Source organism: Leptothrix sp. (in: b-proteobacteria), from assembly GCF_965250675.1.
Lineage (GTDB): Bacteria > Pseudomonadota > Gammaproteobacteria > Burkholderiales > Burkholderiaceae_C > Sphaerotilus.
Map to the genome: position 1 here is coordinate 1 of NZ_CBDFPH010000003.1, position 224083 is coordinate 224083.

General features: G+C 65.7%; 215 protein-coding genes, 3 tRNA genes, 8 pseudogenes and 1 riboswitch (1 of these 227 cut by a window edge). Of the genes and pseudogenes, 75 read left to right on the forward strand and 151 right to left on the reverse strand.

Annotation, left to right across the window (positions count from 1 at the left end):
- Positions 1–63 precede the first annotated feature (63 nt).
- Both AC5IG3_RS05415 and AC5IG3_RS05420 read left to right on the forward strand, forming a co-directional pair.
- Complete coding sequence (locus tag AC5IG3_RS05415; RefSeq protein WP_491905291.1) at positions 64–732, forward strand: DUF4438 family protein; 669 nt, start codon at positions 64–66, stop codon at positions 730–732.
- Between the two features lie 126 nt (positions 733–858).
- A complete protein-coding gene (locus tag AC5IG3_RS05420) occupies positions 859–1356 on the forward strand; it encodes a response regulator transcription factor (protein ID WP_491905292.1) in 498 nt (165 codons plus the stop codon).
- Positions 1357–1386: 30 nt separating this feature from the next.
- Here AC5IG3_RS05420 and AC5IG3_RS05425 read toward each other — a convergent pair.
- The 3 genes and pseudogenes from AC5IG3_RS05425 to AC5IG3_RS05435 form a co-directional block, all read right to left on the reverse strand.
- Positions 1387–1889, reverse strand: a pseudogene (locus AC5IG3_RS05425) (hypothetical protein).
- 29 nt (positions 1890–1918) lie between these two features.
- Positions 1919–2747 (reverse strand): annotated as a pseudogene (locus AC5IG3_RS05430) (amidohydrolase family protein).
- A complete protein-coding gene (locus AC5IG3_RS05435; protein WP_491905293.1) occupies positions 2744–3052 on the reverse strand; it encodes a DUF805 domain-containing protein in 309 nt (102 codons plus the stop codon). Before AC5IG3_RS05435 ends, AC5IG3_RS05430 begins: the two are co-directional and overlap by 4 nt.
- 89 nt (positions 3053–3141) lie before the next feature.
- Here AC5IG3_RS05435 and AC5IG3_RS05440 point away from each other — a divergent pair.
- Together AC5IG3_RS05440 and dusA are read left to right on the forward strand one after the other, a co-directional pair.
- Positions 3142–4847: pseudogene (locus tag AC5IG3_RS05440) on the forward strand (cation:proton antiporter domain-containing protein).
- 13 nt (positions 4848–4860) lie between these two features.
- Positions 4861–5895, forward strand: a complete 1035-nt coding sequence (gene dusA / locus AC5IG3_RS05445; RefSeq protein WP_491905646.1) for a tRNA dihydrouridine(20/20a) synthase DusA — start codon at positions 4861–4863, stop codon at positions 5893–5895.
- On the opposite strand, the gene AC5IG3_RS05450 is transcribed toward dusA, so the two are convergent.
- From AC5IG3_RS05450 to AC5IG3_RS05495, 10 genes are all read right to left on the reverse strand, one after another.
- Positions 5877–6371 carry a retropepsin-like aspartic protease family protein gene (locus AC5IG3_RS05450; RefSeq protein ID WP_491905294.1) on the reverse strand — a complete coding sequence of 165 codons (495 nt, stop codon included), beginning with the start codon at positions 6369–6371 and terminating at the stop codon, positions 5877–5879. The genes dusA and AC5IG3_RS05450 overlap by 19 nt on opposite strands.
- 10 nt (positions 6372–6381) lie before the next feature.
- Positions 6382–7326 (reverse strand): DMT family transporter, encoded by a 945-nt coding sequence (locus AC5IG3_RS05455; protein ID WP_491905295.1) that lies wholly within the window; start codon positions 7324–7326, stop codon positions 6382–6384.
- 9 nt (positions 7327–7335) lie between these two features.
- Positions 7336–8175 carry an ABC transporter permease gene (locus tag AC5IG3_RS05460; protein ID WP_491905296.1) on the reverse strand — a complete coding sequence of 280 codons (840 nt, stop codon included), beginning with the start codon at positions 8173–8175 and terminating at the stop codon, positions 7336–7338.
- Positions 8172–9128 carry an ABC transporter permease gene (locus tag AC5IG3_RS05465; RefSeq protein WP_491905297.1) on the reverse strand — a complete coding sequence of 319 codons (957 nt, stop codon included), beginning with the start codon at positions 9126–9128 and terminating at the stop codon, positions 8172–8174. Before AC5IG3_RS05465 ends, AC5IG3_RS05460 begins: the two co-directional genes overlap by 4 nt.
- A 19-nt stretch (positions 9129–9147) precedes the next feature.
- Positions 9148–10248, reverse strand: a complete 1101-nt coding sequence (locus AC5IG3_RS05470; protein WP_491905298.1) for an ABC transporter ATP-binding protein — start codon at positions 10246–10248, stop codon at positions 9148–9150.
- 3 nt (positions 10249–10251) lie between these two features.
- A complete protein-coding gene (locus AC5IG3_RS05475) occupies positions 10252–11361 on the reverse strand; it encodes a polyamine ABC transporter substrate-binding protein (protein WP_491905299.1) in 1110 nt (369 codons plus the stop codon).
- A 61-nt stretch (positions 11362–11422) separates the two neighbouring features.
- On the reverse strand, positions 11423–12925 hold the full coding sequence (locus tag AC5IG3_RS05480; RefSeq protein ID WP_491905300.1) for an aldehyde dehydrogenase: 1503 nt from the start codon (positions 12923–12925) through the stop codon (positions 11423–11425).
- A 36-nt stretch (positions 12926–12961) separates the two neighbouring features.
- Positions 12962–14362, reverse strand: coding sequence for an aspartate aminotransferase family protein (locus AC5IG3_RS05485; RefSeq protein ID WP_491905301.1), 1401 nt, complete (start codon positions 14360–14362; stop codon positions 12962–12964).
- 11 nt (positions 14363–14373) lie between these two features.
- Entirely contained in the window at positions 14374–15738 is a 1365-nt protein-coding gene (locus tag AC5IG3_RS05490; protein ID WP_491905302.1) for a glutamine synthetase family protein, read from the reverse strand.
- Between the two features lie 87 nt (positions 15739–15825).
- Positions 15826–16602: a gamma-glutamyl-gamma-aminobutyrate hydrolase family protein gene (locus AC5IG3_RS05495; protein ID WP_491905303.1), complete on the reverse strand. Its 777-nt coding sequence runs from the start codon at positions 16600–16602 to the stop codon at positions 15826–15828.
- A gap of 446 nt (positions 16603–17048) precedes the next feature.
- Here AC5IG3_RS05495 and aceA point away from each other — a divergent pair, with 446 nt between their 5' ends.
- Positions 17049–18353, forward strand: coding sequence for an isocitrate lyase (gene aceA, locus AC5IG3_RS05500; RefSeq protein WP_491905304.1), 1305 nt, complete (start codon positions 17049–17051; stop codon positions 18351–18353).
- Positions 18354–18440: 87 nt separating this feature from the next.
- Here aceA and AC5IG3_RS05505 read toward each other — a convergent pair whose 3' ends face one another.
- A complete protein-coding gene (locus AC5IG3_RS05505; RefSeq protein WP_491905305.1) occupies positions 18441–19610 on the reverse strand; it encodes a tyrosine-type recombinase/integrase in 1170 nt (389 codons plus the stop codon).
- Between the two features lie 135 nt (positions 19611–19745).
- On the opposite strand from AC5IG3_RS05505, the gene AC5IG3_RS05510 reads away from it, so the two are divergent.
- Entirely contained in the window at positions 19746–20804 is a 1059-nt protein-coding gene (locus tag AC5IG3_RS05510; RefSeq protein ID WP_491905306.1) for a DNA-binding protein, read from the forward strand.
- 21 nt (positions 20805–20825) lie between these two features.
- Here AC5IG3_RS05510 and AC5IG3_RS05515 read toward each other — a convergent pair whose 3' ends face one another.
- From AC5IG3_RS05515 to AC5IG3_RS05540, 6 genes are read right to left on the reverse strand one after another with little or no spacing between them, the layout of a single operon-like run.
- A complete protein-coding gene (locus tag AC5IG3_RS05515; protein WP_491905307.1) occupies positions 20826–21554 on the reverse strand; it encodes an ABC transporter ATP-binding protein in 729 nt (242 codons plus the stop codon).
- The gene (locus AC5IG3_RS05520) at positions 21547–22335 is read right to left on the reverse strand and encodes an ABC transporter ATP-binding protein (protein ID WP_491905308.1); all 789 of its coding nucleotides are present in this window, start codon (positions 22333–22335) and stop codon (positions 21547–21549) included. Before AC5IG3_RS05520 ends, AC5IG3_RS05515 begins: the two co-directional genes overlap by 8 nt.
- The gene (locus tag AC5IG3_RS05525; RefSeq protein WP_491905309.1) at positions 22332–23300 is read right to left on the reverse strand and encodes a branched-chain amino acid ABC transporter permease; all 969 of its coding nucleotides are present in this window, start codon (positions 23298–23300) and stop codon (positions 22332–22334) included. The genes AC5IG3_RS05520 and AC5IG3_RS05525 overlap by 4 nt, the downstream gene beginning before the upstream one ends.
- The gene (locus tag AC5IG3_RS05530; protein ID WP_491905310.1) at positions 23300–24166 is read right to left on the reverse strand and encodes a branched-chain amino acid ABC transporter permease; all 867 of its coding nucleotides are present in this window, start codon (positions 24164–24166) and stop codon (positions 23300–23302) included. The genes AC5IG3_RS05525 and AC5IG3_RS05530 overlap by 1 nt, the downstream gene beginning before the upstream one ends.
- Before the next feature lie 42 nt (positions 24167–24208).
- On the reverse strand, positions 24209–25375 hold the full coding sequence (locus tag AC5IG3_RS05535) for an ABC transporter substrate-binding protein (RefSeq protein WP_491905311.1): 1167 nt from the start codon (positions 25373–25375) through the stop codon (positions 24209–24211).
- Positions 25376–25416: 41 nt separating this feature from the next.
- Positions 25417–26184: a GntR family transcriptional regulator gene (locus AC5IG3_RS05540; protein WP_491905312.1), complete on the reverse strand. Its 768-nt coding sequence runs from the start codon at positions 26182–26184 to the stop codon at positions 25417–25419.
- A gap of 145 nt (positions 26185–26329) precedes the next feature.
- Here AC5IG3_RS05540 and AC5IG3_RS05545 point away from each other — a divergent pair, with 145 nt between their 5' ends.
- The 5 genes from AC5IG3_RS05545 (at position 26330) to AC5IG3_RS05565 (ending at position 31732) form a co-directional block, all read left to right on the forward strand.
- Positions 26330–27109: a cupin domain-containing protein gene (locus AC5IG3_RS05545; RefSeq protein WP_491905313.1), complete on the forward strand. Its 780-nt coding sequence runs from the start codon at positions 26330–26332 to the stop codon at positions 27107–27109.
- Between the two features lie 460 nt (positions 27110–27569).
- Complete coding sequence (locus tag AC5IG3_RS05550) at positions 27570–29099, forward strand: tyrosine-type recombinase/integrase (RefSeq protein ID WP_491905314.1); 1530 nt, start codon at positions 27570–27572, stop codon at positions 29097–29099.
- Positions 29100–29249: 150 nt separating this feature from the next.
- Positions 29250–30575: a type II toxin-antitoxin system HipA family toxin gene (locus tag AC5IG3_RS05555; RefSeq protein WP_491905315.1), complete on the forward strand. Its 1326-nt coding sequence runs from the start codon at positions 29250–29252 to the stop codon at positions 30573–30575.
- A 5-nt stretch (positions 30576–30580) separates the two neighbouring features.
- Complete coding sequence (locus AC5IG3_RS05560) at positions 30581–30904, forward strand: helix-turn-helix domain-containing protein (RefSeq protein WP_491905316.1); 324 nt, start codon at positions 30581–30583, stop codon at positions 30902–30904.
- Between the two features lie 345 nt (positions 30905–31249).
- Positions 31250–31732 (forward strand): GreA/GreB family elongation factor, encoded by a 483-nt coding sequence (locus AC5IG3_RS05565; protein WP_491905317.1) that lies wholly within the window; start codon positions 31250–31252, stop codon positions 31730–31732.
- A 259-nt stretch (positions 31733–31991) separates the two neighbouring features.
- Here AC5IG3_RS05565 and sorU read toward each other — a convergent pair whose 3' ends face one another.
- The 11 genes from sorU to AC5IG3_RS05620 form a co-directional block, all read right to left on the reverse strand.
- Entirely contained in the window at positions 31992–32321 is a 330-nt protein-coding gene (gene sorU / locus AC5IG3_RS05570; RefSeq protein ID WP_371820138.1) for a SorU family sulfite dehydrogenase c-type cytochrome subunit, read from the reverse strand.
- Positions 32322–32362: 41 nt separating this feature from the next.
- Positions 32363–33589 carry a SorT family sulfite dehydrogenase catalytic subunit gene (gene sorT / locus AC5IG3_RS05575; RefSeq protein WP_130966400.1) on the reverse strand — a complete coding sequence of 409 codons (1227 nt, stop codon included), beginning with the start codon at positions 33587–33589 and terminating at the stop codon, positions 32363–32365.
- A complete protein-coding gene (locus AC5IG3_RS05580) occupies positions 33586–34218 on the reverse strand; it encodes a hypothetical protein (RefSeq protein WP_004306457.1) in 633 nt (210 codons plus the stop codon). The genes sorT and AC5IG3_RS05580 overlap by 4 nt, the downstream gene beginning before the upstream one ends.
- A complete protein-coding gene (locus AC5IG3_RS05585) occupies positions 34215–34748 on the reverse strand; it encodes an RNA polymerase sigma factor (RefSeq protein ID WP_165456618.1) in 534 nt (177 codons plus the stop codon). Before AC5IG3_RS05585 ends, AC5IG3_RS05580 begins: the two co-directional genes overlap by 4 nt.
- A 70-nt stretch (positions 34749–34818) precedes the next feature.
- Positions 34819–35181: a DUF305 domain-containing protein gene (locus AC5IG3_RS05590; RefSeq protein ID WP_004306461.1), complete on the reverse strand. Its 363-nt coding sequence runs from the start codon at positions 35179–35181 to the stop codon at positions 34819–34821.
- Entirely contained in the window at positions 35178–36563 is a 1386-nt protein-coding gene (locus AC5IG3_RS05595; RefSeq protein WP_031943584.1) for a YncE family protein, read from the reverse strand. Before AC5IG3_RS05595 ends, AC5IG3_RS05590 begins: the two co-directional genes overlap by 4 nt.
- Positions 36564–36733: 170 nt before the next feature.
- Entirely contained in the window at positions 36734–37660 is a 927-nt protein-coding gene (locus tag AC5IG3_RS05600; RefSeq protein WP_056261458.1) for an anti-sigma factor family protein, read from the reverse strand.
- Positions 37661–37679: 19 nt separating this feature from the next.
- Positions 37680–38183, reverse strand: coding sequence for an RNA polymerase sigma factor (locus AC5IG3_RS05605; RefSeq protein WP_031943581.1), 504 nt, complete (start codon positions 38181–38183; stop codon positions 37680–37682).
- A gap of 61 nt (positions 38184–38244) precedes the next feature.
- The gene (locus AC5IG3_RS05610) at positions 38245–38571 is read right to left on the reverse strand and encodes a COG4315 family predicted lipoprotein (RefSeq protein WP_051495650.1); all 327 of its coding nucleotides are present in this window, start codon (positions 38569–38571) and stop codon (positions 38245–38247) included.
- A 260-nt stretch (positions 38572–38831) separates the two neighbouring features.
- On the reverse strand, positions 38832–40082 hold the full coding sequence (locus AC5IG3_RS05615; RefSeq protein WP_448169858.1) for a hypothetical protein: 1251 nt from the start codon (positions 40080–40082) through the stop codon (positions 38832–38834).
- A 183-nt stretch (positions 40083–40265) separates the two neighbouring features.
- A complete protein-coding gene (locus AC5IG3_RS05620; protein ID WP_004306473.1) occupies positions 40266–40730 on the reverse strand; it encodes a nuclear transport factor 2 family protein in 465 nt (154 codons plus the stop codon).
- A 180-nt stretch (positions 40731–40910) separates the two neighbouring features.
- Here AC5IG3_RS05620 and AC5IG3_RS05625 point away from each other — a divergent pair, with 180 nt between their 5' ends.
- Positions 40911–41360, forward strand: a complete 450-nt coding sequence (locus AC5IG3_RS05625; protein ID WP_031943573.1) for a hypothetical protein — start codon at positions 40911–40913, stop codon at positions 41358–41360.
- Here AC5IG3_RS05625 and AC5IG3_RS05630 read toward each other — a convergent pair.
- The 4 genes from AC5IG3_RS05630 to AC5IG3_RS05645 form a co-directional block, all read right to left on the reverse strand.
- Positions 41342–42313, reverse strand: a complete 972-nt coding sequence (locus AC5IG3_RS05630) for an MBL fold metallo-hydrolase (protein ID WP_491905318.1) — start codon at positions 42311–42313, stop codon at positions 41342–41344. The two genes, AC5IG3_RS05625 and AC5IG3_RS05630, sit on opposite strands and share 19 nt — an antisense overlap.
- Positions 42314–42413: 100 nt before the next feature.
- On the reverse strand, positions 42414–43457 hold the full coding sequence (locus tag AC5IG3_RS05635; protein ID WP_031943571.1) for a beta-propeller fold lactonase family protein: 1044 nt from the start codon (positions 43455–43457) through the stop codon (positions 42414–42416).
- Between the two features lie 99 nt (positions 43458–43556).
- Positions 43557–44687: a YeiH family protein gene (locus tag AC5IG3_RS05640; RefSeq protein WP_230179413.1), complete on the reverse strand. Its 1131-nt coding sequence runs from the start codon at positions 44685–44687 to the stop codon at positions 43557–43559.
- Positions 44687–44953 (reverse strand): hypothetical protein, encoded by a 267-nt coding sequence (locus AC5IG3_RS05645; RefSeq protein ID WP_031943569.1) that lies wholly within the window; start codon positions 44951–44953, stop codon positions 44687–44689. The genes AC5IG3_RS05640 and AC5IG3_RS05645 overlap by 1 nt, the downstream gene beginning before the upstream one ends.
- 145 nt (positions 44954–45098) lie before the next feature.
- Here AC5IG3_RS05645 and AC5IG3_RS05650 point away from each other — a divergent pair, with 145 nt between their 5' ends.
- On the forward strand, positions 45099–46031 hold the full coding sequence (locus AC5IG3_RS05650) for a LysR family transcriptional regulator (RefSeq protein ID WP_130966406.1): 933 nt from the start codon (positions 45099–45101) through the stop codon (positions 46029–46031).
- A 263-nt stretch (positions 46032–46294) separates the two neighbouring features.
- Here the strand turns inward: AC5IG3_RS05650 and AC5IG3_RS05655 are convergent, their stop codons facing one another.
- Both AC5IG3_RS05655 and AC5IG3_RS05660 read right to left on the reverse strand, forming a co-directional pair.
- Positions 46295–46918: a tyrosine-type recombinase/integrase gene (locus tag AC5IG3_RS05655; protein WP_491905319.1), complete on the reverse strand. Its 624-nt coding sequence runs from the start codon at positions 46916–46918 to the stop codon at positions 46295–46297.
- A gap of 210 nt (positions 46919–47128) precedes the next feature.
- Positions 47129–48091 carry a GlxA family transcriptional regulator gene (locus AC5IG3_RS05660; RefSeq protein ID WP_491905320.1) on the reverse strand — a complete coding sequence of 321 codons (963 nt, stop codon included), beginning with the start codon at positions 48089–48091 and terminating at the stop codon, positions 47129–47131.
- 109 nt (positions 48092–48200) lie between these two features.
- On the opposite strand from AC5IG3_RS05660, the gene AC5IG3_RS05665 reads away from it, so the two are divergent.
- Positions 48201–48503 carry a putative quinol monooxygenase gene (locus tag AC5IG3_RS05665; RefSeq protein ID WP_491905321.1) on the forward strand — a complete coding sequence of 101 codons (303 nt, stop codon included), beginning with the start codon at positions 48201–48203 and terminating at the stop codon, positions 48501–48503.
- Positions 48504–48618: 115 nt separating this feature from the next.
- On the forward strand, positions 48619–49521 hold the full coding sequence (locus tag AC5IG3_RS05670) for a dienelactone hydrolase family protein (protein ID WP_491905322.1): 903 nt from the start codon (positions 48619–48621) through the stop codon (positions 49519–49521).
- Between the two features lie 102 nt (positions 49522–49623).
- Here the strand turns inward: AC5IG3_RS05670 and AC5IG3_RS05675 are convergent, their stop codons facing one another.
- From AC5IG3_RS05675 to AC5IG3_RS05725, 11 genes are all read right to left on the reverse strand, one after another.
- Positions 49624–50331 (reverse strand): ABC transporter ATP-binding protein, encoded by a 708-nt coding sequence (locus AC5IG3_RS05675; protein WP_491905323.1) that lies wholly within the window; start codon positions 50329–50331, stop codon positions 49624–49626.
- A complete protein-coding gene (locus AC5IG3_RS05680; RefSeq protein ID WP_491905324.1) occupies positions 50324–51091 on the reverse strand; it encodes an ABC transporter ATP-binding protein in 768 nt (255 codons plus the stop codon). The genes AC5IG3_RS05675 and AC5IG3_RS05680 overlap by 8 nt, the downstream gene beginning before the upstream one ends.
- Positions 51088–52044 carry a branched-chain amino acid ABC transporter permease gene (locus tag AC5IG3_RS05685; RefSeq protein ID WP_491905325.1) on the reverse strand — a complete coding sequence of 319 codons (957 nt, stop codon included), beginning with the start codon at positions 52042–52044 and terminating at the stop codon, positions 51088–51090. Before AC5IG3_RS05685 ends, AC5IG3_RS05680 begins: the two co-directional genes overlap by 4 nt.
- Positions 52037–52921, reverse strand: a complete 885-nt coding sequence (locus tag AC5IG3_RS05690; protein ID WP_491905326.1) for a branched-chain amino acid ABC transporter permease — start codon at positions 52919–52921, stop codon at positions 52037–52039. Before AC5IG3_RS05690 ends, AC5IG3_RS05685 begins: the two co-directional genes overlap by 8 nt.
- A 10-nt stretch (positions 52922–52931) precedes the next feature.
- Positions 52932–54098 (reverse strand): ABC transporter substrate-binding protein, encoded by a 1167-nt coding sequence (locus AC5IG3_RS05695; RefSeq protein WP_491905327.1) that lies wholly within the window; start codon positions 54096–54098, stop codon positions 52932–52934.
- A 35-nt stretch (positions 54099–54133) separates the two neighbouring features.
- A complete protein-coding gene (locus AC5IG3_RS05700; RefSeq protein ID WP_491905647.1) occupies positions 54134–54910 on the reverse strand; it encodes an enoyl-CoA hydratase/isomerase family protein in 777 nt (258 codons plus the stop codon).
- Positions 54801–56507, reverse strand: coding sequence for an AMP-binding protein (locus tag AC5IG3_RS05705; RefSeq protein ID WP_491905328.1), 1707 nt, complete (start codon positions 56505–56507; stop codon positions 54801–54803). Before AC5IG3_RS05705 ends, AC5IG3_RS05700 begins: the two co-directional genes overlap by 110 nt.
- Positions 56500–57045: a (2Fe-2S)-binding protein gene (locus AC5IG3_RS05710; protein WP_491905329.1), complete on the reverse strand. Its 546-nt coding sequence runs from the start codon at positions 57043–57045 to the stop codon at positions 56500–56502. The genes AC5IG3_RS05705 and AC5IG3_RS05710 overlap by 8 nt, the downstream gene beginning before the upstream one ends.
- Positions 57042–57905, reverse strand: a complete 864-nt coding sequence (locus AC5IG3_RS05715) for an FAD binding domain-containing protein (RefSeq protein WP_491905330.1) — start codon at positions 57903–57905, stop codon at positions 57042–57044. The genes AC5IG3_RS05710 and AC5IG3_RS05715 overlap by 4 nt, the downstream gene beginning before the upstream one ends.
- Positions 57902–60919 (reverse strand): xanthine dehydrogenase family protein molybdopterin-binding subunit, encoded by a 3018-nt coding sequence (locus AC5IG3_RS05720; protein WP_491905331.1) that lies wholly within the window; start codon positions 60917–60919, stop codon positions 57902–57904. Before AC5IG3_RS05720 ends, AC5IG3_RS05715 begins: the two co-directional genes overlap by 4 nt.
- A 225-nt stretch (positions 60920–61144) precedes the next feature.
- Positions 61145–62032 (reverse strand): helix-turn-helix domain-containing protein, encoded by an 888-nt coding sequence (locus AC5IG3_RS05725; protein ID WP_491905332.1) that lies wholly within the window; start codon positions 62030–62032, stop codon positions 61145–61147.
- Positions 62033–63111: 1079 nt separating this feature from the next.
- Here AC5IG3_RS05725 and AC5IG3_RS05730 point away from each other — a divergent pair.
- From AC5IG3_RS05730 to AC5IG3_RS05780, 11 genes are all read left to right on the forward strand, one after another.
- Entirely contained in the window at positions 63112–63564 is a 453-nt protein-coding gene (locus AC5IG3_RS05730; RefSeq protein WP_491905333.1) for a single-stranded DNA-binding protein, read from the forward strand.
- A 63-nt stretch (positions 63565–63627) separates the two neighbouring features.
- Complete coding sequence (locus AC5IG3_RS05735; protein ID WP_491905334.1) at positions 63628–64530, forward strand: DUF932 domain-containing protein; 903 nt, start codon at positions 63628–63630, stop codon at positions 64528–64530.
- 240 nt (positions 64531–64770) lie between these two features.
- Positions 64771–65601, forward strand: a complete 831-nt coding sequence (locus tag AC5IG3_RS05740; protein WP_491905335.1) for a ParA family protein — start codon at positions 64771–64773, stop codon at positions 65599–65601.
- Positions 65585–66535, forward strand: coding sequence for a ParB/RepB/Spo0J family partition protein (locus AC5IG3_RS05745; protein WP_491905336.1), 951 nt, complete (start codon positions 65585–65587; stop codon positions 66533–66535). The genes AC5IG3_RS05740 and AC5IG3_RS05745 overlap by 17 nt, the downstream gene beginning before the upstream one ends.
- 358 nt (positions 66536–66893) lie before the next feature.
- Positions 66894–67175 carry a YlcI/YnfO family protein gene (locus tag AC5IG3_RS05750; protein ID WP_491905337.1) on the forward strand — a complete coding sequence of 94 codons (282 nt, stop codon included), beginning with the start codon at positions 66894–66896 and terminating at the stop codon, positions 67173–67175.
- Positions 67172–67489: a type II toxin-antitoxin system RelE/ParE family toxin gene (locus AC5IG3_RS05755; protein ID WP_491905338.1), complete on the forward strand. Its 318-nt coding sequence runs from the start codon at positions 67172–67174 to the stop codon at positions 67487–67489. Before AC5IG3_RS05750 ends, AC5IG3_RS05755 begins: the two co-directional genes overlap by 4 nt.
- Positions 67490–67825: 336 nt before the next feature.
- Complete coding sequence (locus AC5IG3_RS05760; protein WP_491905339.1) at positions 67826–68398, forward strand: hypothetical protein; 573 nt, start codon at positions 67826–67828, stop codon at positions 68396–68398.
- Between the two features lie 16 nt (positions 68399–68414).
- Entirely contained in the window at positions 68415–69380 is a 966-nt protein-coding gene (locus AC5IG3_RS05765) for a relaxase/mobilization nuclease domain-containing protein (RefSeq protein WP_491905340.1), read from the forward strand.
- 1034 nt (positions 69381–70414) lie between these two features.
- Positions 70415–71746 (forward strand): TolC family protein, encoded by a 1332-nt coding sequence (locus tag AC5IG3_RS05770; RefSeq protein ID WP_491905341.1) that lies wholly within the window; start codon positions 70415–70417, stop codon positions 71744–71746.
- Positions 71747–71748: 2 nt separating this feature from the next.
- On the forward strand, positions 71749–73407 hold the full coding sequence (locus AC5IG3_RS05775; protein ID WP_491905342.1) for an efflux RND transporter periplasmic adaptor subunit: 1659 nt from the start codon (positions 71749–71751) through the stop codon (positions 73405–73407).
- Positions 73404–76565 carry an efflux RND transporter permease subunit gene (locus AC5IG3_RS05780; protein WP_491905343.1) on the forward strand — a complete coding sequence of 1054 codons (3162 nt, stop codon included), beginning with the start codon at positions 73404–73406 and terminating at the stop codon, positions 76563–76565. The genes AC5IG3_RS05775 and AC5IG3_RS05780 overlap by 4 nt, the downstream gene beginning before the upstream one ends.
- Positions 76566–76795: 230 nt before the next feature.
- On the opposite strand, the gene AC5IG3_RS05785 is transcribed toward AC5IG3_RS05780, so the two are convergent.
- The 10 genes from AC5IG3_RS05785 to AC5IG3_RS05830 form a co-directional block, all read right to left on the reverse strand.
- Positions 76796–78118: an MFS transporter gene (locus tag AC5IG3_RS05785; protein ID WP_491905344.1), complete on the reverse strand. Its 1323-nt coding sequence runs from the start codon at positions 78116–78118 to the stop codon at positions 76796–76798.
- Positions 78102–78149: riboswitch (Fluoride riboswitch) on the reverse strand. It overlaps the preceding gene by 17 nt.
- 29 nt (positions 78150–78178) lie before the next feature.
- Positions 78179–78796: a fused DSP-PTPase phosphatase/NAD kinase-like protein gene (locus AC5IG3_RS05790; protein ID WP_491905345.1), complete on the reverse strand. Its 618-nt coding sequence runs from the start codon at positions 78794–78796 to the stop codon at positions 78179–78181.
- Positions 78797–79255: 459 nt separating this feature from the next.
- A complete protein-coding gene (locus AC5IG3_RS05795) occupies positions 79256–80611 on the reverse strand; it encodes an ATP-binding protein (protein ID WP_491905346.1) in 1356 nt (451 codons plus the stop codon).
- Complete coding sequence (locus AC5IG3_RS05800; protein WP_491905347.1) at positions 80587–81249, reverse strand: response regulator; 663 nt, start codon at positions 81247–81249, stop codon at positions 80587–80589. The genes AC5IG3_RS05795 and AC5IG3_RS05800 overlap by 25 nt, the downstream gene beginning before the upstream one ends.
- Before the next feature lie 60 nt (positions 81250–81309).
- Positions 81310–81735: a histidine kinase gene (locus tag AC5IG3_RS05805; RefSeq protein ID WP_491905348.1), complete on the reverse strand. Its 426-nt coding sequence runs from the start codon at positions 81733–81735 to the stop codon at positions 81310–81312.
- A 34-nt stretch (positions 81736–81769) separates the two neighbouring features.
- Positions 81770–82546, reverse strand: coding sequence for a COG4705 family protein (locus AC5IG3_RS05810; protein ID WP_491905648.1), 777 nt, complete (start codon positions 82544–82546; stop codon positions 81770–81772).
- 69 nt (positions 82547–82615) lie between these two features.
- Positions 82616–83212 (reverse strand): undecaprenyl-diphosphatase, encoded by a 597-nt coding sequence (locus AC5IG3_RS05815; protein WP_491905349.1) that lies wholly within the window; start codon positions 83210–83212, stop codon positions 82616–82618.
- A gap of 52 nt (positions 83213–83264) precedes the next feature.
- On the reverse strand, positions 83265–83597 hold the full coding sequence (locus AC5IG3_RS05820) for a PepSY domain-containing protein (protein ID WP_491905350.1): 333 nt from the start codon (positions 83595–83597) through the stop codon (positions 83265–83267).
- Positions 83598–83846: 249 nt separating this feature from the next.
- The gene (locus tag AC5IG3_RS05825) at positions 83847–85262 is read right to left on the reverse strand and encodes a heavy metal sensor histidine kinase (protein ID WP_491905351.1); all 1416 of its coding nucleotides are present in this window, start codon (positions 85260–85262) and stop codon (positions 83847–83849) included.
- Positions 85263–85946, reverse strand: coding sequence for a heavy metal response regulator transcription factor (locus AC5IG3_RS05830; RefSeq protein ID WP_491905352.1), 684 nt, complete (start codon positions 85944–85946; stop codon positions 85263–85265). It abuts the gene before it with no gap.
- A 69-nt stretch (positions 85947–86015) separates the two neighbouring features.
- Here AC5IG3_RS05830 and AC5IG3_RS05835 point away from each other — a divergent pair, with 69 nt between their 5' ends.
- The 6 genes from AC5IG3_RS05835 to AC5IG3_RS05860 are packed head-to-tail and all read left to right on the forward strand — an operon-like array spanning position 86016 to position 90611.
- On the forward strand, positions 86016–86375 hold the full coding sequence (locus tag AC5IG3_RS05835; RefSeq protein ID WP_491905353.1) for a hypothetical protein: 360 nt from the start codon (positions 86016–86018) through the stop codon (positions 86373–86375).
- A complete protein-coding gene (locus AC5IG3_RS05840; protein ID WP_491905354.1) occupies positions 86372–87808 on the forward strand; it encodes a TolC family protein in 1437 nt (478 codons plus the stop codon). The genes AC5IG3_RS05835 and AC5IG3_RS05840 overlap by 4 nt, the downstream gene beginning before the upstream one ends.
- Before the next feature lie 15 nt (positions 87809–87823).
- Positions 87824–89236, forward strand: coding sequence for a multicopper oxidase family protein (locus tag AC5IG3_RS05845; RefSeq protein ID WP_491905355.1), 1413 nt, complete (start codon positions 87824–87826; stop codon positions 89234–89236).
- A 28-nt stretch (positions 89237–89264) separates the two neighbouring features.
- Complete coding sequence (locus AC5IG3_RS05850) at positions 89265–89753, forward strand: cupredoxin domain-containing protein (protein WP_491905356.1); 489 nt, start codon at positions 89265–89267, stop codon at positions 89751–89753.
- Positions 89754–89779: 26 nt separating this feature from the next.
- On the forward strand, positions 89780–90262 hold the full coding sequence (locus tag AC5IG3_RS05855; RefSeq protein WP_491905357.1) for a DUF411 domain-containing protein: 483 nt from the start codon (positions 89780–89782) through the stop codon (positions 90260–90262).
- A 7-nt stretch (positions 90263–90269) separates the two neighbouring features.
- Positions 90270–90611, forward strand: coding sequence for a copper-binding protein (locus tag AC5IG3_RS05860; RefSeq protein ID WP_491905358.1), 342 nt, complete (start codon positions 90270–90272; stop codon positions 90609–90611).
- Positions 90612–90811: 200 nt separating this feature from the next.
- Here the strand turns inward: AC5IG3_RS05860 and AC5IG3_RS05865 are convergent.
- Positions 90812–90985: pseudogene (locus AC5IG3_RS05865) on the reverse strand (transposase); the annotation flags it as partial.
- 164 nt (positions 90986–91149) lie between these two features.
- Positions 91150–91581: a Cd(II)/Pb(II)-responsive transcriptional regulator gene (gene cadR / locus AC5IG3_RS05870; protein ID WP_491905359.1), complete on the reverse strand. Its 432-nt coding sequence runs from the start codon at positions 91579–91581 to the stop codon at positions 91150–91152.
- 265 nt (positions 91582–91846) lie between these two features.
- Here cadR and AC5IG3_RS05875 point away from each other — a divergent pair, with 265 nt between their 5' ends.
- Positions 91847–93940 (forward strand): heavy metal translocating P-type ATPase, encoded by a 2094-nt coding sequence (locus AC5IG3_RS05875; RefSeq protein ID WP_491905360.1) that lies wholly within the window; start codon positions 91847–91849, stop codon positions 93938–93940.
- 3 nt (positions 93941–93943) lie between these two features.
- Here AC5IG3_RS05875 and AC5IG3_RS05880 read toward each other — a convergent pair whose 3' ends face one another.
- Positions 93944–94231 (reverse strand): hypothetical protein, encoded by a 288-nt coding sequence (locus AC5IG3_RS05880; RefSeq protein WP_491905666.1) that lies wholly within the window; start codon positions 94229–94231, stop codon positions 93944–93946.
- Between AC5IG3_RS05880 and AC5IG3_RS05885 the strand changes: the two genes are divergently transcribed.
- On the forward strand, positions 94160–94330 hold the full coding sequence (locus AC5IG3_RS05885; protein ID WP_491905649.1) for a double zinc ribbon domain-containing protein: 171 nt from the start codon (positions 94160–94162) through the stop codon (positions 94328–94330). The two genes, AC5IG3_RS05880 and AC5IG3_RS05885, sit on opposite strands and share 72 nt — an antisense overlap.
- A 74-nt stretch (positions 94331–94404) precedes the next feature.
- On the opposite strand, the gene AC5IG3_RS05890 is transcribed toward AC5IG3_RS05885, so the two are convergent.
- The 20 genes and pseudogenes from AC5IG3_RS05890 to AC5IG3_RS05985 all read right to left on the reverse strand — a co-directional run bounded on the left by AC5IG3_RS05890 (position 94405) and on the right by AC5IG3_RS05985 (position 112730).
- Positions 94405–95061 (reverse strand): DsbA family protein, encoded by a 657-nt coding sequence (locus tag AC5IG3_RS05890; RefSeq protein WP_491905361.1) that lies wholly within the window; start codon positions 95059–95061, stop codon positions 94405–94407.
- Positions 95058–95489 carry a disulfide bond formation protein B gene (locus AC5IG3_RS05895; protein ID WP_491905362.1) on the reverse strand — a complete coding sequence of 144 codons (432 nt, stop codon included), beginning with the start codon at positions 95487–95489 and terminating at the stop codon, positions 95058–95060. The genes AC5IG3_RS05890 and AC5IG3_RS05895 overlap by 4 nt, the downstream gene beginning before the upstream one ends.
- Positions 95470–96006: a signal peptidase II gene (gene lspA / locus AC5IG3_RS05900; RefSeq protein WP_491905363.1), complete on the reverse strand. Its 537-nt coding sequence runs from the start codon at positions 96004–96006 to the stop codon at positions 95470–95472. The genes AC5IG3_RS05895 and lspA overlap by 20 nt, the downstream gene beginning before the upstream one ends.
- A gap of 385 nt (positions 96007–96391) precedes the next feature.
- Entirely contained in the window at positions 96392–97516 is a 1125-nt protein-coding gene (locus AC5IG3_RS05905) for an LPD7 domain-containing protein (protein ID WP_491905364.1), read from the reverse strand.
- 39 nt (positions 97517–97555) lie between these two features.
- Positions 97556–98236, reverse strand: coding sequence for an OmpA family protein (locus AC5IG3_RS05910; protein WP_491905365.1), 681 nt, complete (start codon positions 98234–98236; stop codon positions 97556–97558).
- An 18-nt stretch (positions 98237–98254) separates the two neighbouring features.
- Positions 98255–100276, reverse strand: a complete 2022-nt coding sequence (locus AC5IG3_RS05915; RefSeq protein ID WP_491905366.1) for a type IV secretory system conjugative DNA transfer family protein — start codon at positions 100274–100276, stop codon at positions 98255–98257.
- Positions 100273–101367, reverse strand: a complete 1095-nt coding sequence (gene virB11 / locus AC5IG3_RS05920; RefSeq protein ID WP_491905367.1) for a P-type DNA transfer ATPase VirB11 — start codon at positions 101365–101367, stop codon at positions 100273–100275. Before virB11 ends, AC5IG3_RS05915 begins: the two co-directional genes overlap by 4 nt.
- Positions 101368–101387: 20 nt before the next feature.
- Positions 101388–102806 (reverse strand): type IV secretion system protein VirB10, encoded by a 1419-nt coding sequence (virB10, locus tag AC5IG3_RS05925; RefSeq protein WP_491905368.1) that lies wholly within the window; start codon positions 102804–102806, stop codon positions 101388–101390.
- A complete protein-coding gene (locus AC5IG3_RS05930) occupies positions 102799–103740 on the reverse strand; it encodes a TrbG/VirB9 family P-type conjugative transfer protein (RefSeq protein ID WP_491905369.1) in 942 nt (313 codons plus the stop codon). The genes virB10 and AC5IG3_RS05930 overlap by 8 nt, the downstream gene beginning before the upstream one ends.
- Positions 103737–104468 carry a VirB8 family type IV secretion system protein gene (locus AC5IG3_RS05935; protein ID WP_491905370.1) on the reverse strand — a complete coding sequence of 244 codons (732 nt, stop codon included), beginning with the start codon at positions 104466–104468 and terminating at the stop codon, positions 103737–103739. Before AC5IG3_RS05935 ends, AC5IG3_RS05930 begins: the two co-directional genes overlap by 4 nt.
- Before the next feature lie 18 nt (positions 104469–104486).
- Positions 104487–105191, reverse strand: a complete 705-nt coding sequence (locus tag AC5IG3_RS05940; RefSeq protein WP_491905371.1) for a TrbJ/VirB5 family protein — start codon at positions 105189–105191, stop codon at positions 104487–104489.
- Positions 105192–105279: 88 nt separating this feature from the next.
- Entirely contained in the window at positions 105280–106380 is a 1101-nt protein-coding gene (locus AC5IG3_RS05945) for a TrbL/VirB6 family protein (protein WP_491905372.1), read from the reverse strand.
- Between the two features lie 46 nt (positions 106381–106426).
- A pseudogene (locus AC5IG3_RS05950) lies at positions 106427–108928 on the reverse strand (VirB4 family type IV secretion/conjugal transfer ATPase); the annotation flags it as partial.
- Positions 108912–109244 carry a VirB3 family type IV secretion system protein gene (locus AC5IG3_RS05955; protein ID WP_491905373.1) on the reverse strand — a complete coding sequence of 111 codons (333 nt, stop codon included), beginning with the start codon at positions 109242–109244 and terminating at the stop codon, positions 108912–108914. The gene AC5IG3_RS05955 and the pseudogene AC5IG3_RS05950, both read right to left, overlap by 17 nt.
- An 18-nt stretch (positions 109245–109262) precedes the next feature.
- Positions 109263–109553: a TrbC/VirB2 family protein gene (locus tag AC5IG3_RS05960; protein ID WP_491905374.1), complete on the reverse strand. Its 291-nt coding sequence runs from the start codon at positions 109551–109553 to the stop codon at positions 109263–109265.
- Positions 109554–109572: 19 nt separating this feature from the next.
- Positions 109573–110076, reverse strand: a complete 504-nt coding sequence (locus AC5IG3_RS05965) for a lytic transglycosylase domain-containing protein (protein ID WP_491905375.1) — start codon at positions 110074–110076, stop codon at positions 109573–109575.
- 7 nt (positions 110077–110083) lie between these two features.
- The gene (locus AC5IG3_RS05970) at positions 110084–110644 is read right to left on the reverse strand and encodes a hypothetical protein (RefSeq protein WP_491905376.1); all 561 of its coding nucleotides are present in this window, start codon (positions 110642–110644) and stop codon (positions 110084–110086) included.
- A gap of 186 nt (positions 110645–110830) precedes the next feature.
- A complete protein-coding gene (locus tag AC5IG3_RS05975) occupies positions 110831–111544 on the reverse strand; it encodes a helix-turn-helix transcriptional regulator (RefSeq protein ID WP_491905377.1) in 714 nt (237 codons plus the stop codon).
- Positions 111545–111575: 31 nt separating this feature from the next.
- On the reverse strand, positions 111576–111932 hold the full coding sequence (locus tag AC5IG3_RS05980) for a hypothetical protein (RefSeq protein WP_491905378.1): 357 nt from the start codon (positions 111930–111932) through the stop codon (positions 111576–111578).
- Positions 111933–112268: 336 nt separating this feature from the next.
- Complete coding sequence (locus tag AC5IG3_RS05985; protein WP_491905379.1) at positions 112269–112730, reverse strand: ACT domain-containing protein; 462 nt, start codon at positions 112728–112730, stop codon at positions 112269–112271.
- Between the two features lie 209 nt (positions 112731–112939).
- Between AC5IG3_RS05985 and AC5IG3_RS05990 the strand changes: the two genes are divergently transcribed.
- Together AC5IG3_RS05990 and AC5IG3_RS05995 are read left to right on the forward strand one after the other, a co-directional pair.
- Positions 112940–113977 (forward strand): fatty acid desaturase family protein, encoded by a 1038-nt coding sequence (locus AC5IG3_RS05990; protein WP_491905380.1) that lies wholly within the window; start codon positions 112940–112942, stop codon positions 113975–113977.
- On the forward strand, positions 113974–115230 hold the full coding sequence (locus tag AC5IG3_RS05995; RefSeq protein ID WP_491905381.1) for an SLC5/6 family protein: 1257 nt from the start codon (positions 113974–113976) through the stop codon (positions 115228–115230). Before AC5IG3_RS05990 ends, AC5IG3_RS05995 begins: the two co-directional genes overlap by 4 nt.
- 44 nt (positions 115231–115274) lie before the next feature.
- Here the strand turns inward: AC5IG3_RS05995 and AC5IG3_RS06000 are convergent.
- Positions 115275–116153 (reverse strand): annotated as a pseudogene (locus AC5IG3_RS06000) (HTH-type transcriptional regulator ArgP); the annotation flags it as partial.
- A gap of 463 nt (positions 116154–116616) precedes the next feature.
- Complete coding sequence (locus AC5IG3_RS06005) at positions 116617–116859, reverse strand: helix-turn-helix transcriptional regulator (RefSeq protein ID WP_491905382.1); 243 nt, start codon at positions 116857–116859, stop codon at positions 116617–116619.
- Positions 116860–117038: 179 nt separating this feature from the next.
- Between AC5IG3_RS06005 and AC5IG3_RS06010 the strand changes: the two genes are divergently transcribed.
- A complete protein-coding gene (locus AC5IG3_RS06010) occupies positions 117039–117635 on the forward strand; it encodes a DUF6088 family protein (protein WP_491905650.1) in 597 nt (198 codons plus the stop codon).
- On the forward strand, positions 117628–117984 hold the full coding sequence (locus AC5IG3_RS06015; protein WP_491905383.1) for a nucleotidyl transferase AbiEii/AbiGii toxin family protein: 357 nt from the start codon (positions 117628–117630) through the stop codon (positions 117982–117984). Before AC5IG3_RS06010 ends, AC5IG3_RS06015 begins: the two co-directional genes overlap by 8 nt.
- Positions 117985–118123: 139 nt before the next feature.
- On the opposite strand, the gene AC5IG3_RS06020 is transcribed toward AC5IG3_RS06015, so the two are convergent.
- The 9 genes from AC5IG3_RS06020 to thrS form a co-directional block, all read right to left on the reverse strand.
- A tRNA-Pro gene (locus tag AC5IG3_RS06020) sits at positions 118124–118200 on the reverse strand.
- A gap of 63 nt (positions 118201–118263) precedes the next feature.
- Positions 118264–118707: a MerR family transcriptional regulator gene (locus AC5IG3_RS06025; RefSeq protein ID WP_491905651.1), complete on the reverse strand. Its 444-nt coding sequence runs from the start codon at positions 118705–118707 to the stop codon at positions 118264–118266.
- A gap of 34 nt (positions 118708–118741) precedes the next feature.
- Complete coding sequence (locus AC5IG3_RS06030) at positions 118742–119107, reverse strand: integration host factor subunit alpha (RefSeq protein ID WP_491905384.1); 366 nt, start codon at positions 119105–119107, stop codon at positions 118742–118744.
- A gap of 29 nt (positions 119108–119136) precedes the next feature.
- Positions 119137–121575 carry a phenylalanine--tRNA ligase subunit beta gene (gene pheT, locus AC5IG3_RS06035; protein ID WP_491905385.1) on the reverse strand — a complete coding sequence of 813 codons (2439 nt, stop codon included), beginning with the start codon at positions 121573–121575 and terminating at the stop codon, positions 119137–119139.
- Between the two features lie 34 nt (positions 121576–121609).
- The gene (pheS, locus tag AC5IG3_RS06040; RefSeq protein WP_491905386.1) at positions 121610–122653 is read right to left on the reverse strand and encodes a phenylalanine--tRNA ligase subunit alpha; all 1044 of its coding nucleotides are present in this window, start codon (positions 122651–122653) and stop codon (positions 121610–121612) included.
- A gap of 116 nt (positions 122654–122769) precedes the next feature.
- Positions 122770–123126, reverse strand: coding sequence for a 50S ribosomal protein L20 (gene rplT / locus AC5IG3_RS06045; RefSeq protein WP_491905387.1), 357 nt, complete (start codon positions 123124–123126; stop codon positions 122770–122772).
- Positions 123127–123153: 27 nt separating this feature from the next.
- Positions 123154–123357 carry a 50S ribosomal protein L35 gene (gene rpmI, locus AC5IG3_RS06050; protein WP_012346775.1) on the reverse strand — a complete coding sequence of 68 codons (204 nt, stop codon included), beginning with the start codon at positions 123355–123357 and terminating at the stop codon, positions 123154–123156.
- A 122-nt stretch (positions 123358–123479) separates the two neighbouring features.
- Complete coding sequence (gene infC, locus AC5IG3_RS06055; protein ID WP_491905652.1) at positions 123480–124028, reverse strand: translation initiation factor IF-3; 549 nt, start codon at positions 124026–124028, stop codon at positions 123480–123482.
- Between the two features lie 97 nt (positions 124029–124125).
- Positions 124126–126048, reverse strand: a complete 1923-nt coding sequence (gene thrS, locus AC5IG3_RS06060; RefSeq protein WP_491905388.1) for a threonine--tRNA ligase — start codon at positions 126046–126048, stop codon at positions 124126–124128.
- Positions 126049–126352: 304 nt separating this feature from the next.
- Here thrS and glgX point away from each other — a divergent pair, with 304 nt between their 5' ends.
- From glgX to AC5IG3_RS06085, 5 genes are all read left to right on the forward strand, one after another.
- Entirely contained in the window at positions 126353–128431 is a 2079-nt protein-coding gene (gene glgX, locus AC5IG3_RS06065) for a glycogen debranching protein GlgX (protein ID WP_491905389.1), read from the forward strand.
- Positions 128428–130062 (forward strand): alpha-D-glucose phosphate-specific phosphoglucomutase, encoded by a 1635-nt coding sequence (locus tag AC5IG3_RS06070; RefSeq protein WP_491905390.1) that lies wholly within the window; start codon positions 128428–128430, stop codon positions 130060–130062. The genes glgX and AC5IG3_RS06070 overlap by 4 nt, the downstream gene beginning before the upstream one ends.
- Before the next feature lie 67 nt (positions 130063–130129).
- Complete coding sequence (gene glgC, locus AC5IG3_RS06075) at positions 130130–131410, forward strand: glucose-1-phosphate adenylyltransferase (RefSeq protein ID WP_491905391.1); 1281 nt, start codon at positions 130130–130132, stop codon at positions 131408–131410.
- Positions 131411–131447: 37 nt separating this feature from the next.
- Positions 131448–132917, forward strand: coding sequence for a glycogen synthase GlgA (glgA, locus tag AC5IG3_RS06080; RefSeq protein WP_491905392.1), 1470 nt, complete (start codon positions 131448–131450; stop codon positions 132915–132917).
- A 107-nt stretch (positions 132918–133024) separates the two neighbouring features.
- The gene (locus tag AC5IG3_RS06085; RefSeq protein WP_491905393.1) at positions 133025–135526 is read left to right on the forward strand and encodes a glycogen/starch/alpha-glucan phosphorylase; all 2502 of its coding nucleotides are present in this window, start codon (positions 133025–133027) and stop codon (positions 135524–135526) included.
- Between the two features lie 27 nt (positions 135527–135553).
- On the opposite strand, the gene AC5IG3_RS06090 is transcribed toward AC5IG3_RS06085, so the two are convergent.
- On the reverse strand, positions 135554–136867 hold the full coding sequence (locus AC5IG3_RS06090; protein WP_491905653.1) for an ATP-binding protein: 1314 nt from the start codon (positions 136865–136867) through the stop codon (positions 135554–135556).
- A gap of 137 nt (positions 136868–137004) precedes the next feature.
- Positions 137005–137748 carry an osmolarity response regulator transcription factor OmpR gene (ompR, locus tag AC5IG3_RS06095; protein WP_491905394.1) on the reverse strand — a complete coding sequence of 248 codons (744 nt, stop codon included), beginning with the start codon at positions 137746–137748 and terminating at the stop codon, positions 137005–137007.
- A gap of 177 nt (positions 137749–137925) precedes the next feature.
- Between ompR and AC5IG3_RS06100 the strand changes: the two genes are divergently transcribed.
- Positions 137926–138666 (forward strand): SIMPL domain-containing protein, encoded by a 741-nt coding sequence (locus AC5IG3_RS06100; protein ID WP_491905395.1) that lies wholly within the window; start codon positions 137926–137928, stop codon positions 138664–138666.
- A 40-nt stretch (positions 138667–138706) separates the two neighbouring features.
- Here AC5IG3_RS06100 and AC5IG3_RS06105 read toward each other — a convergent pair whose 3' ends face one another.
- Positions 138707–139477 carry a 3-hydroxybutyrate dehydrogenase gene (locus AC5IG3_RS06105; RefSeq protein ID WP_491905396.1) on the reverse strand — a complete coding sequence of 257 codons (771 nt, stop codon included), beginning with the start codon at positions 139475–139477 and terminating at the stop codon, positions 138707–138709.
- 110 nt (positions 139478–139587) lie between these two features.
- On the opposite strand from AC5IG3_RS06105, the gene AC5IG3_RS06110 reads away from it, so the two are divergent.
- The 4 genes from AC5IG3_RS06110 to phaR all read left to right on the forward strand — a co-directional run bounded on the left by AC5IG3_RS06110 (position 139588) and on the right by phaR (position 143532).
- Positions 139588–140487, forward strand: a complete 900-nt coding sequence (locus AC5IG3_RS06110; RefSeq protein ID WP_491905397.1) for an alpha/beta fold hydrolase — start codon at positions 139588–139590, stop codon at positions 140485–140487.
- A complete protein-coding gene (locus AC5IG3_RS06115) occupies positions 140484–142730 on the forward strand; it encodes a RelA/SpoT family protein (RefSeq protein WP_491905398.1) in 2247 nt (748 codons plus the stop codon). Before AC5IG3_RS06110 ends, AC5IG3_RS06115 begins: the two co-directional genes overlap by 4 nt.
- Before the next feature lie 75 nt (positions 142731–142805).
- Positions 142806–142882, forward strand: a tRNA-Val gene (locus AC5IG3_RS06120).
- Positions 142883–142992: 110 nt separating this feature from the next.
- Positions 142993–143532, forward strand: a complete 540-nt coding sequence (gene phaR / locus AC5IG3_RS06125; RefSeq protein ID WP_491905399.1) for a polyhydroxyalkanoate synthesis repressor PhaR — start codon at positions 142993–142995, stop codon at positions 143530–143532.
- Between the two features lie 15 nt (positions 143533–143547).
- Here the strand turns inward: phaR and AC5IG3_RS06130 are convergent, their stop codons facing one another.
- Entirely contained in the window at positions 143548–144219 is a 672-nt protein-coding gene (locus tag AC5IG3_RS06130) for an arylesterase (RefSeq protein ID WP_491905400.1), read from the reverse strand.
- 31 nt (positions 144220–144250) lie between these two features.
- Here AC5IG3_RS06130 and AC5IG3_RS06135 point away from each other — a divergent pair, with 31 nt between their 5' ends.
- From AC5IG3_RS06135 to AC5IG3_RS06150, 4 genes are read left to right on the forward strand one after another with little or no spacing between them, the layout of a single operon-like run.
- On the forward strand, positions 144251–144922 hold the full coding sequence (locus tag AC5IG3_RS06135; protein WP_491905401.1) for an ABC transporter ATP-binding protein: 672 nt from the start codon (positions 144251–144253) through the stop codon (positions 144920–144922).
- 40 nt (positions 144923–144962) lie between these two features.
- On the forward strand, positions 144963–145703 hold the full coding sequence (gene rlmB / locus AC5IG3_RS06140; protein WP_491905402.1) for a 23S rRNA (guanosine(2251)-2'-O)-methyltransferase RlmB: 741 nt from the start codon (positions 144963–144965) through the stop codon (positions 145701–145703).
- A gap of 11 nt (positions 145704–145714) precedes the next feature.
- A complete protein-coding gene (gene upp, locus AC5IG3_RS06145; RefSeq protein WP_491905403.1) occupies positions 145715–146341 on the forward strand; it encodes a uracil phosphoribosyltransferase in 627 nt (208 codons plus the stop codon).
- A 10-nt stretch (positions 146342–146351) separates the two neighbouring features.
- On the forward strand, positions 146352–146696 hold the full coding sequence (locus tag AC5IG3_RS06150) for a hypothetical protein (RefSeq protein ID WP_491905404.1): 345 nt from the start codon (positions 146352–146354) through the stop codon (positions 146694–146696).
- A gap of 33 nt (positions 146697–146729) precedes the next feature.
- Here the strand turns inward: AC5IG3_RS06150 and AC5IG3_RS06155 are convergent, their stop codons facing one another.
- On the reverse strand, positions 146730–147740 hold the full coding sequence (locus AC5IG3_RS06155; RefSeq protein ID WP_491905405.1) for a D-2-hydroxyacid dehydrogenase family protein: 1011 nt from the start codon (positions 147738–147740) through the stop codon (positions 146730–146732).
- A gap of 157 nt (positions 147741–147897) precedes the next feature.
- Here AC5IG3_RS06155 and AC5IG3_RS06160 point away from each other — a divergent pair, with 157 nt between their 5' ends.
- Positions 147898–148305, forward strand: a complete 408-nt coding sequence (locus AC5IG3_RS06160; RefSeq protein WP_491905406.1) for a hypothetical protein — start codon at positions 147898–147900, stop codon at positions 148303–148305.
- Here AC5IG3_RS06160 and AC5IG3_RS06165 read toward each other — a convergent pair.
- Both AC5IG3_RS06165 and AC5IG3_RS06170 read right to left on the reverse strand, forming a co-directional pair.
- A complete protein-coding gene (locus AC5IG3_RS06165) occupies positions 148295–148699 on the reverse strand; it encodes a hypothetical protein (protein ID WP_491905407.1) in 405 nt (134 codons plus the stop codon). The two genes, AC5IG3_RS06160 and AC5IG3_RS06165, sit on opposite strands and share 11 nt — an antisense overlap.
- A 213-nt stretch (positions 148700–148912) precedes the next feature.
- Complete coding sequence (locus tag AC5IG3_RS06170; protein ID WP_491905408.1) at positions 148913–149080, reverse strand: hypothetical protein; 168 nt, start codon at positions 149078–149080, stop codon at positions 148913–148915.
- A gap of 116 nt (positions 149081–149196) precedes the next feature.
- Between AC5IG3_RS06170 and AC5IG3_RS06175 the strand changes: the two genes are divergently transcribed.
- Positions 149197–150147, forward strand: coding sequence for an FRG domain-containing protein (locus tag AC5IG3_RS06175; protein ID WP_491904832.1), 951 nt, complete (start codon positions 149197–149199; stop codon positions 150145–150147).
- On the opposite strand, the gene AC5IG3_RS06180 is transcribed toward AC5IG3_RS06175, so the two are convergent.
- From AC5IG3_RS06180 to AC5IG3_RS06245, 14 genes are all read right to left on the reverse strand, one after another.
- Positions 150144–151340 (reverse strand): hypothetical protein, encoded by a 1197-nt coding sequence (locus AC5IG3_RS06180; protein ID WP_491905409.1) that lies wholly within the window; start codon positions 151338–151340, stop codon positions 150144–150146. The two genes, AC5IG3_RS06175 and AC5IG3_RS06180, sit on opposite strands and share 4 nt — an antisense overlap.
- A gap of 125 nt (positions 151341–151465) precedes the next feature.
- Positions 151466–151924, reverse strand: a complete 459-nt coding sequence (locus tag AC5IG3_RS06185; RefSeq protein WP_491905410.1) for a hypothetical protein — start codon at positions 151922–151924, stop codon at positions 151466–151468.
- A complete protein-coding gene (locus tag AC5IG3_RS06190; protein ID WP_491905411.1) occupies positions 151921–152574 on the reverse strand; it encodes a glycoside hydrolase family 24 protein in 654 nt (217 codons plus the stop codon). The genes AC5IG3_RS06185 and AC5IG3_RS06190 overlap by 4 nt, the downstream gene beginning before the upstream one ends.
- Entirely contained in the window at positions 152571–153335 is a 765-nt protein-coding gene (locus tag AC5IG3_RS06195; protein WP_491905412.1) for a hypothetical protein, read from the reverse strand. Before AC5IG3_RS06195 ends, AC5IG3_RS06190 begins: the two co-directional genes overlap by 4 nt.
- A gap of 3 nt (positions 153336–153338) precedes the next feature.
- Positions 153339–154145 (reverse strand): hypothetical protein, encoded by an 807-nt coding sequence (locus tag AC5IG3_RS06200; RefSeq protein WP_491905413.1) that lies wholly within the window; start codon positions 154143–154145, stop codon positions 153339–153341.
- The gene (locus tag AC5IG3_RS06205) at positions 154145–154603 is read right to left on the reverse strand and encodes a hypothetical protein (protein WP_491905414.1); all 459 of its coding nucleotides are present in this window, start codon (positions 154601–154603) and stop codon (positions 154145–154147) included. Before AC5IG3_RS06205 ends, AC5IG3_RS06200 begins: the two co-directional genes overlap by 1 nt.
- A 3-nt stretch (positions 154604–154606) precedes the next feature.
- On the reverse strand, positions 154607–155011 hold the full coding sequence (locus AC5IG3_RS06210) for a hypothetical protein (RefSeq protein WP_491905415.1): 405 nt from the start codon (positions 155009–155011) through the stop codon (positions 154607–154609).
- Positions 155012–155023: 12 nt separating this feature from the next.
- Positions 155024–155857 carry a major capsid protein P2 gene (locus AC5IG3_RS06215; RefSeq protein WP_491905416.1) on the reverse strand — a complete coding sequence of 278 codons (834 nt, stop codon included), beginning with the start codon at positions 155855–155857 and terminating at the stop codon, positions 155024–155026.
- Between the two features lie 253 nt (positions 155858–156110).
- Entirely contained in the window at positions 156111–156794 is a 684-nt protein-coding gene (locus AC5IG3_RS06220) for a hypothetical protein (protein WP_491905417.1), read from the reverse strand.
- Complete coding sequence (locus AC5IG3_RS06225) at positions 156791–157219, reverse strand: hypothetical protein (RefSeq protein ID WP_491905418.1); 429 nt, start codon at positions 157217–157219, stop codon at positions 156791–156793. The genes AC5IG3_RS06220 and AC5IG3_RS06225 overlap by 4 nt, the downstream gene beginning before the upstream one ends.
- A gap of 309 nt (positions 157220–157528) precedes the next feature.
- On the reverse strand, positions 157529–157726 hold the full coding sequence (locus tag AC5IG3_RS06230) for a hypothetical protein (RefSeq protein WP_491905419.1): 198 nt from the start codon (positions 157724–157726) through the stop codon (positions 157529–157531).
- Positions 157723–158610, reverse strand: coding sequence for a hypothetical protein (locus AC5IG3_RS06235; protein WP_491905420.1), 888 nt, complete (start codon positions 158608–158610; stop codon positions 157723–157725). The genes AC5IG3_RS06230 and AC5IG3_RS06235 overlap by 4 nt, the downstream gene beginning before the upstream one ends.
- A 217-nt stretch (positions 158611–158827) precedes the next feature.
- Positions 158828–159016, reverse strand: coding sequence for a hypothetical protein (locus AC5IG3_RS06240; RefSeq protein WP_491905421.1), 189 nt, complete (start codon positions 159014–159016; stop codon positions 158828–158830).
- Positions 159013–159240, reverse strand: a complete 228-nt coding sequence (locus AC5IG3_RS06245; RefSeq protein ID WP_491905422.1) for a hypothetical protein — start codon at positions 159238–159240, stop codon at positions 159013–159015. Before AC5IG3_RS06245 ends, AC5IG3_RS06240 begins: the two co-directional genes overlap by 4 nt.
- Positions 159241–159457: 217 nt before the next feature.
- On the opposite strand from AC5IG3_RS06245, the gene AC5IG3_RS06250 reads away from it, so the two are divergent.
- Positions 159458–159790, forward strand: coding sequence for a DUF3693 domain-containing protein (locus AC5IG3_RS06250; RefSeq protein ID WP_491905423.1), 333 nt, complete (start codon positions 159458–159460; stop codon positions 159788–159790).
- Between the two features lie 27 nt (positions 159791–159817).
- On the opposite strand, the gene AC5IG3_RS06255 is transcribed toward AC5IG3_RS06250, so the two are convergent.
- The 4 genes from AC5IG3_RS06255 to AC5IG3_RS06270 form a co-directional block, all read right to left on the reverse strand.
- A complete protein-coding gene (locus tag AC5IG3_RS06255) occupies positions 159818–160339 on the reverse strand; it encodes a DUF1993 domain-containing protein (RefSeq protein WP_491905424.1) in 522 nt (173 codons plus the stop codon).
- 27 nt (positions 160340–160366) lie between these two features.
- Positions 160367–162994 (reverse strand): alanine--tRNA ligase, encoded by a 2628-nt coding sequence (gene alaS, locus AC5IG3_RS06260; RefSeq protein ID WP_491905425.1) that lies wholly within the window; start codon positions 162992–162994, stop codon positions 160367–160369.
- Positions 162995–163079: 85 nt separating this feature from the next.
- Complete coding sequence (locus AC5IG3_RS06265) at positions 163080–164372, reverse strand: glycerophosphodiester phosphodiesterase family protein (protein ID WP_491905426.1); 1293 nt, start codon at positions 164370–164372, stop codon at positions 163080–163082.
- An 89-nt stretch (positions 164373–164461) separates the two neighbouring features.
- The gene (locus tag AC5IG3_RS06270; protein ID WP_491905427.1) at positions 164462–165391 is read right to left on the reverse strand and encodes a GGDEF domain-containing protein; all 930 of its coding nucleotides are present in this window, start codon (positions 165389–165391) and stop codon (positions 164462–164464) included.
- A 123-nt stretch (positions 165392–165514) separates the two neighbouring features.
- Between AC5IG3_RS06270 and nadC the strand changes: the two genes are divergently transcribed.
- Positions 165515–166378 (forward strand): carboxylating nicotinate-nucleotide diphosphorylase, encoded by an 864-nt coding sequence (gene nadC, locus AC5IG3_RS06275; RefSeq protein ID WP_491905428.1) that lies wholly within the window; start codon positions 165515–165517, stop codon positions 166376–166378.
- Positions 166379–166385: 7 nt separating this feature from the next.
- Here nadC and ada read toward each other — a convergent pair.
- A pseudogene (ada, locus tag AC5IG3_RS06280) lies at positions 166386–167473 on the reverse strand (bifunctional DNA-binding transcriptional regulator/O6-methylguanine-DNA methyltransferase Ada).
- 159 nt (positions 167474–167632) lie between these two features.
- Between ada and AC5IG3_RS06285 the strand changes: the two are divergent.
- Positions 167633–168154 (forward strand): DUF924 family protein, encoded by a 522-nt coding sequence (locus AC5IG3_RS06285; RefSeq protein ID WP_491905429.1) that lies wholly within the window; start codon positions 167633–167635, stop codon positions 168152–168154.
- A 49-nt stretch (positions 168155–168203) separates the two neighbouring features.
- Here AC5IG3_RS06285 and AC5IG3_RS06290 read toward each other — a convergent pair.
- Positions 168204–168277, reverse strand: a tRNA-Gly gene (locus tag AC5IG3_RS06290).
- A 99-nt stretch (positions 168278–168376) separates the two neighbouring features.
- Here AC5IG3_RS06290 and trmB point away from each other — a divergent pair.
- Positions 168377–169108: a tRNA (guanosine(46)-N7)-methyltransferase TrmB gene (gene trmB, locus AC5IG3_RS06295; protein WP_491905430.1), complete on the forward strand. Its 732-nt coding sequence runs from the start codon at positions 168377–168379 to the stop codon at positions 169106–169108.
- A 22-nt stretch (positions 169109–169130) separates the two neighbouring features.
- Here trmB and AC5IG3_RS06300 read toward each other — a convergent pair whose 3' ends face one another.
- Positions 169131–169955, reverse strand: a complete 825-nt coding sequence (locus AC5IG3_RS06300; RefSeq protein WP_491905431.1) for an undecaprenyl-diphosphate phosphatase — start codon at positions 169953–169955, stop codon at positions 169131–169133.
- Between the two features lie 180 nt (positions 169956–170135).
- Here AC5IG3_RS06300 and AC5IG3_RS06305 point away from each other — a divergent pair, with 180 nt between their 5' ends.
- Positions 170136–171848: a pseudouridine synthase gene (locus AC5IG3_RS06305; protein WP_491905432.1), complete on the forward strand. Its 1713-nt coding sequence runs from the start codon at positions 170136–170138 to the stop codon at positions 171846–171848.
- A gap of 102 nt (positions 171849–171950) precedes the next feature.
- On the opposite strand, the gene purL is transcribed toward AC5IG3_RS06305, so the two are convergent.
- A complete protein-coding gene (gene purL / locus AC5IG3_RS06310) occupies positions 171951–175940 on the reverse strand; it encodes a phosphoribosylformylglycinamidine synthase (RefSeq protein WP_491905654.1) in 3990 nt (1329 codons plus the stop codon).
- Positions 175941–176127: 187 nt separating this feature from the next.
- On the opposite strand from purL, the gene AC5IG3_RS06315 reads away from it, so the two are divergent.
- The 3 genes from AC5IG3_RS06315 to AC5IG3_RS06325 are packed head-to-tail and all read left to right on the forward strand — an operon-like array spanning position 176128 to position 180678.
- Positions 176128–177195: a tyrosine-type recombinase/integrase gene (locus AC5IG3_RS06315; protein ID WP_491905433.1), complete on the forward strand. Its 1068-nt coding sequence runs from the start codon at positions 176128–176130 to the stop codon at positions 177193–177195.
- 25 nt (positions 177196–177220) lie between these two features.
- Complete coding sequence (gene map / locus AC5IG3_RS06320) at positions 177221–178024, forward strand: type I methionyl aminopeptidase (RefSeq protein ID WP_491905434.1); 804 nt, start codon at positions 177221–177223, stop codon at positions 178022–178024.
- Between the two features lie 5 nt (positions 178025–178029).
- Positions 178030–180678 (forward strand): [protein-PII] uridylyltransferase, encoded by a 2649-nt coding sequence (locus AC5IG3_RS06325; protein ID WP_491905435.1) that lies wholly within the window; start codon positions 178030–178032, stop codon positions 180676–180678.
- Here AC5IG3_RS06325 and rlmD read toward each other — a convergent pair.
- From rlmD to surE, 4 genes are all read right to left on the reverse strand, one after another.
- Positions 180654–182120, reverse strand: coding sequence for a 23S rRNA (uracil(1939)-C(5))-methyltransferase RlmD (rlmD, locus tag AC5IG3_RS06330; RefSeq protein ID WP_491905436.1), 1467 nt, complete (start codon positions 182118–182120; stop codon positions 180654–180656). The two genes, AC5IG3_RS06325 and rlmD, sit on opposite strands and share 25 nt — an antisense overlap.
- Positions 182121–182174: 54 nt before the next feature.
- On the reverse strand, positions 182175–183152 hold the full coding sequence (locus AC5IG3_RS06335; protein WP_491905437.1) for a peptidoglycan DD-metalloendopeptidase family protein: 978 nt from the start codon (positions 183150–183152) through the stop codon (positions 182175–182177).
- A gap of 65 nt (positions 183153–183217) precedes the next feature.
- The gene (locus tag AC5IG3_RS06340; RefSeq protein ID WP_491905438.1) at positions 183218–184102 is read right to left on the reverse strand and encodes a protein-L-isoaspartate(D-aspartate) O-methyltransferase; all 885 of its coding nucleotides are present in this window, start codon (positions 184100–184102) and stop codon (positions 183218–183220) included.
- Positions 184099–184854, reverse strand: coding sequence for a 5'/3'-nucleotidase SurE (gene surE / locus AC5IG3_RS06345; protein WP_491905439.1), 756 nt, complete (start codon positions 184852–184854; stop codon positions 184099–184101). The genes AC5IG3_RS06340 and surE overlap by 4 nt, the downstream gene beginning before the upstream one ends.
- A 175-nt stretch (positions 184855–185029) precedes the next feature.
- On the opposite strand from surE, the gene AC5IG3_RS06350 reads away from it, so the two are divergent.
- From AC5IG3_RS06350 to AC5IG3_RS06360, 3 genes are all read left to right on the forward strand, one after another.
- Positions 185030–185746, forward strand: a complete 717-nt coding sequence (locus AC5IG3_RS06350; RefSeq protein ID WP_491905440.1) for a LuxR C-terminal-related transcriptional regulator — start codon at positions 185030–185032, stop codon at positions 185744–185746.
- Between the two features lie 309 nt (positions 185747–186055).
- Positions 186056–187372, forward strand: coding sequence for a hypothetical protein (locus AC5IG3_RS06355; protein WP_491905441.1), 1317 nt, complete (start codon positions 186056–186058; stop codon positions 187370–187372).
- Positions 187373–187394: 22 nt separating this feature from the next.
- Entirely contained in the window at positions 187395–189878 is a 2484-nt protein-coding gene (locus AC5IG3_RS06360) for a fibronectin type III domain-containing protein (RefSeq protein WP_491905442.1), read from the forward strand.
- Between the two features lie 78 nt (positions 189879–189956).
- On the opposite strand, the gene AC5IG3_RS06365 is transcribed toward AC5IG3_RS06360, so the two are convergent.
- The 8 genes from AC5IG3_RS06365 to mltG all read right to left on the reverse strand — a co-directional run bounded on the left by AC5IG3_RS06365 (position 189957) and on the right by mltG (position 197239).
- Entirely contained in the window at positions 189957–192215 is a 2259-nt protein-coding gene (locus tag AC5IG3_RS06365; protein ID WP_491905443.1) for an Orn/Lys/Arg family decarboxylase, read from the reverse strand.
- Positions 192216–192326: 111 nt separating this feature from the next.
- Positions 192327–192875, reverse strand: a complete 549-nt coding sequence (gene def, locus AC5IG3_RS06370; RefSeq protein WP_491905444.1) for a peptide deformylase — start codon at positions 192873–192875, stop codon at positions 192327–192329.
- A 6-nt stretch (positions 192876–192881) separates the two neighbouring features.
- The gene (locus AC5IG3_RS06375) at positions 192882–193112 is read right to left on the reverse strand and encodes a hypothetical protein (RefSeq protein ID WP_491905445.1); all 231 of its coding nucleotides are present in this window, start codon (positions 193110–193112) and stop codon (positions 192882–192884) included.
- A gap of 151 nt (positions 193113–193263) precedes the next feature.
- Positions 193264–194043, reverse strand: a complete 780-nt coding sequence (locus AC5IG3_RS06380; protein WP_491905446.1) for a TatD family hydrolase — start codon at positions 194041–194043, stop codon at positions 193264–193266.
- 13 nt (positions 194044–194056) lie between these two features.
- The gene (locus AC5IG3_RS06385) at positions 194057–194440 is read right to left on the reverse strand and encodes a PilZ domain-containing protein (RefSeq protein WP_491905447.1); all 384 of its coding nucleotides are present in this window, start codon (positions 194438–194440) and stop codon (positions 194057–194059) included.
- Positions 194437–195531 (reverse strand): DNA polymerase III subunit delta', encoded by a 1095-nt coding sequence (gene holB, locus AC5IG3_RS06390; RefSeq protein ID WP_491905448.1) that lies wholly within the window; start codon positions 195529–195531, stop codon positions 194437–194439. The genes AC5IG3_RS06385 and holB overlap by 4 nt, the downstream gene beginning before the upstream one ends.
- Complete coding sequence (tmk, locus tag AC5IG3_RS06395; protein ID WP_491905655.1) at positions 195525–196181, reverse strand: dTMP kinase; 657 nt, start codon at positions 196179–196181, stop codon at positions 195525–195527. Before tmk ends, holB begins: the two co-directional genes overlap by 7 nt.
- Entirely contained in the window at positions 196181–197239 is a 1059-nt protein-coding gene (gene mltG / locus AC5IG3_RS06400) for an endolytic transglycosylase MltG (protein ID WP_491905449.1), read from the reverse strand. The genes tmk and mltG overlap by 1 nt, the downstream gene beginning before the upstream one ends.
- A gap of 23 nt (positions 197240–197262) precedes the next feature.
- On the opposite strand from mltG, the gene ygfZ reads away from it, so the two are divergent.
- The 3 genes from ygfZ to AC5IG3_RS06415 are packed head-to-tail and all read left to right on the forward strand — an operon-like array spanning position 197263 to position 199521.
- A complete protein-coding gene (ygfZ, locus tag AC5IG3_RS06405; RefSeq protein WP_491905450.1) occupies positions 197263–198249 on the forward strand; it encodes a CAF17-like 4Fe-4S cluster assembly/insertion protein YgfZ in 987 nt (328 codons plus the stop codon).
- The gene (locus AC5IG3_RS06410; protein ID WP_491905451.1) at positions 198242–198541 is read left to right on the forward strand and encodes a DUF4936 family protein; all 300 of its coding nucleotides are present in this window, start codon (positions 198242–198244) and stop codon (positions 198539–198541) included. Before ygfZ ends, AC5IG3_RS06410 begins: the two co-directional genes overlap by 8 nt.
- Positions 198541–199521, forward strand: a complete 981-nt coding sequence (locus tag AC5IG3_RS06415; RefSeq protein WP_491905452.1) for an NRDE family protein — start codon at positions 198541–198543, stop codon at positions 199519–199521. The genes AC5IG3_RS06410 and AC5IG3_RS06415 overlap by 1 nt, the downstream gene beginning before the upstream one ends.
- A gap of 9 nt (positions 199522–199530) precedes the next feature.
- Here AC5IG3_RS06415 and AC5IG3_RS06420 read toward each other — a convergent pair whose 3' ends face one another.
- The 17 genes and pseudogenes from AC5IG3_RS06420 to AC5IG3_RS06500 form a co-directional block, all read right to left on the reverse strand.
- Positions 199531–199896 carry a GNAT family N-acetyltransferase gene (locus AC5IG3_RS06420; protein ID WP_491905656.1) on the reverse strand — a complete coding sequence of 122 codons (366 nt, stop codon included), beginning with the start codon at positions 199894–199896 and terminating at the stop codon, positions 199531–199533.
- 66 nt (positions 199897–199962) lie between these two features.
- Positions 199963–200856, reverse strand: a pseudogene (locus AC5IG3_RS06425) (alpha/beta hydrolase); the annotation flags it as partial.
- Between the two features lie 53 nt (positions 200857–200909).
- Positions 200910–201980, reverse strand: coding sequence for a patatin-like phospholipase family protein (locus tag AC5IG3_RS06430; RefSeq protein ID WP_491905453.1), 1071 nt, complete (start codon positions 201978–201980; stop codon positions 200910–200912).
- A gap of 27 nt (positions 201981–202007) precedes the next feature.
- Positions 202008–202577 carry a superoxide dismutase family protein gene (locus AC5IG3_RS06435; RefSeq protein ID WP_491905454.1) on the reverse strand — a complete coding sequence of 190 codons (570 nt, stop codon included), beginning with the start codon at positions 202575–202577 and terminating at the stop codon, positions 202008–202010.
- A 77-nt stretch (positions 202578–202654) separates the two neighbouring features.
- A complete protein-coding gene (locus tag AC5IG3_RS06440) occupies positions 202655–204997 on the reverse strand; it encodes a Tex family protein (RefSeq protein ID WP_491905455.1) in 2343 nt (780 codons plus the stop codon).
- Between the two features lie 84 nt (positions 204998–205081).
- Positions 205082–205375 carry a Dabb family protein gene (locus AC5IG3_RS06445; RefSeq protein WP_491905456.1) on the reverse strand — a complete coding sequence of 98 codons (294 nt, stop codon included), beginning with the start codon at positions 205373–205375 and terminating at the stop codon, positions 205082–205084.
- Between the two features lie 12 nt (positions 205376–205387).
- Positions 205388–205840, reverse strand: a complete 453-nt coding sequence (locus tag AC5IG3_RS06450) for a PaaI family thioesterase (RefSeq protein ID WP_491905457.1) — start codon at positions 205838–205840, stop codon at positions 205388–205390.
- Positions 205841–205848: 8 nt separating this feature from the next.
- Positions 205849–207024, reverse strand: coding sequence for an acetyl-CoA C-acyltransferase (locus AC5IG3_RS06455; RefSeq protein ID WP_491905458.1), 1176 nt, complete (start codon positions 207022–207024; stop codon positions 205849–205851).
- Positions 207025–207052: 28 nt separating this feature from the next.
- Positions 207053–209167 carry a 3-hydroxyacyl-CoA dehydrogenase NAD-binding domain-containing protein gene (locus tag AC5IG3_RS06460; protein WP_491905459.1) on the reverse strand — a complete coding sequence of 705 codons (2115 nt, stop codon included), beginning with the start codon at positions 209165–209167 and terminating at the stop codon, positions 207053–207055.
- A gap of 101 nt (positions 209168–209268) precedes the next feature.
- Entirely contained in the window at positions 209269–209469 is a 201-nt protein-coding gene (locus tag AC5IG3_RS06465; protein WP_491905460.1) for a hypothetical protein, read from the reverse strand.
- 28 nt (positions 209470–209497) lie between these two features.
- Entirely contained in the window at positions 209498–210250 is a 753-nt protein-coding gene (locus AC5IG3_RS06470) for an ABC transporter ATP-binding protein (RefSeq protein ID WP_491905461.1), read from the reverse strand.
- A 65-nt stretch (positions 210251–210315) separates the two neighbouring features.
- Complete coding sequence (locus tag AC5IG3_RS06475) at positions 210316–211272, reverse strand: IS110 family transposase (protein WP_491905462.1); 957 nt, start codon at positions 211270–211272, stop codon at positions 210316–210318.
- Between the two features lie 170 nt (positions 211273–211442).
- On the reverse strand, positions 211443–213845 hold the full coding sequence (locus AC5IG3_RS06480) for a putative bifunctional diguanylate cyclase/phosphodiesterase (RefSeq protein ID WP_491905463.1): 2403 nt from the start codon (positions 213843–213845) through the stop codon (positions 211443–211445).
- Between the two features lie 133 nt (positions 213846–213978).
- Positions 213979–214719 (reverse strand): ABC transporter ATP-binding protein, encoded by a 741-nt coding sequence (locus AC5IG3_RS06485; RefSeq protein WP_491905464.1) that lies wholly within the window; start codon positions 214717–214719, stop codon positions 213979–213981.
- Positions 214716–215777: a branched-chain amino acid ABC transporter permease gene (locus tag AC5IG3_RS06490; RefSeq protein WP_491905465.1), complete on the reverse strand. Its 1062-nt coding sequence runs from the start codon at positions 215775–215777 to the stop codon at positions 214716–214718. The genes AC5IG3_RS06485 and AC5IG3_RS06490 overlap by 4 nt, the downstream gene beginning before the upstream one ends.
- Position 215778: 1 nt before the next feature.
- Positions 215779–216738: a branched-chain amino acid ABC transporter permease gene (locus AC5IG3_RS06495; protein WP_491905657.1), complete on the reverse strand. Its 960-nt coding sequence runs from the start codon at positions 216736–216738 to the stop codon at positions 215779–215781.
- Between the two features lie 82 nt (positions 216739–216820).
- Positions 216821–218458 carry a 3-(methylthio)propionyl-CoA ligase gene (locus AC5IG3_RS06500; RefSeq protein WP_491905658.1) on the reverse strand — a complete coding sequence of 546 codons (1638 nt, stop codon included), beginning with the start codon at positions 218456–218458 and terminating at the stop codon, positions 216821–216823.
- Positions 218459–218603: 145 nt separating this feature from the next.
- On the opposite strand from AC5IG3_RS06500, the gene AC5IG3_RS06505 reads away from it, so the two are divergent.
- From AC5IG3_RS06505 to AC5IG3_RS06525, 5 genes are all read left to right on the forward strand, one after another.
- On the forward strand, positions 218604–220112 hold the full coding sequence (locus AC5IG3_RS06505; RefSeq protein WP_491905466.1) for a protein adenylyltransferase SelO: 1509 nt from the start codon (positions 218604–218606) through the stop codon (positions 220110–220112).
- Entirely contained in the window at positions 220109–220528 is a 420-nt protein-coding gene (gene msrB / locus AC5IG3_RS06510; protein WP_491905467.1) for a peptide-methionine (R)-S-oxide reductase MsrB, read from the forward strand. The genes AC5IG3_RS06505 and msrB overlap by 4 nt, the downstream gene beginning before the upstream one ends.
- Positions 220529–220552: 24 nt before the next feature.
- Positions 220553–221200 (forward strand): septation protein A, encoded by a 648-nt coding sequence (locus tag AC5IG3_RS06515; protein ID WP_491905468.1) that lies wholly within the window; start codon positions 220553–220555, stop codon positions 221198–221200.
- Positions 221197–221487, forward strand: coding sequence for a BolA family protein (locus AC5IG3_RS06520; RefSeq protein WP_491905469.1), 291 nt, complete (start codon positions 221197–221199; stop codon positions 221485–221487). Before AC5IG3_RS06515 ends, AC5IG3_RS06520 begins: the two co-directional genes overlap by 4 nt.
- Positions 221488–221584: 97 nt before the next feature.
- Complete coding sequence (locus AC5IG3_RS06525) at positions 221585–222394, forward strand: peptidylprolyl isomerase (RefSeq protein WP_491905470.1); 810 nt, start codon at positions 221585–221587, stop codon at positions 222392–222394.
- 109 nt (positions 222395–222503) lie between these two features.
- On the opposite strand, the gene AC5IG3_RS06530 is transcribed toward AC5IG3_RS06525, so the two are convergent.
- Complete coding sequence (locus tag AC5IG3_RS06530; protein ID WP_491905471.1) at positions 222504–223268, reverse strand: acetyltransferase domain-containing protein; 765 nt, start codon at positions 223266–223268, stop codon at positions 222504–222506.
- A 60-nt stretch (positions 223269–223328) separates the two neighbouring features.
- Here AC5IG3_RS06530 and AC5IG3_RS06535 point away from each other — a divergent pair, with 60 nt between their 5' ends.
- Both AC5IG3_RS06535 and AC5IG3_RS06540 read left to right on the forward strand, forming a co-directional pair.
- Positions 223329–223832, forward strand: a complete 504-nt coding sequence (locus AC5IG3_RS06535; RefSeq protein WP_491905472.1) for a thioesterase family protein — start codon at positions 223329–223331, stop codon at positions 223830–223832.
- 49 nt (positions 223833–223881) lie between these two features.
- Positions 223882–224083: the 5' portion of a hypothetical protein gene (locus AC5IG3_RS06540; protein ID WP_491905473.1), read on the forward strand. The gene runs 152 nt beyond the window's last position; 202 of the gene's 354 nt are visible here — the first part of the coding sequence; it begins with the start codon at positions 223882–223884; the stop codon falls past the right edge of the window.

Sequence of the window (224083 nt, forward strand, 5' to 3'; positions counted from 1 at the left end):
ACGCCTGCGTCGGCAACCGCGCCCAGGTGGTGAGCGGGCCCGGCGCGCGGCCAGCGTGGCTGGGTGACGGGCAAGCACGGCGGCGTCGACCATGTGCTGGTCGACTTCCCCACCGCCACGCTGCGCCGGCTGCGCACGGGCGATACGGTGCAGATCGAGAGCGTCGGCCAGGGCCTGCAACTGCTGGATCACCCGCAGGTCGAGGTGCTCAACTGCGCGCCGCTGCTGCTGAGGCGCTGGGGGCTGCAGCGTGTGGACGGTGCCCGCAGTCCGGCTCTTGGCGCGGCCCTGCAGGTGCCGGTGACGCACACGCTGCCGGCGGCGCTGATGGGCTCGGGCCTGGGCCGCAACAGCGCCTGGCGCGGCGATTACGACATCCAGCTGGCCGACGCCGGGCAGGCGCGCCGCTGGCGGCTGGACACGCTGCGTTTTGGCGACCTGGTGTGCATCACCGGCTCCGACACCCGGCATGGCCCGAGCCTGGGCGCTGGCCGCGTCAGCATCGGCGTGGTGGTGCATGGCGACAGCACCGTCAGCGGCCACGGCCCGGGCGTGACCGTGCTGCTGACCGGCCCGCGCCACGCGCTGCGCCCGCTGCACGACCCGCAGGCCAACATTGCGGCGCTGCTGGGCATACGCGCGCCCGCCGCGCCGCGCGCCTATCGCAGCCTGGCGCACCGCACGGGCCATGCGGTGTCGCCGCAGCGCGTGCGCATTCCACTTGGCGCCTGAGCGACTGACACCAAGAGTTACCAGTTCCGGGCGCCCAAAGTGTCCAGACTTGTCCGGGCGCAATAGGACGCCGGGTGCTCCTCTCCGACACTTCTTGCCACTGAACTTGCCTTCAGGAGTCCCAAGTTGGCCTCGCCTTTTTCACCGCTGTTTCCACCCCTGCTGCCCCTGTACAACCGCCGTGCCGGTGACAGGGACGCGCAGCGTGATCCGGCGGCGGATGACGATGCCCACCTGGTCGGCCAGTTCCGCTGTGCCGGCACGCTGTTCGAGGTGGTGGTGATGGCGGCCGCGCCCGATGGAGCGGCCCCCGCCAGTGCCTCTGAGGGGCAGACCTGGCTGGCCTGCTTTCCGGACGGTGACCGCTGGCTGGGCATCAAGGCGCGCGCTGCGCCGGCCTGCGATCCGCTGGTGGCGCTGCTCACCGCGCGCGAACGGCAGATCGTCGAGCAGGTCACGCTCGGCCTGCGCAACAAGCAGATCGCCTACGCGCTGGGCCTGAGCGAATACACCGTGGCGGCCTACCTCAAGCAGGCTTGCTACAAGCTGCAGGTGCGCAACCGCACGGCACTGGTCACCTGCTGCGCGAACTTGCGCCGCCAGGCAGGGTCTGACGAGCACTGACGCGTGCTCCCTGGCGATCTGCGCGGCGCCTCAACCCGGGCGCAGAAACTCGTTGTCGATCCACGCGCTGGCGCTGGTCTGCGTCAGCTTGAAACCGGCGGACACCCCGCACCTGCGCCAGCGGCTCGCCGTCAGCGTCGTGCGCTGCCAGCAGGGCTGTGCGGGTTGTCTTCGTCGGGCACGATGTCGAGCGTGACGCTCACCGTGCCGCCTGCCGTGTTGACCCACAGCTGCTTGTGCAGCAGCGCGTGCAGTTGCTGCTCGTGGCGGCGCAGCACCTCGCGGGCGGTCTTGACCAGCGTGTTGAAGGCGTTGGTGTCCAGCGGCTTGGGGTTCTTCTTGTCGCGGCCCATGGTCCAGGGGCCGACCAGCGCCGGCTCGGGCTCGCCGTCCTTGATCATGGCGACGGCCCAGCCCTCGTCGTCTTCGTTCTTGATGACGCGGGCGGTCCAGCCGTTGTCGCGCCACAGGCGGGGTTCCTTGATGGCGTCGCTGTCTTCAGCGTCAGAGTCTTCTGCGGGGTTCAATGTCATCGCCGGAATGGTAGTGGCAGCGTCACGCCTCAAGACGGAATGCCGAAGCCGAACAGCCGCCGCGGCGTGTCCCACTCCACCGCGCGGCGCTGGGTGGCGTCGGGCAGCAGGTGTTCCAGCAGATGGAGCAGCGGGCCGTAGTCGATGCGGGCTGGGGCGCGCAGGAAAGGCCAGTCGGAGGCCCAGACCAGCGCCTCGGGCGTGTAAGCCTCGACCAGCGCCTTGACGTAGGGCCAGACATCGGCGTGCGGATGCGGCAGCGCCGATACCTTGGCGTAGCCCGAGAGCTTGACGCAGGCGCGGCCCGTGCCGGCCAAGTCCAGCAGCGCCGCAAACCCCGCCTGGCCCACGCCCGCCGCCGGGTCCGGGCGGCCGAGGTGGTCGAACAGCAGCCGTGCGCCGCTGTCCTGCAGCAGCGGTTGCAACGCCACCAGCTGATCGCCCTGGACCTGCACCTGCGCCCATAGGCCGAGGTCGCGCAGGCGCTGCAGCAGCGGTGCGGTTGTCGCGGTAGAAATCGACGCCCAGCAAGGCCACGTTGAAGGCCACGCCGACCACGCCCGCCGCCTGCAAGTCCTGCAACTCGGCGCGGCTGGCGTCGTTGCGCACCACGGCCACGCCCTTGTAGCGGCCGTCGCCGCGCGCCAGCGCGTCGAGCAGGCAGCGGTTGTCCAGCCCGTAGCCCGAGTTCGGGCCAACGATCAGCGCGTGCTGCACGCCATGGGCATCGAGCACCTGCCCGAGCTGGTCGGCCGTGCCGATCTCGGCGCCCGTCGGACGATAGAAGGTGTCCGCCGCATAAGGAAAACGCGCCGGGTCAAAGACGTGCACGTGACAGTCGATGCGGGGCGCGTTCATGCCTCGGCCCGGCTCGGTTGCACCGTCCAGTACAGCAGCACCAGCCAGCCGACCAGCGGGACGAAATAGACCAGCTGCCACCAGCCGCTGCGCCCGATGTCATGCAGCCGGCGTGCGGTGACGGCCAACATGGGCAGCAGCAGTGCCAGGGCGGCCAGGCCGCTGAGCTTTTCGCTGAGGATCGATGCGCCCATGACGATCAGCACCTGGGCCAGCACAAACCACCAGTATTCCGAGCGGTCAGCCCGCCCCTCGAAGGTGGCGTACTTGCCGAGGCAGGTCTTGAAGGCTTCTTGCAGGGTCATGGATGGGTTCTCCCGGTGGGGTCGCTGAGGGTTGTTCGGTCGCCTCCTATCATGCGGGAAACTACCCATGAGATCCACCACCCCGCGTCATGGAACACAACGTCTCCCTCATCACGACCCTGGCTGCGGGCTTCGGCCTCGCCCTCGTGTTCGGCTTTGCCGCCGTTCGGCTCAAGTGCCCGGCGCTGGTGGGCTACCTGCTGGCCGGCATCCTGATCGGCCCGGCCACACCCGGCTTCGTGGCCGACGTGGCGATTGCCGCGCAGCTGTCCGAGATCGGCGTGATGCTGCTGATGTTCGGCGTCGGCCTGCACTTTTCGCTCGCTGACTTGCTGGCGGTCAAGCGTATCGCCGTGCCGGGGGCGCTGGTGCAGATGAGTCTGGCCACGCTGCTCGGCATGGGGTTGGCCTGGTCCTGGGGCTGGACGCCGGGCGCCGGGTTGGTGTTCGGCCTGTCGCTGTCATGCGCCAGCACGGTGGTGCTGCTCAAGGCGCTGGAGGCGCGCCGCAGCCTCGACAGCATGAACGGCCGCATCGCGGTGGGCTGGCTGGTGGTCGAGGACCTGGTGACCGTGATCGTGCTGGTGCTGCTGCCGCCGCTGGCGGGCCTGCTGGGCGGCACGAACGCGCCGGTCGAGGGCGCTGCGCCGCTGTGGCAGACGGTCGGCCAGACCTTGCTGCAGGTGTCGGCCTTCGTCGCCATCATGCTGATTGCCGGGCGGCGGGTGCTGCCATGGCTGCTGTGGCAGGTGGCGCAGACCGGCTCGCGGGAGCTGTTCACGCTGGCGGTGGTGGCGGCCGCCATCAGCATCGCCTACGGCGCGGCGGCGCTGTTTGGCGTTTCGTTCGCGCTGGGCGCCTTCTTTGCCGGCATGGTGATGCGCGAGTCGGAGTTCAGCCACCGCGCCGCCGAAGAGTCGCTGCCGCTGCGCGACGCCTTCGCGGTGCTGTTTTTCGTCTCCGTGGGCATGCTGTTCGACCCGATGGTGCTGGTGGAAGAGCCGGTGCGGGTGCTGGGCGTGGTGGCCATCATCATCCTCGGCAAATCGCTGGCCGCCGCGGCGCTGGTGCTGGCATTCCGCTACCCGCTCAACACCGCGCTGACCGTGGCGGCCAGCCTGGGGCAGATCGGCGAGTTCTCCTTCATCCTGGCCGGCATGGGCCTGTCGCTCGGCCTGATGCCGCCCGAGGGCCTGAGCCTGGTGCTGGCCGGTGCGCTGATCTCGATTGCGCTCAACCCGCTCGTCTTTGCCGCGATCACGCCGCTCAGTCGCTGGGTACAGCAGCGCTCCGAATACGCGCGGCGGCTGGAGCGCCGTGGCGACCCCTACGCCGAGTTGCCGACCAGCACCGAGCGCCAATACCTGCAGGGCCAGGTGGTGCTGGTGGGCTACGGCCGTGTCGGGCGCCGCATTGCCGCGGCGCTGACCGAGCGCGGCATTCCCCACGTCATCGCGAGCAGAACCGCGAGATCGTCGAAGAACTGCGCCGCCAGGGTGTGGCGGCCGTTTCGGGTGATGCAGCTGATCCGGCCGTGCTGATCCAGGCGCACATTGCCGACGCCGCCATGCTCGTCATCACCAAGCCCGACACCGTGGGCGTGCACCAGATGGCCGAGAACGCGCGCCTGCTCAACCCGGACATCGAAATCGTCCTGCGCACCGACAGCGAGCAAGAATCGCAACTGCTGCAGCGCGATCAGGTCGGCGCCGTGTTCTACGGCGAAGACGAACTGGCCAAGGGCATGGCAGCCCACGTGCTGCAGCGTTTCGACCGCTCGGCCCTGGCCCATTGAACGATAGAAAATTATCTTGAAAAATCAACAGCTTACAGAAAAAATGAGTCCTTGGCGCCTGTCGGTTGCGCCGATGATGGATTGGACTGACAAGCATTGTCGTCACCTCCACCGCCTGCTGACCCGCAAGACGCTGCTCTACACCGAGATGGTCACCACCGGTGCCTTGCTGCACGGCGATCAGGCGCGGCACCTGGACTTTGGTGCGATCGAGCACCCGGTAGCGCTGCAGCTGGGCGGCAGCGAGCCGGCCGATCTGGCCGCTTGCGCCAAGCTGGCCGAGCGCTGGGGCTATGACGAGGTCAACCTCAACTGCGGCTGCCCGAGCGAGCGGGTGCAGAAAGGCGCGTTCGGCGCCTGCCTGATGGCCGAGCCGCGCACAGTAGCCGATGGCGTCAAGGCGATGCGCGACGCGACCTCGCTGCCGGTGACGGTCAAGCACCGCATCGGCATCGACCGGGGCGAGAGCTATGAATTTGTGCGCGACTTCGTCGGCACGGTGGCCGAGGCCGGCTGCGAGGTCTTCATCGTCCACGCCCGCAACGCCTGGCTGCAGGGCCTGAGCCCGAAGGAAAACCGCGACGTGCCGCCGCTGCGCTATGAACTGGTGCACCGGCTCAAGACGGAGTTTCCGCAGCTGACCATCGCCATCAACGGCGGCATCAAGACCGATGACGAGATCGCCGCACAGCTGCAGCACGTCGATGGCGTGATGGTCGGCCGGCAGGCGTATCACGAGCCGTGGCAGATGGCGCAGTGGGACGAGCGCTTCTTCGGCGTGGCGCCGCCGGCTACCGCCGTCAGCCGCGAGGCGGTCGAAGCCGCGTGGATCGACTACCTGCAGCAGTTGCACGAGTCCGGCACGCCCTGGCCGCACGCCATGCGCCACGCGCTGGGCCTGTGGAACGGCGTGGCGGGTGCGCGGCTGTGGCGCCAGTTCTGGTCCGACCACCGCCACAAGGCCGTCGCGCCCAAGGAGCTGGCGCGGATCAGCCCAAGGCCAGGTCGGGTGGCGGCAGCAGCGGCGGATCAGCGCGAAGTGGCCTGATCCGAGGCGCTGATGCTCAGGATGCCGTCCTGCTGCGTCAGGCGCAGGCGGCCGAGCACGTCCATGCCCAGCAGCGGCGAATTCAGCGCAGGCAGGACGGTCACCTCCAGACGGCTGGCCATGACGCCGCCCTGCAGCTGTACATCGGCGCGGCTGCGGTGGCCCTGAACCAGGCCGCCGGCCGTCGACGACTGCACCGGGCGGCCCCGCTCCAGCTGGAGTTGCTCGGCCAGCGCACCCGGCAACGCGGTTTGCGTGGCGCCTGTGTCGATCAGGAACAGCAGCGACTGGTCGTTGATCGTGCCGGGCCAGTAGAAATGGCCATCGGCACTGCGGCGGATTTCTATCGTGCCGTCGGCCCAGCGCACCTGACTGCGTTGGCGCTCATGCTGGGCGTACTGCACCGCCAGAAAAACGACGGTCAGGATCAGCAGCCAGAGCGTCAGATGTTTGAGGCTGCCGGGAAGGTCGCGCATCGCCTCCGCCTCAACCCGCTGCCGCCGCCGCCGACCTGGGCGCCGGCCACGTCGCCAGCACCACGCCCAGCAGCGCCAGCGCGAAGGCTGCCGTCTGCAGGGTGTTGACCACCTCGCCCAGCAGGCCCACGCCCACGGCGGCGGCGGCCAGCGGCAGCAACACGGTGAAGACGCCGGCCTGCGAGGCCGGTACGTGGCGCAGGCCGGTCATCCAGAGCCAGACCGTCACCACGCTGGCGGCCAGTGCGTAGAACACCAGCAGCGTCCAGGTGGGCAGGGCGACGGTGCTGAAGTCGAAGCTCAGCGCCTGCCACAGCCCCAGCGGCGTGACGAGCGCCAGTCCCCACAGGTTGACCAGCGCGCTGATGCGCTTGGCGCCGATGCGGCCGCTGAGCTTCTTGCCGATCACCACATAACTGGCCTCGCAGAACACCGCGCCGACCAGCAACAGGTGGCCGAGCCAGGCCAGGTCCGACGTGGCCGCTTGCGGCGTGACGGATGCCACCGGCTTGTTGAACGCTACCAGCACGATGCCCAGCACCGCGCAGGCGATGCCGGCCCCCACGCGACGCGTCAGGCGTTCTTTCAGGAACAGGCGCGACAGCAGCGCCACCACGCCGGGCAGCGCCGCCATGATCACGCCGGCGGCCAGCGCGGTGGTGAGCGCCACGCCGTAGAGCATGCAGATCGAGAACAGGAAGTTGCCGAGAAAGCTCTCGGCGAACAGCAGCTTGCGGTCGTGCGCAGAAATCGGCGCCTCGCCGGCCGGGCGCCGCACCCAGCCGGCCATGGCCACCGCCGCGATGCCGAAGCGCAGCCACGCCAGCAGCAGCACCGGAAATGCCGCCACCAGCCACTTGGACAGGCCGACGTAGCTGCCCACCAGCGCCATGCTGGAGGCGAGGCAGAGGTAGGCGAGCCAGGGCGAGGCGGCGCGGGCCGTGAGGGCCGTCATGTCAAGGCATCAGCCCTTGGCAGCCGCCTGCTGCTCTTTCCAGAGCCGGCGTTCGCGTTTGGCGATCAGGTAGCTGGAGCCGATCACGAAAGTGGCCACCACGCCGATCACCACGGTGGCGAGCGCGTTGACGGTCGGGTCCAGGCCGAGCCGGGCGCGCGAGAAGATCACCAGCGGCAGCGTGGTCGAGCCGGGGCCGGACAGGAAGGCCGACATCACGACATCGTCGAGCGAGAGCGTGAAGGTCAGCAGCCCGGCGGCCAGCAGCGACTGCGCAATCATCGGCAGCGTGACCAGGAAGAAGACCTGCAGCGGGCGGGCGCCCAGGTCTTGCGCGGCCTCTTCGAACTGCGGGTTGAGGTCGCGCAGGCGCGCAGCGATCACGACCGTGGCGTAGGCGGTGCCGACCAGCATGTGGCCGAGCCAGATCGTCACCAGCCCGCGCTCGGGCACGCCGAACAGGCGCTGCGTGGCCACCAGCATCAGCAGCAGCGACAGGCCGACGATGACCTCTGGCATCACCAGCGGTGCGTTGATCATGCCGGTGAAGAGGGTGCGGCCCTTGAACTGCGGGTGGCGCTCCAGCGTGAGCGCGGCCAGCGTGCCCAGAATCACCGAGCCGACGGCGGTGCCCGCCGCCACCTGCAGCGACAGGAACAGCGCGGCGCGGATGTCCTCGTCGCCCATCAGCTTGGTGTACCAGCGCAGCGAGAAACCGGCCCAGACGTTGGGCACCGGCGAGTCGGTGAAGCTGTAGACCACCAGCGCAATGATGGGCAGGTACAGAAAGGCGAAACCCAGCGCCAGCCAGATGCGGCTGGTCCAGCGGCCTGCGGGGGTGACGATCATGGCGTGCTTCCCTTGGCCTGGTTGCGGTTGAAGAGCGCCAGCGGCACGATGATCATCAGCACCATCACGACCGCCACGCTCGACGCCATCGGCCAGTCGTTGTTGGCAAAGAACTCATCCCACAGCACGCGGCCGATCATCAGCGTCTCGGGGCCGCCGAGCAGCTCCGGGATGACGTATTCGCCCACGCACGGGATGAACACCAGCATGGAGCCGGCGATGATGCCGCCCCTGGACAGCGGCACCGTGACCTTCCAGAAGGCGGTCCAGGGCGTGGCGCCCAGGTCCTGCGCGGCTTCGAGCAGTCGGATGTCGAGCTTCGACAGCGTGCCGAACAGCGGCAGGATCATGAAGGGCAGGTAGGTGTAGACCATGCCCAGCAGCAGCGAGAACGGGCTGTACATGAACTGGCCCTCGGCCGGAATCAGCCCGACCGCCAGCAGCAACTGGTCGGCGTGCACCGCCTTCAGCGCCGTGCCAACCCAGCCGGTCTCGCTGTCGAGCAGGCCTTTCCAGGCGTAGACGCGCAGCAGGAAGCTGGTCCAGAACGGCAGCATCACGCCCATCAGCAGCAGCGGCTGGATGGTGGCCTCGGCCCGCGCCATGAAATAGGCGAACGGGTAGCCGATGAACAGGCAGATCAGCGTGGTGGCGCCCGCATACATCAGCGACTGGCCGTAGGTCGACCAGTACAGGTCGTCCTGAAAGATGGTGGCGAAGTTCTGAAGCTTGAGCTTCATGAACAGTTCGCCGTCGGTATAGGTGAACAGGTCGCTGATGCGCGCGCCGTCCATCTCGGCAAAGCTGATGCGCAGCACGATCAGGAAGGGCAGCAGGAAGAACACCAGCAGCCACACGAACGGCACGCCGACGACCAGCGTGCGGCCCCGGGTGGCGGCGGAGGCCAGCGCCTTCAGGCGGGTGGGCAGTGATGCGTTGGGTGCGTTGGACATGGGTGGGCGCCTCCCGCGCTTACTGCGTCAGCACGACTTGCGCGCTCGGCAGCCAGTGCGCCCAGACCTGATCGCCCCAGGTGGGCGCGCCGTCGCGGTTGCGGCTTTCGTTCTCGACGTTGACCTTCAGGCGCGCGCCGCTGGCGAGCTGCAGGTGGTACAGCGTGTAGGCGCCGAAGTAGGAGATTTCCTTGACCGTGCCGGCCACCTGGTTCATGTCGCCGGCTGGTTTCTCGCGGCTGAGGTGCATCTTCTCGGGCCGTACCGCCACCGTGACCGGCTGGCCCAGGTAGCCGGTGATGCCGTGGCCGATGTAGTGGGTGTAGTCGGCGCACTGCACGTGCACGTGGTCGGCCTCGTCGACCGTGATCCGGCCCTCGGCCAGGTTGACGTTGCCGATGAAGTCGGCCACGAACAGCGTGGTGGGCGTCTCGTAGATGTCGCTCGGGCTTCCCACCTGCAGGAAGCGGCCTTCGCTCATGACCGCGATGCGGCTGGCCATGGTCATGGCCTCTTCCTGGTCGTGGGTGACCATCACGCAGGTCACGCCGACCTGCTCGATGATGTTGACCAGTTCGATCTGCGTGGCCTCGCGCAGCTTCTTGTCGAGCGCGCCGAGCGGCTCGTCGAGCAGCAGCAGCTGCGGCCGCTTGGCCAGGCTGCGCGCCAGCGCCACGCGCTGCTGCTGGCCGCCCGAGAGCTGGTGCGGCTTGCGCTTGGCGAATTTGCCCAACTGCGTCAGGCGCAGCATTTCTTCGACCCGCTGCGTGACGTCGGCCTTGGGCAGGCCGTCACGCCGCAGGCCGAAGGCGATGTTGTCCCACACCGTGAGGTGCGGAAACAGCGCGTAGGACTGGAACATCATGTTCACCGGGCGCTCGTAGGGCGGCAGGCCCGACAGGTCGACGCCGTTGAGCACGATGCGGCCGGAGGTGGGCGAGTCGAAGCCGGCCAGCATGCGCAGCAGCGTGCTCTTGCCGCAGCCCGACGAGCCCAGCAGCGCGAATATTTCGCCCTTGGCGACGTTCAGGCTGACCTGATCGACCGCCCGGAAATCGCCAAACTCCTTCACCACGGACTCGATCCGCAGGAAGCCGCCGTCCTCCAGCCCTGTGCTCATGGATCAGCGTCCCGACTTGAAGTTGGTGAAGGTGCGCGTGATCAGCTTGCGCGTGGCCTGGTCGGGCGTGCCGGGCGGGATCATGGTGGCCAGCGCCGCCTCGTTCGGGAATACCGCTGCGTCCTTGGCCAGCTCAGGCTTGACGAACTTGAGCGCTTCCTTGTTCGGGTTGGCGTAGAAGACCGCGTTGGTCAGCGAGGCGTGCACCTCGGGCTTCATGATGTAGTTGATCCACTTGTGCGCGTTCTCGGGGTGCTTGGCGTCCTTGGGGATGGCCATCACGTCGAAGAACAGCAGGCCGCCGGTCTTGGGCAGCAGCACTTCCAGCTGCTGGGGCTTCTTGGCCTTGGCCGACTTGTCCTTGGCGATCATGATGTCGCCCGACCAGCCCACCACCGCGCACAGCTGGCCCTTGGCCATCTGGTCGATGTAGTCGGAGCCCGAGCCGGCAAAGCGCGTCACCGACGGGCGGATCGCCTTGAGCATCGCGCCTGCGGCTTTGTAGTCCTCGGCGTCCTTGGAGGCCGGGTCCTTGCCGATGTACTTCAGTGCGATCGGCATGATCTCGCTGGCAGTGTCCAGGAAGGACACGCCGCAGCTCTTGAGCTTGCTGACGTACTCGGGCTTGAAGACCAGGTCCCAGGCGTTGTCGGGCATCGGCATCGTGCCCAGCGCCTTGGCGACCTTCTCCTTGTTGATGCCCACCGTGGTGTAGCCCCACATCCAGTCGACGATGTGGTCGTTGCCCGGGTCCATCTTGGCGAGCTGCGCCTGGATCGCCGGGTCAAGATTCTTCAGGTTGGGCAGCTTGCTCTTGTCGAGCTTCATCAGCAGGCCGGCCTCGATCTGGCCCTTGGCGAAGTGCGAACCCGGCACCACCACGTCGTAGCCGGTCTTGCCGGCGATCAGCTTGGCGTGCAGGGCCTCGTTGCTGTCGAAGTTGTCGTAGCGGACCTTGATGCCGGTCTCTTTCTCGAAGTTCTTGATCGTGTCTTCGGCGATGTAGTCGGCCCAGTTGTAGACGTTGAGAACTTTTTCTTCCTCGGCCTGCGCGGTGGCAGACGCAAGCACCGCCACGGCGGCCATCAGAACATTCAGGGGTAGCAGTTTCATGGGGACTCCAACATGTTGAGAGAGCGCGGTCACAAATTTCGGCGCGATTATGGTGCAAGCCTCAGCCGTCAATGCGCAGCCAGGTGGTCTTGAGTTCGGTGTATTTGTCGAGCGCGTGCAGCGATTTGTCGCGGCCGTTGCCGCTCTGCTTGTAGCCGCCAAATGGCACGGTGATGTCGTCCTCGTCGTATTGATTGACATGCACCGTGCCCGCTCGCAAGCCACGTGCCACGCGGTGCGCGCGGTTGATGTCGTGGCTCCAGACGCTGGCCTGCAGGCCGTAGTCGCTGCCGTTGGCCAGCGCCAGCGCCTCGGCCTCGGTCTTGAAGCGCAGGATCGACAGCACCGGGCCGAAGATTTCTTCGCGCGCCACGCGCATGGTGGGCTGGACCTGATCGAACACCGTGGGCTGGACGTAGTAGCCACCTGTTTCTGCGCGCACGCGCTGGCCACCGGCAATGCACTGCGCGCCCTCGTCCTGCGCCGAGGCGATGTAGCCCAGCACCGTGTCCATCTGCGTCTGGTCGACCAGCGCGCCCATCACCGTGTCGGCCGCCAGCGGGTCGGCCGGCTGGTAGCGCGGCGCCTGGGCGGCCACCACGGCGGCAAAGTCATCGGCAATCGACTCGTGTACCAGCACGCGCGACGGCGCGTTGCACGACTCGCCCTGGTTGAAGAACATCGCACCCGCCACGGTGCGCGCGGCCTTGGCCGGGTCCTGGTGGTCGTCGAAGACGATGAAGGCCGACTTGCCGCCCAACTCGTTGTAGACCCGCTTGAGGTTGGAGCGCGCCGCGTAATCCAGCATGCGCCGGCCGGTGCGGGTGGAGCCGGTGAAGCCGATGGCGTCGACCTGCATGTGCAGCGCCAGTGCCTCGCCGGCCTCGTGGCCGTAGCCGGGCACCACGTTGAAGACGCCGGGTGGAATGCCGGCTTCTACGGCCAACTCCGCCAGCCGTAGCGCGGTCAGCGGCGATTTCTCGCTCGGTTTCAGCACGATTGAATTGCCCGTGGCCAGCGCCGGCCCGAGCTTCCAGGCCGCCATGATCATCGGGTAGTTCCACGGCACGATCACGCCGATGACGCCCATCGCCTCGCGCGTGATCAGCGCCAGCGCGTTGCGGCCGGTGGGCGCGATCTCGTCGTAGACCTTGTCGATCGCCTCGGCGTACCAGGCGATGGTGCGCGCCGCCGACGGCACATCGACGCTGAGGGAATACTGGATCGGCTTGCCCATGTCGAGCGTTTCCAGCAGCGCCAGCTCTTCCTTGGCGGCCAGGATCTTGTCCGAAAAGCGCTGCAGGATCTTCTTGCGCACGGCCGGCGGCTTGTGCGCCCAGCGGCCATCCTCGAACGCGGCGCGGGCAGCGGCCACGGCGGCGTCCACGTCTGCCTGCTGGCCGCGCGCCACCATGCCGAGCAGCCGGCCGTCGATGGGCGAATGGTTGGCAAACGTCTCGCCCGAAGCGGCGGCCACGCGCTCGCCGTTGATGAAGGCACGGCCGTCTGGCGTCAGGGCCGCTGCGCGGGCGTGCCAAAGGCTGTGGTGGTTGGGTGTTGTCATGACGTGCCGATCAGGGTGGGGCTGTTTTGAAGCCGTTCAAAGCCAGCCGCGCTCGCGCACGTCGGCCAGCGTCAGGTCGAGGCAGTGGCGGATCAGGGCCATCAGCTCGTCGATCTGCGGGCGGGTCAGGACCAGCGGCGGCGCGATGATCATGCGGTCGCCCACGGCGCGCATCACCAGGCCGTTGGCGAAGCAGTGGCCGCGGCAGAGCATGCCGACTTCGTGCGCGGGGTCAAACGCTTCGCCATGGCCACCGTCCGTGCGTGATGCGGTCTTGCGCCTGACCAGTTGCAGCGCGCCCATCAGGCCGCAGGTCTGCTGCTCGCCGATCAGCGGGTGGTCTTCGAGCTGCTTGAACTGCTCGGCCAGGTACGGCCCGGTGTCATCGCGCACGCGTTCGACCAGGCCGAGCTGCTGGATCAGCCGGATGTTGGCCAGCGCCACCGCGCACGCCACCGGGTGGCCGGAGTAGGTGTAGCCGTGCTCGAACTCGCCGCCTTGCTCGATCAGGGCGCGGGCGACGCGTTCGCCCACCAGCACGCCACCGAGCGGGATGTAGCCGCTGGTCACGCCCTTGGCAAAGGTGATCAGGTCGGGTTGGGCGCCGACGGTCTGGCAACCCCACCAGTTTCCGGTGCGGCCGAAGCCGGTGATGACCTCATCGCAGACCAGCAGCACGCCGTACTTGTCGCAGATGCGCTGAATCTCGGGCCAGTAGGTGGCGGGCGGCACGATCACGCCGCCGGCGCCCTGAATGGGCTCGCCGATGAAGGCGGCAACCTTGTCGGCGCCGACTTCCAGGATCTTGGTTTCGAGCCAGCCGGCCGCCTTGAGGCCGAACTCATCGCGGCTGAGATCGCCGCCGTGCAGCCACCAGTGCGGCTGCTCGATGTGCGTGATGCCGGGAATCGGCAGCCCGCCCTGCGCGTGCATGTAGCTCATGCCGCCGAGCGACGCGCCGGCCATGGTCGAGCCGTGGTAGGCGTTGTGGCGGCTGATGATGATGTCGCGCCCGGGCTGGCCCTGCAGGTCCCAGTAGCGCCGCACCATGCGCACGATGGTGTCGTTGCCCTCGGAGCCCGAGCCGGCGTAGAACACGTGCTGGAAGCCGGGCGGGGCGATGCTGGCCAGCAGTTCGGCCAGCTCGACCGCTGGCGGCGTGGTGGTCTGGAAGAAGCTGTTGTAGAAGGGCAGCTCGCTCATCTGGCGCGTGGCAGCGTCGATCAGCGCCTGCTGGCCATAGCCGACGTTGACGCACCACAGGCCGCTCATGGCATCGAAGAGCTTGTGGCCGTCGTTGTCCCACAGGTAGACATTGTCGGCCTTGACGATGATGCGCGAGCCTTTGCTGGCCAGCGCCTGGTAGTCGGTGAAGGGGTGCAGGAAGTGGGCGGCGTCGGCGGCTTGCCAATCCGCGGTGGTACGGGTGCTGTTCATGGTGTTCCTTGTCAAACGTGCAGCAGCAGGTGCTCGCGCTCCCACGGCGAGATCACCTTCATGAACTCGGCATATTCGATTTCCTTGACCTCGGTGTAGACGGTCACGAACTCTTCGCCCAGCACCTCGGCCAGCGCCTTTTCGTTGCGCAGCAGCTCCAGCGCTTCGCCCAGGCTGCGTGGCAGGGCGTAGTCGCCCAGGTAGGCGTCGCCCTTGCATTCGGGCGTGGGCTCGATGCGGTTCTTGATGCCGAGGTAGCCGCAGGCCAGCGTGGCGGCGAGCGCGACATAGGGGTTGGCGTCGGCGCCGATGACGCGGTTCTCGATGCGCCGTGCCGCAGGCGTGGCCACCGGGCTGCGGATGCCCACCGTGCGGTTGTCGGTGCCCCACTGGATGTTGATCGGCGCGGCGGTGTGGCGCGACAGCCGGCGGTAGCTGTTCACGTACGGCGCAAACAGCGCCATCGCCGCCGGGATGTATTTCTGCAGGCCGCCGATGTACCAGTAGAACTCCTTGCTGGCGCTGCCGTCCGGGTTGCTGAAGATGTTCTTGCCGTCGCGGCCGAGCACGCTCTGGTGCATGTGCATGGCGCTGCCGGGCTCGCCGGCGATCGGCTTGGCCATGAAGGTGGCGAACATGTCGTGGCGCATGGCCGCTTCGCGCACGGTGCGCTTGAAGAAGAACACCTCGTCGGCCAGGCCCAGCGGGTGGTCGTGGAAGAAGTTGATCTCCATCTGGCCGGCGCCGACCTCGTGGATCAGCGTGTCGACGTTCAGCTCCATCTGCTCGCAGTACTTGTAGACGTCCTCGAACAGCGGGTCGAACTCGTTGACGGCGTCGATCGAGTAGGCCTGGCGCGAGGTCTCGGCCCGGCCGCTGCGGCCGATGGGCGGCTTCAACGGCATGTCGGGGTCGGTGTTGCGGGCGACCAGGTAGAACTCCAGCTCGGGCGCGACGACCGGGTTCCAGCCCTCGGCGTCGAACAGGTCGCAGACCCGGCGCAGCACCGAGCGCGGCGCGAACGGCACCATGTTGCCGGCCTTGTCGTAGCAGTCGTGGATGACCTGTGCGGTCGGGTCGGTGGCCCAGGGCACGATGCGCACGGTGCGCGGATCGGGCCGCAGGTGCATGTCGCGGTCGGTCGGGTTGATGACGTCGTAGTAGGGGCCCTCTTCGGGAAATTCGCCCGTGACGCCCATCGCGACCACCGCTTCGGGCAGGCGCATGCCGCGGTCTTCGGTGAATTTCTTGCGCGGCAGGATCTTGCCGCGCGCCACGCCGGTCAGGTCGGGGACCAGGCATTCGATCTCGGTGACGCGGTGCGCGTCAAACCAGTTTTCCAGTTCGCTGAAGGTGAAGTTTTCTCGTTGGACCATGCTTGCTCCCGAAACGTGCCGCGTTTGTCGGCATGCAGGCATGCGACCTGGGCAGCGGCGCGGAGACCCGCTGAAGCTGAAGGTGTTTCAGCGGCTGGGTGGGCGATGCAGGTCGCGGTAATCCTGGCAGGCTGCACCAAAAGCGCGCAGCAGCGTGACCGACACCGGGTTGTCGGCCGCCTGCCATTCGGGATGCCACTGCACGCAGAGGTTGAAGCCGGCATGCTCCAGCACCGAGAAGGCTTCGACCAGCCCGTCGGGCGCCAGCGCCTCGATGCGCAAGCCATCGGCCAGCCGCTGGATGCCCTGGCCGTGCACGCTGTTGACGTGGATATCGACTGCGCCGAGCAGTTCGGCCATCACGCCGCCCGGCTGGATTGCCACGGTGTGCGCCGGGCCGTACTGCACGGCAGCGGGTTGATCGGCCGGCGCGCGGTGGTCGGCGTAGGGGCTGGCGTCCTGCACGGCCTGCAGCAGGCTGCCGCCGAGCGCGACGTTGGTTTCCTGAAAGCCGCGGCAGATCGCGAACAGCGGCATGCCGCGCGCCAGCACGCGGGGAATCAGCGGCAGCGTCCAGTCGTCGCGCACGCGGTCCTGCGGCAGGCTGGCGTCGTGGACGGCTTCGCCGTAGTGGCTGGGGTGGACGTTCGAGGGCGAGCCGGTCAGCAGCACGCCGTCGGCTAGGTCGAGCAGGGCGTCCAGTTCATCTGGGCGGGCTGACGGCACGATCAGCGGCAAGGCGCCCGCCAGACGCACGGCGTCGACGTATTTCTGGCCTGCGACGTGAAACGCATGCTGTCCAAGCATCCGGTTGCAGGCCGGCACCAGCACCAAGGGGGGGCGTGACTTCTGAGAGTGACTCATGAGGCTTGCTGCAAAAGGATCGGGCTGACCCTTCCTTTGCATTGAGTGTGCCAGACGGCCCACAGGCTCAGCCTGCGGGCTTGTCCCAAGTAGATCAAGATTAAATGTGCGGATATACGCAAAAGAAACTTTCAAACTCCCGCGCGAAGAAGCGCTTTCTAACGTTCGAAGCAACCCAGCCATCAGAGATGGCCGTGCCTGACAGAGTCGCTGGTTTCACGAGGCCGAACGACATTTCGCATCATGAAATAGTGAATTGCTGCAATGCGGAAATTTTTCTCATTGTGAGAAATTGATTCCCGCATGGCGGAATGGAGAGGCTAAGTCATTGATTTTATTGAATCATGTTTTATGTCTTATATAAGACATAAGTGTTGTCGATCGAGGTTGCGATCGTTAAGCTTGAGTCATCGACAGCCTTCTTGATCAACGTAACGGAGCGCCTCATGACTCAACTCAGCCGCCAACAACAAATCGACGCCTTGCAGACCGACTGGGACCAGAACCCGCGCTGGAAGGGCATCAAACGTGGCTACACCGCCGCTGACGTGGTGCGTCTGCGCGGCAGCGTGCAGGTCGAGTACTCGCTGGCCCGCAACGGTGCCGAGAAGCTCTGGAACCTGGTCAATAACGAAGCCTATGTGAACTGCCTGGGCGCGCTCACCGGCGGCCAAGCCATGCAGCAGGTCAAGGCCGGCGTGAAGGCCATCTATCTGTCGGGCTGGCAAGTGGCCGCTGACAACAACGAATACGCCGCCATGTACCCGGACCAGTCGCTGTACCCGGTGGATTCGGTGCCGAAGGTCGTGGAACGCATCAACAACGCCTTCACCCGTGCGGATGAAATCCAGTGGTCCAAGGGCGCCGCTCCTGGCGACAAGGGCTATGTCGACTACTTCGCGCCCATCGTGGCCGACGCAGAAGCCGGCTTTGGCGGCGTGCTGAACGCGTTCGAGCTGATGAAGTCCATGATTCGCGCCGGCGCCGGTGGCGTGCACTTCGAAGATCAGCTCGCCTCGGTCAAGAAGTGCGGCCACATGGGTGGCAAGGTGCTGGTGCCCACCACCGAGGCCGTGCAGAAACTCATCGCCGCCCGCATGGCCGCTGACGTCTACGGCGTGCCCACGCTGGTGATCGCCCGCACCGATGCCGAAGCCGCCGACCTGCTGACCAGCGACTACGACGAGAACGACAAGCCCTTCCTGACCGGCGAGCGCACCGCCGAAGGCTTCTACAAGACCAAGAAGGGCATGGACCAGGCCATCAGCCGCGCCATCGCCTACGCCCACTACGCCGACCTGGTGTGGTGCGAAACCGGCACGCCGGACCTCGAATTTGCCCGCAAGTTCGCTGAAGCCGTGCACAAGGTCCACCCGGGCAAGATGCTGGCCTACAACTGCTCGCCGTCGTTCAACTGGAAGAAGAACCTCGACGACGCGACCATCGCCAAGTTCCAGCGCGAGCTGGGCGCCATGGGTTACAAGTACCAGTTCATTACCCTGGCCGGTATCCATTCCATGTGGTACAACATGTTCGACCTGGCGCAGGACTACGTCGCGCGCGGCATGTCGGCTTACGTCGAGAAGGTGCAGGAGCCCGAATTCGCAGCCCGCGACCGTGGTTACACCTTCGTGTCGCATCAGCAGGAAGTCGGCACCGGTTACTTCGACGAAGTGACCACCGTGATCCAGGGCGGCAAGTCCAGCGTTACCGCACTGACGGGTTCGACCGAAGAAGAGCAGTTCCACTGAACGATTTCAGGATCTCCTGATTCAGCTTGCCGGGGGTGTGAGTCCACCCGGCAGCCACAGCCCAAGGTTGAGCGCCTTGGGCTTTTTTTATGGCGCGCGCCAGCCGACGCGGTGTGCGTGCTCGGTGGCATCGTGGCGGGCGTCGTCCTCGGTATGCAGATAGATGCTGGTGGTGCTGAGGTTGGCGTGGCCGAGGTTGTCGCGCACCACCTTGAGGTCGGCCTGCTCGCTCAGGTGGCTGCCGGCGGTGTGGCGCAGCCAGTGGGTAGATGCCTGCTCGATGTGTGCGGCGGCCGCCTCGAATTGCGCGCCCTGCGCCCGCAGCCGCTCGGCGGTGGCGCGCATCACGCCCTTGACGATTTCATGGATCGCGCTGCGCGCCAGCGGCTTGTCCGGCCCGATCAGCGGCAGCACCAGCGGCTTGTCTTCGGCGTGCTGCGGCAGCGGGCTCAGGCCTTGTGAAAGGCGATAGCGCGTCAGCTCGGCCAGCAACTCGGCCGTGACCGGCACCAGCCGGACCTTGTGGCCCTTGCCGGTGACTTCGAGCCACCAGCGCTCGGCGCCGATCACGGCCCGGCGCATGAAGAAGCCTGCCATCGACGTGCTGCCGATCTCCGACACGCGCAGCGCCCCGACGTACAGCAGCGAAAACAGCCAACGCGTCCGCGCCGCGTGCGCGGCTTCACGTGGGGTGGTGGCGGGCATCGCCTCAATGGTTGCCTTGACCTCATCCCAGTGCTCGAAGGGCAGGAAGCGTGTCACCCGCGCCGACGCCATCTGACGCGGACGGCGACTCAAGGCCAGCGGGTTGCCCGCCAGATAGCCCGCCGCGACCAGCCAGGTCATCAGCGCATTCAGCACCGACATCGCCTGCCGCTGGCTCACCGGGCTGAGCGGCCCGGCGAAAGGGCGCCAGTCGGGCGAGTTGCGCGGCGGCTTCTGGCCTGGCGCCATCACCCAGCGCGCGGCGGGTTGCGGGTCGGCCAGAAAGCGTTGGTAGACCAGCCAGTCCTCATGCGTCAGATCCGACAGCGCTGCCCGGCGCTGCAGCACGCACCACAGCAGCAGCCGCTCGGCTTCCTTGCGATAGCTGGCCAGCGTGGCGGGCGAATCCGCATAACGCGCCAACCACGCCAGCACGGCTGAGCGGTCGTCGTTGGCGGCGATTTGCGCCGTGCCGTGCGCCCGGTTGCGGCCCAGTTGACCGCTGAGCGCGGCTGGAACGGCCAATTGATCGATCGGAACGACGGCTGACATGGTGAGCAGAGGCCTCAAGCGGCGTCAAAAACGTGAAAACGTCATTCTATGGACAGTAGATTGATTATGTCCACAGATTGATATTGGCTGAATCTTTTGTCTGTAAAAAATACGTATTACGTCATAATATTGAACATGAGCCTTGAAGCCGACATTCAAAACGACGTTGAAGCCCTGCGCAGCCAGTTCAGCGAGACCCGCGCGCTCTACCGCGAGGTCTGCGCGCTGCTGTTCTTCCGCTACGGCATCACGCCGACGGCAGGCAAGCTCTACCAGTACGTGCGCAAGGGCTCGATGAGCACGCCGGCCGAGGCGCTGGCCAAGTTCTGGGAAGAGCTGCGCGGCAAGGCGCGGGTCGAGCTGGATCACCCCGATCTGCCGGACGCGCTGAAGGCGATGGCCGCCGAGGCCATCGGTACGCTGTGGCAGCAGGCAACCGCCACGGCACGCGATGAACTCGCCACGCTGCGACTGGACATTCAGACGCAGCTGCAGCTAGTGCGGGCGGACTTGGAATTGGCGCGACGTGACGCAGAAGAATCCAGCGCAGCGGCAGACGAGTTGCGCCTGCGCTGGGCAGCGTCGCAGGACGAGACGCGGCAGGTTCAATCCGAGCTGGAAGCGGAGCGCCGCGCCAGTGCGGCCGAAGCAGCACGGGCGCAGGAACTGCAGCGGCAGGTCGAGGCGCTGGGCGCGCAGATCGAGGCCGCGCGCGCCGATTTCACCGCCGAACTCGCCAAGGGCAGGGCGGCGATCGATGCGGCGACCGAGCGTGCCACGGCAGCAGAGCGCCGCGCCTTGCTGGACATCGATCAGGAGCGCCAGGCGCGCAGCAAGGCCGACAAGCTGGCGCAGGCGCTGCGCGTGCAGTTGGCTGAAGCAGAAAACAGTCTGCGGGCGCAGGCGCTGGAGCACGCCAGCGCGTCAGCGCGTGTGCAACAAAGCCTGGAAGCTGCGTTGCAAAACGGCCAACGCCTGACTGCGGCCCACACGCAGCAGACCGAGCAGTTGCTGGCTCTGCAGGAACAGCTGACGCAAGCCGAGCGTGGCCTGCTGCAGCACCAGACCGAGGCGCAGACGCTGCGCTCGCTGATGCAGAGCCTGAAATCAGCCGCGCCGGTGCACAAGCGCGCCTCCCGGCGCGCCAATGCCAACAACCGGGCGGCGAAGTTGGGTGGTGAAGTGGGGGAGTGATGCCGGCTGAGTGAGCTGGCGTCAAGCCCGCGCCACGCCCAGCAACTGATCCAGCAATTCCGGCTGTGCGCTCAAGTCCTGCGCCGTGCCGCTGTGCACCACGCTGCCGTGGTCGAGCACCACGGCGCGGTGGCTGATGGCCAGGATCGCCTGCGGGTGTTGCTCAACGATGATGGCCGACAGGCCTTCTTCGCGCGTGATGCGGGCAATCGCCCGCAGCAACTCCTCGACGATGATGGGCGCCAGGCCTTCGAGCGGCTCATCCAGCAGCAGCAGGCGCGGGTTGAGCACCAGCGCGCGGCCGATGGCCAGCATCTGCTGCTCCCCACCCGAGAGCTGAGTACCGAGATTGCCCTTGCGCTCGGCCAGGCGCGGAAAGAGTTCATAGACGCGCTCGGGCGTCCAGGGGCGCGAGACGTTGCCGGCGCGGGCCGGGCGCGCCACGGCGCTCAGGTTCTCATGCACCGTCAGCGACTTGAAGATGTTGCGCTCCTGTGGCACCCAGCCGATGCCGGCCTCGGCGCGCAGGTGCGAGGGCAGGCGGTGCAGCGCCACGCCGGCCAGCTCAATCTGGCCGGCGTGCTGGCGCGTGCCGCCGGCGAGCGTGTCCATCAGCGTAGTCTTGCCGGTGCCGTTGCGGCCCAGCAGCGCCAGCGTCTGGCCTTCGGCCAGGCTGAAGCTGACGTCGTTGATGACCACGGCCTCGCCGTAGCCGGCGCTCAGGTGGTGGACTTGCAGCAGGTCAGGCATGAACAGTTTCTCCGTGGCCCAGGTAGACCGCCTTGACTTGCGGGTCGCGGGCAATGTCCTCGGGCGTGCCTTCGGTCAGCACCGTGCCGTTGACGAGCACGGTGATGCGGTCGGCAAAGCCGAACACCAGGTCCATGTCGTGCTCGATCAGCAGCACAGACACATCGGCCGGCAGCGCGGCCACGGTCTGCAGCAGCTCTTCGCGCTCGCCGGCGGGCACGCCCGCCACCGGCTCGTCGAGCAGCAGCACGCGCGGCTCGCAGGCCAGCGCAATCGCCATCTCGAGCAGGCGGCGCTTGCCGTAGGCGAGGTGTTCGGTGCGCTGGTTCATGACCTCGGTCAGGCGAAACAGCGCCAGCAGTTCTTCGCAGCGCGCCATCACGGCACTGTCACGGCCCAGTGCCTGCCACCAGCGCCGGCCCAGCCCGCGGTGCTGCGACACCACCATCGCCAGTGTCTCCAACGGCGTCATGCTGCCGAACAGCTGGTTGATCTGGAAGGTGCGCACCATGCCGCGCCCCACGCGCTGGTGCGGTGGCAGCTGGGTGATGTCGACACCTTCGAGCAGGATGCGACCGGCGGTCGGCTCGATCACGCCCGTCATCAGGTTGATGAGCGTGGTCTTGCCGGCACCGTTCGGGCCGATCAGTGCATGGCGCGCGCCGCGCCGCACATCGAGCGTGACCTGGTTGGTGGCGGTGATGCCGCCGAATTTCTTCAGCAGGCCCTCGGTGCGCAGGACGATCCCGGCCTGGACTGCTGATGTGTTGGAGGCCGTCATGCGCGTTCTCCTGACGAGCGGAACCAGGTCCAGGGCCGGATCAGCCGGTCGCGCCCGACCCTCACCAGCACGATCAGGAACAGGCCGATCCAGAACGTCCAGTACTGCGGCGTGATGCCGGAGATGACGTCATGCATCAGCTTGAACACCACCGCGCCGGCAATGCCGCCGTAAAGCCAGCCGACGCCGCCGATCACCAGCATCAGCATCACGTCGGCCGAGCGCTCCAGCGCAAACACATCCAGCGACGCGAAGCCGGTGGTCTGAGCCATCAGCGCGCCCGCCGCACCGGCCACGCCAGCCGCCACGGTGTAGACCACCGCCAGCCGCTGAGCCACCGGAATGCCGATGGCCATGGCGCGCAGCCGGTTGTCGCGCACCGCCTTGAGCGTGGCGCCGAACGGTGAATGCACCAGCCGCCGCGCCAGCAGGAACAGCAGCAGCAGCACGCCGACCGAGTAGCAGGCGGCGGTCTGGCCCATCAGGTCGAATTCGAAGCGACCCAGCACCGGCCCCATCACCACGCCCTGCAGGCCATCGGAGCCGCCGGTGAGCCAGTCGAGCTTGTTGGCCAACTCCAGCAGGATCAGCGCCATGCCGAGCGTGACCATCAGCCGCGTCAGGTCGGTGCCGCGCTGGATGGTGACCGAGCACAGCGCACCCAGCAGCGTCGCTGCCGCCATGCCGACGCCCAGGCCGAGCAGCGGGTCCGGCGACACGAACTTGGCGAACAGCGCTGCCGTGTAGGCGCCAAAACCCAGAAACGCAGCGTGGCCGAGCGAGACGATGCCGGTGTAGCCCAGGATCAAATCGAGCGACAGCGCAAACAGCGCGACGATGGCGACCTCATTGACGATCAGCGCGTGCTGCGGCAGCAGCCACGGCGACGCCAGCGCCAGCAGCCAGAACGCGGTTTCCAGCGGCTTCCAGCGCGACGCTTCCAGTAAAGACGGACGTGCCTGCATCATGAGCCTCCCCGGCGGACAAACAGACCTTGCGGACGCCAGATCAGGATCAGCAGCATCAGCGAATAGACGATGAACGCGCCCAGCTTGGGCACGTAGTACTTGCCGGCCACATCCGCCACGCCCAGCAGCAGGGCGGCCAGCAGCGGGCCGGTGATGGACGAGGTGCCGCCCACGGCCACCACGATCAGGAAATAGACCATGAACTTGAGCGGAAACGTCGGGTCCAGCCCCAGCACTTCGGCCCCCAGCGCGCCACCCAGCCCGGCCAGGCCGGAGCCGACCGCGAACGTGGCGGCAAACACCATGTTGACGTTGATGCCCAGGCCGGCGGCCACGCGGGCATCGTCCACGCTTGCGCGCAGGCGGCTGCCGAAGCGGGTGCGTGCCAGCACGTACTGCAGCGCCACCGTCAGCGCCGCGCAGATGGCGATGATGAACAGGCGGTAGTGGCCCATGCCGAGCGCGCCGTCAAACAGTTCGGTGCGCCCGCGCAGCCAGTCCGGCAACTGCATGATCTGCTGCTGCGAGCCCATGAAGTAGTCGGCAGAGGCCACCGCCATGAAGGCCAGCCCGATCGAGAACAGCACCTGGTCCAGGTGCGGCTTGCGGTACATCGGCCGGTACAGCGTGCGCTCCAGCACCGCGCCCAACAGCGCCGTGCCGGCGAACGCCAGCGGCAGGCAGGCCAGGAAGGGCAGGCCGAAGCGCTGCATCAGCACCACGGTCAGGTAGCCGCCCACCATGGCGAAGGCGCCGTGCGCGAGGTTGATGAAGTTCATCAACCCCATCGTCACCGACAGCCCCACCGCCAGGATGAACAACAGCATGCCGTAGGCGACGCCGTCAAAAAGAATGGTCAACATGGTCGACGTCGCCTCTTGCTCTGATTCGCGCGGGTTCGGCGCTTACTTGGCCTTGCCCGGGTCCTTCACGTCCTTGATCGTGACGAACTCCTGGTTGTAGAGCTGCCCGCCCACCGACTCGACCTTGCGGATGTAGATGTTGTGCACCACGTCGCGCGTCTGTGCGTCGATGAAGACGGGGCCGCGCGGGCTCTCGAAGATCTGGCCTTTCATGGCGTTGAGCAGCGCCTCGCCACTGCCGGCCTTGGTGGCCTTGGCGGCCTCATAAATCACGCGCATGCCGTCGTAGCCACCCACGGCCATGAAGTTGGGGCGCAGGTTGTTGTTGGCCTTCTGGAACGCGTCGACGAACTTCTTGTTGGCCGGCGAGTTGTGCGAGGCCGAGTAGTGGTGCGACGTCACCACGCCCACTGCCACATCGCCCATGGCGTTGAGCGTGTCGTCGTCGGTGATGTCGCCCGTGCCGATCAGCTTGATGCCGGCCTTGTCCATGCCGCGCTCGGCAAACTGCTTCATCAGCGCCGGCGCCGCGCCCGAGGGCACAAAGACGAACAGCGCGTCGGGCTTGGCGTCCCGCACCTTCTGCAGGAAGGGCGCGAAATCCGGGTTGCGCAGCGGCACGCGCAGGGTGTCCATCACCTGGCCGCCGTTGAGCGTGAAGCGGTCCTTGAAGAAGCGCTCGGCGTCGATGCCGGGGCCGTAGTCCGCCACCAGCGACACCACCCTCTTGATGCCGTTCTTGGGCGCCCACTCGGCAATGCCGACCGCCGCCTGCGGCAGCGTGAAGCTGGTGCGGATGATGTAGGGCGAGGCCTCGGTGATGCTCGACGTGGCCGCCGCCATCACCACCATCGGGGTCTTGGACTGGGTGGCGACTGGCGCGGTGGCCAGCGCCAGCGGCGTCAGGCCAAAGCCGGCCAGCACGTTGACCTTGTCGTTGACGACCATTTCCTGCGCAATGCGCTTGGTGGCATCCGGCGCGCTGGTGTCGTCCTTGATGATTAGCTCGACCTTCTTGCCGGCAATGGTGTCGCCGTTCTGCGCGATGTAGAGCCGCGCCGCCGCTTCGATCTGCTTGCCCGTGGACGCGAACGGCCCGGTCATGGGCAGGATCATGCCGATCTTGAACTTCTCCTGTGCCATGGCGGAACTGGCTGCAGCAGCCAGGGCGGTCAAGGCCAGGACGCGAACAAAGTGACGTTTCTGCATGGTGGTCTCCTGATGAAAATGAAAAATTCGAGTGGACTGGATCAACCGCGTCGGCGGATCAGCCGCACGCCCGGCATCGCGTCCAGACCGGGCGCGCGCACCGCTGCGCGCAGGTTGCGCTGCGCCAGGCGCGAGTGTTCGCGCATGATCGCCTCGGCCCGGCCGCCTTCGCGCCGCTCGATCGCGTCCAGCACCTGCCAGTGCTGATCTTGCGCAACGATCAACATGTCGCGCGCCTGCGGCGTGTCGGCCTGCACCACCACGAAGCCCGAAGGCGATGCAAACGGCAGGCTGCCGACGCGCTCCAGTTCACGGGTCACCACCGGGCTGCCGGACAACTCGCCCAGCAGTGCGTGGAAGCGGTGGTTCAGTACCACGTAGCTTGAAAACGCCTCGTCATTGAGCGCCTGGTCGCGCAGCAACGCATCGATCCGGCTCAGACAGTCGCGCGCTTCGCTCAGCACCACGGGCGCCACGCCACGCTCGGCGGCCAGCCGCACGGCCAGCCCTTCGAGCGTGCCGCGCAACTCGATGGCATCCGACACATCGCCCTCCGAGAAAGTGCGCACCGCGTAGCCGCCGTTGGGCAGCGCGTCGAGCAGGCCTTCCTGCTCCAGCCGCATCAGCGCAGCGCGAATGGGGGTGCGCGAGGCGCCCAGCTTCTCGACCAGCGACAGCTCGGCAATGCGTGCGCCGGCCACCAGCTCACCCGCCAGAATCATCTCCCGCAACTTCAGCTGCGCCTTGACAGCTTGCGAGCCGGTTTCTTCTTGCGTTGCAGTGACGGGCGTTTTGGGTGAGGAAGGCATGGATCGATGCTTGATGAATACCCAGTGTATTCAATACATTCAGATTTACCCTGAAAATGGGCTGAAAATCATCAAAACAAGGGTTTTCACTGAATTTGGTATTCAGTAAAGCTGATGCTGCACTTGGAGTTCTGAATTGATCAACGTGTCCAATTTCCATCTGCGCGCAGATTTCGACCAGCGCGTCGTGGTCAGCGCACCTGACGACAGCACATGGCAGGCCTCGCCGCTGCCCGGCGTCGCGCGCCACCTGCTTGACCGCGTGGGGGGTGAGGTGGCGCGTGCGACCAGCATCGTGCGCTACGCCCCCGGCGCAGCGTTCGACCGCCATGTCCACGGCGGCGGCGAGGAGTTTCTGGTGCTCGAAGGCACCTTCTCCGATGAGCGCGGCGACTACCCCGCTGGCACCTACGTCCGCAACCCGCCCGGCAGCGCCCACGCGCCGTTCTCGCGCGAAGGCTGCACCTTGTTCGTCAAGCTCTGGCAGTTCAACCCGGCCGATGTCGAGCAGGTCTGCCTCGATACCCGAACCGCCGCATGGCGGCCCGGGCTGGTGCCAGGCCTGTCCGTCCTGCCGCTGCACAGCTTCGATGGCGTCAACACGGCGCTGGTGCGCTGGGCCCCGCACACGCAGTTCAGCCCTCACAGCCACCCCGGCGGTGAAGAAATCCTGGTACTGGCAGGCCTGTTCTGCGACGAGCACGGCCAATATCCCGCTGGCACCTGGCTGCGCAGCCCACGCTGGAGCCGGCACGCCCCGTGGACTACCGAGGCTGGTGCGCTCATCTATGTGAAGGTAGGACACCTGGGGGCAGAGACGGTTGCGGCGTCGTGTGGCCCCGCTGGACCCCATCAAAACAACACGCTCGGAGGCGATGCCCGCATGACCCCACAGAATCTTTCCGCACTCACCAAGACGGGCTGACGCAGACGCTCGACGAGCTGAACCGGCGCTGCTGGCACGGCACGCTGGGGCTGGCGAGTGCGGGACTCGGGGGGTGACGAGTGGCCATGATGGCGCCGAGAGTGGTGGCCACCGCCAATCGAACGGCTTACTGATGCCTCAACGCTCGAACAACATCCGAGGCTAATCGGCGCTGGCCAGCGCGCTGTAGTCACCAGAATGACGTCGAGGCCCACAAAGCCAAACGGGTCAGCCCTGTTGAGAGCTAACCCGTTGATTTATATGGTCGGGACGGTGGGATTCGAACTCACTACCCCTTGCACCCCATTCAATAAAAAACCAATTCCTTATCATCCGATAAAGTCTCAAGAATAAACGTAAATCATTTGAAATCAATGACTTATGGAGATAATTGATCCCAGAGCGTCCTAGTCGATACACTGAAAGCCAACGAGAAACGGGCACCGAACGGGCACCAGCTATGACAGCCATCACAGACAAGGCCATGCAGGCGAAGCCGTCCGCCAAGGACCAGTGGCTGATTGAGGACGGAGCAAGAGGCGAGGGCAGGCTTGTCGGGCGCATCACTCCAGCCGGAGCCCGGTCCTTCTACTACCGTTACACGGCCAGCGGTGGTGAGCGTGTGCGATTTTTGATTGGCGCCTACGAGCCACGTGGCGACGGATCTGCGACTTACACGGTCCAGCAGGCCCGAGACAAGGCGCGGGAGTTCGCCGGGCTGTATCGTTCCGGGGTGAAAGACCTGCGTGAGCACTTTGCTCAGGTCGAAATTGACCGTCTGCAGGCCGAAGCTCTGGAGCGTCAGCGCGTTGCCGACGAACAGCACCAGCGTGAGGTGGCCGCCCAAGCGGCAGCACTTGCCCAGGCTCGACGTCTGACGGTGCGACAGGTGTTCGACCGCTGGCGGGCCACCGATCTACAGCCGGTGATTCGTGGTGATGGCAAGCGCGATGGGCGCAAGGACGGCGGGCAATTCGTTTTTGAACAGTTCACCCGGCACGTGTTTCCATTGATCGGCGAGATGGCCCTGGAGGATGTGCGCAAGGCAGATATCTTGGCCGTGATCGACGCGCAAAAAGCGAAGGGGCAGATGCGTACGGCGCAGCAACTACTTGGCGATTTGAAGCAGATGCTGGCATTTGCACTCGACCGGGAACTGATCGGTATTGACCCACTTGCCACGGTCAAGAAATCGCGCGTAGTCGGAACACCTGTGATGCGCGACCGTGCCTTGAGTGAGGAGGAGATCGGACTGTTGCCACAAGCGATTGGACAGGCGCGGATGCACCCCCGGAGCGAGTCGGCCATCTGGCTGATTCTGGCGACCGGTGTGCGCATCGGCGAGCTCATGGGCGCCGTTTGGGCCAGCGATCTACCGACCGAGCCCAAGGTACGAACCAAGCGGCTGAAGGCTCTGCAGGCTGTGGCTGATGCCGAGGCCGTCAAGCTGGGCATTGTTGACACCCAGGCGCGGACTTGGCACCTGCCCACGACCAAGAACAAGCGCAGCCATACGATCCACTTGTCGGATTTCGCCCTGGAACAGATCAGGCTGCTGTTGCAGCATCGAGAGGTGCTGATCGATCCGATGGCGAAACTTGGCGAGCTTTCGCCTTGGCTGTTTCCCGCCACTGACAACGGCAGACCCGTGTGCGTAAAGTCGTTCGGCAAGCAGCTGGCCGACCGCCAGCGTGACCCCGAGCAACGCATGAGTGGACGTGCCAAGGCCACCACCTCGCTGCTACTTCCGGGCGGCAAGTGGACGGCACACGACCTCAGGCGCACTGCAGCCACCGTGATGGCTGCGCTCGGCTTCAGTGGCGACGTGATTGACGAATGCCTGAATCACGTGATCGAAAGCCGTGCGCGGCGGACCTACATCCAAGACCGGCGCGAGGCGGAACAGCTGCGGGCTTTTGATGCGCTGGGGCAGCGCCTGCAGGAGCGGAAGGTCGCAGGGTCGAGCGTGGTGCCGTTCGGGGCGGTGTGATTGGCTGGCGAAGTATTCCAGGTCAGCTACATCCTGCAGGCATCTCTGGACGAGATGAAGTTTCCCCGCTGGGTGCAATACTTCAATTACACGAAAAACTATGCAATAAATAATCGACAGATTAGATGTTATCGCTAGAATTTCGTGCAAATGACCTCGGCCTGCACGCTTCAACTCCACTCGCACGGCCATTGGCACGACGTCGCCAGCGTGAGCTTGCACGGCGCGGAAGGCGAGGGCTGGAAAGCTCGCTCCTACTCGGGCTACGCCGTCGAGTGGGCGTTCCAGCACCCTGGCGCGAAGGACGCGCACGCCCTGTGCGCCCGATGGCCCGTCGGTCTGGAACCTTTGCAGGTGCCGCATTGGCCGGTGTTCCTCATCGACATGCTGCCGCAGGGCTTTGGTCGACAGGAACTGCTGCGCCGTATCGGCCAGTCGCCCACGGCAGGCGTCGGTGCCGACTGGAAACTCCTGCTGGCCGGCGCCGGCAATCCCATCGGGCATCTGCGCGTCAAGGAGGCCGCGCAATGGCTCAGCGCCAACGCCGGGCCTCAACGCGGCTTCACCGATGAAGAAGTGGCCCAGCGCGGCGATGAGTTCGCCGAGTACCTGGCCTCGCACGGTCTCTTTGTCGCCGGCTCTTCAGGCGTGCAGGGCGAATGGCCCAAGGTGCTGCTGACGCGCGCTGAAGATGGCCTGCTCTATCTGGACCACACGCTTCCGGAGGAGCAGGCGCTCCAGCACTACATCGTCAAGTTTGGCCGCGGCGCCGACCCACAACTGGCCGGCATCCTCCGGCACGAAGCGCCGTACATGGCGATGGCCGCTCTGCTGGGCTTGCGGGTGCACGCCCCGCTGGTACTGCGCCAACGCGCGCTGTTCATCCCTCGCTTTGACCGCCAGGTGCAGGGCAGGGCGGTGACGCGCCTGGCGCAGGAAAGCATCGCCACGCTGACGGGCATGCCGGGCTTCGACGCCGTGCCCAGCCATGACCAGGTCTGCCTGGCGCTGATGCAGCACTGCACGAATCCGCAGGATGAAGTGCTTGAATACCTCAAGCGCGATGTCGCCAACCTCGCCCTGGGCAACAAGGACAACCACGCCCGCAATACGGCGGTCCAGCGCGACTTCGATGGCCGCATCGCGCTCACCCCGCTGTACGACTTCGCACCGATGTACCTCCACCCGGACGGCATCGCGCGGCGCATCCGCTGGGAAGGCAACGACGCCGGTCGACCGGACTGGGGCCGCGTGCTGGACCGCGTCTGCGAGATCGGCTCGCAGGTTCAGAAAGCCCGCCGCCAGAAAGGCATGGCCCTGCAACGTGCGCCGCTGGTCGAGGGCCTGAAGGCCATGGTGCCCGCGCTGGAGCACATCGCCAAGGATGCCCAAGCCATGGGCCTGGAGGCCGAGGTTCTCAACCACCTGCGTCTCGGCATCCTGGCCCAGGCACGGCAACTGGCCGCGCTGGCCTGACACGCATGGACAAACGCTTCAACACCCTCTCGATTCCCGAGCAACTGGAGTTGCGCAGGCAGGCCATCGACGATGTGCTCGCGCATCCGCAATGGTCACTGGCGCAGGCGGTGCGCCACCTCAAGAAGACCATGCGGCTGACCACGGCGGAGATGGCCAAGCTCTCAGGCATCGGCTACCGGACCATGCAGGACATCGAGCAAGAGCGCAGCGACGGCAGCGTCCAGACCATGAACCGCATCTTCGGCATGCTGGGGCTCAAGCTCGGCGTGGTGCGAATGGGTGGCGAGCCGGGTTCGGCGCTGGGTGAAGAGGCTGACCCAGATTGAACGAGGTGCTCTGACAGCGGTTAATGGTTGCCGGTCGACTTGTCTACCTGACTGACTGCCTCAGACTGGTAGCAGACGCTCAGGTTTAGCAGGCGAACGGCATCCCGAGCCGAAACCGGTTGCACGATCGTCAACCAGGCGGATGACCGCTGCACCTCCCTGACCGGTCACTCGTGTAGCACGGCCGACGCTTCGGGCCGCGCATGATGTCGACTGCCCCTGACGACTGGCGGAGCCCGACCCATGGCTGAAGTTGACCTGTGGCCAACAAACGCGTCGAAGGTTGGTAGAGCCGTTCACAATGAAGACCTCACCCTCGCTTGATCGAGATGCCTACCTTTCATCATGGATAAATTCGTCCTTCGGCAGCAGGTGCTGGAACGGCTCGCCGAAGACCTGCTGCAAGCCGAACAGGCAGTGCGGGTGGCCCATGAAGCGGCGACTCACGAAGAAAACATTGCCGAAAACAAATACGACACCTTGGGACTCGAAGCCGCCTACTTGGCCACCGGCCAAGCTCGTCGCGCCGAAGCCATCCGACAAGCGCTGGCCAATTGGCGCCGATTCCGCCCGAGCTCCTACGACGCCACCAAAGGGATACAGCTCGGCGCGCTGGTCTGCCTGGTCGATTCCGACGACAAGCAGCAGCTGCTCTTTCTAGGCCCGGATGGGGGAAGCATGAAGTTGGTCAGCGGCGCTCAGTTCGTTCAGGTCATCAGCTGCGAAGCCCCTTTGGGCAGGGCTATGTTGGGTAAGCGCGAGGGTGATGAGGTGTCGATACACGTCGCTCCAATCCGACATCAGTTTGAGGTGTTGCGGGTTCATTGAGCCGCAAGCAAGTTCACGCTGAATTGATCACGACGGACTACGAGTCGACCACCGCGCAAAGGCTGAACGTCAGCTCCCGCCGCCTGTGAACTGGTGCTGCCGACCCAATCCAGTCTGTCGAGGAGTTGAGAAGCAGTCGCTGCCGACGGCGGCGACCGATGAAGATGCCCTGCGTTTCGGTGCCAGTCAGCGTCTTGCGGCCCGCGCGGACGAGCCTTTATCGGTGGGGATGCACCACAGATTCCACCCACCTGAAGTTTCACTTGGCACCCCCGCTGGCCTTCGACACGTAGAGCGCCAGCGCCGCAATCTCTGCTTCGGTGAGCTTGTCCTTGTACGAGGGCATCTGGCCCAGCCCGTTGCGCAGCGCCTTCGCCACGCGCGCAGCGTCGGGCTTCAACTCGTCCAGCACCGGGCCGACGGCGCCCTCGGCGCCCGCGGCCTGCAAGGTGTGGCAAACGGCGCACGACGGGACGACGCCTTGCAGGAACAGCTTCTTCCCTAGCGCGAGTTGCGCGCTGTCGTCGGCCGCCAGCGCGGGTAGAACGGGCAGCGCCAGGCCGGCGACGAGCACCGACGCGACCCTCATTGCATGCAACATGAAGCGCTGCTGGATGGTGCTGCGCATGATCAGGCCACCGTCACTTTCACGGCGTGGTCGGCCCAGCTCGTGTTGTTGTAGCCGCCGGCGTTTTCCATGCGCTGCTCGGGTTGCACGTTGCCTGCCGTGTCGGTGGCGCGGCTGGCCAGCGTGTGGCTGCCGGCCGGCAGCCTGGCCGGCAGCACGAACTGGCGCCAGGCATAGCGGCCGAGGTCGGGCCCGGTGAGCCGCGCGTCGCTCCAGGTCTTGCCGCCGTCCAGCGACACCTCGACGCGCTTGATGCCGTTCATCCCGCCGAAGGCCACGCCCTGCACTTGCACCAGGCCGGCCCTCACGCCAGCTGCGTCGGGCGCGGGCGAGTTGATCCACGACTTGACCGTCATCTCTTGCACCGACGGCTGGCTCGGGTCGCCTTTGCCGCCCGGCGGCGAGATGCGGTACCCGTGCGACATGATCTTCGCGTCCGTCTCCTTGGCCGTGAAGGCCAAGCGCTTGATGTACTTGATGTTGTTCACGCCGGTGTAGCCGGGCACGATTAGGCGCAGCGGGCCGCCGTGGGCCAGCGAGATCGGCACGCCGTTCATCTCCCAGGCCAGCAGCGCGTCAGCCATCGCGGCGGCCGGCACCGAGCGCTCGACGATGATGCTCAGCGGGTCCAGGCCTTCGGGCAGCTTCTCGCCGCCGGTGCCGGTCAGGTAACCGGCGCCCGGCACGACGCCGCCCAGCGCTTCGGCCACCACGCGCACCGGAACGCCGGTCCACATCACGCAACCCGCCGCGCCCACCTGCCAGGGTGTGCCACTGGGCTTGCTGGGGAAGTAGCCGCGACCATTGCCCGAGCACTGCAGCACCATCGCGGTGGTCTCCACGCCCATCGTCTTCAGCTCGCGCAGCGTCAGCTTGCGCGGGGCCTTCACGCCTTCGATGGCCACTTCCCACGCGTCGCGGTCGGCCACGATGGAGGCGTCGGGCGCCGGCAGGTTGTTGCGGATGTAGAGCTGCTCGGCCGGCGTGATGACGCCACTGCCGAAGGCCGCGCGCTTGGTCTCGATGGTGGTGCTGCTGTGCACGATGACGCTGGCCGGGTCTTTCCAGTTCACGTAGGCGGGCAGCGGCTTGGGCGTGGCGCTGGCCACTGGGGTTTCGCCAGCCGCGGCGGCACCGCGCGTGAAAGTGGCCAGGCCGGCCGCGGCCAGGGCGCTGGCGCTGCCGGCCAGCATCTGGCGCCGCGGCAGCGAGTTCAAGGTCTTGTTCATCGGGTCTCCTTGGGGGTCGGTGTGGAATTCGGTGGGGACATGTCGGTGGCTGGACCGAACTGGCTTTGCGCCACGGCCAGGGCCTGCTTCTTCTGCGCCACCAGCACCAGCGGCTTGCCGTCGCGCGAGGTGATGACTTTCCAGTGCACGTTGCCCCACCAGCCGCTGCCCTCCGTCAGCGCCACCGCCTTGTCGAAGGCGAACACGGTGACCATGCCGCCCTTCTCGAAGAAGGTGGTGAGGTGGTAGACGAGGTGGCCGTCGATGTCGCAAGGCCGCATCAGCTGCGGGAAGCCGGGCACAACCTGTTGGCCGGCCAGCCCCAGGTGCTGCAGCAAGGGCGCGCTGGCCATGAAGGTGCCGCGCAGCGTGCGCTCGAAGTATTCGTGTTCGATGGCGCCGCGCACGAGTTCTGGCGGGCGCATGGCCAGCACGGCGCCGGTGCCGCTGCCTGCCAGCAGCAGGCCCAGCACGGCGCGCTGGAAGCTGCGCCGCGCCATTAGCGGCTGCGCCTTGCGGTACAAGTGCGGCGGGGCGTCGATGGGCTCGAAGGCCAGCGCCAGTTCGGCGCGCGTGCGCAAGTCGAACGCGCTGTCGGGCAACTCGGGCGGCCGGAGTTCGCGCTTCATGACGGGGTCTTCCGCAAGGGCGTGACCTGGGCGCCGCCGGGTGCCCGCACTGGCACGCCCATCACCTGCTTCAGCGCGTCGCGCGCGCGAGCCAGGCGCGACAGCACGGTGCCGGGCGCAATCTCCAGCGCCTCGGCCATCTGCGCGGTGGGCATGTCGTCGAAATAGAACAGCACCAGCACCTCGCGGTGGATGGGCGCCAGCCGCGCGAGCGCCTTGACCACGTCCAGCTTGTCGTCCAGCCCGGCGTCGGGGGCGGCCTGCTCGGGCTGCTCGTCGTCGTCCAGCGACTGCATGCCCGGCGCGGCCTGGCGGAAGGCGGCGCGCCGCATGATCTGGAACAGCCAGGCCCGCGCCAAGGCCGCATCGCGCAACTGCTCGCGGTGCTTCCAGGCGTTGGCAAAACAGTCCTGCACCACGTCTTCGGCGATGTCACGCGAGCCCGTCAGCGCCCAGGCGCTGCGCAGCAGGAAGCGGTAATGGTCCCGCACCCATTGGTTGTAGCGGGACTCGGCAGACTGGAACAGCATGGTGATCAAGAGCGGACAGCGCTGCGGTTCATTCCATCGCCATCGTCAGTGCTTACCCTCAGGCTGGGCATCACGGCCCGCGCGTGCCACCCAGCGATGGAAATTCGGCTGCCGAACCCGCGCTAGAGCGCTGCTGCAAGGCCGCCAGCCGCCGCGTCATGCTCTCGATCTCGATGGTCTGGCCGGCGATGATCTCCTCCGCCAGTTGCCGCGTGGCCGGGTCGCGGCCGTGCTGCAGCACCAGCCGCGCCATGTCGACGGCGCCGGCGTGGTGCGGAATCATCATCGCCAGGAAGTCGATGTCGGCCTGGCCCACGAAGCCCGGGCCGTGCATGTCTTGCATCATGCGGGCCATCGAAGCGTCCATCTCGCGCTCGAAGGCACTGACTCCATGTTGGGCGTGTCCGCCCCTCATGCCCTTCATGCCCTTCATGCAGTCTGCCCCTTGGCACCCACGCGCACGTAGACCAGGTTGATGCTCTTCTTGTTGCGCAGCGCTCCGGAAGGCAGGGTCAGGTTGCCCAGCGGAATCTGCGCGATGAAGACCGGCTTCAGCGGGTCGCTGACGTCGAAGGCGCTGCACACCGTCTGGCCGGCGTTGGGCGTGCCGGGCAGTTCGTCCTGCTCGTGCGCCACGTAGAGCAGCGTGTTCTCGGGGTTGGTCCACAGCCCGTGCGATTCGCGGCCGTGGCTGAAGAAGGTGCCGACCACCTTGCGCTGGCCGCTGGCTGCGCTGCGGTCGATGATGGCGATGGGGCTGGAGGCGACGCCGCCGGGGCCCCCGTCGTCGATGCGCGCCAGGCTGGCATAGACCACGCTGCCGCGCGCGTTGCTGACGAACTCGACGTGGTTGGGCCGCGCGCCCATGCCCAGCGGCACGCTGTCAATGAGGTCGAAACCGCCCCGCGTCGAGCGAGAAGACAGCGCATCGGCCAGCTTGTGCGAGAACCACACCTCGGCGCCGTCGGGCGTGGTCTTCATGAAGGGCGTGAAGCCGGGCTTGTCCTGCGCACTGATGTCCAGTGTCGTCACGCGCTGCGGCTGGCTGTGGCCATCGGCGCCCGGGTTGACACGGAACACGTCGACCTGCGACACCTTCTGGCTGGCCACGAAGGCCAGCGTGCCTTCGCGGTTGAACCATACCTGGGCCGGGCCGTTGATCGTCGGCAGGAACTGGCGGATGGCCGTCGAACCTGTGTTGTCGGTGCCCTTCAACTGACGCAGGGCGAGTTCGACGTTGACGATGGCGATGCGGTCTTCCCCGCGCAGCGTCACCCAAAGCTCCTTGCCGTTGCGCGTGAAGGTGGGCTCGTGCGGTTCGCGGCCCAGCAGCAGCCCGCTGCTCAGGCGTTCGGGGTTGGTCGTCATGCCAGCGGCCGGGTTGGGCGTGTTGCCGATGACGCGGCGCTGCTCGGCGTCGACGAGGTAGATGTTGCTCGAGCCGCGCCCGCTGGTGGCCAGCAGCCGGCCGTCGGGCGACGGCACCGCGCCGTGGGCGTCGATGCAGCCGTGGTACAGCGGCTTGTGGATCATCGCCGCGTGCGTCGGCGCCACGCCGGCGGTGACATAGCGGAAGGGCGGCCGCGGGTCTTCGTCGAAGCTGGTCAGGTTGATGGTGCTCTCGACGGTGTTGGTCCTGGGGTCGATCACGACCAGCGTGTTGGAGTCTTCGTTGGTGATGAAGACGCGGTCGCGCGGGTCGATGCCGGTGGCGGCGGCGGCGCTGGACGGCGCCTGGGCTTGCGCTGCGGGCAGCGCGCTGGCGGCTGCGGCGGCCAGCGAGTATTTGAGGATGTCGCGACGTTGGGTGGTCATGGGTGCTTTCTTTGTTCAGTGCAAAGGTGGACTGGGGCCTGTGACGCGCGACCTTGCACCCAACGAAGGGCTGTGTCGGTGCGTCAGGCGCTCGCAGCAAAGAGCGCGCTTCAGGCCAATTCATTCCATGGCGGTGCAAACCGCCTGCGCTGCGGGACTTGCCGTGGCCTTCAGCGCGGTGCGCCCAGCTGTTGGTAGACCTCGGCCGACACCCGCGCCAGCACGCTGCGGTCGGCGTCGGACGACAGCGCATAGCCGAAGGGCCCGTCGACCCAATAGAACACGTTGACGGCGCCTTCCTGCGCGAAGCGGAAGGCGGTGTCAGCGTTCTTCGCACCCGGTTTCGCATCCGGTTTCGCGGCCCCGCCCGAGCCCGCGGCGCTGCCCACGTCAGCGACGTCATTGGACACGTACAGCGTCAGCTTGCTGCCCTGCTCGTTGCGGTACATGAACTGAGCCACCGGCCCCTGGCCACCTGGCAGCAGGCGCCCGCCTTCCAGCGTGTAGCCCTGCGCCTGCAGGTGCGGCGGTTTCATCGGCGCGCCCATGCGCTTGGACAGCCAGGCCACGAGCTGGTCTTCGTGCGCGGCGTCCACTTCCACGGGCCGGCGCACATCGGGGCTGTAGACCGCGTGCGCGACGGCGGCACGCTGCGCGAAGCCACCCGCAGACACCAAAGTCAAACCACCTGGGGCCGGTTGCACAGCCGCCATGCGGGCTGCATCGTCACCGGCTGTTCCAGGTCCGACGCCGCGCAGCCCCCAGCCCGTGGCGCCGCTGATGACGGCGATAGCCAGCCCGGCGGCCAAGCGCTGCAGGTACCAAGGCGTCGGCGATACGGCGCGCGGGCGCGCCGACTTCAGCAGGCGTTGCGGCGGCTGCTCGTCCAGCACGGGGTCGAACAGGGCGTGCAGCTCGCGCTTCTGCGCACGGTAGGCCTCGACGCGCTGCGCATCGTCGGGGCGCGCGGCCAGGTAGGCGGCGATCTCGGCCTCACGCTCTGCGGGCAGACGGCCATCGACAAACGCATGCAGCTCGGCCTCGGTGACCGGGGGGGTGGGCGGGAGGGTGGGCGGCGATGGGCGATCGGTACTCATAGGGTGCTTCGCAATGCATTCATTTGACGACCTTCAGCCGCACGGGTTCGGCACGACCTTCCATCAGGCCGCGCAGGCGCTCACGGCCGCGCGACAAGCGCGACATCACCGTGCCGATGGGAATGCCCAGGGCCTGCGCCACGTCGGCATAGGCCATGTCTTCCAGCGCCACCAGCAGCAGCACTTCCTTCTGCTCGACGGGCAGCAGGTCCAGCGCGGCCTGCAGGTCCAGCACCGCCAACCTGTCGCCTTGCGTCGGCATCACCGGCACCTCGGGGGTGTCATCGTCCATGGTCACGGTGTGCAGCCTGGGCCGGCGCACGCCATCGACGTGCAGGTTGTGCATGATGCTGAAGAGCCAGGCGCGCATGTCCGCCACGCCGCCCCACAGGCCCGACTTGGCCCAGGCCCGCTCCAGCGTGTCCTGCACCAGGTCGTCGGCGTCGTCACGGTTGTTCACCAGCGCCCGGGAATAGCGGCGCAGGCGCGGCACCCAGCTCAGCAGTTGATGGTCGTCGTTCATCAAGATGTTGAAGATGGGGTGAGCCCGCGCGAAGCTGGGTGTGCAGGCGGGTGTACAGGCGTCATTCCTTGATGATGTGCCAGACCTGTTTGAAGTTGTCGCCGCTGCGGTCGCCGGCCTTCTGGTCGGCCTTGTAGGTGTACACCGGCTTGCCCTTGTAGGCCCACTGGCGTGACCCATCGTCGCGAGTGACGATGCTGTAGGCACCCGTGGTCCGGTCGGTGGCGGTGGCCATCATCGGCGGCCAGAGCGCGGCGCAGCCGCCGTTGCAGGCGCTCTTGCCGCTGTTCGCCACGTCCTGGTCGAAGGTGTAGAGGGTCATGCCAGCGGGTGTGACGAGCGCGCCGCCAGACAACATGGCGGGCGCCTTGGCAGGCGGCTCGACCATGTTGGCACAGCCGGCAGTGACCAAAAAAGTTGCCGCAGATGCGGCGATGGCGAGGGTTTTGAACATGGGAAGCTCCGTGGAGGTGGTGGCGGATCGGGCAGCGTGGGTGAGATGTTGCTCACATCGGGGCAGACGGCACGCTCAGGCCTTTTATTCCGCAGGCGTGAAAAAAGATGGGGTGTTGGTTGTGCAGGGTGGCAGGCTGCCGCTGCCCTGTGCGTCCAGCGCGGCTCCATGGTCGGAGCCGCGCGGCCTCGTTCTCAGGGTGCGGGCGTCAGGTTTTGGCCGTTCTCGACCGGGCTGATGCCCACGACGTGGCTGACGCTGCGGGTGCGGTTGGCGTTGTCGGTGACCCGGGCGGTGATCGTGACCGAACGCTTGCCCGCAGGCATCAGGAGCGATCCCCCCACCACCCAATCGGCCGTCGTCACGACATAGCCGTCAGCGTCCAGCTCGCTGCCGGCAACGTTGAAGATCGGCGCCAGGTTCGAGCCCGCCGGCACCACGTTGCCGTTGGGCTGACGCAAGGGCACGTCGAAGGTCACGTTCAGACCCGGGAAATTGCGGTTCGTGCCGTTGCTGGGATGCGTGATCGGGTTCTGGATCTGGCTGCCATCCAGGATGGTTCCCAACACCGAGCGGGCCGCCGTGCCTTGGCCGTTTTCGCTGACGCCGATGCCGTGACGCGAGCGGTCCAGCGCCGCCACTTGAATGAAGAACAGCGATGCATTCGCAGGCGGCGTCGGATTGCCGGTTTGCGGCCCAGGTGACACACGCGACGGCACGCGGGGCGCAATCATCGTCACCTCCGGTCCGTCCGCGTCGTCGATGCCGTCATCGAACACATCGATCGGAAGGGGCGTCAGTGCCTGCCCCGATGTGATACCGCCGCGCAGCACCGCCATCGAGACCCGGTCGAATCCGATCCGACCGGCGGTGTCGACCACGGCGGTGGTGATGTTGAAGCGGTTCGTGTCGAGCGGCAGCGATTCAAGCACGTGCCAGCCCAGCCACAGCGTCACGCCCGCGCCCGGCGTGTCGTCGGTGCCCAGGATGTTGAAGAGGTTCGCCAGGTTGGTGTTCTTCGGGATCACGCCACCGTCGGGCTTGACGAGGTCGGTGTCGAGGAAGACATAGAGGCCCGGAATGTTCGGGTTGACCTGGCCGAGCAGCGCGGTGTTTCTGCTGTTGAGCGATTCTTTCGCGGCGATCGGTGTCGCGTCGCGCGTGACGACCTCGATGTTCAACACGAAGCCGGTGCCATTCACGCTGCCTGCGCCAATGCGGCCTTCGCCCGGCACGATCTGCGAATCCGCCAGCGGCGAGACGATGCGTGCGATCGGTGCGAGGTCGCCGCGTGCGCCCATGCCGTCCCGTATCTTGATGATGTTCGGATACGTCAGGGATTCAGCGCCGTCTGCAGCGTGGCCGGGCAGTGAAGCAAGGCCTGCCGCGGCCGCGAGGGCAGCATGCATCAGCACGGCCGAAAATTTGGAAAGCGGGTGTCGCATGGGGAACTCCTGGGGGGATGGGTGAGCAGTGGCTCGACCACTGCAAACGGGTAGACGCACGGGCGCTTGCGGGTATTCCGTTGTCGATACGCCGTGTGAACCGAGCCGGCATGCGCCTGCAGGCAGCGCCGTGCCAGCGTGCACTGGCATGAACAAGGCCGCCTTCGGCGCGGCGCTGGTGGATCAGTAGGTCGCGGTCTTGCCGGCGGTTTCGGCCGTGGCTGCCAGGGCGACGTTCAACTTGGGGTCGATCTGCCACGTTTCGCTGACGATCTTGCCTTCGCGGTAGGTCAGCACGTAGCGCACCTTGATGGGCATCTTGCCTTCGAAGACGACGTTGGCGGAGACCGTCGAGCCCTTGGGGTTGGCCGATTCTTCGATGGAGCCGATGGTGAGCTTCAGCGGGCCGACGGCCTTGCCGAACTTTTCCCAGGTGCCGCGGATGGCGTCGGTGGTGGCGTAGGTGCCGTCCAGCGGGCCGCCGACCCAGTTCAGCTGGGCCTGGTCGGCGTAGGCGCGCATCACGATCTGGGTGTCGCCCGAAGCGATGGCCTGGAAGTGCGTGCGGGCGTCGTCGGAAGGGGCGGCGAAGGCGCTGCCAGCGGCAAGCGTCAGGGCGGTGGCGGCAAAGGCGAATGTCTTGAACATGGAGGGCTCCGTTGAAGGCTTGATGTGAAGTGAGGGTGGTCGGTGGTGGATGAAGGGTCCATGAGGTCCCGACACAAGGGCAGACGGCGCCGGCAGGCGGTCTATTCCGGCCCACGCAAAAACTTTTTCTGTCACGCCATCGGCAGTTGACCCGCCCGACACGCTCCACCAATTGCTCCGATGAAGCGAACCCTGACCTTCCTGCTGCTGGCCAGCTTGTTCACCGCCGCGACCGGTGCGCTGGCGCAAGGCATCACCGACCCCATTGGCAACCTACTGCCCACGTACATCGGTCCGCAGAACGGCGACGTGGATGTGGCGAGCGCGTTCGCCGGCTACGACCCGGCCAGCGACACCTTCAGCTTCTCGGGCACCTTTGCCGACGCCCTCGGCACCACGGAGGGCGCCTTCTACTTGCGGGGCCTGGACCGCGGTGTCGGCACCGAAGGTTTCGTGAGCGGCAGCCCATCGGTCGGCCAGCGCATGAAGTTCGACGCCGCCGTGTTCCTGCGGCCCGACGGCATGGCTCGCGTGATCACCTTCGTGGGGTCGGTGGGCACGGGCGTCGAACTGGGGGCCGGTACCGGCACTATCGCCGGCGGCTGCGCGCCTCAGGGCGCCAGCCGCTGACCGTCTTGCGCAAACACCACCCCGCCGGCGTAGTGCGCGGCAATCGACGCCTTGACGGCATCACGCTGCGCGTCGAGCGCAGGTGACAGGTGGCTCAGCAGCAGCTGGCCGGCGCGCACCGCATCGGCCACTTCGCCGATGGCCTTGGGTGGCGTGTGCAAGGTGTACAGCACGTCGGGCGAGCCGGGTGGGTCGAGCACCACGCTGTTGAAGACCAGCAGGCTGGTGCCTTGGGCGATTCGCCGCAGACCCGCCAGCCCGCTGGCGTCGATGTCGCCGCTGAAGGTGATGCTCTTGCCGGCGTGGTCGATGCGGTAGACCACCGCCGGTGCGTCGCGGTGGTGGCCGGCCACGGAGCTGATGCGCAGGCCGCCCTCATCGAACACCGTGCGCACTTCGGGCAGGGCTGACGCCGTGGCGGGTGCGTCGATGTCGTTCACTTGAAAGCGCAGCGGCGCCGAGAAGTCCTTCAGGTAGCCGAAGGCGCCCTGCTTGCCGAACAAGAGGTCGATGAAGCGGCTGGTGGCCGGGAAGTCGGCATCGTCGGCATCGAGCGCACGCCGCCCTGCCGGCCCGAAGATCTTGAAATCGACCGGCCCGCGGTTGGACACCGCACGGGCCTTGAAGAGGCCTGGCAGTCCACCGGCATGGTCCACATGAAGGTGCGTCAGCAGCACGATGTCGGCCCGACCCAGCGCCAGCTTGGCTTCACCCAGGCGCACGAAAGATCCCGGGCCGGCGTCGACGAAAACACGCGCCACGCCATCCACCAACACCACGAAGGCCGAGCCCGCGCGGCCGGTGGCACCCGGGCCGCCCGAGCCCAGCACCACGAGTTCCAGCGCCGGCGGGGCGGCCGTCTGGGCCTGAGCTGCGAACGCGGCGGGCAGCGTGCACATGGCCAGACAAAGTGCCGCCAAGCGGCGCCGGCAGGGGTTGGCCAGAGTTTTCATTCGATCCTTTGTGCGGGCGGGGCGACAACGGGGCGAACCGGAAGCGGCAAGCCCCCGGCTCGGTCGTGCGGTGCGCCGGTTCTCTGACAGTTCCCGGTTTTCAGTACGCCGCCACCGCCTGCGCAGCGGCCACCGTGGCGACGATTCGCTGCCCGGCACGCTCGACCTTGGAGATGCTCAGGTCCTCGTTCAGCACGTAGGCCGTCTTGCCGTCGCGCGTGAACACGATGGCCTGGCGCGGCTGCTTGAAGCCGGCGATGGTGGCGACCACCTTCAACGTGGCCACGTCGATCACCGACACCGTGTTGTCGGCCAAGTTGCCCGAGTAGACGAAGCGGCCGTCGGGCGTGAGCGCGGCGCCGTAGGGGTCGCGGCCCACCGGCACGGTGCCGGTGACGCGGCGCGCGGCGATGTCCACCACCGCGATGTCGTTGCTGCCGCTGTTGGCCGCAAACAGGGTCTTGCCGTCGGCGGTGACGGAGATGGCGCGGATCTTGTTGAAGCCGGTGATCTCGCCCTCGATCTTGTCGGTCTGCGTGTCGACGATGGTCACCTTGTCGCCCAGGAAGTTGGTGACGTAGAGCTTCGCGCCGTCCGGGCTCAGGCGCACGCCCTGGCGCGGCTGCGCAAAGCCGGTGATCACCGCCTTGGCCTGCCCGCTGGCGGTGTCCAGTCGCGTCACCGTGCTGCTGGCCTGGTTGTTGACATACAGCGCGCTGCCGTCCTTGCTGAGCGCGGTGCCGAAGGCGCCGGGGCCGGCCGCCAGCGTCGACGCGGTGGCCAGCGGCTTGAGCGTGGTGGTGTCCAGGCGCGTCACCGTGCCCAGGCTGCTGTCGGAGACATAGAAGCTCTTGCCGTCGGGCGCGAACACGATGTTGCGCGGCGTGACGTAGCCGCGCAGCACACCGCGCACGGCACCGGTGGCCAGGTCGTAGACGATGACGTCCGGGCGCTCGCTGTAAGACACCACGGCGGTGGCCTCGTCGGGGCTCAGCGCCAGCGAGTTGTTGCGGATCTGGCCGTCGAAGGTGACGCGGGCCGGGGTGGCTTCGGCGCCGTTGGCGGCGTTGGCGGGCACGCTGGCGGCGACGAGGACGAAGGTGCTGCACCAGGCCAGCGCGGTGGTGCGGAAGAAGGTATTCATGGGATGTCTTTCGGAGAGTGTTGAGAAAAGAGGGAAAGGCTTGCTGTGGTGGACGAGGAGAGCCCGTGGTTTATTCCGTCGGGCCGTGAATTCGAGGCTTCAGCCGAGCAGGGCCGGTACCCAGCGGTTGATCAAGGCACCGCCGACGATGAGCCAGCCGAACAGGATCAGCGCCAGCAACAGCGGCTTGGCACCGGCCTTGCGGATGGCGCCGATGTGCGTGGACAGGCCGAGTGCGGCCATGGCCATGGCCAGCAGCGCGGTGTCGATCTCGGTGGTCACCGCCACCACCGAGGCCGGCAGCCACTGCAGCGAGTTGAACAACACCACCGCGACGAAGCCGAAGGCGAACCAGGGCACGGCGAGCTTGCCTGGGGCCTGGCCCGTGGCGGCGGAAGTGTGGGCGTGGCGTTTGTCGTCACGTGCCAGCCAGGCCGACAACATCACCAGGAACGGCGCCAGCATCATCACCCGCACCATCTTCGCGATGACGGCCGAGTTGGCCGCGTCCGGGCCCACCGAACGCGCCGCGGCCACCACCTGGGCTACCTCGTGGATGGTCGAGCCGGCGTAGATGCCGAAGCCGTTGGCGCCACCCGGAATCAGCGCCCAGTGCTGGTTCAGCTCGAACAGCGCCGGGTACAGAAAGATCGCCAGAGTGCCGAACACCACCACCGTGGCCACCGCCACCGTTACCTGCTCGGCGCGCGCCTTGACCACCGGTTCGGCAGCCATCACCGCGGCGGCGCCGCAGATGGAACTGCCGGCGCCGATCAGCATCGCCGTCTTGCGGTCCAGGCCCAACCAGCGCGTGCCGATGAAGCAGGCCAGCGCGAAGGTCGAGCCCAGCACCAGCGCGTCGATGGCGACGCCGGCGATGCCGACGTGGCCGATGTCCTGCACCGTCAGCCGCAGGCCGTACAGCACGACCCCCAGGCGCAGCAGGTTCTGCTTGGACACGTTGACGCCGGCACCGCTGGCCGCGGCCAGGCGCGGCACCAGCGGATAGACCGTGTTGCCCACCAGCATGCCCAACACGATGGCCAGCGTCAGCGCACTGAAGCCGTGGTCCTGCAGCCAGCCGATGTGGCCCAGCGCGATGCCGGTCGCGGCCAGGGCGCCGCTCAAGGCCAGGCCGGGCAGCAGGGCTGCCAACTGCAAGCGCAACCGCGCTGCCCGGTGGCCGGCTGACGGGCCAGGGCTGGCTTGTGAGGTCGACAGCGCGTGCATCACGCCAGCACCCAGATCAAGGCGATGCCGGCGCACAGCAGCACGGCCGCCATCGGCACTGCGACCGGCATCCAGCGCAGCACCTGCGGGTCGATGCTGCTGTCGGCGGCCAAGGTGGTCGAGACGGCATGGGCCACGTCGCGGGTCGGCCCCATGAAGCCCGCCACTGGCCGCCGGGCAGCAACCCATTGAAGGGCATGCAGCGCCTGTGGGGCCAGCGGGCCGGGTGCTGCGGGGCGTGGGGTTGTTCGTTCAAGGGTCAGCATGTCGGGCTCCAGATGCCGGTGGTGGCGCGGCGGGCCGCCGCCCCGTGATCGAGCGGCCAGGCAAATTTAGAGCTTGGCAATCAACCCGTCCAACGGGTTGTATGACTAAGATGTACCTGCGAAATCGATAACAAAGGCAATCACCGTGGACGTGCTTCGACTCACCCTGCGTCAGCTGCAGATTTTTGTCGCCGTGGCGCGCAGCGGCAGCACCACGGCGGCCAGCGCTGAGATAGCGCTGTCGCAATCGGCCACCAGTTCGGCCGTCAACGAGCTGGAACGCCTGCTGTCGCTGCGCCTGTTCGACCGCGCCGGCAAACGCCTGCTGTTGAACGACAACGGCCGCGCGCTGTTGCCGCGGGCTTTGGCTTTGCTCGACGGCGCCGCAGGCATCGAGCAGATGTCGCGCGACGGCAGCGCGCAGGCGCAGTCGCTGCGCATCGGCGCCAGCACGACGATTGGCAACTACGTGTTGCCCAAGCTGCTCGCTGGCTTCATGGGGGCACAGCAGCCCGGCAGCGCCGCCGCCTGGCGGTCGAAGGTCGTTATCGGGAACACCGCCGCCATCTGCGATGCCGTGACCGCTTTCGAACTCGACGTGGGGCTGATCGAGGGGCCCAGCCACCAGCCGGAGCTGGTGATCACCCCCTGGCTGCAAGACGAGATGGTGGTCGTGGCTGCGCCCGACAGTGCGCTGGCCCAGTCAAGCCGGGCGGGCGATCGCATTCCCCTGCGCACGCTGCGTGAGGCGGTCTGGCTGGTTCGCGAAACGGGCTCTGGCACGCGCGAGGCCACCGACCAGAGCTTGCTGCCCCACCTGCGTTCTTACCGGCGCAGCATCGAGCTAGGCAGTTCGGAGGCCATCCAGCGTGCCGCTCAGGAAGGGTTGGGGGTGGCTTGCCTGTCCGCCTGGGTAGTGAACGATGCGCTGGAGGCTGGACGTCTGTGCCGCGTCTCCACGACATTGCCGCGGCAGCTTCGGCAATGTCATCTGGTTGTGCATCGTGAGAAGCAGTCGACGCCCGCGTTGCTGGCGTTCATCGCCCAGGCAGATGCGACTGCTGGGGCTGCCCGCTAACGTCCCGGCCCCGCTTCGCATGTCGAAGGTTCAGCCCTCGGCGACACGCGATTACCCTTCAGCTAGGCGCCGACGCCCGCTCCGCCCACCTGCCCATTGATCGAAGCTTTGATGCAATGAGCTGGTCTGGGTAATCGACGTCCGCTTCCGGACGCACCACCCAACGGCTGCTTGTGGCCGGGAGTGTGAGTCCGGCAGCACCAGACAGCAGCCGTTCGCAGCTGGCCACCCCCGCCTTGCCCGGTGGCCAGCGGACTGCTGGATCAGATCTCTGTTTGCTCAGAGATCTCGAGTGCGTCATCGACCTCGATGCCGAGGTATCGGACGGTCGACTCCAGCTTGGAATGGCCCAGCAGCAGCTGTACGGCGCGCAAGTTCTTGGTGCGCCGGTAGATCAGCGTCGCCTTCGTCCTGCGCATCGAATGCGTCCCGTAGTCGGCGCGATCCAGGCCTAGCTCATCGACCCAGTGCCCGAGGATCCGGGCGTACTGGCGGGTACCGAGGTGAGGTGAGTCGTGGAGCCGGCTGGGGAAAAGGAAGTCATCCGACTTCAGGCCTGCCTGCTTGATCCACGCTTGCAAGGCATCCCGGGCTGCCGGCGTGATCTCGAATTGGACCGGGCGCTGTGTCTTGTGCTGCAGGACGATGGCGCGCGTCGCCACCTGATCCCCATGACAAACATCTCGGACCTTCAGGGCGACCAGATCGCACCCACGCAGCTTGCTGTCGATGCCCAGGTTGAACAGCGCGAGCTCGCGCACCCGATGCTCCATTTGGAAGCGGACGCGGAGCGCCCAGATGTCCTTGAGCTTGAACGGGGCCTTCTGCCCGACGATCTTGCCCTTGTTCCACGGCTCGCGATGAATGGTGTTACCAGCGGTTCCCATGATGGTCTCCCATCGAGTTGAGGGAGTTGCAGGATGCTCTCCTGAGCCGCCAGGGCGCCATCGGCCGCCAGACACAAGGCCGGCCCACACGCACTGAAAGGCTGCATCCCGGCACCGGCTCGAACTGGCACTCCCTGCCATCTGCAGGCGTTGGGGGATGACAGCTTTCGGGCTGTTCAACGCTCCCCGCGGCTGCCCGCGCAAGGCCGATCAAGCCCCCGCGCGCAACTCCCTCACGCCGCGGCCTAGCTTGCGTCGCAATAAAGCGCGCAGGGTCACGCCGTCCGAGTAGCCGATCTGCGCGGCAATCTGGTCGACGCTTTCGGTGCTGGTGCGCAGTAGTTGTACAGCACGCTCGACGCGCAGATCCTGGAAGTACGACAGGGGTGTCTTGCCCAGCACGCTTTGCAGGCGCCGCGCCAAGGTGCGTTCGCTGGCGCCCACGGCAACGGCTGCCTGGCTCAGCGAGAACCCGTGTGCGAGCTGCTGTCGGGCCCAGCCCTCGAAACGCTCGACCACCGGGTCGGCGTGGGCGAGGTGATCGGGGATCACGAACTCCGCTTGTGAGCCACGGGCCTCGACCAGCAGGTAGCGCGCCGCCAGCGCGGCCAGCGTCGGGCTGTAGCTGCGCACGATGCCCAAGGCCAGATCGAGGTGAGCCAAGGCGGCTCCGGCCGTGGTGAAGCCGGCCGAGTTCACCAGCATGCGGGATTCGTCGAGTGACACGCGCGGATAGCGCTGCCGAAACATCGGCGCCAGCCACCAGGACGTCGTGGCGCGTTGACCGTCGAGCAGCGCGCTTTCCGCCAGCAAGAAAGTGCCGGTGCAGGCCGCGCCGACCACCGCGCCGGCGCTGGACCATCGCCTCAACGCGACGGCAGCGTCGACCACGTCCGCACGGGTCAGGCGCGCCGCGAGCGTATCCGGCATGTTGGCGCCAAGCGCGGGCACGAGCACAGCATCGGGGTTCCGCACGCCTTGCACCGGCACCACCGGCACCGTCAGACCTTGCGCGGTGCGCACGCGCCGTCTCACACCGACCAAGGTGACCTCGATGGGTGCTGGCATCTGACCCAGCGAGCCGGCCAGCTGGTTGGCCGTGCTCAGCGTGTCGGTGAGGGCGGCAAGGCCGAGGTCGAAAACGCCGTCGAGAACAAGGAGGTGGAGTCGCATGGCAAAAATGATATCAATGTTGGCTTTCCTGCCACTCGTGAATGCGGCCGGAACGGCTTAACCTACGGCCTCGCTCAAGCACTCACCCGTTCTGCCCAAGGACCACCCCATGACCCAATTTGCCCTGTTCGTCCGTCTCGAAGCCAAACCTGGCCAGGAGACCGCCGTGGCCGAATTCCTGGCCGGGGCGCTGCCACTCGCCAACGCCGAGTCGGGCACCACCGCGTGGTTCGCATTGAAATTCGGCCCGTCGACGTTCGGCGTGTTCGACGCCTTTGCCGATGAGGCTGGTCGCCAGGCCCACCTGGACGGCCCGATCGCCGCCGCGCTGATGGCCAACGCAGCCGCCTTGCTGAGTGCGCCGCCGACCATCGAGAAGATCGATCTGCTGGCGGCGAAGTTGCCCGGCTGACGAGCCGACCTCGACGCGCGCGGACGTTTCAAGCGGCCTTTCGGGTTCGTGCGACAGACCCGCCGAGCGCCAATCCTTTTTTCAACCCGCTTTTTCAACCACCCCAGGAGCCTTCATGAAACTGATGGAATACGGACTCAAGCCGATCGACTTCAACAAACCCGCCACGACGGCGGACCAGACCAACGCCGGTTTCTCGCGGCGCGGCTTCGTGATGACGTCGCTGGCCTCAGGCTTCGCCATCGCGTCCAACCCGGTGTTGGCGCAGGCCATCACCACCGACAGCAAGGGCCTGGTCGCCGGTGAGGTCAGCGTCACCGTCGCCGACGGCAAGATTCCGGCCTACCGGGCGATGCCGGCCGGCCCCGGCAAGTTCCCGGTGATGCTGGTCGTCCAGGAGATCTTTGGCGTGCATGAGCACATTAAGGACATGTGCCGCCGCTACGCCAAGATGGGCTACTACGCCATTGCGCCCGAGATGTTCGCCCGCCAAGGCGACGTGTCGAAGATGACGGACATCCCGGCCATCCTGTCGCAGGTTGTCTCCAAGGTGCCCGACGCGCAGGTCTGCGCTGACCTCGACGCCACGCTGGCCTTTGCCCGCGCCAGTGGTCACGCCGACGCCAAACGCACCGGCCTGGTGGGCTACTGCTGGGGCGGCCGCACGGCCTGGGTCTACGCCCGCCACAACGGCAACCTGAACGCTGCCGTGGCGTACTACGGCCTGCTTGAGGGCCTGAAGGCGCCTGAACTGCGCCCGCAGGACCCGATCGACTTTGCCGACGAGATCAAGGTGCCAGTGCTGGGCCTGTACTCAGGCATCGACGCCTTCGTTAAGCAGGAGACCATCGCCAAGATGCGCGGCCTGATCAACAAGGGCGGCAGCGGTTCGGAAATCGTGGTGTTCCCGAACGTGGACCATGGCTTCAATGCCGACTACCGCCCCAGCTACGACAAGGCCGCCGCGACTTACGCGCAGAAGCTGGCCAACGACTGGTTCAAGAAGCACCGCGTCTGATACCAGGACGCGCAGCCTCGCCGCCGGCAGAGCGCAGGCAGTTCACGCGGGCCAGGCGGCCCGCGTGAACCCCAGTGCGCGGCCAAGGGTAGGATGGGCGTTTCAGACCGCAAGCTGCCGCATCAGCGCAGCGCGGTCCTCGGCCTTCGTGCCATCGCCCGCCATCACCACCGCGCCACGCTCCAGCACGTAGAAACGCTGCACCAGGCCGATGGCACGGTGCATGTTCTGCTCGACCAGCAGGATAGGGATGCCGTCGCGGCGCAGGCCGTCCATCAGCGTGAAGATCTCGTCGACGATCTTCGGCGCCAGGCCTTCGGTGGGTTCGTCGATGAGCAGCAGGCGCGGCTGGCCCACCAGGACACGCGCCATCGCCAGCATCTGCTGTTCACCGCCCGACAGCGTGGTGCCCATCTGCAGGCGGCGTTCGCCCAGGCGCGGGAAGCGCGCGTAGATGGCGTCGAGCTGGCGCCGGTCCTCGGCGCGACTGCGACCGGGGCGCTGCATGAAGCCCAGCACCAGGTTTTCCTCGACCGTCAGGCCCGGGAAGATGCGGCGGTCCTCGGGCACGAAGCCGACGCCCTGGCGGCAGATGCGTTCCGACGCCACACCGCCGATGGGCTTGCCGTCGAGGCGCACCGTGCCCTGCGTGGGCGCCACCCAGCCAGCGATGGTCTTCATCACCGTCGTCTTGCCGACGCCGTTGCGGCCGAACAGGCCCACCACTTCTCCGGAACCCACGCGCAGGCTCACGCCCTGCAGCACATGGCTCAAGCCGTAATGTGCGTGCACATCGTTCAGTTCAAGCATGCTGGGCCTCACGCGCGTCGCCGAAGTAGGCGGCCTGCACCGCGGGGTCGGCGCGCACCTGCAGCGGCGGACCCTCGGCGAGCTTGGCGCCCTGGTGCATTACCACCACATGGTCCGACAGGTTCATCACCAATTCCACGTCGTGTTCCACCAGCAGCAGGCTCAGGCCGTCGGTGGTCAGGCTGCGGATCAGCGCCTCGGTGTCTTGCGTATCCGCATGGCTCATGCCCTGGGTCGGCTCGTCCAGCAGCAGCAGGCGCGGGCGCGCTGCCAGCGCCACGGCAATCTCGAGCCGGCGCTGTTCGCCATGCGACAGGAAGCCCGCCAGTTCGTCGGCCCGCGCCTGCAGCGCGAAACGTTCGATCAGCTCGTCGACCCGCGCCAGCGCCGCGCGGCTGGCCCCGACGCCGCGGAACAGACCGCGGCCGTTCTCGACGAACTGCGCGGCAAGGCGCAGGTTCTCGCGCACCGGCAGCTCGAAGAACAGGTTGGTGATCTGGAACGAACGCGCCAGGCCGGCGGCGAGCATGCGGTCTGGCCTTGCGCCGGTCATGTCACGGCCTTCGAACAGCACCTGCCCGGCGCTGGGCCGGATGGCGCCGCTGATCAGGTTGAACAGGCTGCTCTTGCCCGCGCCGTTGGGGCCGATGACGGAGGTTATGTGGCCCCGCTGCGCGTCGAAGCTGACGTCGTTGACGGCGACCAGCGCGCCGAAGCGCACCGTCAGGCCGCGCACGTTCAGGATGATGTCGTCGTTCATGCGCGTTTGCTCCGCCAGCGCTGCAGTGCCGGTGCCAGATAACCCACCAGGCCCTTGGGAAAGAAGATCACCGAGACCACGAACAAGGCGCCGATGACGATGGCGTGGTGCGCGGTGAAGCTGCCCACCACCGACTTCAGCACCGTCAGCAGCGCGCTGCCGTAGAGCGCGCCCACCAGCGTGCCGGTGCCGCCGACGATGACGTTGATGACGGCATTGCCCGATACCTGGAAGAACATCAGTTCCGGGCTGACGAAGCCGCGCAGCATCGGGTAAAGCGCGCCGCTGAGAGCCGCCACCTGCGCTGCCAGCACGAACACCGCGAGCTTGTAGCGCCAGGGGTCGAAGCCCAGGAAGGGCAGCCGGTGTTCGTTGGTCCGGATGGCGTCCAGCTGGCGGCCGAAAGGGGTGTTCATCAGCCACAGCAGGAAGGCCAGCAGCGCTGCCATGCCCAGCAGCACGAGCAGGAAGAAGCTGGGCGCGTGAGCCGTCTCCAGCCCCAGCCACACCGGCGCGGGCACGCCGATGAGGCCGTCGGACGCACCGAGCTCGCGCGTGTTGAACACCACCTTGCTGACCACCTGGGCCAAGCCGAAGCTGATGAGCGCGAAGTACACGCCCCTGGCGCGGATGGCGATGAAACCGCCGAGCAAGCCCACCATGGTGCTGCTGATCAGCACGATGAACATCGCCAGCGGCAGCGAAGGCGCCAGGTGCTTGAGCACCAGCGCCGAGACGTAGGCGCCGAAGCCGAAGAACAGCGCCTGCCCCAGCGGCAGCAGGCCCGTGCGGCCCAGCAGCAGGTCGACGCTGAGCGCCAGGCCGCCGAAGATCAAGGCCTCGGTCGCCAGGCGGAAGAAGAACACGTCGTCGAGCGTCCAGGCCACCGCCGCAAACACCAGTGCGATGGCGAAGAAGGCATACGACAGCAGTCGCACCGCGGAGTCAACCATGACCGAGCCTCCCGAAGAGGCCGTGCGGGCGCCACATCAGCACCGCGACCATGATGGAAAACAGCAGCGGATCGCTCCACACCGGCGAGATGAAGAGGCTGCTGATGGACTGCACCTGCGTCAGCAGCAGGCCGGCGATGACGGCGCCCTTGATCGAGCCCATGCCGCCGATGATCACGACGCTGAAGGCGATCAACACGAAGTCGCGCCCCATCGTCGGGAAGACCGAGTAGATCGGCGCCAGCAGCACCCCCGACAGCCCCGCCAGCGCCACGCCGAAGGCGAAGGTGCCGGCGTAGACCACGCTCACCGGCACGCCCAGCGAGGCCGCCATGTGGCGGTCGAAGGCGGCGGCGCGCACCATCGCCCCCAGCCGCGTGCGGAAGACGACGATCCACACCGCGCCGATCACCAGCGCGCCCACCGCCATCAGGAAGAGCCGGTAGTTCGGGAAGAACAGGCCGAACATTTCGGTGGCGCCGGTGATGGGCTGCTCGATACGCAGCGGGTTGGCGCCGAACACGATCTTCAGCAGGTCTTCCAGGATGATGGCGATGCCGAAGGTCAGCAGCAGCGTCAGCGTGTGGCGGTCCTTGCTGTGGAAGACACGCTGTATCAGCACACGCTCCGTCGCATAGCCCACCACCGCCATCAAAAGTGGGGTGAGCACCAGTGCCCACCAGAAGGGCAGGCCCACGCCGATCAGCGCCAGCGCCGCATAGGCGCCGATGGCATAGAACTCGCCGTGGGCCATGTTGATGACGTCGAGCAGACCGAAGATGATGGTCAGCCCCAGCGCCATCAGCACCACCGCGACGCCGATCGACAGGCCGTTGATGACCTGCGGCGCCAACACGAACTGCAGCCATTCCAGCATCGCCGTGGCCTCAGAACTTGCTGCAGGTGTCGGCGCCGATGGCGGCGGCTGCCGCGACCTTGCCGACGATCTCGAACTTGCCGCCGTTCACCTTCACGGCATACATGTCCTGCATGGCCTGGTGGTCGCCGGCGCGCAGCGTCTTCACGCCTTGCGGGGTGTTCCATTGCAGGCCGCGCAGCGCGGTGCGCACCGCGTCGGTCTCGGTGCTCTTGGCCTTTTCGACGGCGGCCTTGTAGGCGAAGAGCACGCCGTAGCTGTCGGCGCCATACAGATCAGGCGCAGCCTTGTTGGCGGCGGTGAAGTCGGCGACGAACTTCTGGTTCTCGGCCGAGGGAATGCTGGTGGAGTAGCCCACGCCGGTGACGAAGCCGTCGGCCGCCTTGCCGATGGCCGCCAGGTTCTGGCCGGTGACCGTGCCCGAGGCGCCCACCACCTGGATGTTCCGGTTGACGCCGAACTCGGCCATCTGCGTGAACAGGCGCACCGTGTCGTTGCCGGCCACCGAGGTGTAGATCACGGTCGGCTTCGCGCCGCGGATCTGCCCGAAGTAGGGCGAGTAGTCCTTGTTGTCCAGCGGCGCGAACACCTCGCCGGCAGTCTTCGCGCCCTTGCCTTCGGCCGCGCTCTTGAACGCAGCCACGGTGCTGCGGCCCATCTCGTAGTCGGGCCCCAGGTAGAAGACGCTGGCGTCCTTCTGGGTCGTGGCCAGCCAGTCGGCCAGGGCCGCGCTCTGCATGCCGGCGCGGGCGTTCACGCGGAAGACGTTGGGGCTGCACTTGTCGGCGGTGATGCTGTCGGCGAAAGACACCGTGGTCGCGATCAGCCGGTTGTTGCGCTCGGCCACCTGGCCCACCGCCAGCGTGCTCCCGCTGTTCACGGTGCCGGTGAGGAAGTCGACCTTGTTCACCTGGAACAGCTTCTCGGCCTTCTGCGTGGCCACCGCCGGGTTGGCCTCTTCGTCTTCGTAGATCAATTCCAGCTTGCGGCCCATCACGCCGCCGCCCGCGTTGATCTGCGCCGCAGCGAGATCCAGGCCCCACTTCACCTGCTGGCCGATGCCGGCATAGGTGCCCGACAGCGGCGTGACGACGCCGATCTTGATGGGCGCGCCCGCTTGGGCAAACGCGGCGGCGGCAGCCAGCGCCAGCGTGGTGGCAACAAAGGTCTTCTTCATGTCTGTCTCCGTGCTCGTGGTTGGGGGTGAGGGAATCAGCGGCCGATGAAGTTCGGCTTGCGCTTGCTGTGGAAGGCCTCGACGCCTTCGCGGAAGTCTTCGCTGCTGCGCAGGCGCGAATAGCAGTGGCCTTCGAGTTCGATCGCGATCGACAGCGGCGAGTCCTCGGTGTCGTTGAGCAGCTTCTTGGCCGTGCGCTGGGCCAGCGGGCTGAAGCTGCGCAGCTCGTCGACCAGCGCATCGGTGGCCTGTTCGAGTTCGGCATCGGGCACGCAGTCGGTGGCCACGCCCCAGTCGAAGGCCTGGCGGCCGGGGATGCGGCGGCTGCGCATCACGATGTCCTTGGTGCGTGTGATGCCCACCATCTTCTGCAGGCGCGCGCTACCGCCGCTGCCCGGGATCTGGCCCAGCTTCTGCTCGGGCAGCGCGTACAGCGTGGTCTCGGTGACGAGGCGGAAATCGCAGGCCAGGCTGAGCTCGAAACCGACGCCGAAGCAATAGCCGCGGCCGGCCGCGATCACCGGCTTGCTGCAGCGCGCCGGCGCGGCGATGTTCCAGGCCAGCTGGCTGACCTTCTCGGGCGTGGCGGCCAGGAAGCCTTTGATGTCGCCACCGCTGCTGAAGTGTTCGCCCTGCCCGCGCACGACGATCACGCGCACGCGTTCGTCGGCGTCCAGCGCCTCGAAGGCAATGCGCAGCTGCTCACGCGCGAGCATGCTGACGACGTTGAAGGGCGGGCGGTCGAGCACGATGTCGGCACGTTCGCGGGCGGCGTCGATCTCGACGCGGAAGCCGTCGGGCGCGGCGGGCAGCGTGTGCGCGGGGTGGTTCAGTTCGGGCAGGTTCATGGGTTCCTTGCTTGGCAGAGCCGTGACTGGGGGACAGGACTTCGTACTCGCCGGCCTGCAGCTTTCGCCGCAGCACCTTGCCGACGGGGCTCTTGGGGATCTCGCGCACGAAGACGTAGTCGCGCGGGCGCTTGAAGTTGACGAGGTCGCTGCTGCGGCAATGCGCGTCCAGCGTGGCGGCGTCGGGCTCGGCATCGGCGTTCGCGTGCAGCTTCACGAAGGCCACCACCTTCTGGCCCCAGCGCGCATCGGGCAGGCCGGCCACGGCCACTTCATCGACGGCCGGGTGCAGCGAGAGCACCGACTCGATGTCGACCGGCGAGATGTTCTCGCCGCCGCTGATGATCATGTCGTCGACACGGCCGGTGACGAACAGGTCGCCTTCGGCGTCGACATAGCCCATGTCGCCGGTGAAGTACCAGCCGCCGTGCAGGCTCTTGGCATTGGCGTCGGGGCGGCGGTGGTAGCCCTCGAAGGCTTCGTCGCCCAACAGGTCGGCAATGATCTGGCCTTCTTCACCGGGCGCGGCCAACTGGCCGGGGTCGGTGCTGTCCAGCTTCACCACACGCAGCCGCGTGTTCAGCCCGGCGCGGCCGGCGCTGCCAGGCTTGGCCACGGCGCGCTGGTTGATGCTGAAGGTGTAGACCTCGCTGCTGCCGTAGTGGTTGACGAAGAGTTCGGGGCGGAAGGCCTGGTCCAGGCGCTGCAGCAGCGCGTCGTGCATCGGCGCACCGGCAAAGCCCAGCTTGCGCACGCTGCTGACGTCGGTGGCCGCGAACTGCGGGTGGGCCAGCAGGTCGTGGTACAGCGTCGGCACCAGGTAGAGGTGGGACACCCGTTCGGCTTCGATCGCGGCCAGCGCCTGGCTCGCATCGAAGCGCGGGATGCAGACAAAGCGGCCGTCGACCAGCGCCAGCGCCAGCAGGCTGCGCACGCCCATGGTGTGATACAGCGGCATCACGCCCAGGGTGCATTCGGCGTCGCCATAACGGTTCTGCGCGACATGGGCCAGGGCGGCGGCGCGTTCGGCGCGGTGGCGGCGCGGCACGCCCTTGGGCTTGCCGGTGGTGCCGCTGGTGTAGAGCATCAGCGACAGGTCTTCGGCGCTGGCCTCGGGCGTGGGGTCGGCGGGTTCGGCCAGCCAGTCCTCGAACTGCAGTTGTGCGCCGTCGACCGCACCGACGCCGATGCGCAGCACCGAGCGCGAGTGTTCGCTCTGGGCCACGGCGGCGTCGACCACCGCTTCCCAGACGATGGCGCGCGCGCCGCTGTCGGCCAGGCAGTAGTCGATCTCGTCGCCCTTGGCGCGCCAGTTCAGCGGCGTCACGACGATGCCGGCGAACTGGCAGGCCCAGTGCAGGGCCGCCATCTCCCAGCGGTTCTGCAGCACCACCAGCAGGTGGTCGCCCGCGCGCAGGCCGGCAGCGGCCAGCCCGCGCTGCACGGCGCCGACGGTGCGCGCCCATGAGGCATAGCTGAAGCGCTGTTCGCCGTCGACGATGGCCGTGCGGCCCGGCGAACGTTCGACGCTCTGCAGCAGGGTGCGGCCGAGGTCAAACATGGCCGGCCTTCGTGGCCAGCGCCGCGGCGCGGGCCTGGGCGACATCGAGGATGGCCGCGACGATGGGTGTGTAGCCGGTGCAGCGGCACAGATGGCCGGACAGCATCTCGCGCACCTGCGCCTCGCTGGGCTGCGGCACGCGCTGCAGCCAGTCGGCCGCGCTCATCAGGATGCCGGCGCTGCAGAAGCCGCACTGCAGCGCATGGTGGCGCTTGAAGGCGGCCTGCAGGTCGCCCAGCGTGTCGGTGTCGCCGCCGCTGCTGCCACGGGTCTCTGCCGCCAGGCCTTCGATGGTCTGTACCGCGCAACCGTCGACCTGCACGGCCAGCATCAGGCAGGCGCGCTGCGCGACGCCGTCGACGCGCACGGTGCAGGCGCCGCAGACGCCGTGTTCGCAGCCCACATGGGTGCCGGTCTGGCCGAGTTCGTGGCGCAGGAAATCGCTGAGCAGCTGGCGCGGTTCGGTGGTGGCGCGCCGCGGCAGGCCGTTCAGCGTGAGCTGCACGGGGTGGGCGCGGTCGCGGGTGAGCACGTTCATGCCGGGGTTCCTGCGGAGGGGTGGGGGAGGCGACGGCTGCGGTCGGCCAGGGCCTGCATGGCGACGCGCCGGCCCAGCTGGCGCACCAGCTGGCGGCGCAGCGCGGCGCTGGCCTGGGGTTCGTCGCGGGCCTCCAGCTGCCAGGCGAAATCGTTCAGCGCGTCGGCCAGCGCGTCGCCGTGCAGCAGCGGGAAGTTGCGCGCCACGGGCCGGTCGGCGACACCGCCGACGGCGATGCGCAGCTGCTGGCCGTCGGCCACCGCGGCCACGGCGCAGACGGCGAAGTCGCCATGGCGCACCGAGAACTCCTCGAAACCGAAGCCCTGGCCCGGCCGCGCGAGCGGGAAGGAGACGGCCTCGACGAGTTCGTCGGCGCGGCGCGTGGTCTGCAGCATGCCGGTGAAGAAGTCCTCGGCCGCCACGCGGCGGCTGGCGCGCGCGCTCTTCAGCAGCACCTCGCCCTGCAGGGCCAGCAGGCACAGCGGCAGCTCGGCCGAGGGGTCGGCGTGGGCGATGCTGCCGGCCACCGTGCCGCGGTTGCGCACCTGGAAATGCGAGATGTGCGGGAAGGCCAGCTGCAGCAGCGGCAGTTCCTGCGCCAGGCCCGGCCGCCATTCGAGCGTGGCCTGGGTGACGGCGGCGCCGACCTGCAAGGCGCCCTGCGCCACACGCAGCTGCTGCAGCGGCGCACAGCGCGAGATGTCGAGCAGCCGCTGCGGCTGCGCCAGGCGCATGTTCAGCACCGCCATCAGGCTCTGCCCGCCGGCCAGGATGCGCGCGTCTTCGCCCATCTGCGCCAGCACGGCGCAGGCCTCGTCGGCACTGGCGATGCGCTGGTAGTCGAAGGCGGCCGGCTTCATTTCGCCACCCCCAGCCAGTGCAGCAGGCGTTGCCAGAAGCTGCGCGCCGCGGGCTGCGCCGCGCCGCCACCCACGGCCTGCCGCCCGAGCGATTCGAACAGCTGCGCCAGCACGATGCGCGCCGCGCCTTCGAGCATGCGGCTGCCCACCGCCGCGACCTTGCCGCCGACCTGAGCGGCATAGTCGTAGTGCAGCCGCGTGCCGCTGGCCGTGGCTTCGAGCCGCACGACACCGCTGCCGGAACCCGTGCCCAGCGTCGACTGGCCGTCACCGGCCAGCCGCAGCGAACGTGGCGCGTCGATCTCGCTGAGCGCGATGCGCGCGGCGTAGCGCGCCTTCACCAGACCGACCCCGACGGTGACGTCGGCGCGGTACTGGTTCGCTCCGGTGCTGACGAGCGCATGGCAGCCGGGAATCACGCGCGCCAGCGCCGTGGGGTCGAGCAGCACCGCAAACACGCGCTCGGGTGGCGCGGCGATGTCGACATGGCCACGCGCCTGCAGCGCCAGGCCGCCGGAAACGGCCGGTGCCGGTGCCGCGGCCATGGCGGCAGCCATCGCCGCGGGTGGCGCGGGTTCCTCGGCGCCGATCAGCGCCAGCACGCGTGAAGGTGTCAGCGGCAGGCGGATGTCGGCCACGTCCTTGAGCGGGCGCAGCGCGTCGGCGAAGGCGTTGGCGATGCACACCGGCGTGCTCATGTTGTTGCCTTCGCCGATGCCCTTGGCGCCCAGCGGCGTGTAGGGGCTGGGTGTCTGCAGGTGCACGATCACCGGGTCGGGCACTTCGCAGGCGGTGGGCACCAGGTAGTCGGCGAAGGTGCCGCTCTGGAAACCGCCGTCGGCGCCGTAGCGGAACTCCTCCATCAGCGCCGCGCCCAGGCCCTGCGCGAAGGCGCCGCGGATCTGCCCGTCGGCCATGCCCGGGTGCAGGATGCGGCCGGCATCGTGGCCGGTGATGTAGCGGTCGACGGTGACGCGGCCGGTGGCGGGGTCGACGTCCAGGCCGCAGATGTCGAAGACGAAGCCGTAGCAGGCGCTGGTGTTGACGCGGTCCTGCGCGTCGGGGGCGGTCAGCGTCGGCGGCGTCCAGAACGCGGTCTCGCGCAGGCCGGGTTCCACGCCTTCAGGCAGCAGGGCAGGTGCCCAGTGCGGGCCCGCCGCCAGGCGGCTGAAGGCCAGGGCGCGCGCCGGCTGTGCGCTGTCGAAGACCTTGCCGCCTTCGAAAACGACGGCCTCGGCAGCGCAGCCGAACTGCGCCGCAGCGATGCGCATGAGCTTGTCGCGCAGCCGCGTCGCTGCCAGGTGCACGGTGCCGGCCACGGCACCTGCAAAGCGGCTGCTGTAGTTGCCGGCGGCCACGCTCCAGGCGTCCTTCGCGGTGTCGAAGTCGACGCTCACGGCCACCTGCTCGGGCTGCAGCCCGAAGACGTCGGCCACCACCTGCGCGCACACGGTGATGTGGCCCTGCCCGGCCGGCGCCGAGGCGACGACGACGTTCAGGCCGCCGAGCAGGTCGATGCCGACGGTGGCGCTGGCGATGGCGCCGTTTTTCGGCCCGGCCTTGGCGCGCTGCTCGGCCGTCAGCACGGTGCTGATGTAGCCCATGTTCGACACCGAGGGCTCGACGATGGCCGCCACGCCGATGCCGTACAGCCGCCCGGCCGCGCGGGCCTGCGCCTGGCGCTGCTGCAGGCCTTCACGCAGCGCCGCGGCCTGCGCCAGTTCGGCCAGGAGCGCGTAGTCACCGGAATCGAGCACCGCGCCCGCTGCCGCGTGGTACGGGAACTGCGCGGCCTGCACGAAGTTGCGCTGGCGCAGGGCGATGGCGTCCATGCCCAGTTCGACGGCGATGCGGTCCATCAGCCGTTCGAGCGCGTAGTAGACCTGCGGCCCGCCGAAACCGCGCACCAGGCCGGTGGGGGTCTTGCTCGTCAGCACGACGCGGTTGCGCACGGCGATGTGCTTGATGTCGTAGGCCCCGCTCAGCGCGCCGTGCATGCGGTAGAAGGTGGCCGGCTCGGGGGCACGCAGGTAGGCGCCGACATCGTCGCGCTGGTCCCAGCGCAGCGCGGTGATGCGGCCGTCGGCCTGCACCGCGGCTTCGATGTGCGTCAGCCGCGCGGTGGCCGAGGTCGCCGCGGCCAGGTGTTCGAGCCGGTCCTCGACCCACTTCACCGGCGCGCCGCCGGCCTTCTTCGAGGCCAGGCACATCAGCACCACATAGGGCAGCACGGCCTGCTTCACGCCGAAGCTGCCGCCGCTGTCGCGCGGCAGCTTGTGGCGCAGCTTGTTGGCGGCCACGCCCAGGGCCAGCGCCATCACCGAATGCAGGCTGAACGGGCCCATGAAGTTGCTGGTGACTTCATAGCCCTCGCCGCCGGCCAGGCATTCGGCGATGACGACAGCGCCCTCGATGGGCGTGCAGCTGTTGCGCGGGTAGTGCACCGTCAGCGCGACGCGACGGTCTGCCGCGGCGAAGGCGGTGTCGGGGTCGCCATAGCAGAAGCTGCGGTCGCTGACGACGTTGCTGCCCACGGCCTCGTGCAGCACGGCGGCGCCAGCATCGCAGGCGGCTTCGATGCCCACCACCGCCGGCAGGGCCTCGTAGTCGGCGCGCAGCAGGTCGAGCGCGTCTTCGGCGATGTAGCGGTCCTGCGCTACGACCACCGCCACCGGTTCGCCGGCATAGCGCACCTTGTCGACGGCCAGCACGTAGTGCTGCATCGGCACCTTCACGCCGACCACGAAGGGCTGCTGCCAGCGCTGCACGTCCTGCCCGGTCAGCACCGCATGCACGCCCGGCAGGGCCAGCGCTGCGGCCGTGTCCACCCCCAGCAGCCGGGCATGGGCATGCGGGCTGCGCAGCACCGCGGCGTGCAGCGTGCCCGGCGTCGTGCCCAGGTCGTCGCCGAAGCGGCCGCGGCCGGTCAGCAGCGCGGCGTCTTCATGGCGCGGTGCGGACTGGCCGAGGTGCGGCTTGGGCAGGGCCTGTTGCAGGCCCGGGTCGGTGTGCAAGAACGGTCTCCGGTGTGTCGATCTGCGGGGTGGCGCAGTCTCGACAGCACGGGGCTCGCGGCGTTAACGCGATCGTCCGGTGAAGATCCGGATCGTCTGGCGGCTGACCCAATCGTCTGACGACCTGCGTGCTGCATCGCAGCAGTTCCGACGATCCAAGGGCAAACCCGGAGCGTCTGGCAGGGCGGCCACGCGCCTGGCTCTGCGACCAGCGCGCGCCCCGGTTCAGATCACCGGCGCGGGCGGCGCGGCGTCGCTCTTGGGCGGCTCGAACAGGTTGACCACGCGCCGGTAGTCGCTGGGCGTGATGCCCAGGTGCTGGCGGAAGAAGCGGGAAAAATGGCCCGGCGCCGAAAAACCCAGGCCGTGGGCGACATCACCCACCGACGCCTGCGTCTGCGTCAGCCGCTGCACGGCGGCCTCGAAGCGCAGCACATTGGCGTAGACCAGGGGCGTGACCTGGGTGTCGCGCTGGAACAGCGCGAAGAAGTGCGCGCGCGACAGGCCGGCCTGTGCGGCCAGGCTGTCCATGTCGAGTTCGCGGCCCACGTCCTGGCGCATCAGCGTGATCGCCTGGCGGATGCGCGGGTCGGTGGCCACCGGGGGCTTGCTGCGCAGCAGGCTCACGAGGTCGCGCCAGCCCGAATAGCCCTCGACCACCGAGATGATCAGGTTGAACAGCAACTGTTCCAGGCGGCTGGGCGAGACCTCGTCGGCCCACCACAGCTCGAGCACGAATTCCTCGGTGATCTTGCGCGTGGCCGCCGTCACGCGCACGCAGCTCTGCGGAAAGAAACGCGGGTGGCCCGACATCGCCAGCGAGCGCTGGATTTCGGCGAGCCAGTTCGGTTCGATGTACAGCGCCAGGATCAGCGTGCGTTCACCCGGCGGCACCGGATGGGTGTAGGCATGGTGTTCCCAGGCGTTGACGAGCACGGCGCTGTCATCGGTGAGCGGCGCGGTTTCGCCGCGCACGCTGAAGGCGCTGTCGGCGCCGCCCGCCTTCAGGAGGATGTGGCAATGGTGGTGCGCGTGGCCCACCAGCGGCGCGCTCATGTCGAGCAGCGCGACGCGGCCGAAGCGGCCCTGGAAGATCTTGATGGCGTTGGACACGCGTTGGTAGCGCAGCGCTAGACGGACGTGGCCGTCGCGGCCGGGCCGCAGGTTGTTCGACAGTGAAGGGCGGCCATGACCGGGGCTCCGTCGCGCACTGAACGGCGCACGCGGTCATGGTAGGGCAAGGGCAAGCTGGGCCACCACGGGATGATCCCGTGCGGGCCGCAGCGGCAGCGGCTCCCCCGGTTTCGTGTCTCCGCCGGGCCACGTCTGATCCGTCAGCGGGCGGCTTTTCGACTATCAATCGGGAGGATGCAACGACGGCATGGGGTCGGAAAGTGACGGTCACGGGCACACCGGCGAGCGGCCGCACCCAGTCTGAAACAGCCCTCCGAGCCTTGACGTCATTCTGGTTCATTCCTGCGTCCGTAAGCCCCCGGCGTGTCCCCGCTCCGCCGGGCCGGGCTGTTGCGCTGCGCGTCGAGCCTCCGGACCTGGCCTAGCGTCTCGCCCCTGACGGGCGGCCATCCCTCACGCAACCCAGCCAGGCCGGCGGCGCCGGCATTCCTTGAAGCGCGGCCCTTGCCCGTGCCCCGGGACCGCCGGCCTGTGCGCCTGACCGCCTTTGGCGGACAGGCCGGCCGGCTGGCCGAACACCCGGTCGGTCCGCTGCGCGTCCCTCGCGGGTGATCGACCTCCCCGGGCACCCGCCACGCCCGTTGCCGGGCCGCTGAACTCAAATCCCCAACCCCCTGAATGCTCACGCCGGCTCGACCGCCGCGCCAGTCGCACCTGGGGCGCTTGGTGGCACGTCAGCCGCGGGGACGCCGCCGTTCGGGTCGTGGCGGACGGCTGTGCGGTGTCCACGGCCACGCTGCGCCGCCCGCGGGGTGGCAGCCCGGCGCCAGACCAGCCCACCGCGCTCCCCCCCACAAGCCCCCGTCCTTTGGGCGAGGGGGACTTGTGGGGGGATCTTTCAGCGGTGGGCCAGGAGACTGGCGCCCCGCTTCGGCTGCGGTGAACACACCCCACCCCCCGCCCGCCCCAGGGCGGGAGCGAGGAAGGTCCAAGCGAGAGGATCAGTTGTCAGGGAACCCGGATCGGATCCCGGCTGATGCGCTCATCTGGAGACCGTCATGGCCCACGTCCACATCACCCAGCGTCACGCCCACCTGGCCGGCGCCGTCAAGCTCGACACCGTCAACGGCCGCGAAGGGCCGATTGCCCGCGCGGTGCTCACCGCCATCAGCAACAGCCGCTGGGGCAGCGGCGACCACCGCAACGAAGAAGCCACCGCCATCCAGTGGACGCTGTGGGGCGCCCAGGCCGAGAACGCCGCGCGCTACCTGGGCAAAGGCTCGCACGTCAACATCCTCGGCCGCGTGCGCAACCACCGCTACGACAAGGACGGCGAGGCCGTCCACACGCTGGCCTGCACCGTCGACGAGATCGACTACCTCGACAGCCGCGCCGAGTCCGAAGCGCGCCGCGAGCGCGACAACCAGCCGGACGAGGCCCGCACATCGCCCCCCGCAAGCTCAAGCACGAGCCGCAAGCCCCGCAGCGAACGCCAGCCGGCCCACGCCTGAAGCCCTCCCACCGGGCTGGACCCAGGCCGGCCCGGTCTTCCTCTCACCCCGAAGGAATCGATCATGTTCACGACCACTGCCACCGCGACAGCCGCCACCACTCCCACCCCGGCCCGCGCCCAGCTCGCCACCCGTTTCGCGCGCAACACCCGCGTCATCCGCAGCGACACCCCGTTGGCCGATGAGCAGATGCGCCGCGCCGCGCCATCGATCTTTGCCGAAGGCAAGCACGTCAGCCGCTCCGAGCGCTATACCTACATCCCGACCATCGACGTCCTGCGCGGCTTGCGCCACGAAGGCTTCGAGCCCTTCATGGTCGCGCAGAGCCAGAGCCGCATCGAAGGCAAGACCGACTACACCAAGCACCTGATCCGGCTGCGCCACACCGGCCAGGTGCAAGCCCGTGGCCAGGATGCGGAAGCCAACGAGATCATCCTGATCAACAGCCACGACGGCGCCAGCGCTTACCAGATGCTGGCCGGCGTCTTCCGCTTCGTCTGCTGCAATGGCCTGGTGGTGGGCCAGACCGCGCACGACATCCGCATTCCGCACAAGGGCCAGATCCAGCACGACGTGATCGAAGGCGCCTTCCGCGTGCTCGACGACTTCCAGGCGGTCAACGAATCCACCCGTGCGATGAAGGCGCTCACCCTCGACTCAGCCGAAGAACGCGCCTTCGCCACCGCCGCGCTGGCCTTGCGCTACGGCGAGCGCCAGGAAGGCCAAGCCCCGGCCCCGATCACCGCCGAGCAACTCAGCCGGCCCCGCCGTGTGGAAGACACCGGCCCCAGCCTGTGGAACACCTTCCAGCGCGTGCAGGAAAACGCCTTGCAAGGGGGTCAGCCCGGCCGCAGCGCCCAGGGTCAGCGCCTGCAGACCCGGCCGGTCGGCAGCATCGACCGCAGCGTCAGCCTCAACCGCGCGCTGTGGATCCTGGCCGAGGAGATGCGTCGGCTCAAGGCCTGAGCCAGGCACGAAGCCCGGGGCGATGAATGGCGCCCCGGATTCATCGCCGCCCATCCGGCCCACCGGCTCAAGCATCGAGCGGGTGGGCCGGCCCATGAAGGGGAGGTCGCACGCCCAACGCTCGCCGGCCGCCCCCTGGCGTCCGGCTCGCGAGGCCCGGCCCCGGCCCATCGAGGGGCGTTGCCGGGCAGCCCCGCGCCCTACCACCCGAGCGCCTTCCCCCTTACACCGGAGACCTCCATGAAAACCTTGGTCCTGTGCAACCAGAAGGGCGGTGTCGGCAAGAGCGCCGTCGCCACCTTGCTCGCTCACCACCTGGCCCAGCGCGGCCGACGCGTGCTGGCCATCGACCTCGATCACCAAGGCAACTTCACCCGGCCGTTGCGGCTCTCCGGCCGGCCGACCTTGGCGGACTGCACGTCCGATGCCCTGTTGACCCATTCAGCCCTGGCCTTGCCCGACCGGCCCTTCGTCCTCGTACCCGCTGATCGGGCGCTGTTGAACCTGGAGCGCCAGCCCGACCAGCACACGCCGTTTGCGCGCAACTTCCGCAGCTTCCTGACGGCGGTGGATGCGGTGTTCGACGTCTGCGTGATCGACACCAACCCGAACCCCGACATCCGCGTCATTGCCGCGCTGGCGTCGGCTGACTTTGCGCTCTCGCCGATCCAGCTCAACCAGGAGGCGCTCGACGGCGTCAGCGGCCTCTTGAACCACGACCGGGTCGGTCTTCGCAAGATCCGGGCAGTGCTCAACCCCAAGCTGCAACTGCTCGGCCTGCTGCCCACGCTGGTCGAGCCCACGCCGTTCCAGAAGGCCAACTTCATTCAGGTGGTGCAGCACTACCACCCGCTGATGATCCGCACGGGTGACGGACCAGGCCAGTTCGCGTCCATTCCCAAGCGCTCGTGCATCGCCGAGGCCCAGGCAGCCGGCGTAGTACTGTGGGAGATGAAGAAGACCGCTGCGCGCGAGGCCTGGCGCGAGATTGAGCCGAGCCTGAGCCGCATCGGTGACCTGGTCTGTGGTGCCCAGCCTCTGCGGGAGGCGAGCCATGGCCCTGCAGCTTGATGACCTGTTGGCATTGGAGGCGCCCGCCGAGGCCAGCGGCGTGCCGCTGCTGTTGGCCCTGGACGCGATCGACGAAGACCCAGAGCAACCACGCAGGGAGTTCGACGCGACCGCCCTGCAGGAACTGGCCGAGACCGTGCGCCAACGCGGCGTCAAATCACCGATCTCGGTGCGTCCGCACCCCACCCAGCCGGGCCGCTGGACCCTGAACTTTGGCGCCCGGCGACTGAGAGCGGCCCGGCTCGCGGGACAGGCGCATATCCCAGCCTTCATCGACACCAGCGCCGATGGCTACGACCAGCTGATCGAGAACGAGCAGCGCGAAGGCCTGCGCCCGCTGGAGCTGGCGATGTTCGTGCAGAAGCGCCTGCAGCGGGGCGAGAGCCAGGCCGACATCGCCCGACACCTGGGCAAGAGCCGGCAGTGGGTGAGTCTGGTCACGGCGCTGATCGAGCCGCCAGGCTGGTTGTTGCAGGCGTACAGGGAAGGGCGGTGCACCGGACTGAAGGAGTTGCACGAACTTCGTAGGCTGCACGCCGAGCAGCCGCAGGAGATCGAAGCCTGGGTCGGAGGACAGAACAACATCACCCGCAGCCGGGTGGAACAGCTGAAGGCGGAACTGAAGGCTCCGCATGAGGCGGTGACCCCGGTGATGGTTGATCCTGACGCCACGGCGGACCCAGGAGACCCGGCCACCTCACTGCAGGACAACACCGCGGATCTCATGCCCGGACAATCTGGCCTCAAGGGCGGGCGAACCGATCCGCCGGCCAAGTGTCGGCTGCAGGTCGAAAGTGCAGGGCAGCGCTACAAGCTCTTGGTGTCGGCGGTGCCGGACGAGGCGGGGCACTTCTATGTACGGCCCCTCTCGGGTGGCTCGCGCATCGCGTTGCCTGCGGCGGCGCTGAAGCTGATCGGGTTCGTGGTTGATTGAGCGCTGCTTGTGCCGGGCGAATCTCGCATCTGGCCTGTCAAACGGTTTGACAAGCTGATCCGTCGGCGGGTGACGGGTTGGAGGACTTGGGGTGCAGTGCTCACCGCTTCCAGCGCTGACAACTGCGGCCCGGCAGCGTGTCAAACGGTTTGACAAACGCCACGGCAGCGAGCCAGCAGCCCTATGAAATCCAGGCCCAGATCATCGGCGGCCCCGCCTCGATCCGAAACCAGACTGCATACGTAGGCGAGAGTGAACGCTGAGGCTAGAGGTGAGAGCTTGTCACTCCGAGTGTCAAGTCCGCAGGCCTGCTGCTGGATGGACCGTGTTTGCATCGCAATTGCAATACACTGACTTGATGAAAACCGCCAACCTCCCCGCCGTCCGCGTCGAGCCTGAATTCCGGGCCGAGGTCGAGGCTATGCTCGTTGAGGGTGAAACGCTGTCCGAGTTCGTCGAGGCGGCGGTGCGGGCGGGCGTCGAGCGTCGGCGGGTCCAGGCCGAGTTTGTGGCGCGCGGCCTGAGGTCGAGGGACGAGGCGCGCCGCACGGGCGACACCGTCGACGCCGAGGAGGTGGTCGAGCGGCTGCAGAGCAAGCTCAATGCCGCGCTATCACGACTGATCCTGCCGCGCACGTGAGTTTCTCGGTTCGCCTGACGCGCGAGGCGCAGCACGATCTTGAACGCCTGTTCGATTTCGTGCTGGAACGCGAGCTGGCACGCGACGGGGGCGATCTGGCCCTGGCCGAACAGGCCTTGGCAGCGATCCGGGCCGGCCTGGCGACGCTGCGCTCGTCGCCGTTCACCTGCCGCAAAGCCGGCGCCAGCCCCTTCCTGCGTGAACTGGTGATTCCGTTTGGCCGGTCAGGCTATGTGGCCTTGTTCGAGATCGAGGATGCCAGCCACGTGCTGATCGTCGCGGTGCGGCATCAGCTCGAAGACGATTACCACTGAGCAAGCCCCCGGCCATCCGATGGCCGGCTGCGTTGGCGCGAGCTCGTGTCACTCCGAGTGACACGGCGGGCTTAGAGCGTGGCGCCCGCTTCGTCTGGCCCGAGGGGCACCCAGGTCGGCTGCTTGTCAAACGGTTTGACAACCCCGGCCGTCTGCCCGCTGGCAGCCCGATGAATCCCGGGCCCGGATCATCGGCTGACCCGCCTTGATCCGAACCCAGACTACATCCAGAGGTGAGTGCAGAGATAGGCGCGGTGGCGCCGATGTCGGACAACGGTCTGGCCCGTTTACCGAGCCACTGACCGACCTACTTGTCGAGCGTCTGGAGAAGTTGCCATGGCCACAACGTCGCGGGATCGGATCAGCGTGGACCTGCAAGGGTTGAAGGCCGCGCTGGTGGCACGTGCCGATGCGATGGGTGTGTCGCCGTCGGATGTCGTCCGAGGTGCGCTGGCTGATGTGCTGGCGCAGCCGGGCAGCGTCGCTGGCCACCCGTTGTCGCGCCGCTCGACCCAGCCGGCTGGCGGCCGTGTGCGGGTGTCGCTGCGCATGAGCCGCGCGCATCTGCTGCGATTGACCGACACAGCGCGTCGGTCTGGTCTGAGCCTTGGCGACCACGTCGCCGGTCTGCTCGATGGCGTCGCGGCCTTGGGCGAAGGTGGCGACCGGGTGGCTTGCCTGGCCGCGCTGGTGACGTCGAACGCAGAACTGTCGACCTTGAGCCGCGACCTTCGCCACCTGACTCAGCTGCTGGGGCGTGGCGAGGTGCAGGCCGCCCGGGTCTACCGTGAACGGCTCGACCGTCTCGGTGAGGAGGTCAGAGCCCACCTACGGCTGGCATCGCACGCCTTGGCCGATCTGCGTCCACAACGCAGGTCGGACGGGACCGGTCGATCGGTGCATTCGTGATTCTCAGGAGCACATCATGACTTCCACTTCGAACCTTGACGGCGTTCTGGTGCTGTGGGGCGATCGGCTGTTCTACCCAGGCAACCGGATCGTGCGTGGCAACACCAGCCCCAAGTTGACCGCCGAAGCGACCCGCCAGCGTGCGACGGAGATCCGCGCCCGCATCGCCGCAACCGTGGTGCGCCGAGCGCCGCAGGTGATGGTCAAGGTGACCGGAGGCGGGCGGGGCATGCGGGCGATTGCGGCCCACTTCCGCTACATCAGCAAGAACGGCCGGCTTGATATTGAGGACGAATTGGGCGATGTCCGGCACGGGAGCGGCGCCCTGCACGATCTGGCTGACGACTGGCGCTATGGCGGCTCCTACATCGCCGACGATGCGCTACCCGGGCAACGGCGTGAGGCCTTCAACCTCATGCTGTCGATGCCGCGCGGCACGGATCCGCTGGCGGTGCAGCGGGCAGTCAGGGCCTTCGCTCAGGTCGAATTAGCCGACCACAAGATGGTGATGGTGCTGCACGACCACCAGGCCAATCCGCACGTGCACCTCAGCGTCAGGGCTGAGTCCAAGCACGGCAAACGGCTGAATCCGCGCAAGGCGGATCTGGCGAGGTGGCGGGAGACGTTTGCGGAGAAGCTGCGCGAGATGGGGATCGACGCGGAGGCGAGTCGGCAGGCTACCCGTGGGAGCGCGCGGACGTCGGAGGGGTTGTGGCGTATCAAGGCCCGAGAGGAGGGGCGGCTGAAAAGCGTTCGGCGGAGTGCCCCACCTAACCATGGTGTTCAGAGAAGCCGGGTCGATGTCGAACAGGCCTGGGAACAGATCGCGCAGGCGTTGGCCGCGTCTGGCGATCCGGCGGATCTTCGGCTGGCGCGGGCGATCCAGTCTCGCATCGATCCGAATCGGAACCCACCTCAGTGGAGGGCCTATACAGGTGATGACGGTGCGGTAACTTCTGTCGAAATTAGTCGTTCGCGATGACATATCGGGCTATGAAATCGGGAATTGAACAAGTGGTGCTCATCGAAACGTAGCCAATGAATGTGTTGGTCAGAACATCAGTCTGGCGCTTGGCATCAAGGTAGTGTTCCTGGTTCTCGCGTTGTTAGGCAGCGCCACCACGTGGATGGTGGCGTTTGCGGATCTGATAGCGACCCTAATGGTTGTGTGTGGTGAACGGGCTCATTTACTGAAGGACTGAACCGACGCATGAACGTAGAGGCGCGCATTTGCTGGCAGATTTCGCTACCAGTGTGCGGATGAAGAGAACTTCCTCTTCGTGCAACTACACTAAAGCTATAAGTACGTGTTCGACAGTTACCTGACTTCCCCTGACTTGATGTTCCTGCCTTTGAGCCCCGTTGAAATATCTGTCGTCGCTCCGCGTGCCAGAGGATCATCGACTGTGCTTCACTGGACAGTAGCGGGATGAACGGTATGACGCGACAGTTCATACGATCCGTTTGTCGAGTGCTGATGGCTGTAGTGCTGTTAGCACAACTGGCCGTTTCGGCCTACGCATGCCCCGGCCTTTCGATTGTGGGCAGTATGGCGATGCAGATGACTTCGTCTAATGCGACGGACGCTCAGCCTGCCGACATCACGATGGCGACGACCGAGCACATGTCTATGAATTGTGAGGACATGGCAGGGGCGATGGACTCGTCGTTCGCCAATCTCTGCGCCGCGCATTGCCAACAAGGTCAGCAAAGCGACCACATCGCTACTCTGACGGTGCCTATGGCTACGCTAACTGCGTTGTACCTTACTGCCGTGGCTCCAGAGCCTCTTGTTGCACCGCGTCCTACGGTCGATGCGAGCAGTGCCCTTGGGGCGGCATCTCCGCCACATACGATACTGCACTGCTGTTTCCGAATCTGATCTCCCAGACCACGTTGCGCTGACGACCCTGCGGGTCAGTCTGGCGCATCGGTCGTGCTTGTTCTTGCCTCGGCGCTTGCCGTTGCTGCAGAACAGGCCGACACGAAGCCACCGTTTCGTTGTCTGGAGATTCCATGTTCTGTGCTTTACACCAAGCGGGCGCGCGCCGCGCGCGCTGCTTGCACAACCTGACCGCATTGTTGGTCCTGGGTTCGACCTTGGTCCCCCTTGCCAGCCACGCGCAACAAGCCCTGGCGCTCGATCAGGCACTGCGAGTCGCGCAAGATCGCTCGCGTCAACTCCCGGCGCAAGACGCTGCTGTTACAGCCGCCCGTGAGATGGCCGTCGCCGCAGGTCAGCGGCCCGATCCCACGCTCAAGGCCGGCATCAACAACCTGCCGATCGATGGGCAGGATCGTCTGAGCCTGACGCGTGACTTCATGACGATGCGCTCCATCGGCGTGATGCAGGAGATTACGCGCAGCGACAAACTCAAAGTGCGATCGGCTCGCTTCGATCGAGAAGCCGAGGCGGCCGAGGCGTTGCGTAATATCGCACTCGCTAACTTGCGGCGCGACACTGCGATGTCCTGGTTGGATCGCTATTACCAGGAGCGCATGCTCGAAGCCCTCCAGAGCCAAAGCACCGAAGCCGGTTTGCAGATCGAGGCCGCAAACACCGCCTACCGGAGTGGGCGCGGCGCACAGGCCGACGTGTTCGCCGCGCGCATGGCCGGTGCACTGATCGACGACCGCATCCGACAAACTGAACGCCAGATCGCGACCGCCAAGACCCGACTCGCCCGCTGGGTCGGTGCCGAGGCTGAGGCACCTTTGGGTGCGCTCCCACCGTTTGCGGCCGTTCATCTTGACATCAATACCGTCGAATCCCAGCTGGCTCATCACCCCGAGATCGCGCTGATGGCCAAGCAGGAAGAGTTGGCGCGTGCCGATGCCGATATCGCACAGAGCAACAAGCGCTCGGACTGGAATGTGGAGCTGATGTTCAATCAGCGGGGGTCGGCCTACTCGAACATGATTTCGGTCAATGTCTCGATTCCCCTGCAATTCGACGCCCGGAACCGCCAAGACCGTGAACTCACCGCCAAGCTAGCCGTGATCGAGCAGATGCGGGCCACGCGCGAAGAAGCCACCCGCGAACACCTGGCCGAAATGCGCAACTGGCTTCTGGAGTGGCAGAGCGGCCAGAACCGACTTACTCACTATGACAGCACGCTGATTCCACTGGCCAGCGAGCGCACGCGTGCTGCGCTGGCCGCCTATCGAGGCGGCAGCGGGTCGCTCACCTCCGTGCTCGAAGCACGGCGTATGGAGATCGACACGCGCATGGACCGCCTGCGCCTGGAGATGGAAACGGCCAGCCGCTGGGCGCAACTCGAATACCTGGTCCCGCCGGCACACAACGCAAGTACGTCTGATCGCGCTGCCGCTTCCACGGAGAAATGAACATGAAGACCACGAAATTCTTGATCGGCATGCTGGTCATTGGCACCTTGGGCGCAGCCGGCTATGGCCTTTACGCCACGGGCATGCAACGTGGCATGGACATGAACGCTTCGAACAGCACGAAACCGATGCCAGTCACCGTGTCTGCCAGCAGTCCGGCAGCAGCAGCAACCGAGGACGTTCCTCAAAGCATCGCTCAAGGCGAAGACGCTACCCGTCGTCACATCACCTCCGGCATCAAGGCCGGCGATGTCGATCCAGTGACGGGCAATAAGATTCTCTACTACCACGACCCAATGGTGCCGGGGAACAAGTTTGACAAGCCCGCCAAATCGCCGTTCATGGACATGATGCTGGTGCCCGTCTACGCCGACAACGATGGCGACGGGAGCAAGGTGACGGTCAGCCCGCGCATCCAGCAGAACCTGGGCGTGCGCACGGCACTGGTCACCGAAGGCACCTTGTCGCCACAGGTGTCGGCCGTTGGCAACATCGCCTTCAACGAACGCGATCAGGTGCTTGTGCAGGCCCGCAGCACTGGGTTTGTCGAACGCCTTCATGTTCGGGCGACGCTCGACCGGGTAAGCAAGGGGCAAGCGCTGGCCGAGTTATACGTACCTGACTGGATCGCCGCGCAGGAAGAGTTCCTGTCCGTGCGTCGCATGAAGGGAATCGACCTTGCATCGCTCGTTGATGGAGCCCGCCAGCGCATGCTCCAGGTTGGTATGAGCGATGCGCAGATCGTGCTGGTGGAAAGTACCGATCGCACCCAGCCACGTATCACGCTGACGGCGCCGATCAGCGGTGTTGTTACCGAGCTGATGGTGCGCGAGGGCATGACCGTGATGGCAGGAGCAACTCTGTTCCGCATCAATGGCCTCGGCACCGTATGGGCCAACGCTGAAGTCCCCGAGAGCCAGGCGGCGTTGCTGCGCTCCGGTGTGAAGGTGCAAGCCACCAGCCCGGCGACACCAGGTGCGAAGTTCGACGGCAAGGTGCAGGCAATCTTGCCTGAAGTCAACCCGACCACCCGCACGCTGAAGGCGCGGCTTGAACTGGCGAATGCGAATGGGGCCTTGGTCCCGGGTATGTTCGTGCAGATGCAGTTCATGGACCGGCGCAGGGACAAGGCACTGCTCGTGCCGACCGAAGCCATCATCCAGACTGGTAAGCGCGCGGTGGCGATGCTGGCTGAGGACAACGGCCGCTTCCGCCCGGTCGATGTCGAGCTCGGCATTGAGAGCGGTGGGCAGACCGAGGTCAAGCGCGGTCTGCAACTCGGCCAACGCGTGGTGGTGTCGTCACAATTCCTGATCGACTCCGAGGCCAGCCTCAAAGGCATTGAGGCGCGCTTGAACGTCGAGCCCAGGCCGACCGCTGCCAGCACTTCGCCCCGGCACGCAGGCACCGCGAAGATCGAAGCGATCGGCACCGACACGATGACCTTGTCGCATGGACCGATCGCGTCGCTGAAATGGCCAGCGATGACGATGGACTTCAAGCTGCCCAAGGGCGGAGTCCCACGTGGCCTGGAGGCCGGTGACCGGATTGACTTCGAGTTCTACATGGACGTGGAGAGCCTGCCGCAACTCACCGGTACGACTTTGCTGCAGCCTGCGCCGAAGGCGCCTGCATCCGCAACCACAGGGAGCAAGCCATGATCGCCAAGCTGATCCGCTGGTCCATCACCAACCGTTTCCTGGTGCTACTCGCCACGTTAATGCTCAGCGCCTGGGGTGTCTATTCATTACAGCGCACGCCGCTGGACGCGCTCCCCGACCTCTCGGATGTGCAGGTCATCATCCGCACGACCTACCCGGGCCAGGCGCCGCGCATCGTCGAGAATCAGATCACTTACCCGATAACGACGACGATGTTATCGGTGCCGGGGGCGAAGACGGTACGGGGCTACTCGTTCTTCGGCGACAGCTTCGTCTACGTGCTGTTCGAGGATGGCACCGATCTTTACTGGGCGCGCTCGCGCGTGCTGGAATACCTGAACCAAGTCCAGGCCAAGCTACCACCGGGCGCGAAGGCCACGCTCGGGCCGGACGCCACCGGAGTCGGCTGGATTTACCAGTATTCGCTGGTGGACCGCAGTGGCACGCAAGACGCCGGTCAGTTGCGTGCCTTGCAGGACTGGTTCTTGAAGTTCGAACTGAAGACCGTGCCGAACGTCGCCGAGGTTGCGTCGGTCGGTGGCATGGTGCGCCAGTACCAAGTCCTGCTCGACCCCGACAAGCTGGCCGCTTACGGCATCCCGCATTCCAAGGTGGTCGAAGCGATCCAGAAGGCTAACCAGGAAGCTGGCGGCTCGGTGCTGGAACTCGGTGAGGCCGAGTACGTGGTGCGCGCTTCGGGCTATTTGCAGTCGCTCGACGACTTCCGCAAGGTGCCGCTGGTGAGTACCGCCGCAGGCGTATCGGTGCGGCTTGGCGATGTGGCGCGCATCCAGGTTGGCCCCGAGATGCGGCGCGGCATCGGCGAACTCGACGGTGAGGGTGAGGCCGCTGGGGGTGTGATCGTGATGCGCTCAGGCAAGAACGCGCTGGAGACCATCGCTGCCGTCAAAGACAAGCTCAAGACGCTTCAGGCCAGCCTACCCAAGGGCGTCGAGATCGTGCCTGTGTACGACCGATCCGGTCTGATCGAGCGCGCAGTGGACAACCTCGGCTACAAGCTGCTCGAAGAGTTCGCCGTCGTCGCCGTGGTGTGCTTCATCTTCCTGTTCCACCTGCGCTCTGCCTTCGTGGCCATCGTCTCGCTGCCGCTGGGCATCCTGATGGCCTTCATCGTGATGCATTACCAGGGCGTCAACGCGAACATCATGTCGCTCGGCGGTATCGCCATCGCGATCGGTGCCATGGTCGATGCGGCGGTGGTGATGATCGAGAACGCGCACAAACACCTGGAGCGCTGGAGTCACGAGCACCCCGACCAGACGCTCGAAGGCGAAGCGCGCTGGAAGGTCATCGGCGACTCGGCCGCCGAGGTCGGGCCGGCGCTGTTCTTCTCGCTGCTGATCATCACGCTGAGCTTCATCCCGGTGTTCACGCTGGAAGCCCAGGAGGGACGGCTGTTCTCGCCGCTTGCTTTCACGAAGACCTATGCCATGGCTGCTGCGGCCGGACTGTCGGCAACGCTGATCCCCGTACTGATGGGCTACTTGATCCGGGGCCGCATCCCGGACGAGAAGACCAACCCGCTGAATCGACTCCTGATTGCGGTGTACCGGCCTCTGCTGAACGGGGTGCTGCGTGCGCCGACGACGACGCTGGTGGTTGCAGGCATCGCCTTGGTGCTGAGCCTGTGGCCCTTGCAGCACATCGGTGGCGAGTTCATGCCGAAGCTCGACGAAGGCGACCTGCTGTACATGCCGTCGGCACTGCCTGGCCTGTCGGCCGGCAAGGCCGCCGAACTGCTCCAGCAGACCGATAGGCTGATCAAGACCGTGCCTGAAGTCGCCAGCGTCTACGGCAAGGCTGGCCGCGCCGAGACCGCGACCGACCCGGCGCCGATGGAGATGTTCGAGACCACGATTCAGTTCAAGCCAAAGAGTCAGTGGCGGCCCGGCATGACGCAGGACAAGCTGGTCGATGAACTCGACCGCATCGTCAAGGTGCCAGGGGTGGCCAACATCTGGGTGCCGCCGATTCGCAACCGCATCGACATGCTGGCCACTGGCATCAAGAGCCCGGTGGGCGTGAAAGTGGCCGGTACCGACCTGGCCGTGATCGACCGTGTGACGGGCGAGATTGAGAAGGCCTTGAAGGATATGCCAGGTGTGAGCAGTGCGCTGGCCGAACGTCTCACGGGTGGTCGCTATGTGGACGTGACGATCAACCGCGATGCCGCCGCGCGCTTCGGCATGAACATCGCTGACGTGCAGTCCATCATCACCTCGACGGTGGGCGGCGACAACATTGGTGAGACCGTCGAAGGCTTGCAGCGCTTTCCGATCAACTTGCGCTATCCACGAGAAATGCGCGACTCTCTGGAGAAGCTGCATGTGCTACCCATCGTCACAGAGAAGGGTGCGCGGCTGGTGCTGTCCGATGTGGCCGACATCCGCATCACTGACGGTCCGCCGATGCTGCGCAGCGAGAACGCGCGTCTCTCCGGCTGGGTCTACGTGGACATCCGTGGACGCGACTTACGTTCGGCAGTGAAGGATATGCAGCGCACGATTGCCGAGAAGGTCGTGCTGCCGATGGGATATTCGATCTCGTGGTCGGGCCAGTTCGAGTTTCTGGAGCGCGCGACCGCGAAGCTGAAGATCGTCGTGCCGTTCACTCTGCTGATCATATTCGTGCTGCTGTACGTAACCTTCAAGCGCTTCGATGAGGCCCTATTGATTATGGCCACACTGCCATTTGCGTTGGTTGGCGGCATCTGGTTGCTGTACCTGCTGCGCTACAACCTCTCGGTCGCAGGCGCGGTGGGTTTCATTGCGTTAGCGGGCGTGTCGGCCGAGTTCGGCGTGATCATGCTGCTATACCTGAAGCATGCGTGGAACGAGCGTGTCGATGCGAATACAACGACGAACGACGACTTGCTCGACGCAATTCGTGAAGGTGCTGTCTTGCGCGTGCGCCCCAAAGCGATGACGGTCGCAGTGATCCTGGCCGGCCTGTTTCCCATCATGTGGGGCACAGGCACGGGTTCCGAGGTCATGCAACGTATCGCTGCGCCGATGGTCGGCGGGATGATCACGGCGCCATTGCTTTCGATGTTCGTGGTGCCTGCTGCCTACTTGCTGATGCGCCGGCGGCGTACGCGGTCCGTTGTAATCAATGGGATGGATGCCTCCACTTCCTGAAACCCGCTCGCCCAGCGATCTGTGACCAACCTGCGGCAAGCGCCCGCCCGTTTGAAGCAGGTTTGCAATCGTCATTGACCGCTTCCCAGTCTGTCGCGCGCCGTACGACGGGCATTTATGCCCTCATGCTGCCTGTGCGGGCGTACCTGCGCTCAAGAGGCCAGCCACGCCAGCCTGCGCGCCAGCGTCATCGCCCGTACCCGCTCCGACAAATACGATGAGGTAGCTGTTCATGCTGGCACCACACTGGGAGCCAGATGGCGACGGATGGCCAGCAGTCCCAATAACGCTACGCCCGCAAAGCCAGCACCGGCAAGGAACGTTGTCTGAGCGCCGAGGCTGTCCCACAACAGCCCGGCCACCACGCTCGCCACCAGCAATGCGCCACCCGTCAGCAGGTTGAACATGCCAAAGGCCGTTCCCCGCAACTCTGGCGGCGAGGTATCCGCTACCAGCGTGGCAAGCAGTCCTTGGGTGAAGCCCATGTGTAGGCCCCACAGGGCAACCCCGATGGCAACGCCAGCAATACCGGGCGCGAAGGCCAACACCAAATCCGCACCCACCAGCAGCATTAGACCGATGATGAAGACGCGGTGTCGTCCCCCGTCGTCAGCCAGCACCCCGGCAGGGTAGGCCGCGAGGGAATAGACCACGTTCATCACGACAAGAACGGCGGGAACCAGCATGACAGGCAAGCCAACCGCTTGGGCGCGCAGCACCAAAAACGCCTCGCTGAAGCGGGCCAAAGTGAACACGGTTGCCACAGCGATAACCAGCCAGTAGCCCCGCCCCAGCCGGGCCAGCTCGTCGCGGTGCAAGGGAAAGCGTACCGGGCGAAGCCCTGGCGCACGCTCCGGCTCGCGTACAGCAAACACGATCAATACGAGGGCGAGGAAGCCCGGAACAACCGCCAGCCAGAACACCGCCTGGAAGTTGTCCGCAGTCAGCCACATCAACAAAATCGCGAACATCGGGCCGATGAACGCCCCGGCGGTATCGAGCGACTGGCGAAGCCCAAAGCTCGCGCCCCGCAGGTGCGCGGGCGCAATGTCAGCCACAAGGGCATCACGCGGCGCGCCGCGTATTCCCTTGCCAACGCGGTCGATGAAGCGGGCTGCCACCAGCCATGCGACCGACGGAGCAAGCGGGAACACCGGTTTTGTGAAGGCCGCCAGACCGTAGCCGAGAACCGCGAGGAGCTTGCGTTTGCCGAGCCAGTCGGACAATGCGCCGGAGAACACCTTGGTGATGGAAGCGGTTGCCTCGGCAACACCTTCGATGAGGCCAACCGTGGCGGCAGAGGTGCCAAGCACGGTGACAAGGTAGACCGGCAGCAGCGCGTGAATCATCTCCGAAGAGATGTCCATGAGCATCGAGACGAAGCCCAGCGCCCAGATGCCGGGCGGGATGGCGCGCAGCGTAGCGCGGTTGAGTTTGGCGGAAGCTGGTACGGTCAAAGCGTCACCCGGTTGTTCTTGGTGACGCAGCTTGTCCGGCGTGGAAATGGCATGATCCTGCCGGGTGCGCATTGGCACCTGTTCAGCAGGAGTCATCAGCCACGGCGGCGGTTGTCGGGGGACTCCACACATAGCCGATGATGCCTTGATTCCGGCCTATGGAGAAGCGGTTTTATTCAGGTGTACTGGCACCAGTTCGGAAGGTAGCTTGTCCCGTTCGGTTATCTCGAAGAATGTTTTATCCATTGCCACTGTGTCACTCCACAGCCAAGGAAAATGCCCATATCTGAATGAAAGCTGCCCGCTGGCCGTCTTTGCGGTTTTGTTTTCAACCAGATATTCATAAAGGGCACTGGCAAGGCCCGTCCGGTCAGCTCCGGCCTTGCAGTGAACAAGAAGCGGGCGCGGTGCAGTACGCAACGCTTTTATAAGAGCGTTCAATGTTTCAGCATCAGGCTTGTTATTGGCTGAAAGCCTGATATCGATATGGTGTGCGCCGGTTTCACGAACTGCGGCTATTTCTGCATCATACCAATCAGATCCGATATTTTCACCCCTTAGATTGATGACGGTACGGATGCCCTTTTCTTTAATGATGTTTTTGAACTCGTCACCGTTTAACTGGGCAGACCTATAAAACTGACTCGGCTCGATTTCATGAACGTTGCCGGAGTATTGTAAATATCCAGCCCATGCAAACATCGAGAGCACAGCAAATAAGGTTGCTGACAAAAAACGGATAAGCGGGCGGCGGTAGGGCATTGGAATTTTCATTTAAATTGATTGGCGCAAAACAGATCGACCCGTCACGCACTGTATTACATCCATTGTCTCAAAGTCTCAGTCATGCCGAAAAATCGATTTGTTTTTTATACATTGAGCCTTACTGTTAGCCACCCGAAGGAAAGCGCAGCCAAGGGTGGCGGTAGCAACTAGCGCAAGCGTGGCTTGCCAGTCGTAGGCGTTCCGGTAGCCGTCGAGCATTTCGGGTCGCAAAAAACAGGGTCAATGAGGACTCCGAAGTGTCGCCTAGATCAACGCCTGAGGCTAGCCACAGGAACCAATCCGACCAGCGGAGCGGTGGCATGGTCAGCACGAGGCGGGCGTGATGTCTGGAGCGCATACACCAGTATGCGTGCGGCGGTCTGAATTTTGCCTTAAATCTGGTTTCTACTTGATAAGTAGCGGCGTGATAATTGCAAACATTATCTAGGATTGCCAACTGATGTATTCCTACTGAGCGACTTGTAAAAATGAAACTACGACGCGCAGGCCGGTTTTCTCCGAGGTGTTGACATGCTCCAAATTGATATGGGCACCGATTCGCTGGGCGATGGATTGCACAATTGACAAGCCCAGCCCTGAGCCCATTTCCCCGCTGCCCAGCAGGCGGTAAAACGGATCAAACACGCGCGCACGCTCCTCTTCGGCAATACCGGGGCCCGTGTCTGCAATTAGCAACTCCGTACGACCCTCAGCGCACCGTGCGGACAGGTCCACCCTGCCGCCTGCTGGCGTGTAGCGGATAGCGTTGTCCACCAAATTTTTTACCAATGTGCGAAGGTCAATCTCGGTCGCCAGCACTGTGTAGTCTTGCTCGCCTAGCATTCCCAGGTCAATTTGCTTTGCTAGCGCCAGGGGCATCAGGGCTTCCGCGACTTGCAGAAAGACCGCGAACACCGAGACCTGCTGCAGGGCCTGCTGCGGACCATCTTGAGCGCGGGCCAGGGCTAACAACTGGTCCAGCAACTGACGCGAGCGCTCCAGACCACCCTGCAATGCGCCCAGGCGCTCCCGGGCCTGGGCGGACATATCAGCTGCACCCAGCAAGCCAGACTGCAGCGACAGGGCGGTCAGTGGTGTTCTTAGCTCGTGCGCGGCATCGGCCAGAAAGCGACGCTGTCCGGCCATGGACTGCGCCACCCGCGACAGCAGCCGATTGATGGCAACCACGAAGGGGCGCAGCTCGGTGGGAATGCCGGCCTCGCTCATCTCGCGCAGATCGTCCTGTGCGCGCTGGTCGATATCCAGCGCTAGGTCCTTGACCGGCTTGAGCATGGCGCGGATCAGTGCGCCCACCAGCAGCAGCAGGATGGGGATGAGGATGGCAATCGGCAGCAGGGTACGCAGGGCGCTGTCGCGCGCAATCTCGTCGCGCACGCTGGTCATCTGTCCCACCACGATGCGCGTGCCGGACTCCAGCGTCTCCACCACCACGCGCCAGTCCTGCCTATCCACGCTGACGGTTTGCACCCCGTCCGCTATGTTGGCGGGGAATGCAACGGCCGGACCAGGCGGTGCGATAGCCAGCTGGCCGGGCGGAGCCAGCACCTGCAGCACCACCAAGGACTCGGGATCGAGCTCGGACGCATCGCTCGGCCCGGCTGCCTGCGTCAGCGGCACACGCTGGCGGCGCACCACGGCAGCGATCTGGCGCAACTGGTCGTCCTGTAGCTCGTTGGCCTCTCTGAAGGCTGCACTAAAAGAAAACACGCCGGCGGCCAGCGCCACCCCGCCAATTACCAAGGCCAGCCACGCCGACAGCCTGAACTGCAGCGAGCTTCCTAGTTGCCCTTTTCGACCATCCATCCCATCCCCCTGATGTTTTTGATGGCATCGCTGCCAAGCTTCTTGCGCAGCGCATGGATCAGGAACTCCACCGCGTTGCTCTCGACTTCCTCGTTCCAGCCGTAGATTCGGTCTTCCAGGTCGGCACGCGACAGAATGGCGCCAGGCCGTACCAGCAAGGCCCGCAATAGCGAGAACTCCCGGTTGGACAGGCGGCTCGGCTTGCCGCCCACGCTGACCTCCTTGGTAGCGGGGTCTAGCGAGATCACGCCGTTGGACAGCACGGAGCCGGCTACGCCGCCCTGGCGGCGGATAACGGCCCGCATGCGCGCCAGCAACTCGCCCATCTCGAAGGGCTTGAGCACATAGTCATCCGCGCCCGTGTCGAGTCCGCCGATGCGGTCCTCCAGCGTATCCCGCGCAGTAATGATCAGCACCGGTACTGTGTTTTCACTGGCGCGCACAAAGCGCAAAACCTCTATGCCGTCTTTCTGAGGCAAGCCCAGGTCCAGCAGCACGGCGCCATAGGCCTGATTGGCCAGGGTGGTGATGGCCGTCTGGCCGTCGCGCACCCAGTCCACGGCGTAGGACGCATCCTTGAGGGCCTGCTCAACGGCCGCTCCGATCATCCGGTCATCTTCTACCAGCAACACACGCATCAAAGGGGCCTATCAAATGGCTTGTGACCGCTAGACGATGAACTGGAATTCCAGTGGTTTTCAGTTCGGTGCGTTGCTGGGGTCCAGCAGCCGCAGCAACTCGGCCATGGCCGTCTTGCAATCCGCTGCCTTGGGGCTGCCAGTGCGCAGCGCCTCTAGCGCCCTGTCCAGGCTCTTGTCGATCAAATGCCAGTCCGCAGCAGCACGCGGCTTGAGCCCGGCTTCGGCCGAGTCCCACGCGATTTCCAGGTCCTTGATGCGCATCTTTGCGCCAGCCAGGTCGCCTTTGTCCACGCGCGCAGCAACGTCGGCAGCAATGTTTCGGAAGGCTGACAGATTGCCTAGCTTGGACGGGGCTGCTACGCGGGCTTCGACCAGCGGTGCACCCATGACCGGAAGCATGCTGGACGCGCCGAGGGCAAGTAGGGTAAGGGCAACGGCGCCGCAAAAGCTGCTAAAAGATTTGGCTTGGACGGGTGGTTTCATGGGAGAACTTTCAGTTGTTGGAAATGAGCTCTGCTCAGGCACCGGCAAGACGGCCGTTGAGTTGTGACTTGCGCTGTGCCATGGCAACCAGCACGGCGATGGCAGACAGGAAAATGACACTGGTCCACAGAGCGCCGAGACCCAGCCCGCCGTATTCGGTGGCCTGCGATAGCCAGTCGCCCATTGCGGCACCCAGGGGCCGGGTCAGGATGTAGGCAAGCCAGAAAGCAAGCACTGAATGAACACCCAGGCGATAGGCTACGACGGTCAACGCGATGAGGACGCTGAACACCACCACGCCCAGCTGGAAGCCTAGGCCCAGCGCCTCGGTTGCCAGGTCACCCGCAGCAGTGCCTAGGGCAAAGGTGCACAGGATGGTCAGCCAGTACCAGGCCTCGCGCTTGCGAGTGTCAATGCGGTTGATGGACAGAGTGCCCTCGCTTCGGTACCACAGCGCAAAGGTCGCCAACAGCAAGACCAGGAACGCAGCCGTACTCACGTACAGACTGACTTCCAGCCCGTCTGTCAGTGCGTCGGTGATCTGCGTTCCCACGACGCTGACCAGTACCACGGTCAGCCAGTAAGACACCGGATGGCAGCGGCTGGAGCGCATCTGTACAAACAGGGCACAGGCCAACGCTATCAACATGGCGATACGGGTGCTGGTTTTTCCAAGGCCCGCGTCAACCGCCAAGTAGTCGGCCACCGTCTCGCCCACCGTGGTGGTCATGATCTTGATGAGCCAGAAACTCAGCGCTACGGCAGGCACCTTGTTGAGCGAATCGGCGCTGATATTGAGGGAAGTTTTCATGTTCATTGCTTATTTGAATGTGAGAAATTCCCGACTGTGCTGCGGCAGACTTAGCAGGAACTTAGAGGCTCAGCCACGCAGCCAGCCGCGGCGGATGAGAGGGCCAAATACACCCTGGTGCAACAGAGATGCCCAGCGAAACAGCGGCTCCACAAACCACCGCTCCTCGCGGAAGCACAGGTAAGCGCTTAGACCTGAGACCGCCGCCGCGCCCACCATGTCCATGGGGAAATGAACACCCAGGTAGATGCGGGCCCAGGCCATGGGTAAGCCCAGCAGTGTCAGCACTACGCCGGCCAAGCGGGGGCGCTGGTGCAGCAGAAAGCTGAAGGAGATGCTCCACATCAGCGTTAAGTGGTCGCTGGGAAAGGATGCATCGGCCACATGCGGAATCAGTTGGTGACCCAGGCCCAGCGTGAAGGGGCGCGGGTGATTCCACAGCATGCCTATGGCCTGCGCTATCAGCAGCCCGGCTAGGCCTGAGGCGGTCGCTTCCAGCATCAACTTGCGAAGTTTCTCACTGCCCCTCATCCAGCCGACCAGCAGCGCAATAGGCGCCAGCCAGATGAGTTGCTGGGCCAGAAATCTGGCGGTCAGTAGGACAAATGCATTGGGGTTCTCTGGCGCATTGAGCAGCAGAAACAGTGTTTCATTGAGGTTTTGCATGGTGTCGGTCGCACCGCATGCCGGGGCCGTAACCCCTGCGTGCTGCGATGGATCAGTCTTTCTTGTCGTTGTCGTCGTCGCGGTCGGCGATGTCTTCTACCGAGGAAATGACGGTGCCCTTGTCTGCATCAACGCGGATGTCAAATACCTTGGCACCGGCAAGCACCTCGACGTCATAAGCCCAACCCGCTGCAGTCTTCTCGTATTCGGCACGCGCGGCCTTGCCATGGACCAGCTGCTCTGCGGTCGCAATGGCCTGAGGCATTGAAACCTTGGCCATCTCTATGTTGACGGCATCGTTCTGCGCGGTGTTTGCCGCATAGGCTGTGACGGCAACTGCCAGTAAAGCCACCGCCGACAGGCCAATCTTTGTGTGGGTAAGCATCACATTCTCCGTTGTGGAAACACGCAGGTATTTGCGTGATCTGGAGAATAGAAAGCCAGACTTAGCTGGCCCTGAGCGAGGGCGGCTCCAAACCGACACTTCGCTCAAAAGCTGCCGTGTGTTTGGAAATCCCTCGCGCAACCGTAAAATCCTAAAAGGCAGCTCGTTCTGTTTGTGTTGGTTGTAGCATCCTGACGATGCTCAGAAGGTGATCGCAGCGGCTAGGTGTCAGCTCGGTGACGGCTAATTTCAGGACTTGGTCGTCGCAGCGCCACCGTCCTTGACGTGACACTTCGGGAAGAGCATGCGGAAAGCGGTGAGACCATCCTGGGTGCAGGCGTCCACCATCCCACCGTGGGCTTGCACGATGGCTCGTGTGATAGGCAGACCCAAGCCGGCTCCTTCTGATGAAGGATGCGCCCGCGCTGGGTCAGCTCGGTAAAAACGGTCGAACATACGCGGCAGTACCTTGGGATCAATTGCATCTCCAGAGTTCTCCACGACCACTAGTGTCCCCTCCACCGTTTCGCTGATCTTGATCTGGATGGTTCCGTCGGTGTGGGTGTGCTGAAGCGCATTCGACAGTAGGTTGCTGAGCGCGCGGCGGAACATCAGGCGGTCCCCTGAGATGCGGCCATCACCGCGAAGACTCAACTGAACGCTTTTTTCGTCCGCCAAGACCTCATAGAACTCCAGTAAAGCCTTCGCGTCCTCAACCGCAGAAAACAGCTCCTTGTTCGGCAGGTCCACGCCTCGCTCGGTCTTGGCCAGAAACAGCATGTCTGAGACCATGCGTGCCAAGCGCTGAAACTCCTCCGAGTTAGATTCAAGAATATAGCGGTAGGTATCAGTATCACGCTTTGACGACAAAACCACCTGTGTCTGTGTCAGGAGATTGCTGATTGGAGTACGTAGCTCGTGGGCCAAGTCAGAAGAAAACTCTGACAGACGCTGAAAATCGTCTTGTAAGCGATCGAACATCCGATTAAGTTCCTCTGCCAAGTCTGCCATCTCCACGGGAACTGCTTCGACGGGCATGCGCTGGCCGAGCCGCTGGGCAGTGACGGCTGCTGCGCTGGATTTCATCGCTCGCAATGGAGATAAACCTGTGTAAGCAGCGAGCCAGCCCAGCAAGCCACTGATTACAACAGCCAACCCAGCACAAAACGCCAAGGTTCGCTGCAGCTGGGCCATGAAGTGGGCATGGTGCGCCGTGTCTATGGCAACCACGATAGTCATGTTGGATGATTTTTCATAGGCCGGACTCGCCTGAAAAATAAGTCCACGAAATTCCTGCCCATCGTCTCCCCACTGCAAGAGCTCCTGCCGTTTAATGGGGTCAATTCTTGAGGACAGGAGCTTTGGCGGCTGAAAAGAATTTGATTTAAAAAGTGTCGCTCCTCCTGCTGCTTCGACCAACACATACAGGTCGTGGTGATTGCTCAATGCCTCGCCCAGGCGCGATTGCGTATTACTCATGGAATTGGACGTAGTGATAATTTCTTCAATCAGGTGTTTTTTGTCCTCCAAGGACATTCGATCCAGTGCCACGAAGTGCCGATCGGTCAGGACTATGAGCAGCACCCCCATGCCCAGCACGAGGGAGGCCGCTGCTAGCGTGAAGAAGCCGGTCAGCCGGCTGGTGAGAGAGAGAGACCTCCACATTCAGGAACCCTCAGGTTCTTCCAGCACATACCCCATGCCACGCACGGTCTGGATGAGCTTCAACGCCTGTCCGTCATCGATCTTCAGTCGCAGGCGGCGCATCGCTACCTCGATGACGTTGGTATCGCTGTCGAAGTTCATGTCCCAGACCTGAGAAGCGATCAGTGACCGGGGCAGCACCTCACCCTGCCGCCGCAGGAGCAACTCAAGCAAACCAAACTCCTTGGCTGTCAGATCGATGCGTCGACCACCTCGGGAGACTCGGCGGCGCAAGAGGTCCAGTTCCAAGTCGGCGACGCGCAGCGTCGTGGGGTCTGTTCCGCTACGTCCTCGGCGCAGGATGGTTCGTACCCGCGCTAACAGTTCAGCGAATGAAAAAGGTTTGATCAGATAGTCGTCTGCACCCAACTCCAGGCCTTTGACCCGATCTTCCACATGGTCGCGTGCTGTCAAAAACAGCACGGGCATTTGCAGGCCATGCTTGTGTAGAGATTGAAGTACTTGCCAGCCATCTAGCCCTGGCAGCATCACATCCAAGATCACTAGGTCGTACTCACCGTGTAGCCCTAGGTGTAGCCCGTCATGGCCGTTCTGAGCTAGGTCGACCACGAACCCCGCTTCACTCAGCCCTTGGCGCAGGTATTCACCTGTTTTGGGTTCATCTTCAACGATCAAAATTTTCACGGGTGCGCTCTGTTGGGTAAAAGTGACCAAGTTCCCAGTGTGCCGATCTTCCGCGTACATAGAGTCTTCATGACAGAAATGTCATCTTTCCGACAGCTTTTTGACGGGGCTGGACTTTCAAAATTCATTTCACTCAGTTTCAGTAGTAGACAGCGCGAAAAGCACATGCAAATACTTTTCATTTATTCGGCCGTTAGGAAGATGTCCCCTTGGGCATTGACCTTACTCGCGAGCGTAACTGCAGCACAGACCCCGGCAGAGTCGACCAAGGTGATGCCGCCGACCAAGCTGCAGTACACATCCTCCCTAAGTGCATACCAAGGTTACGCTGATGAACCTGTCCAGTCATGGCGCGAAGCCAACGATCGGGTGGAGCGTATTGGTGGCTGGAAGGCGTATGCCAAAGAGTCGAAGGCGAACAAGCCATGAGGCGTGTGCTGCAGTCCTCTCGCGGTCGACTGGTCTTGTCAGCCGCCACTCTGGCGGTACTGTCGGGGTGCGCCAGTGTCAGCCTCGAACAAAACGTACGCCGGGTCAATGACGAGGCGGGATCTTTTACCGATGGGCGGCTGAGCCTCGCTCGCACGCCTGCTGAACGCGATCAGCGAACTCAGGCTGCAGAGGCTCTACTGGGAGCTCCGCTTGGTCAACGCGACGCGGTTCATTTAGCGCTTGTCAATAGTCCCTCCTTGCAAGCGCTGCTGGCACGTGGTTGGGCGGAATCCGCTGATGCGGCGCAGTCGGGTCGCATCTCCAATCCGATGTTCAGCTTTGAGCGTATGGTGCTCACAGGTGGCAATCTTGAACTGACTCGTGCCTTGTCATTCGGGTTGTTAGACCTTTTGATGCTGCCTGGACGCCAAGGCCTAGCGAACCAGCGAATCGCGCAGTCCCAACTGCGCCTGACCAGCGAAGTCATTGATGAGGTAACGCAGGTCCGCCAAGCTTGGGTGCGTGCTGTAGCAGCCCAGCAGACATTCACCTACGCGCAGCAGGTCTATGCCAGCGCTGAGGCAGGCGCCGACTTGGCTCGCCGCCTGCAGTCGGTCGGAACGTTCAACCGACTCAGTCGGGCACGCGAACAGGCCTTTTATGCAGATGCCGCCACCCGGTTAGCGACTGCTGGTCATCAAGTCACGGCGAGCCGGGAGGAACTAGTGCGTTTACTGGGACTTGACGAGGCACAAGCAAGTAGGCTCTTGCTACCAGAGCGTTTACCTGATCTTCCAAAGCAAGCACTCGATCCGGATGCCATTGGATCCCAGGCGAGCCGTGGTCGATTGGACATAAGGCTGGCACAAGCCGAACTGGATACATCGGCCAAAGCACAAGGCATAAACATGTTCACTAGCTTCACTGATATTGAACTGACTGCACGTCGTAATACCCAGTTCGATAACGTCGCTGGCACCCGATCAGGCTCTCGCGGCTACGAGGTCGGGATTCGACTCCCTCTCTTTGACTGGGGTGGCCTACAGCGCGACGTCATGAATGCACGTACGCTGGCGGCCGCCAATCAACTGGAGGCTACGGTGCGCGCTGCCGGATCCAGCTTGCGCGAGAGCTATTCAGCGTACCGCACAGCCCACGACATTGCACGCCATCACCGTGACGAAGTCGTGCCGCTACGGAAAGTCATCTCGGACGAAAACCAGCTTCGCTACAACGGCATGATCATCGGTGTATTCGAGCTGCTAGCCGACTCGCGTGATCAAGTGAGTGCCGTCATGGCAGCCATTGACACCGAACAGCAGTTTTGGTTAGCCGACGCAGCATTGCAGGCTACCTTGATCGGTCGGCCCACCAATACGACGCTTTCTACGACCTCCAGCGCACCAAGTGGCGGCGGTGCAGGGCACTGAGCGCAGGAATTCCCCATGACATCCAGAAGAGAGTTTTTCAAATACGCAGGCATTGCAGGCGGTGCCGTTGCAGCCAGCTCTGTGAGTCGCGTGGCGATGGCCGCGCTGCCCGAGCCCGTGATCCAGACCCGCCCCGACACGATGGCGCCGCTGGTGCCAAGCAGCGGCCAGCATTACAACCCGGTAGTCACACTCAATGGTTGGACTTTACCCTGGCGTATGAACCAAGGCGTCAAGGAGTTTCATCTGGTCGCTGAGCCGGTCGTGCGTGAAATGGCGCCAGGTTTCAAGGCCCATCTATGGGGTTACAACGGTCAGAGTCCCGGTCCGACCATTGAGGTGGTGGAGGGTGACCGTGTGCGGATCTATGTCACCAATAAGCTGCCAGAGCACACCAGCGTCCATTGGCACGGTCAGCGCTTGCCCAGTGGCATGGATGGTGTGTCCGGCCTGACGCAGCCGGCCATCCAGCCCGGCAAGACCTTCATCTACGAGTTCGTGGCACGCCGCCCTGGCACTTTTATGTACCACCCGCATGCCGACGAGATGACGCAGATGGCCATGGGCATGATGGGCTTCTGGGTAACACATCCGAAGGCAAAGCACCCATTGATCGACGAGGTGCAGCGCGACTACTGCTTCCTGCTCAACGCCTACGACATCGACCCGGGCAGCTACACGCCCAAGACGATGACGATGACTGATTTCAATCTGTGGTCGTGGAACAGCCGCATCTTCCCAGGCATCGACACGCTGAACGTGCGCCTGAACGACAAGGTGCGCATTCGCATCGGTAACCTGACCATGACGAACCACCCCATCCATGTTCATGGTCACGAGTTCACCGTGACCGGCACCGATGGCGGTCCTACGCCTACTGGCTCACGCTGGCCCGAGGTCACGGCCGACATCGCGGTTGGACAGATGCGTCAAGTCGAGTTTGTCGCCGACGAAGAAGGCGACTGGGCGTTCCATTGCCACAAGAGCCACCATACGATGAATGCAATGGGCCACAACGTGCCGACGCTGATCGGTGTGGACCACAGCGGTGTGGTTAAGAAGATCAACGGCCTGATCCCCGAGTACATGGTGATGGGCGAGCGTGGCATGGCCGACATGACCGAGATGGAGATGCCTATCCCCGACAACACCGCGCCGATGATGACCGGGGAAGGTCCGTTCGGCTCGGTGGAGATGGGTGGCATGTTCAGTGTCCTCAAAGTACGCCGTGACCAGAAGCCAGGCGACTACAAGGATCCGGGCTGGTTCAAGCACCCCGCAGGCACGGTAGCCCACGAATACACCGGCCCGCTGGCTGAGCCTGCTCGGTTCAAGGCGGAGGGTGGTCAATCCATGCCACGCGTCCAGCAACCTGCCAGCGCCACTGAAGTTCAAGTCCGAAAACCTACGTCGCACAGCGGCCACTGAGATATTTTTACCCCCTGGAGACCCACTGATGACTTCCAAGCTTTCGCACACGAAACAACTCGCCGCCCTGACCGCACTGGCCCTATCTGGTGTCGCCTTTGCTGGTGGCAATCACGCAGGCGGCCATGACGATGGAGAAACCGCCATCGGCAAGCCCGGCGTGGCAGCTAAAGCAGCTCGCACCGTCAATATTGAGATGAACGACAACATGCGATACACGCCGTCGGATATCCAAGTCAAGCAGGGCGAAACGGTTCGCTTTATCGTGATGAACAATGGCAAGGTTAAGCATGAGTTGAGCCTTGGCACCGAGAAGGAACTGCTTGAGCATCTGGAGCAGATGAAGAAATTCCCTGACATGGAGCACGATGAGCCGAGCAAGGTTTCGCTGGCCCCCGGCAAGCAGGGTGAAATCGTCTGGCAGTTCACCAAGGCTGGCGCGGTCAATTTCGCCTGCTTGATGCCTGGGCACTTCGAGGCCGGCATGAAGGGGGCGGTCAAGGTTGCTAAGAAGTAACTCTAACGACCACCGGAGTCCTTGCAATGCAACTCGCCACTGCCCAACCAGACCGAAAGCGGCGAACGTTGCTGCTTGGCTCCTTTGCCCTCGGTGCCTCCTCGCTGGCCCTGGCTGTTGAGAAACAACCGATTTCTGTCCAGGTTTGGAAGGGCCCGACCTGCGAGTGCTGCAAGGACTGGGTTCTGTACCTTGAAAAGAACGGATTTGTCGTGAGCGCCCTCGATCAGGGCAACAGCCTGGCCCGCGCTCGCCTCGGAATGCCGTTGATCTTCGGTTCCTGCCATACGGCGTTGGTCCAAGGGTATGTGCTCGAAGGGCACGTCCCGGCGGCGGACATCCGGCGCATGCTCAAGGAACGACCCCAGGCACTCGGGCTGGCTGTACCGAGCATGCCCCTCGGGTCACCCGGGATGGATGGTCCCACCTATGAGGGACGCCGCCATCCCTACCAAGTGCTGCTGGTCCAGAAGGACGGCTCGGCACAGGTTTTCAACTCCTACTCGTGAAGAAACCATGAACACGTTCAAACAGATTTTCGCTATCTCCGCTCTGGCCCTGGGGGTTGCCGTGCCCATAAGCGGCTTCGCTCAGACAGCGATGGAGCCAGGCAAGATGGACCCATCACAACAGGCTGCCATGACAGATGGGGAGGTGAAGAAGATCGACATGGAGGCTGGAAAGATCACTCTCAAGCACGGTGATATCAAACACATGGACATGCCCGGCATGACCATGGTGTTCACCGCCAAGGACAAGAGCCTGCTCACCAACTTGAAGCCCGGGGACAAGGTCAAGTTCATGGTCGTCAACGAGGGCAGCAAAATGATGGTTACAACCATTCAGATTGCTCGGTAAAGAACTGTGTGTTGCTTAGGGAACCTCTGCATTACCCACCCAGCACCGCACTGATGGACATCGAGTCGTCCACCTGAGCTTGTTCAAGCCGCCGATCAGCGCATTCGAGGTGGGTTTTTGCGCCCGACCGGCCACGCGCCGGTTTTCAGGCGCACCCAGGCCGGGGGCAGATTGGCCAGCGCGAACAGAGTCTGCAATTACGCCCTGTTCTTGGCCAATTCTGAGTAATGCATCTTGACGTGGCTGAACTGGCGCTTGAGCACCTGGAACGGGTGTTCGACCTTGGCCCGAATGCGCGCCTTGATGTGCTCGATCTCGTCGGTGATTCGCCCCATCGGATCGCTCTTGTCGAGTTGCTGGCGTTGGCCCAGCCTTCACTCAAGAGTGGACCGTAAATTGTCTGAGGGAAGCCTGCTGGGGTGTCAGGATTTCTGTGTGTCAGGCTTTGCTGAATTAGCGTAGGACGGTTCATGGAAGTTTGAACCGCCTTTTTTGTCCGTACACGGATCTGGTCCTGCTCCCACCAGCTCACGCTCGTTCAACCCACATGGGTATGTCGTACCTGCTTCTGCTCGGTTTCCATCGCCGCCAGCCCCTGAAGAATTCCGCACTGCTGCACGGCTTGTTCACTGCTACATCGCAGCCGTAACGTCCCCAGTTGCTGCTTGAGTTGGACGAGTTCCCGGATTCGCTCATCGACATGGGCGATGTGCTGATCGAACACTGCATTGATCGCACCGCAGCCTTCGGCAGGTTGATCCGCCAAGCCTAGCAGGGCGTGAATTTCTTCGTGGCTCATGTCCAGCGCACGGCAGTTACGGATGAAGCGCAGGCGCTCCAAGTGCTCGGCGCCGTACACCCGGAAATTGCCTGACGTGCGAGCGGGGGCCGGCAGCAAGCCCTCCTTTTCGTAATAACGCACCGTCTCAACGGTGCATTGCCCTGCTTGTGCCAGTTCACCTATTTTCATAACGCCTTTAGAGAAATGTATTGACTCTATAGTAACTATAGGTTGTGTAATGAATTCAGTCCATTCGATCCACATCATGTCTGCCCAGCACAAACATCATTCACACGACCATACGCACGGTCATTCTCACGATCATGGTGAGGGTTCTTGCTGCGCGGCACCCACGCCAATGCCGGCGGCTCCAGCCTCGTGTTGTGACCATGACACCCCTGCAACCCCGGCAACACCCGTTCGGCTTGGTCAGTCGGTGTCGACCGGCAGCGCTATGAAAACGCCCATTCGCATCATGCAAATGGACTGCCCCACTGAAGAGGGCTTGTTGCGCAAGAAGCTGGGAGGCATGTCGAGCGTGACCGACATGGAATTCAACCTGATGCAACGCGTGCTGACCGTGACGCACGCGCCGGACGCCATCGAGCCCATCCTGGCCGCAGTTCGCTCACTGGGCTTCACGCCCGAGGTGGCCCATAGCTCCGCTGCACAGACGGAATCAGTTGTGGAGCCTGCCAAGCCCTTGTGGCCACTTGCACTGGCAGGTCTGGCGGCCATCGGGTCGGAAGCTGCCCATTGGACCGGCTTGCCCGCATGGGTAGCCGCGCTGTTGGCCCTCGTGGCGGTTCTAGCCTGCGGCATCACGACCTACAAGAAAGGCTGGGTCGCGGTTCGCAACGGCAACCTCAACATCAATGCACTCATGAGCATTGCTGTCACGGGTGCCCTGCTGCTCGGTCAGTGGCCAGAAGCGGCCATGGTGATGGTGTTGTTCACGGTGGCTGAACTGATCGAGGCCAAATCGCTGGACCGTGCGCGCAACGCTATCCGAGGCTTGATGCAGTTGGCGCCAGAGCAAGCAACGGTATTGCAACGCGACGGTACGTGGCGCGAAGTCGAGGCGAAATCGGTCGAACTCTATGCCCGTGCGCGTATCAGACCGGGTGAGCGCATTGCGTTGGATGGAGTCCTGCTTAGCGGCGGCTCCAGCGTCAATCAAGCCCCCATCACGGGTGAGAGCCTCCCGGTGGACAAAGTCGAAGGGGACGCGGTCTTTGCCGGGACCATCAATGAGTGGGGCTCCTTCGAATACCGTGTCACGGCAACCGCTGACGACAGCACCCTGGCGCGCATCATCCATGCGGTCGAAGAAGCTCAAGGCGTCCGCGCCCCGACGCAACGATTCGTCGACCAGTTTGCGCGTGTCTACACACCGGTGGTGTTCGCCCTGGCCTTGGCAGTCGCTGTCCTGCCGCCGTTGTTGCTGGGCGGTGACTGGTTCACCTGGGTGTACAAAGCGCTCGTGCTGCTGGTCATCGCCTGCCCCTGCGCATTGGTGATCTCCACCCCCGTCACCATCGTGAGCGGCTTGGCCGCTGCTGCTCGACATGGCATTCTCATCAAGGGCGGCGCCTACCTGGAAGAAGGGCGCAAGCTGACGTGGCTGGCGTTAGACAAGACCGGAACCATCACCCACGGCAAGCCCTCACAGACTGATTTCGTGGTGCTGAATGGCTGGAATGAAGCCGATGTCCGCAGTTTGGCTGCCAGCTTGGCCCACCTTTCAGATCATCCGGTGTCACGCGCTCTGGCTGAGGCCGCTCAGCGTGATGGTGTTCCCTTGCGCAACGTGGAGCGGTTCGAGGCCTTGCCCGGACGCGGCACCCGAGGGGTGATAGACGGCAAGCTCTACCACTTGGGTAATCACCGCCTGATTCATGAACAAGGCCGTTGCTCCGACGAACTAGAGGCCCGATTGTCCGCCTTGGAGGAGCAAGGCAAGACCGTCATCTTGCTGACCGACGAACACAGCGCGCATGGCTTGTTCGCCGTAGCCGACACGGTCAAGGACAGCAGCCGTCAGGCCATTGCCGAACTGCACGCCTTGGGTGTCAAGACGGTCATGCTGACGGGTGACAACGCTCACACCGCCAAGGCCATCGCGGCGCAGGTCGGCATCGATGAAGCCTACGGCGACTTGTTGCCCGAGGACAAGGTCAAAGCAGTTGAAAGCAAGATGGGCACAAACAGCGCTGTGGGTATGGTGGGTGACGGCATCAACGATGCCCCCGCGCTGGCACGCGCCCGTATCGGCTTTGCTATGGGAGCAGCCGGCACGGGGGCTGCCATCGAGACCGCCGATGTCGCCTTGATGGATGACGATCTGCGCAAACTACCGCGCTTCATCCGCTTGTCGCGCGACACCCATGCGCTTTTGATTCAGAACATTGTGCTGGCCCTGGGAATCAAGGCGGTCTTTCTGGTTCTAACACTGATCGGTACGGGCACGATGTGGATGGCGGTATTTGCTGATGTGGGTGCCAGCTTGCTGGTCGTCGCCAATGGTCTCCGATTGCTCAACAAATAGGAATTAATTGATGAAGTCAAAATTTAGCTTGTTGACGTATTTTTCAAAAACCAACTGGGTCACTGTATGAGTATTTTTGACAGCTTGTTTGGTCGCCATCATGGCGGTTTTCATCATGATGAACATCACGGTGAACGCCGCCACGGCGGGCATCATGAAGAACCTCATCGTGACAGTCACCATGGTCGCCACCATGGCAACGTTAATCTGCCAACAGGCGTGCAAAAGATTGGCGTCAATTGCCCCAATTGCAGGATCGTAAATGGAGTTGGCGCCAGTTTCTGCCAACAATGCGGCACATCACTGACCCCTGCTCGTTGCTCGCAATGCAGTTCAAATCTCGCCCCCGGCGCCAAATTTTGTGGCCAGTGCGGCAAACCGGCTGCATGATGACGCTGTTTGTATCCGATGCCGGATGAACGTGAAGGCAGCAACGGGGCTGCCTTCACCGATTTACACAGATATTATTTCTTCTGAATATTCAGTAATTCAGCCTTGACTTGCGCTTGCAGTTCGTCGGCCCCGAATCGGGGCAATGGTTTGCCGTTGACGAAGAAACTCGGTGTCCCTGCAACCTTCAATGCAGCCATGTCGGCCATGTCTTGCTGCAGTGCTTGCTCGATGGCCGGATCCTGCATCGCCTTCTTGGCTCGGGCGATATCCAGACCGGTGTCGCGCACCAAGTCCCAGATACGCTCCGGGTCAGGACCGGAATGCGCAGCCCAGATCGGCTGGGTTTCAATCACACGATCGAGCACAGGCCAGTAGAGATCTTGTTGGCGCGCAGCCTCAAGGACCTTGATCGCGATATCTGAGCCTTGATGCAGTGGCGCATAGCGCAGCACCAATTTAACCTCGCCAAAACTGGAGCGGATGATTCCCTTGACGATAGGGTAAAAAGCTCTGCAGGTCTCACAGGAAGGATCGAAGAATTCGACGATCGTCACCTTGGCCTGGGCATTACCCAGGACAGGCGAGTGAGGACGTACCAAAGATTCACTGTTGTCCTGTACTGCTTGGGTAGTCTGCTTGCTGGTTTGATTTTGATAATTAAAAGCACCTACTGCAAACGCACCACCAGCAGCCAGCAAAGTCGCAATAGCTAATTTTTTGGAGTTCATTTCTGCATCTTTCTTTTGGCAAACAGCAACAGCAAACCGATCAGGACGAAAGCCATCAGGGATAAAAGAGGGATCGGAATGAAGCCTGCCACTTGCAACTCAGCACTCTTGCACGAAGCGCCTTTGCTGCACTGGACAAAACCTTCTGAAATCACATCCCAAAACAACAGGCAGTGATAGGCCGCGATCAGCACACCCGCAACCACCAGCGGCATCGCATAGCGAATACACCGTGCATCGAAGGGGGTCAGGCCCAGGAACAGAATGACGGCAAGCGGAAACATCGCGATCCGCTGGTACCAACACAGTACACAGGGCGTCATACCCATGACTTCGCCGAGAAACAAGGCGCCAAGTGTCGCTATCAGCGATATACCCCAAGCACCAAACAGAAGATTTGTTGCTGTATCAATTGATTTTTGGTTCATCATTGGCGCGCTCTAGCGTATTGAGTCTGTTGGGTGTGTGATCAGTCAAAGAAGCCAACCCGAACAACAGTGCCCCAAAAAATATTGATATATCTGCAAAGTTGAAAGCCGGCCAATGAAAATCACGCCAATAAAAATCGAGATAGTCGGTTACGGCACCCAAGCGGAAGCGATCGATCACATTACCCATTGCACCACCCGCCATGAGAATGCAGGCTGCAGTTTCCAGGCGAGTGGTGAGTCCTTGCCATAGCCAACCTATCAGCGCAGCACTGACGGTGATCCCCAAGATCGAAAAGAAGTAGCGTTGCCATCCATTCGCGTCTGCAAGGAATGAGAATGCAGCCCCCTTGTTGATGACATGTACCCAGTTAAAGCCAGAAGTTATTGCGATTGAAGTACCAAGTGGCATCGATGTTTCGACACCGATTTTTATTAGCTGATCCAGTGCGATCAATGTCAATATAAAAATCGTCCACAAGGGTAAGCGTGTTCGAGAGGTGAATGCGGGCGTCATCTGATGTGTACAGGCAGGTGGGCAGATTTCGTTTAAACCCATGGATTAGAAAACCTGAAGCCACTACAAGGTCAACTGTTTGGTACGAAAAGACCTTGCGCTTCACTGGAATACTGACCTTGCCGCCGAAACCTTCTCCCAAGCTGAGAGACTTAATGTCGTCAAGGAAAAACGGAACCGGCAAAGCCGAAGGGGTGCTCCCGTTTGAGCTCAAGCATGAGCCGGGACGCTGGGTCGATGGCAGACAGAGCGTCACTGCGGTGGTCATGACGCCGGGTTAGTCAGGGAAGAGTTCAGATGGCAGCGCGGCATTTGCGCCAAGGAGCGTCAGCGGGTCATGGCCAATGTTGTGCGTGATTCGGGCGGCATTGTCCTCGTTGCGTGTTTACCTGATGGGTGACGCTCGATCGCGGACTTGTCGTCCATCCCGAGTCGGCTCGGCGATAGGCCGATGCGCCGGTGCCGACTTGTCAAAGACCCTGACTTTCGGCATCTGTCCGTCACGCGAGCGTGCCGTGAGCTTGTCAGCTGCTGCCGTCATGACAGCCTCCCGTTGTTTTGCTGAGATGCCTTTGGCGATCAGCACCGCCTCTATCGCCGCCAGTACGGCCTTTCGCCCCCCACCACCACGAGCCGATGACTTCTCGGACGCCGCAATCGAAGTGGCCTCTGGCGCAGGTTCGATGCGGTTGACCTGCCGTGCCTCGCGTTCTCGTTTCAGCACTTCGAGGTCAGCCGGATTCGGCTCGTAGCCGATCGCCTTGACGCCCCGCACCGAGGCTTCGAGCCACACCATACGCTTGAAGTCGTCGTGGCCCGAGATGCGCAAGGCGGACCAGTTGCGGGTCTGGGCCACGTCGACCATCGACCGCGCCACCGAGGGACTGTTGGTATCGGTGGCAAGTCTGAAGGTCGATTCGGTGAAGGCCACCCGGGACGAATCACCACGGAACCGGTACTCGGTCCGGCCGATCGGGGTGTCGCCGACGGTCACCGACGCCTGCTTGATGATGTAGCGCTCCTTCAGTGCCGTCTCCAGTTGTGCCAGTCGCGCAGCTCGCTCGACTTCGGCTGCGGCATCGACGCGGGCCATGACTTTGGTGTCGTCGGGGGCTGGACGTGAAGGCTCGTCCCGCGCTGATCTCGCCGGGCTGGGCTCTGCTGCGGGAGCCTGAACATTGCCAGCGTTCTGCTCAGGCGTGGTTGCCTGTAATCTCACCGGACGGCGTTGCCACTCACCGTCGGTCTTTTCAACGAACGAGCGCTGGCCGTTGGCGTCGACAGCGGTGAAGCGGAGCGCGCCAAGCTGCTCGGCCCTGGCGGCCATCGCGCCGAAGCTGCGCTCGTTGTAGAGCACCTCTGCAAAGGGGTCTCGCAGCTCAAAGCGCTCGCCAGTGTCAACCTCCGCTGTTTTACTTCGCGCAGTCGCCGCAGCCGCCCGATGGGCTGGCTCGACCGTGCCGCCCGTGGCGGGGCTGCTGCGTTCGACGGGTGAGGGGGTGTCGTCCATGCTGTCCTCCTGTCGGGTCCGGTCCGCACTGAAGCCGGGTCAAGGTTGCGGGTACGAGGTGGGCGCAGCCACGATCGGCAGGGCGGTGTAAACCTCGATCTCGACCCGCCGGTTGCGTGCTTGACCGGCTGCTGTCGTGTTGTCGGCCGCGTGGTCGCCGGTGGGCTGATAGGTGGTCCGGATCCGTTTCGGGTCGAGGCCGGCGGCGATCAGTTGCTCCCTGACGGCAATCGCCCTGTCCCGTGCGATGCGGGCCTCGTTCACCGTGTCCTGTGTGCCATCGGTGCGGCCCTTGAGCACCACCAAGGGCGCCGTTCGTGCTTGCGCTATCAGCGCTCGCATCACATCGGTGTGCATCTGCACGCGCGTACTTGCGAAGTCGAAATACACCGTATGGACGCTGTTCGCCTTCGGTATGACGGCTTCGCTCGGGACTGAAACTCCTGGGGCCGCTGGGGCGGATGGCTGCAGCAGCGCGACGGCCTGTTGCAGCGCCACCATGCGATCAAGCGTGGCAGCGGTGTACTCCGCGCGTTGCGCCGCTTCTGCCGCATCGATACGGGTGTTGTGCAGGTCCGTCTGGCAAGACTGCAGCTCAACAGCCATGGCCGAGTTGGCCGGTCGCCGATTCAGCTCGTCGACCGACGCAGGCTTGGGAGGTGCGCCGCAGGAACTGACCAACAGCAGGGCAGGGAGCAGAGTCAAGACAGGGCTGCGCATGGAAGTCTCCTGGGTGAGTCAACTGGGGGTTATCGGTTCGGCCACAGGCGTGTCCGTGATCAGGACACCGTCCTCATCGGCGATCGGCTCGATCACGCCACCGAGGGCCGCGCTGTTGTCCACCGGACGTGAACTGAAGAAGTCCAGCAGGACGTCGGCCATCTGGTCGGGCGCGCCTTCCAGGTCGTCCGGCAGCAAAGTCACGTCGTGGGCCAGCTGATCTAGGCTGAGCGTTTCGCCCGGCGCCAGCTCATCGTCAGCCACACGCCAGCGCTGCTGGGTGCGCGCCAGGTGCAAGTCCATCGCCATGGCAGGCACCACCGGTGGCGGGCGCAGGCGTGAGGTGAAGGCCGCGTCGCGGTGGTAGCGGATCTTCTCGCCCAGGATGGGCTTGCAGTTCTCGGCGATCACGACCAAGCGTTCGCCGCCGAGCTCCTTGAACTCCTGCGGCAGCAGCAGCGCGCGGCGCTGGTCGCTCTCATTGACACTGACCGAGCGGCTGCCGTTCGGGCCCAGCGACCGACTGTGACCGCGCGAGGTAGCCCGTTCAGTGAAGTGGCCGAGCATCGCGCTGTACTCATCCGCATCGCGCTGCTCGCGCGGCGCGAACAGGATTTGCATGCCGTGGTTGGTCGCAAAGGTACGCGCTTCCTTGTCGCCGTAGACGGCGTCCAGCTGCGACATCGCTTGCACCACCGTGAGCAGCCGCAAGTTGTAGCCCGCCAGAAAGGCGGCCGACATCGTGATCACCCCGACCCGGCCCATGGTGGTGAACTCGTCGTTGACCAGCAGGCACTGCAGCTTCAGGCGGGGGGCCTGCTCGGGCAGGTGCTGGGTGTTGAGGCTGACCAACTGCGAGAAAAACAGGTTCAGCAAGGGCCGCGCGCTGGACAGCCGATTCGGCGGAATGCGCACGTAGATCGACATGCGCCGCCGCCGCACGTCCTCCAGCCGGAAGTCGTCCGCACTGGTGGCGGCATCGACCACCGCATCCGCAAAGATCGTCAGAGGCGCGTTGAAGGTCGCCACGATGCTCGACAAGGTGTTCTCGGAGTTCGACAGCAGGCGCTGCAGTGCGTCGATGCACTCGTCGGACAGAGCGGGACCGGTGGCGGAGATCGCCTCGCGGCGCTGCCGGATCTGGTCGGCCAGGTGGTCCTTGAGCGTGCGGCCTTTGCCCGACGACTGCCGCAGCATCTCGCCGATCGTGCGTGGCAAGGCGGGTGTCTCCAACAGCAGCAGACCGAGGCCTAGAAACAGGTTGCGGGCCTGGTCGTTGAAAAATGCTTCGGACGAGGTACCGCTGCCGTCGTTGGGGAAGAACACCTGACCGATCGCCAGCAGGTCGCCGACCCGGTGCATCGGGCTTGGGCGCACCGCCGACAGCGGGTTCCAGCGATGGCTGCGCGCGTCTTCATCGAACGGCGCGAAGGCATAGACAGCTTGGCCACACGCTGCACGAAACCCCGCCGTGACCTCGTAGTTCTCGCCCTTGATGTCCAGCACGACCACCGAGTCCGGCCAGTTCAGCAGATTGGGGATCACCACGCCGACACCCTTGCCGCTGCGGGTCGGGGCCGACAGCATCACCGAAAGCTGGCCGGGCAGGGCGATGAACTTGCCCCGGTAGCGCCCGATCAGGATGCTGGGCTTGCCGGCGGGCGAGCCGCCGAGCAGGCCCGCCCGCCTGATTTCTGTCGCGCTTGCGAACCGGGCATCGCCGTGCAGCGAGCGCCGGGGCTTCGCCGCCATCAGCAGCGCACCGGGCAGCACGAGCAGCAGGCCAACGCCGGACACGGTCATTGACACCAGCAACCGCTTGCGCTGAGCAGGGTCGGCGCTGTAGGCCTGCCAGTAATGCTGCAGGCTGCCGAATTCGACCTGACGCGGATCGGCCTTGTTGAGCAGCAGAAACAGTGCTGCCGAAAGGTAGACCGCGCACACGGTGAGCAGCCCCAGGGCCACCACCGCCAACCCGACCGCGGCGGACTTTCGTGGGCTCGACCAGGTCGACCCCGGCAAGGTCGCGACGGTGCTCATGCTGACCCACCCTCGCTCGGCGCTGACCGGGCCAGCCGCAGGCGCCGTGGCGTGTAGGCGATCTCCGAGATGAAGCGCCCGCGCTCGTCGCGATCGAACTGCACGATCACGTCCACCACCAGAGCCAGCAGCGACTTGATCTCGTCCATGCGCAGCCCGCTACCGGCGCTGCACTCGCGGATCATCAGCGCCATCTGCTCCAGCGCCAGGGCGCAACTCCCCGCGTGCAGGCTGGTGATGCTGCCCGGATGCCCCGACGCGGCCAGCCGTACAAAATGAAAACACTCGTCGCCGCGCACCTCCGCCAGAAAAATCCGGTCCGGCTTCATGCGCAGGCAGGCTTCCAACAGCGACTTGGCTGTGACACGGGCGATGCCTTGGGCATCCTTGCTGTAGAACAGGTGGACGACGTTGGGATGGTGCTGCAGCGTCAGCTCGGCGGTGTCCTGGATCGTGATCAGGCGCTCGTGGTGCGGCACCTCCTCGACCAGGCCCTTCATGAAGGTGGTCTTGCCTGAGCCGGTCTTGCCGCTGACGACGATGGTCTGGTGGCGGCGCACCGCCAGACGAAGAAAGTCGGCGTAGCGACCGGTGTCCCTGAGCGTGACCAGTTCGCGCTCAAAGGCTGGGCCGTCGCGGTGCTGAAGGCGGCTCGCATCGGCGGTGCGCTCGAACAGGCCCTCGCGCTCGAAATCATCCAGCCGTTTGACCAACTGCGAGGGCTTGCGCACCGTGATCGACACCGTGCCGCGTGGCACGGCCGGCGGGATCACGAACTGGATGCGCTCGCCGCTGGGCAGGGTGGCCGACAGCAGTGGCCGTTCCTGGTTGATCTGCTGGTCGCAGTAGGTCGCTACCGCCGTGGCCAGCGACAGACAACGCTCCTGGGTCATCTCCGGTGCCGCCACGGCCTGCCAGCCGTCGACGGATTCGATCTGAAGCTCGCCGGGCTGGTTGACACAGATCTCCAGCACGCCGGGGCGGTCGAGGTGCGCGCGCAAGGGGCGCAGGAACTCGACCACTGAGGTGGCATCACCGGACCAGATGTCCGTGCCCTCGGCAGACGGGTTCGTGTTCATGGGAATGTTCATGGCGCTGACCTCCCGATGGCTCAGCGGCTGAGCTCGCCCGCCTCGGGTCGCAACTCGTAGACCGACGAGAAGTCGACATCGCGCGCGACGTAGATGCCGACCAGGCCGCCCTGGTTCTGGTAGATCAGCGGCGGGATGTTGATCGTGCTCTCCAGCACCTTCTCGGCCAGCTTGCTGGTCTGCGCGGTGGTCGAGGGCAGCACGACCGTGCTGCCGCCATTGCCCGCACCCTCGCCGGACTGCTGCTGGATCACCAGCTTGACCGAGTCGTCGATCAGCGACAGCAGCATCGCCGCGCCGAGGCGTTCGCCCCAGCGGTTGTCGACGTAGCCATCGATGCCGGACTCGCCCAGCTGCCCGGTGCCCGGCGAATCGAGATCGACCGTTACGCCCAGCGGCGTGCGGATGCGGGTCCACAGCACCGGGATGCGCACCGTGCCGGGCTTGACCGAGGCGATGCGGTACTCGCCGTCCAAGTGCGAACCGCGTTCGATCAGCAGCACCCGGCCGTTGTCGCTGTAGACGTTGCGCTGGACCTGGCAGCCGACCAGGCCTGAGGTCGCGCTGATGACCCGGGTCTTCAAGGCGCAGGTGAAGGCCGTGCCCTTGGGAAGAGTCAGGCTGCGGTCGCCGAGCAGGGTGGCGCTGACGCGTGGCGTGGCTGAACCCTGCAACTGGCCGCCGGGCGGGTGAGTGCCCCTGCTGGGCGCGTGATCGATGGGCGCCAGATTTCTCACCGGTCCGGAAGTCGGCACGCCCGCATTCGGGTTCTCGGTGCGCGTGGATGCCGCAGCGGTTCGGCTCAAGGTGTCCATCAGCCCTTGCAACTGGCTCTGATAGGCCTGCAGATTGCGCTGGGTGGCCGCCAGTGGGTCCGGGCTTGAGCTCGGCTCGGTGGTGACCGACGTCTGTGCGATCGTGCCGGGTCGGCTGGACGCCAGCAGGACTGGTGCATCCTCGGGCGTGGGGGATTTTGGCGCAGCCGAGGGCCCGCTGGCTGAGGTGGTGCGGCGTACACCGATGGCTTCGGCGCGTTCGTCGCCGTTGGCCAGGATGGCAGGGATGCGTGGTGCGGATGCGGCTTGAGAGGGTGCCGACGCAGGCGAATACAGCGGTCCACCCAGATCAAGCTGGCGGGGTGCTGTCACCGTCGCAGCGGGTCGATCACGCGAAGTCTTGGCGTCGGCTGGTTCCGGCGGGGGGCCTGACGTCACGTAACGCTGGATCGAGAACGCCGAGACCGTCACCACCGAGACGACCATCAGCGCGAGCCCGAACAGGCCCTTGCGTGACATGGCGGTTGGGGCACGTGCGGCCACATCCGGAATGCCGGGCTCGCCGGACAAGGGTTCGATCTGGTTGGGCAGGGCCTTGTCACGCTCGTCGACTGGCTCGTCGGTTGTATGTGCAGGCCCTTGGGGCAGCTTCGGTTCAGTCATGGTCAGATCCTCCGGCAGGAGTGCTGCGACGAATGGGCGGGTCTGCGCCCTTCAGGGCTCGGGTGACCCCTGGGACCGTGGTGCCCCCGGCCGAGGTCTGACTGTCGAGGTCGAAAGCCTCGTTCCAGACGCCGACCACCGCCGAACCGGCGCGCAGCACGAAACGCCGCGCAACCCGGTCGATGACCAGCAGGTCGTCTTCCATGCGGGTGTTGACCAGGGCCTCGCTGCCATCACCCAGCACCTGGAAGGCGGCCGGCACATCGCGCTGACCCGGGAAACGCAGGTAGGTGAAGCGCCCGTCGTCGAACACCAGCGTCGGCACGATGTCCTGCGAGTGCTCACCCTCGGCCAACGAGTAGTTCGTGTTGCGCACCACGGGCTTGGCCTGCAGCCGGCTGAGGACGACCGCTTCGGGCGCGGGCAACCATGGCATCGCGGGCAACGGTGGCAGTGCCGACTTCGTCTCCGTGAACGGGGTCTTGGGCACCGGTGCTGGTACCTTCACGGCCAGCCGATACACCGGTGATCGCGTGTCGCCTGGGTTCAACACAACGAACTCGAACGCATGCATGCGCCGGGTGGTCAGGACGGCCAAGTTGTTGGGCGCCGAGGCGCTGCTCCTGGCCTTGACGAACAGGCTGCGCCCACCGGGCTGTGCGACCACGCACCAGGCCGACTCGGGCTTGCTGCAGTCGCCGCCGAGGCCGGCCGCGACCTCGGTGATGCTCTCATCGGCATCGAGTTGGATATGAGTCACGACCCCGCGCCGCACCGGCACGGTGATGACGGCCTGCGGGTCGTAGATGACCTCGCGCAGCCGGGGATCACCTAACTGTGGTTCAACTGCATCAGCTGCACGGACATCGGCGGCGGCAGAAATGAGGGTGAACAGCAGTGCCGTTACCAAAGCTCGATCGATGCGGCGACTCATGGCTTGGCTCCCTGGACTGCGGTGTTGATTTCCGGGTCGGACCGGTAGGCCGTGACCACGAAGCCGAAGGGGTTCTCCAGCCGGTCAGCTTCCTTGCTCAGTACACGGGGCTGGTACTGGAAGACGACACTGGCCACGTGGCGTGTCACGACCTCGGCGAGGTTGCGGTCGGTGAGGCGTACGACCTTGTCGTAGGTGACGGTCGCATCACCCCGGTTGCCCTTGCGGCCGGTCGGCGACAAGCGCACACCCACGACGCGGATGCGCCAGTCTTCGCCGGCACCGAGCTTTTTCTGCAACGCGGTGTCGCCGTCGAACTGGCGCGCGTAGTCGGTGAACACCGGCTGGGACGCCATACGGGCGACCTGGTCGAAGTCACGCTGCAGGAACATCCAGCTGTAGCCCTCGCGGGCCCGCACGAAGGCCGCGAGGTTGTGCTTGTCCAGCGCCTCCAGCGGCGGGATGGTCTCGACATCCAGGCGCTGCTGGATGGTGGCCTCACCGGTGACCCGGTCGACCACGATCGGGATCTCGACGATGCGCCGCAAAGGGCCTTGCACGAACACTGCCGCGATGCCGGTCAGTGCGAGCAGACCCGCCGCGATGGCGACGCGCCAGGCCCGGCGCTCGGAGCGTTCGAGCAGCTGGGCGCGATCCATCTCCCAGGACCGGTTGTCGGTCCAATCCATCATCGGATCGACCGGGGGCGTGCTTGGAGCGTGGTTCATGATGAAGCTCCCGGGCGATCAGGGCAGAAAATCGGCGACCTTGCCGGTGCGGCCCAGCATCTGATACTGGCGCTCCCGGTCGCGGGAGCGGGCGATGCGCTCCTCGCTGTCGGCCATGCCCTGCAGCATCTGCAGTTGCGACATCTCGTGAGCCAGCAGGGCGTTCTCGGCACCGATGCGGGCCTGGATTTCCTGCACCGATTTCTGGTCGGTCGTCGCATTGACCTGGCCCATCAGGGACTGGATCTGCGAGAGCCGGCCGGACGCTGACTTCATCGCGTCCTGCAGCAAGCCCTTTTGCTGATACGGCTGCGACAGGGCGGACTGGCAGCGGGCGCGGGCGTTGCCGGCCAGGTCCAGGCAGTTGTAGACCATGCCAGCATCGCGCAGGGCCTTGGCGGTGGTGGTCAGGCCGTTGTAGCCACTCAGGTCGATGGCGTTCAGCTGGGTGTAGACCTCGGCCGGCACGTAGTTGCGCAGTGCCGGGTTGTCGAACACGGCGCCCAGGTTGCGCAGGCCGTTGATGCTGTTGAGCTGGCTTTGCAGCTGGCTGATCTGCTGAATCTGGTTGTTGATCGCGGTGATGTCGTTGAGCACCTGCTGCACGGTCTGGATCAGGTTGGCGACGTCGATCACCGGGATGCCTTGCGCATGGCTGGGACCGGTACCCAAGGCGCCCAAGGCGCAGAGGGCGGCAGCAGCAATCGGGCGACGGATGTGCATGGCAATCTCCTGGTGGTTGGTGACGGGTCGACGACAAAAGGCGTGGGAGGGCCTGCGGCAGCCCGTCCTGCCGCGGCCACGCCGGTGATCAGCTTCGGCCGCGCAGCGCGGCGAGGCGGTAGGCCGCGCGACTGGAATGCGTCTGAGGTGCAGTGGGGCTACTTGTGCTGCTGGAGCCCGGGCGGCTCATGGACCCGGCCATCCGTCGGGTCAGGGCGGCCGTCGAGTCGACCGCGCGGCCTATGGCAAACGGCAGGCCCGTGCCGCCACGCACGATCCCGCCACTGCCGATGTCTGCGCCGCGCGCCGACCCGGCGCGCAGGCCGCCGACCATCATGGCGCTCTGGACCATCTGGATGCCTTGCTGGATCGCCGCACCGCCGGTCAGGGCCGAGGCCAGGCTCGGCGCCTGGAAGCAGAGGATGGCCATCAGCGTCATCAGCACGCAGTAGCGCATCGACTCGCCCAGCACGTTGAAGGTGCCACCGAGGAAGCCGCCACCATCGTCGATGGCCTTGAAGATCGCCGCGCCGATGTAGGTGCTCAGGCCGAGTGCGAAGAAGGCGAACCAGGTCAGCACCACCGCGTTGAGCAGCATCGACAGCCAGCTGTCGAAGAAGCGCGCCGTCGGCCGCCAGGCCAGGCCCAGGATGAACAGCGGACCGATGGCGATCACGAAGGTCAGGAAGAGCTTGGACAGCGTGACGACGAACAGGCCGATGCACAGAAAAATCACCGAGCCCACGGAGAAGATGCAAGCTGCCAGCAGCAGGTCGAGCCGGAACAGGCTGGCTTCCTTCATGAGGTCACCAGCCTGGGCGCTGGCGTCGTCGTTGAAGCGATCAAGCAGCGTGTAGGGTGTGCTGACCGTGGCGGGGTCGACCCCACCGGGTATGAAGGTCGAGGCCACGCCCATCGCCAGCGCATTGGCGGTCTCGACGACATGCGTGATGTAGACGCCCGACTGCAGCGCAAAGGCCAGCACCAGGCCGATCTTGAAGACCTTCCACACAAAGGTGGCCAGTGACTCCGACACCTCGTGCCGCAGCACGGCCCAGCCGTACAGCATGACCCAGAGCGTCATCGCCGACAGCGCGACCGGCGTGAGCGCTGCCATCAGGGCGGTCACCACCTCCAGCACATAGCCGTTGAGGATGGCGTCGAAGCGTGAACCGACCCAGCTGTACATGGTGAACCTCCTGGTGGACGGCGTCGTGGCTCAGCTCGATGTCGAGTCGCGGTGGGGGTCGCGCCTTACGTGCCTGGACCGCGTGCTGCAGCAGGGGCAGCCAGCGCTCCGGCGTGTCACCGACCTGGCTGCGGATCTCGTCGAGCAGCGCCACGTTGTCGGTGGTGGCCGACAGCACCGTGATGAAGTCTTCCAGGCCCGACAGGTCGAGTTCGCAGATCGCGCTGGTCGAGCCCTGCTTGACCAGAAAGCGCCGGCCGCCCTGGGCGCTCAGGCTGCGCACGGTCTCGTATTCCGCCTCGCTGAGCCCGAAGCCGTCGACGTACTCGTCGTGCACCGCCTCGGGATTGGCCAGGAAAATCTTGGTGACGCTTTGCTCGATCATGGTCCGCCCGATCGGGTGGCGCAGCACGTCCGACGGGCTCTGGGTGTCGAAGATCCCCAGCCCGTTCTGCTTGCGGATGGTCTTCTGCTTCTGCTTGGCAAAGTCGCTGAAAACCTCGTGGTCCAGCGCTTTCCAGAACTCCGAGATCACGTAGATCAGGCGCTCGCCGTTGATCCACTCTTCCATCATCTGCAGCAGCACCATCATCACCGGGGTGCGCACCTCGGGCAGGTCAAGAAACTCGGTGGTGTCGAAGCCGATGACGCCGACTGACTCCAGCTGCTGCAGGCGGTCCGGGGCCTGGTCGAACACCCAGCCCAGCGCGCCGCCCTGGCACCAGCGTCCGAGCCGCTCGAACAAGCTGTTTTCACCTGTCTTAGGCAGGTTCTGGCGCACGGTCGAGAAGCGCCGCAGCTGGGCCGGCATCATCGCCACCGCCTTGACGGCGTCGGCGATGGCGCGTTCGTCAGCCGGCAGCAGCGGTAGTGCCGGGGTCGCCACGCAGGTGCGGATCAGCTGTTCCCAGAACTGCAGTCGCGCCGGGGTGGGCTCGCGTTGCAACGGGTTGCAGCCGGTGGGCTGGCCGGCCTCGAAAGCGAGGTACTCGCCACCGAGCGCGCGCACCGCGATCTCGCAGCCGCGATCGAGGTCGAACAGAACCAGCCGGGGCGCCGGCTGCCACTTGCGTGTCAGCGTCAGCAGGAACATCTCCAGCGTGGTCTTGCCGACGCCGGTCGAGCCGATGATCAGGGTGTTGCCCGGCAGCTTCTTGTCGGCCGAGTCTTCGCCCTCCGGGCTGCTGTGCAGGTTCAGGTAGAAGGGCTGGCCTGATGGCGTGCGCAGCAGTGCGAGGGCCTCGCCCCAGGGGTTGCCGTCGCGCTTGCCGCGCGGGAAGTTGTGGCCGCAGGCCAGCGCTGCGAAGGCTCGGGACGACAGCTTGGCATCGCGCGGGCGCCATTGCCAGTTGCCCGGCATCTGGGCAAACCAGGCCGCATCGGCGACCAGGTCAACCGGGGCCATCTGCAGGCTGGATGCTTCGCCGACCGCCCCGATGGCCTGCGCCGCGCGCCGCCCGGCATCGGCCACGCTGTCGCCGAAGACGACCAGGCTGTAGTGGTACTCGCCCATGCAGAACTGGCCGTCGCCGAGTTCATTGAGCGCGACATCCATCTCGGCGATCTGGCTGCTGACCACATCGTCACTGGCGATCAGCTGATCGCGCTGCAGTTCCAGCGCGCGCAGGGCGTCGCGCCGCGGCAGGATCGAGAAGCTCTGGGTTTCGATGAACTCGCTGGCCTCGTAGAGCAGCGTGTCGAGGATGCCGGGCTCGACCGCATCGGCGTACTCCTTGATGTCGACCAGCGCGGCGTAGCGGCGGGTGTCGCCGTGGCGCAGTTCGAGCTTGTCGCCACCAAAGGACAGCCGGGTGGTCGGCAGGAGGCGGTAGAGCGGACCGGACCGCGCCGGGACTGGGCGAGACTGGCCATTCACCAGGTAAGCCAGGAACTCGGCGACCTCGGACCAGCGCTGTCCGCCATGCTCACGCACGCCGAGCAGTTGCGGGCCGAAGCCTCGCAGCACCCGATCCACCAGCGCGCTGCGTTCGGCCATCACAGCCAAGGTGTCGGCTTGCGCCTGGGCGATGGCCTGGCGGGATTGCGCGCTCGATTGCAGGGCCCGGCCCACGTTGGAGCTCATTCGTGAGCTCATCCGCGATGCGTTCGGCCGATAGACCAGCGTCAGGTAGAGCTCGTTGCTCATCATCGGCTGCCTGGCCAGACCGGCCTGGTAGGCCCGTGACAGGTCTTGTGCAAAACCGAGCCCCGCAGGATGTTGAAGTGCGTCGCTCGTGCGGCGGTGCAGTCGATGGGTCCACACCGCCCACTGCCCGCCGGCCAGGCCGCGCAGCAGGCTGCACAGGGCCTCGTGGCGTTCGGTGATCAGATGCTCGTCGGCGCACTCGAAGGGCACACCGTCGAGGCGCCAGACCCGCAGGTAGTCGCCACCACGCGTGATGACGTCGTGCGGGCTGAGCAGCGAGGAAAAGGGCACGAAGCGCGCAAGCGGGTTCTCCCGATGAGCCTGTGCCCAGTAACGTGGCTGCAGGGCCAACTGAGCCGACAGGTCGGCGCGGCCGACGTTCTTGCTAGACATGCCAAACATCACGGGCTCCCTTGAAGACGGTGGGTGAATAGCTGCGTGACCGCCAGAACGCACGGTTGTGGTCCTGCAGGCTCAGCTTCGAGGCGATGAACAGCTGGTGGAAGCGCTGGTCGTCCTGGGCGGTGACCCAGCGCATCCACAGCAGGGCGGGCACCAGCGCCATGAGCACGCCGAGTGCAAGCCACCAACTCAGCAGCACGCCGCCCCAGACGATCAACAGCATCCCGCTGCCGAACAGCACCACCAGGGGCACCAGCGGGATGCCCAGTTTCATGGCGGGGCGGGTCGCGCCCTTGTAGATCGCCTCGGCCAGCATGGCGTGCCCCGCTCGGCGTCAGGCGACGATGAAGCTGGCGAAGGCGGCAGCGCCACCGATCAGGGTGCCGCCGATCAGTACATTGGCGACGTCGGCGAGCCGTGCACCCTGGAAGATCATCTTGAAGCCGGCCCAGATGATCGCGATCGTCACGACCGCCACCGAGATCGTCACCAGGATGGCGTTGACGTTGGTGACCGTCGTGTTGATCTTGTCGAAGCCCTGGGCCCGCGCCAGGGCTGGGCCCAGGGCCAGGGCGGCCACCGCGAGATGGAGGGCAGCGCGGCGAAGGGTGAAGGTCGTGTTCATGGTGAATCCTTTCTGGAGGTCAGGGGCGAGTGGGAAGGGGTGGGGTGGTTCCAGCGGCACTGATGACGCGTTGCACGTAGCCGTGCCGAAAACCGGTGACGAAGTTGCCGCTGTAGTAGCAGGACAGGGCCTGGCGCAGGCGCTGCTGGTCGTGCGCCTCGCCGGTGTTGTCCGTGTTGCCCGAGGCGGGAGACCGGTCGTAGCAGTCGCCCAGGATCGCCTGCATGGCCCGCAGGTTGGTGCAGGGATCGAAGGCGTCTTCCAGGCGCAGGCCCATGCGCCGGACGTTGCGCACGTTGATCTGGGCCAGCCCGACGCTGAAGTCCCAGCCCTGGGCCTGCAGCGTGCGAGCCGTGGCCAGGGCCTCACCGCGATGGCGGGGTTGGCGCTCCAGCTCACCGCCCACCACACCGATGGCGTGTGGGTTCAGGCCGCTCTCGACGCGGACCAGCGCGTGGGTGGTGCGACTGTCCACCTGCGGTGCACAGGACAAGGCGAGGGCCAGGAAAGGGCCGGCGTCCATGGTGGCCTCAGGGGGTCGAGGTGTCGACGGCCGCGACCGGTTGTGCGGTGGCCCAGGCCTGGAAATCGTCGTCGTAGCGCGTGTCCCATGTGCCCAGTTGGGCCTTGGCCGCCGGGCTGAATTCGGTCACGGTCTCACCGGCCATGTTCCACCAGGTGCGCGCAAAGGATGTGCCGTCGATGAGCACCGAGACCGCGCCGCTGTAATCACAGCTGTAGTACGAACCCGTGTCGGTTTCGACCAGTCGGGTGTATTGCGGCGGGCAATTGCTGGGTGCAGTGGCCCAGCTGTGGCTGGCCGAGTTGCCCGCACCGCTCATCGCGCAGGTGGGGAAGGATTTGCCGCGAGCCAGGTCGCGCAGCACCTGGCGGACGGGCGGCACGCACTGTGGCACCGAACGCCAATTCGGCGCCGCAAAGCAGAGCAGCACGGTGCAGCCGTCAACGGCATGGGCCGGGATCACGGTGCTGGTGAGCGCGGTCGCCGCGAGACAGGGCAGAACCAGTTGCCGCCACAGGTGCTGTACGGGCAGCCGCCTGGCGTTGAAGGTTGAGGTGTTGGGTGTCATGGTGATCCTCTTGAGGGTTGACCCAGACCATCGGGTTGCGGCTGCCGAAGTGCGGCATCCGTGGAGTCACTCTAGGTATCCAGGTGGCCAAGGCGGGCGACGACTTTGCGTCGCGATTCATCGGTCGTTGCCGCCTGGCCGCGCCTCGTCAGGTTGTAGGCGCGCCGATGGCCCGAGTCCTGCGGGCTACGGCTGGAGCAGGCCGCAGTCCACCAACAGGCGCGCGGCCTGACGTCGATTGGGGACGCCGAGCTTGGCGTGCAGGCGCTGGAATCGGGAGTTGATCGAGCTCGGGCTCACATGCAGTTCGGCCGCGATGCGTTTGCTGCTGTGGCCGGCACGCTGATGGCGCATCAGGGCCAGTTCGGTGGGCGAGATCCGGGTGTGGGCCAGCAGCTCGCGGCGGATGCGTGCGGTCCACCACTCGTGCAGCTCGCAGGCCAGTGCGCGCGCCACGATCTTGAGGACACCGAGGCTGTCGCGCTCGAAGTGGCCGACCGTCGGCGATCCCAGGCACAACAAGCTGATGCGCGACTGGCCCAGGCCCGAATGCGCCGGCACCAGCAAGGTCGAAGCGAAGCCGCATTGGATCGCCAGGTCGATGACTTGTTGATGTTCGGGCTCGCAGACCCACAGTGCGCTGGCCGCGACCGGCTCGGAATGATGGGTGGCGTAGTTCAGCCAGGGGTCGTGGTTCTGGCCATCGGCGTCGAGGTAGCGTCGGCACCAGCGGGCATCGCAGGCCAGCATGAAACGACACGCGGCGAGGTCGGTCTCGTCACGCACGAAGCTCACGAAGTAAGCCTGCTCGGCGCCGAGCATCTTGACGCTTTCTTGCAGCAACGCTTGGGTCTGGGCCGGTGTCTCGGCATGGCCGATCCTGTCGATGAGGGCTGCCATACGCCCCACCAGATCGATCGGCGTCCATGACTCAATCGTCTGGGATGGACTTGCGAAGTTCGGGGGCGCGACTGTCGTCCCAGAGTTCGGTGGCTGCTCGCCTGAGCCTGTCGTGCAGCAGGGGGTGATCGAATCGGACAGGGTCGTCATCGCACCAGCGCATGAACTGCTCTCGTGTTGGGAAGGCCATGGTCTGGATGGTTCGCACACCTCCTGCCGGGCACTCGTCTCGTTCGACATACAGGCCTCCCTGATTGGGTTGGATGAAGAACTTGATCGAGCCCCTCGGGCCCCGCGCGCTCAGCGGGTCGCCGGTGGCCGCGTCCGAGAAGCTGCCCAGGCTGATCACTGCGAGTCGATCGGCGGCTTTGTGGGCGGTGCGATTCATGGGGTGTCCTTGTGATCCGAGCTTCGGAGATCGAGAAACCGGCGGGCGTCAGCGTGCGACCGACAACCGCTGGATCGGGTGGTCGGTGAACATCGAGCCCAGGCCGTGAGATAGGCCGGTGAGCTGCGGTTCAACGCTGAATTGGCTTGAGATGAGCGTAGATAGACGCACGTCCCGTCGTCAACGCCTCTGACGCGGCATCGGCCATTTCTGCACGACGGTCAGTCGCGCTAAACCGATGCGCTCATCGATGCGTCAACCGTTGGGGATGCCGATGTGGATGCTGCTGCTGCCGGCTTGCGTCCCTGGTGTGCGGATGGCGCCTCCCGGCGCGTTCTATGCGGAGCAGGTCTGCGTGAATGGGCCCGTGCCATCGACAGCCTGTGCCGGCGCTTCGCTGCTTTCGCCAGTGGTCATCGACAGCAACACCGTCAGCGCTTCGTGGGCTTGTGCGACGGGCACGAGGATGTGGTCGTGGTGGTAGGCGGCAATCGCGTTGCACGGAATGCCTGCGGCGGCCAGACGCGATGCAACGGCCGCCAGCAGACCCACTGCTTCAAGCGAGGAATGGATCGTCAGGGTGATGAGTCGGGCCTCGAACACGAAAGGAATCCGCGCCGCCTCAGCCTGAGCGCGTTCGACGATGGCCGTCAGTCCCTCGGCCTCTCGAAAGGTGCAGAGCGGTTGCAAGCCGTCCGGCAGGCGATGGTCCGCGAAGCTGCAATAGACATAGCAGCCCGCATGGAGTTCGGGCGCCAAGTGGCGCAACAGCCGATCGAGGTTTCGTTCTCCGCTCATCGTGAGGATCCCTGGTTGGTGCCTGAGTTTTGTATTTCAGGGCAAGGTTACCTGTGTTCGCCATCGAATCCAAGGCCACCCGCCTGCACCGATGGTGGCGCGGATCGCCCTCTTTGCCATTCAGCAGGAACGAGCAGGTTTAGTGCAATTCGCTCCTCAGCAAAGTTGCTAAACGCTGTCGGCTGGCCGGCCGTGACTGATACCTTCTGATGCAACTCGACACCGCAATGAGCCTTCGCGGAGCATCGCTGAGCGAGCGCCCTCTCATCGTCGCTGCATGCCAGCGGGGAAGGAGTCTTCAGATGGCAACACATTCGGACGTCCACCCGGACTTGGCTGCGCTGCGCGCGCAACTTCGCGAGCGAGGCCCTGAGCATCAGGCCTTGCTGCAGCTGAATCCGTTTCGACCGATCGTCGACATCCTGTTCGATGGGCTGGTGATCCTGGCGGCAGTGGCCATGGTCGATCACTGGGGCTTGGCGTGGTCACCGCTGGCGGTCTGTCTGGTGGGCAACCGCCAGCGTGCACTGGGCAACATCCTGCACGACGCCGGTCACCGCAACCTGTGCCGTCATCGCCGAGGCAACGACCTGATCGCCCGGGGCTTGCTGGCGCCGCTGCTGTTCGCCAGTCTCAGCCTCTACCGGACAACGCACTTTCGCCACCATCAGCTGCTTGGCCAGCCCGGTGCGGATCCGGATTTTCTGGTGCCACCGGCGTCGAAGCCTACCCGCTGGATCTCGCGCTATCTGGCGTGTGCAGGCGCTGGGTCAGCGTGGTGGGGCTCGCTGGTGGGCCATCTTGGCCATCCCGAAGCTCGCGCTGCCAGCCGTCTGTACATCGTCGTCTGGTGGGTGCTCGCCCTGGGACTGATGGCGTGGTGCGCCGGATCCATCTACACCGCCTACTTCGCGGGACTCTGGTTGCTGGCCAGGGCGACGACGTTCCACCTGATCACCACCTTCCGTGAGATGTGCGACCACCACGGCCTGGAGCCCGGTGGTGTGTTCTCGTTCACCCGCGACATGGTCTGCCATGGTCTGGTGCGGGCCTGCATTCATCCTCGCAACAACGGCTATCACCTGACTCACCACCTGCTGCCTGCGATTCCCTACTACCGCCTGCCGCAAGCCCACCGGCTCTTCCGTCAATTGCCGGTCTACCAAGCACGGGGGCAGCAGTGCAACGCCTACTTTTTCGGTCCGCGCGCGGTGGTGCGGGCCTGGCATGTCGAGGAGGTCCTATGACGACGCGCGTGCTCGGCGGCCTGCAGGTCGCAACGATGCTGGTGTCGGCCAGCTACGGCATCGGCTTCCTGTTCGGGTCCGGTGAACTCGCGCTGTCGCATGGCATGGCCGGCGGCCTCTATGGCGTGGCAACTGCCGTTGGCATGCTGGTGCTCGCGTTGCTTGCACGGCCACTCTGGATCCTGGGCGTGCCGATCTGGGATGTTTTGGGTCGGGCCTATGGGCGGCAGGTCCAGCGCATCGTCGCGCTATTGTCGGTGGTGTGGATGGCGGGTGTGCTGGCCGCACAGATTCAGGGCGCTGTTGCCGTCACGCGCCTGCTGGGCTTGGACGCAGCAGCCGCGCAGATCTTGGTGCTGCTGCTGATCTTCTGCGCCTCGCGGCTTGACCTGAGCGTGGCCTCCAGGCTGTTCGGGGGCTGTCTGCTGGTGAGTGGCGTGGTGCTGGTCTGGGCCTTGATCCAGGCGGAGGGTGTGGGCTTGTACCTGCAGGGCTTGCCGGCCTTTGTCACCGATCTGCCGTCCTACGGCACGCCACGGCTGATGGCGGTGTCGCTCGGCGTCGGGTTGATGGCGGTCGCAGGCAGTGACTACCACCAGTTTGTCCAAGCGGCGCGCAGTTCTGCGTCGGCCAGTGGAGGCTGTTTGCTGGCAGCGGTATTGCTGGTCGGCTTGGCCTTGCTCCCTCCGGCGATGGTGATGGCCATGACAGGTTCGATGCCGGTCGGACCGGTCGATGGCAAGCAGATCGTGCCGCACCTGCTGGCTCAGGCAGCCGGTACTTTGGGACCGAATGCGGCCATGGGTCTGCTGGCCGCGCTCTCGACAGCAGCGCTTGGGTCTGGGGCCGCCATCCTGCGCGCCATGTCGAGTGCGCTGGGGTCGGCCATGCCGGGACGTCGGGGCACGTCGGCACTGGCTTTGTTTCTGGGGGCAGCGATAGCCGGACGAGGACAGGCCATCGTCGACACGATGGTGTCGGTCAACATGGTCTACCTCGCGAGCATCACGGTCTGTGCCGGCGCTGTGTTGGTCGGCAAGCCCCTGATGCCTGCGCGTGCACTGGCGGCCATGGGCGCCGGGTTCGCTGGCTCTGCGGCCATCTACGTGGCATCCTGGTCGGGTCTCGCCATTGGTGAGGCCGATCTGGTGTCGCTGTCCCTGGGCCTGGTCGTGTCGGCAGTCGTGGCCGGCGGTGCATCCAGCGGATCTGCCGTCAGTGCCGTCAAAGGAGCTGGCGAGCGCTCCGACTGAATTGCATCCTCGACCTTGGCGGCGATCTGACCTTGACCGAGCTGGCCGTAGGCGATGTTGACGATCAACTGCGTGATGTCGTGAGCGACCGCAGGTTCCAGGTCCCAGTGGTGCCAGTAAAGAGCCACGTCGACGGCGTGGCTGGGCGCCAAGTCCACCAGTCGCCCGTCTTGGATCAAAGGATCGCACTGCGTACTGGGCACCAGACCGTAGCCGGCCCCGATGGCGATTGCGTCCAGCAGCGCGGCGGGTGATGGCAGGTAGTGCTTGGCGTAACGGTCGATGGCGAAACCAAACTGCTGTCTCAGGAAATCATCATGCAAGGAATCCTTGCGATTGAAAAGCACGGCAGTCGCTGCGAGCACACCGGCAACCGAAAAACCATTTGAGAAATATTGGGCTGTAAATTCGTGTGTGGCGCAGCAGCGGTAGGTCATCACGCCCAGCGGCTCCGCAAGAAAACCTACTGCGGGCCTGAAGTGGGTCGAGATGCAACCGATCACCTCGCCGCGGGCGAGGCGTGCCGAAGTGTGGTCCTGGTCATCGCAAATCACCTCGATGGACGTGCGTCGATTCAGCAGGATTTGCCGCAACACGGCTGGAAACCAGGTGGCCAGAGAATCGGCATTGACCGCGATGGCCAGCGGGACTGGGATATTGGTTTTGGGCGCGGGCATCAGCTCACTCAAGGCCGAGCCTTCGAGTATGCGCATCGCTTTGACGTGGCGCAGCAGGATCTCTCCAGCCGGGGTCGGCGCGATCGGCCGCTCGCGCACCACCAAGACAGTGGCCAAGGACTCTTCGAGCGCCTTGATCCGCTGCGACACCGCGCCTCGGGTGATGTTGAGCAGCATCGCGGCACGCTCGAAGCTGTGTTCTTCGGCCACCGTCGCAAAGGTTTCCAGCTGGTCGCGGTCAAGCATGGTTTTCTCCTTTGTGGCGAGTGTGAGGGATGTTTCCTTATCCGAATTAAAGTGGTGTTATTCGATTCGTCCGCGACGGCTTTTATCAAATGAAGCGCAATCGTTTTCGACGGGCTGAAAGGCTTTTATGCGATGGTTGATTTATGATAGTTTTTCAAAATAACTAAATATGCCATTTTGGGTGGTCAATAAATCGAGTCGTGTGAAACTCTGAATTGGCATGAGCGATGCGTTTGGTGTTCTCGGCGGAGATCGTCATGCGTGCGGCATCGCAACTCTGGTGTGCCGTCTACGACAACTCGGTGTACAGCTTCAAGACGTGGCGATGGGGCAAGGTGCTGGGGCCGTACTGCTCATAGGTCTGATGGTCCGGAGCTTTTCAGGCAAGTAGCAGGCGACCACCAAGCGGAGTCCGATCTTGGTATCCCCCGTTCCTGGCGAAGCGCGTGGCTGTCGATCTGGGTCAATGGGTGGCAAAGGAATGGATGGCGACAGGACGCTCCGCGCTCCAACGATCGATGTCCGATCGACGCCAGGCAACAGCCCGATCGGCGAGCCGGACTGGGGGCGGAAATTTGTCGCTGGCCACCAGTCGGTAGATCGTGGAGCGACCGAGGCCGGTGAGCCGCATGACCGCGCCCATGCGCAGAAAAACGGCTGTGTCCGGGGCGAACAGTGCTGCAGTGGGGAGGCTGGTGTTGCGCATGGTGCACCTGTCAGACGTCGTGGTGAGCCTCATTTTGTGGTAGCACATGACGGAGGCTCGCGATGACTTGAAGGCAAAAACTGCTGTCAATGAAACGCCTCGGCTCGGCAGTCGAACAAAAACAAGCCTTTCGAAATTGTCAGAAACTGACTAAAATTTCTGACACTCAAGGAGTAATCGTGTCCAACCTCGCCCAGCAAGTCCTGATGCTCGCTGCTGCTCAGCCAGAGGGTGCCAGCCTGTCCGCCAAGGCTGTTCTGCACCTTGGCAGCCGGGCTGCTGTGGATCAGGTGCTGTCGCGCCTGGCACGAAGCGGCAAGCTGCTCCGTGCCGGGCGTGGTGTCTACGTCCTGCCTGTGAATGGCAAGTTCGGATCAAGGGCGCCCGAAGTTGCCAAGGTGGTCCAGGAGTGGGCCAGCCAGCGTGGTGAAACTGTGGTGGACAACGGCGCCGCCGCTGCCAATGCTCTGGGGCTGACAACGCAGGTTCCGGTCCGTCAGGTTTTTCTAACCTCTGGCCGCAGTCGTACGCTCAAGCTCGGATCCCAGATGGTTGAACTGCGCCACGCCCCGCCGTGGCAGTTGCTCTATCCCGGACAAGCCGCCGGCGAAGTCATTCGTACCCTGGCCTGGGTGGGCCGGGCTGGCTCCGAGGCCGCATTAGGGCAACTCAAGCGAAGGCTGCCAGCCTCGGAGTTGCAGGCTGTCGCAGACGCGCGTGTCCGGCTGCCCACTTGGCTGGCCAGTCAAGTCAGCGCTTTGGTGACTCATGCCTGAGTTCTTTTCGTTATCGAGAGAAGATCAGCGCGAAGCGCTGCTCGTCGCCTCGGATCGGTCGGGACGTCCCCTGCATTTGCTGGAGAAGGACGTGTGGGTTGTCTGGGCTCTGCGTCATCTCTTTGCCGGGTCTCACGCGCGTCACCTGGTCTTCAAGGGCGGAACGTCGCTCTCGAAGGCCCACGGCATCATCAGGCGCTTCTCTGAGGACGTCGACCTCACCTATGACATCCGCGCGATTGCGCCAGATCTCATCGAAAAGGCGGAGGCGCCATGGCCCAAGACGCGCAGCAGCCAACAACAGAACCTCAAAGTCGTACTTGATGTGTCGGCTGTTGTGAGGATCTGACGCACAGCAGATTTCTGATTTCAGCGGGAGACAACGGTCAACCGTGAGAAACGGGCACCGAACGGGCACCAGAACAGCAAACGGGGCCCAGAAAGCCAAACGGGTTAGCTCCTTGAGAGAGCTAACCCGTTGATTCATATGGTCGGGACGGTGGGATTCGAACTCACGACCCCTTGCACCCCATGCAAGTGCGCTACCAGGCTGCGCTACGCCCCGACTGAGAAAAAGATTATATACCGCTATTTAAAGACCTGTCCACAGTTTGCGCTGGTTTGTCCTTCAAAGGTCAGACAAGAGCAGGCCGCGAATCAATTCCAGTTCGCGGCGGACACGGGCAGCGGACAGCCTCGGGGCAGGGATGGCGGCGACGCTGAAGGTCGTTTCAACCAACTGTGCTGTTGGCGTCGGGCCGTCAGTCACGTTGATGGGCAAGCTGTCTTCGGCTGGGTTGCGTGCGAGTTCAGCAGCGCTGAGTTCAGCCAGGCGATTGCGCGCACCGCTGATCGTGAAGCCCTGGTCGTAGAGCAGGTCGCGGATGCGCCGGATCAGCAGGACTTCATGGTGCTGGTAGTAGCGCCGGTTGCCGCGCCGTTTCATGGGGCGAAGCTGGCTGAACTCCTGTTCCCAGTAGCGCAGCACATAAGGCTTGACGCCGCAAAGCTCGCTGACTTCACCGATGGTGAAGTAGCGTTTGGCAGGGATGTCGGGCAGCAGATTTCCCATTGAAATCAATGGCATTGAAGAGTCTGCTCAGACTCTACTCGAAGTCGCCAGGCGCTGCTGTCTCGCCTTGAACGGTCTCTTTGAGTTTGTGGCTGGCGTGGAAGGTCACCACGTTGCGCGCATCGATCGGAATCGCCTCGCCGGTGCGCGGATTGCGACCCGGGCGAGGCGCCTTGCGGCGCACCTGAAAGTTACCGAAACCCGAGAGCTTGACGTCATCCCCGCGCGTCAATGACGCATGGATGTTGTCGAAAAACGCCTCCACCATGTCCTTGGATTCGCGCTTGTTGAGGCCGAGCCGCTCGAATAGCAGATCGGCCAGCTCGGCCTTGGTGAGCGTGGGCGTTTCTGTCGGCGCTTCCGCTGACGTCTCAAGCAGGGGCGGTTTCATGGAGTCCATGGTGCTGCGCAGCTCAGGGGATCGGTCGATCAGGCGCCACGCAGCCGTGCGCCGACTTGGCGCTGTGCGGCTTCGATGACGGCTTGCACCGCCTCGTCGCTGCGGGCATCGGTCAGCGGCGTTTCGTCATCGAGCAGTTCCAGGCGTATGGCCAGACTGCGTTCGCCGGCTTCGAAACCGATAGCGCCTGCGGCAGGGCGGTAGACGTCGAACAGCCGCGCGCTGCACACCAGGCCTTGCGTGGGCGCGGCGAGGATGGCGTCGATCAGGGCGTCGTGGCTGACGTGTTCGCCGACCACCAGCGCCAGGTCGCGCGTCACGGCCTGCTGGCGCGCCACGGTCTGGTATTGCGGCACATCGCGCGCCAGCAGGGCAGGGACGTCCAGTTCGAACAGCACCGGCGCACCGGCGCCAGCCGGCAACTCATACGCCTGGCGCCAGCGCGGATGCAACTCGCCGATGTAGCCGATGGCGACACCATCGAGCAGCACCTGGGCGCAGCGGCCCGGGTGCAGCGCTGGATGCTCGGCGGCGACAAAGCGCGCCACGCGCGGTGCCAGCAGCGCCTCGACATCGCCCTTGACGTCATGAAAGTCGACTGCACGCTCCTTGGCGCTCCACTGCAGTTGTTCGACCGGGCCCCAGGCCAGGCCAGCCAGACGCAGTGGCTGGTCGATGCCGGCAACGCTCTGCTCGGTGGTCTGCACAGACGCATCGCGCTTGAAGACGCGGCCGAGTTCGAACACTCGCACGCGCGGCGCGCGGCGCGCCAGGTTGTGGCGCAGCACCTGAACCAGGCTGCCGAACAGGCTCGAGCGCATGACCGACAGCGGTGCGGCGATCGGGTTGAGCAGGCGGATCGGATCGGCATTGCCGGCCAATTCGGTTTCCCAACGCGCTTCGACGAAGCTGAAGTTGATCGTTTCCTGGTAGTCCAGCGCGGCCACGGCGCGGCGCAGCGCGTGGCTGCTGCGCTGGGCTTCAGGGCGGACCTTGGCGGTGACAGGCGCCAGCGGCGGCGTCAGCGGCAGCTGGTCGAAGCCGGTGATGCGGATCACTTCTTCGATCAGGTCTTCCTCGATCTCAAGGTCGAAGCGCCACGACGGTGGCGTCACCGTCAGCACGCCTTCGCTTTCGGCGAAGGGCAGGCCCAGCCGTCCCAGCACCGCAGCGCATTGCGCCTGGCTGACCGGCATGCCGATGACCTTGGCAGCGCGCGCCACGCGCAGCGACACCGGCTTGCGCTCGGGCAACTGGGTGGTCTGGTCGTCGATCGGGCCGGCATCGCCGCCGCAGATCGACTGGATCAGCGCGGTGATGTGCTCGAGGTGCTCGACTGTCAGCGCCGGATCGACGCCGCGCTCGAAGCGGTGGCCGGCGTCGGTGCTGAAGTTGTAGCGGCGCGAGCGGCCGGCCACGGCGTCGGGCCACCAGAAGGCGGCTTCGACGTAGACGTTCGTCGTGGCGTCACCCACAGCGGTGGCGTCGCCGCCCATGATGCCGGCGAGCGATTCGACTTCGCGCTCATCGGCGATGACGCCGACTTTTTCATCGAGCGTGACGGTATTGCCGTTGAGCAGCTTGAGCGTCTCGCTCGGGCCACCCCAGCGCACCGTGAGGCCGCCGTGGATCTTGTTGAGGTCGAAGATGTGGGTCGGGCGGCCGAACTCGAACATCACGTAGTTCGAGATGTCGACCAGCGCGCTGACCGGGCGCTGTCCGCAGCGCGCCAGGCGCTCGACCATCCACGCGGGCGTCTGGGCCTGCGGGTTGATGCCGCGCACGACACGGCCGGAGAAACGGCCGCACAGGTCGGCGGCTTCGATGCGCACGGGCAGCGTCTGGTCATGCGCGGGCGCAATCGCGGCGTGCACCGGTGTTTTCAGCGGCGCGCCGGTGAGGGCGGCCACTTCGCGGGCGATGCCGTAGACGCTCAGGCAGTGGCCCAGGTTGGGTGTGAGCTTGAGGGTGAACAGCGTGTCGTCGAGGTTCAGGAACTGGCGGATGTCCTGGCCAACGGGCGCGTCGGCGGGCAACTCCAGCAGGCCGCCGTGGTCTTCAGCCAGCTTCAGCTCACGGGCCGAGCAGAGCATGCCGTAGCTCTCGACGCCACGCAGCTTGCCGACCTTGATCGCAAAGGGCTTGCCATCATCGCCAGGCGGCAACTCGGCGCCGACCAGCGCCAGCGGAATGCGGATGCCGACGCGGGCGTTGGGCGCGCCGCAGACGATCTGCAGCGGGCCGTCCGGGCTGTGTGCGCCGGCGTCGACCTTGCACACGCGCAGCTTGTCGGCGTTGGGATGCTTGTCGGCTTCGAGGATTTCAGCGACAACGATGCCGTGGAAGGCGGGCGCGACCGGGCGCAGCTCTTCGACTTCCATGCCGGCCATGGTCAGCAGGTCAGCGAGTTGCTGGGTGTTGAGTTCAGGGTTGCAGAACTCGCGCAACCAGGATTCGGGGAATTGCATTGCTTCTAACCTTGCGTCGTACGGGGGCAGGCGGTCACTTGAACTGGCTCAGGAAGCGCAGATCACCTTCAAAGAACAGGCGCAGGTCGTTGACACCGTAGCGCAGCATGGTCAGGCGGTCCGGGCCCATGCCGAAGGCGAAGCCGATGTAGCGCTCAGGGTCGAGGCCGAAGTTGCGCACCACGTTGGGGTGCACCTGGCCGGAGCCGGCGACTTCGAGCCAGCGGCCTTTCAGCGGGCCGGACGAGAAGGCGATGTCGACCTCGGCCGACGGTTCGGTGAACGGGAAGAACGAGGGCCGGAAGCGCAGTTGCAGATCGTCCGTCTCGAAGAAGGTGCGGAAGAAGTCGGTGAAGACGGCCTTCAGGTCCTTGAACGAGACGTTCTCGCCGATCCACAGGCCTTCGCACTGGTGGAACATGGGCGAGTGGGTGGCGTCGCTGTCGACCCGGTAGGTGCGGCCCGGCGCGATGACGCGGATCTCGGGCATCGGATCGGTGCCGAGGTGCGTGGCAGCATGCTGGCGGGCGTAGCGCACCTGCATCGGCGAGGTGTGCGGGCGCAGGCAGAGCGGGCGGCCGGCTTCGTCCTGCATGTCGACGTAGAAGGTGTCCTGCATCGAACGCGCCGGGTGGTTTTCCGGGTTGTTCAGGGCGGTGAAGCTGTACCAGTCGGTCTCGATCTCGGGGCCGTCGGCGACATCGAAGCCCATGGAGCCGAAGATCTGCTCGATGCGTTCGAGCGTGCGCGACACCGGGTGCAATCCGCCCGTGCCACGCAGGCGGCCGGGCAGGGTGACATCAAGCGCCTCGGCCTTGAGTTGCGCCTGCAACTCGGCCTCGGCCAGCGCGTGGCGGCGCTCGGTGAGCGCGGCCTCGATCGCCTGCTTGGTCTCGTTGATCGCGGCGCCGCGGGTTTTCTTCTCTTCTGGCGATAGCGTGGCCATGCCCTTGAGCAATTCGGTCACGCGGCCGGACTTGCCGGTGTAGCGCGCCTTGGCGTCTTCAAGCTGAGCCGGCGTAGCGGCGGTGGCGAAGTCGGCACGGGCGGCCTGCACGAGTTGTTCGAGATCGTTCATCGACGGACGGCTTCAGGGACGGATTCGGAGGCGGCAATAAAAAAGGCCGAACGTGGTGTCGGCCTTATCGGTTCAATGTCCGGGCAACGCTTGCAGCGGTACCCGGAGCATCAGACTCAAGCGAGTTGAGCCTTGACCTTGTCGACGATGCTGCCGAAAGCGGCCGGATCGTTGATGGCCATGTCGGACAGGACCTTGCGGTCGATGTCGATCTGGGCCTTCTTCAGGCCGGCCATGAACTTGCTGTAGGTCAGGCCGAGCGAACGGCTTGCAGCGTTGATACGTGCAATCCACAGGCGGCGGAATTCGCGCTTCTTGGCACGGCGGTCACGGTAGGCGTATTGGCCTGCCTTCATCACCGCCTGTTTGGCGATGCGATAGACGTTCTTGCGGCGACCGCGGAAACCTTTGGCCAGGGCCAGGACTTTTTTATGACGAGCGCGGGCAGTTACACCACGTTTGACGCGAGGCATGTGTTGACTCCTTCAGTGCGTGGTGAATTACAGACCGGCGAACGGCAGCATTTGTGCGATGTGACCCATATTGGTCTCATGCACTGCAACCGTACCGCGCAGGTGGCGCTTGTTCTTGGTGGTCTTCTTCGTCAGGATGTGACGCTTGAAGGCTTGACCGCGCTTGACGGTGCCACCGGGACGAACGCGAAAACGCTTTTTCGCGCTGCTCTTGGTCTTCATCTTGGGCATGACTGCTCCTTTTAATGTTCCCGTGAGGCGCCGCGAACTACTCGCGGTCTTGGGGGCCTACGGGCACTGAGTCGTTGCAGCGACCAAACCGCAACAACCTCATCCTTCAAAATATGTCTGAGTTACTTCTTGCGCTTGGCGGCCAGCACCATGATCATCTGACGGCCTTCGAGCTTGGGCATGTTCTCGACGACGCTGACATCGGTCAGTTCATCGCGGATACGCTCCAGCAGGCGCATGCCGATGTCCTGGTGGGTGATCTCGCGACCGCGGTAACGCAGCGTGACCTTGCCCTTGTCCCCGTCTTCCAGGAACTTGCGCAGGTTGCGCATCTTGATCTGGTAGTCGCCTTCGTCCGTGCCCGGGCGGAACTTGACTTCCTTGATCTCGATGACGTGCTGCTTGGCTTTCGCTTCAGCGGCTTTCTTCTGTTCCTGGTACTTGAACTTGCCGTAATCCATCAGGCGGCAGACCGGGGGCTGAGCGGTGGCAGCAATTTCAACCAGATCCACGTCCTGCTCGGCAGACAGGCGCAGAGCTTCCTGGATACTCACAATGCCGAGAGGCTCGTTCTCTTGCCCGTTCAGACGGACTTCAAGAGCGGTGATCTCGCGATTGAGACGGTGCTTGCGCTCGGCGTTGGGCGTGCGGCGATCAAGAAAAGTAGCGATGGTCGGATTCCTTCAGGGCATCTGCCCTATAAACAAAAAACGCACCCGAGGTGGGCAAGACCGGTGGCTGCAGCTCAGAACTGGTTTGACGCCAAGTTCAATACCCTGAGGTGGAGAGCTCTGCAGCCAGCTTTTGGGAGAAGGCCTCCAGGGCCATCACACCGAGGTCTTGATTGCCTCTGGCGCGCACTGCAACGGATCCTGATGCCTTTTCCTTGTCTCCGACAACGAGCAGGTAAGGAACCTTTTGCAACGAATGCTCGCGTATTTTATACGTGATTTTTTCGTTGCGAAGATCAAGCGCTACGCGCAGGCCTTGCTTTTGCAGCGATTGCGCCACATCCCGAGCGTAATCGGCCTGCCCGTCGGTGATGTTGAGCACGCTCACCTGCACTGGCGCGAGCCAGGCGGGCAGGGCACCGGCGTGTTCCTCGATCAGGATGCCGATGAAGCGCTCCAGGCTGCCGAGGATGGCGCGGTGCAGCATCACCGGTGCCAGACGCTCGCCGGACTCGGCCACGTACTCGGCGCCCAGGCGCTCGGGCAGCGAGAAGTCGACCTGGATCGTGCCGCACTGCCAGTGGCGGCCCAGCGCGTCTTTCAGCGTGTACTCGATCTTGGGGCCGTAGAACGCGCCTTCGCCCGGCGTGATCTGGAAGTCGCAGCCGGAATTGCGCAGGCTCTCGATCAACGCGGCCTCGGCCTTGTCCCACAGGTCGTCGGAGCCGATGCGCTTCTCGGGTCTCGTGGCGACCTTGTAGAGGATGTCGGTGAAGCCGAAGTCGGCGTAGACCTTTTTGAGCAGCGCGGTGAAGGCGTCGCACTCGGCCAGGATCTGGTCTTCGGTGCAGAAGATGTGGCCGTCGTCCTGCGTGAAGCCACGCACGCGCATGATGCCGTGCAGCCCGCCGGTGGGCTCGTTGCGGTGGCACTGGCCGAACTCGCCGTAGCGCAACGGCAGGTCGCGGTAGCTCTTGATGCCCTGCTTGTAGATCAGGATGTGGCCGGGACAGTTCATCGGCTTGAGCGCGTATTCGCGCTTTTCCGACTCGGTCGTGAACATGTTGTCGCGGTACTTGTCCCAGTGGCCGGTCTTCTCCCACAGGCCCTTGTCGAGGATCTGCGGGCCCTTGACTTCCTGGTAGCCGTTGTCGCGGTAGACACGGCGCATGAACTGCTCGACCTGCTGCCACAGCGTCCAGCCCTTGGGGTGCCAGAACACGGTGCCAGGCGAATGCTCGTCGATGTGGAACAGGTCCAGCTCGCGGCCCAGCTTGCGGTGGTCGCGCTTTTCGGCTTCCTCCAGCATCAGCAGGTACTTCTGCAGATCTTCCTTGGTCGCCCAGGCGGTACCGTAGATGCGCTGCAGCATCTCGTTGCGGTGGTCGCCGCGCCAGTAGGCGCCGGCCACCTTCATGAGCTTGAAGAACTTGAGCTTGCCGGTGCTGGGCACGTGCGGGCCGCGGCACAGGTCGGTGAACTTGCCTTCGGCGTAGAGCGACACGGCCTGGTCGGCCGGAATGCTCTCGATGATCTCGGCCTTGTACGCCTCGCCGATCGACTTGAAATACGCCACCGCCTCGTCGCGCGGCAGCACGCTGCGCGTCACCGGTTCATCCTTGGCGGCCAGCTCGCTCATCTTCTTCTCGATGGCGGCCATGTCCTCGGGCGTGAACGGGCGCTTGTAGGCGAAGTCGTAATAAAAGCCGTGCTCGATGGTCGGGCCAATGGTCACCTGCGCGTCGGGGAACAACTCCTTCACCGCGTAGGCCAGCAAGTGGGCGGTCGAGTGACGGATCACATCCAGCCCGGCAGCGTCCTTGGCAGTGATGATGGACAGCGTCTCATCCGCTTCAATGCGGTAGCTGGTGTCGACCAGCCGGGCGGCGTCGCCCGTGCCGACACGGCCGGCCAACGCCGCTTTGGCCAGGCCCGCGCCGATCGACGCGGCCACTTCGGCCACGGTCACCGGGCCGGCAAACTCACGCAGGGAACCATCGGGAAGTGCAATCGCAACCATCTCTCATCCTCTGTGGCGCTGTTGACAGCACCTTGTCGTATCAATAAAAAAGCGCGGTAGGGCCGCGCATTCATTCTTGACTTCAAGGCGGCGATGTTAGCCGGCTCTTAACCCGGCCTGAACCGCACCGCATCAGTACTTGGCCTGAGGGCGGTTACAAGGGGGTTCCATGGCAACATGTTCCAAATTTCTTCAATCTGTGCGTTTACCGAGCGATTGCTCTCACAACATGCCTTCGGCTTCGATTTCAACGGCAACACTGGCATGTGAAAAATCCCAGGTTTCATTACCCGGGTTACAAGAATTGCCTGGCGGCGCTCAGGTTCTGGGCGCCACGCTCATCAACGACGGTGTGAATTTCGCCGTCTGGGCGCCTGATGCGCAGCGGTTGCAGCTCTGCCTGTTCGATTCCCACGGACAACACGAGTTACAGCGGCTTGATTTCCCCGCCTGTACCGACGGCGTCTGGCACGGCTGGCTGGCTGGTGCCACCGAAGGCCTGGTTTACGGCTTGCGGGCGCACGGCCCGTGGGCGCCGCTGCAGGGCCACCGCTTCAATCCGAACAAGGTTCTGCTTGATCCGTGGGCGCGTGAAATCGTGGGTGAATACCGCGATGCGTTGGCGCACCCGCAGCCGGACGACCGCGATAACGCGCCTGGCGCGCTCAAGGCCCGCGTGCGGGCCGACCAGCCCGCCACCCGTCTGACTCCGGCCGTGCCGCGCGATCAGACCGTGCTGTACGAAATCCACGTCAAGGGCGCAACCCAGACCCATCCAGGCGTGCCGGCCGCGCTGCGGGGCCGCTACGCCGGCCTGGCGCATCCCGCCATGCTGGCGCATTACCGCGCCCTGGGCGTCACCACGCTCAGCCTGCTGCCGGTGCATGCGCGTGCTGACGAGGCCCGCCTGCAGCACCTGGGCTTGAGCAACTACTGGGGCTACTCCAGCATCGGCTTCTTCGCGCCCGAGCCGCGCTACGCCAGCCAGCCCACCGCCGCCGTCGACGAGTTCCGCCAGATGGTCGCCGACCTGCACGCCGCCGGCTTCGAGGTGGTGCTCGACGTGGTCTACAACCACAGCGCCGAGACCGACACCCTCGGCCCCACGCTGAACCTGCGTGGCCTGGCCAACGGCAAGTACTACCACCTTGATGCCGCGCACGGCAACGCCTACCGCAACTGGAGCGGCTGTGGCAATTGCATCGACCTGTCCGAGCCGCGCGTGGTGCAGATGGTGATCGGCTCGCTGCGCCACTGGGTCGAGCAGTACGGCGTCGACGGTTTCCGCTTCGATCTGGCGCCCATCCTCGGGCGTGGCCGCGATGGCAGCTTCAGCACCAGCGCCGGCTTCTTTGCCGCGCTGCAGAGCGACCCGGTGCTGGCTGGCGTCAAGATGATTGCCGAGCCGTGGGACATCGGCCCGGGCGGCTACCAGCTCGGGGCCTTCCCGGCCGGCTGGGCCGAGTGGAACGACCAGTTCCGCGACACCCTCCGCGCCTGGTGGCTGCGCGGCGCGGGCGACCGCGGCGTGTTCGCGCACCGTTTTGCGGCGTCCAGCACCCAGTTCCACCACGATGGGCGCACGCCCACGGCCAGCGTCAACTTCATCACTGCCCACGACGGCTTCACGCTGCGCGACCTGGTCAGCTACGACCACAAGCACAACCACGCCAACGGCGAGCACAACCGCGACGGCCACCACCACAACAGCAGCTGGAACTGCGGCGTCGAAGGCAAGAGCCACGACCCCGCCGTGCTGGCCCTGCGCGCCCGCCTGCAGCGTGCGCTGCTGGCCACGCTGCTGCTGTCGCAAGGCACGCCCATGCTGCTGGCGGGCGACGAGATCGGCCACAGCCAGCACGGCAACAACAACGCCTACTGCCAGGACAACGCCATCACCTGGCTCGACTGGGCCAGCGCCGATACCGACCTGCAAGCCTGCACCGCACGCCTGCTGCGCCTGCGCCACGAGCTGCCCGCGCTGCGCCAGGACCGCTGGCTCACCGGTACGGTCGACATCAGCAGCGGCCACGCCGATGTGCTGTGGTGGCACCCAGACGGCCGTGAACTGCACGGCGCCGACTGGTCCGACCACACCGACCGCGCCATGGGCATCCGCCTGATCGCCGTCGCGCAAAGCACGCAGGCCGTGCTGCTGCTCATCAACCCCGAGGCCCACTCGCGTGCCTTCACGCTGCCGGCGGGCGATTGGCTGCCGCGCTTCTGCAGCAGCCAGGGTGACGGCACACCACTGCCGCACACCGCCCGGCCGGACCTGGTCGACGTGCCCGCCCGCTGCGTGCAGGTCTGGACACGCAGCTTGGCCGCCGCCTCATCCACTCCCCGTTCACCCACCTCACCGCTTCAGGAAGCCCGCGCATGAACGTTCTCCAGATTCCCACCCAGCCCTTTGCCGGCCAGCGGCCGGGCACCTCGGGTCTGCGCAAGAAGGTCACGGTGTTCCAGCAGCCGCACTACCTGGAGAACTTCGTCCAGGCGCTGTTCAACATCCTGCCCGAGCGCGCCGGCCAGACGCTGGTGCTCGGCGGTGACGGGCGCTTCCACAACCGCGTCGCGGTGCAGACCATCCTGCGCATGGCGGCGGCCAACGGCTTCGGCCGCGTGCTGGTGGGGCAGGGCGCGCTGCTGTCCACGCCGGCGGCCAGCGCGGTGATCCGCAAGCGCCAGGCCTTTGGCGGCGTGATCCTGTCGGCCAGTCACAACCCGGGCGGCCCGGACGGTGACTTCGGCATCAAGTTCAACGCCTCGAACGGCGGCCCCGCGCCCGAGAAAGTCACCGAGGCGCTCTACGCCGAAACGCTGACCCTCACACACTACCTGAGCACCGACAGCGCCGACATCGACCTCGACACCCAGGGCGTGAGCCAGCTGGGCGACATGGTGGTCGAGGTCATCGACCCGGTGGCCGACCACGCCGAGCTGATGCAGCAGCTGTTCGACTTCCCCGCCATGCGCGCCTGGTTTGCCGCAGGAAACCGCATGCGCTATGACGCCATGTGCGCCATCGGCGGCCCGTACGCCCACGCCGTGCTCGAAGGCCTGCTGGGCGCGCCGGCCGGTACGGTGGTCAACGGCACGCCGCTGGAAGACTTCGGCGGCTACCACCCCGACCCGAACCCGGCGCACGCCACCGAGCTGATGGCGGCCATGAGCGGCGCGGGTGCGCCCGATTTTGGTGCCGCCTCCGACGGCGACGCCGACCGCAACATGATCCTGGGCCGCGACTTCGTCGTCACGCCGTCCGACAGTCTCGCCATCCTGGCCGCCAACGCCACGCTCGTGCCGGGCTACCGCGCCGGGCTGGCGGGCATTGCGCGCTCGATGCCGACGTCCTGCGCGGCGGACGCCGTGGCCCGGGCCCTGGGCATTCCGAGCTACGAAACGCCCACCGGCTGGAAGTTCTTCGGCAACCTGCTCGACGCCGGCCTGATCACGCTCTGTGGCGAGGAAAGTTACGGCACCGGCTCCAACCACGTGCGCGAAAAAGACGGCCTCTGGGCCGTGCTGTTCTGGCTCAACCTGCAGGCCGCCACCGGCCAGAGCGTCGAGCAACTGGTGCGCGCGCACTGGGCGCGCTTCGGCCGCCACTACTACTCGCGCCACGACTGGGAAGGCATCGCCACCGAGCGCGCCGATGCGCTGATGGCCGCCCTGCGCGCCAAGCTGCCGAGCCTGGCGGCGCAGTCCTTCGGCCCGAATCTGGTGCTGACCACGGCGGACGACTTTGCGTATCACGACCCGGTCGATGGCTCGGTCTCGACCCGCCAGGGCGTGCGGCTGCTGTTCGAAGGCGGCTCGCGCGTGGTCTTCCGGTTGTCGGGCACGGGCACGGAAGGTGCAACGCTACGGGTTTACCTGGAGCGCTTCGAGTCCGACCCGAGCCGCCACGACCTGCCGCCGCAAGAGGCCCTGGCCGACCTGATCGCGCTGGCTGACGAGGTGGCCGGCATCCGCCAGCACAGCGGCCAGGACGCACCGACTGTCATCACCTGAGCCTGGCTTGAAGTTTCCCGTTTGATTGTTTGACTTTTCCAATAGCCCACCCCAAAGAGGAGACATGATGGACATCACCAAAATCGCGGGCAGCCGCGCCATTGCACGCCGCACCCTGGCCCTGGTGCTGGCCGGTGGCCGCGGATCGCGCCTGAAAGACCTGACCGACCGCCGCGCCAAGCCGGCGGTGCACTTCGGCGGCAAGTTCCGCATCATCGACTTCGCGCTGAGCAACTGCATGAACTCGGGCATGCGCCGCATCGGCGTCATCACGCAGTACAAGTCGCACTCGCTGCTGCGCCACCTGCAGCGCGGCTGGAGTTTTCTGCGCAACGAGATGAACGAGTTCGTCGACCTGCTGCCCGCGCAGCAGCGCGTCAACGAGGAAAGCTGGTACCAGGGCACGGCCGACGCGATCTACCAGAACCTCGACATCATCCGCAACTCGACGCCGCCCGAGTACATCGTCGTGCTGGCCGGCGATCACATCTACAAGATGGACTACTCGATCATGCTGGCCGACCACGCCGCCAGCGGCCGGGGCGTGACGGTGGGTTGCATCGAGGTGCCGCGCGAAGAGGCCAAGGGCTTTGGCGTGATGGCGGTCGACGAGAACCGCCTGATCGTCGACTTCGTCGAGAAGCCCGCCGATCCGCCGCCGATGCCGGGCAACCCCGAGCTGTCGCTGGCCAGCATGGGCATCTACGTTTTCACGGCCGAGTACCTGTACCGCCTGCTGGAAGAAGACGCGGTCGACCCGAACTCCGAGCACGACTTCGGCAAGAACCTGATTCCCAAGGCCGTGGCCGAGCAGCAGGCGCTGGCGCACCCGTTCTCGATGTCGGCCATCGCCAACCCGCCGTACTCGCGCGCCTACTGGCGTGACGTGGGCACGGTGGACGCCTACTGGGCCGCCAACCTCGACCTGGCGTCGGCCTCGCCCGAGCTGAACATGTACGACAAGGACTGGCCGATCTGGACCTACCAGGAGCAGCTGCCGCCCGCCAAGTTCGTGCACGATCTGGACGGCCGCCGAGGCGAGGCGATCAACTCGCTGGTCTCGGGTGGTTGCATCGTGTCGGGCTCGACGATCCGCAATTCGGTGCTGTTCTCCAACGTGCTGGTGCGCTCGTACAGCCAGATCGACCAGGCCGTGATCCTGCCGGACGTGCAGATCGGCCGCGGCTGCCGCCTCAACAAGGTGGTGATCGACCGCCGCGTCCAGCTGCCCGACGGCCTCGTGATCGGCGAGGACGCCGAGCTCGACGCGCAGCGCTTCTTCCGCAGCGAGAACGGCGTCGTGCTCGTCACCCGCAAGATGATCGAGGCGCTCAAGGCGAGCGCCTGATTCCCTCATCCATCCACCTCCACGGAGTCAGCCCCTGATGCGTATCCTGCAAGTCTGCGCCGAGATTTTCCCGCTGCTCAAGACCGGAGGCCTGGCCGATGTGGCCGGCGCGCTGCCCCCGGTGCTGCGGGCGCAGGGGGCCGACGCCCGTGTGCTGCTGCCGGGCTTCGCGCCCATCCTGGCCGGCCTGCAGGACGCGACCGTGGTGGCGGAACTGCACCCGCCGGCGGCCTTGCTGCCGCCGGGCGGGGCGCGGCTGCTGTATGGCCGGCTGCCAGCCTGCGACGTGGCGGGTTACGTGATCGACGCGCCGGCGTTCTACCAGCGCGCCGGCGGCCCTTACAACGACGCAGCCCAGCAGCCGTATGTCGACAACCACCTGCGCTTTGGCCTGCTGGGCTGGGTAGCGGCGCAGCTGGCTGCCGGGCTGGATGCGCATTGGTCGGCCCAGGTCGTGCACGCGCACGACTGGCACGCCGGCCTGGCGCCGGCCTACCTGAAGGCGCTCAACGAAGAGCGCGGCGAGCGCCTGGCCGGCAGCGTCTACACCGTGCACAACCTGGCCTACCAGGGCGTGTTCGCCGCACATCATCTGGGTGAACTCGGCCTGCCGGCGAGCTATTTCCAGCTCTATGGGCTGGAGTTCCACGGCCAGATCAGCTTCATGAAGGCCGGGCTGTTCTACGCCGACAAGATCACCACCGTCAGCCCGACCTATGCGCGTGAAATCCAGCAGCGCGACCAGGGCTGCGGCCTGGACGGCCTGCTGCGCGAGCGCACCCAGGACCTGATCGGCATCCTCAACGGCGTCGACGAGGCGGTGTGGAACCCGCGCACCGATGCGCTGATTGCCAGTCCTTTCGAAGCGCGCAAGCTGCCCGGCAAGGCGCGCTGCAAGGCCGCGCTGCAGCAGGAACTCGGCCTGGCCGAGGACGCTGCGGCGCCGCTGTTCTGCGTCGTCAGCCGCCTGACGCATCAGAAGGGCCTGCACCTGGTGCTGGAGGCGCTGCCCGGCCTGATCGAGCGCGGCGCGCAGTTCGCGCTGCTGGGCAGTGGCGACGCCGACATGGAAGCGGCCTTCCGCGCTGCCGCGCAGGCCCGGCCGGCGTCGGTGGCCGTGCGCATCGGCTATGACGAGCCGTTTGCGCACCGGCTGATCGCCGGCAGCGACGTCATCATGGTGCCGTCGATGTTCGAGCCCTGCGGCCTCACGCAGCTCTACGGCCTCAAGTACGGCACGCTGCCGCTGGTGCGGCGCGTGGGTGGCCTGGCCGACACTGTGGCCGATGCGCAACTGGAAACGCTCGACACCAGCGCCACCGGCTTTGTCTTCGACGACTTCAGCGCCGCCGGCCTGCTGGGCGCGGCCCGCCGGGTGCTGGCCCTGCACCGCCGCCGCGCGGACTGGCAACTGGTGCAGCGCCGCGCCATGCAGCAGCCGTGCGACTGGGCCGGCGCTGCGGCGCAGTACCTGGCGCTTTACCGGCAGGTCAGCCCGCAGTCCTGACCCCCCAAGGTGGCGGGGTCGACCCCGTGCAAACCCCGAGGCGGCAACGCTGACCACGGGGGTGCAATCGTTTACGCTCCTACTCGCTTTCAGCTAAACGCGCCACGATGGACATCAATCAATTCGCTCACCAGTACGACCCGCTCGACCACGATGTGGCGGGCTTCAAGCGCAGCATTTCCAACAAGCTCATGTATGCCGTGGGCAAGGACCCCGTCTCGGCGCTGCCGGACGACTGGCTGCACGCGGTGTCGTACGCCGTGCGTGACCACCTGGTCGAGCGCTGGATGAAGACCACGCGCGCCCAGTACGCGCAGGACGTCAAGCGGGTCTACTACCTGTCGATGGAGTTCCTGATCGGGCGCACCTTCAGCAACGCATTGCTGGCGCTCGACCTGATGCCGACCATCACCCAGGCCCTCAAGGAACTCGACGTGCCGCTGGACGGCCTGTTCGACCTGGAGCCGGACGCCGCGCTCGGCAACGGTGGTCTGGGCCGGCTGGCGGCGTGTTTCCTGGATTCGATGGCAACGCTGGGTGTGCCCGGCTTCGGCTACGGCATCCGCTACGACTACGGCATGTTCCGCCAGCTGGTGGTCGACGGCCGGCAGGTCGAGGCGCCGGACTACTGGCTCAAGAACGGCAACCCGTGGGAGTTTCCGCGCCCCGAGGTGCAGTACCGCGTGCGCTTCGGTGGCCACCTGGAGACGCCTGGCCCGGGCGTCGACGCGCCCATGCGCTGGATCGGCACCGACGACGTGCTGGCCATGGCCTACGACACCATCATCCCCGGCTACGGCACCGAGGCCACCAACACGCTGCGGCTGTGGTCGGCCAAGGCGACCGAGGAAATGGACCTGCGCGCCTTCAACCAGGGCAACTACTTCGGCGCGGTCGAGACCAAGAACCACAGCGAGAACGTCAGCCGCGTGCTCTACCCGGACGATTCCACCGCCTCGGGCAAGGAGTTGCGCCTGCGCCAGGAGTACTTCTTCGTCTCTGCCAGCCTGCAGGACCTGCTACGCCGCTACCTGCGCACGCACACCGGCTTCGAGGCGTTGCCCGAGAAGGTCAGCATCCACCTCAACGACACCCATCCGGTGCTCGCCATTCCTGAACTGGTGCGCCTGCTGGTCGACGAGCACCGCGTGCCCTGGGCGCAGGCCTGGGCGCTGGCGCAGCGGGTCTTCAGCTACACCAACCACACGCTGATGCACGAGGCGCTGGAGACCTGGCCGGTCGAGATGCTTGGCCGCGTGCTGCCGCGCCACCTGCGCATCATCTACGACATCAACGCCGACTTCCTGGCTGCGGTCAGCGCCCGCCAGGCCCGGGCGTCCAGCCCGGACCACGACCTGATGCGCCGCGTCTCGCTCATCGACGAAAGCGGCGAGCGCCGCGTGCGCATGGCCTATCTGGCAGTGGTCACCAGCCACTCGGTCAACGGCGTCTCGGCGCTGCACTCGGACCTGATGACGGCGTCGATCTTTGCCGACTTCGCCGCCCTGTGGCCCGAGCGCTTCAACAACAAGACCAACGGCGTGACGCCGCGCCGCTGGCTGGCGCAGGCCAACCCGGCGCTGGCCGCGCTGATCGACCAGCGCGTGGGCCGGGGCTGGCGCCGTCATCTGGACGATCTGGAAGGCCTGCGCCACGCGCTCGACCTGCCGGGCTTCCTGGCCAGCTTCCGCCGCGTCAAGCGCCAGAACAAGGAGCGTCTGGCCGCCTATGTGCTCAAGCAGCAGGGCATCACGTTGAACCCTGACGCGCTGTTCGACGTGCAGGTCAAGCGCATCCACGAGTACAAGCGCCAGCTGCTCAACGTGCTGCACGTCATCAGCCGCTATCGGGCCATCCTGGCCAACCCCGACGCGCAGTGGGTGCCGCGCGTGGTGGTATTTGCGGGCAAGGCGGCGTCGGCCTACCACCTGGCCAAGCTGGTGATCAAGCTCATCAACGACGTGGCGCGCACCGTCAACAACGATCCGCGCATCGGCGACCGGCTCAAGGTGGTGTTCATTCCGAACTACAGCGTCAGCCTGGCCGAGATCATCATTCCGGCGGCCGACCTGTCGGAGCAGATCTCCACCGCCGGCACCGAGGCCTCGGGTACCGGCAACATGAAGTTCGCGCTCAACGGCGCGCTGACCATCGGCACGCTGGACGGCGCCAACGTCGAGATGCGCGAGCAGGTCGGCGCGGACAACATCTTCATCTTCGGCCACACCACGCCCGAGGTGGCCGAGATCCGCGCCCGCGGCTACCAGCCGCGCAGCTACTACGATGACAACGCCGACCTGCGCGGCGTGCTCGACGCCATTCGCGACGGCGTCTTCAGCCCCGAGGAGCCGGGCCGCTTCCAGCAGATCTTCGACGTGCTGGTGAACTGGGGCGACCACTACCTGCTGCTGGCCGACTACGCCAGCTACGTGGCCACGCAGGGCCAGGTGGATGCGCTCTACCGCACGGCAGATGCGTGGACGCGCAAGGCGGTGCTGAACGTGGCGGGCATGGGCGCGTTCTCGTCAGACCGTACCATTGCCGAGTACGCCGACCAGATCTGGCACAGCAAGCCGGTACTGCTGCCGACGCAGCACCTGAACCGCTGAACAGAAGCGGGGCGGACCTGGCCCGCCTCAGGCTGCGCGCAGCAGCTTGACGTGCGCCACGAAGCCGCTGCCCGGAATGCTGCCCAGTTCCAGGTGGCCGCCCATGCGGGTGATGGTCTTGTCGACGATCGCCAGCCCCAGCCCGGCGCCTGTGCTGCTGGTGTGGGTGCGGGCCTTGTCGCCGCGGTAGAACGGCGTGGTCAGGCGGGTGAGCTGCTCGGCGCTGACACCCGGGCCGTGGTCGCGCACGCTGACCACCACCCACTGGCCGGTGCGGGCGTAGGTGACGGTGACGTGGGCGATGCCGTCGTCGGACTGGGCGTAGCGGCGGGCGTTCTCGAACAGGTTGGTGAAGACGCGGTCCAGGTCGGTCTCGTCGGCCAGCACCTGCACATTGGTGGTGACGCGGGCAGTGATCTTGAGGTGCTCGTTGCTGACGCGGCGGATCACGGTGTCCAGCAGCACCGCCAGCAGCACCGGCACCAGCTGCACCTCGGTGGGCCGGGCGTAGTCCATGAACTTGTCGATGATGGCGTCGAGCTGGTCGATGTCCATCGCCATGTTCTGGCGTGCTTCCTCGTCGACCACGCTCATTTCGGTCTCGAGCCGGATGCGCGCCAGCGGCGTGCGCAGGTCATGCGAGATGCCGGCCAGCATCACGGCGCGGTCGTCCTCGATCTTGGCGAGTTCGCGCGCCATGCGGTTGAAGCCGCGGTTGACCTCGCGGATTTCCATGGTCGCGGTGTCTTCATCCAGGCGCGGTGAAAACTCGCCGCCCCGGATGCGGCTGGCCGCCGACGACAGTTCGCGCAGCGGCAGGTTGATCTTGGCCGCGATATAGGCCGAGACCACCAGCGTGGCCAGGAACGTCAGGCCCATGACCAGGAAGTAGGTGACGCCGGTGATCATCGTCTGCACCCGGTTCGGGTCAGCCTGCAGCCAGTACTGGTCGGTCTCGATCAGGAAACCGACCCACAGCCCCGATTTGCCGTTGACGCTGCCGGCCACCACCGTCTGCGGCCCGAGCCGGCTGCGCAGCTGCGCGCCGATGGTGCGGGTGAAGCGATCGACCTCGAACGGTTCCCAGCGGTCGCCCGGCTCGCGCGGCTGCAGCTTGACAGCCTCCTGCTCGGCAATGTTCTTGACCAGCGCCACGCGGTTGACCTGGTCGGTGTAGCGCAGCGCCGCGCGCGACAGGTTGACCAGGCTGGCGATCTGCTGCGAGGCCTGGATGGCGCGCGGCTCCAGTTCGAAGTAGCGCAGCACATAGGTCCAGCTCAGGATGCCCGCGCCCAGCATCAGCGACAGCAGCAGGAAGGTGCGCCAGAACAGGCTCAGCATGACGGTGCGCTGTAGCCACACCTGCCAGCGCCGCCCCCGCGAAAGCGCAGGCGGCGGCACCACGCTGGCCGAGGAGGGGAAGGCAGAGGAGCTGGAAACCATGGCGAACGTGTCCCGTCAGGCAGAGTGGAGGAGTGTCAGGCCGCGCCGTCCGGCACGAACACGTAGCCCACGCCCCAGACGGTCTGGATGTAGCGCGGCTGCGAGGGATCGGGCTCGATCATCTTGCGCAGGCGCGAGACCTGCACGTCCAGGCTGCGGTCGAAGGGCTCGAACTCGCGGCCCCGGGCCAGTTGCGCCAGCTTGTCGCGGCTGAGCGGCTGGCGCGGGTGGCGCACCAGCGCCTTGAGCATGCTGAACTCGCCGGTGGTCAGCGCGATGGCCTCGCCGTCGCGCGTCAGGCGGCGCAGGCCGAGGTCGAACTCGAACGGGCCGAACGTGACACTCTGTGCTTCGCGCGAGGGCGCACCGGGCGCCTCGAACAGCGGCCGGCGACGAAGCACGGCGTTGATGCGGGCCAGCAGTTCGCGTGGGTTGAAGGGCTTGGGCAGGTAGTCGTCGGCACCGACTTCCAGGCCGACGATGCGGTCGACGTCATCGACCTTGGCCGTCAGCATGATGATGGGCGTGGCGTCGTTGGCCGAGCGCAGCCGGCGGCAGATCGACAGGCCGTCTTCGCCCGGCAGCATCAGGTCGAGCACGATCAGGTCGACCGTCTCGCGCGTCAGGATGCGGTTGAGCGCCTTGGCGTCCTCGGCCAGCAGCACCTCGAAGCCTTCCTGCGTCAGGTAGCGGCGAAGCAGATCGCGGATGCGCGCGTCGTCGTCGACCACGACGATGCGGTCAACGCGGTCCGCCCGGGGGGTGTTGGCAGGGGTCATGGAAGCGGCTCCTTAATTTGTAACAGCCGCGATTGTGCGCAGGTCAGACCGGTGATTTTGGCTGATTTGACTGGCTGTTACATTTCTTGCGCGTCAGGTTCGTGCTGCAAATCAAGTTTCAGTGGTCGCTTGCCGGCACAGTGGCGCCTCACCCGCTCATCACTTCAAGGAGTCGCTGTGTTACAAATTTTCTGCCGTTCGTGGACCCGCTCCAGCCTGTTGGCGGCCAGTGCCTGTCTGATCGCTGCGGCCAGTTCGGCCCAGTCGGTGCAGGCGGCCGAACTGGCCCGCGACAACCAGGTCACGCTGGCCGCCAGCGCCAGCACCGATCTGGCCTTCGACACGCTGGGCATCACGCTGCGCGTGCAGCGCGAAGGCGCTGACGCGGTGGCGGTGCAGGCGCAGCTCAAGCAGGCGCTGGATGCGGCGCTGACCGAGGCCAGGAAGGGCGCGCAGGCCGACGCCATGGACATCAGCACCACCGGCTTCAGCCTGTCGCCGCGCTACGGCCGCGAGGGCAAGCCCACCGGCTGGTCGGGCAGCGCCGACCTGCTGCTGGAAGGCCGCGACATCGCCCGCGTGGCGGCCACGGCCGGCAAGCTGAGCAGCCTGAACGTGGTCGGCACCCGCTACACGCTGTCGCGCCAGGCGCGCGAGCAGCAGGAGGGCGAACTCGCCGCCCAGGCGATTCGCAAGTTCAGGCAGCGCGCCAGCGAGATCGCTCGCCAGTTCGGCTTCAACAACTACACGCTGGGTCAGGTGCAGGTGGGCACGACCAGCACCGATACCGAGGTGCGCCCGCAATTGGGCGTGATGCGCACGCTGGCCTCGCCGGTGAGCGACGCGCCGGTACCGGTCGAGGCCGGCAAGACCAGCCTGAGCGTGACGGTACAGGGCTCGGTGCTGCTGACGCGCTGAAACGGGACGCGCCGATCAGCGCGTCACCCCGTTCCCTTTATTACTGTGCCGTCCAGCCGCCGTCGACGTTCCAGGCCACGCCGCGCACGTTGTTGGCGGCCTTGGAGCACAGGAACACGGCCAGGTCGCCCAACTCTTCAGGCGTGGTGAATTGCAGCGAGGGCTGCTTTTCACCCAGCAGGCGGCGGGTGGCTTCGGCAATGTCCACGCCTTCGGCGGCGGCACGCGCATCGACCTGCTTCTGCACCAGCGGCGTCAGCACCCAGCCGGGGCAGATGGCGTTGGCGGTGATGCCGGTGGTGGCGTTCTCCAGCGCCGTGACCTTGGTCAGGCCGATCACGCCGTGCTTGGCCGCCACGTAGGCCGACTTGTTGGTCGACGCCACCAGGCCATGGACCGAGGCCACGTTGATGATGCGGCCCCAGTTACGCGCCTGCATGCCGGGCAGCGCCAGCCGGGTGGTGTGGAAGGCCGAGCTGAGGTTGATGGCGAGGATGGCGTCCCAGCGCTCGGCGGGGAAGTCCTGCACCGGCGCCACGTGCTGGATGCCTGCGTTGTTGACCAGGATGTCGACGCCGCCAAACTCGGCCGCCGCGTAGGCCATCATGGCCTCGATCTCGGCGGGCTTGCTCATGTCGGCGCCGTGGTAGCCGACCTTGACGCCCAGGGCTTCCACCTCGGCGCGCGGGCCGCTGGCGTCGCCAAAACCATTGAGCACGATGTTGGCGCCTTCGCGCGCCAGGCTGAGCGCAATGCCCAGTCCGATGCCGCTGGTCGAGCCGGTCACGAGTGCAGTCTTGCCTTTGAGCATGTCGATATACCCCGTCAGTTGGTTAGGATTGATTATCAGCCGCGCTCATGGCGGGTCCCTGACAGGGCCGCCCAGGCGTTTGTCTCCTCTCAAAGCCTGTGCCGACACCCATGTTTGAACCTCGCCTGCACCACGTCAACTGCCTCGACAGCCAGGGCCTGCACCGCATGGCCTATTGGGAATGGGGCGATGCGGCCAATCCGCGCGTGGTGGTCTGCGTCCACGGCCTGACGCGCCAGGGCCGCGACTTCGACACGCTCGCCCGCACCCTGGCGCCCGATTGGCGCGTGATCTGCCCCGATGTGGTCGGCCGCGGCCAGTCCGACTGGCTGCACGACCCGATGGGTTACCAGATTCCCGCCTACGTGGCCGACATGGTCACGCTGCTGGCACGGCTGAACGTGGAGCGCGTCAGCTGGGTCGGCACCTCGATGGGCGGGCTGATCGGCCTGGGGCTGGCGGCGCTCAAAAACAGCCCCGTCGAGCGGCTGCTGCTCAACGATGTCGGCCCGGCGCTGGAATACCCGGCGCTGCAGCGCATCGGCGCCTATCTGGGCCAGCCGGTGCGGTTTGCCAGCGAAGAGCAGGCGGCGGACTACCTCTGGAGCATCTCCAGCAGCTTCGGCCCGCACAGCCGCGAGCAGTGGCTGGCACTGACGCGGCCGCAGCTGCAGCCCGCGCCCGAGGGCGGTTTCATGCCGCATTACGACCCGGCCATCGGCGTGGCGTTCCGCACCGTGACGCCGGAGTTGGCGCAGGCCGGCGAGGCCATGCTCTGGGCGGCCTACGACCGTGTCACCTGCCCGACGCTGCTGCTGCGCGGCGCGGACTCTGATCTGCTGACGGCGGCCACCGCCCAGGCCATGACCCAGCGCGGCCCGCGGGCGGAGCTGGTCGAGGTGGCCGGCGTCGGCCATGCACCCACGCTGGTCGCGCCGGATCAGGTGGCATGTGTGGTTGATTTCCTGAGCGCGCCAAGCGCATCTCTTAGCTCATCACCGAGCGCATGAAGACGGCAAGTTCCGAGGTCGTGGGCGTTGAGGAGGTCCCGGTCGCGCCGGTCATCGCCCTGCTGGCGGTGGACGACACCGACGACCGCCTGCAACGCGCCCGCGTCTTTGCCGAGCCGCTGCTGACCGGGCAACGCTTCGACACCGGCGAGGACGCGCTGGAGCACGCCGACGGCGTGGCCGCCATCCTGAAGGCCGTGGGTGCGGCGCCTTCGATGCAGGCCGCCGTCTACTTGGTCTACGCCGGTGACTACCTGACCGACCCCGAAGTGGTGGTCAGCAAGGCCTTCGGGCCGTCGTACGCCAGCCTGGTCTCGCACACCCGCAAGCTGGTGCGCATCCAGCGCAACGCCCGCGACGCGCTGGCCGATGAGACCGACCGCGAGGTGCTGGCCCAGCAACTGGAGCGCGTGCGCAAGATGCTGCTGGCGTTCTCGCACGATCTGCGCGTGGTGCTGCTGCGGCTGGCCTCGCGCCTGCAGACGCTGCGCTACTACGCCGCCAGCAAACAGCCGTGCCCGCGCGCGATGGTGCGCGAGACGCAGCAGGTCTTCGCGCCGCTGGCCAACCGGCTGGGCATCTGGCAGATCAAGTGGGAGTTGGAGGACCTGTCCTTCCGCTTCCTGCAGCCCGAGCAGTACAAGCAGGTGGCGCGGCTGCTGGATGAGAAGCGCGTCGAGCGCGAACAGGGCATCGAGCGCGCCCGCGCCCAGCTGACCGAGGCGCTGGCGCAGGCGGGCGTGGTCGCACAGGTGCAGGGCCGGCCCAAGCACATCTACAGCATCTGGAAAAAGATGCAGGGCAAGCGGTTGGATTTTTCGCGCGTGCTTGACCTGCAGGCGCTGCGAGTGATCGTGCAGGACGTGCCCGACTGCTACGCCGCGCTCAGCCGCGTGCATGAGCTGTGGCATGCGCTGCCGGAGGAGTTCGACGACTACATCGCCCGGCCCAAGCCCAACGGCTACCAGTCGCTGCACACCGTGGTGCACGACGACGCCGGCCGCGCGCTGGAAATCCAGATCCGCACGCGCGAGATGCACGATCACGCCGAAAGCGGCGTGGCCGCGCACTGGGCCTACAAGGAGGCGGGCACCAAGGGCTACGCCGGTGTGAGCGCAGCGGGTGACTTCGAAGGCCGTGTCGCCCAGGCCCGCCGTGCCGTGCTGCAACAACTGCTGGCCTGGGAGCGTGACTTTGCCGGCCAGAGCGCCGCGCAGGACAAGGACGGTGCAGGGCAGGGGCAGGGTCTGTTCGAGGACCGCATCTACGTCTTCACGCCGCAGGCCAGCGTGATCGAGCTGACGGCGGGCGCCACGCCGGTGGATTTTGCCTATCAGCTGCACTCCGACCTGGGCCACCGCTGCCGTGGCGCCAAGGTCGACGGCGCGATGGTGCCGCTCAACACGCCGCTCAAGAGCGGCCAGACCGTCGAGATCACGGCGGTGAAGGAGGGCGGGCCGTCGCTGGACTGGCTCAACCCGCAACTCGGTTATCTGCAAAGCCAGCGCTCGCGCGCCAAGGTGCGTGCCTGGTTCAATGCGCGGGCGCTGCAGGAAACCATCGCGCGGGGCCGCGAGGCGGTCGACAAGCTGCTGCAGCGCGAAGGCCGCACGGCCATCAAGCTCGACGAGCTGGCTGCGCAGCTGGGGTTCCGCAATGCCGAGGCGCTGTTCGAGGTGGTCGGCAAGGACGAGTTCTCGCTGCGCAACATCGAGGGCGTGCTGCGCCCGGTCGAGCCGGCGCCGGCTGAAGATCAGCCGCTGCTGCGGCGCTCGCGCAGCCAGGAGTCCGGCAAGGGCGTGCTGGTGGTGGGCGTGGAGTCGCTGCTGACGCAGCTGGCGCATTGCTGCCGGCCCGCGCCGCCGGACGCCATCGGCGGCTACGTGACGCGCGGCAAGGGCGTGGCAGTGCACCGGCGCGACTGCGTCAACTTCCGCCAGATGAGCGCCCGCAACCCCGAGCGCGAGATTCCGGTCGCCTGGGGCGAGGCCCGCAGCGGCCCGCAGGCGGCGCTCTACCCGGTCAATGTGGCGGTGATGGCGGCCGACCGCCAAGGCCTGTTGCGCGACATCACCGAAGTCTTCGCCAAGGAGAAAATGAACGTCACCGGCGTCAACACGCAGACCATCAAAGGCGCGGCGTCGATGGCGTTCACTCTTGAGGTGGCCGACTCGGCACGGCTGGCTCACGTGCTGGGCCTGGTGGCACAGGTGCGGGGCGTGATCAGTGCGCGCCGGCGCTGAAATCGTTGTTCATGAATCTTTTTTGAGAAAAAGTTTGACGCTTTTCAATTCAGTGCTATAGTAGCGTTCTTCGTTAGGCGCGTAGCTCAGCTGGTTAGAGCACCACCTTGACATGGTGGGGGTCGGAGGTTCGAGTCCTCTCGCGCCTACCAAAATTGGTAGGGAAAAAGGTTCAAGTCACAAGCTTGAACCTTTTTTTACGTCTGTCGCACAGTGAGCGCTGCCTAAAATATTTGTGCAGTTGCACCCAGGAGAGTCTTGCATGCCCACGAATCGCCGCGCCACCGAGACCGACACCGGCGCCCCGGAAGGGCTGCGTGTGCTCAAGAAGTATCCCAATCGTCGCCTCTACGACACCCAGACCAGCAGCTACATCACGCTGGCGGATGTCAAGAAGATGGTGCTGGACTCCGAGCACTTCGAGGTGCGTGACGCCAAGACCGGCGATGACCTGACACGCAGCATCCTGCTGCAAATCATTCTGGAAGAAGAGACCGCCGGCGTGCCGATGTTCTCGAGCCAGATGTTGGCGCAGATCATCCGCTTCTACGGCCACACCATGCAGGGCGTGATGGGGGCTTGCATGGAGAAGAATCTGCAGGGTTTCATCGACCTGCAGAAGAGCTTCACCGACCAGACGGGTGGCCTCTACGAAGGCAAGGGCTTCAATCCCGAGGCCTGGAGCCAGTTCCTGGCCGGCCAGACGCCGGTGGTGCAGGGCTGGAACGTCTTCACGCAGATCCAGGAGCAGATGCAAGAGCAGATCAAGAAGCAGGCCGAGAGCTTCTTCCCCAAGCGCTGAACCGCGTACTGCTCGTCAGGCCTTGAGCCAGGGTCGCATCACCCGCCAGACGTTTTCCATGATGCGCGGGTGTGCCGCTTCATTGGGGTGGATGCGGTCGGCCTGAAACCAACGCAGCGAGTCGGCGTCATCTGCCACGCCTGCCAACAGAAACGGCACCAGCGCGGCGCCATCGGCCTTTGCGACCTTGGGAAACAGGGCCGCAAAGTCGCGTCCGTACGCCGCGCCGTAGTTGGGCGGCAATTGCATGCCGACGATCATGACATGCGCGCCCACCGCCTTGCTGGCCTGGCTCATGGCACGCAGATTGGCCTCGGTCATGCTGAGCGGAAGGCCGCGCAGCGCGTCATTGCCGCCCAACTCGATCACCACGTGACTGGGCTGGTGTTGCTTGAGCAGCGCCGGCAGGCGCGATCGTCCACCGGAGGTGGTGTCGCCGCTGATGCTGGCGTTGATCACCGTGGCGCCCAGCTTCTGCTGGTCGATGCGCGCCTGCAGCAGCGCCACCCAGCCGCTGCCACGCTGCAGGCCGTACTCGGCCGACAGGCTGTCGCCCACGATCAGGATCTTGCGTGGTGCAGGGGACTTGGCTGCGGCAGAAGCCGGCACTGCCGTGCTGCCAAGACAGCCTGCGATCAGTGCCCCGACGCCAAGCGAGATACATTCGCGTCGCGTGCGAAGACGCATGAGACCAGGGGTGCCAACACGGCGAGCGGACATGAGTGAAACCATTATTGAAGTTCAGGACGTCACCAAGCAGGTGAGCGATGCGGGCGGGTTGCTGACGATACTGCATCAGATCAGCTTCACGCTGTCGGTGCGGGAATCGGTGGCCATCGTCGGGGCCTCCGGCTCGGGCAAGAGCACGCTGCTGGGGATTCTGGCGGGGCTGGATGTGCCGAGTTCGGGCCACGTCAGGCTCGCCGGCGTCGATCTGTTTGCGCTGGATGAAGATGCACGCGCCGCCGTGCGGGGCGAGAAGGTCGGTTTCGTCTTCCAGAGCTTCCAGCTGATGGCGCATCTGACGGCGCTGGAGAACGTCATGCTGCCCCTGGAGTTGCGCGGTGAGCGCGACGCCCGGCGCATGGCTGCCGACATGCTGCGCCGCGTCGGCCTGGGCGAGCGGCTCGGCCACTATCCGCGTCTGCTGTCGGGCGGCGAGCAGCAGCGGGTCGCGCTGGCACGGGCGTTTGTCGTGCGCCCGGCCTTGCTGCTGGCCGACGAGCCCACCGGCAGCCTCGACCACGCCACCGGCGAGGCTGTGATGCAGCTCATGCTGGAACTCAACCGCGAGGCCGGCACGACGCTGGTGCTGGTCACACACGACCCGGCGATTGCTGCGCGCTGCGACCGGCAGATCCGGCTGGACGCGGGCCGCATGGTGGCTTGATCGGCCCGACCGGCCTCTATCGACCGTTACCATCACCGCCATGTCTGCAACCCTTCTTTTCGGCTTCCATGCCGTCACCGTGCGCCTCAAGATGGCGCCGGCCTCCGTCCGCGAAATCCATGTCGACGCCACCCGGCGCGATGCGCGCATGCGCCAGTTCACCGCCCGCGTCAAGGACGCCGGTGTCAAGCTGATCGAGAGCGACGACACCCGCCTGACCCAGCTGGCCGGTAGTTCGCGCCATCAGGGCGTGGTGGCGCGCGTCACGCAACTGGCCCAGAACCATTCGCTTGATGACCTGCTCGACGCCGTGCCCAACGAGCCTCTGCTGCTGGTGCTTGATGGCGTGACCGATCCGCACAACCTCGGCGCCTGCCTGCGCGTGGCCGATGGCGCTGGCGCCCAGGCCGTGATCGCGCCCAAGGACCATGCAGTGGGCGTCAATGCCACCGTGGCCAAGGTCGCCAGCGGGGCGGCCGAAACGGTGCCGTACTTCATGGTCACCAACCTGGCGCGCACGCTGGGCGAGTTGAAGGAACGCGATATCCGCGTCATCGGCACCAGCGACGACGCCGAACAGTCGATATACGACATCGACCTGACCGGTCCGGTCGCCCTGGTGCTGGGTGCCGAAGGGCAGGGCATGCGGCAACTCACGCGCAAAACCTGCGACGAGCTGGTGCACATCCCGATGCACGGCGCAGTTGAAAGCCTTAACGTATCGGTGGCCTCGGCCGTGTGCCTGTATGAAGCGCTGCGCCAGCGCAGCCGCAAGAACTGAGGTCCTGAGCCATGCCTGTCATCGCCGTTCAACATCCGCTGGTGCGTCACAAGGTCGGTTTGCTGCGCGAAGGTGACATCTCGACCAAGAAGTTCCGTGAGCTGACCGGTGAGCTCGGCCGGTTGCTGGCCTACGAGGCCACGGCTGACTTTCCGCTCGAGACCACCACGATCGAAGGCTGGAACGGGCCGGTGGAGATCGAGCGCATCGCTGGCCGCAAGGTCACGGTGGTACCCATCCTGCGCGCCGGGCTGGGCATGCTCGACGGCGTGCTCGACATGATCCCCAACGCCAAGGTCAGCGTGGTGGGCGTGGCCCGCAACCACGAGACGCTGCAGCCTGAGCGCTATTTCGACAAGTTCGTTGGCCATCTGGCCGAGCGCACCGCGCTCATCATCGACCCGATGCTGGCTACCGCTGGTTCCATGATCGCCACCGTCGACCTGCTCAAGGCGCGCGGCTGCAAGGACGTGCGCGCGCTGGTGCTGGTCGCCGCACCCGAGGGCATCGCCGCGTTGCAGGCGGCACATCCGGACGTGCGCTGCTGGACGGCGGCCATCGACAGCCATCTCAACGAAAACGGCTACATCATTCCCGGCCTGGGCGATGCGGGCGACAAGATTTTTGGCACCACCTGAGAGCCCTTTGATGCGCAGCATTCCTCATTTGATGACGGCACTCGCTGCCGGCTTGCTGTTGGTGGGTTGCACCCAGGAAAAGCAGAACGAGATCCGCCGCAGCATCCAGAACTGGACCGGTACCAACGGCGTGATGGAAATTTACGCTGGCGACAAAGTGGTGCGTCGATTCATCAGAATCGACAAGATGAGCACCGCTTACGGCACCGATGACAACAAACCGCGGCCGTATCGCTACGGTTACGGTGTGCTCGATGAAAACCTCAACAACACGGTCGATGGCGGCGAGAAGCGCGTCTACTTCGAAGTCAGCGACTACGGCAGTAACTACATTTTCTTTGAAAGCCCGCGCTGACGCCGTTTTGACGTCGCGCCGGCATCCGCTACATCAGGGCCGCACCAGACTCAGCGCTTCAGGGTTGACGATATTTGTTGGCTGACCCTTGAGGTAATTCGCTACGTTCTCGAACGCCGCTGCGAAATACTGGTCGTAGTTGTCCTGCTCGACATAACCGATGTGCGGCGTGCACACTGCATTTTCCAGCCGCAGCAGTGGGTGGCCTTGCAGGATCGGTTCGCTTTCGAACACGTCTACCGCAGCCATGCCGGGCCGGCCGCGGTTGAGAGCACCCACCAGTGCACTGTCTTGCAAAAGTTCCGCGCGTGAGGTGTTCACGAACAGCGCTGTCGGCTTCATCCGCGCCAAGTCCTCCGGACCAATGCAGGCCCGCGTGGCGTCTGCCAAGCGCAGGTGCACACTCAGCACGTCGCTGGTCTCGAACAATTCGGCACGTGACGCAAAAACGCTCAAACCATCGGCAGCGGCACGCTGGCGGCTGGCTTCGCTGCCCCAGATGCGCACCGTCATGCCAAACGCCTGGCCATAGCGCGCCACCAACTGTCCAATACGGCCGTAGCCCCAAATGCCCAGCGTCTTGCCTTGCAACAACATGCCGAGGCCGAAATTAGGTGGCATCGAGCCGGCTTTCAGACCCGATTGCTGCCACGCACCGTGCTTGAGGTTGCTGATGTACTGCGGCAGGCGCCGCATGGACGCCATGATCAGCGCCCACGTCAATTCAGCCGGCGCCACCGGTGAGCCCACGCCTTCGGCCACCGCAATGCCCAGCTTGGTGCAGGCTTCAATGTCGATGTGAGATCCCGCACGGCCGGTTTGCGAAATCAGCCGCAAGCGCGGCAATTTTTCCAGCAACTGACGCGGAAACTGCGTCCGATCACGAATCAACACCAGAACTTCCGCGTCCTTGAGTCGGATCGAGAGTTGACCAATGCCTTTGACCGTATTAGTGAAGATCTTGGGCGTGTGAGGCTCAAGCAGTGACGCGCAGGACAGCTTGCGCACCGCGTCCTGATAGTCATCGAGGATGATGATATTCATGTGCACCAGCGTCTAAAAATGCATGCCAATGCATATTATGTCAACCCGACTACGTGCCCGCACGCGCCCTGCGATCGCACTTGGCGCTTTGCTATCTTCTGTTAAGTCCCGCGATTTCACTCGATTTGCCCTTATCTGAGCCGGGGATGATTGATTCATGTCAATCCACCTCATCCCCAAACACACGCCGAAGTTGTCCATTATCGTGGACGATCTTGCATGCTCTCCCGCTGCGGCCGCTGCCGCGCTGGGTGTCTCAGAGCGCACGCTGAAACGCTGGCTCGCCGATGACGAGGCGCCGCGGGCGGCGTGCCTCGCGCTGTATTGGGTGTCGCGCTGGGGACTGTCGGCGCTGGATTGCCACCTGCACCAGGCCGCGCAGATCTACGGCAACCAGGTGCGCGGCTTGGAGCGTGAGTTGCAGCGCGTGCGCGGCGAGCTGGCCCGCGTGCTGCACCACGCCACGTTTGAAAGCGCAAACGCCCCGACGATGATGGCGCCGGGGCGTCTGCCCTTGGTGTCTGCAGAGGTGGTGCAGCTGCGGCCGCGCCGGGTCAGGGGTTGAGTGCCACCCAGCCAGTGAGCTGGCAATTCTTGTTCGGCGGCACCACGGCGTTGTCCTGCAGGACGGCCGCCCGGTAAGCGCCCTCCTTCGCCATGGCGGCGACGATCATTTCGTAGGGCGTGGCTGTGAAGCCGCCCGCGAACTTGATGCGCATGACGATCGACGACGTGGCGCCGTACTTCTCATGCTGGGGCCACGGGCCGCCGATCACGTCAGCGTCAACAAAGCGCGCCGTGCGGTGGTAGCACTTCAGCGTCTGCTGTGCGAAGTCGATCACGCTGGCGTCCAGGGACAGCGCCTGCACTTGCCCGGGCTTGTTGAACTCGCTGATCCCCTGCTGCAGCACTGCGGGGTTCTGCATCATCATGGTCACGATGGTTGTAATGGGGTCCATGGCTCACCTGAGTTGTTCGCCCGGATTGGTGCACATCTGCAGCAGCGACGGCATCCCCCGGATGGGCGATTGACGCTTTGGCATCCAGGCGCTGTTCGATGCGCATCAGCGTGCGCTCGATGGCGTCGACGCGGCCGCCCAGCGTCAGGGCGTTGCCCGTCCAGCCGATCAGCAGCCCGGCCAGCGCCACGCCGATCTTCACCAGCATTTCATTCATCGGGCGCCCTCCTTCATCAGCACAGCTGCGGCGCCGGCCAGCGCGCCGGCCCACGCCTGCGGGTCTGCGCCCTTGCTGGCCAGCAGCGCGGCCAGGCTCTGACAGATCAGGCCCATGCCGGCCCAGGTCGAGGGTTCACGAAGTCGGTAGATGATTTTGCTCATTGATAGTGGTTTGTGGGTGGGGGGGATTCAATACTCACCGGCAGGGGCTTGGAAATTTGGCGAGGCTGGTGGCACGGGCTGCAAAAGATGGGTTAGCGTTCCGCGACGAATAACATTTGGGAAAACTGAACATGGGCGGGGACACTTCTACCCAACTCTCGGTGGAGCACTTCACGAGTGCAGCCGACTTTTTGCTTGCTTTGCAACCTGAACGCTGGGTTGACAGACAGCAGTGGAAGACGCCTTGGGTATTCCGCGGTCAGCTGCGGTCCGAATGGCCGTTGTTGCCCTCCGCATGGCGACCCACCGACGCTCTGATGACGAAGCTTGTAAGGAGCGCTGTCGATACCGTTGATCCGTTGTGCCTCACGCCGTGCTTCCCAGCGACGTCGCCAATTTCTGCCGAAACCTCGAATCGACTCCGGATTGCGTTGGCCACTGCAGCCATTGAGCAGAAAATCTGCAGAGAGTTTGCAGACTTGGCGAACTCTGCTGGTCAATACGTCCGCCGAATCCCTGGAGAACTTCCTCTGATCCGCCTTTTGGAACAGGGACCGCCAATGCGCCTCACCGGAGTGTCTGCTCCCGATGCGCTCACTGCGATGGCTCAACACCACGGGATGCCCACCAGCCTGCTTGACTGGAGCGGGAGCGGCCAAGTGGCCGCATATTTCGCTGCCGCGGCTGTGCCAGAAGCCAGTTCGGTGGCCGACGAACGCCTCGCCGTCTGGGCAATCAATAGAACGCGCATCGGCGCCAACTTCAAGGAAGTTCCTGTACATCGGTCCGAGTTGCCCTATTTGCATGCACAACACGGCACCCTTACCTACTTCTCCGATGGGGACGACTTTGGGCACGCTCATTTCGCGGAGAAGGGGGTGTGGCCCGACATAGCAACTTACGCACAGCCAGGCGCAATCAAGAAGCTCACCCTTGCACACAGCGAAGCAGGAGAGTTGCTTAGGTTGCTTTGGCTGAGAGGTGTCTCGAAGGTTCACTTAATGCCCATCTTGGACAACGTCTCGGAAACCTTGAAGTTGCAGTGGAAGTGGAGCGGCATAACCTAGCCCAGAGGGATGAACTGCATCGTGATGGGCTTATTGGCTGCAATGCTGAAGGAGTCGCCTGAACTGCCCCCTGGGCCAGCGCTGTTGGCCCACAGTTGGCAGTTGACCGGTTTTGAGGATGCGACGGCCTGCACCATCTCCAGCGTGAACGGACCCGCATAGGCGGCGACGTCCGGCGCGGTGTAGCCGAACATGTAGGGCTGCGCCACCACGCCCCCGTCAATGTCCACGAATCGGGGCGCCAGGATCAGGCTGCGCCCGGCCGCCAGGTTGACCCAGCCGGTGAACCGGCAAATCACGTTGGCTGCCCCCGTGGGGCCGCTGTAGACCGGGCACACCGCCGCGCTGTCGATGATGGCCGCGCTGGTCCCGATGGCTGTGCTGGTCAGGCTGGTGAGTTGCAGTGCGGTCGGTCTGCGCGGAATGTCCAGCATCCCGGCTGTCATGGCCGGCGCTGCCTCGACCGCTTGATCGCCATCGCTGAACCAAGCGCGTCGAATCTCTACAACATCGTCGGTCGCTCCATCGAACTGGTAGAACTCGACGCCCGGGTACGCACAAACCACGTCCGCAATGGCCGGGTTCTCGCCAACCGCGGTCGTGCCATCTGGCAACAGGATGTATGCCTTCCCGCCATCAAGCGAAAGCTCGACCGTGTACCACTTGTCAACGTCCAGCGCCTTGTTGTACCGACCGGTCTTGTAGTTGGTGATGGTGCCGTTTGTATTCGGCAAGTTCCCGATTGACCAGCCCCACCGATTGAAAACCAAGTGCGCCGGAGTCGGCGGAATATTGGCGCTAGCCGTCACGCTGTCCCGCCATGGGATCAGTGCCGCGGCCCCGTTTCTTCCTCCCGAGCCAGCCCGAAAGCGAATCTCCGCCCTGATGCGCTTGCAGCCGGCTGGCATTGGCATATCTGAGTACCACGCGCGCTGCCCGGCGCCTGCCGACGATGTGAGCACGCCGCCGGATGCAATGAGTGGAGCGCCGTTAGACCGAAAGGAGATTGCGCGGCCAGCCGACGACAGCACCGGCACACCGCTGGCGGGGTTCATCAGGTCAACCGAATTTCCAGCCCTTGACACCGAGGATTGAATCGGCAGGATCTCATTTACCCCCGCCATCTGCTGCACCAGGCCGATCAGGCGGCCGTCGTCGTCGAACTGGCCTTCTAGGTTTTGAATCGTCGTCATGCGGGGCTTTCAGTTCATTCCGGCTTGCGATCGCAGCCAGGCGCGGAGTTCGGGGATTTGGCCGATGACGAATGCCACGGTCATCGTCACGGCCAGCTGGCGGGCCACGTCGCGCACGAAACGGTTCATCGGAAGAGGCTGCCGGCGTAGAGGTTGTAGGGGTCTTCGCTGCCGCTGCCGCTGGCGAAGGTGCCGGCCTGCTCATAGACGGCAGTGCTGGCACCGGTGCGGCCCATGTCGGCCAGGCGCTGCAGGTCGTTGCCGAACAGCAGGGATGCGCTCGACGGCTGCACGGCTGGGCGCAGGGTGATCGGCTCGGTCAGGGCACGCTCTGCGGCCACGGTGCTGGGGTTCATCAGCTCGAAGATGCGGGAGCCGAGATTCCAGCTGTCGTCGCCGCTGGCAGCAGCACCCACCGCGTTGACGCTGCGGGCCGCCACGTTGTTCGGGCTGGCCGGGTTGATGGCGCCGTTGCTGACGGCTTCGCCAACGGTGCTGGCGCCCTTCCAGAGCACCCAGGCCGCGCCGCCCACGGCGGCCGCAATGGCGAACACCTGCATGTCGCCGAGATTGAGCGCCTTCATGCCAGCACCCCACCGGCTGTTTCGTACTTCGCCAGCAGCGTCGACAACTTGCGCTCAGGCTGGCCGTAGCCGGCGCCCGGCAGGCTCGCCCATTCGGCTTTGCACTTGCCGATGGCTGCTTCGATGCGACCGGCTTGCACGTCGCCCATGGCGCCACGGTTGCGGATCAGCCAGCACGCGGCCGCGTCCTGGTTCATCGGGCTGAAGTCCGCCAAGCCCAGGGCGCGGCGGGCGCTCAGCCAGGTTGCGCGGATGATCTGGTAGCGGCCGGCCGCAGTGCTCACCATGCCGGCGTACTGGCTGCCGAGGTGCGCGATGCTCTCGCCGGTCCATTCGCGAGTCACGGCGGGGTGATCCGTGAACGACTGGATGGTGTGGCGGTAGCCGAAGCAGACGCGGTACGGGTCAGAGCGCAGGTCAGTGCCTTCAGCGGCTGCAATCATGCTCAGGAAGGCCCGCGTGTTGGTATCTCGCATGTCGGTGTCCAGGTTGCTTTGATCCATGAATCGGTCGATCGCGCCGATCGGATCGACGTAGTCCAGCGCGGTGGAGCCGTCGTCAGATTCAGCAGCGGCGGCGTCCGCTTGTGACCGCACCAGGAGCACGCCCAGCAGGGCGGCACCGGCGGCGATCACTATTTTTTTGTTCACAGCGTCTCGACTTCAAACCGCACGTTCAGGTTTGCGCCGTTGGTCAATGCCTTGAAAAGCAGATAGCTGCCAGGCGGAAGGACGAACGGGGATTTCGAGTAATCGAACTCGTTCTGAACTGCCGGCTGAATCAAATAACTGTGCCGAGATTTTGAGCTTGGAAACTTGGCATCGAATGCACCCAGCGTTGCGTAGCTGTTTGCAAAAATGTCGCACTGGCCCACCGGCAAATCAGGGCTGCCAATCAATTTATTGAAAACCGTATCGGTCGCCAAAAACCCAGCGGCAACAATGTTTGAGCCAGATATTGCAGAAACCAATGCGGCAGTGTCTGAAGAAATGTTCAGATTGGTAATTGCCAGCGGTGTCGTCCCATTGTTTCGAATGCCGGCGATAGGCTGATTCCCAGCAGTGCCGCTGATACCGATCGTGCCGATGTAGCTTTTGCCAGCGAGGGTCTTTTCGGCGCTGCTGTCGATCACCCGCACGTTGCCGGGCTGTCGACGGCTACCGCCCCGGCCGGTTTCCATCACCAGGATCTGCACGGTTTGAGCCGTGGGCGAGTAGATGACGAACGCGCCGTAGGTGTCTTCCAGGAACAGGCCGGAGACGGCGTTGACCATCTGGTCAGACTGGCGGCCGCTGGCTTCGTAGAAGTCGATGCGCACCGGGCCGCTGGACTCGATCAGCTCGAAGTAGCGCCCTGCCCGCTCGAAACGCTTGGTCTCGCCCGCAGTCAGGGTGATGGACAGAAGTTCCATGGATCAGGCTTTCTTGAAGAACGAGAGGGCCACCAGGCCGGCAATGGCGAACATGGCGTACTTCATGACGTCCGCGCTCTTGTTCTCGGCCGGCTGATAGGTGCTCATGGCCGATGTGGCGATGCCCTGAGCGGCTTTCAGCGTGCCGTCGGCACTGCTGAAGATGCGATCGAGCGTGTCGCCCGAGATGTCGAGCGTGTGCCCCCAGGCCTGCGCGCTGTTGCTCTGCGCCTGCCCGAACATGGACGTGACCGACTCACCCGAGGTGCGCAGCGCGTCATAGCCGAAACCGGCCAGCACGCCCACGGCGTCGCCGTTGGCTTCAGCCTGCGCGCCCACCAGCTGCGCGCCGATCTCTGCAAACCGCACGGCGCCGGGGTCGGTGCCGGTGATGTTGGTCGAGCGGTTGGAGTAGTCCGCGAACGTGCTGGCGTAGCTGTCGGCGTCGTTGACCGAACGGTTCGAGGTATCCGACCAGGTCGACGTGTCCTGGTCGAAAACGGTGGTTGACCGGTTCGAGGTGTCGGACCAGGTCGACGTGTCCTGGTCGTAGACGTTGGTCGAGCGGTTCGAGGTATCCGACCAGGTCGACGTGTCCTGATCGTTGACGTTGGTCGACCAGTTCGACGTGGTCGTGTTGTTGCGGTTGCTGCCGGCGTTGGTGTTGTCGGTGCTGTAGTCGAGGTACTGGCTGTTGTCGGACGAATCGAACGTGTTGGTGTTCGTCGTCGAGACGTAGTTGCTGCTCGTCTGCGCACTGGTGGTCTTGTTGCCACCACTGCCGATTCCCAGGAAGCTCAAGAGGCCCATCAGGATTTCGCTTTCTTGGCCTTGAGGATGACCAGCACCATCAAGCCCAGCATGATGTAGGTGGTGGTATTGCCACCCGCCTGAACCAGCGCGAACGGCTCAGCACCATCACCGGTGATGGAGTCGAACCCGCTCAGCGCCGGCACGCCGTAGGCGTACTGCGTGGCCTGCGCTTGGCTGACCTCAAACGGGTTGAAGCCCGCCGTAGGCGGCAGGGGCAGCGCTGCAGCGCCCACGCGCTGCGTGGCCGTGCCGCGACCCGTCGCCACGTTGATGCCCAGGGTCGGCCCGCCGTTGGAGATGCCACCGGTGTTGGCCGGGCCGCTGTAGCCGTCGTTGAACGACAAGCCCAGGCCACCGGCCGCGCCTCCACCCGGCATGCCGGGCATGCCAGGGGGCACGCCCATGGCGGCCATGCCCATGCTGGCGAGCAGCGCCGTCTGCTGACCGTTCGCCATAGGTCACGCCATCGCCAAGTAGGCGACCAGGGCGGCAATGATGAGCGTGGTGGTCGAGCTTTGCGCGGCAGGCGGTTGCGCGGCGCCGGCCTGGTTGCCTGCGCCGTTCTGGTACGTGCGGCCGTTCTGGCCGGAGAACGTGCCGGGGTTGGTGTTGCCGCCAATGCCGGCCACCTGCCCCGGCATGGCGTTGTCGATCGCACGGGTGGCGCCGTACATCACCAGGCGCTCCCACCACGGCGCGGCCGGGTTGCTGTTGACCGGTGCCGGGGTGTAGGGGTTCATGCGCTGAGCTTCCGCACCATCGCCCGGCATGAAGTACGGATTGCCCAGCAGCGTCTGTTGCTCAGCGGGGAGACCGGCCACGTAAGCGTTCGCGTCGCTGGCGAAAAGGTTGTAGTCGCTCATCGCATGGTCCGATCAGAGCTGGCTGTTCAGCGCGTAGCCTTCGACGTAGATCCCGATCGTGTCCGCGCCGCTGGTGCGCAGGCGAATGTCCAGGTTCTGCACCGGCACGGCCTTGCCGGCCGCGACGGTGAACGCGGTGTTGAACGCGTTGGACTGCAGCACGTCGGGCATGAAGTCCACGATGTGGAAGCCAGCCTGCGGCAGGTTGCCGAAGTCCTGTTCGCGGAAGTTGGCCAGGGCCACGGGCACGTCTTCGTAGATCTCGACGCCGTCGCGGCGCACGCGGGCCGCAGCCAGGTTGCCGCCGTGCTTGAGCACCAGGCGCTTGACTTGGAAGCCTTGCGCACCGAACGGCAGGTAGATCATTTCTTCGGCGGCGGCCGCGATCACCTTCTGTTGGTACATGACGCGGTGCACGATCGTGTTCGCGCTGGGGGATTCCACGTCGGCATACACCGTGATGCCGCTGCCTGCGGCCGGCACGTAGGTGCCCAGGTCGAATTCAAGGGTGAAGTCCTGCACGCCGGCCTCTTGGCACGCGGCGATGGTGCCCAGCGTCATCGCGACTTCTTCACGGGCGCGGCGCTCGGTGAAGTCGATCACGAAGAAACCGGCGTTCAGCGTGTTGCCCTTGTACGCGTTCAGCGCGTCCAGGTCAGTCGCCAAATTCCAGCGCTGGAATTCTTTGTTGTTGAGGCGCAGCGTGATGTTGCTCATCAACGCCTTGGTGATGTTCGTGCCCAACACGAAGTACAGCTTCTGGTAGACCACACCCAGGGGCAGGCGCAGCGAAACCCGCGTGTTCGGGCTGACGTTCTGAAGGGCGGGGAGCTTGATGATGCGCATTGTTTTCCTTGGGTGTGAAGTCGATCAGCCCATCAGCGCCTTGTCGACCAGCGGCTTGGCCGGGCCGATCTTGCGGAGCACAAAAATGGTGAGGAGGACGACACCGGTCGTCATCAGGGCGTCTTTGACTTTGCTTTGCATGGGGTGTTCCGTTCTGGATTTGAGGGGGTGAAGAGCCGCCAGTAAACCCCCGCCGAACGTCACGAACAACCCCCCGCCAACGTACCCGTATACGTATGGAAAACGCGCTGAATCACCGCCCCGTGAACGGGGTTGATCGCTCCGTGAACTTGCCGTTGCGAATGTGGATTTCGCCCGCGATCAGCGTCTTCTCGCGCCTGTCACGTTGCAAGTAGCGGATCACCACGCCGGTCGGCGTGTCGTCGGTCTGAAGCAGGCCCATGGCCGAATCAGGGCAGTCCAACTCACGTGCCATCGCGCGGCGGTCGGCCTCATAGCCCAGGCCGAAGCACCTCACGCGGGTGCAGTTGCCAAGGAAGGTTTTGTCGATCAGGGATGGCCGCTGCGCCGCGCCCAGCACCTGCAGGCCCCGGTGCCGGCCCTGCGTGGTGATCCGGCGCCAGGCGGGCGGCGCATAGCCCGGTGTCGTCACGTCGGACAGCTCTTCGGCCAGGAAGCACAGCGCGCCCGCCTCGAACGCCAGCGCGCACACCAGCCCGAAGGCGTCGGCCAGCTTCAGGGCCGATCCCGGCACGTAGCGCACGCGGATCGGCCCGGCGCCGGCCTTGCGGAATGCGGCCACCAGCGCCGGCAGCGTGCGCACGGCCGGGGCCTGCTTGGCGTACTCGTCGCGGGGATCCCAGATCAGCAGCCGGGGCGGTGCCAGCTCGGCGAGCCGGCGATTGATGCTCACGCCCTTGCCGCTGCCCGAGGCGCCGATGTAGGCCTCGATCTGGGGGCGGTTGGTGACGCTCATGCGCGGCGCTTGCGCTCTTCGGCGGCCAGCTCCATCTGTCGCTGCTTGAACGCGAAGTAGGTGGCGACGCACGGCGGGATGATTGCGCACAGCATGGCGATATACGGCCCGTATTTGCTGGCAACTTCGCCCATGTTCCAGCCGTGCTGCTCCATGATCGCGGCCGCGCTGTCAGCGATCTGGCGTAGCTGATGGTCGCTCCAGACTGCCGCGAACTGCGGCCACCAGGTGACAGCAGGCGCCGCGATCATGCGGCCCATCTGCATGAATGCGATCAGCTCATCAGCCGTGCTCATGGCCGGCGCAGCGCCGGGCAGCGCGGCGGGCGCGGCCGCAGATTCCAGCGCGGCCGCTTGGGCTTCCAGCGCGGCCAGGGGATCGCCAGCGGGGGCGGGCTGGTCGATGATTTCGGTTTCAGTGGTCATGGGTTCACCAGCTCATCAGGGATTTGCGCGCCGGCGCCGCAGGGGCTGCAGCGGGCGCGGTTGAGGGGGTAGGCGCGGCCGGTGCTGGTGCGGGCGCTGGCGGTGCCATTGCGGGTGCCGGCGCCGGCTCGGCAATGTGCCTCGCCCGTAACGAGGAGTCGGACGCGTCGCCGCGCGCAAACGTCTGCGATTTGCAGTCGCTGCACGTCACGTAGGGCAACAGCTTTTTCGACACACGCAGGCGGGCCTGTTCGGACCCGCACACCGGGCAGCGGCACCGCCCGATTTCGTTTTCGCGGGCGGCGGTCATCAGTCGACCAGGACGGGAGCCACGGGTTCCGTGCGGGCCTGCGCCACGGCCAGGGTTTCCAGCGCGGCGGCAGTGGCGGTCATGAACTCTGCGGCCAGTTCGCCCAGGCGGACGATGGGCGCCGGGACGAATTGCCGGCTGGAGTTGTCGACCAGGTGCTGTGCCTCAGCGGCGATTTCTGCGGGGGTGCGGTTCATGGGTGGTTCTCGGGTGGGTGGCTCGGTTCAAGAGCCGGGGTGGACCGCCGTTCAAGTTCTTTGAACGGTCGGGGAATTCCTTGTCCTACTGGTGACGGGGTTACGGGCTGCTGGCGTTGCTCAGGATCAGGCCGTAGAGCCGTTTTGGGGGGCGTGGGTGCCCTACCCCCTTGGGGGTCTGTTTTTGAGCGCAGGAAGCGCTCCCTGAGCGCCTGAGCGCGCATGACTGCCGTGCGGCTGTCGACGGCGGGCGCTTCGTCGCTGGCAGGCGGCGGGGGGGCGTGCCGCGCAGCGGCTTCATTCAACCCCCCTCGGGGGGTCTGTTGAACCCCTCCCTCGACTGCTTCAGTCTGTGGATAACTTGCGGTCTTGGGGGTAGGGGGTTTTAAGAAATTCTTCTTGAAAGAGCTGTTCTCTTTCGTGTTTTCTTCGTGTTGTGAACTTGAAGAATTCGTTGCTGCGTAAGGGGTTGATGCACGTTTGTGGCTGTTTTCATCCCTGTTCAATTTTTCCGTGGACGTGCTTTTCCAGACCCTGGGTGCGATCTGAAAAAACAGGACTTGCTCGGTCTCCGACCGGCCCTTGTCACGCGCCAGGATCAGCAGCTTCTCGAAGGCCGCCAGCATCGTGCGCACCTGCTGCAGGCTGATCGTGGGGAGCCGCTTGCCGCGTGCGGGCTGGTCGGGCTGCAGGGCGTTCAGCAGCTCGCCGTAGCTGGTCTTCACGGTGCCCTTCTTGAAGTCGCTGAAGGCGGCCAGGCACATGAACAGGCGCGTGCCCCACGCCGGCAGGCCCCAGAGGGCTTGCCACTCGTGTTCCAGGACGGGAAGAAAAAGGGCCGAACCCGGCCCGAAGTTGTGGGAGCGAACGAGCTGCATCACCATCACACGTCCAGCCTGATGAAGCGCACCACGGCGGCCTGGTGGTCGTAGCCGGTGTCCCAGAGGTAGGCCACGCGGGCCTTCTCTTCCGCGTCCAGGACGCTGCGGGCCATGCCCGACCAGAGGAAGCCCGATGCTTCGTCAGGGTGGCTCAGGCAGACGGCGTACCGCAGCTGCTCGGCACGTGGCCGGGCGCGCAGGAGGGGGAGGATGGCGGCCTTCACAGGGCGCCCTCAATGTGCTCTGCTGCAGCGCGGATGACGCCAGCACGGCGGCGCAGCTCGCGGCGCTTGCTTTCGTCCGGCTCGTAGGCGGCAGCTTGCTCCAACTCGCCGTATTTCTCCCATGCCGCTTCCATGGCTTCGCGGGCTTCTTCGTCGGTCAGCTTGTAGAGCTTGAAGTTCTTCATGCTTCCACCCCTGCCCGCGCAAACAGCCGGCGGCGCTCGACGGCGGGCTTGACGTTCTCCAGCGGCTCGACGTGCTTCCAGGTCGGGAAGCCTGCGACGCGGATCAGCGCGGCCGGGCGGCCTGCGCGGTCACGGCAGAGGTTGGCCAACGTGCCGAAAAGCTCGGTGTCGGTGCAACCGAAGGTGAACCGGACTTGATCGCCCGGCTGGAATGCTGCGTTCATGGTGATGGCCTCTTGCGCCGGCCCCGTCTTGCCCCTTGCCCCCTCGGAGGGGGCCGCTGCGCTCACGGTGACGGGGCCAGCCGTCAGAAACCGTGAATTGCGCAGCGACGGCGAGAGGATACGTACAGCGTCGCTAGACAGTCAAGCGACGCTGTACCTTGCCCCATGGTTTTCTAGGGCGTAAAGTGTCACTAGACGTTTCAACCGGGGCCAGCCAATGAAGACAGTCGAATTTCTGGACGCACTCAAGCGTCAGCACTCGATCGAGAGCGATTACGGGGTTTCCAAGCTGCTGGGGATCACCCGCCAGCGCCTGAGCAACTACCGCTCAGGGCGCGATTTTTTCGGGGATGAGATCGCAAGCCAGGTTGCGCAGATGCTCGGGCTTGACCCGGGCTATGTGATGGCCTGCGCCCACGCAGAGCGGGCCGCTACAGCAGAGATTCGGGCGGTGTGGGAGAGCGTCGCGGCCAAGCTGGCCGGCGTGGGCGCCGTTGCAGCGCCCGCCCCGTCAAAGGCTCAGAAGAAGGAGCCTTTGCATATTATGTAAACCAAAACAGCATTCCAGGCCCCCTGTTCAGGCCGCTGGTGCTGCACCCATCAGAAAATCGACCTTTCCCAGGTCGACGCCGTTGTGGCGCAGCAGCGCGTAGGCGGTCGTGACGTGGAAGTACACGTTGGGCAGCGCCCATTGCAGGAGGTAGGCCTCGCCCTTCATCGTGCGCGTTTTCTCGCGACCGATGGGGAACGTGACGTCCTTGTCTTCCGTGCCATTCACGGCGCTGGCGGGCACCGTGGCGATCCAGGCCAGGGTTTTGGCGATGCGCTCTTTCAGCTCGACGACCGTCGTTTCGTTGTCGTCGAACTTGGGCGCTTCCAGGCCGCTGAGCCGGGCCACGCAGAGCTTGGCCATGTCGCAGGCGATGCGCACCTGCGACGCCAGCGGCAGCATGTCGGGCGCCAGGCGCATGGGCACCAGCACGTTGACGTCGAACTTGCGCACTGCCGCATTGGCGATCGCCTTGTCGAGGCAGTGATCAAGGTTGGACAGCGCGGAGTGGAACACCGGCAGGCTGCAGCTGGACATCGAGATGGTCATGGTCAAGTTCCTGGGTTCAGTCGTGAATCAAAGTCGTTCGGCGACCCAGGCCTGCACACCAGCCAGGGCGCTGTCGAGCTTGCTCGGGTCGGTACCGCCGGCCATCGCCATGTCGGGCTTGCCGCCACCCTTGCCGCCCACTTGCTGAGCGACAAAGTTGACCAGCTCGCCGGCCTTGAGTTTTCCGACCGTGTCGGCGGTGACGCCGGCGGCGATCTGCACCTTGCCGCCCTCCACCGCCGCCAGCACGATGGCTGCGGTCTTGAGCTTGTTCTTGAGCTGGTCCATCGCGGTGCGCAGACCGGTGGCGTCCGCACCTTCGAGCAACGCAGCCAGTACCTTGACGCCGTTCACATCGACTGCCTTGGCCACCAGATCATCGCCCTGGCTCGACGCCAGCTTGCCCTTGAGCGCAGCGACTTCCTTCTCCAGCGCCCGCAACTGGTCCTGCAGGCTGCTGATGCGCGCCGGCACTTCGGCGGGCGATGACTTGAGCGTGCCGGCCACGCCGTTCACGGTCGCTTCCAGCCCTTGCAGGTACGCCAGCGCGTTGTCGCCGGTGATGGCTTCGATGCGGCGAATGCCGGCGGCCACGCCCGATTCAGCCACGACCTTGAACAGGCCGATGTCGCCCGTCGCCTTGACGTGCGTGCCGCCGCACAGCTCTTTGGAGCTGCCGATGGTCAGCACGCGCACGGTTTCGCCGTACTTCTCGCCGAACAGCATCATGGCGCCGGACTTCTGCGCGTCATCAATGGCCATCACCTGCGAGGCGGCGGCGGCGTTGGCCAGAATTTCAGCGTTGACGATCGCCTCGACCTGGCGGATCTGCGCGTCCGTGACGGGCGCGTTGTGGGCGAAGTCGAAGCGCGTGCGCTCGGCATTCACCAGGCTGCCCTTCTGCTGCACGTGCGCGCCCAGTACCTCGCGCAGTGCCTTGTGCATCAGGTGGGTGGCGCTGTGGTTGCGCACGGTCCTGGCGCGCACTTCGGCGTTGACGCGGGCGCTGAAAGCGTCACCCACCCTCACCTCACCCTCGACCACGCGGCCGTGGTGGCCGAACACATCGGCCTGGATCTTGAACGTGTCGCCCACCACCACGCGGGTCGTGCCATTGCGCAACTCGCCCGAGTCGCCCGCCTGACCGCCGCTCTCGGCGTAGAACGGCGTGTGGTCCAGCACGATGGCAGCGTCGTCACCGGCCTGCGCCGCTTCGACCGACGTACCGTCGACGTAGACCGCCACCACCTTGGCCGTGTCGCAAACCAGGTGCTCGTAGCCGTGGAAAGTGGTCGGGGCGCCGGTGTATTCCAGCCCGGCGGCCATCTTGAACTTGCCGGCGGCGCGTGCCTGGCTGCGCTGGTGTTCCATGGCGGCGTCGAAGCCGGCCTGGTCGACCGTCACGCCGCGCTCGCGGCAGACGTCGGCGGTCAGGTCGACCGGGAAGCCGTAGGTGTCGTGCAGCTTGAAGGCGGTGTTGCCGTCGATCTGCTTCGTCTCACCGGCCAGCGCGTGCTCCAGGATTTCCATGCCGTGCTGGATGGTCTGGAAGAAGCGCTCTTCTTCCTGCTTGAGCACCTCGGTGACGCGGGTCTGCGCCGCGCGCAGTTCCGGATAGGCCTCGCCCATCTGGTTGACCAGTTCGGCCACGATCTTGTGGAAGAACGGCGTGCGCGCGCCCAGCTTGTAGCCGTGGCGGATGGCGCGGCGGGCGATGCGGCGCAGCACGTAGCCGCGGCCTTCGTTGCCCGGGATCACGCCGTCGACGATGGTGAACGAGCAGGCGCGGATGTGGTCGGCGATCACCTTCAGGCTGGGCGATTCAGCATCCACGTCCTTGCCACCGCCGCTCTCGACCGCCGCCTTGGCCGCCGCCAGCAGCGCCACGAACAGGTCGATCTCGTAGTTGCTGTGCACGTGCTGCATCACCGCCGTGATGCGCTCCAGGCCCATGCCGGTGTCCACGCTGGGCTTGGGCAGCTTGTGCATCACACCGTCTTCGGTGCGGTTGAACTGCATGAAGACGTTGTTCCAGATCTCGATGTAGCGGTCGCCGTCCTCGTTCGGGCTGCCCGGCGGGCCGCCGGGGATGCCTTCACCGTGGTCGAAGAAGATCTCGGTGCACGGGCCGCAGGGGCCGGTGTCGCCCATCATCCAGAAGTTGTCGGACGCATAGCGCGCGCCTTTGTTGTCGCCGATGCGGATGATCCGCTCGGCCGGCACGCCGACGACCTTGTTCCAGATGTCATAGGCCTCGTCGTCCTCGGCGTAGACCGTGACCCAAAGTTTCTCGACCGGCAGCTTGAAGTGCACCGTCAGCAACTCCCAGGCGTAGGAGATGGCGTCGTGCTTGAAGTAGTCGCCGAAGCTGAAGTTGCCCAGCATCTCGAAGAACGTGTGGTGGCGCGCGGTGTAGCCGACGTTGTCGAGGTCGTTGTGCTTGCCGCCGGCGCGGATGCACTTCTGGCTGGTGGTGGCACGCGTGTAAGCGCGCTTGTCGAAGCCCAGGAACACGTCCTTGAACTGGTTCATGCCAGCGTTGGTGAACAGCAGCGTCGGGTCGTCGCCTGGGACGACCGGGCTGGAGCCGACGATCTGGTGGCCCTTGGACTCGAAAAACTTCAGGAAGGTGGAGCGGATTTCTGCGGCTTTCATGCGGTCTCGCGGTAGTTGCGCTGATTTTAAGTGGCGCCGCGAGGACTATCGGGCCGTCCCCGCACGAGAACGGCCCGTGATGCCCTTACTTCATGCCCATGCAGTTGGCATAGAAGGTGACCGTGGCGGGCCAGTCCGAGAAGATGCCGATGACGCCGACGTCCCGGGCCAGCACATCGACCACCCGCATCATGTCGCCTTCACGCGTGATGGCCGAGTCGAAGCTCTGGTAATAGAAGCCGTTGTTGCCATCGGCGAGGATGCCGCTGCGCTCCAGGCTCCAGGTGATCATGTTCAGTCCCATGGCCTTGGCGTCGCGCGCCGACTGGGACGGCACGATGTTCTTGTTGGCGTCCACGGCCAGCAGCGCAAAGATCGGTGGTGCCCAGATGTTGATGCCGTCGGCCTTGTAGCTGGCCAGTTCTGCGGCGCTGGGCAGGTCTGCTGCGGTGGCGGCGTCGTCCAGATAGACCGCCTGCTTGCCAAAGGCCGCCTCGTTGCGCACCCAGTAGAGGACATCGTTCTTGTTGAACGACTGCGGCCAGACCCGGCGCGGCGAGACGCCGGCTGCCTTGTACTCGTCGATCATCTTCTGCGCGTAGGCTTCCTGCGTGAAGCCGTCGAACGGCATCGTGACGGAGGCCGACTTCAGCTCGGGCGTCATCTTGACGCCAAGTTTCTTGAACAGCTCGATGCTCTCCCGGTGCGTCAGCAGCGTGCCGCTGGACGGGCCGGAATACAGGTCGGTGCGGAAATTGGCCGTGCCGCCCAGGTACTCCGCCGGCGTGCGGGCCGCCGGGTTGAAGGCATCCATCTTGCCCCGCAGCGTCTTGAACTCGGCCAGCGTGATGTCGCTGGCGCGGCACTCGGCAGCGGCCGGTGCGGTCATCTTGCCGGTGGCGTCGTAGGTGGCGGCGACGAAGGGCTTGGTGCACTTGGCGGCCAACTCAGGCACCACCAGGATGTTGGTCGTGGTGTGCAGGTCGTTCTGGGCGTGGCGGCAGACCAGCTCCTTGTCCTTGGTGAAGGTCACGTCGCATTCGACGATGCCCGCGCCCATGCGCGCTGCGGCTTCATAGGACTCCCGGGTGTGCTCGGGAAACTGCAGCGCGGCACCCCGGTGGCCGATGGAGAAGTCGCTCTTGCGGAACTCCGTGATGCGGCTGGCGCAGGACTGCAGCTTCTGCCTGAGCTTGCTGTCGCTCATGTCGTTGACCAGGAAATACGGGCGCGGGCCAACCTGCACGGCCGGGCCGTACGAGGCTTCGGACGCGCGACGACCCTCATGTTGCGGCGCCGCCATGACAGCGGGAGCCCAAGTGGGCAGCAAGACCGCTGCCACGGTGGCGGCGATGGCGGGAATCAGTGAGCGGCGCATGAAAACTCCTCTTGACGTTGAACCGGACGGCCTGGTGGGGCCGCCCGATCCACTCTAGGAGTGGGTCATGTCAGGGGCATGACCCCTGCTCACTCGTCGTTGGCTGCGTCCATGCCGCCTGCCGTCATGCCCACGCGCGAGCCGGCGCTCTGCGCAGCAGCCCCTTGCGCCAGGCCCAGCAATTCCTGCGCGTGCTGGCCGTGCTGCGGGTAATTGGCCACGCCCAGCGCCACACTCAGCACCGCCTGCTGGCCGCTGATGATGTAGGGCTGGCTCATGGCGGCCGCCAGCTTGGCACCGACCTTGTCCGCGTCCTGCGGTTTCTCCAGGCGCAGCAGGATGGCCGCGAGCGAGTCCTCGCCCAGCACGCCCACTACATCGCTGGCGCGCAGGCCGGCGCGCAGCCGCACGGCAGCCTTGCGGCGCAGCGAGTTGGCCATGACCTCGCCGTGTTCGCGCCGCACGCGCGCCAGGCCGTCCAGGCGCAAGACCAGCAGCGCCATCGCCGCCGGCTCACGCTCGCGCAGCGCGCACAGCTGGTTGAGCATCTCCAGCCACAGCGCCTGGCTGGGCAGACCGGTGTTGAGGTCGATCGACCAGCCGCGCCGCTGGGTGGCTTCCAGCCGCTTGCGCTCCACGCCCAGGCGCAGCGCACGCCAGGTGGCGACAGCGTCTGAAGGGGTGTTGCTGGCGCTGTCGATCACCTCCTGCACGCCCGCCCGCAGCAACTGCAGCTGCAGGGCGGGTGTCACGCCGGCACACCTCAGCACGACGGCAGTTTCCTGCAAGGCCTGCGGCCAGTGGGGCGCACTCAAGAGGGCCTGGAGTTGATCGGCGCCGGCCAGGCTGACCTGCAGCGCGTCCGGAAACGCTTCATGGGACGACCGTGCCTGCCACGCCGCCCAGTCGGCGAAGTGCGTCACGATCCAGCGGCCCCAGGAGGCTGGCGCTGCGTCCGGTCCGGCCTCAAGGGCGGCCGGGCCAATCAGATGGACGGTGTAAGCAGTGGAGTCGGGCATGGCAGGCAGTGCGAGCGTCCGGCAAGCCGGGCTGAGTCAATGATGGTACAGGCCGCACAGCGCCTGAATGCTGCGCCAGCGGCGACAATTCCGGCCCGCGCCACTCTTGCCTGACCTCCCGACATGACACCCGATCGCCTGCCCGCCGACCTGACTTTCACCGTGCACCATGCGCTGTCCGAGGACATCGGCACCGGCGACGTCACCGCCCTGCTGATCGATGAACACCAGCGCGCTGCCGCGCGCGTCATCACCCGCGAAGCGGCGGTGCTGTGCGGCCAGCCGTGGTTCGAGGCGGTGTTCCGCGCGCTGGAGCCGTCGGTGCGCATCCAGTGGGCCGTGGCCGAAGGCGCCAGCGTCGAGCCCGAACAACTGCTCTGCACCATTCACGGCACCGCCCGCACCCTGCTGACGGCCGAGCGCACTGCGCTCAACTTCCTGCAGACGCTCTCGGGCACCGCCACCGCTGTACGCCGCTACGTGGACGCCGTGGCCGGCACCGGCGCCCGTATCGTCGACACCCGCAAGACCCTGCCCGGCCTGCGCAATGCGCAGAAATACGCCGTGGCCTGCGGCGGCGGCCTCAACCACCGCATCGGCCTGTATGACGGTTTCCTGATCAAGGAAAACCACGTCGCCGCCGCCGGCGGCCTGCGCTCGGCCATCGTGCGCGCCCGCGCGCTCGGGCTGGAACTGCCCTTGATGACCGAGGCGGAAACGCTCGACGAGGCCCGTACCGCGCTGGACGAAGACGTCGACCTGCTGCTGATCGACGACTTCCCCCTGCCCCAGATCCGCGAAGCCGTCACCCTGGTGCGCGAGCACCGCGCCTGCGGCGGCAAGACCCTGCTCGAATATTCCGGCGGCGCGACGCTGGAGACCATCCGCGCACTGGCCGAAACCGGCGTCGACCGCATCTCGGTCGGCGCCATCACCAAGCACCTGCGCGCGCTGGACCTGTCGATGCGGATGATCGAGAACGACTGACGCCGGCTCAGCTCTCGCCCTGCTGTGCCTCGCGCTCCAGCAGGGCGCGCTTGCGCTCGACGCCCCAGCGGTAGCCGGACAGCGCGCCGTCGCTGCGGACCACGCGGTGACACGGAATGGCCACCGCCAGCGCGTTGGCGCCGCAGGCCTGCGCCACGGCGCGGAATGATTTTGGCGCGCCGATGCGCTCGGCAATCTCTGCGTAGCTCGCGGTTTGCCCGGCGGGGATGCGCTGCAAGGTCTGCCAGACGCGCTGCTGAAACGCCGTTCCCCGCACGTCCAGCGGCAGGTTCAGCCCCAAGGCAGGGGCTTCCACGAAACCGATGACCTGCGCCACCCATTGCTCGAACCCGTCATCGCCGCCCACCAGAGTCGCCTGCGGGAAGCGGTCCTGCAGATCACGCGCCAGCGCGTCGGGGTCGTCGCCCATCAGGATCGCACACACCCCCCGCTCGCTGCGCGCCACCAGAATGGCACCGAGCGAACACTGGCCAATGGCGAAGTGGATGGCCGCGCCCGCCCGCCTGACCGATAGCGCGTCGGCGTCATGCCCAGGACCTGGTCGGCCTCGGCGTAGAAACGGCTGCCGGAGGCGTAACCGGCGCTGTAGATGGCCTCGGTCACCGTGCTGCTGTGGCCGAGTTCCGTGCGCAGGCGCTGGCTGCGGTGCGCTTGTGCGTAAGCCCTGGGCGTCAGCCCCGTGACGAGCTTGAATACCCGATGCAGATGATGCGGGCTCAGTTGCGCCTGCCGTGCCAGTTCGTCCAGGCTCGGCGTGGGCTCTGAGGTTTCAAGCACCTGGCACAGCCTCGTGACCAGCGCGGCGTGCTGGACTGCCAGCGGCGGCTGATCCGGCTTGCAGCGCAGACAGGCCCGAAAGCCGGCGCGCTGCGCATCGGCTGCGCTGGCATGGAACGCCACGTTCTCCGGTCGGGCTTGCCGTGCGGCGCAACTGGGTCGGCAGTAGACCCCCGTAGTGCGGACCGAGTAAAAAAACGTGCCGTCGCACTGCGTGTCGCGTGCCAACACGGCCGCCCAGCGCGGATCGTTCACCGTGGCCAGCGCCAGAATTTCAGCCGGCGTGTTCATGCTCATCATCTGCCTTTCGAATGCCCGGGTTGGTGGCTTCACTGTAGAGCGCCGTGGCGGTACCCGCACCCCGGCTCTTGCTTTTGAATTCTGGAGTAATGTGCTGCCAATTCCGCAAGACGTCCGCCCCCATGCCTCCAGCACCACACGAGCCCGAAGCCATCCTTGATTTCTGGTTCGAAGAGAATCGATCCCAAGCAATGGTGGGCGAAATCCGAGCCGTTCGACCGGCAGATCGAAACCCGCTTTGGCGCTGTCCACCGGGCCGCAGCGCGGTGTGAGCTACACAGCTGGCGCGCCACGGCGCCCGGTCGCCTGGCAGAAATCATCGTGCTCGACCAGTTCTCACGCAACATCTACCGCGATCAGTCCCAGGCGTTTGCCTGCGACGCCTTGGCGCTCGCACTGGCTCAATGCGCCGTGGCGGCCCAGGCCGATATCGAACTCGACCTCGCGCAGCGAGCTTTTCTCTATCTGCCCTACATGCACAGCGAATCGCTTGTGATTCACGAAACCGCGCTGACTTTATTCAGTGCGCCGGGCCTGGAAAACAATCTGAACTTCGAGCGCAGGCACCAGGCCATCATCGACCGTTTCGGGCGCTATCCGCACCGCAATGCCATCCTGGGTCGAACATCCACGCCCGACGAGCTTGAGTTCCTGACGACACCGGGCTCGTCGTTCTGAAAAACAAAAAGCGCCCTGAGGCGCTTGATCGATGTTCTTCAGTGTGTTTTGGAGCGGGTGAGGGGAATCGAACCCCTGTATGAAGCTTGGGAAGCTGCCGTTCTACCATTGAACTACACCCGCAGCAGCGCGCATTATAAGCATCGCATTCGGGCAGAATCGCGCACCCTGGCGGCGCCTGATGCGTCGGCCCTTCCCTCACGAACTGCTCTGTGCCGCACGATGTCCGATCCCGTCGAAACCATCATCCCCGAGTCACCCGACAGCCCGGAGGCGTCTGCCGCGCCGCGCCGCGCGGTGCGCAGTTTCGTGTTGCGCGCGGGCCGCATGGGCACGGGGCAGCAGCGGGCGCTGGAGGAACTCGGGCCGCGCTACGTGCTGCCGTTCGCGCCCCAGCCCCTCGCGGTCGAGTCGGTCTGGCAGCGCACCGCGCCGCTGGTGCTGGAAATCGGTTTCGGCATGGGTGACGCCACTGCACAGATTGCAGCAGCGCGGCCTGAGACCCTGTTCCTGGGTGTCGAGGTGCACACGCCAGGCGTGGGCGCCCTGCTCAAGCACATCGGCGAGCGTGGGCTGGAGAATCTGCGCATCGTGCAGCACGACGCGGTCGAGGTGCTCGATCAGATGATCGCCCCCGGCAGCCTGGCCGGCGTGCATGTGTTTTTCCCGGACCCGTGGCACAAGAAGAAGCACAACAAGCGCCGGCTGATCCAGCCGGAGTTCGTGGCAAAACTGGTATCGCGGCTGGCGCCGGGCGGCTATCTGCACTGCGCTACCGACTGGCAGGACTATGCCGAGCAGATGCTCGCCGTGCTGAGCGCCGAACCCGGCCTGCGAAACACCGCCGACGGCTACGCGCCGCGCCCGGACTATCGCCCGCTGACCAAGTTCGAGAACCGCGGCCTGCGCCTCGGCCACGGCGTGTGGGACTTGATCTACACGCGCGCAGCCTGAGGGGCTGCGTTCGGTCTTTCCGTCAGTCCGTCCAGACGATCGTGCCGCTGTAGGCCGTGGCCAGCACGATCAGGCCGAATGCAATGCGGTACCAAGCAAACGGCACGAAATTGTGGGTAGCGATGTAGCGCAGCAGCCAGCGCACGCACAGCCAGGCCGAGATGAAGGAGAACAGCAGGCCGACGACAAACATCGGCAAATCCGCCATCGACAGCAGCGCGCGCTCTTTCCAGAGGCTGTAGGCGCCGGCGCCGACCAGCGTCGGAATGCCCAGGAAGAAGCTGAAATCGGTCGCCGCCTGGCGCGACAGCCCGAGCATCATGCCGCCGATGATGGTGGCGCCCGAGCGACTGGTGCCTGGAATCATGGCAAAGCACTGCACGAGGCCGACCTTGAGAGCGTCCAGCGCGCTCATCTGGTCGACGTCATGAATGCGCACGGCCTTCGGGCTGCGCCGCTCGACCCACAAGATAATCAGCCCCCCGATGATGAAGGTGGACGCCACGACAACCGGCGTGAACAGGTGGGCCTTGATGACCTTGCCGAACAGCAGGCCCAGCACCACGGCCGGCAGAAAGCCGATCAGCACGTTGCGCACGAAGCGCTGTGAGGACGGGTCACGTGGCAAACCCGCCATGGTGGCGCGAAGTCGCTGGGCATAGACCAGGATCACGGCGAAAATCGCGCCAGTCTGGATGGCGATCTCGAACACCTTGCTCTTGTCGTCGGTGAAGCCCAGGAGCGATCCTGCCAATATCAGGTGCCCGGTGCTGGAGATGGGCAAAAACTCGGTCAGCCCCTCCACGATGCCCATCAGGGCGGCCTTGATCAAGATGACGACGTCCACTGAATCACTCCGTTTCCGGTCGGACTGACCGGCTTGATTTACTTCAAATAATCAACAAAAAGCCCCGCTCGGCGGGGCTGATCTACAACGGAAATCACGATAGCACAGCCGTGTTTCCACCCTCTTCACGCCGGGTTGCCTCGGTGCGATCCCGCTTCAATACACCTCAGGTTTGCCGATATGGTCACGCTCAAGCTCACGAAAAAACCCGGCGCCAAGCCGTCCTCGCCTTCATCGCCCTCCTACCGCTCACCTGTCCGTGGCGGCCAGGGCGCGCGCGGCCGGCCGACGCTGGCGCAGGCGCAGGCCGACCGCGAGGTCCGTGCCAAAGAAAACGAAGCCGCAGCGGGGGATCGTCGTCCGTCGCAGAACCGGCCAGACCGACAGGATCGCCCGCCGCGTTTTGATGCGCGGCAAGATGAGCGCCCGGCGTTCCGCTCGGAGCCCCGCCAGGAGTTCCGCTCCGGCCCACGCCCGGATGCCCGTCCTGATTCGCGTCCGTTCCAGCGCGACGAAGGCCCGCGCCGTGGCTTTGACGATCGCCGCAACGAGGGCCCGCGCCCGTCGTTCGGCCACGCGGATCGCCCGCGTCCCCAAGGCGAAGGCTGGCGCGACGAGCAGCCGCGCCGTGACCGTGACCCACGTGACGCGCGCCAGGCACCACGCTTCGATCCGCGCCAGCAGGGCGCAGGCCAACGCAATGATTTCCGCCAGGGTGAGCAGCGTCCTGCCGCGCCCTGGGGTGGCGAGCGCCGTGACCCGCCACGCCAGTGGCAAGACCAGCGCCCCAACGATCATCGTCAGCCCGACAACCGCTGGCATGACCGGCCGGCGCCGGATGCGCGCGGGGGCTATCGCAACGACCAGCGCCCCGATCCGCGCAGCCAGGCCCAGCGCCCGGCGCCGCGCTTCGAGCCGCGTCATGAACAGCGCCCGGACTTCCCGCGCGCCGATCAGCGTGGCGACTATCGCAGCGAAAGCCGCAGTGATGCGCGCAACGAAGGCCGCACCGAAGAGCGCATCGCCCGCCCCTATCGCCCGCCGCTGGCTCCGGCCCGTCCGGTGCAATCGGGGCAGGACCGCTCCTACTCGTCGCGCCCGGAACGGCTGACGGGCCCGAACCCGAACCGCCGCGAGCCGTCGGAGCTGCACACCGGCGAGCGCCTGTCCAAGCGCATGACCGCGCTCGGCCTGGCGTCGCGCCGCGAGGCCGATGAGTGGATCGAAGCCGGCTGGGTGCGGGTCGACGGCCGCCTGGCGGTGCTGGGCCAGCGCGTCGGGCCGGAGGCGCGCATCACGGTCGACCCGCTGGCGCACAAGCAGCAGGCACAACGCATGACCATCCTGGTCAACAAGCCGGTCGGCTACGTCAGCGGCCAGGCCGAAGACGGCTACGAGCCCGCCATCGCGCTGATCCGCCCCGAAAACCAGTGGGCCGAAGACAAGTCCGGCTTCAGCTGGCACCCCGGCCACATGCGCAGCCTGGCGCCCGCCGGGCGGCTGGACATTGACTCCATCGGCCTGCTGGTGCTGACGCAGGATGGCCGCGTCGCCAAGCAACTGATCGGTGACGACTCGCAGGTCGAGAAGGAATACCTGGTGCGGGTCGAGTACATGGGCGACGGCGACTTCCCCGAGTCCGCCATGGCGCTGCTCAACCACGGCCTGGAAATCGATGGCGAGCCGCTCAAGCCCGCCAAGGTCAGCTGGCAGAACGAAGACCAGCTGCGCTTCGTGCTGCGCGAAGGCAAGAAGCGCCAGATCCGAAGAATGTGCGAAGCCGTCGGCCTCAACATCCTGAGCCTCAAGCGCGTGCGCATCGGCAGCGTGCCGCTGGGCCACCTGCCTGTGGGCCAATGGCGCTACATGCGCCGGGATGAGTTCTTCATCTGACGTGAACTGATCCGATCTTGATCGGATCGGAAAAGAAAAAACGGCCGCATCAAGCGGCCGTTTTTATTGGCGTTTCAGCGTCAGGGCTTGATCAGCCCGCCCTCAACCCACCCACTTGCGTGCATTGCCGAACATGCGCTGCCATGGGCTGGCAGCGCTCACGTCGCCACTCGTCCAGCTCATCTGCACGTTGCGGAAGACGCGTTCCGGGTGCGGCATCAGCACCGTGAAGCGGCCGTCGGCGGTGGTGACCGAGGTCAGGCCGTCCGGGCTGCCGTTCGGGTTGAACGGGTAGGCTTCGGTCGGCGCGCCGGTGGGGTCGACGAAGCGCATGGCGCGCTGGACCTTGGCGGAATCACCGCGCTGCGAAAAGTCCGCAAAGCCTTCGCCGTGGGCCACCGCGATCGGCATGCGACTGCCTTCCATGCCCTGGAAGAAGATCGACGGGCTGGCCAGGATCTCGACCTGGCTCAGGCGCGCCTCGAACTGCTCGCTCTTGTTGCGCGTGAACTTGGGCCAGTCCTGCGCACCGGGGATGATGGGCGACAGCGCCGCCATCATCTGGCAGCCGTTGCACACGCCCAGCGCGAAGGTGTCGGTGCGGCCGAAGAAGGCCGCGAACTGCTCGGCCAGCTGCGGATTGAACATGACCGAGCGCGCCCAGCCCTCGCCCGCGCCCAGCGTGTCGCCGTAGCTGAAGCCACCGCAGGCGACAAAGCCCTGGAACATGTCGAGACGGGCGCGGCCGGCCTGCAGGTCGGACATGTGCACGTCGAAGGTGTCGAAGCCCGACTTCGCCATCGCGTAGCTCATCTCGATGTGCGAGTTGACGCCCTGCTCGCGCAGGATGGCGACCTTGGGGCGCGTCAGGTTCAGGAACGGCGCGGCCACGTCCTGCGCGGCGTCGAAGGTCAGCGCCACGTGCAGGCCGGTGGCGTCGGCGGCGCCCGTGGCGGCGTGTTCGCTGTCGGCGCAGGCCGGGTTGTCGCGCAGGCGGGCGATGCGCCAGCTCACGTCGTCCCAGGCCTGGTGCAGGTCGCGCAGCGGTGCGGTGAACACGCTCTTGGCATCGCGCCAGACCTCGACCGCCGCGCGGTCGTTGGTCTTGCCGATGACGTGGCTGTGCTTGCTCAGGCCGTGGGCGCGCAGCGTTTGCATCACTTCGTTGCGCACGGCGGTCGGCACCTGGATGACGGCGCCGAGTTCCTCGTTGAACAGCGCTTTCAGCGTCAGCTCGTTGCGGCGCTCGCCGACCTGCGTGGCCCAGTTCTTGGAGTCACCCGTGTCGGCGCGGCTGTCGCTGATGCCGTCGCCTTCAGTGACGAGCATGTCGACGTTCAGGCTGACGCCCACGTGGCCGGCAAAGGCCATTTCGCAGGCCGCTGCCCACAGGCCGCCATCGCTGCGGTCGTGGTAGGCCAGCAGCCTGCCCGCGGCGCGCAGCGCGTTGATGGCGCTGACCAGGCACTTGAGCGCTTCGGCGCTGTCCACGTCCGGCACTTCATGGCCGAATTGGTTGAGCACCTGCGCCAGCATCGAACCGCCCATGCGGTTCTTGCCGTGGCCCAGGTCGATCAGGATCAAACTGGTGTCGCCCGTCTGCAGTTGCGGCGTGAGCGTGCCGCGCACGTCGTCGAGCGTGGCAAACGCCGACACGATCAGCGACACCGGCGCCACGACCTGCTTGGCTTGCTCGCCGTCGCTCCACTTGGTGCGCATCGACAGGCTGTCCTTGCCGACCGGAATGCCGATGCCCAGCGCCGGGCACAGCTCCATGCCGATCGCCTTGACGGTCTCGTACAGCGCGGCGTCTTCGCCGGCTTCACCACAGGCGGCCATCCAGTTGGCAGAGAGCTTGATGCGGCTCAGCTCGATCGGTGCAGCCAGCAGGTTGGTGATGGCCTCGGCCACCGCCATGCGGCCCGAGGCGGGCGCATCCAACGCGGCCAGCGGCGTGCGCTCGCCCATGCTCATGGCTTCGCCGCGGAAGCCGGCGTAGTCGGCCAGCGTCACGGCGCAATCGGCCACCGGCACTTGCCACGGGCCGACCATCTGGTCGCGGTGGCTCATGCCGCCCACGGTGCGGTCGCCGATGGTGATCAGGAAGCGCTTGCTCGCCACCGTCGGGTGGCGCAGCACCTGGTAGGCCACGTCTTCGAGCTTGACGCCGGTGAGGTTCAGCGGCGCTTCGGTGCGCTCGACGCGCTTGACATCGCGGTGCACCTTGGGCGGCTTGCCCAGCAGCACGTCCATTGGCATGTCGATCGGACGTGCGCCGCCCTTGCCTTCTTCGAGGATCAGCTCACGGTCGTCGGTCGCCACGCCGATCACGGCGAACGGGCAGCGCTCGCGCTCGGCCATCGCGGTGAAAATCGGCAGGCTCTCGGGCGAGATCGCCAGCACGTAGCGCTCCTGGCTCTCGTTGCACCAGATTTCCTTCGGCGCCAGGCCGGTTTCTTCCAGCGGCACCTTGTTGATGTCGAAGGTCGCGCCCTTCTCTGCGCCGTCGACCAGTTCCGGGAACGCATTGCTGATGCCGCCCGCGCCCACATCGTGGATGGCCAGGATCGGGTTCACCGCACCCAGCGCCCAGCAGTGGTTGATGACCTCCTGCGCCCGGCGCTGGATCTCGGGGTTGCCGCGCTGGACCGAGTCGAAGTCCAGCGACGCGGCATTGGTGCCCGCCGCCATCGAGCTGGCCGCGCCGCCGCCCATGCCGATGCGCATGCCGGGGCCGCCGAGCTGGATCAGCAGCGTGCCGGCGCCAAACGGCAGCTTGTGCGTCTGGCTGTCGCTGATTTGCCCCAAGCCGCCGGCAATCATGATGGGCTTGTGGTAGCCGCGCTGTACGCCGGCAACTTCCTGTTCGAAGACGCGGAAGTAGCCCGCCAGGTTGGGCCGGCCGAATTCGTTGTTGAACGCGGCGCCGCCCAGCGGGCCCTCGGTCATGATCTGCAGCGCGCTGGCGATGTGCTCGGGCTTGCCGATGGGCGACTGCTCCCACGACTCTGCCGTGTCGGGCAGGTTCAGGTTCGAGACGCTGAAGCCCGTCAGGCCGGCCTTGGGCTTGGAGCCGCGGCCGGTGGCGCCTTCATCGCGGATCTCGCCGCCCGCGCCAGTCGAGGCGCCCGGGAAAGGGCTGATGGCGGTCGGGTGGTTGTGCGTTTCCACCTTCATCAGCACATGCATGGTCTCGGGCTGCGCGGTGTACTGCGGCGCATTGGTGTAGCCCTGCGGTAGCCAGCGCTCGACCGGGCCGCCGCGCATCACCGAGGCGTTGTCGCTGTAGGCGACCACGGTGTTCTGCGGGCTGAGACGCTCGGTGTTGCGGATCATGCCGAACATGCTCAGCGGCTGCGGCAGGCCGTCGATGGTGAAGTCGGCGTTGAAGATCTTGTGGCGGCAGTGCTCGCTGTTGGCCTGCGCGAACATCATCAGCTCAACATCGCTCGGGTTGCGGCCGAGCTTGGTAAATGCGGCGACCAGGTAGTCGATTTCGTCGTCGCTCAGCGCCAGGCCGTAGGCCTTGTTGGCGACTTCCAGCGCAACGCGGCCACCGTTCGGGCCATGGCCCAGCACGTCGACATGTTCCAGCGGTTGCGCGGGTTGTTCGTCGAACAGGTGGCGGGCGGCGTCGCGCTCCAGCGCAGCCGATTCGGTCATGCGGTCGTGCAGCAGCAGCGCGCAGGCCTGCAGTTCTTCGGCGCCGAGGTGCTTTTGCGTGTCGCTCTTGAAGGCATCGAACAGGCCGGTCTTGAGCGTCAGGCGGAACTCGGTCACGCGCTCGACGCGGTGGATCGACAGGCCGCAGTTGTGCGCGATGTCGGTGGCCTTGGACGCCCAGGGTGACACGGTGCCCAGGCGCGGCATGACGACGATCAGTTCGCCCTCACCTGATGCCGCATAGGCGTCACCATAGGTCAGCAGCGCGGCAAGTTTGTCGATGGCGGCTGAGGGCAGCGCGGCGTCGCTCCAGACCCAGTGCACATGGCGGGCGGACACCTCGACGATGCGGGGGCTGATCGCTTGCAGGCGCGGCAGCAGCGCCTGGGCGCGGAAAGTGGACAAGGCGTTGCCGCCTTCGAAATGCATCAGGTGCTTGGAGGAAGAAGACACTTAGAGCGAGCCTGCAGGAAGGTGAACGATGTCGCGGCCGGAGGCCACGAACGCAACCCATGATTTTAGGCGGTGACGCAGCGTCAGAAAAATCCTTGCCGACGCGGCTCGTCTAGAAAGCAGAATCAAGCCTGATCTGAAACGTTGCCGTTAGTATGTTTTCATGAAGTCTTACCCGCTGTTCCCGTCGATCGAGGCTGAAGACCTGCGCACGGAGTTGCTGGCGCTGTTCGAGCGCTGGCTGGCCTCCAAGCCCGGGCGCAGCCGTCAGAAAGTGCATGCGCTGGCCAATGAGTCGGCCCATGTCTATCGGGACATGTGGGGCGCGTTCGCATCGTTCTGCATTCCGCTCGATGAGGAAGGGTTGCACTACGTGCGGGTTAACCCGCTGCAAGGCGTGCGCCGGGAGCAGATGCAGCTTTTCCTGTCACTACCCAACCCGGGGCCGCGAGCGCCTGGTCGGGGCCGCGTCCGCAATGACGCGCTGGCGCTGCGCTACGCCTGGCGCATGCTGCACCTGATCGACCGGGTGCTGACGTTCCACCGCATCCGCAAAAAGGAAAAAAGCGCCGGTCCCACGGCGGCTGCAGCGCTGTTGCTGGAAGCGCCCTACCGCTACGCCAACTCGGCCGCGCTGAATCCTGAGACGGAAATCCTCAGCGACGGCGAACTGAGGCGGCTGATGGCGCTGTTGACTGCCCCGTTGCCAAGCAACAGTTCGCCGCGCGGTGAATGGCGCCTGGTGCGTGACCGGGCGCTGGTGGCGCTGATGCTGGGCGCCGGGCTTGGCCCCGGCGACGCGCAAGGCCTGCTGCTGGACGGGCTGGCGCTGGAGGATGGCCCCGTGCCCGGCGTGCCGTGGCGCTTGACCGTGCCGGCCGATGGCCTGTCGCCTGAACATCAGACGCCGGTGGCGCAATGGGCGGGAGAGTTGCTGGCACGTTGGCTGGCGTTGCGCACGGCCAAGGCCATTGCCGGCGACTTCGTGTTTCCGTCCACCCTGAGCGGCAAACAATTGTCCCGGCCGGCGGTGCACAGTGCGGCCGTCAGCGTGCTGGAAGCAGCCGAGGTCATGGGCGGCGCTCCGTTCCGTTTGCGGCACACTTTTGCCGTGCGGCAGTTGACCAAGGGCTACTCGGAAGAACAGGTGGGCGCCTGGATGGGCATGGTCGAGTTGCGCACCATGCAGCGCTACCGCAAGTACGTCGTCAAGGCGCAGGATCTGGCCTGAAACCCGAATGCGATAATTCACAGCTATGTCGATCACGATCAAGACCGCCGAAGATATCGCCGCCATGCGCGTGGCCTGCCGCCTTGCCTCCGAGGTGCTGGACATGCTGACGCCTCACGTCAAGGCCGGCATCACCACCAACGAACTGGACCGCCTGGCGCACGACCACATCGTCCATGTGCAGAAAGCCATTCCCGCGCCGCTCAACTACGCCCCGCCCGGCTACACGCCGTACCCGAAGTCGATCTGCACCTCGGTCAATGACCAGATCTGCCACGGCGTGCCCAACGACAAGGCGCTGAAGAACGGCGACATCGTCAACATCGACATCACCGTCATCAAGGACGGCTGGCACGGTGACACGAGTCGCATGTTCATCGTCGGCGAGGGCTCGATTGCTGCCAAGCGCCTGTGCAGCATCACGTACGACGCCATGTGGCGCGGCATCATGAAGGTCAAGCCGGGAGCGCGTCTGGGCGACATCGGCAACGCGATCCAGACTTTCACCGAAAACCAGGGCCTGTCGGTGGTGCGCGAATTCTGCGGCCACGGCATCGGCAAGAAATTCCACGAAGAGCCGCAGGTGCTGCACTACGGCCGCCCGGGCACGCTCGACACGCTGGTCACCGGCATGGTGTTCACCATCGAGCCCATGATCAACGCCGGCCGGCGCGAGATCAAGGAAGCCGGCGACGGCTGGACCATCCGCACCAAGGACCGCTCGCTCTCCGCGCAGTGGGAACACACCGTGGTGGTGACTGAAACCGGCTACGAGGTCATGACGCTCTCGGCCGGCAGCCCGCCTGTGCCTGATTTCGTCGGAGCCTGACCGCCATGAGCGCCACCCCGACCAACGCAGTGGCCGGGGTGGCCACTGCAACACCCCCAGCCCCGCTGCCCCTGCCGGAACTGCGCCGCATGTTGCGCGATGGCCGGCAGGCGCTGATCGATGAATTCAAGGCCGCCCGCGCCACCGTCCCCGCTGCTGCGCGGCTGACACGCCTGCTGACGCGTCATGTCGATGACGTGTTGAAGCGGCTGTGGGAGCAGTCCACGCTGCCCAAGGGCGCCGCTCTGGTTGCAGTGGGCGGCTACGGCCGGGGCGAGCTTTTTCCGTATTCCGACGTCGATGTGCTGCTGCTCCTGCCGCAGCCGCTGCCCGAGCCGAGCGAAGTCGAGGCCGGCGTGCTGGCCACGCAGCAGGCGCACATCGAGGCCTTCATCACCGCGTGCTGGGACATCGGGCTGGAGATCGGCTCCAGCGTGCGCAGCCTGGATGAATGCGTGGCCGAGGCGCAAGCCGACGTCACCGTGCAGACCTCGCTGCTGGAGTGCCGCCACCTGTGCGGCGCCAAGCGGCTGTTCGAGCAGCTGCGCCGGCGCATGCACGAAACGCTCGACCCCGCCGCCTTCCTGGTTGCCAAGTCGCTGGAGATGCACCAGCGCCACACCAAGTACGAGGACACGCCCTACTCGCTGGAGCCCAACTGCAAGGAAAGCCCTGGCGGCCTGCGCGACCTGCAGGTGGTGCGCTGGGTCGCCTTGGGCGCCGGCCTGGGACGCAACTGGAACGAACTGGTCGCCAAGGGCCTGATCTCGCGTTTCGAGGCCCGCGCACTGGCGCGCAACGAAGGCCTGCTCAAGCTCATCCGCGCCCGGCTGCATGTGATTGCCGGCCGGCGCGAAGACCGGCTGGTGTTCGATCTGCAGACGGCGGTGGCCGAGAGCTTCGGCTACACCTCGACCAGCGAACGCCGTGCCAGCGAGGCGCTGATGCGCCGCTACTACTGGGCCGCCAAGGCGGTGACGCAGCTCAACCAGATCCTGATGCTGGGCATCGAGGAGCGCGTCAACGGCTCGCAGGACGCACCGATGCGGCCCATCAGCGAGCGCTTCTTCGACCGCGCCGGCATGCTCGAAGTCGCCAGCGACGATCTGTACGAGCGCGATCCACACGCCATCCTCGATACCTTCGTCACCTACCAGAACGCGGTCGGCATCAAGGGACTGTCGGCGCGCACGCTGCGCGCGCTCTACAACGCGCGCGAGCTGATGGATGCCAAGTTCCGGGCCGACCCCGAGAACCGTCGCCTCTTCATGGCCATCCTGCAACAGCCGCGCGGCCAGACGCACGCGCTTCGGTTGATGAATGACACCTCGGTACTGGGGCGTTATCTGTGGGTATTCCGGCGCATCGTCGGCCAAATGCAGCATGACTTGTTCCACGTCTACACCGTGGACCAGCACATTCTGATGGTGCTGCGCAATGTGCGGCGCTTCTTCATTCCCGAGCACACGCACGAATACCCGTTCTGCTCGCAACTGGCCGCGCACTGGGACAAGGCCTGGGTGCTGTACGTGGCGGCGCTGTTCCATGACGTGGCCAAGGGCCGTGGCGGCGATCACTCCGAGCTGGGCGCGGTGGAAGTGCGGCGCTTCTGCCGTGACCATGGCATCGAGCGCGAGGACACGCGGCTGATTGAATTCATGGTCAAGGAGCACCTGACCATGTCGCGCGTGGCGCAGAAAGAAGACCTGTCCGACCCGGACGTGATCCAGGCCTTCGCCCAGAAGGTGCAGGACCCGCGCCGCCTGACCGCCCTCTACCTGCTGACGGTGGCCGACATCCGCGGCACCAGCCCCAAGGTCTGGAACGCCTGGAAGGGCAAGCTGCTCGAAGACCTCTACCGCGCCACGCTGCGGGCGCTGGGCGGCGCGCAGCCGAACATGGACGCTGAAATCGAGCAGAAACGCCAGGAAGCGCGCCAGCTGCTGGCGCTGCATTCGATGCTGCCCGGCGCCGAAGAAACGCTCTGGAAGACGCTGGACCTGAACTACTTCGCCCGCCATGACAGCGGCGAGATCGCCTGGCACGCCCGCGCGCTCAACCGCAAGGTCGAAGGCACCGCGCCGCTGGTCAGCGCGCGACTGTCGCCAGTGGGCGAAGGCCTGCAGGTGCTGGTCTACGCGCCCGATCAGCCGGACCTGTTTGCGCGCATCTGCGGTTATTTCGACACGGCGCAGTTCAGCATCCTGGACGCTCGTGTACACACCACGCGGGCCGGCTACGCGCTGGACACTTTCCAGGTCATCACGCCGTTTTTCGATCAGGCCTACCGCGACCTGATCGCGCTGGTCGAGAACCAGCTGACGCTGGCGCTGGCCCAGGACGGCGTCCTGCCCGAGCCGAGCCGGGGCCGGCAATCGCGCCGGGTCAAGTCCTTCCCGGCCACGCCGCGCGTGCAACTGCGCCCGGACGAGAAGGCGCAGCGCTGGCTGCTGTCGGTGTCGGCGGCAGACCGTTCAGGCCTGCTCTACTGCATCGCCCGCGTGCTGGCGCGCTACCGCATCAACCTGCAGCTGGCCAAGATCAGCACGCTGGGCGAGCGGGTCGAGGACACGTTTCTGGTCGATGGCGCGGTGTTGCAGAACAACCGCAGCCAGATCGAGTTCGAGACTCAGTTGCTCGACGTGATCGCCTGAGCAGTGTCGGTCGGGGCAGTTTCTGCTTCGACCGGCGCAGCCACTTCAGGCTCGGGCAACGGCAGTACCCAGCCGTCCACGCGCTCGAACACCGCAATCGACTCCACGTGCGCGGTGTGCGGGAACATGTTGACCACGCCCGCTGCCGTGCAGCGGTAGCCGGCCTGGTGCACCAGCAGGCCGGCGTCGCGCGCCAGCGTGGCCGGGTTGCAGCTGACGTAGACGATGCGCTGCGGCGGCTCGAAGCCTTCGTGCGCGGCCGGGTTCTGGCGCAGTTCGGCCAGCGCCTTGATGAGCGCAAACGCGCCTTCGCGCGGCGGATCGATCAGCCAGCGCTGGGCCGGGCCGTAGGCGGTGACATCCGCTGGGCTCAACTCGAACAGGTTGCGCGCGGCAAAGCTCGCCTTGCCGTCGAGCTGGTTGAGCTTGGCGTTGTCGCGTGAGCGCTGCACCAGCGCCTCGCTGCCCTCGATGCCCAGCACCTCGCGCGCTTGCGTGGCCAGCGGCAGTGTGAAGTTGCCCAGGCCGCAGAACCAGTCGATCACGCGCTCATCGCGCTGCACCTGCAGCAGGCCGAGCGCCTTGCCGACCAGCACGCGGTTGATGTGGTGGTTGACCTGGGTGAAATCGGTCGGCTTGAAGGGCATGACCACGCCGTATTCCGGCAGGGTGTAGGCCAGCGCCGGACCACCTTCGTCGAGCAGATGTGCCGTGTCCGGGCCCTTGGGCTGCAGCCACCATTGCACGTCGTGCGCAGCGGCAAAGTCGCGCAGGCGCTGCTTGTCGGCGTCGCCCAGCGGCTCCAGGTGGCGCAGCACCAGGGCGTTGATCAAGCCGTGCGGGGATTCACCCAGCGCGACCTCGATCTGCGGCAGGCGGTCGCGCTCATCGAGCGTGGCGATCAGCGCGCGCAGCGGCACCAGCAGCGCGCTGATGTGCGGCGGCAGCACCGCGCAGGTCTTCATGTCGGCGACGTAGCGCGACTTGCGCTCGTGGAAGCCCACCAGCACCTCGCCCTTCTTGGTCACGTAACGCACCGACAGGCGCGCGCGGTAGCGGTAGCCCCAGGTCGGGCCTTCGATCGGCCGCATCATGCGTTCGGACTTGACCTTGGCCAGGTGCCAGAGGTTGTCCTCCAGCGTGCGCTGCTTGACCGCCACCTGCGCCGATGCGTGCAGGTGCTGCATCTTGCAGCCGCCGCAGGCACCGGGGTGCAGGCCGAAGTTCTCACAGCCGGGGCGCACGCGCTGCGAGCTTTCGCGGCCCATGACGGTCAGCGTCGCCTGCTCCCAGTTGTTCTTGCGCCGGTTGGTGTGCGCCTGTACGCGCTCGCCGGGCAGTGCGCCTTCGATGAAGACGACCTTGCCGTCAGTCTTGCGGGCCACGCCCTGGGCGTCGAGGTCGAGCGACTCGACCATCAACCATTCAATGCTGTTTGTCATCGTGAAAACCGGAAGGGTGAGGCGTGCCGAACGCCCGCGCGTTCAGCGTTCAGTTCAGCGCGAGGGCAGCAGCTTGACCGGGTCGAGCGGCTTGCCGCGACGGCGGATCTCGAAGTGCAGTTGCACCCGGTCGGCGTCGCTCGAACCCATCTCGGCGATCTTCTGGCCGCGCCTGACGGTCTGGTCCTCGCGCACCAGCAGCGCCTGGTTGTGGGCGTAGGCGCTCAGGTAGCTCTCGTTGTGCTTGACGATGATCAGGTTGCCGTAGCCGCGCAGGCCGGAGCCGGCATAGACCACCCGACCATCGGCTGCGGCCAGCACGGCGTCGCCCGCCTTGCCGGCAATCGACACGCCCTTGTTGCGGGTTTCGTCGAAGGCGGTTGTGACGCCGCCGCTGGCCGGCCACATCCAGTTGGGTTCTTCGTCGCTGTCGCGGGCGGCGGCAGTCTCGCGGGCAGGGATGACGGCAGGTGTCGGTGCGGTCACCGCCGTGCTGGCGGAGCCGATGGCCGATGCCGGCGCACCTGCTGCGCTGCCTGCAGCCGTCGATGACGCGGCGACCGTGGCACCCGAGGTGGCGGGCGCTGCCACGCGCGGCTCCAGCGGCCGGGTCTCCAGCGCGCGCGCATCGACGCGTGCGCTGCTCACCGGCTTGGCCGCCGTGCTGGTCGGGTCCTGGCCTGGGGCGACCACGCGCAGCACCTGGCCGATTTCGATGCGGTCGGGGTTTTCGAGGTTGTTCCAGCGCTGCAGGTCGCGCCAGTTCTGGCCGCTCTCCAGGCCGACGCGGATCAGCGTGTCGCCGGGGCGAACGGTGTAATAGCCGGGCTTGCCGGCGTTCTCAGCGCCCGGCAAGGGCTTGGAGGCATCGGTCGTTCCCGAGGAGGAGGACGCCTTGCCTGCGGAAGCCGAGCGTTCTTCGACCGGCGCTCTGGGCTTGAGGTTGGAGGAGGCGCAACCGACCAGCGCGAAAGCCGCGCAGACGAGGAAGACAAATCGCGAGACGGACGCGAACGTGCGGTGATTGATCATGGAATCCGTGGGAGGGCTGGCGGTCTGTGTGGAGCGAGGCGGCTCCGAACTGCCCTGGAACCGCTTCAGATCAGCCCGAAATCGCTGACGCCGGATTCTAAAGGGACGAACCGCACCGCCTCGTGGCTGCTGTGGCGCAGCGTGCCGTCGGTCAGCCGGTCGATCACCAGCAGCACCTGGCCGCCCAGCCGGGCGTCGTCCATCGGCGCCACCAGCCGGCCGCCGGGCGCGAGCTGGTCGATCCAGGCCGGCGGCACCGAGCGGCCACTGGCTGCGGCAATGATGCCGTCGTAGGGTGCATTCGGGCCATGGCCGAGCATGCCGTCGCCATAGATCAGGCGCAGATGGCTCGGGCGGGTGGCAGCGAGGTTTTCGCGCGCTTTCTCGTGCAGCCCCTTGAGGCGCTCGACCGAATAGACCTGCCGCGCCAGCAGGCACAGCACCGCCGCCTGATAGCCGCAGCCCGTGCCGATTTCCAGCACGCGGCCCAGCGTCGGGCCACCGGTGCGGGCGCGCAGCAGTTCGGTCATGCGGGCGACGACCGAAGGCTTGGAAATCGTCTGCCCCAGCCCGATCGGCAGGCTGGTGTCTTCATAGGCCTGCGCGGCCAGCGCGCTGTCGACAAACAGATGGCGCGATACGCTGCCCATGGCCTGCAGCACCTGCACGTCGGTGCAGCCGTCGCGCTTGAGGCGCTCGACCATGCGGGCGCGGAACACATCGCTGTCGAGGCCCAGCCCGGCCGGCGCGCTGGTGCGAGCCTGCTCACGCACGGCATCCGACAGGGGGCGCTGCGGGCGCAGCACGCCGTCGGGCGTGGCCGGTGCCTGGGCAGCGACATCCTTGCGCGGCGGCGGGCCTTCGGCGTGGACGAAGCGGCGCAGCGTCGGCTCGGTCTGTTGCAGGCGGAGCGGGAAACGCGCGCGCTTGGCCGGCGGGCCGGATGTCATGCGCGCGTGCCTGCCAGGCGTTGCGACCACAGGCCCAGCCGGGCGTGATCGGTCAGGTCGACCTGCAGCGGCGTGACCGAAATCTGGCCGTTGGCGCAGGCATGAAAATCGGTGCCTTCGCCGGCTTCGCGGGCGTCACCGGCAGCGCCGATCCAGTAGATCGGCTCGCCGCGTGGGCTGAACTGGCGCACGACCGGCTCGCTGGCGTGGCGTTTGCCCAGCCGCGTGACCTGCAGCGGCAGCGCCGCCGCATCTGGCCGGTTCGGAATGTTCACATTGAGCAGCCAGGGGTGGCCGAGTTGCTGCGTGGCCAGCACGTGGCGCAGCACGGCGCGCATGGCGTCGGTGGCAGCGTCCAGATGTGCCCAGCCTTTGTCGACCAGCGAGAACGCGATCGACGGCACGCCGAACAGGTAACCCTCCATCGCCGCAGCCACCGTGCCGGAGTAGACCGTGTCGTCGCCCATGTTGGCGCCGTTATTGATGCCCGAGACCACCAGATCGGGGCGCCGCTCCAGCAGGCCGGTCATGGCCACATGCACGCAGTCCGACGGCGTGCCGTTGACGTAGCGGAAGCCGTTGGCCGCCGTGTGCACCGACAGCGGCCGCGTCAGCGTCAGCGCGTTGGAGGTGCCGCTGGCGTTCTGCTCGGGCGCGACCACGTCGACCTCGCCCAACTCGCGACACACCTTCACCAGCGCAGCCAGCCCGGGCGCGAGGTAACCATCATCATTGGCAACAAGAATATGCATACGGCGGATTGTAGGCACCGAGGGGGGTGCGTAATTTGCCAGATTGGCCTGACGCTGAACCCCCTCATGAGTCCCCCGACTGCGGGGAGATACGCCCAATCGACCTGACTCGCGACAATAATTAAGGCACCGCAAGCGGTACCCAAGCCGTTCATTGCACAACACGTCTGCCGCCATGTCGATTCAAGTCCTGATCTTCGAAGAAAACGCCGTTGCCCGCAGCTTCCTGCTGCGCGTGGTGCGCGAGAGCTTCAGTGACGACGTCGTGTTCAATGAAGCAGGCAGCCTGGCGGAGGCCCGCGCGGCACTGGGTCTCAACGGGACGCAGGGCAGTGGTCAGGCTTCAGCCGCCTCGCAGTTGCGCCTGATTCTTTGCGATCTTGAACAGCCCGACGAAAGCGGCCTGGAGTTGCTGGCGCAGATCAAGGCCCACCCGGCCATCAAGATCGCCACCACGCTGCATTCGGACGACGAACACCTGTTTCCGGCGCTGCAGTGCGGCGCCAGCGGCTACCTGCTCAAGGAAGACCGCTTCGAGGTGCTGGTGGAAGAACTGCAGAAGATCGTGCGCGGCCAGCCACCGCTGTCGCCCGCCATGGCGCGCTGCCTGCTCGGGTTTTTCAAGGACGCGGCACCCGCTGTGGCCCGAGTCCGGCCTGCGCAGGCGGACGACCAGGACAAGCCGCACCTGCCGCCCTGCCCGGCACCAGGTCGTCAAGATATCAAGCAACCCAGTGCGCCCGAACAAGAAGTACTGACCTGGCTCAGCAAGGGCTACACGGTCAAGGAAATCGCGAGAAAGATGGGCATCAAGTGGCTGGCGGTCAACGAGCACATCGGCTCGGTCTACCGCAAGCTGGCCGTCGCCAGTGCGATGCCGGCAGCGCTGTAAACGCAAAAACTGCGCGCCCGACTTCTTCAAGCTCCATTTGGCGGGCTTGAAGAAACCAATAAGTCACAGGTGACGGGTCACTGAACTATTCAGTTCGGTGAATAAGCGCTTTTGTCTTCGACAAAACTGCCGATACACACTGAGTTAAGTGGAATTAAGTCCAAAAGCTTGATTTTTCTTAACCGCTCATTGACACTACACAAACAGTAACGATTTGTTTCGTTGTGTGTCTTTATGAGTCTTGACGCCAGCGGCCGAATGATCAGCGTTGCGCAGACTCCCACACCCGTGACGTTCAGGAGATTGAAGATGATGAAGAAACGCCCGCTCGCAGCGGCACTGGCCTTGGCCATCGGCGTGATGGCCAGTCCGCTGGCTCAAGCCGTCTGCCGTCCCGGCAACGCATTGCCCTTTACCGCCGGTCCGGCCAGCGCCGTGCACGGCTTTGCAGAGCAGGTGGTCGACTCCGAGGGCGTGGCCCTGGTCATCTGCACCGACAGCGTCGACGGCCAAGGCAACCCGCCGCCCTGCTTCTTCGATCCGGTGATTCCGGGCAACGCGACCTCCGAAGCCAATGGTTTCGGCGGCGAAGGCTTCTGGTTCCTGTCTGAGAACACGATCACCACCACGGGCGCTGCTGCCGTGAACGCGCTGGTGGTCATGGCCACCGAGGCCGCCTACGCCACCGAAGTGCCCGCGCCGAATGACCAGTTCGCCTTCACCCGCCTGCGCATCCGCATGGACATTGCGCAGCCCGGCATCTACACCGTGGCCTATCCGTGGGGTGTCAAGCAGTACGTCGTGACGACGACGGGCCGGCGCGTGGTGAACGAGACGACCGACACCGAGTTCACGCCCGGCGGCTCGCGCACCGGCACGGTAGGCCCGTGGCTGCGCTGGGATCCGACCGTGACGCCGGCTGCGCCGGAAGGCTACATCGGCGATGGCCTCACGCCGCATCGCGTGATCGGCAGCCCCTGCGGCCAGAACTTCGTGCGCATCAGCGCCACCACCATGGACGGCCGCACGCCGATCGCCATCGACCCGACCGATGCCGACCGCGACGGCTCGACCAGCGGCATCACCAACCTGCTGTTCACCGTGCAGGGCAAGCTGGCCCCGCAGGCCATCACCCCGCTGGCCATCAACGGCGCGTACTACGCCCGCGAAGCCGGCAACATCAGCGTTACCGCCTTTGCGACCGCGCCCAGCACGGCCAGCCTGATGGCCACGCCGGGCGGCAACATGAGCAGCGACGGCAACGGCCGCTTCTTCTCTTCCCTGAGCGTGACCGCGGTGCCGACCTCGGTGCAGGTCACGGCCAACAACGCCAGCCAGGGCAACAGCCCCAACACCCAGAACCTGCCGGTGACGGACCTGGTCACCATCAGCCGCGCCCAGGCGGTCTGCAGCGGCACGCCGCGCAGTTGCGCCCTGAGCGTGAATGCCACCTCCAGCGACAAGATCGCCACCGGTGCGCCCACGCTCACGCTCACGCTCAACAACGCGCCGCTGGCTGGCGGCGCGATCAGCGTCAACGGGCTGTCAGTGCTGCCCGCCACGGTCACGGTGACCTCCAGTGCCGGCGGGCAGGCTGTCAAGCCGCTCACCGTCATCAACCAATGAGTTGGAGACTAAGAACATGATGATGAAACGCAAACTCTCGGTCGTGCTGGTCGCGGCTGCACTCGACCTGTACGTGGCCTCGGTCGCCCAGGCGGCCTGCCCGGCAGACGGTGCCACGCCCTTCTCCACCGGTCCGCTGAACCCGGTCAACGGGTACTCGGAATACGTCAGCGACAGCAACGGCATCTCGTTGCAGATCTGCCTGGACGCCAACAACTGCGCCTTTGATCCGGTCATTGCCGGCAACCTGCAGTCCGAACAGGCCGGCGCAGGCACCGAGTCGTTCTACTGGCTGTCGGATGCGCGTCTGGACGTGCCGGCCACCGGCTTCTCGGCTCGGCTGATCATGGCCACCGAGGCCACCTACAACACGGCCGAGCCTGCCGCCGATGAGCAGCTGAGCTTCACGCGTCTGCGCATCCGTATCGATGCACCGGTGCCCGGTGTCTATCGCGTCACCCACCCTTACGGCGAGAACACCTTCACGGTGGACACGGTGGTGGCGGGTTTCGACGTCAGCGACACCATCGACATCAGCTTCACGCCGGGACAGCCCTCTGCACAAGGCCGCGTGGGCCCGTGGCTGCGCTGGGATCCGACCGTGGCACCGGCGGCGCCGGCGGGCTATCTTGGTGACGGCGCCTCGCTGCACCGGGTGGTCGGCAGCCCCTGCGGCAACAACTTCTTCCGCGTCACCGCCACCGACTTCAATGGCGCCCCCATCAACCTGACCGGCAACGGCGGCAATTCCGTCCGCACCGACGACTTCACCGTGGCCGGCCAGCTGTTCGACGGCAAGGTGCAGACGCCCCTGTCCGCCGACCGCGTCACCTACAGCCGCACGCCGCTGACGGTGGGCCAGATCGACGCCTTTGCGTCCTCGGCCAATGCCGCTGCCGTCACTATCCAGGACGGCCCCGGCACGGCGGCAGCCAATGCTCGCCTCGCCAGCCCGCGCACCCTGACCAGCAACGGCCTGGGCAAGTTCTTCACCAGCGAAGTGCTGGCCCCGCTGCCCAACACCAGCAACCTGCCGGGCGCCATCACGATGCGCGCCTCGGTGGCCGACGCCACCACCGACGCCACCACGCTGGTGCGCCCGCTGGTCGACCAGGTTGTCATCACCCAGGCCGACTACAACGTGGCGACCGGCACGCTGGTCGTGGCCGCCACCTCCAGCGACACCCGTGTGCCGCCCACCCTGACCGTGCAGGAATACAGCACGCTGGCCGGACAGGCCGTGCGCACGCTGGCACCGCCGGCCGTGGTGACCGTGATGTCCTCGGCCGGTGGCTGGGACCAGGCGCTGGTGCGCACCCAGGGCGCCGTCGCACCTGGAGCGCCGAGCAACCTGTCGGGCGTGGTGAACAGCCCGACCGAGGTCGCACTGAGCTGGTCCGACAACTCGACCAACGAAACTGCCTTCGAGGTCGAGCGCAACGGCGTGGTCATCGCCACGCTGGCGGCCAATGTGTCGGCTTACACCGATTCGGCAGCGCCTCAGAACAGCACGCTGACCTACCGGGTGTTCGCCAACAACTCGGCCGGTCGGGTGGGCTCCAACACCATCAGCGTGACCACGCAGGCGGGGTTGACCGCTCCGACCAACCTGGCGGCCACCGCCGTCACCGCCACCAGCGTGGCGATGAGCTGGCTGGACAACTCCAACAACGAAACCGCCTTCCAGGTGCTGCGCAACGGCGCCGTCGTGGCCACGCTGTCGCCCAATGTCACGTCCTACACCGACACCACGGTGGCGGCATCCACGGCCTACACCTACCAGGTGGTGGCTACGGCGACCGGTGCGACAGCCAGTTCCAACGCGATTTCGGTGACCACGCCAGCGGCCATCAACCTGCAAGCGCCGGGCAATCTGACGGTGCTGCGGCCCGCCAACGATGACGCGGTTGCTCGCCTGGACTGGGCAGACACCTCCAGCGGTGAAACCGCCTACCGCGTGCAGCGCGCCACCTACACCGTGGCGGCCAACGGCACGGTCACGCGGGGTGCATTCGCCACGACGACGGCGCCCACCGGAAACCTGGCGGCCAATGCCATCAGCTACACCAACACCGGCTTGGCGCTGAACACGCTCTACGCCTACCAAGTCAATGCAGCCAATGGCGCGACTCAGGGTCCGGTGTCGGTCGTCGATCGCTACACCGGCACGCTGCCGTTGCCGACGAACTTCCGCTCCAATGTCAGTGCCGGTCTGCTGGGCATCGGCGCCACACCAGCCGGCCGCGTTCCGTTGAACTGGACGGCCAGCACCACGGCGGCGGTGGCAGGCTACGAAGTCGAAATGTGCGTGGGCTCCATCGCGACCTGCGGCGGCGCTGGCGCCACCTGGTCGCAGGTGGCACGCACGGCAGGCCGGGCCACCAACACGGTCAACGTGAATGGCCTGACATCGCGCCAGGCGTACTCGTTCCGCATCCGCAGCCATACCGGCACTGTCGGCATCACGTCGGCCTGGTCGGCGCTGGTGGCAGGCACGCCGCGCTAAGGTTCGGCTAAAGTTCTCCGGATCCACAAAAAAGCCCCGATGCGTGAGCATCGGGGCTTTTTTTCGTCCTCGGGTCGCTCAGGCCTTGACGCAGTCCACGTAGTACCGCACCTGCCCATTGCCGATGTCTTCTTCGACCAGACCGTGCACGTCGGTGTGGAAGCCCGGGAACTTGGTATTGAAGCGGCGGGTGAAGCGCAGGTAGTCGACGATCTTCTTGTTGAAGCACTCGCCCGGAATCAGCAGCGGAATGCCCGGCGGGTACGGCGTCAGCAACGCGGTGGTGATGCGGCCTTCCAGGTGCTCGATCTCCACGCGCTCGGTCTGGCGGCGGGCGATGTGGGCGTAGGCATCGCTGGGCTTCATGGCCGGGTGGATGTCGGACAGGTAGACCTCGGTCGTCAGGCGCGCAATGTCGCCTTCGGCGTAGCTCAGGTGGATGGCCTGGCACAGGTCGCGCAGGCCCATGCGCTCGTAGACCGGGTACTTGACGGCGAACTCAGGCAGCACGCGCCACAGCGGCTGGTTGCGGTCGTAGTCGTCCTTGAACTGCTGCAGCGCAGTCAGCATGGTGTTCCAGCGGCCCTTGGTGATGCCGATGGTGAACATGATGAAGAAGCTGTAGAGGCCGGTCTTCTCGACCACCACGCCGTGCTCGGCCAGGTACTTGGTGACGATCGAGGCCGGAATGCCGGTGGCGTCGAACTTGCCGTTGACGTCCAGCCCGGGCGTGATGATGGTCGACTTGATCGGGTCGAGCATGTTGAAGCCCGGCGCCATCGGACCGAAGCCGTGCCACTCTTCGTTGGCATGCAGCATCCAGCCGTCGGAGTGGCCGATGCCCTCCTCGGCCAGCGTGTCCGGGCCCCAGACCTTGAACCACCAGTCGTGGCCGAACTCCTCGTCGACCTTGCGCATGGCGCGGCGGAAGTCGAGCGCCTCTTTCAGGCTCTCTTCCACCAGCGCGGTGCCGCCCGGCGGGTCCATCATGGCCGCGGCCACGTCGCACGACGCGATGATGGCGTACTGCGGGCTGGTCGAGCTGTGCATCAGGTAGGCCTCGTTGAAGAGGTTGCGGTCCAGATGCACCGTCTGCGAGTCCTGCACCAGCACCTGCGACGCTTGGCTCAGGCCGGCCAGCAGCTTGTGGGTCGACTGGGTCGCGTAGACCATCGCCTCTTTCGGGCGCGGGCGGTTCTTGCCCATCGAGTGGTAGCTGCCGTAGAACTTGTGGAAGGCGGCGTGCGGCAGCCAGGCTTCGTCGAAGTGCAGGTTGTCGATCCAGCCGTCGACCATGCCCTTGATGGTTTCGGTGTTGTAGAGCACGCCGTCGTAGGTGCTCTGAGTCAGCGTCATGATGCGCGGCTTGATCTGCGTGGTGTCCACGCCGGCCAGCAGCGGGTTGGCGGCGATCTTGCGCTCGATGACCTCGCGCGTGAATTCGCTCTGCGGAATCGGGCCGATGATGCCGTAGTGGTTGCGCGTGGGCGTCATGAACACCGGCACCGCGCCAGTCATGATGATGCTGTGCAGGATGCTCTTGTGGCAGTTGCGGTCCACCACCACCACGTCGCCTGGCGCCACCGTGTGGTGCCAGACCATCTTGTTGCTGGTGCTGGTGCCGTTGGTGACGAAGAAACAGTGGTCGGCGTTGAAGATGCGCGCCGCGTTGCGCTCGCTGGCCGCCACCGGACCGGTGTGGTCGAGCAGCTGGCCGAGTTCTTCCACCGCGTTGCAGACGTCCGCGCGCAGCATGTTCTCGCCGAAGAACTGGTGGAACATCTGGCCGACCGGGCTCTTCAGGAAAGCCACGCCACCCGAGTGACCCGGGCAATGCCAGCTGTAGGAGCCGTCCTGCGCGTAGTCCATCAGCGCCTTGAAGAACGGTGGCGCCAGGCCATCCAGGTAGCTCTTGACCTCGCGGATGATGTGACGCGCCACGAACTCCGGCGTGTCCTCGAACATGTGGATGAAGCCGTGCAGTTCGCGCAGGATGTCGTTCGGGATGTGCTGGCTGGTGCGCGTCTCGCCGTAGATGTAGATCGGGATGTCGGCGTTCTTGAAGCGGATTTCCTCGATGAACTTGCGCAGGCTGAGCACCGCCGGGTCCAGCTCGGGGCCGGGCGTGAACTCTTCATCGTCGATCGACAGGATGAAGGCGCCGGCGCGGCTCTGCTGCTGCGCGAACTGGCTCAGGTCGCCGTAGCTGGTGGCGCCCAGCACCTCGAAACCTTCTTTTTCAATCGCTTGCGCCAGGGCGCGAATACCGAGACCGGAGGTGTTTTCCGAGCGGAAGTCCTCGTCAATGATGACGATGGGAAAGTGAAAACGCTGCATTGCCGCGACTCCAATCAAGGCGAAAGCCTGAAAAATCGAAGGGCGGAGTGTAGAACGTGGGTGTGACGCTGCCGCGACGGTTTGGGCGCCCTGACAACGTCAGTTGTCGTGTCAGTCGTCAGACGCGGCGTCCAGGCCCGAGTCCAAGCCTGGAAAGAGCACTTCGGTGTAGCCGAAGCGGCTGAAATCACGCACCCGCATCGGGTAGAGCTTGCCGATCAGGTGGTCGCATTCGTGCTGCACCACGCGGGCGTGGAAGCCCTCGACCTCGCGCTCGATCACCGCGCCGTGCTCATCAAAACCGCTGTAGTGGATGCGGCGCCAGCGTGGCACCACCGCGCGCAGGCCGGGTACCGACAGGCAGCCTTCCCAGCCGTCATCTTCTTCCGTGCCCAGCGGCGTGATGACCGGGTTGATCAGTACCGTCTGCGGCACCGGCGCGGCATCCGGATAACGCGCGTTGCGTTCGAAGCCGAAAATCACCACCGCCAAGTCGACCCCGATCTGCGGCGCCGCCAGCCCGGCGCCGTTCGCGGCGCGCATGGTGTCGCGCAAGTCCTCGATCAGTTCGGCCAGCGCGGCGCTGTCGAAATCGGTCACGGGCTGGGCGACGGCCAGCAGGCGCGGGTCGCCCATCTTGAGCAGGGTGCGAATGGTCATCAGGTGTCAGGCAGCCTCGCCTGGGTCGGCATCGATGGCCAGATCATAGGCCTCGATCTCGCTCAACTCGTGCGGAATCACCGGCTTGTCGAGCGGCCGGCAGATGCGACGCTGCAGCCGCTGCAGGCGATCGGAATGCTCCATGGCAAAGAACACCGACTCGGGCGCCAGCAGGAGCGCAAACGGGTCGCAGCCAGCGACCAGGACGGGTGCATGAGCATGAGTTTGCAGAGACATGGCGGTTCTCCTGTTGAACCCGACAGCACGCCAATCGGCTGTCCATGTCTGCACTCTAGGACTGTGGTTGCACCGCAGTCAGTGGCTGAAAACGAAAAACCCTGTCAGTATTTGTCCGACAGCGTGTCAGGCTGCGCACCCGACCAGAGCATCATGCCTGCGGCTTGAACAGCCGGTCGAAGTTGGCCGTGGTGGCCTGCGCGATCTCCTCGACCGGCAGGCCCTTGATGCGCGCCAGTTCGGCGGCCACGTAAGGCACCAGCGCGGGCGTGTTGGTCTTGCCGCGGAAGGGCATGGGCGCGAGGTAGGGGCTGTCGGTTTCGATCAGGCAGCGGTCGAGTGGCACTTCGCGCGCCACGTCGCGCAGGTCCTGGGCGGTCTTGAAGGTCAGGATGCCCGAGAACGAGATGTAGAAGCCCATCTCCAGCGCCGCGCGCGCCACGTCCTGAGTCTCGGTGAAGCAGTGAAACACGCCGCCGACCTGATCGGCGCCCTCTTCCTTCAGGATGCTCAGCGTGTCGGCCGAAGAACTGCGGGTGTGGATCACCAGCGGCTTGCCCAGCAGACGCGCTGCGCGCACATGCACGCGCAGGCGCTCGCGCTGCCATTCCATGTCGGCATGGGTGCGCTCGCCCAGGCGGAAATAGTCCAGACCGCTTTCACCCACAGCCAGCACGCGCGGTGCCGAGCCACGCTGCACCAGATCGTCGACCGTCGGCTCGGTCACACCTTCGTTGTCGGGGTGCACGCCCACCGTGGCCCAGAAGTTGTCGTAGGCGAGCGCCAGGCCGTGCACGTCGTCGAACTCTTCCAGCGTGGTGCAGATGCACAGCGCGCGCTCGACCTGCGCGGTCTGCATGTCCCGGCGGATGTCGGCCAGGCGCGCTTTCAGGTCGGGGAAACTCAGGTGGCAATGGGAATCGACGTACATCGTGGGCAGATATTCAGATGGTCTGGGTCGGCTTGGCCGACTGGATCGAGGTGCCCAGCATCTCTTCGATGCGGATGCGCAGCGCACGCGTCTTCTCGTCCTGCGGAAACCGCACGCCCACACCCTGCGTGCGACCGCCCGAGGCGTTGACGGGCGTGAGCCACGCCACCTTGCCGGCCACGGGGTAGCGCTGCGGATCGTCCGGCAGCGTCAGCAGCAGGTAGACGTCTTCGCCGAGCTTGTATTCACGCGTGGTCGGCACGAACAGCCCGCCCTCGGCAAACAGCGGAATGTAGGCGGCATACAAGGCGCCCTTCTCGCGAAACACGAGCTGGATCACGCTGGGGCGGGTATTGGGCGTCATGGGGCTGGCGGTGCGTAGGCTGGACTCGCTCATGGCGACGAGTGTATCGGTCGGGTGTGCGCAGATGAGGCAGGCGCCGTGCGGTCCACCGCCTGGGCCTGCAGCAGCAAGGCTTCCAGCGCGAGGCCGGCGTGCCAGGGGTGGTCGGCGTGGCTGGCGTGGCGGCGCAGTGCGGCGGCCCAGGCGGTCAGCGCGGCCACGTCACCGCCACGCAAGTCGCTGTGCGTGAAGTAGCGCGGCGGCTGGCCCACGCTCAACAGCAGGCGGTCATGGCAGAGCTTCTGCAGCGCGTCGACCACCAGCGGCAGCGGCCAGGCCGCCAACGCGGCCACGTCGCCTTGCACCACCTGCTGCGGAAACGCCCGCCACGCGGCGGCATCGCGCCCGGCGCGGGCCTGCGCCAGCGCTTCCAGTGGCTGCTGGCCGGTGGCGTTGAGCAGGACATCCGCATCCGCCACGCCCTGCGCCTGTAACCATTGCAGCGCGGGCGCTGCATCCGGCGCATGCAGGCTCAAGGCCTGGCAACGGCTGCGAATCGTCGGCAGCAGGCTTTGCGGCGCGCCGCTGCTGAGCACGAAGCGCAGCGCGCCGGGTGGCTCTTCCAGCGTCTTGAGCAGCGCATTGGCGGCGATGTGGTTGAGCGCCTCGGCCGGATGCACCAGCATGACCCGCACGCCACCGCGCGCAGCGGTCAGCGCGCTGAAATCGACGGCAGCACGGATCTGCTCGACCTTGATCTCACGGCTGGGCTTGCGCTTCTTGCCGTCGTCGTCGGTGCCGGTGTCGTCACCACCCAGGCCGGCAGCGTCGCGCAGCGCCTCGGGCACGATCAGGCGCAGGTCGGGGTGGGCGCGCTCGTCGACCAGATGGCAGCTGGCGCAGTGGCCGCAGGCCAGGCGTTGCGGGCGCTCGGCCAGAGGCGTTTCGCATAGCCAGCTCTTGACCAGCGCAAGTGCAAATTCAAACTGCCCCACACCTTCAGGCCCGTGCACCAGCAGCGCATGGGCGCGCTGCTGCGCCAGGGCCTCGGCCAGCGGCGCGGTGAGCCAGGGCAAGTCGGCGGCAGCCGGGCGCGCCACCGATTCTGCGGCGGGTTGCGCCTTGAAGCTGACGCGTGTCACCATCCGCGCGACTCCAGCACGGCGACGATCTGCGCGGCCACATCGGCAAGTGATTGCGCCGCATCCAGCTGTTCAATCCGCTGTGGCGCCTCGGCGTGACGCTGGGCGTAGCCGGCACGCACGGCGTTGAAGAAGGCGACCTCTTCGCGCTCCAGCCGGTCCGGCGCCCGTGCTGCTGCGCGGCGTTGCGCGGCGATCTCGGGCGACACGTCAAACCACAGCGTCAGGTCCGGCTGGCGACCGGCCTGGACCCAGGTTTCGAGCTGGCCGAGCACCGCCAGATCAAAGCCGCGCCCGCTGCCCTGGTAGGCAAAGGTCGCGTCGGTGAAGCGGTCGCACAGCACCACGGCGCCGCGCTGCAGCGCGGGCTCGATCACGTTGACGAGGTGGTCGCGCCGGGCGGCAAACACCAGCAGCGCTTCGGTGAGCGCGTCCATCGGGCGGTGCAGGAAGAGTTCGCGCAGCGCCTCGGCCAGCGGCGTGCCACCGGGCTCGCGGGTGCAGACCACTTCCAGCCCACGGGCGCGCCAGCGGGCGGCCAGGGTGTCGAGGTGACTGCTCTTGCCGGCGCCGTCGATGCCCTCGACGGTGATGAAACGGCCGGCGGGAGGCGATGCAGTGGCGGAGGACGACGCGGCGTCTGAATAAGAAATCAAGGGGCGGCCTTGCGCTGGAATTTGTTGACGGCGCGATTGTGGTCGGCCAGGTTGGCGCTGAACTCGCTGCTGCCGTCACCGCGCGCCACGAAGTACAGCGCCGGGGTCGACGCCGGCTGCACGGCCGCCCGCAGCGCATCGCGCCCGGGCATGGCGATCGGCGTGGGTGGCAGGCCGTTGCGGGTGTAGGTGTTGTAAGGCGTGTCGGCCTGCAGGTGGCTGCGGCGCAGGTTGCCGTCGAAGGCCTCGCCCAGCCCGTAGATCACGCTCGGGTCGGTCTGCAGCGGCATGCCGATGCGCAGGCGGTTGATGAACACGCCGGCAATCTGGCTGCGGTCGGCGGCGCGGCCGGTTTCCTTCTCGACGATGGACGCCAGCGTCAGCGCCTGCTCGGGCGTCTGCAGCGGCAGGCCCGGCGCGCGCTGCGCCCACACGGCGGCCAGCCGCTTCTGCATGGCAGCGTGGGCGCGCTGCAGCACGCGCAGGTCGCTGCTGCCCTTGGCGTAGGCGTAGGTGTCGGGGAAAAAATAGCCTTCAGCGGGCTGGCCGGCGGCGCCGATGGCCTGCATGACTTCGGCGTCGGTCAGGTTGGCGCTGTCGGGTTTGAGCGTGGGCGAGCGGGCCAGTTCAGCCCGCACCTGCCGGAAGGTCCAGCCGTCGATCAGCCGCAGCGTGGCCAGGCTCTCGTCGCCATTGACGATCTTGCGCAGCAGGTCGCGCGGGCTGAGGCCCCGGCTGAATTCGTAGCTGCCGGCCTTGATGCGCCGCGCATCACCCGACCAGCGAAACCACTGGTAGAGCCACAACGCGGGCGCATCGACGCCGGCCTCGACCAGATGGCGGGCGATGTCGCGCGGGGTTTCGCCCGGCTCGATCTCCAGTTCGACCGTCAGAGGCTTCAGGGTCAAGGGCTGTTGCAGCCACCAGGCCACGGCAGCGGCTGAACTGATCAGCAGCAAAAAAAGCCCCAAAACCAGTCGCCCAAGCCAGCGCGACCGGGTCGATCGCGCCGCCCGGGAGTCGCCGCGCCAAATCCGTACTCGCTTGCTCCGCATAGCCACTGATGATAATTGGCGCCATGTCTGCACCTGTCACCTCCTCAAGTTCCCTTCCAGGCGTCATCACGACGGACGTTACGGCTGGCGTTTGCCGCCTGCCCCAGTGGGGCGTGCTGCGCGCCGCTGGCGACGACGCCGTGAGCTTTCTGCACGGCCAGTTGAGCAACGACGTCAGCAAGCTCGACCTGGCGCACGCCCGTCTGGCTGCCTACTGCGACGCCAAGGGCCGCATGCTCGCCAGCCTGACCTACGCGAAACGCAGCGCGACCGAGCTCTGGCTGCTCTGCAGCGCCGACCTGCTGCCCACCACGCTCAAGCGCCTGAACATGTTCGTGCTGCGCGCCAAGGCCAAGCTGAGCGATGCCAGTGCCGAATTGATCGTGCTCGGCTTGGTGGGTGATGCTGCTGCGGCTCACGTCGGCGCTATAGATCTGCATGCGACCTGGGATAAGGCTGACATCGGTGCGGCCCAAATCATCCGACTGCCTGACGCCGTTGGCCAGCCGCGCTGGTTGTGGATTGGCCCGCAAGCCGAGGCCGAGGCGCTCTGCGCCGCCCTGCCTGCGCTTGATACTTCGCTCTGGCAATGGCTGGACGTGCAAGCCGGCGTAGCGCCGGTGGTGGCGGCCACGGCAGGCCAGTTCGTGCCGCAGATGCTCAATTACGAGCTGGTCGGTGGCGTCGATTTCCAGAAAGGCTGCTATCCGGGCCAGGAAATCGTCGCGCGCAGTCAGTACCTGGGCAAGCTCAAGCGCCGCGCTTTCCTGCTGGCAGGTGAAGCCGCCATGCAGCCGGGCCAGGAAGTGATCTGGAGCGAAGACCCGGGCCAGCCCGCAGGCCTGATCGCCCAGTCCGCCACGGGTCCGGACGGCACGCACCTGGCGCTGGCTGAGCTCAAGATTGGCGTGACGGAGTCTGGCAGCCTGCATCTGGCCCGCGCTGAAGGCCCGTTGCTGCACCTGCAAGCCCTGCCCTACGCGCTGCCGCACGAGGCGTCCAGTGCTTGAGCTGTACGTTTATTACCGGGTGCCTGCGGAGGCTGCAGATGGTGCTCAGCCTGAAATCCAGGCCTTGCAAACCCGGCTTGCTGCCGAGCTGCCCGGGCTGGAAGCGCGGTTGCTGCAACGGGCTGATGGCCAGCACAGCGCACCGAATCAACTGACGTGGATGGAGATCTATCGCCATCCGCAGGGTCTGAACCCGGGGCAACTGCAGCACATTGTTCAAACCAGTGCCGACTCGCCTAGTGCACGCATCGGCACGCGGCACCTTGAGCACTTCACCTCTGCGTTGCGCTGATGTGCCTGATTGCCTTTGCGCTTGACTGCAGCCGGCGGTTTCCGCTGGTGGTGGCGTCCAACCGCGACGAGTTTCATGACCGTGCCACGGCGCGTCTGGCGTGGTGGGCACCTGGAGCGTGTGGGCCAGACATCCTGGCTGGGCGCGACCTGCAAGCCGGTGGTACCTGGCTGGGGCTGAACGCTGCGGGCAGGCTCGGCATGCTGACGAATATTCGTGACCCGCGCCGCAATGATCCGCATGCACCATCGCGCGGCAGAATCGTTCCGGACTGGTTGACCACAACGCAAAGTACCGACCGTTTCTGGGTCCGTACTGCGCTCACGGGCCACAACGGTTTCAATCTGATTGCGGCTGATTTCGCGATTGGCGAGTGCCATTGGATGACTTCGATACGAGCCTCGGCCCAGCGTTTGGGTGCGGGTGTGTATGGGCTGTCAAATGGTGAGCTGGATGAGCCTTGGCCCAAGGTGCAGCAACTCAAGCAGCGTGTGCGTGATGCAGTGGATTTGGGCAGTACCTCGAAAGCCAGTGTGGATCACTTGGCCAATCTGCTGTTTACCGCTTTGGCAGATCGCAGTCCTGCATCTGACGCTGATCTGCCAGCAACCGGCATTGCTGTTGACTTGGAGCGACAACTTTCATCTGCGTATATCCGCACAATGGATGGACGATATGGAACGCGCTGCTCGACGCTGATCATCAGTGAGCGCATTGGCCGCAGCCTGGTCACGCATGTGCTGGAGCGTACCCATCCAGTCGGTGCAGGCGTGGCGCTGCTGCGTCGTGCCACGCTCAAGGACTGGCCGCCGCGGTATCACACCGAGCCGAGACTGGAACCCGTGGCCGCCCGCCCAGTGCAGGAACGGCCCCCTGTCTCTGACACCGAATTGGCACATGCCGAACTCACCGAGTCGGCAGGCCGTACCCGCCTGGTCAAACCGCGCGTGCGCAGCCTGATCAAGCCGACCTTCCGCTGAACAGGGCTCTCAGAGGGCCAGCACCATCTCCAGGTGCTGAATACCGGCCTCTTCGAAGGCTTCACCGCACGGCTTGAATCCAGCGCGCAGATAGAAACCTACGGCCGATTGCTGTGCGTGCAGGATCACCTCACGGTCACCTTGTGCCCGGGCTGCAGCCACCAGCGCATCCAGTACCGCCTGCCCTACCCGCTGGCCACGTACGCTGGCACGCACGGCCATGCGCCCGATCTTGCTGATGCCGGGCGCCACGCTCAACAGCCGACCGGTCGCCACCGGTGTGCCGGTTGAATCACGCGCCAACGCGTGGACGCAACCGGCATCGGCCACGTCCCATTCCAGTTCGGCGGGAATCTGCTGTTCCAGCACGAACACCTCATGGCGAATGGCGTGGGCCGCCCCGCCCAGTTCTGCCCAATTGCCGATTTGTATTTGCGGCAGGCCAAAGGCCCGCTGCAGTGCCCGCGCAATGCTGATCTGCGCATCATGGGCTTCACCGATCACGCGGCCGAGCTTGATGAAATCGTGCGTCACGCCGCGCCACAGTTCCAGCTCGACCGGCACGCCGGCCAGGCGCAAGCTGTCGGCGTAGGCCATGCCCTCGTCGACCAATGGATCGCACTCGGCCAGGCCGATCCAGGCGGGTGCAACGCCGTCCAGGTCATCGGCCAGCAGCGGCGCAAAGCGCCAGTCGCTGCGGTCGGCGTGGTCGATGTAGTGGTCAAAAAACCAGTCGATCGCTTCCCGCTCCAGCAGAAATCCCTTTGCGTATATCCCGTGTGAGGGCGTGTCAGCATAGGCGGTGGTACCAGGCGTGATCAGTACCTGCAGCGCCAGCTTCAGGCCGATGTCGCGGGCGTGCAAGGCCGCGACCGCTGCCAGCGTGCCGCCCGCACTGTCGCCACCCACGGCGATGCGGCTGGCATCCAGCCCCAGCTGGGCGGCGTTCTCAGCCAGCCAGCGCAAAGCGGCCCAGCTGTCATCGACCGCTGCCGGAAACCGGTGCTCCGGCGCCAGCCGGTAATCGAGCGCCAGCACGGCCACGCCGCTGCGCAGCGCGAGCTGGCGGCACAGGCTGTCGTGGGTTTCCAGCCCGCCGACAGTGAAGCCGCCGCCGTGCAGGTACAGCAGCACCGGCAGCACGGCGTGGCTGGGCGCGTAGAGGCGCGCGGCGCGTTCGTGCCCCGGCGCCAGCGGCAGCGTCAGGTCTTCGATGCGCGCCAGCCGCACGCGCGGCAAGTCCAGGATCTCGGCACCGGACTGGTACAGCGCCTTGGCTTCATCCGCCGGCAGATGATGCAGCGCCGGGCGCCGGCTGCGCTGGATGCGCTGCATCAACTCGGCGGTGGCGGGCGTCAAAGAGGCTGGCGCGGCAGTGGATGGCTTTTTCACAGGGTTTCAACCTCATCGACAGGGCAGCCGCGCGCCAGCCAGTTGGCCAGCTCGTCGGCCAATTGCTGGCTTTGTGCCACGGCGACACGCCAGCGTTGCATGCGCTCCGCCACCGGCAGCGCCTTGAAATCATTGCGGTCGGGCAGCTTGCCGCCGGGCAGGCGGGCGATCCAGTCGGCGCGCGGGCTGAGCACCAGCACGTTGTCGAGCGCCGGCGTGCTGCGGTGGCGCTGCTTCCAGGCCTTGTCGAGCCAGCCGGGCACCAGCGTGGACTGGAAATGCGGATACAGCACCAGCTGTTCGTCGGCCATGCGGTGCCACGGCCAGTGCAGGTGATAGTCGGTGATGCCACCGTCCCAGTAGGCGCCGGGCGGCGCGCCGGGAATGTCGTGCACGGCCTTGAGCCAGAACGGAATCGAGCCCGACGCCAGCACCGCCGGCTGCAGGTTGGCTGCGCTGAGTGCGACCTCGCGGGTCGGAAAGTCGCGTAGCGGCAGGGGTAGTGCCTTACGCGGGTCGCTGAACACCACCCTCTCCAGCCACCCGCCCAGCGCCTGTCGACGCGCAGCGTTGCTGAACCAGGCCGCCGCGTAGCCCAGCGGCGTCCACACACCGTGCTCGCGATGCAGCAGGCGCCGGCCCCGGCTGGTGACGACGTGCAAGCGGAAACGCGGGTGACTCAGGATCGCCCCGGCCTGATCGCCCAACTGCAGCGCCAGCAGGGCCTCGAAGCGGCGGCTGATGTTGCGCGGGCTTTGCTTCTCGCCGTACGGCGGGTCGTAGCTTTCGGCGATGTAGGCCTCGGCCATCTGCGCCAGCGCAGCGTCGGCATTGGGCAGACAGGCCGCCGCCATGCGCCACGCGCCGATGCTGGCGCCCACCAGATGCACGCCCGGGCCGGCGCCCTGGAGCCAGTGCCCGAACAGGAACCGGTCCAGCCCGTTGAGGATCAGCCCCTTGGGACCACCGGCGGCGGCAGGAATAGCGCGTATATCGCCAGGTTGCAGCCCACGCTCACGCAGGTGTTGCAGTGCGCGCGGGCCGGCGTGGAGGCGGAGACTTTTCATGGGCGCGCATGCTAGCGCGCCACGTGCTCAGCGCGGGGTGGCCGCAATCACGCCGCAGGCGATGCGGGCGCCGGAGTTGCCGGTTGGCTGGGTCTTGTAGTCGTCTGGTGCGGCATGGACGATCACGCCCCGGCCGATCAGGTTGGCCGCGCCCTCGCCCAGCGTCACGCCGGTCAGGTGGAAGGTGGCGTCGACCTTGCCCGCCGCATCGGCCTTCAGCGCGGGCATATCGCCGGCGTGGTGCGCCGCTTCCTGTGCACCGTGCGGTTGGCCGGTCGGGTTGAAGTGGCCGCCGGCGCTCACACCATCACCGCTGGAGCAGTCGCCCTTCTCGTGCACGTGGAAACCATGTTCCTGCCCCGGCTTCAGGCCGGTGAGCTTGGCGTTCACCATGACGTGGTCGCCATGCTGCTTGAACGTGACCGTACCGCTGGCGGTATTGCCTTTGGTGGCGTCGAGCTGGGCGGTGGCTGACGGGCCCTTGCCGTACAGGAGTCCATGCATGCCGTGCTGGACCGACGCGCAGCCCGTCAGGGCAAGCACAACCAGGGATACAGCGGACAGCGCGATCAGGCGACGTGAGGAAGACAGGTTCATCAAAGCTCTCCTTAAGATGCCGGTGTGGCATCTCTTCATCCTAGAAGCTTTGCATGAAGCTGAGCTGTATTCCCTGATCAGCGCTTGCCTTGCAGTTTGGCGAACGCCGCCGCCATCGCATTGCCTTGCGCGGGTGCAGCGTGGCGTGGCGATGACGCCGCAGGCCGCTCGCCCCGCCCTGCCGCCCGGAAGCTGTTGTCCGCCGCCTTGCCCGCGCCCTTGGCCTGCGCCGGGGCATCGAGCTTCATGGTCAGCGAGATGCGCTTGCGCGGCAGGTCGACTTCCAGCACGCGCACCTTGACGATGTCGCCGGTCTTGACCACCTCGCGCGCGTCGGTCACGAACTTGTTGCTCAACTGGCTGACATGCACCAGCCCGTCCTGGTGCACGCCCAAGTCGACGAAGGCGCCGAACTGCGCCACGTTGGACACCGTGCCTTCGAGCACCATGCCTTCGGTCAGGTCCTTGATGTCTTCGACGCCGTCGTTGAAGCGCGCCACCTTGAAATCCGGGCGCGGATCGCGGCCGGGTTTCTCCAGCTCGGTCAGGATGTCGCGCACCGTGATGGCGCCGAACTTCTCGGTCGCGAACAGCTCGGGCTTGAGGGCCTTGAGCACATCGCTGCGGCCCATCAGCTCGCCGATCGGGCGACTGGTGGCGGCCATCATCCGCTCGACCACCGGGTAGGTCTCGGGGTGCACGCCGGTCAGGTCGAGCGGGTTGTCGCCGCCGCGGATGCGCAGGAATCCCGCCGCCTGCTCGAAGGTCTTGGGGCCCAGGCCCGCCACGTCGAGCAGCTGCTTGCGGTTGCGGAACGCGCCGTTGGCATCACGCCAGCGCACGATGCTCGCCGCCACCGTGCCGCTCAGGCCCGACACGCGTGACAGCAGCGGCGCCGAGGCGGTGTTCAGGTCCACGCCCACCGAGTTGACGCAATCCTCGATCACCGTGCCGAGCGTTCGCGCCAGCTCGCCCTGGTTGACGTCGTGCTGGTACTGGCCCACGCCGATGCTCTTGGGGTCGATCTTGACCAGCTCGGCCAGCGGGTCCTGCAGCCGCCGGGCGATCGACACCGCGCCGCGCAGGCTCACGTCCAGGTCCGGCAGCTCCTTGCTGGCGAACTCGCTGGCCGAGTAGACCGAGGCGCCGGCCTCGCTGACCACCACCTTGTCGATGCTGCGGTCCGGCGCCAGCTGGGCCAGGCGCTTGATCAGGTCGGCGGCCAGCTTGTCGGTCTCGCGGCTGGCGGTGCCATTGCCGATGGCGATCAGGTTGACGCCGTGCGTGGCGCAGAGCTTGGCCAGCGTGTGCAGCGAGCCCTCCCAGTCGCGCTTGGGCTCGTGCGGAAAGACCGCGCAGGTGTCGAGCACCTTGCCGGTGTCGCTGACCACCGCGACCTTGACGCCGGTGCGGATGCCGGGGTCCAGCCCCATGACGACGCGCTTGCCGGCCGGCGCGGCCAGCAGCAGGTCACGCAGGTTTTCGCTGAAGACCTTGATAGCGACAGCTTCAGCCTCTTCGCGCAGCCGGGTGAACAGGTCGCGCTCCAGGCTCAAGGACAGCTTGACCTTCCAGGTCCAGGCGATGGCCTTGCGGATCAGGTCGTCGCTGGGCCGCTTGGCGTGGCTCCAGCGCAGGTGAATGGCGATCTTGCCTTCGGCCAGGCTGGGCTGACCGGGCTGCAACTCTTCATCGGTTGCCAGCTTGGCGTCAAGGATCTCCAGCGTGCGGCCACGGAAGACCGCCAGCGCCCGGTGCGAGGGCACGCGGCGGATCGGCTCGTCGTAGTCGAAATAGTCGCGGAACTTGGCGACGTCGGCGTTGTGCTCGTCCTTGCCATCCACGCGCTTGGACTTGAACAGGCCCTCGTCCCACAGCCATTCGCGCAGGCCCTTGACCAGCACGGCGTCCTCGGCCCAGCGCTCGCTCAGGATGTCGCGCACGCCGTCGAGCACCGCCAGCGCGTCGGCAAAACCGGCCTCGGCGTTGATGAAGGCCTCGGCCTCGGCGCGCGGGTCCAGCGACGGATCGGCAAACAACTTGTCGGCCAGCGGCTCGATACCGGCCTCGCGGGCGATCAGGCCTTTGGTGCGGCGCTTCTGCTTGTAGGGCAGATACAGGTCTTCGAGCTCCTGCTTGGTCGGCGCGGCGTCAATCGCGGCGCGCAGCGCGGGCGTGAGCTTGCCTTGTTCGTCGATGCTTTTCAGCACCGCTGCGCGGCGGTCTTCCAGCTCGCGCAGGTAGCCCAGGCGTGACTCCAGTTCGCGCAGCTGGATGTCGTCGAGGCCGTCGGTGGCCTCCTTGCGGTAGCGGGCGATGAAGGGCACGGTGGCACCGCCATCAAGCAACTGCACGGCCGTGCTGACCTGGGCCGGGCGAACGCTGAGTTCCGCCGCAATCTGCAAAAGAATCTTGTCCAAGGCGCTGGCGGCGCGGCTGCGCCGGATGCAAAAAATGAAGCGGGCGAGTGTGCCATAGCGCTTTTTCGCGCGCCGCAGCCCGGCTCAGGCCACCCAGTCCAGCACCTGCTTGCCCTGCCGCATCGGCCCCAGCTCGGCCCCCACCACCTTGTGATGCGGATGCGTCTGATAGGCCTGCAGCGCCTCGACCGACTCGAAGCTCGACACCAGCACCACGTCACCCGTGGCTTCCAGCCCGGCGGGCAGCGGCGCCTCACGGCTGCCGACCTCGAAGCGCAGCATGCCGGGCACGAGGCCGGCGCAACTCTCCAGCAGCGCCTTGAAGCGGCCGATTTCGGCCGGGTTCTTGAGCGTCCAGATCACGACGTGATGAATCATTTTTGTCCTTGCTCAATCCGAGCCATTGCCATCCAGGCGGCGCTGCAGCGGCTTGATCTCCCGACCCGCCGGCAGGCGCCGCACGTATTTGAAGGTGCCGGTGGCGTGGGCGCACAACTGGCCGTCGCCGCCGTACACATGCCCTTCGGTGAAGGCCATCGTCGCGCTGCGGTGCAGCAGGCGGCCGACCGCGCGCAGCCGGCCCTCGGCGGGGCGCATGAAGCTGGTCTTCATCTCGATGGTGACGGCGCCGGGCGCCGTATCACCCGGCTCGGCGTTGACGCTGCGCGCGGCATGCGCCATCACCACATCGAGCAGCGTCATCGACACGCCGCCGTGCCCGACCAGAAAGGAGTTGAGCAACTCGGGGCGCAAATCGAGCTGGATTTCAGCCACGCCGCCCTCGAAGCGGATCAGCTCGAAACCCAGGTGCTCGACAAACGGAATGACGACGGGAAACTGCATCGGGCCGCTCACAGGACCTCGAACACGCCCGCCGCGCCCATGCCGCCGCCCACGCACATCGTCACGCAGACGTAGCGCGCGCCGCGCCGGCGGCCTTCGATCAGCGCGTGGCCCGTGAGGCGCTGGCCGCTCATGCCGTAGGGGTGGCCCAGCGCGATGGCACCGCCGTTGACGTTGAGGCGGTCCATCGGAATGCCGAGCCGGTCGGCGCAGTACAGCACCTGCACCGCGAAGGCTTCGTTCAACTCCCACAGGTCGATGTCGTCGACGCTCAGGCCCAGCCGCGCCAGCAGCTTCGGGACAGCAAAGACCGGGCCGATGCCCATCTCATCGGGCTCGCAGCCCGCCGTCGCAAAGCCCAGGAAACGGCCCAGCGGCGCGAGGCCGTGGCGCTCGGCGTAACGCTCATCGACCACCACGCAGGCGCCCGCGCCATCGCTGAACTGGCTGGCGTTGCCGGCCGTCACCACGCCGCCGGGCAGTGCGCTGCGAATGCCGCGCACCGCGTCCAGCGTCGTGCCTTCGCGCAAGCCTTCGTCGGTGCTGACAGTCACTTCACGGGTGCGCAGGCCCAGCACCTTGTCAGCCACGCCAGCGGTCACGGTGATGGGTGTGATCTCGTCAGCAAACTTGCCCGCCGCCTGCGCGGCGCAGGCGCGCTGCTGGCTCTGGGCGCCGTACTCGTCCATGCGGTCGCGGGCGATGCCGTAGCGCTTGGCGACGGTCTCGGCGGTCTGCAGCATCGGCCAGTAGATCTCGGGCTTGTGGGCCTTGAGCCAGCTGTCCTCGAACATGTGCTGGTTCATCTCCTGCTGGACGCAGGAAATGCTCTCGACGCCGCCGGCCACGTAAACCTCGCCCTCGCCGGTCATGATGCGTTGCGCGGCCAGCGCAAGGGTCTGCAGCCCGCTGGAGCAGAAGCGGTTGACGGTCAGGCCCGACACCGTCATCGGCAGGCCGGCACGGATCGCCACCTGGCGGGCGATGTTCCAGCCCGTGGCGCCTTCGGGGTTGGCGCAGCCCATCAGCACGTCTTCGATGGCACCGGCGTCAATGCCGGCGCGCGCCACGGCAGCGGCCACCGCATGGCCGCCGAGCGTGGCGCCATGGGTCAGGTTGAACGAGCCTTTCCAGCTCTTGGCGAGCGGGGTGCGGGCAGTGGAGACGATCACGGCGTTGCTCATATGGATTCCTTGGTTGCGGTCGTCGTGATCAGTTGAAAGTGCCACCGTCGGCGGCCAGGCGCGCCAAAAGCGGCGCAGGCTGCCAGAAGGCGCCGTCATCGTGTGGATTGCGGGCAAATCGTTTGAGAGCCTGCACTACGTTGAACAGGCCCTGTTCGTTGGCATACGCCATCGGCCCGCCGCGGTGCAGCGGGAAGCCGTAGCCGGTCAGGTAGACCATGTCGATGTCGCCGGCCTTGCTGGCAATGCCTTCTTCCAGCAGGCGTGCGCCCTCGTTGACCAGCGCGTAGACCAGCCGGTGCACGATCTCGTCGTCGCTGATCTTGCGCGGCGCCAGGCCCAGCGTGGCGCGGTGGTCGGCAATCATCTGCTCGACCCGCGCGCTCGGTTGCGCGTCGCGCTTGCCCGGCGCGTAGTCGTACCAGCCGGCGCTGGTTTTCTGGCCGAAGCGGCCCAGCTCGCACAGCAGATCGGCCGTCTTGCTGTAGCGCAGTTCGGGCTTTTCCAGGTAACGCCGCTTGCGGATGTACCAGCCCACGTCGTTGCCGGCCAGGTCGCTCATGCGGAACGGGCCCATCGCGAAGCCGAACTTTTCCATCGCCCGATCCACCTGCGCCGGCGTGGCGCCTTCTTCGAGCAGGAAGGTCGACTGGCGGAAGTACTGCTCGATCATGCGGTTGCCGATGAAGCCATCGCACACGCCCGACACCACGCAGGTCTTCTTGATCTTCTTGCCCAGCGCCATCACCGTGGCCAGCACGTCGCGGGCGGTCTGTTCGCCGCGCACCACCTCCAGCAGCTTCATGACGTTGGCGGGGCTGAAGAAGTGCGTGCCGATCACGTCCTGCGGGCGCTGCGTGAAGGCCGCAATCCGGTTGAGGTCCAGCGTGCTGGTGTTGCTGGCCAGGATCGCGCCGGGCTTCATGACCGCGTCGAGTTGCTCGAACACGGCGCGCTTGACGTCGAGGTCCTCGAACACCGCCTCGATCACCAGATCCGCTTCGGCCAAGTCAGCGTAATCCAGCGTCGTGCTCAGCAGCGCCATGCGGGCGTCGAGCTTGTCGGGCTTGAGCTTGCCCTTCTTGACCTGCGCCTCGTAGTTCTTGCGGATCGTGGCCACGCCACGCTCCAGCGCCTCGGGCTTGGCTTCAAGCATCACCACCGGCAGGCCAGCGTTGAGGAAGTTCATCGCAATGCCGCCACCCATGGTGCCGGCACCGATGACGGCCACTTTTGCAATCGGACGCAGCGGCGTGTCGTCGGGCACATCGGCGATCTTGCTGGCGGCGCGCTCGGCAAAGAAGGCGTGGCGCAGCGCGCGGCTCTCGGGCGTCATGATCAGGTTCAGGAACGCGGTGCGTTCATAGCTGATGCCCGCCTCGAATTGGGCCGGCGTGCCGTTCTTGACGGCTTGCTCGACGCAATCGACGCAGCGCAGCGGCGCCGGGAAGTGCTTGGCCATGGCGCGCGCGGTGTTGCGTGCGAACTGGAAGTAGCCGTCGGCCTCCGGATGGGTAGCAGGCAGGTGGCGCACCAGCGGCAGCGGGCGCACGGCGGCCCTTTCCTCGGCCAAGGCCAGCGCGCCGGCCAGCAGGTCGCCGTCGATCAGGCGGTCAAACAGCTTTTGGCCCGGGATCTGCGCCAGCACCTCGCTCTTGACCGGCTCGCCGGTGACGATCATGTTCAGCGCCGTCTCCGCGCCCAACACCCGCGGCAGCCGCTGCGTACCACCCGCGCCCGGCACCAGGCCGATCTTGACTTCCGGCAGCGCCACCGTCGCACCCGGCGGCGCCACGCGGTAGTGGCAGCCCAGCGCCAGCTCCAGCCCGCCGCCCATGCAGATGCCGTGAATGGCCGCCACCACCGGCTTGCTGAACTGCTCGATGCGCAGGATCAGGCTGAACAGATTGGGCTCGATGATGGCCTGCGGCGAGCCGAACTCCTTGATGTCCGCCCCGGCGCAGAAGGCCTTGCCGGCGCCCGTGAGCACCACGGCGGTGATGGCCGCATCGTCCTCAGCCCGGTCCAGCTGCTCGGCCAGCGCGCGCCGTGCGGCCAGGCTCAGGCCGTTGACGGGCGGGTTGTTCAACGTGATCACGGCCACATTGCCGTTGGGGCCGCAGGTCTGGTAGGTGGCGCTCATGAAGATCCTCTGGAATGGGTGAGTTCAGTTTAGGAGCGGGTCTTGACACCGCCTTGTCCGCTTGGCGACAAGCGACGTTGTGCCGCGCCCCGGGCTAACCCTCAGACCGAGCCGCCAAACGACTGACCCGTCACCCAGTCCCGCTCACGCCCCTCAGCCATGAACGTGGTGGGAAACAGGGCCAACGCCTCCGCCAGCCCCGCCAAGGTACGCCGCTCTATCGGCCGGATCACCATAAAGGCCAATTCCTTCGGGACATGCACGGCAGTCGAATCGCCGCTTTGAAAAATACAGGTCAGCACGATGGGCTCCCGTTCAGCAATATAGAAATCAAACCTCCAGCCACTCCCGCCGCACTGCCACATGGGCGCGCAACTCGGCGGGCGGGCCGGCAAAGACGATCTGGCCATGGCCCATCACCAGGCAGCGGTCGGCCACGTCCAGCGCCAGCGTGAGCTTCTGCTCGACCAGCAGCACCGCCACGCCGCGCCGCCGCAACTCGCGCAGGAATTCAGCCACCTGCACGACGATGAGCGGCGCCAGGCCCTCGGTCGGTTCGTCGATCAACATCAGCGCCGGGTTGCCCATCAGCGTGCGGCAGAGCGTGAGCATCTGCTGCTCGCCACCCGAGAGCACGCCGGCCTCGGTATGACGGCGCTCGCGCAGGCGGGGGAAAAGCCGGTACATGTCGTCGAGGCGCCAATCGTCGTGGGTGCCCATGGCACCGGGCTGTTCGCCGCGCTGTTTGCCTCGTTTTTCACCCAGGATCAGGTTCTGTTCAACCGTGAGCCGGGGAAACACGTCGCGGTTCTCGGGCACGTAACCCACGCCGGCCTGGGCGACGCAGAACGCCGACTGGCCCACCAGTTCGCGCCCGTTCCAACGCGCCGAGCCTTGCGCCTCGACCAGCCCCATCACCGCCTTGACGGTGGTCGATCGCCCCGAGCCGTTGCGCCCCAGCAGGCTGACGATTTCGCCTGCGGCGACCTCGAAGCTCACGCCGCGCAGCACCTGGCTGCGACCGTAGCCGGCGTACAGATCGGTCACTTCCAGCCGGCTCGGCTTGGAAAAATTTGCCTTCATGAACCTCTCGATGACCACCCCCACCGGGCGGGCGCCATTGTAGGAATGAGCAACCGTCTTAAAAGTCAAGTGTCATGCAGCATAGGCACCCACCTGGAACGGTGTTTGGCGATGGCGTTGAGCACGCCGATGAGCTTGCGCATGGCGGCGACCAGGGCGACCTTCTTGCGCTTGCCATTGGCCAGCAGGCGTTCGTAAAACACCCGGAAGGCCGAGCAGTGACGCACGGCCACCAGCGTAGCCATGTACAGGGTGCGGCGCACCTCGGCACGCCCGCCCCAGATGGCGCGTTGGCCGCGCATCTGACCCGAATCGCGGTTGAGCGGGGCCACGCCCACCAGCGCCGCCGCACGGCGCCGGTCGAGCTGACCCAGCTCGGGCAACTCGGCCAGCAGCACCGCCACGCTGGTCGCGCCGATGCCCGGCACGCTGCTCAGCGCGGCGGCGAGCTCGGCGTGATGGTGCTGGACATGGACGGCCACCTCGGCGTCGCTGTCACCGAGCTCGCGCTTCAAGAACTCGATGACCCGCTCGATGCTGGGCCGTGCCGCAGCATGCGACAGGCGCATGCGCTGGCGCTCGGCGGTGAGCATCTGCACGAGCTGGCGCCGGCGCAGCACCAGCGCCTGCAGGCGCTGCAGTTCGGCATCGGCCAGCGGCTTGACGAAGCGCTCGCGGTCCGGGCGCTGGTGCAGCGTGCGGGCAAACAGCGCCAGCATGCGCGCGTCCAGCGCGTCGGTCTTGGCCAGCGCGCCCATCGCCCGGGCGAAGTCGCGCGCCGTTCGAGGGTTGACCACCGCCACCGCCAGGCCGCTCGCTTGCAGCGCACTCGCCGCCTCGAACTCGTAGCCGCCGGTGGCTTCGAGCACGACCAGTTCAGGCCGTGCGGCGGTCAACTGGCTGACCAGTTGCTCGATGCCCGCCGCGTCGTTGCTGACCTGCCAGGTCTTGGGCGCGGCCGTGCTGGCCACCTCCAAGGTCTGGCTCGAAACGTCGATTCCCACGAAAACAGAGTCGGACACGTCCTCTCACTCCCATCCTTGTCTATGCGAACTGCATGTTCCAACAACCGTTCGGGCTGCGGAGAAGGACGGTCCGGCTCAGGTGCCCAGTGCTCACTCACGGGCTTCAACAACTGGCCCAGAGGCCGCTCGGGATGCCCGAGCCGGTCCGAGGCTTAAAGATACAAGGCTCAGTGGGCCACCGTTGAAGTGAAGGACGACAGCACGGGCAGCATCGGGGCGGGCGCAGTCGCGGGCCCGCTTGCCAGTTCCTCGGAACGGTCCCGGTTCAGCCAGTCGGAGACCGGCATGGGCCTGGCATAGAGGAAGCCCTGCAGCAACTCGCAGCCCTCGCCGATCAGGAATTGGGCCTGCTGCGGCGTCTCCACCCCTTCGGCTACCACACGCAGGCCCAGTTCGCGCGCCATGGAAATGATCAGCCGCACGATGGTGGTGTCATGCGCATCGTGCGGCACCTCGCGCACAAAGCTCTTGTCGATCTTGAGTTCGTACAGCGGCAGCCGCTTCAGATAGGACAGGCTGGAGTAGCCGGTACCGAAGTCATCCAGCGAGAAGCGCAAGCCCCAGGCGGTAAGCTGGTGCATGCGGTGGATGGCCTCCTCCAGGTTGTCGATCATCATGCCCTCGGTGACCTCGAAGATCAGGCGCTTCGGGTCGGCTCCCGTCTCGGTCAGCACGGCGCGCACCAGCTCGACGAAGTCGGGCTGCTGGAACTGGCGCGGGCTGATGTTGATGGACACCGGCAGGCTTTGGGCCGCCTGCGCAAGTTGCAGCTGAATCTCGCAGCCGCGCCGCAGGGTCCACTCCAGCAGCTGGCCGATCAGCCCCGACTCCTCGGCCAGGGGAATGAAATGCGAGGGCGGAATATTGCCGCGCAGCGGGTGATGCCAGCGCATCAGCAACTCGGCACCGCGCGGCACACCATCCTGGTCCATCTGGGGCTGCAGGTGCAGGTCTACATGGCGGGCGGCGATGGAGTCGGCCAGATCCTCTTCCAGCAGCGCGCGGTCTTCCACCTGGGCACGCATCGCGGCGGCAAAGAACTCCACCTGGTCGCGCTCGCGCAGCTTGGCGCAGTACATGGCGGTGTCGGCCTCGCGCAGCAGGTCGATCGCGCTGACGCCGGGCTTGGGCAACAGCGTCACGCCGATGCTGAGAATCACCGAGAAAGACTTGCCATCGATCACGATGGGCTGCTTGAGCGCCCGCATCAACGCATGCGCCTGCGCTTGGGCGTGCTCCTGCCCGGCGTCCAGCGCTTTGGCATGGGTGGCGAGCAGCAGCACGAATTCGTCGCGCCCATTGCGCGCGACGGTGTCACCCGGCTGAATGAACAGGTTGAGGCGCCGGGCCACGGCCTTGAGCAGATCGTCGCCCAGCGCATAGCCTCGTGCGTCGTTGATGACCTGGAAATTGCTCACCTGCAGGCAGATCAGCGCCGACACGGCTTCGGTTTTTTCCGCTGCGGCCAGGGCCAGCTCGATGCGCTCCATCAACAGGCGGCCATTGGGCAAGCCCGTCAAGGCATCGAAGTAGGTGAGCCGGTTGTTGAGTTCGCGGGCGCGCTGCCGCTCGCGCACCCAGGCGGCCTGGCGGTGCAGAAAAAAGCCGTACGCCAGCCCGCTGAGCGCCAGCATCAGCCCGAGCATCAGACAAGGCATCTGCACCTTGCTCCACCAGGCCGCCTGCACCTGCGACAGCGGCATGGTGACGAACTGCGTCACCGGAAAATGGGTCAGCCGCTTGTAGCTCTGCAGCATCATGGTGGGATCGATGCTGCTGGCGCCCTCGATATAGCCGCTGCTGGGGAAGCCTTTTTCTCGCAATTCGGTGATCAGCGCACCCGTACGGGGCCTGGCGTAGAGGGTGTCGACCGTCTCGGCCGAGCCAGACGGGTAGCGGCTCAGCACATACCCGTCGTCCCGGATCAGACCGAAGACCACGCGGCGGGCGATGGGCGTGTCCTTCCAGAAATTCTGCAGGATGCCCACCGGGATTTGCGCCGAAATCACGTGGCGTAACGCGCCCGCCGCATTGAAGCTGAAGTAGCGCAGCGGAATGACCCACTGGTTGACCAGAATGCTTTTGCGCGGCTGACCGATCTCGAGATTCTGGCCGGCTTGCGAATGCCCGTGAAGGTGAGCCGCCACCGAGAGGAAGAACGAAGCATCGGTCACTCGCGGCAACAAGGCACTGGACGAATGCAGGGCACTGAACAGGATGACGCCATCCGGACGCGTCAAGGTGGCGTTGTACAACTCCGGATTGAAGGCCAGCAGACGCGCGAAATGACGCTGCGCCACAGCATCGTCTGGTATGGCGCCGCGCTCGTCCAAGCGGTCATCAAGCGCCTGAAGCGCGCTGCCCAGCTTGGAGAAATACACGTCGGCGCTCTGCGCGCCCATTTCAGCCACGGTGCGCAACTCGGACGCCTGCGCGTCCCGCACCGAACTCCAGGACAGCCAGGAAAACCCGGCAACAAACAGGATCAGGGCCAGGAAAACAATCAGGCCCAATCGATTCAGCAATTTGCCGAACCGCAACTCGGTGGCTTCTGGAGTGTCCGAAACCATGGATATTTGCCTTTTGACCGAGCCGTCAATCGGCCGCAAGTCGAGTCTCACATGCCCGAGTCATCATTGAGCGTCAGGCGTACAAATATCGCTCCCGCCGACTTGGCCCAGATCAAACATTGCGCAATCATCGTCAAACGCCGAGATAGGCCTGCTGCACACGCGGGTTGGCGCGCACCTGCGCGGGGGTGTCGAAGGCGATCACCTCGCCGTGCACCAGCACCGCGATGCGGTCGGCCAGCTCGAACACCACACTCATGTCGTGCTCGACCATCAGCAGCGTCTTGCCCGCCGTGACCTGGCGGATCAGTTGCACGACATGCTGCGTCTCGCTGCGGCTCATGCCAGCGGTCGGCTCATCGAGCAGCACCACACCACAGTCGCCGGCCAGCGTCAGGCCGATCTCGAGCGCACGCTGCTCGGCATAACTCAGGTTCGCGGCCAGGTCATCGCGGCGCGCACCAAGGCCGAGTTGCGCCAGCAGTTGCTCGGCGCGGGCGTTGGCGTCCTGCGCGCGCGACAGCCGGCGCCAGAACGCATAGCCGTAGCCCAGACGGCAGAGCGCGGCGCAGCGCAGGTTCTCGAACACGCTCAAGCTTCCGAACAGGTTGCTGACCTGAAAACTGCGCGCCAGCCCGCGCCGGTAGATCTGGTGCGGCGCCAGGCCGTCGATGCGCTTGCCATGCAGCCGGACCTCGCCCACGCTGGGCGCAAGCCGGCCCGAGATCAGATGGAACAGCGTCGACTTGCCTGCGCCATTGGGGCCGATGATGGCGACACGCTCGCCGGCACGCACCTGCAGATCGACGCCACGGATGACAGGCGTGGCGCCGAACTGCTTTTGCAGGCCGCGCAGCTCAAGCACCGGTGTCATGACGCCGCCCGCCAGCGGTAGAGGGCCTCGATCAGCACGATGCCTGCCAGAACGACGGCGGTGCTCACCCCCACTCGCGTCAGAGATCGCGCGGACGGACGGTCCCGGCTCGCTGCCATCACCACACCGAGCAACCCACCCGGTGCCGCCATCACGACCGCCATGAAGGCCAGCCCGAGGTAGAGCTGCCATGCCGGCGTCAGTGCTGACAGCCAGACCAGCGCCAGCACCATCAGCACCGCGCCCAGGATTGGCCCGGCAAAGTAGCCCGCGCCACCCAGGAACACGAACAGCAGGTAGGCGCCCGAGCGGTGCGAGCTGACGACTTCCGCCGTGACGATCTCGAAGTTCAGCGCCCCCAGCCCACCGCCTACGCCGGCAAAGAAGCCCGCGATCATGAAAGCCAGGTAGCGCACGCGCCGGGTGCTGTAGCCGATGAACTCGACCCGCTCGGGGTTGTCACGCACCGCGTTCAGCAGCCGGCCCAGCGGCGTGCGGGTCAGCGCGTACAAGGCTGCGGTGGACAGGAAGCAATAGACGGCGATCAGGCCATACAGCTCGATCTGCGGCCCGAAGCTGATGCCCCACACCGGCGCGCCCACGACGCGGTTGCCGCTGACGCCGCCCTCGCCGCCGAAGAACGCCGGCCACATCAGCGCCAGCGCGGCAACCAGTTCGCCCACGCCGAGCGTGATCATCGCGAAGGTGGTACCGGCCCGGCGCGTGCTGACCCAGCCCAGCAGCGCCGCGCACGCCAGCCCGCCCAGGCCGCCGGCCAGCGGGATCAGGCTGACGGGCATCGGCCAGTCGCCCGAGCTGACCTGGTTGAGCGCGTGAATGGCGACATAACCACCCAGGCCGCTGTAGACCGCATGCCCAAAGCTGAGCATGCCGCCCTGCCCGAACAGCAGGTTGTAGGACAGGCAGATGATGATGGCCACGCCCATCTGTGACAGCAGCGTCAGCGCGAAGCTGCTGCGCCACAGCAGCGGCGCCAGCGTCAGCAGCAGCGCATAGGCGAGCCAGGGCCACAGCGGTCCGAGCAGGTGGCGGCTCACTTCAGGTCTCCCGCGTGCCGAGCAGCCCGCGCGGGCGCACGATCAGCATCAGCACCAGCAGCAGATACGGCAGCAGCGGTGCGGCCTGGGCCAGCGCCGGGTGCAGTACCAGCGGCAGCGTCTGCAGCAGGCCGATCAGCAGCGAGCCGAAAAACGCCCCCACCAGCGAGCCCAGCCCGCCCACCACCACCACCACAAAGATGATCGGCCCGACCACCGCCGCCATCGACGGCTCGGTCACGAAGGTGATGCCGCCGATCACGCCCGCCAGCGCCGCCAGCGCGCAGCCGAAGCCGAACACCGCCATGCGCACGCGCGGCACGTCGTGGCCGAGCGCCTCGACCATCTGCGGATGCGTCAGCGCCGCTTGCACGATCAGGCCGATGCGGGTGCGCGCGATCAGCGCCAGCGCCAGCAGCATCAGCAGCGCGGCGGCCATCATGAAGGCGCGGGTGAGCGGAAAGCGCGAGCAGTTGACCAGCACCTCGGCCGTGCTGCGGCACAGCTCAGCCGGCGCGGCACCCATCACCCAGCTCAAGCCTGAGGCCTGCGACTGCACCAGCGTGAACGCGCTGCCCAGCAACTGCGCCGGCGGCGCGAACGGCACCGCCGCGCGGCCCCAGATCAGCTGCACCCCTTCCAGCACGACGTAAGACAGGCCGAAGGTGATGAGCAGCTCCGGCACATGGCCGTGTTTCTGCACGCGGCGCAGAAAGAACCGCTCGAACAGCGCCCCCAGCGCACCGACCAGCAAGGGTGCTGCCAGCAACGCCGGCCAGAAGCCGATGCGGCCCGACAGCGCCCAGCCCAGATAGGCGCCCAGCATGTAGAAGCTGGCGTGGGCGAAGTTGAGCACGCCCATCAGGCTGAAGATCAGCGTCAGGCCGGCGCTGAGCATGAACAGCAGCAGCCCGGCGCTGAGGCCGTTGATGCCGCTGTTGATGAGGTTGAGTAGCGAGATGTCCAAGCAGCGTCCGAGGCACGGTTCGACCGGCCCAGCCGGCCGGGTCGGCAGTGTGCCTCAGCCCGTTCGGCAGCCCGACTCAGACGCCCGGCAGCACGTGGCCCTTGAACTGCTCGCGCAGCTTGAGCTTGAGCAGCTTGCCGGTGGCGGTGTGCGGCAGATCATCGACAAAGACCACGTCGTCCGGAATCTGCCACTTGGCGATGCGGCCGTCGTAGAAGGCCAGCAGTTCCTCACGCGTCAGCTCGGCGCCGGGCTTCCTGACCACCACCAGCAGCGGGCGTTCGTCCCACTTGGGGTGCTTGCAGGCGATGACCGCCGCCTCGTGCACCGCCGGGTGGGCCATGGCGATGTTCTCGAGGTCGATGGAGCTGATCCACTCGCCGCCGGACTTGATGACGTCCTTGCTGCGGTCGGTGATCTGCATGAAGCCTTCGGCGTCGATGGTCGCCACGTCGCCCGTGGGGAACCAGGCCTGGCCGTTGAGCTCGCGCAGCGGGTTGACACGGCTGTTGAAGTAGCTGCTGATGACCCACGAGCCGCGCACCAGCAGGTCGCCGCTGGACTTGCCGTCCCAGGGCAGCGGCTGGCCGTCGTCGCCGACGATGGCCATATCGACGCCGTAGATGACGCGGCCCTGCTTCTCCAGCAGGTGGCGCTGCGCCTCGGCCGGCAGCGCCTTGTGCTTGGCTTTCAGACGGCTGAGCGTGCCCAGCGGCGACAGCTCGGTCATGCCCCAGGCGTGGATGACCTCGACGCCGAAGTCATCTTCGAGCGTGCGCATCATGGCCGGCGGGCAGGCAGCGCCGCCGATCACGGTGCGCTTGAAGCTGCTGAACTTCAGACTGTTGGCCTTCATGTAGTTGATCAGGCCGAGCCAGACGGTGGGCACGCCGGCGCTGAAGGTGACCTGTTCGGTCTCGAACAGGTCGAACAGCGACTTGCCGTCCAGGTGCGGCCCGGGGAACACCAGCTTGGCGCCCACCAGCGGCGCGCTGTAGGGCAGGCCCCAGGCGTTGACGTGGAACATCGGCACCACGGGCAGGATGACGTCGGCGCCCGAGCTGCCCATCGCGTCCGGCAGCGCCGAGCCGTAGGCATGCAGCACCGAGCTGCGGTGGCTGTAGACGGCGCCCTTGGGGTTGCCGGTGGTGCCGGACGTGTAGCAGATGCTCGACGCGGTGTTCTCGTCAAAGTCAGGCCAGGTGTACTGGCCGTTTTCGGCCTCGACCAGCTCCTCGTAGCACAGCAGGTTGGCGATGCTGCTCTGCGCCGGCATGTGGGCGCGGTCGGTCATCAGCACGAAGTGGCGCACGCTCGTCAGCGCGGGCGCGAGCTTTTCGATCAGTGGCAGGAAGTTCAGGTCGAAGCAGAGCACCTGGTCGTCCGCATCGTTGGCGATCCAGGCGATCTGCTCGGGGAACAGGCGCGGGTTGATGGTGTGGCAGACCAGCTCCGAGCCCGAGGTGCCGTAATAAATCTCGAAGTGCCGGTAGCCGTTCCACGCCAGCGTGGCCACGCGGTCGCCGGGCTCGCAGCCCAGCCGGGCCAGCGCCTGCGCGACCTTGCGGCTGCGCAGCTCGGCGTCGCGGTAGGTGTAGCGGTGCAGGTCACCTTCGACGCGCTTGGAGACGATCTCGGTGTCGCCCGAGTGGCGCGCCGCGTGCACCAGCAGGCTGGAGATCAGCAGCGGCATGTTCATCATCTGGCCCGGCATGCGGCTCATGGTGTTTCCTTGATTCATTGAAGTGCAAACACTATAGAAAGCCCCGGCGGGCGCCCCACCACTGGCTAACCCTAGGAATGTCGCGTGGAAGACAGGCCTGAAGCAGGGATCAGGCCGGCTGGCTAAACTGCTGCGCATGAATGCGCCGCACGAGTCCCTGTTTCAGCCCATCGCCCCGGTCGAGGCGCAGTGGGTCAACCGCTATGCCGCACTCGGCCCGAAGTTTTCGACCCGGCTTGACGCCCGGCCGCTGCCGGCGCCACGCTGGGTGGAAATCAACCACGCGCTGGCCGCCGATCTGGGCTGGCCGGCCGACTGGTGGCAATCGGACACGGCGCTGGCCTGCCTGAGCGGCGGCGCGCCCTGGCCCGGCATGGCGCCGCTGGCCACGGTCTACAGCGGCCACCAGTTCGGCGTCTGGGCCGGTCAGCTGGGCGATGGCCGCGCGCTGCTGCTGGGCGAGGTCGACACGCCGCAAGGCCCGCGCGAAATCCAGCTCAAGGGCAGCGGCCCGACGCCGTACTCGCGCCGGGGCGATGGACGCGCGGTGCTGCGGTCGTCGATCCGCGAGTATTTGTGCTCCGAGGCGATGCATGCGCTCGGCATCCCGACCACCCGCGCCCTCGCCCTGACCGCCAGCGACCTGCCGGTGCGGCGCGAGGAACTCGAAACCGCCGCCGTCGTGGCCCGGGTGGCACCCAGCTTCGTGCGCTTCGGCCACTTCGAGCACTTCTGTCACCATGGCCAGCACGCCGAACTGGCGCAGCTGCTGGACTTCGTGCTGCAGCACCACTTTCCGGAATGCCTGGAGGCGCCGGTGCCAGCCGTCGCCATGCTGCAGACCGTGGCCGAGCGCACCGCGCGGTTGCTGGCGCAGTGGCAGGCGGTGGGCTTCTGCCACGGCGTGATGAACACCGACAACATGTCGATCCTGGGCCTGACGATCGACTACGGCCCGTTCGGCTTCCTGGACGGCTTCAACCCCGGCCACATCTGCAACCACACCGACCACCAGGGCCGCTACGCCTATGCGCGTCAGCCGTCGGTGGCGTTCTGGAACCTGCACGCGCTGGCACAGGCGCTGGTGCCGCTCGTGCCGCAAGCGGGTGAGAACGCCGAGGTGCTGACCGACGCGCTGGAACCCTATCGCCACGTCTACCCGGCCGAAATGCTGCGCCTGATGCGCGCCAAGCTCGGCCTGCAGGCCGAGCGCGACGAAGACGCCGACCTGGCCGACGATCTGCTGCGCCTGATGGCCGCCACCCAGGTCGACTACACGCTGTGCTGGCGGCAACTGGCCGACCTGAACAGCACGGAAGAAACCCACGCCGGCCCGGTGCGCGACCTGTTCCTGGACCGCGCAGGCTTCGACGCCTGGGCCGCCCGCTACCGCAGCCGCCTGCAGGCCGAAGGCAGCGTGGACGCCGAACGCCGCGCCCGCATGAACGCCGTCAACCCGCGCTACGTGCTGCGCAACCACCTGGCCGAGGTGGCGATCCGCCAGGCGCAGGCGGGCGACGACAGCGAGGTCCAGCGCCTGGCTGCCATCCTGGCGCGGCCGTTTGACGATCAACCCGAACACGCGGCCTACGCCGCCCTGCCGCCCGACTGGGCGCAAACCCTGGAGATTTCCTGTTCATCATGAGTACGCATGACCAAGGTGACGGCGCCTATCCCGTCCAGAAGACCGACGCCGAGTGGCGTGAGCAGCTGGATGCCATCCAGTTCGCCGTCACCCGCCAGGCCGCCACCGAACGCGCCTTCACCGGCAAGTTCTGGAACCACTGGGCCGATGGCAGCTACCGCTGCGTCTGCTGTGACAGCGTGCTCTTTGACGCCGGCACCAAGTTCGACGCCGGCTGCGGCTGGCCGAGCTACTCGGAGGCCGTTGCCGAAGGCCGGGTCGAGCGCATCATGGACCACAGCCACGGCATGACCCGCGTCGAGGTGCGCTGCCAGAACTGCGGCGCCCACCTCGGCCATGTGTTCGACGACGGCCCGGCGCCCACCGGCGAGCGCTACTGCATCAACTCGGCGTCGATCGAGTTCACCCCCCGCTGATCCGATTGACCCGATATCTGCCCCATGAAACTCCTGCTCGACTTTCTTCCCATCATCCTGTTCTTCCTGACCTTCAATCAGGCCGAGAAGCGCCCCGACGAGGCTGCCGCGCTGGCCAGCGACTGGTTCGGCTTTCTGGTCTCGGGCGGCGCCGTCGGCCCCAAGGAAGCACCCGTGTTGCTGGCCACCGTGGTGGTGATTGCCGCCACGCTGGCACAGGTGGTCTACCTCAAGCTGCGCGGCCGCAAGATCGACACCATGCTCTGGGTCAGCCTGGGGCTGGTGACGGTGCTGGGTGGCGCGACCATCTACTTCCACAGCGAGGCCTTCATCAAGTGGAAGCCGAGCGTGCTGTACTGGGTCATGGCACTGGCCCTGGCGCTCAGCCCGTTGCTGGCTGGCAAGAACCTGGTCAAGGCGCTGATGGGCGCCCAGCTTGAACTGCCCGAGCCGGTCTGGTCGCGGCTCAACGTGGTCTGGGTGATGTTCTTTGCCGCCATGGGCGCCATCAACCTGTGGGTGGCCTTCAGCTTCGACACCGCCACCTGGGTGCAGTACAAGCTGTTCGGCGGCATGGGGCTGATGTTCCTGTTCATGCTCGGGCAAGGCCTCTACATCAGCCGCCACCTGCCGGAGCTGCCGCCCAAAGTCACCGCCAAGGACGGCTCATGAGCGCCGCACCGCACGGCCTACACGGCTCACATGGCGTCAGCGCTGCCGACATCGAGGCTGCGCTGCGCGAGCAACTGGCGCCGGCGAGCCTCACCGTCATCGACGAAAGCCACCTGCATGCGGGCCACGCCGGCGCAGCGTCAGGACGGCATTTCAGGGTGCAAATCTGCAGTGCGCGCTTTACCGGCCAGACACGTTTGGCGCGGCATCGCCTTGTGTATGATGCGCTCGCCTTGCTGATCCCACAGGGTATTCACGCCCTGGCGATCGATGCCACTGCGCCATGACAACGGCCTGAGTTCACCGATCCACGATCATTTCAGCCTGTGGGCCGACACCCTGAGACACCGGCTCACCCCTCACACCAGAAAGGTTCTCCCTTCCATGAAGAAACTCCTGATCGCCGCATCGGTTGCCGCCCTGTGCGCCACAACCCTGGCCCCGACTGCTGCGATGGCCCAGAACGTCGCCATCGTCAACGGCAAGGCTGTGCCCAAGGCGCGCTTCGAGTCGTTCATGACCCAGATCACCAAGCAGGGCAACCAGCCGCGCACGCCGGAGCTTGAGCGCCAGGTGAAAGACGAACTCGTGCTGCGCGAGATCTTCGTGCAGGAAGCCGAGCGCCGCGGCCTGGCCAAGAACGACGAGTACCGCACGCAGATGGAAATCGCGCGCCAGAGCCTGCTGATCCGCGAACTGTTCGCCGACTACCAGAAGAACAGCGCCGTGACCGACGCCGAAATCAAGGCCGAATACGACAAGGTCAAGGGCGGTGCAGGCGAGAAGGAATACCGCGCCCGCCACATCCTGGTCGAGAAGGAAGAAGACGCCAAGGCGCTGATCGCCGAGCTCAAGACCGGCGCCAAGTTCGACGAACTCGCGGCCAAGAACTCCAAGGACCCGGGCTCGGCCCAGAACGGTGGTGATCTGGACTGGGCGGCTCCAGCCAACTACGTGCCCGAGTTCTCGCAGGCCATGACCCAGCTCGAGAAGGGCAAGTTCACCGAAACGCCGGTGAAGAGCCAGTTCGGCTTCCACATCATCCAGCTGGAAGACGTGCGCGCCGCACAATTCCCGGCGCTGGAAGAAGTCAAGGCCCAGTTGCAGCAGCGCCTGACGCAGCAGAAGATGACCGACTTCCGCGACAACCTGCGCAAGAAGGCCAAGACCGATTACAAGTTCAGCGAACAGTAATCAGGCCTGAAGCTGGCGCGGTTCAAGCCCGCGCCAGCCTTCAGATCCACGGGCGCCGTTGTTTGCACAGAGCGCAAGCAGTGGCGCCCGCTGCGTTTTCAGAACGGCATCAGGCGTGGAGCGCCCGCCACGCCATCAGGCTGCCGATCAGCACCGGCTGATGCAGCATGTAGTAGCTCAGCGACCAGCGTCCCAGCACTACCAGCGGCTGCAAAGCACGGGGCAGCGGCGCCATCAGCCAGGCGGGTCGACGCGCCAGCAGCACCTGCCCCGCCACCAGTCCGATGCAGACCACGCCCAGCCACGGCAGCAGCGGCACGTAGTCCTCGGTCTGCGGCTTGCGCGTGACCAGCCCGACCCAGTTGGTCCAGCGGCTGTCAAACCCGCTCGCGGCCACGAACTGCGGCAAGACCAGCGCCAACGTGGCCAGCAGCAGCAAGGGCAGCGGTTGGCGCAGGCGTGACGGCAACAGGCGCAGCAACAGCAGCATCAGCGCCAGGCCGTGCAGCACGCCGAAGCTGATCCAGCTGTGTGGAAACATCCACATCGACCCCAGCGACACCAGCACCGCGCAGCCGGCCACCTGGGCCCAGCGGCGCCAGAAGCGTGACGCCCGATTCGGCCAGCCCACTGGCGCCGCGCCCGCCGCCGCCTGGCCCAGCCCGGCGCAGAACAGGAACAGGCTGACGATGCACAGCCGCTGCAGCGTCCAGAACGGGTCGAGGTAGAAGTTCTGCCGGGGGATCAGGCCGAACTGGTGCAGGTCGAAGCTGAAGTGGAACGCCGTCATCCAGAGCATGGCCACGCCGCGCAGTGCGTCGATGGCGTCGATGCGGGCGGGCGCCCAATCGGGTCTTGAAGCGGTTTTGGACATGTGGAAACGATAACCCAGCAGCCCACGGACGGCTTTTACCATCGGGCCATGACGATCTTCATGACGCCCCCTGTCAACCCTGCACACCCGGCCCCACCTCGCCGCTCGCCCGAAGAACAGGTCAAGCTGGAGACGACGCTGACCGACCTGTTCGAGCAGCGCATCACCTTCAACAGCGTGCTCGGCCTCAAGGTCGAATCGATGGCGCTGCCGCTGCGCATGCGCTTTGCCATGCGCCCGGACCTGATCGGCCACTACCAGCACGGGCGGCTGCACGGCGGTGTGATCTCGGCGGTGCTGGACGCCACCGGCGGCAATGCGCTGATGGTGGCGCTGGCGGAGAAGTTCGCCGCCGACACGACCGAGCAGGTCATGCACCGCTTTGCCCGCCTGGGCACCATCGACCTGCGGGTCGACTACCTGCGCCAGGGGCTGGGCGAGCACTTCATTGCCAGCGCCGAGGTGCTGCGGCTGGGCGCGCGCGTGGCCTCCGTGCAGATGCGACTGGTCAACGAGGCTGGCGTGCTGATCGCCACCGGCGCGGCCGCCTATATCGTGAGCTGAAGCAGCTGCCTACAATGCCGCGCTTTGCCTTGCACCTGGGATTTGCACTGTGGACCTGAAACTCACCATCACCCTCATCGACGAACTGGCCGAAACGGTCGTGCGCTCCACCGGCGAGCTCGACCTGGCCAGCGGCGAGATCCGCAACGTGCACTACATCGACTATGACGTCGAGGCCGAAGGCCATCCGGTGCACGACGAGGACTACGAGTTCACCTCGGGCCTGCTGGCCAACGGCAACAAGGAAGTCG

Coding starts and splice junctions, on each gene's coding strand:
- AC5IG3_RS05435 (WP_491905293.1), bottom strand. CDS start 3,052: ATGACCCTGCAAGAAGCCTTCAAGACCTGCCTCGGCAAGTACGCCACC.
- AC5IG3_RS05450 (WP_491905294.1), bottom strand. CDS start 6,371: ATGCGCGACCTTCCCGGCAGCCTCAAACATCTGACGCTCTGGCTGCTG.
- AC5IG3_RS05455 (WP_491905295.1), bottom strand. CDS start 7,326: ATGACGGCCCTCACGGCCCGCGCCGCCTCGCCCTGGCTCGCCTACCTC.
- AC5IG3_RS05460 (WP_491905296.1), bottom strand. CDS start 8,175: ATGATCGTCACCCCCGCAGGCCGCTGGACCAGCCGCATCTGGCTGGCG.
- AC5IG3_RS05465 (WP_491905297.1), bottom strand. CDS start 9,128: ATGTCCAACGCACCCAACGCATCACTGCCCACCCGCCTGAAGGCGCTG.
- AC5IG3_RS05470 (WP_491905298.1), bottom strand. CDS start 10,248: ATGAGCACAGGGCTGGAGGACGGCGGCTTCCTGCGGATCGAGTCCGTG.
- AC5IG3_RS05475 (WP_491905299.1), bottom strand. CDS start 11,361: ATGAAACTGCTACCCCTGAATGTTCTGATGGCCGCCGTGGCGGTGCTT.
- AC5IG3_RS05480 (WP_491905300.1), bottom strand. CDS start 12,925: ATGACAACACCCAACCACCACAGCCTTTGGCACGCCCGCGCAGCGGCC.
- AC5IG3_RS05485 (WP_491905301.1), bottom strand. CDS start 14,362: ATGAACAGCACCCGTACCACCGCGGATTGGCAAGCCGCCGACGCCGCC.
- AC5IG3_RS05490 (WP_491905302.1), bottom strand. CDS start 15,738: ATGGTCCAACGAGAAAACTTCACCTTCAGCGAACTGGAAAACTGGTTT.
- AC5IG3_RS05495 (WP_491905303.1), bottom strand. CDS start 16,602: ATGAGTCACTCTCAGAAGTCACGCCCCCCCTTGGTGCTGGTGCCGGCC.
- aceA (WP_491905304.1), top strand. CDS start 17,049: ATGACTCAACTCAGCCGCCAACAACAAATCGACGCCTTGCAGACCGAC.
- AC5IG3_RS05505 (WP_491905305.1), bottom strand. CDS start 19,610: ATGTCAGCCGTCGTTCCGATCGATCAATTGGCCGTTCCAGCCGCGCTC.
- AC5IG3_RS05510 (WP_491905306.1), top strand. CDS start 19,746: ATGAGCCTTGAAGCCGACATTCAAAACGACGTTGAAGCCCTGCGCAGC.
- AC5IG3_RS05515 (WP_491905307.1), bottom strand. CDS start 21,554: ATGCCTGACCTGCTGCAAGTCCACCACCTGAGCGCCGGCTACGGCGAG.
- AC5IG3_RS05520 (WP_491905308.1), bottom strand. CDS start 22,335: ATGACGGCCTCCAACACATCAGCAGTCCAGGCCGGGATCGTCCTGCGC.
- AC5IG3_RS05525 (WP_491905309.1), bottom strand. CDS start 23,300: ATGCAGGCACGTCCGTCTTTACTGGAAGCGTCGCGCTGGAAGCCGCTG.
- AC5IG3_RS05530 (WP_491905310.1), bottom strand. CDS start 24,166: ATGTTGACCATTCTTTTTGACGGCGTCGCCTACGGCATGCTGTTGTTC.
- AC5IG3_RS05535 (WP_491905311.1), bottom strand. CDS start 25,375: ATGCAGAAACGTCACTTTGTTCGCGTCCTGGCCTTGACCGCCCTGGCT.
- AC5IG3_RS05540 (WP_491905312.1), bottom strand. CDS start 26,184: ATGCCTTCCTCACCCAAAACGCCCGTCACTGCAACGCAAGAAGAAACC.
- AC5IG3_RS05550 (WP_491905314.1), top strand. CDS start 27,570: ATGACAGCCATCACAGACAAGGCCATGCAGGCGAAGCCGTCCGCCAAG.
- AC5IG3_RS05555 (WP_491905315.1), top strand. CDS start 29,250: ATGACCTCGGCCTGCACGCTTCAACTCCACTCGCACGGCCATTGGCAC.
- AC5IG3_RS05560 (WP_491905316.1), top strand. CDS start 30,581: ATGGACAAACGCTTCAACACCCTCTCGATTCCCGAGCAACTGGAGTTG.
- AC5IG3_RS05565 (WP_491905317.1), top strand. CDS start 31,250: ATGGATAAATTCGTCCTTCGGCAGCAGGTGCTGGAACGGCTCGCCGAA.
- sorU (WP_371820138.1), bottom strand. CDS start 32,321: ATGAGGGTCGCGTCGGTGCTCGTCGCCGGCCTGGCGCTGCCCGTTCTA.
- sorT (WP_130966400.1), bottom strand. CDS start 33,589: ATGAACAAGACCTTGAACTCGCTGCCGCGGCGCCAGATGCTGGCCGGC.
- AC5IG3_RS05580 (WP_004306457.1), bottom strand. CDS start 34,218: ATGAAGCGCGAACTCCGGCCGCCCGAGTTGCCCGACAGCGCGTTCGAC.
- AC5IG3_RS05585 (WP_165456618.1), bottom strand. CDS start 34,748: ATGCTGTTCCAGTCTGCCGAGTCCCGCTACAACCAATGGGTGCGGGAC.
- AC5IG3_RS05590 (WP_004306461.1), bottom strand. CDS start 35,181: ATGAAGGGCATGAAGGGCATGAGGGGCGGACACGCCCAACATGGAGTC.
- AC5IG3_RS05595 (WP_031943584.1), bottom strand. CDS start 36,563: ATGACCACCCAACGTCGCGACATCCTCAAATACTCGCTGGCCGCCGCA.
- AC5IG3_RS05600 (WP_056261458.1), bottom strand. CDS start 37,660: ATGAGTACCGATCGCCCATCGCCGCCCACCCTCCCGCCCACCCCCCCG.
- AC5IG3_RS05605 (WP_031943581.1), bottom strand. CDS start 38,183: ATGAACGACGACCATCAACTGCTGAGCTGGGTGCCGCGCCTGCGCCGC.
- AC5IG3_RS05610 (WP_051495650.1), bottom strand. CDS start 38,571: ATGGTCGAGCCGCCTGCCAAGGCGCCCGCCATGTTGTCTGGCGGCGCG.
- AC5IG3_RS05615 (WP_448169858.1), bottom strand. CDS start 40,082: ATGCGACACCCGCTTTCCAAATTTTCGGCCGTGCTGATGCATGCTGCC.
- AC5IG3_RS05620 (WP_004306473.1), bottom strand. CDS start 40,730: ATGTTCAAGACATTCGCCTTTGCCGCCACCGCCCTGACGCTTGCCGCT.
- AC5IG3_RS05625 (WP_031943573.1), top strand. CDS start 40,911: ATGAAGCGAACCCTGACCTTCCTGCTGCTGGCCAGCTTGTTCACCGCC.
- AC5IG3_RS05630 (WP_491905318.1), bottom strand. CDS start 42,313: ATGAAAACTCTGGCCAACCCCTGCCGGCGCCGCTTGGCGGCACTTTGT.
- AC5IG3_RS05635 (WP_031943571.1), bottom strand. CDS start 43,457: ATGAATACCTTCTTCCGCACCACCGCGCTGGCCTGGTGCAGCACCTTC.
- AC5IG3_RS05640 (WP_230179413.1), bottom strand. CDS start 44,687: ATGCACGCGCTGTCGACCTCACAAGCCAGCCCTGGCCCGTCAGCCGGC.
- AC5IG3_RS05645 (WP_031943569.1), bottom strand. CDS start 44,953: ATGCTGACCCTTGAACGAACAACCCCACGCCCCGCAGCACCCGGCCCG.
- AC5IG3_RS05655 (WP_491905319.1), bottom strand. CDS start 46,918: ATGGGAACCGCTGGTAACACCATTCATCGCGAGCCGTGGAACAAGGGC.
- AC5IG3_RS05660 (WP_491905320.1), bottom strand. CDS start 48,091: ATGCGACTCCACCTCCTTGTTCTCGACGGCGTTTTCGACCTCGGCCTT.
- AC5IG3_RS05665 (WP_491905321.1), top strand. CDS start 48,201: ATGACCCAATTTGCCCTGTTCGTCCGTCTCGAAGCCAAACCTGGCCAG.
- AC5IG3_RS05670 (WP_491905322.1), top strand. CDS start 48,619: ATGAAACTGATGGAATACGGACTCAAGCCGATCGACTTCAACAAACCC.
- AC5IG3_RS05675 (WP_491905323.1), bottom strand. CDS start 50,331: ATGCTTGAACTGAACGATGTGCACGCACATTACGGCTTGAGCCATGTG.
- AC5IG3_RS05680 (WP_491905324.1), bottom strand. CDS start 51,091: ATGAACGACGACATCATCCTGAACGTGCGCGGCCTGACGGTGCGCTTC.
- AC5IG3_RS05685 (WP_491905325.1), bottom strand. CDS start 52,044: ATGGTTGACTCCGCGGTGCGACTGCTGTCGTATGCCTTCTTCGCCATC.
- AC5IG3_RS05690 (WP_491905326.1), bottom strand. CDS start 52,921: ATGCTGGAATGGCTGCAGTTCGTGTTGGCGCCGCAGGTCATCAACGGC.
- AC5IG3_RS05695 (WP_491905327.1), bottom strand. CDS start 54,098: ATGAAGAAGACCTTTGTTGCCACCACGCTGGCGCTGGCTGCCGCCGCC.
- AC5IG3_RS05705 (WP_491905328.1), bottom strand. CDS start 56,507: ATGTTTGACCTCGGCCGCACCCTGCTGCAGAGCGTCGAACGTTCGCCG.
- AC5IG3_RS05710 (WP_491905329.1), bottom strand. CDS start 57,045: ATGAACGTGCTCACCCGCGACCGCGCCCACCCCGTGCAGCTCACGCTG.
- AC5IG3_RS05715 (WP_491905330.1), bottom strand. CDS start 57,905: ATGAAGCCGGCCGCCTTCGACTACCAGCGCATCGCCAGTGCCGACGAG.
- AC5IG3_RS05730 (WP_491905333.1), top strand. CDS start 63,112: ATGGCCCACGTCCACATCACCCAGCGTCACGCCCACCTGGCCGGCGCC.
- AC5IG3_RS05735 (WP_491905334.1), top strand. CDS start 63,628: ATGTTCACGACCACTGCCACCGCGACAGCCGCCACCACTCCCACCCCG.
- AC5IG3_RS05740 (WP_491905335.1), top strand. CDS start 64,771: ATGAAAACCTTGGTCCTGTGCAACCAGAAGGGCGGTGTCGGCAAGAGC.
- AC5IG3_RS05745 (WP_491905336.1), top strand. CDS start 65,585: ATGGCCCTGCAGCTTGATGACCTGTTGGCATTGGAGGCGCCCGCCGAG.
- AC5IG3_RS05750 (WP_491905337.1), top strand. CDS start 66,894: ATGAAAACCGCCAACCTCCCCGCCGTCCGCGTCGAGCCTGAATTCCGG.
- AC5IG3_RS05760 (WP_491905339.1), top strand. CDS start 67,826: ATGGCCACAACGTCGCGGGATCGGATCAGCGTGGACCTGCAAGGGTTG.
- AC5IG3_RS05765 (WP_491905340.1), top strand. CDS start 68,415: ATGACTTCCACTTCGAACCTTGACGGCGTTCTGGTGCTGTGGGGCGAT.
- AC5IG3_RS05770 (WP_491905341.1), top strand. CDS start 70,415: ATGTTCTGTGCTTTACACCAAGCGGGCGCGCGCCGCGCGCGCTGCTTG.
- AC5IG3_RS05775 (WP_491905342.1), top strand. CDS start 71,749: ATGAAGACCACGAAATTCTTGATCGGCATGCTGGTCATTGGCACCTTG.
- AC5IG3_RS05780 (WP_491905343.1), top strand. CDS start 73,404: ATGATCGCCAAGCTGATCCGCTGGTCCATCACCAACCGTTTCCTGGTG.
- AC5IG3_RS05785 (WP_491905344.1), bottom strand. CDS start 78,118: ATGACTCCTGCTGAACAGGTGCCAATGCGCACCCGGCAGGATCATGCC.
- AC5IG3_RS05790 (WP_491905345.1), bottom strand. CDS start 78,796: ATGAAAATTCCAATGCCCTACCGCCGCCCGCTTATCCGTTTTTTGTCA.
- AC5IG3_RS05795 (WP_491905346.1), bottom strand. CDS start 80,611: ATGGATGGTCGAAAAGGGCAACTAGGAAGCTCGCTGCAGTTCAGGCTG.
- AC5IG3_RS05800 (WP_491905347.1), bottom strand. CDS start 81,249: ATGCGTGTGTTGCTGGTAGAAGATGACCGGATGATCGGAGCGGCCGTT.
- AC5IG3_RS05805 (WP_491905348.1), bottom strand. CDS start 81,735: ATGAAACCACCCGTCCAAGCCAAATCTTTTAGCAGCTTTTGCGGCGCC.
- AC5IG3_RS05810 (WP_491905648.1), bottom strand. CDS start 82,546: ATGAAAACTTCCCTCAATATCAGCGCCGATTCGCTCAACAAGGTGCCT.
- AC5IG3_RS05815 (WP_491905349.1), bottom strand. CDS start 83,212: ATGCAAAACCTCAATGAAACACTGTTTCTGCTGCTCAATGCGCCAGAG.
- AC5IG3_RS05820 (WP_491905350.1), bottom strand. CDS start 83,597: ATGCTTACCCACACAAAGATTGGCCTGTCGGCGGTGGCTTTACTGGCA.
- AC5IG3_RS05825 (WP_491905351.1), bottom strand. CDS start 85,262: ATGTGGAGGTCTCTCTCTCTCACCAGCCGGCTGACCGGCTTCTTCACG.
- AC5IG3_RS05835 (WP_491905353.1), top strand. CDS start 86,016: ATGACAGAAATGTCATCTTTCCGACAGCTTTTTGACGGGGCTGGACTT.
- AC5IG3_RS05840 (WP_491905354.1), top strand. CDS start 86,372: ATGAGGCGTGTGCTGCAGTCCTCTCGCGGTCGACTGGTCTTGTCAGCC.
- AC5IG3_RS05845 (WP_491905355.1), top strand. CDS start 87,824: ATGACATCCAGAAGAGAGTTTTTCAAATACGCAGGCATTGCAGGCGGT.
- AC5IG3_RS05850 (WP_491905356.1), top strand. CDS start 89,265: ATGACTTCCAAGCTTTCGCACACGAAACAACTCGCCGCCCTGACCGCA.
- AC5IG3_RS05855 (WP_491905357.1), top strand. CDS start 89,780: ATGCAACTCGCCACTGCCCAACCAGACCGAAAGCGGCGAACGTTGCTG.
- AC5IG3_RS05860 (WP_491905358.1), top strand. CDS start 90,270: ATGAACACGTTCAAACAGATTTTCGCTATCTCCGCTCTGGCCCTGGGG.
- cadR (WP_491905359.1), bottom strand. CDS start 91,581: ATGAAAATAGGTGAACTGGCACAAGCAGGGCAATGCACCGTTGAGACG.
- AC5IG3_RS05875 (WP_491905360.1), top strand. CDS start 91,847: ATGAAAACGCCCATTCGCATCATGCAAATGGACTGCCCCACTGAAGAG.
- AC5IG3_RS05890 (WP_491905361.1), bottom strand. CDS start 95,061: ATGAACTCCAAAAAATTAGCTATTGCGACTTTGCTGGCTGCTGGTGGT.
- AC5IG3_RS05895 (WP_491905362.1), bottom strand. CDS start 95,489: ATGAACCAAAAATCAATTGATACAGCAACAAATCTTCTGTTTGGTGCT.
- lspA (WP_491905363.1), bottom strand. CDS start 96,006: ATGACGCCCGCATTCACCTCTCGAACACGCTTACCCTTGTGGACGATT.
- AC5IG3_RS05905 (WP_491905364.1), bottom strand. CDS start 97,516: ATGGACGACACCCCCTCACCCGTCGAACGCAGCAGCCCCGCCACGGGC.
- AC5IG3_RS05910 (WP_491905365.1), bottom strand. CDS start 98,236: ATGCGCAGCCCTGTCTTGACTCTGCTCCCTGCCCTGCTGTTGGTCAGT.
- AC5IG3_RS05915 (WP_491905366.1), bottom strand. CDS start 100,276: ATGAGCACCGTCGCGACCTTGCCGGGGTCGACCTGGTCGAGCCCACGA.
- virB11 (WP_491905367.1), bottom strand. CDS start 101,367: ATGAACATTCCCATGAACACGAACCCGTCTGCCGAGGGCACGGACATC.
- virB10 (WP_491905368.1), bottom strand. CDS start 102,806: ATGACTGAACCGAAGCTGCCCCAAGGGCCTGCACATACAACCGACGAG.
- AC5IG3_RS05930 (WP_491905369.1), bottom strand. CDS start 103,740: ATGAGTCGCCGCATCGATCGAGCTTTGGTAACGGCACTGCTGTTCACC.
- AC5IG3_RS05935 (WP_491905370.1), bottom strand. CDS start 104,468: ATGAACCACGCTCCAAGCACGCCCCCGGTCGATCCGATGATGGATTGG.
- AC5IG3_RS05940 (WP_491905371.1), bottom strand. CDS start 105,191: ATGCACATCCGTCGCCCGATTGCTGCTGCCGCCCTCTGCGCCTTGGGC.
- AC5IG3_RS05945 (WP_491905372.1), bottom strand. CDS start 106,380: ATGTACAGCTGGGTCGGTTCACGCTTCGACGCCATCCTCAACGGCTAT.
- AC5IG3_RS05955 (WP_491905373.1), bottom strand. CDS start 109,244: ATGCTGGCCGAGGCGATCTACAAGGGCGCGACCCGCCCCGCCATGAAA.
- AC5IG3_RS05960 (WP_491905374.1), bottom strand. CDS start 109,553: ATGAACACGACCTTCACCCTTCGCCGCGCTGCCCTCCATCTCGCGGTG.
- AC5IG3_RS05965 (WP_491905375.1), bottom strand. CDS start 110,076: ATGGACGCCGGCCCTTTCCTGGCCCTCGCCTTGTCCTGTGCACCGCAG.
- AC5IG3_RS05970 (WP_491905376.1), bottom strand. CDS start 110,644: ATGACACCCAACACCTCAACCTTCAACGCCAGGCGGCTGCCCGTACAG.
- AC5IG3_RS05975 (WP_491905377.1), bottom strand. CDS start 111,544: ATGGCAGCCCTCATCGACAGGATCGGCCATGCCGAGACACCGGCCCAG.
- AC5IG3_RS05980 (WP_491905378.1), bottom strand. CDS start 111,932: ATGAATCGCACCGCCCACAAAGCCGCCGATCGACTCGCAGTGATCAGC.
- AC5IG3_RS05985 (WP_491905379.1), bottom strand. CDS start 112,730: ATGAGCGGAGAACGAAACCTCGATCGGCTGTTGCGCCACTTGGCGCCC.
- AC5IG3_RS05990 (WP_491905380.1), top strand. CDS start 112,940: ATGCAACTCGACACCGCAATGAGCCTTCGCGGAGCATCGCTGAGCGAG.
- AC5IG3_RS05995 (WP_491905381.1), top strand. CDS start 113,974: ATGACGACGCGCGTGCTCGGCGGCCTGCAGGTCGCAACGATGCTGGTG.
- AC5IG3_RS06005 (WP_491905382.1), bottom strand. CDS start 116,859: ATGCGCAACACCAGCCTCCCCACTGCAGCACTGTTCGCCCCGGACACA.
- AC5IG3_RS06015 (WP_491905383.1), top strand. CDS start 117,628: ATGCCTGAGTTCTTTTCGTTATCGAGAGAAGATCAGCGCGAAGCGCTG.
- AC5IG3_RS06025 (WP_491905651.1), bottom strand. CDS start 118,707: ATGGGAAATCTGCTGCCCGACATCCCTGCCAAACGCTACTTCACCATC.
- AC5IG3_RS06030 (WP_491905384.1), bottom strand. CDS start 119,107: ATGGACTCCATGAAACCGCCCCTGCTTGAGACGTCAGCGGAAGCGCCG.
- pheT (WP_491905385.1), bottom strand. CDS start 121,575: ATGCAATTCCCCGAATCCTGGTTGCGCGAGTTCTGCAACCCTGAACTC.
- pheS (WP_491905386.1), bottom strand. CDS start 122,653: ATGAACGATCTCGAACAACTCGTGCAGGCCGCCCGTGCCGACTTCGCC.
- rplT (WP_491905387.1), bottom strand. CDS start 123,126: ATGCCTCGCGTCAAACGTGGTGTAACTGCCCGCGCTCGTCATAAAAAA.
- rpmI (WP_012346775.1), bottom strand. CDS start 123,357: ATGCCCAAGATGAAGACCAAGAGCAGCGCGAAAAAGCGTTTTCGCGTT.
- thrS (WP_491905388.1), bottom strand. CDS start 126,048: ATGGTTGCGATTGCACTTCCCGATGGTTCCCTGCGTGAGTTTGCCGGC.
- AC5IG3_RS06070 (WP_491905390.1), top strand. CDS start 128,428: ATGAACGTTCTCCAGATTCCCACCCAGCCCTTTGCCGGCCAGCGGCCG.
- glgC (WP_491905391.1), top strand. CDS start 130,130: ATGGACATCACCAAAATCGCGGGCAGCCGCGCCATTGCACGCCGCACC.
- glgA (WP_491905392.1), top strand. CDS start 131,448: ATGCGTATCCTGCAAGTCTGCGCCGAGATTTTCCCGCTGCTCAAGACC.
- AC5IG3_RS06085 (WP_491905393.1), top strand. CDS start 133,025: ATGGACATCAATCAATTCGCTCACCAGTACGACCCGCTCGACCACGAT.
- AC5IG3_RS06090 (WP_491905653.1), bottom strand. CDS start 136,867: ATGCTGAGCCTGTTCTGGCGCACCTTCCTGCTGCTGTCGCTGATGCTG.
- ompR (WP_491905394.1), bottom strand. CDS start 137,748: ATGACCCCTGCCAACACCCCCCGGGCGGACCGCGTTGACCGCATCGTC.
- AC5IG3_RS06105 (WP_491905396.1), bottom strand. CDS start 139,477: ATGCTCAAAGGCAAGACTGCACTCGTGACCGGCTCGACCAGCGGCATC.
- AC5IG3_RS06110 (WP_491905397.1), top strand. CDS start 139,588: ATGTTTGAACCTCGCCTGCACCACGTCAACTGCCTCGACAGCCAGGGC.
- AC5IG3_RS06115 (WP_491905398.1), top strand. CDS start 140,484: ATGAAGACGGCAAGTTCCGAGGTCGTGGGCGTTGAGGAGGTCCCGGTC.
- phaR (WP_491905399.1), top strand. CDS start 142,993: ATGCCCACGAATCGCCGCGCCACCGAGACCGACACCGGCGCCCCGGAA.
- AC5IG3_RS06130 (WP_491905400.1), bottom strand. CDS start 144,219: ATGCGTCTTCGCACGCGACGCGAATGTATCTCGCTTGGCGTCGGGGCA.
- AC5IG3_RS06135 (WP_491905401.1), top strand. CDS start 144,251: ATGAGTGAAACCATTATTGAAGTTCAGGACGTCACCAAGCAGGTGAGC.
- rlmB (WP_491905402.1), top strand. CDS start 144,963: ATGTCTGCAACCCTTCTTTTCGGCTTCCATGCCGTCACCGTGCGCCTC.
- upp (WP_491905403.1), top strand. CDS start 145,715: ATGCCTGTCATCGCCGTTCAACATCCGCTGGTGCGTCACAAGGTCGGT.
- AC5IG3_RS06150 (WP_491905404.1), top strand. CDS start 146,352: ATGCGCAGCATTCCTCATTTGATGACGGCACTCGCTGCCGGCTTGCTG.
- AC5IG3_RS06155 (WP_491905405.1), bottom strand. CDS start 147,740: ATGAATATCATCATCCTCGATGACTATCAGGACGCGGTGCGCAAGCTG.
- AC5IG3_RS06160 (WP_491905406.1), top strand. CDS start 147,898: ATGTCAATCCACCTCATCCCCAAACACACGCCGAAGTTGTCCATTATC.
- AC5IG3_RS06165 (WP_491905407.1), bottom strand. CDS start 148,699: ATGGACCCCATTACAACCATCGTGACCATGATGATGCAGAACCCCGCA.
- AC5IG3_RS06170 (WP_491905408.1), bottom strand. CDS start 149,080: ATGAGCAAAATCATCTACCGACTTCGTGAACCCTCGACCTGGGCCGGC.
- AC5IG3_RS06180 (WP_491905409.1), bottom strand. CDS start 151,340: ATGACGACGATTCAAAACCTAGAAGGCCAGTTCGACGACGACGGCCGC.
- AC5IG3_RS06185 (WP_491905410.1), bottom strand. CDS start 151,924: ATGAAGGCGCTCAATCTCGGCGACATGCAGGTGTTCGCCATTGCGGCC.
- AC5IG3_RS06195 (WP_491905412.1), bottom strand. CDS start 153,335: ATGGAACTTCTGTCCATCACCCTGACTGCGGGCGAGACCAAGCGTTTC.
- AC5IG3_RS06200 (WP_491905413.1), bottom strand. CDS start 154,145: ATGGGCCTCTTGAGCTTCCTGGGAATCGGCAGTGGTGGCAACAAGACC.
- AC5IG3_RS06205 (WP_491905414.1), bottom strand. CDS start 154,603: ATGGCGAACGGTCAGCAGACGGCGCTGCTCGCCAGCATGGGCATGGCC.
- AC5IG3_RS06210 (WP_491905415.1), bottom strand. CDS start 155,011: ATGAGCGACTACAACCTTTTCGCCAGCGACGCGAACGCTTACGTGGCC.
- AC5IG3_RS06215 (WP_491905416.1), bottom strand. CDS start 155,857: ATGCGCATCATCAAGCTCCCCGCCCTTCAGAACGTCAGCCCGAACACG.
- AC5IG3_RS06220 (WP_491905417.1), bottom strand. CDS start 156,794: ATGAGCGTCACCAACCGCCCCCAGATCGAGGCCTACATCGGCGCCTCG.
- AC5IG3_RS06225 (WP_491905418.1), bottom strand. CDS start 157,219: ATGACCACTGAAACCGAAATCATCGACCAGCCCGCCCCCGCTGGCGAT.
- AC5IG3_RS06230 (WP_491905419.1), bottom strand. CDS start 157,726: ATGAACCGCACCCCCGCAGAAATCGCCGCTGAGGCACAGCACCTGGTC.
- AC5IG3_RS06235 (WP_491905420.1), bottom strand. CDS start 158,610: ATGGTGATGCAGCTCGTTCGCTCCCACAACTTCGGGCCGGGTTCGGCC.
- AC5IG3_RS06240 (WP_491905421.1), bottom strand. CDS start 159,016: ATGAAGAACTTCAAGCTCTACAAGCTGACCGACGAAGAAGCCCGCGAA.
- AC5IG3_RS06245 (WP_491905422.1), bottom strand. CDS start 159,240: ATGAACGCAGCATTCCAGCCGGGCGATCAAGTCCGGTTCACCTTCGGT.
- AC5IG3_RS06250 (WP_491905423.1), top strand. CDS start 159,458: ATGAAGACAGTCGAATTTCTGGACGCACTCAAGCGTCAGCACTCGATC.
- AC5IG3_RS06255 (WP_491905424.1), bottom strand. CDS start 160,339: ATGACCATCTCGATGTCCAGCTGCAGCCTGCCGGTGTTCCACTCCGCG.
- alaS (WP_491905425.1), bottom strand. CDS start 162,994: ATGAAAGCCGCAGAAATCCGCTCCACCTTCCTGAAGTTTTTCGAGTCC.
- AC5IG3_RS06265 (WP_491905426.1), bottom strand. CDS start 164,372: ATGCGCCGCTCACTGATTCCCGCCATCGCCGCCACCGTGGCAGCGGTC.
- AC5IG3_RS06270 (WP_491905427.1), bottom strand. CDS start 165,391: ATGCCCGACTCCACTGCTTACACCGTCCATCTGATTGGCCCGGCCGCC.
- nadC (WP_491905428.1), top strand. CDS start 165,515: ATGACACCCGATCGCCTGCCCGCCGACCTGACTTTCACCGTGCACCAT.
- trmB (WP_491905430.1), top strand. CDS start 168,377: ATGTCCGATCCCGTCGAAACCATCATCCCCGAGTCACCCGACAGCCCG.
- AC5IG3_RS06305 (WP_491905432.1), top strand. CDS start 170,136: ATGGTCACGCTCAAGCTCACGAAAAAACCCGGCGCCAAGCCGTCCTCG.
- purL (WP_491905654.1), bottom strand. CDS start 175,940: ATGCATTTCGAAGGCGGCAACGCCTTGTCCACTTTCCGCGCCCAGGCG.
- AC5IG3_RS06315 (WP_491905433.1), top strand. CDS start 176,128: ATGAAGTCTTACCCGCTGTTCCCGTCGATCGAGGCTGAAGACCTGCGC.
- map (WP_491905434.1), top strand. CDS start 177,221: ATGTCGATCACGATCAAGACCGCCGAAGATATCGCCGCCATGCGCGTG.
- AC5IG3_RS06325 (WP_491905435.1), top strand. CDS start 178,030: ATGAGCGCCACCCCGACCAACGCAGTGGCCGGGGTGGCCACTGCAACA.
- rlmD (WP_491905436.1), bottom strand. CDS start 182,120: ATGACAAACAGCATTGAATGGTTGATGGTCGAGTCGCTCGACCTCGAC.
- AC5IG3_RS06335 (WP_491905437.1), bottom strand. CDS start 183,152: ATGATCAATCACCGCACGTTCGCGTCCGTCTCGCGATTTGTCTTCCTC.
- AC5IG3_RS06340 (WP_491905438.1), bottom strand. CDS start 184,102: ATGACATCCGGCCCGCCGGCCAAGCGCGCGCGTTTCCCGCTCCGCCTG.
- surE (WP_491905439.1), bottom strand. CDS start 184,854: ATGCATATTCTTGTTGCCAATGATGATGGTTACCTCGCGCCCGGGCTG.
- AC5IG3_RS06350 (WP_491905440.1), top strand. CDS start 185,030: ATGTCGATTCAAGTCCTGATCTTCGAAGAAAACGCCGTTGCCCGCAGC.
- AC5IG3_RS06355 (WP_491905441.1), top strand. CDS start 186,056: ATGATGAAGAAACGCCCGCTCGCAGCGGCACTGGCCTTGGCCATCGGC.
- AC5IG3_RS06360 (WP_491905442.1), top strand. CDS start 187,395: ATGAAACGCAAACTCTCGGTCGTGCTGGTCGCGGCTGCACTCGACCTG.
- AC5IG3_RS06365 (WP_491905443.1), bottom strand. CDS start 192,215: ATGCAGCGTTTTCACTTTCCCATCGTCATCATTGACGAGGACTTCCGC.
- def (WP_491905444.1), bottom strand. CDS start 192,875: ATGACCATTCGCACCCTGCTCAAGATGGGCGACCCGCGCCTGCTGGCC.
- AC5IG3_RS06375 (WP_491905445.1), bottom strand. CDS start 193,112: ATGTCTCTGCAAACTCATGCTCATGCACCCGTCCTGGTCGCTGGCTGC.
- AC5IG3_RS06380 (WP_491905446.1), bottom strand. CDS start 194,043: ATGTACGTCGATTCCCATTGCCACCTGAGTTTCCCCGACCTGAAAGCG.
- AC5IG3_RS06385 (WP_491905447.1), bottom strand. CDS start 194,440: ATGAGCGAGTCCAGCCTACGCACCGCCAGCCCCATGACGCCCAATACC.
- holB (WP_491905448.1), bottom strand. CDS start 195,531: ATGGTGACACGCGTCAGCTTCAAGGCGCAACCCGCCGCAGAATCGGTG.
- mltG (WP_491905449.1), bottom strand. CDS start 197,239: ATGCGGAGCAAGCGAGTACGGATTTGGCGCGGCGACTCCCGGGCGGCG.
- ygfZ (WP_491905450.1), top strand. CDS start 197,263: ATGTCTGCACCTGTCACCTCCTCAAGTTCCCTTCCAGGCGTCATCACG.
- AC5IG3_RS06415 (WP_491905452.1), top strand. CDS start 198,541: ATGTGCCTGATTGCCTTTGCGCTTGACTGCAGCCGGCGGTTTCCGCTG.
- AC5IG3_RS06430 (WP_491905453.1), bottom strand. CDS start 201,980: ATGAAAAGTCTCCGCCTCCACGCCGGCCCGCGCGCACTGCAACACCTG.
- AC5IG3_RS06435 (WP_491905454.1), bottom strand. CDS start 202,577: ATGAACCTGTCTTCCTCACGTCGCCTGATCGCGCTGTCCGCTGTATCC.
- AC5IG3_RS06445 (WP_491905456.1), bottom strand. CDS start 205,375: ATGATTCATCACGTCGTGATCTGGACGCTCAAGAACCCGGCCGAAATC.
- AC5IG3_RS06450 (WP_491905457.1), bottom strand. CDS start 205,840: ATGCAGTTTCCCGTCGTCATTCCGTTTGTCGAGCACCTGGGTTTCGAG.
- AC5IG3_RS06455 (WP_491905458.1), bottom strand. CDS start 207,024: ATGAGCAACGCCGTGATCGTCTCCACTGCCCGCACCCCGCTCGCCAAG.
- AC5IG3_RS06460 (WP_491905459.1), bottom strand. CDS start 209,167: ATGAGCGCCACCTACCAGACCTGCGGCCCCAACGGCAATGTGGCCGTG.
- AC5IG3_RS06470 (WP_491905461.1), bottom strand. CDS start 210,250: ATGAAGGCAAATTTTTCCAAGCCGAGCCGGCTGGAAGTGACCGATCTG.
- AC5IG3_RS06480 (WP_491905463.1), bottom strand. CDS start 213,845: ATGGTTTCGGACACTCCAGAAGCCACCGAGTTGCGGTTCGGCAAATTG.
- AC5IG3_RS06485 (WP_491905464.1), bottom strand. CDS start 214,719: ATGACACCGGTGCTTGAGCTGCGCGGCCTGCAAAAGCAGTTCGGCGCC.
- AC5IG3_RS06500 (WP_491905658.1), bottom strand. CDS start 218,458: ATGCCGGGCCAGATGATGAACATGCCGCTGCTGATCTCCAGCCTGCTG.
- AC5IG3_RS06505 (WP_491905466.1), top strand. CDS start 218,604: ATGAATGCGCCGCACGAGTCCCTGTTTCAGCCCATCGCCCCGGTCGAG.
- msrB (WP_491905467.1), top strand. CDS start 220,109: ATGAGTACGCATGACCAAGGTGACGGCGCCTATCCCGTCCAGAAGACC.
- AC5IG3_RS06515 (WP_491905468.1), top strand. CDS start 220,553: ATGAAACTCCTGCTCGACTTTCTTCCCATCATCCTGTTCTTCCTGACC.
- AC5IG3_RS06520 (WP_491905469.1), top strand. CDS start 221,197: ATGAGCGCCGCACCGCACGGCCTACACGGCTCACATGGCGTCAGCGCT.
- AC5IG3_RS06525 (WP_491905470.1), top strand. CDS start 221,585: ATGAAGAAACTCCTGATCGCCGCATCGGTTGCCGCCCTGTGCGCCACA.
- AC5IG3_RS06530 (WP_491905471.1), bottom strand. CDS start 223,268: ATGTCCAAAACCGCTTCAAGACCCGATTGGGCGCCCGCCCGCATCGAC.
- AC5IG3_RS06535 (WP_491905472.1), top strand. CDS start 223,329: ATGACGCCCCCTGTCAACCCTGCACACCCGGCCCCACCTCGCCGCTCG.